We start from the raw sequence: 230,686 nt of genomic DNA, 5'->3' as shown, positions 1-230,686 counted from the left end.
CGCTGAAAGACCTGTTATGTACCGAGGGAGTGCGAACAACCTGCGGGTCTGATATTCTTGGCAACTTTATCCCCCCCTACGACGCCACCGTTGTTGAAAAGATTAAAAAAGAGGGCGGTGTTGTATTAGGTAAACTGACCATGGATGAATTTGCCATGGGCTCGACCTCTGAAACATGTAAGTTCGGAGTACCTGAAAACCCCTGGAGGGAGGGGTACGTAGCCGGTGGTTCCTCTGGTGGTTCGGCCGCCGCTGTCGCTGCTGGTGAGTGTCTGGTCACTCTCGGATCTGATACCGGTGGTTCGATTAGGCAGCCTGCCTCTTTGTGCGGTGTAGTGGGAATGAAGCCAACATACGGTAGGGTTTCCCGTTACGGGCTGGTAGCATTTGCCTCTTCGCTGGATCAGATCGGACCGCTGTCCCGTGATGTGTCTGACTGTGCCCTGATGATGAATGTTATCAGTGGCTACGACCAGCGAGATTCCACCTCTGTGAATATTGACACACCCGATTACACCTCATCTCTGGTAGAAGGGGTGAAAGGGCTTCGCGTTGGTGTGCCAAGGGAATATTTTGGTGAGGGCCTTGATCCGGAGGTGCGCAGTATAGTTGAAAACAGCATAAAGGTGTTAAAAGAGGGTGGGGCTGAAATTGTGGATGTGTCCCTGCCACACACTGACTACTGTGTCGCTGTTTACTATCTGATAGCACCGGCGGAAGCAAGCTCAAACCTCGCCCGCTTTGACGGTGTGGCTTACGGTTATCGTGCGCAGGATGCGGCCTCTCTGGTTGATATGTATAAGGAGACACGCTCGAAGGGTTTCGGAGCTGAGGTAAAAAGACGTATTCTCATTGGCACCTACGCGCTTTCTTCAGGATATTACGACGCCTATTACAAAAAGGCCTCCCAGGTACGAACCATCATTTTAAACGATTTCAAGGCGGCCTTTGAGAAATGTGACGTACTCGTTTCCCCGGTAACTCCGACACCTGCCTGGCCAAAAGGCGAGAATTCCGACGATCCGCTGGCCATGTACCTGACCGATATCCTCACCCTCTCTACCAACCTGGCTGGTATTCCCGGCATGTCGGTACCTGGAGGCTTCAATAAAGAAGGTCTGCCTGTTGGGATCCAGTTGCAGAGTGCACATTTCAGAGAGGATGTTCTCCTGAAAACAGCCTTTAATATCGAAAAAAGCCTTCAACTGGGTGTACGTGTAGCCCACCGTTAATCCGTCGATATCCAGGTTGCCGTGAGTGGTTGAACAGGTGCGGCAGCCCGGTTTCTGTTGTTCTTCTTATCTACAAACTGTTTCCGGCACTATGCCCCGGAAATGATGGGAGAGTATCATTGAAGCTGAACATTCCTGAAAATATACAAGCAATTGTCCCATATCCTCCAGGAAAGCCAATGGATGAACTGGAGCGTGAATATGGGGTGAAAAATCCGATCAAGCTCGCTTCCAATGAAAACCCGTGGGGGCCTTCACCAAAGGCAATCGAGGCATTACTGGCCGCCTGCTCCAATTTGAACAGATATCCGGATGGTTCGAGCTATTACCTGGTTGAGGCCATCGCGAAAAACCAGAAAGTAAGGCCTGCCGAGGTCGTTGTTGGTAACGGTTCCAACGAGTTGATTGAGTTTCTGGTAAAAGCTTTTGTTATGCCCGGGGATGAGGTGATCACTTCGCATCCCTCATTTTTAATGTATCAAAAATTCGTTCAGGTTCGTGGTGGTGAAAATATCGTCATTGACCTTAAGGGCTTGCATCACGACCTGGAAGGCATCCAGGCTGCAATTACCCCCAAAACCAGACTGGTATTTCTTGATAATCCGAATAACCCGACCGGTACCTACCTTGCCCCCGAAGTTCTGACCAGTTTTCTTGAAAGGGTGCCTGAGCAGGTAATTGTGGTGCTCGATGAGGCATACGTGGATTTTATGGATGATGAGCTTCGTCCCGATTTCCACGCACTTTTGGAACGAGACGAAGCAAAGTGCCCGGTGGTTTTTCTGCGAACCTTTTCAAAGGCGTATGGGTTGTCCGGGTTGAGGGTTGGTTTTGGCTTGATGAACCAGGAGATAGCTCAGTGCCTGCACAAGGTCCGCCAGCCATTCAACCTGAACAGCCTCGGCCAGGTGGCCGCCCAGGCGGCGATTGAGGATGATGATTTTTTTGCGGCGACCATCAGCCGGACCCGCCAAGGTCGTCAGTTTCTGGTTGATGAGGTTGAAAAACTTGGTTGCAGCTGTGTTCCTTCCCAGACCAATTTTATCTTTATCGATATAAAAGGTGAGGCTGATCCGCTTTACGAGGCGATGCTGCACAAAGGGGTTATAATTCGCTCGATGCGGGCCTATGGTTTTCCCACTTATATACGGATAACAGTGGGTACTGTAGAAGAGAATGACCGTTTTCTGAACACTTTTTCCGAGTGCCTCAAAGAGTTGAAATATGTCTAACACACAAGACATTGTAACTATAGATGGGCCGGCCGGGGTTGGCAAATCGACTATATCCAGAAGAGTATCGGCAGCGCTGCAATTCACCTACCTCGATACGGGTGCCATGTATCGGGCGGTTGCACTTTTTGTGCAAAGGCGGGGAATTGCGCTGGATGATAGTGATGCAATATCTGCGGCAATGGATGAGTTGGTTCTTGAGTTGCTGCCTGCCCAGGATGAAAACAGCGATGTGACAGTTTTGCTGATGGGGGAGGATGTGAGCGATGCGATCCGCACCCCGGAAATGTCCATGGCAGCTTCAGCTGTGTCAAAACTGGCAATTGTTCGCGAGAAATTAACCAGAATGCAGCAACAAATCGGCAGTGACGGTTCCATTGTTGCCGAGGGGCGTGATACCGGGACTGTGGTTTTTCCAGGAGCGGCCCATAAGTTTTTTCTGGTGGCAGATCCCAAAGAGCGAGCTCACAGGAGGGTGCTGCAACTTCGGGCAAAGGGCGAAGAGGCGGATGAAAAAGAGATCCTGGCCATGACCATCGAGCGTGATAAAAATGACAGGGAACGCGCCATTGCCCCACTGATACAGGCCGAAGATGCCATGGCTATTGATACCACCAGGCTAACCATTGATGAAGTATGTGAAGAAGTGCTGAAAGCTGTTCGCAACAGTAGATCAGGTCGTTAGCTTTTTGCTAACAAACAACTCACCGGAAAGTAGAGATCTATTCCGGTGAGTTGCTTGTGCAGTGATGGGGATTTATTCCAGAACGAAATCCGCACGCCTGTTTTTGGCGTAGGACTCCTCATCCTGGCCAAGAAATAATGGCTTCTCCTCGCCGTATGATACGGTTCTGACCCGGATTGGATCCACCCCGAGGTCAATCAGGTATTGCCTGGTATTTTGGGCCCGCCTTTCAGCAAGGGCAAGGTTGTATTCCTTGGTGCCCCTGTCGTCGGTATTACCTTCTACGATTACGTGAGCAGCAGGCACCTCTTTGAGGTAACTGGCATTATTTACCATGTTTTCAACCATGTCCGGCTTGATGGTGGCCTGGTCAAAGCTGAAGTAGACTGGGAGCATTCCCTCTGAGGTGCGGCCCTGGATAAATTTCTGGTCACCGGACCTTGAGTCAACCCCACCGTCGGTGGCACTTGGAATATTGTTCACATAGGTGTCATCAAGGGTTCCTTCGACGGGCAGGTTTTCTTCGGAATATCCCTCACGGTCAGCTGCCGGATAGTTGATGTTGGTGCCGGCCCCTAAGCTGGGCTGGCTGTTAGTGTCAGGTGGAATAACGCTCTTCTTGCTGCAACCGCCAGCAAATAGGATAAGCGATCCGGCAAGTGCTGTAACAAGAAGTGTCGAGCTGATCCTCGTTTTCATGATGTCTCCTGTTAAACTGTAATGTGTATATTTCGTACGATTCACACCTGGGGGCGATTACTGTTGTAACGTATGGTGAGTTATTCTAGCCGTAATGGAGGCGAGGTCAAGAAAATTTGATAGGATATCTATGGCTTTTACTGCAGGGAGCCCACCTCCGCAGGTAGGGCCGGGATAATCCGGCGTTTCACTGTTTCAGCGTGCAAAACAGCACCCTCTGCCTGTGATAATGTTGTGAAAACGAATTGAAGTCATGGAGAATGAAAATAATGGATATTACCCTAACCACACCCGCTCTGTTGTTTCCTGCCGTTGCCTTTCTGCTGGTTGCCTACACCAGCAGATTCCTCGCTACCGGAGCGCGAATACGCAGCCTGCATGAGCGGTATAGATCAACATCGGACGCAATTGTTTTAAAACAGATTGTCAGCCTCAAGCGCAGGGTTGTCCTTATTAGAAATATGCAGGCCTGTGCAGTGGGCGGGCTTTTTCTGTGCATCTTCTGTATGTTTGTTCTGTTTGCCGGGTGGACTCTTTTCGGTAAAATACTTTTCGTGTTGGCGCTTGCCATGTTTATGGTCTCTCTGTCTATTTCCCTGAAGGAGATACTTCTGTCTGTTGACGCCCTGAACCTGGAGTTACTGGATATAGAAAATCGGGTGACGGACCTGGCCAGGGATAAATGAAATTCAGGAAAATCCAGAATGTTAATTTTACTATCGTGTAGATAATTATGTTGATTTTTGCAGCAACCTGCGGAGCAGGAACTGAAGCCCTGGTGGCCGGAGAAATAGAAAACTTTGGTGCTTCCGAGATAGTAGAGGGGAGAGGTGTCGTTACCTGGAGGGGTGAGATCGAAAGCGGTTATCGAGCCTGTCTCTGGTCACGATATTCTTCCAGGGTTTACCTGAAGATCGCCGAATTTCATGTGAAAAATGAAGAATCGGTCTATGAGGGAGCGCTCTCCGTTGACTGGCAGGAGCACATGGAAAGCTCCACCACCTTCGCTGTTGATTGCACAGTTGCAGCAAAAGCCCTGCAGATCCACAGCAAGTATGCTTCGCTCAAGGTTAAGGATGCCATTGTGGACCAGTTCAGGGATCGGTGCGGGGAGCGTCCATCGGTCGATACCGGCAGACCTGGAATCCGGGTTCACTTACTCATACGGGAAGATGTTGCAGAGCTGTCCATTGACCTGTCCGGCGAGAGTCTCCATCGCCGGGGTTACCGTGTTGATACAGGCATTGCACCTCTTAAAGAAAACCTCGGCGCCGCTATTGTGAAACTCAGTGGCTGGCTTGATGGGGGGGGCGGTCCGCTGATTGACCCCATGTGTGGTTCTGCGACGCTGTTGATTGAGGCTGCCCTTATGTATGGTGATTCCGCCCCGGGCTTGTCGCGCAACTATTTTGGCTTTATGGGGTGGCGGCAGCACGATAGAAAGCTCTGGAACAGGCTCGTTGATGAAGCCATGGGCCGTGAAGATGATGGCTTGCAGAAGGAGTGGCCACAGATTATCGGCTACGATTCAGATATCCAGACTGTACGAACCGCTCGGAAAAACCTGGTTCAGGCCGGCCTTGAGGATAAAATTCATATCGAACAGCAGGAGTTGGCGCTGCTGCAGCCTCCGGTGGATTCGGAGAAAGGCATGTTGTTGTCAAATCTGCCCTTTGGTGAGCGTCTCTCAGATGCCGAAGAGGTTTCCTGGCTCTATCGGGCTATTGGCAATAAAGCGCAGGATTTGTTCCAGGGCTGGAGGCTTGGCGTCTTTATCGCCAACCCGGAGTTGACTGATAGTTTCGGACTGAAGTGGGATGACAAGCACCGCCTTTATAACGGCTCGCTTCAATGCCGATTGCTTACGACTGTTGTAGCTGGGAGGGAACCGGTCGATTTTCGGTGGCAGTTCAACCCTGAACCGGCTGAGGGTGAAGGTGCCGATTTTGCAAATCGCCTGAAGAAGAACCTGAAAAAGGTGCTGAAGTGGGCGGAAAAGGAAAACATCACCTGTTTCCGGGTGTATGACCGTGACCTGCCCGAGTTTAATATAAGCGTTGATCTTTACGAAAAATGGGTGCATGTGCAGGAATACGCACCTCCGTCGAGCGTCGACAAAAAGCTTTCATCCGCACGATTCCAGACCGCCTTGAGGGCTATCAGGGAAACCCTTGGGCTTCGTGCCGACAGGGTCTTTATCAAGACCCGTGAGCGACAGCGGGGCAAGCAGCAGTACCAGAAAAAATCGGCCAGAAAGAAAATGCACGTGGTGCGCGAGGGAGAGAGTCTTCTCCTGGCCAATTTTACCGATTATCTCGACACCGGTATTTTCCTGGATCATAGACCGGTTCGGGCAAAAATTCATTCCATAGCCAAATCAAAAAGGTTTCTGAACCTGTTTGGTTATACCGGCACAGCGACCGTTCAGGCGGCCTCGGGGGGTGCCGCGTCGACCGTTACCGTTGATCTGTCAAACAACTATCTGCACTGGGCGCGAATGAACCTGGCGTTAAACGGTTTCGATACCCGCAAAAACAAGATTGTTGCTGCAGACTGCATGCAGTGGTTGCGAGAGGATCAGGGAACCTACGACCTGATCTTCGTCGATCCGCCGACTTTTTCAAATACCAAAAAAGATAAACGTGTGTTTGACGTGCAGAGGGATCATGTGGAGTTACTGACCAACTGTATGGAGCGATTGTCGGAAGACGGACTGCTGATTTTTTCAACGAATTATCGAAGATTTACTCTCGACCAGGAAATGACAGAGCTGTATCAGGTTGATGATATAGGTGACAGCACCATTCCCTTTGACTTTTCACGAAACAGGAAAATTCATAAATGCTGGGAGTTTAGAAAACGAGGATAATTCGCCGAAAGGCCCGGCAACAACGGCTATCTAAATTTCCTGGTTGACCAGTATCGTGCTACAATTAAGCAGTTGCCGATCGCGGTTTTTATTTCCGCGATGGGCTGGTATCAAACTTACTATAACGTCTCGCACAGACCGTTTTGATACTGGAATATTATGAAAATCCTTATCGTCGAAGATGACTTCCTGACACGATCACTTCTCTCGGCCCTGCTCTCCGAGTACGGCGTCTGTCATGTTGCTGCGAACGGTGAAGAGGCGCTTGCTGCGGTTACCAGGGCTTATGCCGAAAATTCGCCATATGACCTCATCTGCCTGGACATTGTTATGCCGGTCATGGATGGTCAGAAAGCACTTCATGATATCCGTCAAATAGAAGAAAAACATGGTATCTCGGGGCTTGATGCCTGCAAGGTTATTATGATAACCGCCCAGGATGATTCCGAGAACATCATGCGTGCCTTTCACCAGGGAAAGTGTGAAGCGTATCTGACCAAGCCACTCGATCGTGATAAACTTTTGTATCACCTCAAGGAACTGGGACTGGTGGCCGGGTAAAAAATATGTTAGCCTGACACGATGGTGGTGCTCAGTTGGAGGGGGCCGCTGGTGGACAGGCAACTGCAGCATGATCTGAATTGACCTGATCACGAAAATAGAGGGGCCCTGTGGACATGGAACAGCAGCTACCCCGAAAATACCCTTTACCAATTAACACTCAAGCACTTAAGGCACATTTTGCCGATAAATATCAGTTTAATGAGGAGCAGGTCGAACTGATGTTGCAAAGCTCAAGGGAATCACTGCAGGCCATTCTGGTCAGGGCCCACCATGCTACCGATGGCGAACAGCTTGATTTTGAAGAAATAGCGCGAATAGGCCACAGTCTGAAGGGGCTGTTTCTCAATCTTGGCGAAGCAAAATGGGCGGGAGTTGCAAGAGAGATGGAAGAAGGTGCTAAGCAAAAAGATATTGATAACTATTTAGAGATGGTAGAGGGGATTCGCCAGGGAGTGTTGGAGATTCTCCACTATGGTGAGGAGTAAAGCCGTAACTCGAAAGGCGGACCAAGAGCGGAGTTGAACAGGTCGAGGGGACCCTTGATGGGGGCAAAAGAGAGAGCAAAAGGGCAAAAAATGCAAAGTAAAACAAGCGAACTCAGAGCATTACGAGAGCGGATTGCTACTCTGGAAGAGCGCGTGCACCGGGCTGAGCGGGCAAGTCTGATCAAGAGCGAGTACCTGGAGAACATGAGTCACACCATCCGTGACGCGGTAAATGGGGTAGTGGGCATGACGACGTTGCTCTATGACACGGTACTCAACCCGGAGCAGGAGCGATATCTCGAGATGATAAGCACTTCGGTGGACAGGTTGCTTGAAGGAGTTGGTGAAGTACTGGATTACGCCAAGATTGAAGCGGGCCAGCTTGAATTGGAGCCTGTGGATTTTAATCTGAAGGCCAGCCTTGATAACAGTCTGTATCTCTTACGCATTGCAGCTGAACAAAAGGGGCTGACGCTCGGTTGCGAAATCAATAAAGATGTGCCCGAAAACATCTGTGGAGATCCCAAGAGAGTCGTCCAGGTCCTCACCAACCTTATCAGTAATTCCATAAAATGTTCAGAGCGTGGCGACATCTCCATCCAGATCAGTAATGAGGGGTATGATGAAGAAGATAACCTGGTACTTCTCTTTACCGTAAGGGATCAGGGGGAAGGTATCGAGCTCTCAAAACAACAGGATATTGTTCAAGCGTTTGATGTTGAAGATTTTGGGCAAGTGCATCCTGGGGGGGGCGTGGGGCTTGGTCTTGCTATATGCTTAAGACTGGTCAGGCTTATGGGGGGCGAGATCGGCATGGCCTCCGGCGACCAGGGGTCAAGCTTCTGGTTTACCGTACCCTTTAAGGAGGTGGCAGGATTCCAGACAGAACAATCGCCGGATCGGCAGCAGGAAGCGGCACACTACGCCTTGCAGGGGGCAAAAATTCTGCTCGCTGAAGATGAGCCGATCAATCGACTTCTGACGGAAACCATACTTACCCAGGCGGGAGCAGAAGTTGTATCTGTTGAAAATGGCAGGGAGGCTGTGCAACGAACAGCAGAGGAGAGTTTTGAACTGGTCCTGATGGATGTACAGATGCCGGAACTGGACGGTCTGGAAGCAACGAAGCGCATAAGGAAACGCGAGAGGCAACATGGTTCGGGCCGGGTGAGGGTGATAGCACTCACTGCCCTGGCCATGCAGGGAGACAGGGAAAAGTGTCTGCAGGCCGGAATGGATGACTATCTGGCGAAGCCAATAGATAAGGGATCCTTGTTGGAAATGCTGACCCGCTATTTGACTAGAACAGCATTGGTTATGATCAGCGATGTGGTTGATCAGCAGACAACCGTTCGAGCTCTGGTCGAGGAGGGTTGGGAAGTCACTATTGCAGAATCTCCACGTTCAGCACTTTATGAGGCTTCCTTGAATCGGTTTGATCTGGTCATTCTCGAGACCGGAGATGCTGTCTCAGGTGGACTGGAGGCTGCCAAGGTCATCAGAAAGCTCGAGGAATACTCAGGGAGAAGGGCGTATATTTTTGGGGTAGTGGATAAACAGGAGAGTTCTCTGCCGGAAGGGTTGGATGGCAGTCTCAGGCAACCACTCACCAGGGATGATCTACATGAGGTGCTGAAACAGGTCTCGGCTTGAAAAGGTGCAAGAACGGCCCACTGGTGAAAAAGAGCGGAAGCTAAATCTCTTGTTTCATCGTCCAAGGCACCGTATAATGCACGGCTGGCGGAATGAACCCTCACCTTTAACCCCTAATCGCGCTTTTGGGAAACCAGACAGCATTTATATACGGCAGTTATGATCAGTTACTCCAAGGTTTGTCTCGATACGTTCGGCTATGAACTTCCTCCCCGCACTCTCACTTCAGAAGACATTGAAAACAGACTTGCTGAAGTTTATGAACGCTTAAAGCTTCCCCAGGGCAGGCTGGAGCTGATGAGCGGTATCCGCGAGCGCAGGCTCTGGCCCGATGGAACCCGCCCCAGTGAAGCGGCCACCATGGCAGGTGAGGCAGTTTTTGCCAATGGTGATATAGACCGGACTGCTGTTGAATGTTTGATTTTCACCTCTGTATCCAGAGATATGATGGAACCGGCCACTGCCTCTTTTGTTCATAACGCCCTTGGGCTTCCCTGTACCTGCCTTATATTTGATATATCGAATGCCTGTCTCGGGTTTCTGGATGGGATGGTGATGCTGGCTAACATGATCGAGCTGGGCCAGGTGCAAAACGGCCTGGTGGTCTCGGGGGAGACCGCGGAAGAGTTGCTTGAGTCTACTATTATGGCTTTGATCGACAACAGGAATCTGAGCAGGAAAACCATTAAGCCCGCCTTTGCCTCTCTTACCATCGGCTCCGGATCAGTTGGTCTGTTTATGAGAAAGTGCGGAGATGCTGAGACCAAACCGAAATTGGTTCACGGCGCCTGGCAGGCTAACACGGCCCACTCCGACCTCTGTCATGGCAATCAGGCGGGCGGAAAATCGACCCTGATGGAGACTGATTCAGAAGAGCTGTTGCACCGCGGGGTGGAGACCGCACACCAGACCTGGAAACTGTTTTCCAGTACACCGGGCTGGGGAGCAGAGGATATAGATGGTTTTTTCTGCCATCAGGTTGGAACAGCCCATGCGCGATTACTGTTCGATACCCTGGGGCTTGAGCTGGATAAAAACTTTGAGACCCTGGCGTCGTTTGGCAATGTCGGATCTGTATCCGCGCCCATCACCCTGGCCCGGGCGATAGAGGAAAATGTATACCGGCCTGGTCACAAGGGCGCACTGCTTGGAATCGGCAGTGGCATTAATTGTCTCATGCTTGGGATTGAGTGGGGGAAATAGTGACTGGAACAGTCGACAAGAAGCAGGCAGCAGTACTGTTGAACCTGGCCCGGGAAGCGATTGCAGCCCGTCTGCGTGGGGTGGCGTGCAGTGTCGACATTCCGGATGAAGCGGTTTTCAATGAAGAGGCGGCGACCTTTGTAACTCTGAAGATCAAAGGTGCCTTAAGAGGATGCATGGGCAACCTGGAGCCATCATTGTCACTTTGGACGAGTGTGAGCGAAAATGCGGTAAAAGCCGCGTTTGGTGATATGCGCTTTATGCCGCTCAGCCTTGAAGAACTGGATGAAATTGATATTCATATTTCCGTGCTGACCAAGCTGGAACCCCTGGCCTATGATGAAGGTGAAGAGTTGCTGCACCGCCTGCGACCGGGAGTGGACGGTGTTGTCTTGTGTCATGGTAAAGCAGGAGCGACGTTTTTACCTCAGGTCTGGGAGCAGTTGCCGGACCCGGAGCAGTTTTTAGGCCACCTCTGCAGAAAAGCAGGGCTTTATGAGAGATGTTGGGAGAAAGACCATCCCGATATCTTTGTTTATCAGGTACAGAGTTTTGGTGAGGAAGATTGATGAAGGAACTGGTATTACCCGCAGATCTCACACAGCGTCTCGAGAGTCTGTATGTAGAGATGGAAAAGCAGTACAACAACGTGGCGAGAGCGCTCGAGTTTGGTTGTGAGGGGTGTTCCGACAACTGCTGCGATTCGTATTTTCTTCACCACACCCATGCGGAGTGGGCATATCTCAGGCAGGGATTTCTGCTGCTCGACCAAGAGCAGCAAGAGACGGTTCTGGCACGCTCTAAAGAATATCTGGAGCAATCGCAAAAGATATTGGCCAAGGGTGAGCGGCCTCAGATAATGTGCCCCTTAAACGAAAATGGTCTCTGTATTCTCTACAAGCACAGGCTGTTGGTATGCAGAACTCATGGTGTACCTGCGAGAATGCGTCGCCCTGATGGGCAGACCCTGGAGTTTCCTGGTTGTTTTCGTTGCCAGGAGATTGTTGCCGAGCGTGAAAAGAGTGGATTGAAAACCCCAAGGGTTGACAGAACAAAGCATCTAACGGAGCTGGTCAATATTGAAAGCGAGCTTTTGGAGTTCAAACGCCACCTCTACCCCAGAGTCAAACTCTGTATTGCAGAGATGATAGTCAAAGAATTCCCGACCATTCCCACGCCCCATTGTGAGAGGTGAAGCGGTTTGGTTGATGAAGATTGGTTCATAGATAAACGAGAAGTGTTATGAGTGATAAAGAACCTGGAGATCTCTGGGAATCTCTTGGCAGCCTGGATGAGTTTGAGGCGATGCAGGTGCTGACGAGATTATTTTCTATTTATGAAGGGTTACTGGAGAACGATCCTGAAAACCCCGAGCAGCTGAAATTTTTTAAAAATCTTGAACAGGCTCTGGGAGTTGTTCAGGAGTGTAACCTGAACCGGCGCTGACTTTCGGCTCCGGTTTCGTGTCTGGAGGAGCTTGCGAAGGTTGATCCGGGCTTGTGGCGGCCGCGTCTCCGGAGGTCACTGCCGGCAATGAAATGGTAAACGCCGTGCCTTCAAACGGTTTGGAAACAAAGTTGAGGCTACCATTGTGGTGCTTGATGATTCCGTAGGAGATCGCCAGGCCAAGGCCTGTACCGTCTTCCTGCTTTTTGGTCGAGTAAAACGGCTCGAAAATACGGCCCTGATCTTCATAGGCGATACCTGCGCCGGTATCCGCTACTTCTATTTCAATGGTTTCATCTCCCTTTTTGGTGGATATTCTCAGCTCTCCACCATACTGTCGCATTGCATCTACCGCATTCATGGTCAGGTTGAACAATACCTGGGTGAGCTGGTCTTCGATAAGCAGGATATCCTCCATTGAGTTATCATAGGTCTTGGCCACCCTGATCCTGTTGGTAGCAAAATGTTTCCTTTGGAACAGGAGCACCTTGTCTATCAACTGGTGAATATCAACTGTGTCGAAACGACCGGTAGAGGGTTTGTTGAACCGCTGCAGATCCTGGATAAGCTTTTTCATACGACCACACTCTTCAAGACCAAGCTCAAGTAACTGTTTGTCTGCGTTGCTCAGATCGTGGCGTTTATAAAAATCCTCGATCAGGTAGCGGACTCCCATCAGCGGATTGCCGAATTCATGGGCAACGGAGGCGGAAAGTCGGCCCAGAGCGCTCAGTTTTTCGGCATGCAGCAGCTGCAGTTGGGTTTCACGTCGTTTTTCAACTTCCAGGTTCAGTCGATTTACAGTCGATTCAAGCTCTTCAAAGAGCGAAGAGTTTTTCAGCGATATTGCCGCCTGGGTTCCGAGGAGATGCAGGAGTTCCTGACGATCTGGCGGAAAAGCTCCGGTGACGATATTGTTTTCTAGGTAGAGTATACAGAAGATCTCGCCCTGGTGAATAATCGGCATACAGAGCAGGGAGCGGGGCATTTTCTTTAAAATATATGGATCGCTGGTGAACAGTCCCTCCTTGCAGGCGTCGTTAAGCACTATATCGGTGGCACTGTTTATCACATAATTTATAATCGCCGGAGAAGCTACATCCTGCTCGGTTATTGAGGTTCGTGTCAGTTTAACCCTCGAGTTGCGGTAGATCGATCCGTGGACCCTGATATACCATTCATCATCATCTTTTAAGATAAGAAAGCCACGTTGAGCACGGCTGCTTTCCAGTACTATCCACATCATCTTTTTCAACAATTCTCCAAACACCACTTCATCACTGAGAATTCGGGATGCCTTGATAACCGTCATCATATCCAGGCGGGAACCACCCTCCACCGGAATAAGCGAGGTGGCGTGGTCGTTGCTGTCGTAAACTGTCCCGCTATCGCTGCCCTCATAGGGTGAACCATTGACTATCTCCATGCTGTTGAGCTGGCTCACTTTGGCCTTGGCACCCCAGCGATGGTAGCAATAGCGAGCTTCTCGCATATACATCCTGGCTATATGCTCTTTTTTACGATTTTTATAAAAACGTGATGCAAGCTCATAGGCTAATGCTTCTTCGTGCAGGAATTCGTGTTCTTTGGCAAACTGTATAGCCTCATCATAAAGCTCCATTGCTCGCTCGGTTTTCCCTTTTATCCGTGCAAGTTCAGCTTCGATGAGCCGATATCTGTGGCCGTGATTCTGTGGGCTGAGGGTCGCCCAGCGCCGCAGTTTTCTCGTATTACTGCGTATTAACTGCAGGTTTATCAGACGTCGGGTAATGCTCTGGGTTTTGAGCCTGGTTATCCTGGCCAGGCAATCATAGAAGACGTAAACGGGATAGAGAAAGGTCGAGGTCAGTTTGTGAACATGGGGTCTGGCCAGTTCAGAATAATAAAGAGCATGTTTGTAGCGGCCAAAAAGCACAGCATGGATAAGTTTGACCACGTTGGCCATGCAGTATGAAATAGGGTCATGGGAATGGGGAAAACCCGCCAGGAGAGCACTCTCGTCGAAGAAGTTGCCTTTTAGGCGAATGTGGTTTTCGCTTTCCCCCATAAGATTGGCGGTAGCCTGGCGAAACATCTGAAGTCGCGTCAAAATAAGCTGCTGCCGGGTTTCTGTGGCACGAGAGATGAAGTGATCAAGCTCTGAGCGCAACAAGCTGAGACTGTGACCGAGCAAATAGCTGTGCATAATAATGGTAAAGGTCGCATTTCCAGCGGATGTTCCATCGTATTGGCGCTGGCAGTTGAGCAACATTTCCCTCAATTTGGGAAGGGTATTTTTGAGGTGGCTTTGCCAATGCGCCATATAAACGTTGTACATCAGCGTGGGCTGGCAGTTGCTGTTTGTTCCGGAAATCTTCTTTTGTAAATCGAGGGCCTGATTGCCCCGGGCACAACCGCGCCTGACCAGTTTGTCAGAGAAGAATGTGCAGAGCAGAAAGCCGTGGACCATATAACCGAGGATGGAAAACCTTCGGTCGTTGCCCCATTTCAGCGACAGACGGATGCTGTGGGCAGAGAGCAGGGGCAGAAGTTGTGAATTGGTCAGCAGGGCGGCTGTGGTTACATCATAGAGAAAGCTGATAATCGCTCTGGCAGTCCTGTCCTGCATTTCAGGGAGGCTGTCCAGTTGCCTGGGCGATCGGAACATGTAGCGAAACTCTGTTGATAAGAGCGATCTCCAGGCTTTGAGTCTGCCGGGATATCTGGGGATATGGATATCAAGCATGGCAAGTGCCTCAAGACTTGCCGAGAATGCCTTGTCATATTGATTCTGAGCCTTTAACGCCATGATGTAGGCTTTATAGACGTGGCATTTGTCGTAGATGTTTTTTGATTTGTCGCAGACCTCCCTAAAGAGCCGCTCCACTTCACTGTATTTTGCGCAGAGAAAGGCGCAATCACACGCCTCTATGTGCAACCCTATACAAAGGGAGTATTCACCTTGCCAGCTGTCGTGATCCAGACACTTCAGGCCTGTTTGCAGATAATGGTAAGCCGAGGAGTGGTCAGAGAGCAATTTAGCTTTTATTCCCGCCGACAGGTTCACATGGGCCAGTTGAACTCTCTCATCCCTTGAACCGATGAATTTCAGGCTGTGGTTGAGGTGGTTTGAGACTTCATAGAGGCGCCTCTCATACTCCCTGGTTGGCAAAAACTGGACCAGGTATTGTCCGACCCTGAAGCGAATTCTCGAGACTTCTTCGGCTGCCAGTTGAGAAAAAAGCGTATCCCGAATCATCTCATGACTGAAACAGTATGTACACTCTTCGGGTTGGTCTTCGCTGGCTGGTGAACAGGTCACCCCGCTATTGGCTGCTATCAGATTATCGGGAGAATCCTGCACCAAAAAGCCTAGCTGCACGGCATACTGGAGTTGTTCCCGCGTTGTGTCCAGGGAGACTCCGTTCAGTTCGCTGAGGAGTCTTATCGTGAAATATTTCCCGCTGCAACAGGCTGTAACGAGCAGCTTTTGACACTGCTCAGGTAAAGTGGCGAGTCGATTTTTTAAGAGCGTAATGGTGCTTTCAAGTGGAGAAATTACGGCTATATTCTCATCAATCCAAGCCCATGAGTTGCTTTCCTGATCACGATAAAGAATTGCGTCGTCATGGAGTTTATGGAGAAATTGTATCAGGCGCAGAGGGTTGCCTCCGGTTATCCGATTGCAATGGCTGACAAGCGAGGAAAGATTGCCGTTAAAGCGAATAAAGGCGTTGTGCAGGAGTTTTTCCACCTCGGCCGCACCCAGCGGGGCAACCTGGATCTGATCAACTTTCGGGTGAAGAGTTTTGAGCTGTTCAGTGAATTCACTGAAGTGACTTGGATAAATGTGTGCTGGGTCACGATGTGCCGCGATAAACATGACCCGTGAAAGATCTGTCGGGTCGAGGATATTTATGAGGAGCTCCAGGTTAGCCCTGTCAGCCAGGTGCAAATCGTCGATAAAAATTATCAGGGTTGAGTGTGCCTGGCTGGCGGCTCTGATAAATTTTTTTGCCGCTATGGGAAATGAGAGTTGTTCCTGGGGGGGAACCTCGTCGTGCTCGTCACTGGCGGGAAGAAGGTCTTCTATTTCGGGACAAATTTCTGCCAGCACCCGGGCATCACCCTTGATTGTGCGTTGCAGGGCCTTTTTCCAGGAGGCAATTACATCTGGATCACGGCTCAGAATCTGTCTGGCCAATTGTCGCAGGCAGTGGGAGGTTGCGGCATATGGGGTGGATTCGGATCTGCGCTGAATGCTACTGGAGAGAACGAAGGTGGTTTTACTTGCCGCGGTGGTTAAAAATACCCGTGCGAGAGCGCTCTTGCCAATACCGGCCTCGCCGGAGATCATGGTAAATACAGCGGAACCATGATGCGCATTCTGCAGGCCTTTGCGCAGTAGCTGTAATTCATGCCAACGGCCATAAAGTGCGGGGGAAAAAGTAAAGGCACTTTTAGCAGCCTGGGAGGCGGGGTAGCCGACTATGCTGGACAATGATCGATCTCCAACTGTTGCAAAAGCTCCATAGGGTGAGCTGACAGCACTGTGATAATGAGGGGATTATCACAAATGTCTGAACCGATAGAATACAGAATTCGATTGTTGATGATGTCTGATACGCACATCATGATTCTGTATTTCGACAAAATGTTCATGGGATATTGGTATTAGTGATGCAGCGTAAAAGACTCTTCGTAAAAGTCAAGTGTGTCGTCTCTCTTCGGCGATTTTTCGGTAACTATTTTGTTGATCTGTAAAATCACCTGCAATAGTTGAGCAGAATGTCGGCAACCTGGTCCGCACAGTTGTTCTCTGCAGGCCGAGGTCTTGGCTCCTTCACAGAGTTATCGATCAAGTTCAGCCACCTGCCCTCGATAAAGTCTGTATCGTTTATTACCTTGCCCTTGAGTGTTGTTGTAACGAAGTTGGCAAGTATTGCTGATTCGGCGAAAAAGGGCCGGTCTATGCCAATGACCCGGGTGCCTGCCTGGAAACATTCGGCAATGGTTGAGTATCCGCTTTTACAGATTACAAGGTCAGCGGCCGCAATCAGGTCCGGATGATAATAACCTGAGTCGTGGCACAGGCTCATGACGTTGCCGGCAATACGTTTTTGTTCGGGCTGACCTGCAAGAAGAAAGAAATAATCTTTGCGTTCAAAGATCTCGGTCCAGAGGGAGAGTGAAAAATTGAAGCCTCCCATGGAGACCAGGATCAAGTGACGGTCGCCCACACAAAATTCTTCTTTTATGTTTGCTTTGATTTGAGCGGGGCTGGCGCTGCTGAATCGAAAGATCGGGCCGCAACGTTGCGCGGTTGAAGTTGGGACACATATCGGTTCAGTCTGGATGTGGTGGGTGGCTTTAGTGTAGATTGATCTCAGCGTTTCGATATGCGGCACAATTTCAGGAAAGGAGGCGGCGAATGGCTCATATATCCAGTCCCAGGTGAAATTTTCAACAAGCACTGACGGGATATTGGCGGCTGAGGCTGAGACTATTCCGAGCGGGGAGATGTCCGAGAGAACAGCTGAACACCCGGCCAGCTTTTCTACCACAGAGTGAATATGTTGAGGAGAAAGTGGAAACAGTCTGTCCAGAGCCTTTATGGTGGCGGGAAGGTCTGCTGTCAGTGCGTCACGCTGGATGAGACCAACATCGTTTTCGATAGGGATAATGGTGAAATTTTTTAACGACTCCTCAAAGAGGTGGGAGGGGGCGGTGGTGAAGAGCAGTAATTCTAGATGCGGGTACTTTCTTTGTGCCGCCTGCAGAATTGCTATTGACCGGGTGGAGTGGCCAAACCCATGGGCGGTAATACATGCTGCAAGACGAACCGGCTTCTGACTTGAGGGTGCGAAACTGTCGTGGGGTGAGTTCACTTTTGCTCCTCAGGCTGCTGTGGTATTATCCGGCCGGTGTGGACGGAAGAGGATTTCCATATCCTGAATTACTTCCAGAAATGGTTGTAATAGTATGGAAATGTGATGAAAGATACCCTTTTGGGAATTACTGAGCAAGTATGGGGCACCATGGTATCTGGTGTTCTCTTTTATATTTTTGAATGTGGTCAGGGAGCACGACGTAGAAAATGTCTTCATACAGTGTAGAACCAATTGGTGTAATACACTCTTGCTACTCCGAAAAATTCGGGGTACCCAGGCAGCCCCGGCTGGTGACGGCCGCCAAAGGTATTTTGCATTTTTATCCTGATTTTGGGCGACCCGAGATGTTCAATCAGTTGGATAAGTTCACCCATATCTGGATCATTTTTCTCTTTCACGAAACGGTGGCAGAGGGTTGGAAGCCCACAGCAAGGCCTCCTCGCCTGGGGGGGCAGAAGCGGGTTGGCGTTTATGCAAGCCGAAGCCCCCACAGGCCCAATCACATCGGCATGTCTGCGGTTCGTCTTGAAAAGATAGTGAAGGATGACGGGCCGGTCAGGCTTGAGCTTTCCGGGGTTGATCTGCTCGATGGTACGCCGGTACTGGATATCAAGCCATACGTACCATACTCAGATGTGGTCGATGAGGCAGGTTGTGGTTACACATTTGATCCCATCCCGAAGGTTGAACTGCGAATAGCTCAGCAGGTGGAGGATTTTTGTCGACAATATCAGCATGAGACCGGCCGGGAATTGCGGGAACTTATTGTTCAGACTCTGCAATATGATCCGAGGCCCGCAAGCCAGCGTGCAGCGGTGCGGGAGTTTGGGGTGCTGCTCTGGGACGTGAATGTTCGCTGGCGCGCAACAGGGGGTGGTTTTGAAGTTTTCAGCTGTGAGCAGGCCGGGGCTTGTGGTTGATGCGGCCTTTTCCGTTCATCACGAAGAAATAGAGCCTTCAATCAGGCAGAGTACCCGACCTTCCATTTCGTAGTACCCTTCGGCCATATCATAATCGAAGGATGTACCATCTACCTGGATACCCTCACCCTCTATCCGGGTGGGGCCGGGGCAATGAACTGTCTGATCCTTGTCGTTGTAATAAAACAGGTCTGTGTAGAGGTTCTGGTCATCCTTCTGCTTGGTTATGACCACATCGTCCATCAGGGTGAGCACTTCACTCTGGCCGTCAAAGATACCTCTTTTGGCGACGACATTGGTAATATCTCCAGACTCATTGAAGATATCCGCATCGACCTTGTCCAGCATATATTCGCCGGTCTTTTCCGTTGTAAATGCAGATACTGCACGGATTTCAGCGGTAATCCTGCCGTTTTTGCTCTGGACGATTTTGACCTGCTCCATGTTGAAATTCTGGGACTGCTCTTTACCGGGTATCGACTCGGAGTCTGCACCGCCGCGAGGCGTGAGAAAGTTGCCCACCGGTATTTTCCAGGCCGGAAAAGAGAATATCAGTGCCAGGGGTACAAGCCAGATGAGGTTTCGTCGTTTGATCATCCCAAAGTGTATTGTCTGAGCAGTTTCTGGTGATCGCCGCGCGCTTTAAGGATGAGATCACAGCAGTCACGAACAGCACCGTGGCCGCCGGGGCGTGATGTGATGTAGTGTACCACACTCTTGAGTTCATCGGCACCATTGGCCGGGGTTACGGCCAGCCCCACCTGCTGCAGCAATATGAGATCGAGCCAGTCATCTCCCATGTAAGCGACTTCAAAGGGTTTGAAGCCTGTGCTTTTCAGAATCTCCTTGAACGCCTCGTTTTTCTTTCTGGCGCCCTGGTAGATATGGGTGATGTTAAGCTCATTTGCCCGACGTTCGACCATGGCTGATTTTCTCGCAGTGATAATACCTGTTTCGAGTCCCGCCTGGTGCAGCAGGGAAATTCCAAAGCCGTCCTGGGTATTGTATGCTTTACATTCTTCACCGTTGCTGGTGTAGAGTAGAGCGGCGTCGGTAAGAACACCATCGACATCAAGCAACAGCAATTTGATGTTTTTCGCTTTTTCAAGAACGAGGGGATCAATACCTGAGAGGGAGTTCAATTCTCGTTCGCGGGCCATCTTGCGGTACCCATCCATGACTTCACAGTCTGATGGATATGCTCCCGGCGGTTGTGGGGTACAGGACTCTGTCATGGGGAATGTAAATTTCTTCCTTGTATGCGAAAAAGGCTGAACCGCTTTCTTATAGTGCAGTTCAGCCATATGATTCGTGCTGTGATCCTGGGTGACCGGCTAACAGGTGGTCACCGCCTGGCGAATTTTTACCAGTTGGCGTAACAGGTCTTCCATCTCTGCCAGAGGGATTGAGTTCGGACCATCGCAGAGCGCCTTTTCCGGCTCTGGATGGATCTCCATAAAGAGCCCGTCAATACCGGCGGCAATTGCAGCCCTGGTCAGGGGGGCAATGAACTCACGTTGTCCGCCGGAAGAACCACCGGCACCACCTGGAAGTTGCACGGAGTGCGTCGCGTCAAAGACCACCGGGCAGCCAAGTGAGCGCATTACCGGCAGGGAGCGCATATCGACAACCAGGTTATTGTAACCAAAGCTTGCCCCGCGCTCGACCAGCATCACCTTCTCACTTCCAGATTCACGTAACTTATTGACTACGTTTTTCATATCCCAGGGTGAAACAAACTGACCCTTCTTGACGTTGACCGGCTTACCGCTTTTGGCGGCTGCAGCCAGGAGGTCTGTCTGGCGACAAAGGAAAGCCGGAATCTGGATGATATCGAGAACCTCTGCGGCGGGTTCAACCTGGTGCACCTCATGGATATCAGAGATTACGGGCACCTGCAGGTCTTCACGGATTCTGCCGAGAATCTCCAGACCGTTCTCCAGACCAGGCCCACGGTAGGAGGTGATGGAGGTTCGGTTCGCCTTATCGAATGAAGCCTTGAACACGAAGTTAAGACCGAGGCGTGAACACATCTCCTTCATGGTGGAGGCAACTTCCCTGGCGAGCTCTTCGGATTCCAGGGCACAGGGACCGCCGATCAGCATCAGGGGTTGGTCGTCACCGACGAGGAAATCTTCGCCGGTGGGACCGGAAACGGTCACAGAATTGACATTTATCATACTGTTAGCAACTCTTTTTCTTGGCCAGTGCTGCGCTGATGAAATCCTTGAACAGCGGGTGCGGCTTCATTGGTTTAGATTGGAACTCCGGATGGAATTGGCAACCAAGGAACCAGGGGTGATCGCTTATCTCAACGATCTCAACCAGGTTGTTGTCTGGCGACGCACCTGAAATGCTCAGGCCTTTTTCCTCGAGCACATCCCGATACTCGTTGTTAAACTCAAAGCGGTGTCTGTGGCGTTCGAAGATTTCCTTGGCCCCGTATGCGGCATGGGCAAAGCTCTCTTCCTTGAGCACACATGGATACGCTCCAAGGCGAAGGGTACCGCCCATGTCTGAAGTTTCGTCCCTCACCTGGGTTTTCTGGGTCCTGTAGTCGAACCACTCTTTAATCAGGTAAATGACGGGATCCGGAGTCTCCGGGGAGAGTTCGGTGGAGTTTGCAGCGGTAATACCAGCTACATTTCTGGCATACTCGATGGTGGCGAGCTGCATACCGAGGCAGATTCCAAAAAATGGGATCTTGTTCTCACGGGCATAGGTGATGGCGTTGATTTTTCCTTCTGCGCCACGTTTGCCGAAGCCACCCGGAACGAGAATACCATCGCATCCCTCAAACATTTCTGCCGGATCATTCACTTCGAGATCTTCAGCGCTGATGTAGCGCAGGTCAACCTTGATACCATTGGCAAGACCACCGTGAACAAGCGCCTCATGCAGACTCTTATACGACTCTGTCAGATCGACATACTTGCCGGTAATGGCTATGGTTACGCTGTCTTTCGGGTTTTTGATGGTGTGAACCAGGGCTTCCCAGGGCTTGATGTTAGGCTGGCCAGTCCAGACATTGAGGAGTTCAAGAATCTTGTTATCCAGCCCCTCGCGATGCAGGTTGATCGGCAACTCGTAGATGGTATCGCAGTCTATTGCCGTGATAACAGCATCTTTATCAATGTTGCAGAACAGTGCGATTTTTGCCTTTAAACTCTCATCAAGAGGAACTTCGGTGCGGCAGATGAGTACATCCGGCTGGATGCCGTCTGCCCGCAGCTCACGAACCGAGTGCTGGGTAGGTTTGGTTTTTACCTCACCGGCGGTTTTGATGTAGGGAACGAGGGTGAGGTGCACGTACAGAGAGTATTCTCTGCCGAGATCACCACGCAGCTGACGGATTGCCTCGATAAACGGCAATCCCTCGATATCGCCTACGGTGCCGCCGATTTCGATAATTGCAACGTCGACGCTGCCATCAAGCTGCAGTACCGCTGCCTTGATTTCGTCTGTGATGTGCGGAATAACCTGGACGGTGCCGCCAAGATATTCACCGCGACGCTCTTTAGAGATGACAGAGTGATAAATACGCCCGGAAGTGTAATTATTCATCTGCGCCATGACAGCATTGGTGTAGCGCTCGTAATGCCCCATGTCGAGGTCGGTCTCTGCACCATCGTTGGTTACATAAACCTCACCATGCTGGAACGGGTTCATGGTACCCGGATCGACATTTATGTAAGGGTCGAGTTTTTGAAAGGTTACTGTAAGGCCACGGCTTTCGAGTAATGCTCCGAGGGCAGCAGAGGCTAAGCCTTTGCCCAGGGAGGAGAGTACACCGCCGGTGACGAAAATGAACTTGGTCCGTTTAGTATTTTGTGTCGTTTTCATGTCCGGCACTATATCAATCGAGGCTTCATTTTTAAATAGAAAAATGGTGTGATCTTACGAAAGACGTAATCAAAAAAAACACCGAATATGTAACATATTAACAGAGTGGCATTTTGTGTTAAGAAACGATGGCTTGAAGAGATCCGATATAATGCATAATCTCTAACACCAGGGATGGAAAATATCGTCCATCGTAACCACGACATTATCAATGTGTGCATTCTTTAGCGATAATGCAAATCGGAGCAGATCTCATGTCACACGATAATCAAAGATTTCAGAAAGCACTTTTTGGTGGCGGCTGCTTCTGGTGCATGCAGCAACCCTTCGAGATTCTTGACGGGGTGGTCGAGGTAAAAGTCGGTTATGCCGGTGGTGATGAACCGGAACCGCATTATGAAATGGTGGCGTCAGGTTTGACTTCGCACCTGGAGGCGGTGCAGATTGTCTATGATCCGGAAAAGGTTTCCTACTGGCGACTGGTTGAGGTTTTCTGGCGTCAGATAGATCCGACAGATGGGGGTGGCCAATTTGCCGATCGCGGCAACCACTATAAAACGGTCATCTTTTACCTCAATGATGTGCAGAAGTGGATTGCTGAGCGATCACTGCTGAGGCTGGAGAATTCAGGCAGGTTTCAGCGACCGATAGTGACCGAAGTCCGTGCAGCGAAAACTTTTTATCCGGCGGAAGAATATCACCAGGGCTACTATCTGAAAAATGCCAATCACTATTCGTCATATAAGACAGGTTCCGGCAGAGCAGGTTTTTTAGAGCAGGTCTGGGGCGGTGAGCCGGATATTTATGTGATTCCGAAAGATAATGAGCTGCGGCAGCGACTTACCGCTCTTCAGTTCGAGGTGACAAGGCAGGGGGGGACCGAACCGTCATTTGCCAATGAATACTGGGACAACAAGGAACCGGGAATCTATGTCGATGTGGTCTCCGGGGACCCACTTTTCAGTTCAACCGACAAGTATGATTCGGGTACCGGCTGGCCGAGTTTTGTCAGACCGATCGTTCCTGAGTGCGTGACTTTCAGGGAGGACAGGTCGCTTTTCAGCGCGCGGGTGGAGGTACGAAGTGCCACAGCTGATTCACACCTGGGCCATCTCTTTGTCGATGGCCCGGAACCGACGGGCAACAGGTATTGCATCAACTCGGCCGCTCTCCGTTTTGTTTCAGCCGAAGAACTTGAATCGCAGGGGTATGGTGATTTCCTCTATCTCTTCAGGAACGCCTCAAGTTAATCTGGCCCACTGTCGCTTCATGAATGGAGTTCTCGTGAATTATCATGCTGCGCCATTGAGAATAGCTTCAACAGTTTTACCCTCGATTTTTGCGTTGAATACTTCTTCCAGCAGTGGAGCCACCTCCTGGTAATCATCAGGTCCAAGCAAAAAACCTGGAAGCGGTTTGGCTTTCAAGGTTTGCAGGCGGCAGTTGTCAGCAAGGGAAGGATCTTTGAGATGGCGCCGAATGTTCTGATATTTTGATATGTCCAGCATGGCTGGCAGAACATCAAGCATATTCCCCCAATATTCAAGCTGGCCAAGATGTTCGATAAGCTGGCTGACCGCTGTTGAGGCTGCGAGGTGTTTGTTTTCCACCAGAGCCGGCCGGCTGGGAGTGCACTGCTCTTTTGAGAGAAAACAGCGGCAACTGAATGGGCGAACTTCGTAGATGGTACAACTGCCACTTTCCAGGAAAGGGCAGGCCTGAACAGGTTCAGTGCAGCTTTCTTCAGGCGGTTCATCGCCGTTAAGGCAGATCTGTGCGTATTCGTTCATTGTCTGCGATGGATGGAAAGGCATCACCCGGGCGCTCAGTTTTTCGGCGAACCACTCCTCATTGCCGTGACTGATAACATGGTTGAGGATTTGTGCACCTTCGAGTGCGGTAATGGTCACATTTTGGGTGCAGCAGGTAGCGCATCCCTGGGTGCAGGCCCACCGCTCGACAGCCGTCCATTCGGCAAAAGCCGTATAAATAATTTCGAGTATCCGTTTTTTCATCTCTGTACAGCCTTTTTCGTTTTGTCGAGCGTAGAGTTATTTCTCATTTCCCAGGCTCACCCTTGTTGGTCTTGTCACCTTCTTTCTCTGTATCCACTTCAACATAACCGGTTCCCAGGCAGTCAGGACAGTCATCCCAGTCCATCACAAACCGGCTCACGCCACGAAAAAAAGAAATCTGGCCAGAACCGCCGCAACCATCACATGTTTTTTTCTTACGGTTGTTTTTATCCATAGCTTTTCCTTGGAGCAATCAGTTCGGGGGCAATGAGCTGCGATCAGGGTACCACCGTTTCGCCATTATAGGGAAGAGATGAAGATATTGCATGAAAATGCGTACCCCTCAAAAAAAATAAGAGGCAAGATCCGTTGGGTAAACCTCAGCTTTGCACAAAGGGCAATTGGCTGGTATCATGACGGATCTTTGGAGTCGTTGAATGTTCGGTGAAAATAAATATCAGGCTGATTGTGGCTCTCAGCCATGGGGGGATGAGTGAATTACTATGTACAAAAGAAATAATAACCAATTGTTATGGGTTTTGGCGGTCGGGCTGGTGTTGGCTCTCTCAGGCTGCTCCGGGACATATTACAGTGCCATGGAAAAGGTGGGGATTCATAAACGTGATATTATGGTGGACAGGGTTGAAGGTGCCCGGGACGCCCAGGAGGATGCCCAGGAGCAATTCAAGTCTGCGCTTGAGCAGTTTAACTCAGTGGTCCAGCTGGAAGAGACTGACATCAAGCGGGCATACGATAAGCTCAACAGCGAATTTGAGGCGAGCGTGGAGGTTGCTGACGAGGTTCGCAGTAGAATTGATAAGGTTGAGGACGTTGCTGAAGATCTCTTTGCGGAGTGGGAGGAAGAACTGGAGATGTACCAGAATCGTGAGCTTCGCAATTCGAGCAGGGAAAAGCTGCAGAAGACCAGGGCCCGCTATCGTGAGATGCTTTCCAGCATGAGGCAGGCTGAAAAGAGTATGGACCCGGTTCTGAGAATCTTTCAGGATAACGTATTGTACCTGAAACACAATCTGAATGCTCAGGCCATTGGTTCACTGCAGGGTGAGTTTGCTTCACTCAAAGGTGAGATCGACAGGCTGGTCAGTAAGATGAATCAGTCCATCGAGGAATCGAACAGGTTCATTGAGCATATCAAGTAACAGCTAGAGCGGTAGGCACTCAGTTTTAAAGGCCCGAACCGGGAGAGTTTGCCCGTGTTTCGGGCCTTTAAAATGTAATCGGCAATGTGTTTTTTTTATTCAGGCAAAATGTGCATGACAATTTCGGGCTAGCAGAGTGGTCGTAAATCAGGCTCGAGCAGGAACAAGGTCCGCAGGCTGTTGACCAGCATGTCGCGAACCAGGTTTGTGCAGAACTTTTCATAGACTTCATTTTCGATGATAAAAGTATCATCACCAGACTGTATTTCACCAACTGTGCCAAAGTGTTTACCCAAAGGGCCAAAACTGCCGAAGCCGCCGATTGTGCATTCAGTTGGGTAACCGTTTTTATGCTGTGTTGACTTGTCAGCCCAAAAGTAACTCCAGGGCAGGTTGCAACGCACGCCGTTTCTTTCTGTTTGAAAGCTGGAGTTTTCTGATTTGAGAAACTGCAGTGTTTTTTGCCCTGCCTCCATGTAAATGTCAACAACTGTGGTGTCGGCCGGTGGTGTCAAGTTGGCCGGGCTGATCTGCAGATTGGCCGAGATGGTGTTGATGTTCATGTCGTCAGCCAGATAAATTTTGTTCAGGTATGTCTCAAAGCTGTCAGCGATAAGAGGCCCATGATATACAGGCACAACATGTGATGGTGTGGACATATCCTGGATATGATGGAGGACTCTGCCCAAGAGTTTGAAGACATCCCTTTTTGATTGTTTGCATATCTCATGCAGCATCTCTTCGCTACGTTTTCTGAGTATGTAATCTGAAGAAATATGGAAGGTGAGCGGCTCCATAAAAGACCAGATCGGTTCCTGCAATGTCGAGCGTTCAAGGTTGTGCGGGGCAAAGTGCCAATTGGTGGCCCTGGTATAAATTGGGCTGATGTCTGCATCTTTGGAGCCGTCCTGAATCAGGCTGGTATGCTGAAGAAGCATTGGGGCTACAGGACTTTGAGACATCCTGACAAATTGCCGCACGGCTTCGGCTGTGACGCGTAAATGGTCGAAAGCCTTCATTTCTAGTGGTATCTCCTTTTCCCTCCGGTCGAGAAGGGCGTGATGGGGTAAAGAAACCGGATCAATATTCAACAAACTCTACTTTTACGTTCTTACTATTATCTGGCAAAGAGGGGACCTTTTTGCCGTAATTGGCGGGAGGTCTTGGAGTAAAGCGTGGTGAAAGGCAGACAGGCCTGGTTGTCAGAGAAGCTGAAAACAGAGCAGAAGTATGTAAGGAATTACAGAAATACGCGCGGGAGGTGGAATTGAGCTTGTCAGGCTATTTCGTTAAAACGACCACCGGACTCTGAAAGAGCCCGGTGAAAAATATTTGAAAAATTTTTTTCATTGGATGTGGAGCGATTCATTTTTTCACAGAGCTGCGCATACCAATGGTGGCGGCACCGATGGCGTTGCCTACTTCACAGTTGTCAGGAAAAGTCACTTCTGTTCCAAGTCTTTCAGCAACGGCGGGCAACAGATATCTTGCCGCTGCCCCAATACCTATCATGGGAATCTTGATTGAGAAATTGACGCCAACCACCGGGTGCTCATAGCGTTGAGAGAGAAAGCTGGTGAGCGATTTTCCCCAATAATGCTCAATAACATAGTCGAGTATCAGGGTTTCAATTGTATCCACAGCCCTGGCAATGATGAGCTCGCTGAACCCTTCTGCGTCCAGGGAGAGAGACTGTCCAAGTATCCGGGCCGCACGTTCCGCAGCGCTGCTGTCGCCGAGATGGATCTTCCCGAGCACATGCAGAGCATCTGTCGGAGTGAAGCCGCACTCATATATCTGTTGCAGGTTAGCCATGCGCTCCAGCTTCTTTTCCAGGGTAATGCCGGCGATCCCGGTATGTTCTCGGAGCTGCCAAGGCGTTGCCGGTCCGTTTTGGGTAAGGAAGGTGGTGATATTGTCTGCCTGTCGGAGATCGGCAGGTATTTTTTCAAGCCGGCTGATAATTAGCTTTGAGCGGTCTTCCTGGCCAAGCCAACGCTCTACTTCGGGAAGATCTCCGGCCATCGATATTGGCACAACCCGCTTGGGACCGAGCTGAACATTGCCCTTGGCATCAACGATGGCGTGGCTGTCACCACCGATGCCATGGGTCATCATATCCACCGCCTCGACATGGGTTTTCCAGCCACCGATCTGACACCCTTCACTGGAGAGGGTGGGCGCACCGTTTTTGATCATGGCGATATCGGTGGTGGTGCCACCTACATCAATTACCAGGGCGTCGCCTTCAGTGTGCATCGCACCGAAATGGGCGGTACAGGCGGGGCCGCTTGCCACTGTGCTACCGGCAAAATGTGTGGCTTTTGTCGAGTCGATCGTTGACCCGTTGCCGCTGACAACGAAAACGGGACAGGTGAGTTCAAGCTGTTCCATGGCCTCACTGACACCGTCCAGATAGTTCTGCATCACGGGCATCAGTTTAGCGTGGAGTCCGGCGGTTGCGGCGCGCTCGCGCATCCCGGCGATATCACTGGTTCGATGTGAACAGAAGACCGGTTTGGGGTCGATCATGCTGATAGCTTTTTCAGCAACCAGTTCATGGGTAGGGTTTTTTATCGACATCGCCGAGCAGACACCATAGGCGTCGACCTCGTTGCGAAGGCCCTGGACGATCTCGAGCAGGTATTCGAGATCAAGCGGCTCTTCTTCGGCGCCGGTGATGGTGTGGCCCCCTTTGATGTAGATGACCGCTTTTACCGGCAGTTTGAAATGCTTGACATAGCCAATCACCAATAAGGCAACCCGGGCCCCCTTGTTTTCAACGACTGAGTTTGTGGCGAGGGTGGAGGAGACGACGAGTGATTCTACCTGATCCGGTGAAATGTTACTCTGCCGAAGGAGGGCGGCCAATGTTTCACCTGTGCCAAGAGCTAGTTGCTGGTGGGTGGTTGGTTGTTTGGCCGAAGCAATAATTTTTCCTGTCTCTTTTTCAAGGAGGACACCATCGGTGAAGGTGCCGCCGGTATCGATACCGATTATGTATGTGCTCATGGAAACCGTACTCTTCTAGTTATATCGAAACCATGTCCAATGCTCTGACACGGAACAGTTGTTTCAGCGTTTTGATTTAATCATCAGGGTGTCATGCGGTTCATATAACGTAATCATACCGGAAAGAACAGGATAAAAAGGAGCTAAGAGTTTGCTGGGGTAGGCACATTGCCCCAGCAATTTGTTATTTGGGGGAAAGTAATGCTTTGATGCAGGCGAACGGAGTGAAGTGAGGTGTCTCATGAGATGATTGAGTGAAACCCAAATGCCTCCACCGCTCTCCCCGTCAGGTCTGTAGTTGGATATTGTTATCAGCATCTCCCTGGTGTATTGTAATTTGATACTGACCTGAACTTTAACCCTTAATTTATTGAACCTTATGAGTTTTCTGGATGTAGCCGGCAAGTCGTTTGTTGTTTTCGGCCTGGCTAATAAAAAATCTGTCGCCTGCGCCATCGCCCGAACCCTTGTTGCGGAAGGTGCAGAAGTTATACATATTGTCCGCTCCGAAGAGCGAAGAAAGACAGCGAATAAGCTTTTCCCCGACTCCCCCGTTTTTCTGTGCGATGTGGAGGATGAGGAAAATATTATCAGAGTGCGGGATGAAGTTGCCCGGGAGTTGGACCGCCGTGGTGGAATAAAGCTGAGCGGTTTGGTGCATTCAATCGCATTTGCCAATTATTCCGAAGGGCTTAAGCCTTTTCACGAGACCTTGAAGAAGGACTTTCTCCAGGCGGTAAATGTTTCCTGTTTTTCATTTATCAGCATTTCAAATCATTTCAAGGAGCTGCTTGCAGAAGATGGCTCAGTGGTGACCATTTCGATCTCCACCACCCGTATGGCGGCCGAGAATTATGGCTATATGGCGCCAATCAAGGCGGCACTGGACTCTTCACTCTGTTTCCTGGCCAAGAGTTTTTCGGCCTTTTCCAAGGTTCGCTTCAATGCGGTGGCACCCGGGTTACTGAAGACTTCAGCTTCAGCCGGTATCCCCGGCTATGTGGACAGTTACCTCTTTGCAGAAAAAGTCATCCCCCGAAAGCAGGCACTGACCACCCAGGAGTCGGCGAATACCGCAGCCTTTCTGCTCTCGCCGAGATCTTCGGGCATCAACGCCCAGACTATCGTGGTAGATGGCGGAATGGAAATTAACTATTTTGATAAAGAGATTATCAAAGGTGCTGTGGGCTGATACGTTTGGGTATATGAAAAGATCCCGGAGCCAGCATGACTCCGGGATCCTGCAATAACTTCCGCATTTGCAGAGCTGCTAACTCAGGTTGTGGTACCGCCTGTTCCTGTCACTTTTCACCAGATAGCCCATCATATTATAGACCAGTTGCGCGGCGGTAAATCCGTTGCCATGCAACTGCGGGATAGGTGCGAACTCGACCATGTCAAAGCCTATGCAGACACGGCTCTCCATGATCTGTTCAAGCAGCCACATGGCCTGATACCAGCTGAGGCCACCAGGCACCGGCGTGCCTGTAGCGGGCAGCAGGGCGCTATCCAATCCGTCGATATCAAAGGTGATAAAAACCTTTTCCGGGAAATTATCGGGAAGATTCAGGTCGTGACCATTTCTCCAGATATCTTCGGCGTCCCGATACGCTATATCATGTTCTTGTCGATAATCACGCTCTTCTACAGAGTAGCTGCGAGTGCCCAGCTGGTAGATGGGGATTCCCTGTTCGTGGATTCGCCGCATAACACAGGCATGGCTTAACTCTGAGCCTTGATAGCTGTTGCGAAGATCTGCGTGGGCGTCAAACTGGATGACCCCGAAATCTTCAAAATGTTTTTTGAGGGCTGGGATGACGCCGCAGGTCACGGTGTGCTCACCACCGATAATCACAGGGATTTTGTTCAGCCCGAGAGTCGCGTCAACACCCCTTTCAATGTTTGCCAGCACCTTTTCGCATCTGCCGGAACAGTCTACAGGAGGCGCTGTATAGAGGCCATATTCGGCCGGGATCACGTCGAGGGTAAGCAATTCAAGCTGGCAGGAGGCTTCAAGGGTTGCCGCCGGTCCTGCCGAAGTACCGGCTCCATAGGATACCGATTCTTCAAACGGAACGGGCAGTACATGGAAGAGAGCATCCTCAGGCTTTGAGGGTTCCACATCCTCACCATGAAAACTCGGCATTTCCTGGTTCATGCTATCCGGCTCCTGTAGTCAGAATAGTCAAAGCTGCGTATAAGTTTCGGGCTGCCGCTTGCGAGCGAGCAGGTGTAGAGCGAAGGCAACTCAACGCCATTGAAGGTGTTGTTTTTCACAAATGAGTAGAGTGCCATATCGGTCAGCACCAGACGCGTTCCGGCTTTGAGTGGTTCGTTGAAGGAGTAGTCACCGACAATATCCCCGGCCAGGCAGGAGATACCACCCAACCGGTAGGTGTGCGGGTGTTCATCGGGGGCGCCTCCGCCTATCACATGGGGACGATAGGGCATAGCCAATACGTCGGGCATGTGGGTTTCGGCAGAGGAATCGAGGATGGCGATATCAACACCGTTCCGCATGGTATCGACCACGCTGGTGACAAAGACACCGGCGTTGAGCACTACCGCCTCACCCGGTTCGAGGTAGACCGGAATATTGTTATGGCGGGCGCGAAACTCATTAATGGTTTTGCACAACAAATCGAGATCATAATCTTCCCTGGTGATGTGGTGGCCACCACCGAAATTTATCCACCGCATCTTGCTGATTGCTTCCGGGAACCGATTCTCAAAACTGTTCAGAACCCGAACCAGTACGTCGGCTCCTTGTTCACAGAGTGCGTGAAAATGCAGTCCGCTGATGCCGGAGAGATCCACGCCTGCAAGATCGTCAGGGCTTACCCCAAAACGGGAGCCCGGCAGACAGGGATTATACAGATCAATTTCAACCTCGGCATGGCCGGGGTTGACCCGCAGGCCGATTTCAATATTGCGCCCGGAAGCGGCAATACTGTCTCTGTGGGTGTGCCACTGATGGATGGAGTTGAACAGGATGTGGTCAGAAAAGCGGATGACCCGTTCCATCTGGGCAGTGGTATATGCCGGTGCATAGGTGTGTACTTCCCTGCCGAATTCTTCCCGGCCGAGCTGGGCCTCAATCGGGCCACTGGCACACACGCCGTGCAGATATTCCCTGATAAGGGGAAAGACAGCAGGCAGGGCAAATGCTTTCAAGGCAAGCAGGATCTTGGCTCCGGTGCGCTCCTGCACCGAGGCCAGGATCCGGCAATTGCGGCGAACCGCATCCTCACTGATGAGATAACAGGGAGTGGCGACCTGGTCTGTGATGCTTTCAGGAAAGTCGGCCAGAGTTTTTTTGTCGATGCGGTTCATAGGTGCTATTCGGGAAGTTCGCCTTCAAAATCAATCACCTGCCAGGGCAGCCCGTTTTTGTTGAGCTCGTCCATGAAGGTGTCGGGGTCAAGCTGCTCGACGTTGAAGACACCTTGACCTTTCCAGATGCCCTTCAGCATCATCATGGCACCAATCATCGCCGGCACTCCGGTGGTGTAGGACACGGCCTGGGACTGCACTTCCTGGTACGCTTCAGCGTGGTCGCAGATATTATAGATGTATTTCTGCTGCTGAACTCCATCCTTTTCACCCTTGAATACACAGCCGATAACGGTTTTGCCGCTGTAGTTGCTGCCCAGGGAACCCGGATCGGGCAGAAGCGCTTTTAAGAAGCGGATCGGCACGATCTTCTGGCCTTCATACTCCACCTCATCGATACGGGTAATACCGACATTTTCCAGCACCTTCAGATGAGTGAGATACGGCTGGCCAAAGGTCATCCAGAAGCGAATGCGTTTCAGCCCCTTAATGTGTTTGACCAGTGACTCCATCTCTTCATGGTAGAGCATATAGCTCTCGCGGGGACCGGCCACGGGGTAGTCGAAGGTAAAGTGCACGCAGTCGTCGTTTAAGATAGCAGGGGTTTCTATCCACTCACCATCATGCCAATGGCGCACAGTCTGGGTCACTTCGCGGATGTTGATCTCCGGGTTGAAGTTGGTTGCGAATGGGTGGCCGTGGTCGCCTGCGTTACAGTCCAGAATATCGATGGTTTCGATGGAGTCGTAGAGATGTTTCTGGGCCCAGGCACAGAAAATATTGGTAACACCCGGATCAAAGCCACAACCGAGAACGGCCATCAGCCCTTTTTCCCTGAACTTGTCCTGGTAAGCCCACTGCCAGCTATATTCAAAATGAGCGGTGTCTTCAGGCTCGTAGTTGGCGGTATCGAGATAGTGCACCCCACACTCCAGGCAGGCGTCCATGATGGTAAGATCCTGGTAGGGCAGCGCGACGTTGATAACCAGCTCCGGTTTGACCCTGTTCAGAAGTTCAACCAGTTTCGGAACCTGGTCAGCATCAACCGGGGCGGTGGATATCTTTACGCCGTACAGTTTGTCGACTTCCTGGGCGATGGCGTCGCACTTTGAAACCGTGCGGCTGGCCAGCCATATGTCGGTGAAAACTTCATTGTGCTGCGCACATTTCTTGGCCACCACATTGCCGACTCCGCCGGCTCCGATAATGAGTACCCGTGACATACTATTCTCCTTTATGAAGATACCGTAGTTTTCTGATGTACTGCGGCTTATTCTTTTTCAAAATAGGTATAACCTCTCAGGCCTTCGTCGAATTTTGAGAGGATGGATTTACGCTCCCGCGGGGTGATGAAACCCTTGTGGATAGCGTTTTCAGCGATAAGCTTGAGCCGGTTCTTTATGGCCCGCAAGTCATATTCAACATAGGAGAGCACATCGGCGACCGAGTCGCCTTCGAGCTCCCTGATAAACTTGTAGCTGCCGTCATCGTTGACATGGATTGAGACAACATTGGTGTCGCCAAAGAGGTTGTGCAGGTCGCCGAGGGTCTCCTGGTAGGCGCCGACCAGAAAAATACCAAGATAATACTCTTCACCATTTTTAAGCGGGTGGAGCATTATGGAACGTTTATCCTGTGAGACGTCTGGGAAATTCACTATTTTGCCATCAGAATCGCAGGTGATGTCGGAAATGATCGCAGGTCGTGTAGGCAACTCATTCAGTCGGTGAATCGGCATGGTGGGGAAAATCTGGTCGATGGCCCACACATCCGGTAACGATTGGAAGAGGCTGAAGTTACCGTAATAAATATCATAGATCAGCTTGTTTATTTTCTGTACATCTTTCGGTATGTGGCTCAGTCCTTTTGAAATCTCGGATATTTTCAAGAGGGTATGCTGAACGAGGTTTTCGGCCAGTGCCCGCTCCCGAATGGTGATGTGACCGTGTTTGAAGAGCTGACGTGCCTGGCTGCGATAAAACAGGGCATCATTGCAGCACTCCTGGATGTTTTTGACTTCGACCATATTATAGGTGGCCATCAGGTTTTCGAGCAGGTCGTTGTCAACCACCGGCAGCTTCTCCGGAATGGGCATTGGCTCGAATGAGCTGATATCCAGAATGTTGAATAAAAGCAGAGAGCAATAGGCAACAATGGCCCGGCCAGACTCGGTGATGATGGTGGGGTGGGGAATATCGTTTTTATCAAGTACCGTTATGATGGATTCGATGATGTCTGAGCAGTACTCTTCTATCGAGTAGTTTCGGCTGGAGTGGGTGTTGGTATTCGAGCCATCATAATCCACAGCGAGGCCACCCCCCAGGTCAAGATATCCCATGGGTGCTCCTTCCTTGACCAGCTCCTCGTAGAGGCGGCAGGCCTCCATGGCACCGGCGCGGATATCGGAGATGTTCGGAATCTGGGAGCCTATGTGGTAGTGGAGAAGCTGCAGGCAGTCGAGCATATCCTCATCTTTGAGACGATCGATGGCATTGATGATATGACTCATTGAAAGCCCGAAAACGGAGGCGTCACCACCAGACTCGGTCCACTGGCCCTCGGCCTGGGTGGAGAGCTTGATTCGAAAACCTATGGCCGGTTTAATATCGTGGAATTTCGCCCGCTCAATGATCAGTTCCAGCTCGCCGGGCACCTCGATCACGAAAAAAACCTGATACCCCATCTTGATTGCAAAAAGACCAAGGTCGATGAATTCCTCATCTTTATATCCATTACAGATCAGGCAGGCGTTGCGGTTCTGTAGCATGGCGATGGCTGCTATGAGTTCTGACTTGCTGCCCGCCTCCAGGCCGTGGTTGAACTCTTTGCCAAACTGACTGATAGCCTCTACCACCTGTTCCTGCTGGTTCACCTTTATGGGGAAGACGCCTTTGAATATGCCCCGGTAGTTGTTTTCCCTGATGACCTTACGAAAGGTTTCGTGCAGGAGCTTGATCTGGGAGCCCAGGATATTTTCGATGCGGAGCATCACCGGCATGGACAAACCACGGTCTTCAACTTCCCGGGCTATTTCATGAAGACTCAGTTTGGGGCCGTTATCGGCACCTGCGGGAGTGACGACAACGTGACCGTTCTCATTGATTGAGAAGTAGCCCGCTCCCCACTTGTCTATTCCATATTGTTCCGTGGCCTTGGCAATTGTCCAAGGTGACGTGGTGCTATCCTGACTCATTTCAAGACCTCAAGCCTGGCAAATTTGTCTTATTACGCGGTGGACAAGGCCACCAGCAGCCGTTAATAGAAAAACTGGCATTTATATGAAATGAAATAATAAGTCAATATAAAACGTATCCTGTCTTGTCGGTGAAAACACCACAAGAATGGTGGGTTAGTAGGCAACGAGCCAGGCAGGAAGTAAAAAAGCAGGTTGTCAGGCCTTATTCACCTTGCCACAACGGCACCCTGCTATACGTATTATAGGCAGACGGATTGAATCGTTTCCAACAATTATATGGGAATGAAAAGGCAGAATTTCAAGAAAAGATTTGCTTCCGGCAGGTTTTGTCGGGTTGCTGATTGGTTGACTTGCACTTTTGGGCAGAGTGTGTCAAAACTGGCCCAACCAATACCCGGAACAGTCATCTTTCAGGGGCTGGTGTGTTGTTGGACCGAGGCAATGGCATAATGCAATAAAGTATCTGGGGAGTTCCCCGATTGGAGGTTTGTGTAATGGCTGTATCCAGTGGTGTTCGCGTACAGGTTGGGAATCTTGAAGTTGATCGGCAACTCTACGATGTGGTTGGTGAGAGAATTGCGCCAGGAACTGGTGTAGAGCCGGAAAAGTTCTGGGCTGAGCTTGAAAAGCTGGTCGCAGAACTCATGCCGAAAAATCGAATGCTTCTTGGCAGGCGAGATGAGCTCCAGCTGATGATTGACAATTATCACCGGGATTCCAGGGGAGAGATATTCGACAGTGCGGCGTATGAGGGGTTTCTGCGGGAGATCGGTTACATCGTCGATACGGGAGATGATTTCACCATATCCACTGAAAATGTGGACCCGGAGATTGCCACCATCGCCGCACCGCAGCTGGTGGTACCGGTTACCAACGCCCGCTATGGTCTGAATGCAGTCAATGGTCGTTGGGGCAGCCTCTATGATGCACTGTATGGCACCGATGTATTGGCTGAGAGTGATGGTGCTGAAAAGGGTAAAGGCTACAACCCGGTTCGCGGTAAAAAGGTAATGGCATATGGTTCCGACTTTCTGGATAGGGCTGTGCCGTTGGCCGGAGCGAGTCACCGTGAAGTCGTTGAGTATACCGTTGATACTGAAGCTAAAGAGGATGTGGCGCAATTTGTCGCCAAAATGGCAGATGGCTCAATGAAGGGACTTGCAGATCCTGCGAAGTTTAAGGGTTACAGCAAAGATGGTGGGCTGTCCATGTTGCTGGTGAACAATGGTTTGCATCTCGAAATTCAGATTGACCGTCAGCATCTGGTCGGCAAAGATCATCCGGCCGGAGTGAAGGATATCGTTTTGGAGTCCGCACTCACCACGATTTGCGATTGCGAAGATTCGGTTGCTGCGGTTGACGGAGAAGACAAGGCCCTTACCTACAGCAACTGGCTCGGCCTGAACAGGGGAGACCTCACCACCTCCTTTAATAAGGGTGACAAGGTTGTTGAACGCACCCTGAATCCTGATAGATGGTATACCGCAATCGATGGCTCGTCATTTTCCATTTCCGGCAGAAGCGTGATGTTGGTGAGAAATGTTGGCCACCTGATGACTACGCCGGCGGTACTCTTGAAGGGTGAAGAGATTCCGGAAGGGATGCTTGACACCATGGTTACCGCCTATGTCGGTCTGCATCAGTTGCGCGGGAACGTGAAATACGCCAACAGTCCGGCTGGCAGTGTCTATATCGTGAAGCCGAAGATGCACGGGCCTGAGGAGGTTGCCTTTGCGGCTGAGATTTTCACCCGAACTGAGCAGGCACTTGGTCTGCCGGAAAACACTCTGAAGATCGGCATCATGGACGAGGAGCGCCGCACCACGGTCAATCTCAAGGAGTGCATCCGTCAGGTTCGTGAACGCATCATCTTCATCAATACCGGCTTTCTCGACCGGACCGGTGATGAGATCCACACCTCAATGCAGGCCGGCCCCATGGTGAAAAAAGAGGCCATGAAGAATGAGGCCTGGATTAAAGACTATGAGGACCAGAATGTTGATGTCGGTCTAGAGGTCGGGTTTTCCGGCAAGGCCCAGATCGGTAAGGGAATGTGGGCCAAGCCGGATATGATGGCGGAGATGGTGGAGACGAAAATCGGTCACCCGAACTCAGGCGCCAACTGTGCCTGGGTACCTTCTCCCACAGCAGCTACCCTGCACGCCATGCATTATCATTATGTGGATGTGTTTGCGGTGCAGCGTGAACTGGCACAAACTGGTCCACGTGCAAGTCTTGAAAATCTTTTGACCATCCCGCTCTTGAAAGATGAGTTGAGTGAAGAAGAAATACAAAACGAGCTGGATAATAATGCACAGTCTATCCTCGGCTATGTTGTCCGCTGGGTTGAGCAGGGCATTGGTTGTTCCAAGGTGCTGGACATCACGGATGTCGGCCTTATGGAAGATCGCGCAACCCTTCGTATTTCTAGCCAGTATCTCGCCAACTGGATTCTCCATGGTGTCTGCAGTGCAAAGCAGGTGATGGAGTCGCTCAAGAAAATGGCGGCTGTGGTGGATCGTCAGAATGAAGGAGACCCAGCCTATCGGCCCATGGCTGCAGATTTTGACAAAAGCGTCGCCTTTCAGGCGGCCTGCGATCTGGTTTTTGACGGTCAGAGGCAGCCGAATGGCTATACCGAACCGATTTTGCACAGACGCAGGCTTGAAGCCAAGAAAGTGTATGGCTGTTAACGGGCCACTGCTCACTCTGTAAGGAGTAGGGTGTATCGGTCGTTCAACTTTTATGGCGATTTATATTGAGGGGTATCACTTGATGATACCCCTCTTTTGATATAGTGGTATATCCATCGGAGGATAACCTTAAAAATAACCCCTCAACCACAAAATCGCCGATCTGCGAACGGATGGTAATTAGTGAAGCTATCTGAAAAACTGACAATTCTGGCTGATGCTGCAAAATACGATGCCTCCTGCGCTTCGAGTGGCAGCAGTCGCAGTAACACGCTGGATGGCATTGGCAATGCTGCGCAAAGCGGGATATGTCATAGCTGGTCGGCTGACGGACGGTGTATTTCTTTATTAAAAGTATTAATGAGCAATGATTGTCTGTTCGATTGCAGTTATTGTCTCAGCCGCAGATCGAATACTTTGCCCAGGGCAACGTTTACCCCGGAAGAACTCGCTGATCTCACCATTAACTTTTACCTGCGCAACTATATAGAGGGGCTTTTTTTGAGCTCCGCGGTGTACGGTTCGGTGAATAGGACCATGGCGGATCTGGTTGCTGTTTGTCGCTTGCTCAGAACCAGACACAAATTCAACGGCTATATTCATCTTAAGGTTATCCCGGGTGCAGACCAGGAGCTGGTGCGGCAGGCGGGATTTCTGGTGGACAGGCTTTCGGTCAATATCGAACTGCCCTCGGAAAGTTCACTCAAACTCCTTGCTCCCCAGAAAACGCGCAAAGCGATTCTTGCCCCCATGAGCCAGATCGGTGAGGAATATGCAGGCTATCGCCAGGAGAAAAAGAAGAGCGGTAAGGCTCCCACCTATTGCCCGGGCGGGCAGGCTACCCAGATGATTGTCGGTGCCTCGAAGGAGAGCGATTATCAGATCCTCAACTTGACCGAGCATCTCTATCGGCGGATGAGCTTAAAGAGAGTCTATTTTTCAGCATATATCGCGGTGAACGAAGCACCGATTCTGCCGGCGGTTGCCTCTTTGCCGCCACTGATACGCGAGCACCGGCTGTATCAGGCGGATTGGTTGCTCAGGTTCTATCGTTTTCACGCCAGTGAGATACTCTCGGAGACTTCACCCAATCTCGATATGCGCCTCGACCCAAAAGCTGGTTGGGCGCTACGAAATTATGACCTGTTCCCCCTCGATATAAACCGTGCAAGTTACGAGGAGTTGTTGCGGGTTCCGGGTCTTGGAATGATCTCGGCCCAAAGGATTGTCGCCACAAGAAGGGTTGCGCCCATCCGGGAGGAGGATTTAAAAAAGATTGGTCTGGTGATGAAACGTGCGAAACATTTTATCTCAATCAATGGCAGGTTCCTGGGAGACAGGACCATGTCACACGGCCAGTTGGCTGCGGCTATGTACAAAGCGGAAACCCCTGCCAGCAAGAAGGTGCTGCAGAACAGCAGGCAATTGAGACTCTTTAAAAATTGATGAATACTGCTCCCGACACGTTTCTCTATGATGGCTCGTTCGATGGCTTGCTTACAGCCGTTGCCTATGCCGTAAAGTCACAAGCACCTGTCGCCGGCGTTTACGCTGAGCATCACTATATGCCCACACTGGTTGCAGGAATCCGGCAAATCAAGACTGAAAGGGAACAGGCACAGCGCCTGTTCAGCTACCTGAACTCGTTGGGACGTATGCCGGCACGGCTGGCCTTCAACGGATACCTCAGTGAAGACAAGGAATCGGCCAATTATATCCACGGTCTGGTACGTGAGTGTTTGCGGCTGGGGAAAAGTGCTGCGGACTACTTTGCCTCAGAGCCGATACGTAATTTAAAAGGGCTGGACAAAAAGGTGAGTTTTGAGGCGCATCGCCTCAATGGTTTGATTCGCTTTCGCATACTCAAAGACGGGCTGCAATACGCACCGATAGAGCCGGATCACAATGTTATCAGTTACTGCGCGAATCATTTTATCAAACGCCTTGCGAACCGGCGCTGGATACTCCACGACATAGCACGGGATCTGGCACTGTTCTGGGACTGCAATACCCTGCAACCGGTCTCTGTCGCTGACGACTTCACCAGCTTTGTGGCGGAAAACGGGGAGGTGCCACCCGAAGAGATGGCTGAGCAGGAGCTTCACTATCAACAGCTGTGGAATTCTTTTCACGCGGCTATTAGCAACCCCGCCCGGGAGAATCATAAACTTCAACGACAGCTTATGCCGAAGAGATACTGGAAGTATCTGGTTGAAGTGGGCTGATTATCTTTTTGCTATTAGTGCCTCCAGATAGCGCGATTTGACCTGCTTGCTGGCAAGGAGTTGTTTGACGGGAGGCAGTTTAAAGATCGCTCCCAAAAGAATTGCCAGGGCGCGGTGACTGAACAGCAACCTGTTGTCGAAGATCAGTTCCTGCAACATGCCTCGCTCGATAGCCATCACCACCGTTCGGTGGGCAGAATTCAGAGGAGTGATAACCCGTTCGGGGCGTGACGTAAGCTCAATCACCTGTTCAGGGCAGCTGCGTACGCACACACCGCAACCCAGGCAGAGTTCCCTGTCCAGTTTGGCTTGTTTACGTTTCGGTTTATGGGGATCATTGGCGGAGACCAGTGAAATCGCTTCAACAGGACAGGCGTCTACACACTTGCCGCAACCGGTACAATTGTGATGGGCAACAACCGGTAGGAAGTTGGTGGTATGGACGGGATGAAGAGATGCAAACCGCTTGGCTGCCAGCATCGCCTCGCAGCAGCAACCGCAGCAATTACAGATAAAGTTGACTCTCTGGCGGACATTCTCGCCAAATTGGATCAGGTTGTGTTCCCAGGCTTTTGCCAGCAACTCACGTCCCTCAACCTTGTCCACTGGCCGGGCGTGGCCATGGCGGATAAGCGAGCCGGCTGAACTGTTAAAGGTCATGCAGATGTCCATGGGGGCATCACAATTTTTGCCGACGTGTTTCATCTTATGTCGGCAGTAACAGAGGCTGATGCCGATCTGCTCGCTGGTGTCGATGACTTCCGTGGCTCGCTCGTAGTCAAGTACATGCAGGGCAGCGCTGTTTTTCAGAGCGGCCTCCTGCACGAAAACCCTGCCGAGCTGAGTCTCTCCTTCAGTGAAGAGTGCTTTGATAAATTCTTCCTCAACATTGAGGTATTGGTAGAAAAGTTCAGCAAGCAGTTTCTGATCCAGGTCGTCGCGAATGCGCATCAGGGAAAACTCGAAAAAACCTGCCATGGGTGGCGGGAGCACATACCGGACTTCGTTGTCGCTGTGAATGTCAACCAGAATGGCTCTGGAGGCGAGTTCATTCAGGAGTTTGAACGCTTCGGTTTCGCTGAGTCCCCAAATAGTTGCAGCCTGGCGTGGTGTGAAGGGCTTGATTGGAAGCAGAGAAACTTTTCTCGCCTCCTCATCACTGAGCAGGATCTTCAGTATCCGCTCCAGATACTTCGACGGAGGGGCGCCTTGTGGAAAACGGTTTAACCGTTCGGTGAGCTTGTTGTACGCGGAAAGGTCGACATGATGTGCCATATGCAAATCTCCCCTGGTTACATGTATGGTGTTTATCCTCCTATAGTACCATGTTTATTGGGTAAATCAATGGGGTCACATAGACACTGGTTGAATGTGTTCCATAGAGCTGCAGAGTACTCGATTGACGCATCTTCCAGCGAAAATAGGAGAGCGCACACTTGGCTGCTCTGCTGCACAGGTCGTTATGAAGCTATCAGAGGTGAAAATTGCGGGCAAATCTTTGGAACCAAATCCTGGAACGTCGATCAGTAAAACAATTGGACCAGCAGTGCCTAAGTGTTGGATTGTTTTTTCTGCAACGACGTCCCGCAATTTTCACAGATGCGTCGGCCTAGAGGCCGAGCAGCCTCTTGGCATTGGAATACATAACCTTTTCCCGAACCTTTTCATCGAAAGGTAATGACTCATATATTTCCAGGGCATGCTTCTGCTCCACAAAAGGGTGGGCACTTGCAAAGATAAACTGGTCCTGAATGACAGTATTTGCTGCTTGAATATATGCGTCAGCCTGCGGGGAGAGCTCAAACTCCGATACTTCAAGAAAGACATTGGCATTTCTCTGGGTAACAAATATCGCTTCATTCACCCATGGGTAGCCACCGTGACTGATGACGATCTTCAACTCCGGGAAGTCGCGGGCTACAAAATCAATATAGCGCGGGGCTACGTGATCCATAACCGCGCCTTCTACCAGTGTGGCAGGGCCGGTGGTGAAGATGACAGGGATTTCCAGCTCACAGCACTTGGCGTAAATGGGGTAATACTTGGCATCGTTAGGGTAGAGTTTCGCGAGGTAGGGGTCTACAGCCGCACCTTTCATGCCAAGTTCCGTCACAGCCTTGGTCAATTCGCGCACTGCATCCATTCCCTTGTGGGGGTCAAGACCGTAAAAACCGATAAATTTTTCAGGATACGCTGCGCAAAACTCAAGAACGCTGCCGTTGTTAGCGGGGATGCCGTAGGTCTTCTCGCAGTCACGACCAGTTATTACAGCTACTTCTACATTTCTATCATCAAGCTCGGTAACAATCTCTTCAAGGCTCTGGATTGGACGATCATCAAAATTGATTGCCTTGCAGAGTCCTGCGAACATTGTGCTGTTCTTTATACCTTCAATAACCTCCGGGGTATTGGGCCGGAAGCGAAAATCTATAATCTTCATCGGTCTACTCCTTATTCGTTATGTCCCGTGGACGTTGTACTGTTTGTCACCGGTACTTGAGCAAGATGTGTGCCTTAATTTGTTGCTGTTCCACAGGTGTTGCTTTCGTGATGATACTAACAGCCTGTTAATGTGAGATTATCGAGTTTGATTTTTGCTGACGAGAGGAAAGGTTTTGCTGGCTGGAGTGAAAACTTCCGGCAACAAGAACAACAGGGAAAAACACTGCGGGTTGCATGGGTGAAACATGGTTGCGTATGTGCAGCGATGCTGCGGGTGTTGTTGTTCGGGTGATTCGCTTGAACGTACTGTGCTGCAGGGGATTTTGTGGCTTGTAGGCAACTGGTGTTGCGACAGTGCAACGACTGTCCTGAAAATGCAACATGTCTGGGTTTGTAACGCAGCGCCAAATAGTTATGGGGGTATTCCAGGTTGTTTTATTGTTTTGGGAGTTTTGTGGCAGATGTTATGGATCTTGTTGCTCTGCCCGAGGTGGTGTGAGAGAGGTTTGGCTTGGCAGGCGCGACTAGAGATGCTGAGCCAGGATCGCCTGAAAGTTGCAGGGCTGTAGTTTGTAGTGGTTACAGGTTTCGCAGCTGTGCAGGAAGGCAGGGGACTGTATTAGTATAAGAAATAGTGGCTGCTTGAAGATGTAGCAACAGGGTTTGGATGTTGCGGAAAAGCATCATGATGCCGAATTGCAACATGGTAGAAGGTGTCTATCTGGCTCAACTCATTGGGAATGATGCTGGATGTTGCGTGAATGCAACAGTGCTTGTGCAGATAGACAGCTAGAGCGTTGAGTAGTTGGGAGTAATTCCCATTACCTGGCATGGTTTGTGATAGTGATTCTCAATCAGTTTCTTTTCCATGCTTGAACGATTCAAGAACGGTCCTGGGGTGTCGACGGCCTAATCAAACGTAATGACGCGCATAATAGAGGTTTTCTTCACCATGTATATTCAATGCGATACGTTTTCAGCACATTCGCGCTGAGATAAGTTTTGTCAACTGGCATGGCTTTTGCGAAATGGCCTGTGAGGTTTGGAAGTATCAGTGTGATTTGGTGCGGTTTTAGTCCGTTTACAAAACAATTGATTTTATATGGAGAAATTATGAGCTTTTTCAGCAAAAAACAGGTTGTGGCAACCCTTTTGGCAGCAGGAATGGTATTTGGCATGAGTGCAAGCGCCTATGCCAAAAAAATCACCCTGCGACTTGGTCACCCAATGGCACCTGGCAACAACGTAACCATGGGATATGAGAAGTTTAAGGAACTCGTTGAGGAGCGTACTGAAGGGAAAGTTCGTGTGCAGCTTTTTGGCAACGCGATGCTTGGTAGCGACCGCGTAACCATGGAATCTGCTCAGCGGGGTACTCTCGACCTTGCATCCAGTTCCTCTCCCAATATGGCGAATTTTTCAAAGGCTTTCATGGTATTTGATTTGCCATATGTCACTAGCCCGAAATATCAACAAAACCTTTACGATGCGTTGGATAATGGTCCTCTCGGCGACTTCCTCGACAAGGAGCTTGAAGGCATCAATCTGAAGCCAATCATGTACAGCGAGTACGGTTACCGTAATTTTGTTTCAGCCAACAGAGAAATAAAAAGTCTTAGTGATTTCAGTAATATGAAGGTTCGTACCACAGCTTCCCCTGTTGAGGTGGCTGTTGCAGCAAAGCTCGGTATGAACCCAACCCCTATTGCCTGGGGTGAGGTGTACACTGCACTTCAGCAGGGCACTGTCGAGGGCGAGGGCAACACCTTCTCTCTTCTTAATGACGCGAAGCATACTGAAGTTCTGAAATATGCGATTAATTCTGAGCATAATTACTCTATGCATATCTTGCTGATGAATAAGAGGAAGTTTGATTCTCTGCCGGCAGATATTCAGGAAGTTCTGGTGCAGTCTGGTAAGGATGCACTCGATTATCAGCGTTCCATCACTGCCGACCTCGAAAAAAAGGCCACCCAGGCCTTTGCCGATCAGGGCATTTCCGTTCATAATCTGAGCGACGAAGAGCGTGCAGAGTTTGTAGAGGCAACCAGAGCAGTATGGGACGAGTTTACCCCACAGATTCCTGCTGAGCTGATGGAGCTTGTTCAGGCTACTCAGAAGTAAAGAAAAGAGTATTTCCCTAATCCCGGCAGGTGCATTGTTTTAGGCATCTGTCGGGATTTTGCGTCGAAAATGTAGAATTGAGGAGAAGCCATGAACGCTCATATAACTGCCGGAGAGGCTGTTAAAGAACATCCAAACAAGCTGACCGCCGCTCTGAACTGGCTTGATGAGAATTTCGAGAAACCGTTTCTGATTAGCGGTATGCTTGCAATCATTCTCATAATCACCTTTCAGACTTTTTATCGCTATATCGGTGCCCATTTTTCTACCAATGCGGCGGGCGCTATCTGGACCGAAGAACTGGCGCGATTTATTTTTATCTGGATTTCCTATCTGGCAATTCCGCTGGCCATTAAGACCCGACAGAATATCCGTGTTGATATAGTTTTTGATAGATTGCCTAAGCGATTCCAGGGTATTAGCTGGATCGTTGTTGATTTGTGCTTTTTCGCCCTGGTGGCTGTTGTTTTCTACATGGGGCTTCAGAATATATATATGTTGAGGGAATTCCCCCAGGTCGCGCCCGGCACAGGAATGTCGTATCTCATTCCGTATCTGATTCTGCCTTTTGGTTTCGGCCTGATGGGTCTTCGCTTGTTTCAGGACCTCTATAAGCAGGTACGTGAGTGCGGTATTGTTGATTCACTGATCGGTGTGGCCCTTGCTGTTGTTATTGCTCTTCCTGCCTATTTTAGTGAAAGTGCGTCTGTGCTGACTATCCTTTTTGGATATTTTTTGCTCTTTCTGGTAATCGGGGTTCCCATCGCAGTAAGCCTTGGTCTCGCTGCCACCGCGACAATCATCAATGCAGGCACCCTGCCTATTGAATATGTTGCCCAGATCGCTTTTACCTCCATTGATTCTTTCCCTATTATGGCGATCCCGTTCTTTATCGCAGCGGGTGTGTTCATGGGTGCCGGCGGTCTTTCTAAAAGGTTGCTCAATCTTGCTGACGAAGTACTCGGCTCTCTACCAGGCGGTATTGCGCTTGCCGCAATTGCCACCAGTATGTTTTTTGCGGCCATTTCAGGTTCCGGCCCCGCAACTGTTGCCGCGATTGGCTCTCTGACCATCCCTGCGATGGTGCAGCGAGGGTATGATAAATACTTCGCAGCATGTATCGTTGCCGCGGCCGGCGCCATCGGCGTTATGATTCCACCGAGTAACCCATTTGTTGTCTACGGTGTTTCAGCCCAGGTTTCCATCGGCAAGCTCTTTATGGGCGGTATTGTGCCAGGCGTGCTGACCGGTTTTGCCCTGATGTTTTATACCTACTGGTACTCCAAGAAGCGCGGTTGGAAAGGAGTTGAGAAGGAGCGCAGCATTGGCACCTTCGTCAAGGCCTTCTGGGATGCCAAGTGGGCCCTCATGGTACCGGTCATTATTCTGGGTGGTATCTATGGCGGCATTATGACCCCCACAGAAGCAGCCGCCCTGGCCGCTTTTTATGGTCTTGTCGTAGGAATCTTTGTTTATCGTGAGCTGAACCTGAAAAACCTGGCTCCGGCCTTCGTTGAGGCCTGCTCCACCTCAGCTCTCGTTATTATCCTCATGGCCATGGCAACCATTTTCGGCAACATCATGACCATCGAGCAGGTTCCTGCCACTATTGCCGCTGCCATGCTTTCGCTGACTGAGAACAAGATCATGATTCTACTCATGATTAACGTGTTGCTGCTTATTGTCGGTACCTTCATGGAGGCCCTGGCAGCGATTGTTATTCTCACTCCGATTCTGCTGCCGATTGTTATCAAAGTCGGAGTTGATCCAGTCCACTTCGGCATCATGATGGTGGTTAACCTCGCTGTAGGTTTCATTACTCCGCCTGTTGGTGTGAACCTTTTCGTGGCCTCCGGGGTTGCCCAGGCAAAAATTCAACATTTGGCCAAGGCCATTTTGCCGATGGTTGGCATAATGATTGCAGTACTGTTGTTAATCACATACTTCCCGTCTGTACCGTTACTGTTTGTCAAATAAGATGTGATACCAATCAGGTCATGGAAGGTTCGTTACCCCTTTTTCCGATCCCTTCCATGATCATGTAAAGATCTACCCAAAAAAAAATCGCAAGGAGATTGCTATGCAATGCTGTTCCCCTCATGAGCAGAGACTCTTGGATAAGATAGAAGGAAAAGAAGATATCTACCGCGCATCCCACGCCAGGGTTTTCAAAATTCTCGACACCTTCGACGGTGTGCGCCCGGTAATCGATATAGAACGTGCCCGCTACTTCACCCAGTCCATGCAGGAAACCGAAGGTCAGATGCTCTGCCTGCGCTGGGCCAAGGCGATGAAGCATGTTGCAGAAAACATCACCGTATATATTGATGAAGATAACCTGATCTGCGGGCGTGGTGGCGTAAAGGGTCGTTACGGCCTGCTCTACCCTGAGCTTGATGGCGACTTCCTCGATGTTGCTGTACAGGATCTGCCGAGCCGTACCGAGTCTCCGTTTTCAATCTCTGAAGAAGACGCAAAAATTGTTGTTGAGGAGATCGCACCATACTGGAAGGGTAAGACCTACCACGAGGCGCTGAATGCCGCACTTCCGCCGGAAGTCCACAAGCTGAGCTACGACGACCCTGAAGGGCTCGCTTCCCGCTTTATCGTCAACGAGACTTCTTCTTTCCGCTCATCCATCCAGTGGGTACATGACTACGAGAAGATACTCAAGAGAGGTTTTGGTGGTATCAAGCAGGAAGCACTGGACAAGATGGAGGCGCTTGATCCACTCTCACCGATTGATAATGTAGAGAAAAAGCCGTTCCTTGAGTCAATCGTTATTGTCTGTGATGCCATCATTACCTGGGCACGTCGCCACGCTGTTCTCGCCCGTGAGCTGGCAGAGAAAGAGACCGACATGACCCGTAAGATGGAGCTGTTCAAGATGGCCGACATCTGTGAGCGTGTGCCTGAGCATCCAGCACGCACCTTCCACGAGGCTGTGCAGTCCCAGTGGTTCACCCAGATGTTTTCCCGTATCGAGCAGAAGACCGGCACCATCGTTTCCAACGGTCGTATGGATCAGTACTTCTACCCATTCTACCAGGCAGATATTGAGGCTGGAATCCTCGATGACGATCAGGCTCTTGAACTCCTTGAGTGTCTCTGGGTTGGCATGGCGCAGTTCATCGACCTCTACGTATCGCCGACTGGTGGTGCGTTTAATGAAGGATATGCCCACTGGGAGGCGGTTACCATCGGTGGCCAGACCCCGGATGGCCGTGACGCAACCAACGAACTCACCTATCTGTTCCTGAAGTCCAAGCGTGAGTTCCCGCTGCACTACCCGGATCTCGCTGCACGTATCCACTCCCGCTCACCAGAGCGTTATCTGGCTGACGTTGCCGAGACCATCAAGGACGGTTCCGGCTTTCCGAAGCTGATCAACGACGAGGAAGTGGTACCACTCTACGTGTCCAAGGGAGCAACCTTCCAGGAAGCGTATGATTACGCGGTTTCCGGTTGTACCGAAGCGCGTATGCCGAATCGTGACACCTACACCTCCGGTGGTGCCTACATCAACTTTGTAGCAGCCCTTGAGATGACCCTGAAGAACGGCCGTATGCAGAAGCATGGCGAGGAAATGCTTGGTCTTGAGACCGGCGATCCTACCCAGTTTGAAACCTGGGAAGAGTTCTGGCAGGCATACGTCAAGCACCACGAGCTGTTCCTGAAAACCGCTTTTTATCAGCAGTATGTGATCAATAATCTGCGCGCCAAGCACTTTGCACATCCTCTTGGCAGCTCCATGCATGATCTCTGTATGAAGCATTGCCTCGACCTGCACACCCCGCAGATCCCTGAGGGCATTAACCTCGGTTACTTCGAGCATATGGGTCTCGGAACCCTGGTTGACTCCCTGGCTGCAATTAAAAAGCTGGTCTTCGAAGAGAAGAAAATCACCATGGCTGAGGTTATCGAGGCGTGTGAGTGCAACTTTGAGGGCAAGGAAGATGTCCGCCAGCTCCTGATGACCGCTCCATGCTACGGTAATGATGATCCGTATGCGGACGAAATCGGTTGCAAGATTGATGAGATGAACGTGCTCTACGGCCAGAAGTACTCCAAAGAGCTTGGCATGCATAACGATATCCGTTACGTACCGTTTACCTCCCATGTACCTTTCGGTAAGGTGGTTGGTGCGACTCCAAACGGTCGTTACGCCTGGACTCCGCTTTCTGACGGATCTTCCGCCTCCCATGGAGCAGATAAAACCGGTCCGACTTCCGTTCTTCTTTCGAACTACAATTCCAAGAACTATGGACACCGTGATCGTGCAGCACGCATGCTGAACATCAAGTTCACTCCGAAGTGTCTGGAGGGTGAGGAGGGAACCGACAAGATGATTTCCTTCATCAGAACCTTCTGCGATCTCAAGTTGTGGCACGTTCAGTTCAACGTTATCAACAAGTCTACTCTTATCGCAGCCCAGAAGGACCCTGAGAAATATAAGAGTCTGATCGTTCGTATCGCAGGCTACTCTGCCTACTTCGTAGATCTCTCCCCGGATCTGCAGAACGATCTCATTGCTCGTACCGAGCACGAGACTGTTTAACCGACCTCAGTTTGAACGGACTTTATTGCCGGCCCGTTTAACTCAATCCCTGTCCAGGATGTCAGGGCCGGCAGGAGAATGTTCAGCCTGAGTCGGAGAACCGGTAAGCAATCCCTCGTTATAAGGAGGATTGCTTACCGGTTGCAGGTATACGTTACAGAAATTTACTTATTTCTTTTCAAAGTAATAGCCGTGAATTTATGCGGTGACCACCTCTGCCTGGTGGGGAGAAGAGTCGAGAGCGATCATGAACTATAAAGAAATTCAGAATACAAGCGGCTGCATTTTTAATATTCAGAAGTACTCGGTACATGACGGGCCGGGTATCCGTACAGTCGTCTTTTTAAAAGGTTGTCCGCTCTCATGCCGCTGGTGCAGTAACCCCGAATCACAGGCACATAAGCCACAGCTTGCCTATAACCGGAATAAGTGTATCTCAATCAGTGAATGTGTTCGTTGTGCCGAGGTCTGTACAGTAGGTGCATTGAGTCGCGGAGATGATGATAAAGTCACCGTGGAGTGGGGTTCCTGTACGAACTGCCTGGCCTGTGCAGATGTATGCCCGGCTGGTGCGCTGATTGTTTATGGTGAGCAGATGACAGCCAAAAATGTCATTGATCAGGTTGAAAAAGACGCCTCTTTTTATGCACGTTCCGGCGGTGGTCTGACCCTGGGCGGCGGTGAACCACTGGCCCAGAAAGCTTTTGCTCTTGCCCTGCTGCAGGAGGCAAAACGCCGTTACATCAAAACTGCGGTGGAGACCTGTGGTTATGTTGGTGAAGAGGTTCTTCTTGAAGCATGCAAATTTATAAACTTTTTGATGTATGACATTAAATGTGTGGATAGTGAACTCCATAAAGAATTTACCGATGTCGATAATGCAATAATACTGAAAAATATCAAGGCAGTGCGAGAGATGTATCCTAAACTGCCAATACGTGTTCGTACTCCTGTAATTCCGGGTTTCAATGACACTACCCGGGAGATTGAGGCAATTGCGGCGTTTATCAAAGAGCTGAATGTGGAATTTGAGCTGCTCCCGTATCATCGCCTCGGTACCCAGAAATACACCAATATAGGGCTCGAGTATCCGATGGGCGAGGTCGCACTGGAAAACGAAAAATATCTGCGATTGAGACAAGCGGCAATTGATGCCGGTGCTGAGGTGAAGTAAGTGCATTCAGCAAGCTGATAGGCTTTGATTCAGAGCGTAGAACAGGAACTCTCCCGGTTTGGACCGATAACGAGAAAATATATGATTCAACCATGTGGCTGTGCTGATCTTTTGGCATTGCCACATTTTTTTTAGTTGCAAAATTGTCCCTTTCTCTCAGGGGATATGAAGTTATACGTCTGTTGTTACGTGCTTTGAAGGAATTGACTGTTTCTTGAACTGTAAAAAGATGCTAGGTTATACCGGTTGCTAACTGCTACATTGTGGTTGAACCGGTGAGGCTTCCCGGTCTTCAGTTTGTGGCTTAATAAACGAGATGTGCTTATAAGTAATTTGCCGGAATTATGTACGAATATCATCAGAAACTGTCTGACCATATGGAGGGTGTCCTGGGGACGCTCGATGATGGCCTCTATGTGACCGATAAAGAGGGCATGACCTTACATGTCAATTCAAGCTATGAACGGCTTACTGGCTTGAAAGCAGTGGAACTTGTGGGCAAAAACGTCCGCGATCTGCTTGATGAAGGTACCTTCAACGCCATTGTCAACCCACAGGTAATTGAGAAACGTGAACCGGTGACCGAGCTCCAGGTGCTTGGAAACGGCAAACGTGTGGTTCTGCGCGGCACACCAGTTTTCAACGAGTACAAAGAAATAGCTTTGGTTGTCACCACGGTTCGCGATGTCACGCTGATGGGGCAGATGCGTGAGCAGATCAAAGAGCAGAAGAAGTTGCTTTCGATCTACCATGAGCATATCGAGAGTATAACCACATCCAATAAGGACGGTGAGAGCCCGTACTCTTCAAATCAGCGGGATGAAATCGCTGATCTGGTTAAGCGCGTTGCAACTACTGATGCCATCATTTTGCTGCTGGGGGAGACCGGTGTAGGTAAAGACTGGTTTGCCCGTATGGCTCATGAGAGTAGCTTGCGAAAGGATCAGGTGTTTCTCAAGGTTGACTGTGGCTCCATTTCTGAGACCCTGATAGAATCTGAGCTGTTTGGTTACGCACCGGGCGCATTTACCGGTGCAAACCGCCAGGGCAAGATGGGTCATTTCGAGATGGCCCATAAGGGCACCATTTTTCTTGACGAGATCGGCGAGTTGCCCATGCCCATGCAGGCCAAGCTGCTGCGCGTCCTGCAGGACCAGGAGGTGGTGCGGGTCGGCTCCTCGACCCCGAAAAAAGTTGATGTACGTATCATCGCAGCTACCAACAGGAACCTTGAGGCAGAAGTGGAAAAAGGCAATTTCCGTATCGACCTCTACTATCGTCTTCGGGTAGCTGTGGTCGATATCCCCCCCTTGAGAGAAAATCCGGAGATGATCCCCGGCCTTATTTACCATTTTCTGGAACGGTTCAATAGAAAATATAAAAAGGAAGTAACCTGTCATCCGGAGTCAATGCGAATTTTTATGGCCTACCGCTGGCCTGGAAATATTCGTGAGTTGGAAAATGCTACTCAGAGTCTGGTGGTCACCTGCCAGGGTAACGAGATAGACCCGGATGATCTGGCGCCATGTATGCAAGCCGCATACTATCAGCAACGTATACAACCGGAGGAGGCATCTGGTACTGGTTCCGTCCCTTTTCCTGAAGCTGAAGCCATGCAGGCCGGGCTGTTCGATATGAGTGGGAAAACCCTGAAGCAGGCTGTTCTTGAATATGAACGTCAGGTAATTCAGAAGACCATCGACCAGCTGGGTTCTGTCACCAAGGCGTCAGCCGCGCTTGGGATTAACAGGACCACTCTTTTTAGAAAAATGCGCGAAGAGACCCTGAAAAACTGATGCCTGAAGTCCTGATATTTGCCCTTGCCTGGTTTGCCGCCGGGGTTGGTAATGGTCTTGCCGGGTTTGGAGCGGCGATGATTGCCATGCCGCTCGTTGCCGGCTCGGTCGACCTGGCCATAGCTGTTCCTGCCTGCACGTTGACAGTGCTGACCTTAAATGTCCAGGTCGCCTGGATTTTCCGGAGACACATCCGCTGGGACTATGTGAAAGAGATAGGTGTTGGCCTGATACCGGGAGCTTTGCTCAGTGTCGTGGTGCTGAAATACCTGCCGGAAACCTGGTTGAAAGTGGCCCTGGGGAGTTTTGTCGCAGGCTATGCCCTGTGGAATCTCTTTTTAGCAGGCGAAGCCGGGGAACGGGTTGTAAAAAATTCATGGGGATATCTGGCAGGGGTCTTGTCTGCAGCCATGGGGTTGGCCTTTGGAGTCAATGGTCCGCCAATGGTGGCGTATATCGCCTATAGCGGTTGTCCGGCCAAAGCTGTGAGAGGCACTATAGGTGCAGCATTTATCGTTTCTGGGGTGATTATAGTCGGGGCGCAATTCATGACCGGCTTGATCCATTCAACCGTTATCACCAACTTTTTTGTGGCGACTCCGGCGGTGCTTATTGGTTCTAAAATCGGCATATGGATTTCGGGGTTTCTCGCAGAAGCTCAGTACCGTAAAGTACTATTTCTGGCACTTTTCCTCATGGGTGGTAATATTGCCGCCACTGCCATTTTGCAGTGATCAAAATGTTGTGTTCAATCGCTGTATTCACCTATGTTCATTCTGAAGCAAACAAGGAATAAGAGATGGAAGAAAGAAAGACCTCAAGCATCATTGTGATGGTGCCTGCCGGCCGTCTGCCGCTTGCTGTTATGAAAGCTGCCAATGAACTTGCTGAGAAGCATTCATTAGAATTGTATCTCACCACTGCGCAAAATCTTCGTCTTAACAATGTGTCAATTGAGTTGGTCGATGAGATCAAGGCAGAGTTGGCTGCACTCGGTGCGGTTTTTAAGGAAAAAGGAAAATTCCCATTGCCAAGGGTCTGTGTGGGTAATGGACACTGTAACCTTGGGATAGGTGATACTTCGGAGATCAGTAAGCTGATTATGGATCGTTTTGGCGAAAGGGAAAACGTCAAGGCCAAGTTCAAGGTTGCTATATCTGGTTGCCCCACCTGCTGCTCTAATCCGAGAAACACTGATATCGGCATTATCACCACCCGTAATGGTTTTGATATCTATGCAGGTGGCAAGGGCGGCGTTGCACCGGAGGCCGGTAGGCGGATTGCCAGAAAAGTCGATGAGAACGAGATGCTTGATATTGTTGAGAAGCTTGTTGATTTTCACGATGCGAAAACCGGGAAGAAACAGCGGATTTTTAAACTGCTCAATGATCCGGAGTTCCCTTTTGCTGAAGTGTAATCACTCTGTAATTGAGTGAACCGTAGGGTTGTGGGTGTCTGACCGGTTTACACCACCGCAGTCAGCCACAACCCAATGCCCAGGAAGTGTTTAGCTGTTTGAGATCGGTAGATACTGTTTGCTCAGGTGGAAGTGAATATGCCTAACCTATTATAGCTGGCGAAAAGATTGTTTGGAAAACTGCATTGAATGATGCTGTAGAAATGAAGGCACGAATCATGGATCGAACCATTTGGGCCGAGAATGCCCTGACCATACAGAAAGAGTTGGCCGTTTGTGTTTGCGGTGGTGAGGATTGGCGGATTATCAACAGCAATGAGAGTTTTGCCAGCTATTTCATCGGCGAACACCATTCTGCTGTAAACACATCTCTTCTGCTGCAGCTACAGGAGATCAATGCCCAAAGTGTATCAAAGCCTCTGCAGGAGTCCACAGAGGGGCTTGCAGTAATGTACTCGCTGGACGGCAGGGATTTTATTCTTTCATGGCACTGGCTGGATAGGGAAAACAACATTCGTGCCATTTTTGGACATAAACTCACTGTTGCCTGCAGCTTTGAGGAGTCGGTCGCTGCCGGCAAGGAATTGGAGATAATCTTCGATAATATGCATGACGGTGTCTGGGTAATTGACGGCAACGGCGTGACTATCAAAGTGAATAAGGCGATGGAACGCATTGCCCAGGTAAAAGCGGAGGAGGTTGTTGGCAAGCATGTCACCGAAGCGGTGAGCCTTGGGCTGACTTCTACCTGTGTTACCCTGGAGGCATTGAAAAATCGCCAGCCTGTGACGATGTTCGACGATTATTCCGATGGGGTACGCTGCCTGAATACTTCGACGCCAGTTTTTGACGCTGAGGGGAAAGTGTGGCGGGTGATTGCCTGTATTCGCGATATCAGTGAGATGGAGTCTCTGAAGTCCCGCCTGGTTCGGGCAGAGCAGGAGGCGGTGCTGTACCGTGAAAAGCTGAAAAATATCGAAAGCAGGAATTATGATCATCGTGGCACGAGCTCTGCGGCTATTCATCTTGAGCGCACCATAGAACGGGCAGCCAAGGTGGATGCACCTGTGTTGCTGCTGGGCGAGACGGGCACAGGCAAAACCATGTCTGCCACGAATATTCACGATCTGAGCAATCGCAGGAATGACCCGTTCATCACCATTAACTGCGGTGCCATCCCAGCTGATCTCCTGGAGGCGGAACTGTTTGGCTATGAGCCTGGGGCTTTCTCCGGTGCCTCGGAGAAGGGTAAGCCTGGTATGTTTGAGTTGGCCGAAAATGGCACTCTTTTTCTCGATGAGATTGCGGAACTACCTCTGCAGATGCAGGTGAAGCTGCTCCACGTGCTTGATGGAGTCGGCTATCGACGTCTTGGCGGGGTCAAACAATTCATACCTGATGTACGGATAATTGCGGCTACCAACAAAGAGCTGACCTCGCTTGTCGAGGAGGGTACTTTTCGGGAAGATCTATTTTTCCGGCTGCGAGTGCTGGTGGTAAACATCCCTCCCCTGCGTGAGAGAAAAGAAGATATACCCAGCCTTATTAACCATTTTCTGGCACAGGCAAACGAAAAGTACGGTTTGTACAAGACTATGTCCATAGGCCTGATCAATTTGCTGATGAATAATCGTTGGCCTGGCAATGTGCGGGAGTTGCGGGCAAGTATAGAGTTGCTGGTGGCAATGAGCGAAAGTAACCTGATAGATGTTGATGAATTGCCCGAACACCACATGAGGTTGATGCCCGAAGAGGCAGCATCAGTGGTGAAAGCATTTAAACCGAAAAGCCTCAAAGTGGCTGTGGAAGAGCTGGAAGAGAGAATGATACGGGAGGCTCTGCTTGAAGGCAAAAGCACGTACAAGGCGGCGAAGCTTTTGCAAACAAGCCAGTCGACCATCGTCAGGAAAGCCCAGCGGTATAATATCAACAGTGAGGTGATCTCGCTGTAGCGTTGACCAGTGTTTTGCCTCCAGGTGTGACAAGCCAGATGTTTTCAAGTGTAAAACGAGCAAAAGGGCCGGAAGATTGTTTCTTCCGGCCCTTTTGCTCGTTTTGCTGACCGGCCCCTGTGAACAGCGGCAGGGACCGGTTGGGAGAACAGCAAATACTCGGGTTAAGCGAGCACTTCCTCCACCGGGGTGTAGGGCAGATCAAAGGCGTCGCATACAGCTTTATAGGTCAACTTGCCCTCATGGACGTTGAGGCCCAGCTTGATCTCTTCATTCTCCAGACAGGCCTTTTTCCAGCCCTTGTTGGCAATCTGCACAGCATACGGCAGGGTGGCGTTGGTCAGGGCCATGGTTGAGGTCATCGGTACCGCACCAGGAATATTGGCAACACAGTAATGGACAATACCGTCAACCACGTAGGTCGGTTCGGAGTGGGTAGTCGCTTTGGAGGTCTCAAAGCAGCCACCCTGATCGATTGCCACGTCCACCAGTGCAGTATTTGGGCGCATCAATTTGAGGTCTTCGCGGCTGATAACCGCAGGTGCCTTGGCACCCGGAATAAGCACCGCGCCGATTACCAGGTCCATCTCAGGCAGGAGTTCACGAATAGCTCCGGGAGAAGACATCATCATGGTGCAGTTTGCAGGCATAACGTCATCAAGATAGCGGAGACGGTCGAGGTTGATATCGAGCAGATACACCTGGGCGCCGAGGCCGCATGCCATCTTGGCTGCCTGCACGCCAACCACACCTCCGCCGATAACCATGACTTTGGCCGGGGCAACTCCTGGCACACCGCCGAGCAGTTTGCCGATACCGCCATTGGTCTTCTCGAGTGCCTTGGCGCCCTGCTGAATCGCCATACGGCCGGCAACCTCAGACATCGGGGTGAGCAGCGGCAGGGAACGATCTTTTTTCTGAATGGTCTCGTAGGCGATGCAGGTGGCACCACAGTCGATAAGACCTCTGGTTTGTGGCTCGTCTGCGGCAAGGTGGAGGTAGGTGAAGAGGACCTGCCCCTTTCTCAGCTTTGGAATCTCACCGGCCTGAGGCTCTTTGACATGCATGATCATCTCAGCTTTGACAAAGATCTCGTCGGCGCTGGCAATGGTTGCACCTGCTGCGACGTATGTTTCGTCAGCAAAGCCAGAGCCAACACCTGCATTCTCTTCTACCAGAACATCATGACCATTCGCCTTCATGGTTGCCACACCGGCAGGGGTCATGCAAACGCGATTTTCTTTATCCTTAATTTCTTTCAATACACCTACAATCATTGTACTTCTCCAAGTTAATTATATAATTGTGAACCTTGATGATCCTATTTGGCCTGGGCTGCAAAAGCTGCATCAAGCGCGTTGACGATCTCATCGATATCGTTTCTGGTGGAAATAAGCGCCGGGCTGAAGGCAAGGGTGTTATTGTATTCTTTAAAAGATCGGTTGGTGCGGCCGATGATCACCTTGCTCTGGCTCATGCAGTGGCCGGCAATACCTGCGGCCACGTTTTCGGCAACCGGTTTCCTGGTTTCGCGGTTTTCTACCAGTTCAAGCCCCTGGAAGAGACCGAGGCCACGCACGTCACCGATTATTTCATATTTGTCTTTGAGCTCGAAGAGACGATCCTGGAAGTAGTCACCCATCTCAATGACATTATCCAGCAGGTTCTCGCGCTCGATAATACTGACGTTCTCAAGTGCTGCAACCGGTCCGGCTGTGCAACCGCCGAAAGTGGAAATGTCGCGGAAGTAGTGCATGCGATCACTGGGGTCTGCCTTGAAGGCATCGAAAACTTCTTCGGTTGTTACGGTGCAGGAGATCGCAGCATAGCCACTGGCCACACCTTTGGCCATGGTCACCATGTCCGGTTTGAAGTCGAAGTTCTGGTAGCCGAACCACTTACCGGTACGACCAAGGCCGCAGACAACTTCATCTATATGTAAGAGCACTCCATAACGATCACAGATTTCTCTGATGATAGGGAAGTACTCGGGAACAGGAACTATTACTCCACCGCCTGCGGTTACCGGTTCGAGTACCAGGCCGCCGACAGTGTCCGGGCCTTCATTGATTATTACTGTCTCCAGTGCTCTCGCGCAGTCGATGTCGCAGCTTCCGTACTCTTTATCGAACGGGCAGCGGTAACAGCAGCAATGGGGCATTTCGACAAAGCCTGGAGCGAACGGGCCGAACTGATTTTTACGCTCGAATTGGCCGGTTGAAGAGAGAGCGCCGATTGTGGTGCCATGATAATCGCGATCACGGAAGATGATTTTATGCTTGGAGCCGTCGCCTTTCAGATGGGCGAGCTGGCGAATGATCTTGTACGCTTTCTCATTGGCCTCGGACCCGGAGTTGGAGTAGTAGACTCGGCCCATTCCGGGCATTTTCTCAAGCAGCTTTTCGGCGAAAGCGGCCCCCGGAACGCTACCGGCTGTGCCGGCAAAATAGTTTAACTCAATAAGCTGGTCACGCACTGCGTTGGCGATACTCTCGCGGCCATAACCAACATTGACTGTCCACACACCACCCGCTACAGCGTCGAGGTACTGGTTGCCTTTGGCATCCCAGACGCGCATTCCTTCACCTCTGACAATTACCAGAGGATCATTCTCTTCATAGGGTTTGTGCTGAGTAAGATGGAACCAGCAATTATCTTTAGCCTGTTGCAGGGTATTGGTCATATTTGGGGTCACACTTTTAGTCATAATACTTCTCCATGCTGAGTAGTGGTTGAGTGACCCGGCGGTTGAGGTTTGGGTCCGCCGGGTCACTCAGGGTTCTTCTTTGATTTTAATGGACAAGTTTGCCTGAGCTTTTCAGGCAGGTAATCCGTCGGAACGTTTGCTATTCCAAACTATTCCGACCTGCTAAAACTGCTTTTCCAGCATGGCAAGCAGCTGTTTCTCATTACCCTGGCGGGGATTGTTATCCATGAGCCGCTTTGCTGCGGCAGCTCTGGTTGCGATACCGGGGAGATCTTCCACGGTAACCCCGTAAGGTGAGAGACCTTCTTTGATGTCGAGATCTTCCAGCATTGCACTGAAGGCGTCGGCGCAGGAGGCGGCACGTTCTTCGGTGGTGAGGTGATCGTTGTTTGCTCCGGTGAGGATATCAAAAACAATGGCGTATTTTTCAGGATTGGCCATGAAGTTGTAATCAATCCCCATCGGTGCCACCGCAGCCATAAGTAATCCGTGTGGCAGCTTGTATCTGGCAGGGACTGAAGTACCAATGGCATGGATAATTCCATTCTGAGTGTTGCCAAAGCCCATGCCAGCCAGGGCAGAGCTGTACAGCATAGCCTCACGAGCCTGAAGGTTATTGCCATTGGTGTACGCCTTACGGATGTTCAAGGCGATCATCTTCATGGCCTGGAGGTTAAGGGCATCGGTGAACGGTGTTGCTCTCAGACCGACAAAAGACTCCATGGCGTGAACAAAGGCGTCGACTCCTGTCATGGCGGTGACATGGGGAGGGAGGCCAGTGGTAAGTGCAGGATCAAGGATTACTGAGGCTGCATAGATGTGGTCGCTGACGATTCCAAGTTTTGCGCCGGTTTCGTTGTTGGTCAGCACAGAGATGGATGTCATCTCACTGCCGGTACCAGCGGTGGTTGGTACGGCGATAATTGGCATACATGGGCCGGGCACCATATCAACCCCGAAGTAGTTATCAATTGGACCACCATGACTTACCAGCACCGAGGCAGCTTTGGCTGTATCAAGGGCGCTGCCGCCACCAAAACCGATGAGTACATCAGCTTTGAACTCGTTGATGACATTGACGCAGTTTTGAATTGAGGTGGCATTAGGCTCGAGCTCTGCCTGATCATAGAGCACAAATGGTACTCCTGCAACGAGAAGTGCTTTCTCCAGAGAAGCCTGTAGGCCGAGGGCCGAGAGGCCCGGGTCTGTGACAATGATTGCACGCTCACCACCGAGGCGTTGAACTTCTTTGCCAGCCCTGTCGATTGCGCCGGCTCCTTTGAGTATCTTGGGTACAGAATTAAATTCGTGGATCATGTTTGTCACCTCGTACTGCTATTAAGAATTCGACTACTGAGTATTTATTGAGCGGCGTGCTGTCCATAGGGAGCATCGCCGAGAATCTTTGTGCTCTATGATTGCAATGCTGATGCCACAATGAGAAAAAAACCTTAAGTGCTCGATATGGAATGTTAAAAGAGTTGGAATTGGTTTTGTTTTTACCGGCTTGATGCAAAAGTGAATTGTTTCAAGAGGGGGCAGCTGGAGAGTCGAGTCAAAAGTGCATTGGACCGTCGGTTGCTGGACATATCCGTCAAGCCTGTGGCTGGTATGGCTGGTGGATGTAATGCGATGGATGGTTTTAATTATTAGATATCGTGAAGTAAATTCTCTTCTTGGTCGCGGGTTGTGTTCTTCGACTGCGGTTTAAAGATAGCAGGAGGTGATGCAAAAATGAGTTGTTCATCGGGATATCTCATTCTCTGCATCGTGCCACGAACTTTTTTATGTGTAGCTGAAAAAAAGCATGCTTCCGCTCTATTGTAGCAATGCAGGCAGGATTGTCAGGAAGTGGATAGGGGGAAAGCACCTATTCAGAAGAGACATTGGCGAAGTTAAAAAATTGTTGGTTTTCAAATAAAAAAGGCAGCGATCAGAAATCTGATCACTGCCTTTTTTTGCTCCTGCCGGTACTGCTGGTGTTTCTGTCAAGAGTACACTTTGTTCAACCAGGCAGGTAATCTATCTTCTAATTTCTAAGATCTTTTTCGAAATAAACGTGGCGTTCGCTACCAAGAATCCGCACACTTTGTTCGCGCACACTGAGCATTTTGAATGCACCCATCTTGGTAAAGTAAAACCAGGCGCCAAGGGCTATCCATACAAGCAGGGCATACCAGGAAGGCATCCCAATGGCAGCAGGTGAGAATGGAACGGTGAGTAACAGAAGGCAAACCAGTGAACTGATACTGCCGAGAATGCCATGGATTGCCCCTTTGTTGTCTCCTGCGTGGCGCATGACCTTGTAAGCAGTCATTGAGGCAAGCATATACGCGATCACTGTACCGATAGCAGACATATCAACAACCCAGTTCAATACTTCACGGCCAAAGAATGGTGCAATCAGTGAAATGCTGAGAACGAAGGCGATTGCTTTATGTGGAGTCTGATATTGAGGGTGAATTTGTGCAAACCAGGCAGGCAGGATGCCGGCACGCCCCATGGAGAAGATCAGACGGGATGAAGCGATGAAGAAGCCGTTGATACCTGTGCAGATAGCGGCGAGGACCGCAACGGTAAGGATAACGCTGCCAGATGTGCCAAGAGCCATTTTGGCTACAGTTCCGGTCGCCCAGGGTACATCCATTGCCAACAGTTCAGGGTATGGCATAATGCAGGCAACGGCCAGGGTTACCATTGAGTAAAGAACAATACCGCAGCCAATGGCGCTGAGCATGAGTTTGATTGCACGCTCGTGGGGGAAGTCGAATTCTTCGGCCGCCTGGGGAATGGTATCGAAACCTATATAGAGCCAGGGGGCGATCGCCACAATACTTAACACACTGGCAAGGGCGCTCTTGTTTTCTGCAAAAAGCGGGTACAGGTTGGAGATGGATGCGGTCTCGGCAAGACTTGAACCTGTGAAAAGTACCAGTATGGAACCGCAGAGCGCAAAGGCAAGAAATACCTGGATCTGACCCACCAGGTCTGCACCGCGATAATTGAGCACACCTGCCAGCAGCAACACTCCTGAGAGCATTGCGATTTCGCCTGCATATACGCTATAGCCAGCAATACTGTATAGGTGGCCGATTTCAAAAACGCCTGGCAGAACAAAGCGGGTGAGAAGCGATATAGCCGTCGCATTCAGGGTAATGATACAGATATAGCCAAGCACCAGCGCCCAACCGCAAATAAAGGCAATTGTTGGGCCAAAGCCTACAAAAGAGAAGGCAAAAGCTCCGCCGGTTACCTTGTATTTGCTCACCATATTCCCCAGTGAAATGGCAACCGAAAACAGCATGATTCCACCCAGCGCAAAACCAATACAGGCTGCCAGTGGGCCAGCTTGTGGAAGAAACCTGAGCGCCGGAAGAACGAAAGCACCCCAGCCCAGTACTGATCCGAGCGCCAGGGCCCAGGCATGGATAGGCTTGATAGTTTTCTTCAGTCCCTGTTCCTGTTGTATTTCTTTTCTCAAAACATTCTCCTGCAAAAAATCTTTTATCTTAGGGCATACTATTCTGCCACCATTTTTCACTGTAAGGTGCTGCTTGTGATACTCAGATAATCAGACGTTGGACTGACAAATTGCCTGATGTCCAGTTATAGGCAAGAAGAATGCCACATGGTAGTGCTGTGTGTATGTGCTTGAATGCGTTGGTTAAATAATGCGAACAAACGAGGAAAGATTTGGATGTGAATCATATTTGACTTGCAACGATGGTCGCTGGAGTAGTTTGTGATTCAGTTTTGAGGAAGTAAGCACGGCGATGTTGTAAATTTGAAACATGTTGTTGCCACGGAAGAGAGAATCTTAACCAAAAATAAGAATAAAAGGTATTATATCTTTGTACTATTGATACTCTCCGTGTTGGTGAAGGCTCGTGCTGTAGGCGGCACCACACGAGTCAAATATGCATCACTGTGGCGCTACCGCTGTTTTTGTTACTGATAATTAGTTAAAAAGGTACATCTGCGAGGATGCGGGGGCAAGTGATATTGTGGTGTGGGTAGCTGGCAGTTCAATGTCTTGCCGGAAGAGTAGGGTGGCCACGAAAGAGCCTGCCTGGAACCTCCTTATTGAGGGTGCATGAGTATTAAGATCAATAAAGAGTCAATCCGGTATGCTCCCTGCTATTGTGAAGAGAACATCTGGCACCTGGCCCAGCGACAAGAGTTTGCCGGTTATGACCCGCATGCTGTTTTCATCTCAAATTTCCAGAGGATTGTGCATTTCGAGGCCCAGCAAATCTGTGACGGTACGCATTTTATATGTTGGGATTACCATGTAATCCTCATCGCGGAGGATAGTGGTGAATGGTTTGTATTCGATCCTGACTCAACGCTTGATTTTGGCTGTGGATTGCAGGAATATCTTACCGCCAGCTTCCCGTTTGGCGACAGAATAGCGCAAGCGCCCCTCTTCAGGGTCATCAAGGCTGCAGAATATACCCGCAGCTTTTCAAGTGACCGGCGTCATATGCGAAAAGCAGATGGATCGTTTCATGCCTCACCTCCTGTGTGGCCAGTAATCCAGGGTGCTGAGTGCAGCTCGTTCAATTTATGGGACTTTGTCGACATGGTAAATGTCGGCCAGGGGGAAGTGCTGGATCTCGTGGGGCTCAGGGAGCGGTTTACTGGCATGATGTCAAAACCATGAATCGCAGCAAGGGGTTAGGGGAATAGCTTAAAATTAAGAGGTCTTCCCAACTCTCAAGATAATGGCTTGATTCCAGGGGGGACCAATAACCTCCTTTTCGAACTGGTATTCCAGTCATGTCAACATTACGCAGAGGTCGACAGAAATTTTATAACGTTTTTTCGTATTGTTATGATTTTTTCATAACACTGCATTCTGGTCACTACAGAAACGAGACTCGTAATTTTCTTGTTGATGCAGCCCAGCCAGTGAGGACAAAACAGGTCCGAGTGCTTGATGTCTGTTGCGGCACTGGTTCAGTCGCTCTCGCTTTTGCTGATAAATATGTAGACGCCCTGACGGTTGGTTGTGATTTTTCTACCGGTATGTTGCATAAAGCCGCACTAAAGGATACTGCTCATAAAATACTTCTAGTTCACGGCGATGCTGCATGTCTGCCCTTTGGTGAAGACTGTTTTGATATTGTTTGTTGCTCCCATGCGCTATACGAATTGAAAGGTCAGGCGAGAACAGCTGCACTTCAAGAGATGAAGCGAGTAGTAACGCCCAGGGGGCAGGTACTGGTTATGGAACATGAGGTTCCACAAAATTATCTCGTAAAAATTATGTTTTATATACGTATGCTGATGATGGGTCCAACCGATGCACGGGAGTTTTTAGAACAAGGTTTAACCCCATTCCGAAACATCTTCAATGACGTCACCTTGTCTCACAGCCCGTCTGGCAAGAGCAAACTCGTCATTTGCCGTAAATCATAAAACCCCTGTCGGCCACGAACCGGGTCCCTGATATTTTCCTGAAAAATGAAGGGCGCTGTTGGCTGCACCTGATCCTTCAGCCGCTTCTCCACAAGTTCATGGCTATCAATCTTTCGTCTGATTATCAGATATCCAATACATAATGTTCCCCATCAACGGTTTCAAAATTGATATGTGAGGCTTGTGGAAGTCCGGCAATTTTCCAGGCTTTGATCGGGTTGACAAACGCTTCGCTGACGCAGTTTTTGGGCTGATGCACATTCTTGCAAACATAATTTAATATAGGAAATGCCTGAAACTTCTTGTAATACTCCCGCATAAATTTGATAATTTCTATCTGATGATCATCCAGTTCATCTACCCCCTCACGTTTGGCGAGTACTCTGGCCACGTCCTCATTCCAGTCATCAATGTTCGTTAGAAATCCATCGTTATCAATGGTGACGTTCTTTCCTGCACATTCCAGTTGAGCCATTGTACTTTCCTCCATTCAGTTGTCGTAGATGTGGGGGAGGATGGATCACGGGGTATGCACCTTGCCTTTACCACCTGGATATACATCCAATCTGCCCGTCATCTTGCTATGTTGAGGGGAGTAGGCAGTCATTGTGTCTGATCGGCTATTCTCTTTGCTATTTTCTGAAAAACATCAACAGATGCAGAGCCTTCGGATGATATCAGCAATGGAATGCCAGAGTCACCGCTCTGTTGAAGTTCAAGGTCAATGGGCAGGGTGCCCAGCAAGGGGAATCCTGTCTCTTTGCTGAGTTGTTCTCCGCCCCCATGGCCAAATATCTCAATCGGTTTTGCTGAGTGTTCACAAAGAAAATAGGACATATTTTCAACCAGCCCCACAAAAGGTTGCCCTGTTTTACGAAAGAGCTCAATAGCCCGCCGGACATCTGCTAAGGCCACTTCCTGGGGAGTCGTTACCATTAAGATTGAACAGTGGGGGAGAGCATTGGCAATGGCAATTGATGGGTCACCGGTTCCAGGTGGAAGGTCAATAACCAGGTAATCGAGTTCACCCCAGGCTACCTGGTCCAGCAACTGATGAATCATTTTGGAGACAAGTGGTCCCCGCCAGATAAACGCTTCGTTCCGGCCAGTGGTCATTCCCAGCGACATTACCCTCAAGCCATGCTTTTCTTTGGGGATGATCATGTTGTCTTTCATCTCTAATGCTTCAGAAATCCCCATCATCACAGGAATACTTGGTCCATACACATCAGCATCAAGAAGCCCTACAAGATATCCCTGCTGCGCAAGAGCCAAAGCCACATTAACAGCGATCGTAGTTTTGCCGACACCTTCCTTGCCGCTTGCTACAGCCAGAAATTGTTTTACTTTTTCAACACCCTTTAACGGAGCCCTGGGGAACAATTGATGAAACTCTTCATGACTTAAGGCTATGACGTCTACCTGCACAGCGGAAATTCCCGGTAAACCTACCAGCGCCTTTTCAATTTGGCGTATAATTACATTTTTTAAAGGGGATCGTTTGCTTTTGAGTGCCAGGTTGAGAGTGACAACATCATCATGTATTGAGATATTTCGAATCATGCCGATATCGATGAGACTCTTTTTTAACTTTGGATGTATAACTGCCTGTAAGGCTTGTCGGATTTGTTGTTCATCCATCAGGAGTTCCTTATTTTGTTAGGCTATGACACTCAGTTCCCACCCTTTTTCGCGCTTACCCTGGATTACTATCCGAGGATCGAGTTGCTATTGCTATTGCACGCATAATTGCAGGTAAACATTCGGATTTCACATATTGTACTGACGAGGTATCGCAGATTATTAGCGATTAAGCCTTTTAGTGCCCTGGTGCATGTCGGTTTGAAGTAATAGAAAAAAAACCGGATGACCTCTCTTCAGGCAGTCCGGTTATCTCAATTAAACTTCAGCTTCAGTCCGTGTCTGTCCTGGAACAGGTTGGGCTTTGTCCTGTGATGTTGAGAGCATCCTGCTTGAAATATTAAGGAGAGGCAGCAGCTATACAAGCGCTACAAGGTAACAATAGTTTGACTTGCCGGTGAAGCAAAGGCTTTGCATAGTGCTATGTTTTGAGCAATATTCAGCCTTTTTATTGAGGGGAATTTGATGAATTCTCTTGAATGCACCTAACGATTGGGCTGGTACTAAAATATCAAAAGGGGGCTGACCTTGATAAAAGGCAGCCCCCTTTGTTTGCTGGATGTTGTTGTTTAAACAGTTAGAGGAGAGCCAGCAAAACGCCTGCTGCCACTGCGGAGCCGATAACGCCGGAGACGTTGGCACCCATGGCATGCATGATCAGGTGATTCTGTGGATTTGCCTCCAGGCCGACCTTGTTGACAACACGGGCAGCCATTGGCACAGCGGAAACACCTGCGGCACCGATCAGCGGATTGATCGGGGTCTTGGACATCTTGTTCATCATCTTGGCGATAAGCACGCCAGTGGCGGTGCCGATCGCGAAAGCAATCATACCGAGAGCGAGAATACCGAGGGTCTCGATGTTGAGGAACTTGTCCGCAGAAAGTTTGGAACCCACACCGAGACCAAGAAAGATGGTGACGGTATACATCAGCGAGTTCTTGATGGTATCGGAGAGGCGGTCGATAACGCCACACTCCTTAGCCAGGTTGCCCAGCATGAACATACCGATCAGCGGTGCGGCTGATGGCAAGAGAACCGCACAGATACCAAGCACCAGCAACGGCAGAATGATCTTTTCGATCTTCGAGACGTGCCTGAGCTGAACCATCTTAATTTCGCGTTCTTCCTTGCTGGTCAGCAACTTCATGATCGGCGGCTGAATAATAGGTACCAGCGCCATATAGGAGTAGGCTGCGATTGCGATGGAACCAAGCAATCGTGGAGAGAGCTGACTGGAGAGGAAGATTGCCGTCGGGCCGTCTGCACCGCCGATAATACCGATAGCGGCAGCATCACGCAGTGAGAAATTGATTCCCGATACCATGTCAGTGAGCATCAATGCGCCAAGCAGAGTAGTGAAAATACCGAACTGGGCGGCACCACCGAGCAGAATTGTCTTGGGATTGGCGATCATTGGGCCGAAATCGGTAAGTGCGCCCACACCCATGAAGATGATCAGGGGGAAGATACCTGTCATGATACCGACTTCATAGATATAGAACAGGATTCCGCCAGGTTCGGCAATGCCGGCCATTGGAATGTTGGAAAGAATCGCACCAAATCCGATAGGTATCAACAGCAGCGGTTCAAACTGTCGGAAGATACCAAGGTAGAGCAGCAGCAGGCCGACACAAATCATCAATACCCGGCCGATGCCTACTGTCCAGTCTTTGTTCTGCTGGCCATCGATGATCCCATAGAGTCCAGTGGTTTTATAGAGATTTACGGCGAGCTCGGAGATTGATGGAAGCTCAGTGGTCAATGTACTGCCTGGCATGTCGGCAACAACTGCGGAAGGCTGAAAGGTGCCGATTACATCCCCTGTATGAATTTTATCGTATTCCTTGATGGTCAGTGTCTCAAGTTGCCCGGCAAGGCCGGCCCGCAACTTGATAACATTTCCATCTTCCCTTTTGAGGGTGGCTATCTTGTCACCGCTGTAGATATAGTCTCCGGGTTCAAAAAAAATCCGGACGACTTTGGCATCAGCTGGAGACACTATATCCACCGTCCTGTCTGTGGCTAAGGCACTGCCGGCAAATGCTAGGGCGGCCAATAGTACAGAGAGTATGAGCAATCGTATTTTCATATTGCTATCCAAATCATAGACGACAGAGTATCGAATCCCGACCAGAGCCGGGATTCTGTTATTACCGGAAGTGTCTCTTAAGCGATGGTCACCAGCGGCTCGCCGGTCTGAACGGTGTCGCCAACAGCTACGTGCAGGGCGGTAATTTTGCCATCCGCAGGAGCTTTAACGTCAGACTCCATCTTCATCGCTTCCATAACCACGATAGGCTGGTCTTTCTTGACGCTATCACCCACTGCTACCAGGACCTTCAGGACATTGCCCGGGGTCGGAGCATCGACATCCTCACCCTCTGCTGCAGGTGCCGGGGCAGCGGCTGCTGCGGCAGGAACGGCCTGAACGCCACCGGCCTCGCTGACGCTCACGTTGTATGGACGGTTGTTGACAGTAATGGTGTAGTTGCGCGGTCCCATCGGTGCAGCGGCAGGAGCTGCGGCTGCTTTGGCAGGTTTTTTCTCCTCAGGCTTCTCGTCGCTGATCTTACGCACATTGACCTTGGCATTGCCAAGCAGGAAGTCGAGACCCTTGGACTCACAGCTGGCGATGATGAAGATGTTTTCATCATTGACCGGCAGGTTGTTCTCTTCCAGGATCTTGGTTGCTTTGGGGATGCCATCTTCGAGGATATCGAGAGGATCTTCTGTGAAGACCGGCTTTCCAAGCTGCTCGGAGGCAAGCTTGACGATCTCCGGATCTGCAGGGACAGGGGTGCGGCCAAAGTAGCCGAGTACCATGTTACCGTAGCTTGGGTTGATCTTTTTCCACTTGCCCTGGGTAACGTTGAGATACGCCTGCTGGAAGTAGAACTGGGAAACAGGAGTAACGGAGGTACCGAAACCACCACGGGCCACAACTTCGCTCATCTCTTTAATAACATCGGCATAGAGATGCAGGGTGCCGGTGTCACGCATCATCATGGTGTTGGCGGTAAGTGCCCCACCAGGCATTGGTGACAGGGTAACGTTGGGGTGGATCATCTTTGCTTCCGGCGGGAAGAAGTAATCCTTCATTGCTTCCTCGAAGGCGTCCACAGCAACCAGTATCTTCTTGTAATCCATATCGAGGGTGTAGTCGGTGCCCTTCAGGATATGCATCATGGAGAGGATGTCGGGCTGACAGGTACCACCGGAAACCGGGGTCTTGGCAAGATCGATACCGTCGATACCACCTTGGATGGCCGCCATGTTCTGGCTCAGGCCAATACCTGCTGTATCATGGGTGTGGAACCAGAGGGTGGTGTCTTCGGAAACAATCTTACGGGCAGCTTTTACAGTTTCATAAACTTTATTCGGGTTGCAGGTTCCGGAGGCATCCTTGAAGCAGATGGAGTGGAATGGGATACCGGCAGCGAGAATCTGCTTGAGGCGATCGATGTAAAACTCGGGATCATGCGCACCGGAACAGCCTGGAGGCAGTTCCATCATGGAGATAACGATCTGGTGATTGAGCCCGTGGTGGTCAATACGCTCGCCGGAATACTCCAGGTTGCGCATATCATTCAAGGCGTCGAAGTTACGGATGGTGGTGATACCGTGCTTCTTGAACATCTTGGCATGCAGATCGATGATATCACGTGGACACTGGCTGAGCGCGACGACGTTGATGCCGCGGGCGAGAGTCTGGAGAGCTACGTCCGGGCCGACTTCCGCACGGAAACGGTCCATCATGTCGAATGCGGACTCACCACAGTAGAAGAACAGGCTTTGAAATCTGGCACCGCCGCCAGCTTCGATGTTGTCGATACCAGCTTCAACGGAAGCTTTTACTGCCGGAAGAAAATCGTCTGTGAGAACTCTTGCGCCGAAAACAGATTGGAATCCATCCCTGAAGGATGTATCCATGAATTTGATTACTTTCTTGCCCACGTTACTCTCCTCGCTTTAGGTTTTATCTCTTACAACATTTCCTGAAAATTTTGACCTTGCCGGTCAGTGAGTTTCAGGAGTCGAGCTCAACTGCATGCAAACTTCTCTGCCTCGAACGCCGCCACAGCGGCAGCGATTACGGCGATGTCTTCATCAGCATCACTTGAGGCCGCCTTTTCTTTTTTGCTTCGTGCCAGAAGCTCCCTCTCCAGTTTGATTGCTGCAAGCTCTCTGGCGGTGGCCTCACGGGTCAGACGGGACACCAGTTGGATCAGCAGGATCATGAAGAGCAGAAACAACACGACCGTAGTCATGCCCACAAACATCAGCTTGACACCTTCAATTATCATCAGCGTACACCTCCTCCTGTTGAAGGGTTGACTGGTATAAAAAATAAACCGCAGGAGGTCAATGTACACCATGCATAGGGGCCGGACAAATGCATTAGAATAATTGGATTAATCAGATTTACTGATGTAACACAGAGGTGGGAGCTGATTTCTGTCAGGAGCCTGACAGCTTACATGGGTTTGAAACATTTCTGCTTGAAAGAAATGAAATCAATAAAATAAAGGTGTTGGGGCAGGGTTTCGTGTGGGGTATATTCGCCCGCCCCTCTAACGGTAGCTCACACCTCATAGATGGCGTATTCGGTAGTTTCACCGAGGAGTTCGTCGATTTGCTGCTGAATAGCCACCCGCTCATCGTTCTGAAACCAGTTATCCCAGTCTTCCAGGGAGCGCCAGGTGCTGATGACCAGACACTCATTATCCTGATCTAGGCGTCGCAAGGTCTCGCCGTAAATATAACCGGGCTGGCTCAGCGTGAGAGCCCGTAATTTTTTTAGTAGTACAGTGAGTTCAAGAATGTTGTTGGCAGCCACTTTACGTCTTATGAAAATTTTTACTGTCATAAGCGCTCCTCCCGGCTTTGGCCGGTGTAATCTTAGCTGTGAATTACAGGGAAAAAAGCAGTAAAGAGATTGTTTCTCTGAATGAAAAATGTCGCTTTTCTAGAAGGATATAGGCGTAAAAGGAATTAGTAAAGGGCTTTTTGGGGCGTATAACGCTGTGACAATTTGCAGCTAAATAAAAGAGGCGAAAAGTCTTCCAGCCGCCGGTACATTGCGGCTGGAAGTTTTTTTACTTACTCAACCAGGATGTCAGGTGGCGGGTTTGATAAGGCTGGCCATTTCGAGCAGGCGGATAAATTCCGCCCGGTATCCTTCTTCATCTGGGCCACGGGAGCCTTTAGCGAGCAGCAGTAGTTGCTGATAGTTTGTGCTGCCGATATATTCGGAGTTTTTCAACAGCATGCCAAACCCGGCAACTGAGGCTGAGAAGCGAAAGTCATCCGAGGTTGCAGCAAGCTCTTTGGGATGATTTTTAACGACCAGTTCTTGTTTTACCGAACCTGGGCTGCCAGGCAGGATGTAGCGGAGTTTGATGGTAGCGGCTTCGCTATTGTAACCGCCACCTTTATCGGCCTGGCTGGGCGCGGTGCTGCTGGAGGTCAGGCTATATTTCAGTGGGTCGACATCTGGCAGATCCGCGTTCCCGGCCGGGATAAGCTCATACAGGGCGGTTACCGTATGCCCTAACCCGATCTCCCCGGCGTCCTTGCTGTCGTCATTGAAATCTTCATCGGCCAGCAACCTGTTTTCATAGCCGAGCAATCTGTAGGCCCCAACAATCTCAGGGTTAAATTCTATCTGCAGTTTTACGTCTCTGGCTAAGGTGAAAAGGGTGGAAGCACGTTCTTTGACCAGAACTTTTTTTGCCTCCAGAATAGAATCGATATATGCATAGTTGCCGTTGCCGCTGTCGGCCAGAAGTTCCATGGTGTCGTCAGCGTAATTTCCCATGCCGAAACCAAGCACGGTGAGATAGATGTTGCTCTCTTTTTTGTTTCGGATCAGCTCCTGAAGTTCATCCCTGCTGGTAACGCCGACGTTGAAATCACCATCCGAGGCGAGGATAACCCGGTTGTTGCCGCCGGGCATGTATGCCTGTTCGGCAAGTCGGTACGCTGTATGGATTCCTGAAGAGGCGTGGGTTGATCCGCCCGATGCCAGGCTGTTGATTGCCTCCCGGATGTGTTCTTTTTTATCACCGGCAGTCGGCTGCAGTACGATACTGTCAGATCCTGCATAGGTTACAATCGTTACCCGGTCCTTGGCGGAAAGTTGATCGACCAGCATATATAACGATTTCTGCAGCAGTGGCAGCTTGTTTGGCTGAGACATGGAACCGGAGACGTCTATCAGAAAAACAAGATTCGATGGGGCCAGCTCTTTGCCATCGAGCTCTTTGGCTTTTAAGGATATTTTCAGCAGATTATGGCTTTCGTTCCATGGAGCGTTGCCAAGCTCGGCATGGATCGCAAAGGGTTCTGCCTGGGGAGGGGAGAGTGAATAATCGAAATAGTTAATCATCTCCTCTATCCGTACGGCGCCAACGGGTGGAAGTTGACCACTATTTAGAAAACGACGGATATTGGCGTAGCTGGCTGTGTCGACATCAATTGCAAATGTCGAGAGTTGATCGTTCGAGGTGGCAATGAATCCATTCTCTTTTTGTGCGTTATACGATTCATTATTTATCACCGGAGCTGGAAGGTGATAACTGTCATGTCCGTACGGAGCGGCCCCGGCATTGACGAAAGCTCTCTGCCCAGACTCATGAAGCCTTTTGGCGGCAAATGTGCCTTTTGTCTCAATTACTACATCATTGAGTGTTTGAGGCGGTGAAATTGGTGGTGGCAGGGCCGGTTCAATTTGGCTGGTTTCATCTGTTTGGGTCAAGCTTTGTCTCTTCTCTTCGTCGTTTTCGATGGCTGAGCGGTGACAGCCGATTGTGATCGACAAAACAAGGCATGAAGCGATAACGGCCAACCTGTTTACTCTCTCTGGTTGATAGTTTTTGCCGGGTGCTGATTGTTCAACGTTTTGCATAACCTCCTCCCTTAATACGGTTGCTTTTGACGGTTGTATGGCCAATGGGATTTCTTTTAACAAAGGCATTTCCAGAGATGACGGAAAACGGGAACAGATGTGTCGGAAAAAACAGTCTGAATAGAAATATTTTGAGAAAATAAATGGATAGCTCTACAAATCTCTGTATTATCCGGTCATTCGGTGTAAAATTGCGGGCGTAAGGCCGGGACGGTGAGAATGTTTGAAGAAAACCTGCATGTGGATGGCTGAGCTTGGTGATTGACTGGAATAAACAGATTACGGCGCATTGGAAATTGATAGATGTATTGGCCGTGCGGCGTTTTGGTAAAGGGACCACCGCTGAGGAGGCGGCTCTCTTTGTAGTAGATAAGCTACTCGCCGACGATTGCAGCAGATTAAAGAAATATGCTGGGAAAGCTGATCTCTCAGCGTTTATAGCAACGGTGTGCTATCGACTACTCGAAGATTTTGCCCGGAGCCGCTTTGGCAGAAAACGAGCTCCGCTCTGGATACGAAACCTTGGTGGTTTCTGGTTGAAACTGTATCGACTGCTCTGTCTTGAGCGTCTTGATATAGCCGAATCGGTGGCCGCAATGGATCAGCAGAGCCGGTACCGCAGAGAAATAAACCCCGGAGTTGATATCGAAGAGGCTGCCTGGATAATCAGGCAACAGGTTGTTGATTGCGGTGCTCACCAGGGGCTCGAGGTTGAGCTTGAGCAGGCTGATGCTGATGGTGATAACAAGCAAAATGATAATGGCAGAATCCCGCCACCAAGAGAGACACTGGAGCGACAACAGCGTGAAGAGATGTTTCGGATGCTCTTCACCATCATGACCGATGTTGCCGAAGAGGTTGTTGAGGGGGATTTGAACCGGCTCTGTTCTCTGCAGATAGAGCTCAACCCTGAAGAAAAACTGCTGCTGAAACTTTGTTATCAGGATGGAATGAACGTTACTCAGGCAGGTCAATTACTCGGTCTTAATCGCCACCAGGCGCACGGTCGATTGCGGCGGCTGCTCAGCCGATTGCGGGATGATTTTGATCGGGCCGGCCTTGCCGAAGAGATCCTCGGCCAATTACGGTAACAGGAACCGGGGTTATTGGCAGGAGCCACGTAGGTGTTTTTTTATGCCTCAATGGTGGGACAAAAATAAAAAGGTCGAAGCGGGCAATTGTTCGACACAATAAGTGATTTCAGTCATGACAGCGAACGAGCAGAATAAGAAAAACGAGCGTATAGATACACATCAAAAAAAGGATGCGCTGACGGCACAACTGGCGCTCGCTGCTGAAGAAAAAGACCAGCAGGAAGCGCCTGACAGCGGAACATGCCTTACCAATGAGCAACTGGCTTCGATAGCCATGGGAACCAGCTCTCCCGAAGAAAAAAAGCAGGCGATGGCGCATTTTGCCGAGTGTAAAAAATGTTATAATGCCCTGGTGGCAATCAGTTTCAGTATTGCCTCTGTGGAACGAAGCGGCGGCACGTCACGCTCTGCCTCAACTGTTCGCAACCTGACCTGGCTTGGTTCGGCGTTTGCCATTGCGGCAAGTGTTGTCGTCTTCCTCAATATCCGCGAAGTGCCGAGGGAGATCAATCAGCAGGATTTTGCTCCTTCCGCCCCAGTTATGGAGCAGTCTGCGGTGGAGAGAGTGCCTGTTCCAAAGGTATCGTCAGACGCTGTCCAGCCCCAGACAAAATCATTGCAGAAGCGGGCAATGCCTGAAGCGATGTCCCTGGATGAGGAGCGGGAAAGAGCCTCAGCTGAGGAGGCGTTGGAAACCAGGGATCTGGAGCAGTGGATGTCTGATATTGCCTCTGCCTGCATAAGCAAAAGCACGGACAGGGGAAAATGGCTCAGGTTAAGAGCACAGGGAACGTCTGTTGTCGCTTCGGTCGCCGATGCTGAGCGGGGCGTCGAGCTTGAGAAAATTGTGAAACTGTTGCCTGAAAGTGGTGAGACCCCGAGTCCGCAGCAGTGTTCCCGGATTTTCTCACTACTTGCAGAACAGTCCCAATGGGAGTAAATACAGCGTGGATTTTCACCAACTGGTGGTGCATAATAAACCCTGCATGTTACTGCGGGTCTGCCACCTGTTAAAATATTACCCTTCGAGTACAAGATGAGTGAACAGCAAATCCCGTTAAAGGATCGGATAATTGTCGCTCTGGATGTTGATAATCCGGAGAAGGCCAAGGAAATGGTCAAACGGTGCGAGTCGCATGCAGGCTTTTTCAAAGTTGGGCTGCAGCTCTTTATGTCAGACTGGTTCAACACCGTGGACTGGATCGTGGACAGAGGTCATAAAGTCATGCTTGACCTGAAATTTTTTGATATTCCCGAAACTGTCAAGCTGGCAGTGGAGCAGGTGAACAGCAGGGGTGTAACCTTTGCAACCATCCATGGTAATGACCCCATCATCAGGGCTGCCATGGAAGCCAGAGGTGATATGCAGCTTTTGGCAGTTACTGTGCTGACCAGCTTTGGCGAAGAGGATATGCGTGCCATGGGCATGACCCAGTCTGTTGAGGATTTGGTCTATTACCGTGCCAAACGTGCCCTCGAACTGGGCTGTGACGGTGTGGTTTCATCTGGCATGGAAGCAGAGAGAATGCGTAAAGAGCTGGGTGAGAAACTTCTCATTGTCACCCCGGGCATTCGTCCCGGTGCCAATGTAACCGATTCCGGTGATGACCAGAAACGTGTGGTTACCGCTGGAATGGCAATCAAGAATGGCGCCAATTACGTCGTGGTCGGCCGCCCTATCACCAAAGCTGACGATCCTGTCCGCGTTATCGAAATGATGCAGCAGGATATAGTTGACTCTTCCTCCTAGCCTTCCTTGGAAAACTGATTCAATATGGATGAAATCCTATTGATCTTCAGAACGTTATGTTAAAAGATACGAGAGGACCGGCCGCCATTGAGGCCGGTTGCTCTCACTTTTTTAGTCGATTCGCCAGGGGCAGACTGGTAAGTTCCTATTTTCCGGTATGTTAGGTCCTGTCGGGTTTGGCAGAATTTCAGGGTTGCAGCTGCCCTATGATTCCGGCTTCGTTTTGGGGAAAAGCCCTGTGACGTAGTCTGGGGGAATGTATCAGCTATGAATTACAGATCAATTCTCAATGTTTTCGGAGTCCTACTGGTTGTCACCGGCTCTTCCATGATAATGCCGATACTCTGCTCTCTCTGGTTTGGGGGCGACGACCTGAATGCTCTGATTATTTCTGCTCTGATCACAATTAGTTTAGGCCTGGTGATCAAACACGTTTATCGCAAAAATTATGATTTCAGTATGAAGGATGGACTTTTCCTGGCCACTTTCGGCTGGGTCATGATTTCAGCCTTTTCTGCACTGCCTTTTATTTTGCATGGCACGATTCCATCGTTTACCGATGCATTTTTTGAAATGATGTCCGGGTATACCACGACCGGTGCGACGATTCTGACTGATATCGAATCTGTGCCGCACGGGCTACTGTTCTGGCGTAGCCAGACGCATCTGCTCGGGGGGATGGGCTTTTTGACCCTTACATTGCTTTTTTTGCCCCACGGCATGGGTGGGGTGCGTATCTTCAGGGCGGAGTCAAGTCCGGGGCAGGTGATAACCGGTGAGAAATTCAAAGCCAGAAATAAGGACACCATGCTCTGGCTCTGGTCTATTTATCTGGCCCTGAATCTTATTCAGACCGTCCTTTTGCAGTTTGGCGGCATGTCGCTCTTTGATGCCCTCTGCCACGCCTTCGGAACAGTCTCAACATCAGGCTACTCTACCCGCAATGCCAGCGTGCAGGCGTTTGACAGCGCCTATATCGACTGGGTCATCATAGTCTTTATGTTTCTCGGTGGTATCACTTTTGGTCTCTTCTACCAATTCATAAAAGGTGATTTTCGCGGGGTAGCTAAAAATACGGAATTTCGCTGGTACCTGGTGATTGTACTGTTCTTCGTTATGGCTACCAGTCTGGTGCTCTATGGCAGCGGTTCATACTCTACCTTTACAGATTGCTTAAGATTCGGGTCCTTCCAGGTAGTTTCACTGTTAACCACAACCGGCTTTACCACTGCCAACTATGAGTTGTGGCCCCAGGCGGCAATTATGCTGCTTTTTGTAGTTTGCTTCATTGGCGCCTGCGCCGGTTCCACCACCAGCGGTATCAAAATCGTTCATTATGCGCTCATCTTCAAATATATGTATGCGACCATGCGGCGTATCTATGTGCAGCCGATGACGGTCAACTCGGTGCGTTTGAATGGCAGGCCGGTTGAGGCCGGGGTAATCGACCTGGCGGTATGCTATTTTATTGTAAATATCCTGCTCGTCCTGGGTGGAGGTTGCCTGGTGGTTCTCTTTGACCCGGTGGATTACCTCAGCGCCATGAGTGCCGTAATTGCATCACTGATGAATATCGGCCCCGGTTTCGGTGCGGTGGGACCGACCGAGAATTATGCCTTTTTGTCAAACGCCAGCAAGTGGTTTCTCTCCTGGAATATGTTGGTCGGCCGTTTGGAGATGTTTTCAGCCCTGGTGATCTTTTTGCCTGACTTCTGGAAAAAATAGCTCATTTTCGAGAGCGGCAGACCGTGAAAGGTCCGGCATCAAGCGGGCCTTTTGGGCAAGGAATGAGTCGGAAGGCGTGCGGAATGGAGAATCACCTGAGGCGTCAAGGCGTATGTTGTTCTATGCGAAATTGCAGTACTATGTTGTAATACTACGATTATGTGAGGTATCAGGAACTAAATGCCACAGTTTTGGCCGGCCGTAATTTTCCGCCGGTCAAACCGGGAGATGTAGTGAGCCTGAATACTCTCCCGGATTTGCAATAGAATGTTATGGACATAACCACAGTAACGATTTTCGGAGAGTGAATAGAAATGAAGAAGGAAGCTGTACACAAGGCGGTGTTGCTGGGGTTGGTGGTACTCATCTCGGCCATATTCCTGAGTATGATTCAAGGCTTTTTGATGGCGATATTCATGGCGGCACTCTTTTCATCCATGGCCAGCCCGACCCACAGGTGGTTGAGCGGCAAGATCGGTGGCAGGCAGAATATCGCGTCTATCCTGGTTGTTATCGGCATCGTACTGGTGGTGCTTATACCTCTCACAATCCTTATCGGCGTTGTTGTCGGCCAGGCGATCAATGTGGGCCAGTCTGTCACGCCCTGGGTGCAGGAATTTATTAATGAACCGTCTGCAGTCGGTCGTTTCTTAGAGAAAATTCCATATTATGAGCTGCTACTGCCGTATCGGGATGTGCTTGTCCAGAAAGCCGGAGAGCTGGTCGGTACGGTGTCGAGCTTTCTGATTGAATCGTTGCAGTCAGTTGCCGGTATGACCGTGAATGCGCTATTCGGTGCGATCATAATGCTCTACGTGATGTTCTATTTTCTCACTATGGGTGATGTGTTGCTGGAGCGCATCCTCTACTTTCTGCCTTTAGAGGATGAAGACGAGCAGCTCCTGCTGCAGCGTTTCACCTCCGTAACCAGGGCGACCATCAAGGGCACGATCATTATCGGGATCATGCAGGGCACGATCTGCGGCCTGGCCTTTGCCATTGCCGGTATTGAGGGTGCGGTGTTCTGGGGAAGTGTAATGGCTGTTACTTCCATTATCCCTGCTTTCGGTACTGCTATTGTCTGGGGACCTGCGGTAATTATTCTGGCGCTGTTGGGGAATTTCACCGGTGTCATTATTCTGGTTATCCTGTGTGGAGCGGTCGCAGGTAACCTGGATAATTTGGTGCGACCACGCTTGGTGGGCAAAGATACGGAGATGCATGATCTGTTCGTACTCTTCGGAACCCTCGGCGGAATCACCATGTTTGGCTTGCTCGGAATTATAATCGGCCCCATAATAGCTGCGCTTTTCATCACTATCTGGGGTATTTACGGCAAGGTTTTTCACGAATACCTCCCCGACGTTGGCCCGATAATCCGCGCCGTCCGACAAGAATCGGCCGGGGTGGAAGAGATTGCCATATCGCCCCAAGAAAGTGAGAAGCAGGAAAAACAAGGGTAAGAGAGCTGCCTGGATTTGAACAATGTGCGCACAACAGATATCATTTGAACATGCGCAGAATTTTTTAGGTCCGTAAAAAGGAGATACAATTTCAGGCCACGAGGGGAGTTTAATGGGGACTCGAATTGCGTGCTGTCTGCTTTTAGCCCTGATCTGGGGTTTTCCTGCTGTTTCTGTTTTGGCGAAACCGGTGGATATTTATTTCGCCGATGTGGGAGATGGTAATGCCACCCTGCTGCATCAACCCGGCAAGTGCGCAATGCTGGTGGATGCCGGCCCCAGAAAATATGGTGATGAGATTGCCCACCTACTCAAGGAGAGAGGGATCGAGACGCTTGATTTTGTGGTAATCACCCATCCACATAAGCAGCTTTATGGTGGTCTGGAGGTTCTGTTTGATTCCATGAAAATTTTAGAGCTCTCGGATAATGGTGACATGAATGAATCCGAGGACGGCTACAGGAAGTATAGCGAACTGCAGTTTCATCTGCCGTACTCCGTACTGGCCAGGGGGGACTCCTGGAAGTGTGGTGATATGCGGATCAAGGTGGTTCATCCTTCGGTGGCCTTTGCGGGGGGGGGAGACTACACCAGCCGTGCGTTGGCGCTTCTGGTGGAGTTTAACGATTTCCGCTTTCTACTGTTGGGTGATGTTTCAGCAAATGGCGAGGAGAGAATGCTTCGCTCCAGGCAGGATCTGAATTCCATGGTTCTGCAGTTCGGAGCCGGTGAAGAGAATAGAATCTCACAAACCCTACTCGAGCGTGTTCAGCCGAAGGTTGTCATAATCAGTGGTGCCAGACCTGGGCGTGAGTTGGTTGATCAATTACTCAGTCATAAGATCCGGACTTTCGCCACAGCCGAAGAGGGAGTGATCAGAATGCGAGTTGCAGAAAACGGCAACATCCGGCTGCAACCTTAATTGCATATCGAAAGTCACGATATTTTCCATTCAAATATGCGCAATTTTTCACAGAAAAGGAGATGGCATGTACGAGAGCCATACGGAAGAGACGGAACCATTATGGAGGTTTCTGAAGTCTGCAGATGAGGAATGTTTTGGCTGTGGTCCGGGTAATAACCACGGCTTACAGATGCGTTTTGAGTCGAACGGGAGCATGTTGCGCTCACGGCTTACGATGGATAAACGCTTTCGCGGCTGGTCTAATCTCATTCATGGCGGGATACTCTCCACCATGCTCGATGAGACCATGGGGTGGACGGTAATTATCCTGACACGTCGGTTTATGCTCACCAAGACTATGACGGTATCTTTCCATCGCCCTGTGCGAATAGGTGCTAAATTGACAGTTACCGGCTATATCAGGGAGCAGCCAACCGAGAGGCGGGCCCTGGTACGAGCCGAAATTCATGACGAGCATGGCGAGCTTTGTGCCGCAGCGGATGGTGAGTTTGCGCTTTTTTCCAAAAAGCAGTTTTTGCGGATGAAGATAATGTCTGAAGAGGATATCGAGGCGATGGAGTCCGCAGCCATTTCCGGTAGTGACCGGATCGAGACCACAGAGTTGAACTGATACCGCAAACCGGCACGGGGGACTATAACCCTTGCCGGTTTTTTTGTGTGGGAAATAGGGATGAGACTTTAATCCCGGAGCTATCCTGGCTGTCTTTGAAGGATTGAAAAAGAGAGAAAGCGTGTTTTCAGTAAGTGACCCGATGCAATAGCTATGTCAAATCTGCCGGAAGCGGGAGATCTGCTTCCAGAATCATGGCTCGCGCAAGTTTTGCTGCAGCCATCTGGTAAAACTCGGTACTGAGAGTTTCGACACCGCGAACCATCTGGATGGTTTTTCGGGCAACGGTATAGAAGAATATTTCACCATACATGAGATCAAACCAGGCGGCCGCTTCCTCATAACTGGCTGTTGGCTTTACCTGCTGGTAAAAAAGTGCGGCGCTCTCCGCTTCCGGTCTGAAAATCAAATCGACCAGAGTGGTCATGGCGTTGGTGGGGGTGATCATTTCCCGCAGGAGAAGATTAACTTCCCATTCGGGGCGCTTGGAATAGAAGTGATCGTGAAAACAGCGAAAAACAGCGTTTCTGACTATTTCTGCCTGGCCTTCCGGTGTTGAAGCGAGAGCTGGGTTTTCTTCAAGAATATCGGCAAAAGTCGTGAGTTGACAACGGCGGTGGGCAGTAAGACAGGCCTCTATATAGAGCTTTTCCTTGCTGCCAAAATGATAATGAATTCCGCTGAGTTTGACTCCGGCCCTGTCAGCGATCATTCTGGTGCTTACGGCGCCAAACCCATTGTCTGCAAAGAGCTCGCCGGCACTGGTGATGAGTTGTTCTTTGGTACTCTCAGTTTTTTTCATAGTTCGACCGGAATAGGTGAAAAAATACTGGAATGTTTATTTGTTCTTTAGAAGAACAGTGTGTCTGTCGTTACCTGAAAAAAGTCGAGGGAGGAAGACCAGAAGCCTTCCCCCCTCGACTGCGAACCGCTTGAAGAGAGAGAGAGTAGGGAGATAAGCGATCCGGAAAATACAGTCTGTCAGTACCTAAGCGCTGCTACCACACCAGGAGACAGGGTGAACATTGACGAAAATGAATGTCGAAGGTCACTTGACTGAGATATTAGGTCAATTGACCGAATAAGTCAAGTGCAGAGAGTACCGATCGAATTTTTCTTTGCAGATTTTCTCATTGAGGCTGCCGAAAAAGTCCATACTAATTCAGATAAGCGAGAAAAAGAGCCAGAAAGACCAGAGTGGCTCCAGTTCAGGGGTATTCTCAAGGTGGGGTGAGTTAGCTGGTAAAGCAGATGTGAATAGTGGGAGAATGGCATCCATTGCCAGAAAATATTTCTTGATCAACCTGCCTCGATCAAAAACTCTATCAGGGTATTAAATAACCGTTGGATTTGATCTGTTCAAAAGTCAATCACCAGTAATGATGAGATTGAGTTCTTTATTGAGCGGCAGTCTTTCAACCGAATAGTCAGAACAGGGATCAGGAAAACAATCGATTTCAGCCAACCTCAAGCGTGAAACGGATCGGCCCGCAACTTGAATTATTGCGGACCGATGTCCTGGCGGTCAGTTATTCAACGATGCTGTTCAGAACGGTCTGAGCCCACTCTGTACCGACATCTTCCTGGATCTGCGGCCAGACAACAGTTCTGACTTTTTGTGCTATTGCGTCAATTTCCTCTTCACTAATAGGGAGAATTGTGGCGCCATAATCAGCAAGACGCTGCTCATTTGCCTCTTGATCTTTTGCCGCTACTTCCCAACGACGATCCTCAAACTGATTGGCGATATCCTGGATCTGCTCTTGTCCTTCCGGGGAGAGCTTGTCGTATTTCTTTTTGCTCATGATCAGGTACCACACCTCAAAATGGGTGTTTGACGGCAGATAATTTTTGGTCACATCCCTGAAGGAGGAATAATAGCCTTCTGCACCTGAGCCGATCACGCCGTCAACGACACCGGTCTGGACAGCAGTAAAAGCATCCGAAAATGGAATCGGGGTGCCGAGGTATCCTGTGGTATCGGCAAGAAGCTGGAATGTCTTCATCGGGGGAACGCGCAGTTTGATGCCCTTGGCTGCTTCGGGGTTCCCGTAGTCTTGTACGTCGGTATTAAATGCAATGCCACCAAAGTATACAGGCCATGCGGCGAGAAGCTTGATGTTTTGCTTATCATAGAGTTCAGCGACAACCTTTCTTAGAGGCGCATCGGTTGCGTAGTTCTTACGCGCCTGCTCCCAGTTCTTCATCATATATGGGAAATAGACCAGTTGGAATCTTTTGTCAGCAGCAGAGGAGGGGGGTTGGCAGGCCATATCTACAGCACCAAGACCTACACGCTCTTGAACGATGGTATAATCCCCAAGGGCGCTGGCTGGATACACCTTGGCTTTTATCTTCCCGTCAGATGCTTCTTCTATAGAATCGGCAAACCAACGTAAATCAGTATCTATTGCGGCCCCCTGGGGTCTGACGTGTGAAATCTTATAGGTTTTGGCCTGAAGGGTGCCGGTCACCAGTAACATACTCGCTGCAACAATTAACGAACCAACAATTGAACGCTTCTTCATTTCGAACTCCTGATTGGGGTTGATGATTAATAACCAAAAAGTCTCGGGAAAAAGAGAGACAGGTTTGGCCAAAGCGAGGTAAGAAAAACGACAGGAACATAGCCGCAGAGAATCAATAGCATCGCTGGCTTAATAACTTCTGAGAATTCTACTTTACCGATTCGGATACCCAGGTACAGGATGGAGGCATAAGGTGGAGTCACTCCCCCCATGGCGGTATTCACACCCATTATCGCCGCAAACTGGATCGGAGAGACCCCAATTGCCTCCATGAGAGGAAGGAGAAGTGGCGCAATCAGGATTATCGCGGTGATGTCGTTGACAATCATGCCAACAAAAAACAGTAGAAAATTTATCAGGATAAGCAGCAGCACTTTGTTCTCTGTGACCGTGAATATTCCTTCAACCAGAGCCTGGGGAACATCCTCCATGACAAATATCTGACTGAGCATCAGGCTGAAAATAATCATGACCATGATGGCGCCCACCGCAGTGGCGGAGCTTTTGGCGGCTTTGAGGAACGTTGGCCATGTCAAACCCTTATAGATCAGAAACCCAACCGGGATTGCATAGATTACCGCCACGGCGGCGGCCTCGGTGGGGGTCATGATGCCGCCATATATTCCACCCAGGATGATAAGCGGCATAACAAGGGCCGGAATTGCCCGTGAGGAGCAGCTGACAGCTTCCTTCACCATTTCTTTTTTAGATAAGGGGGGATCGAGTTTGAGAGGAAACTTGCGGGCCATGACAAGGTTGACCACAGAGAAGAGAAAAGTTATCAGCAAACCGGGGCCAAGTGTCGCAAGGAAGCAGGCGAGAATGGAAGTATCTGTCACCCAGCCGTAGATAATCATGGTGACGCTTGGAGGGATGAGGAGACCGAGTACTGAGGAGTTGGCCACCAGGGCGGTTGCGTACCCACGGGGATAGCCCTTTTCGGCCATTTCTGGAATCAGCAATGGGCCGGTGGCGGCAACACCGGTGAGACCGCTTCCTGAGATGGCGCCGATGATGGCACAGCTCACGGAGGCAACCACACCAAGCCCGCCCCGTATGCGGCCGACAAACACATTGACAAAATTAAGTAGGCTGGCGGCAATGCCGCTTTCACTCATGATCGTGCCGGCAAAGACAAAGAGCGGGATGCAAAGAAGAACCGGATTTGCAAGCTGAGAGTATCCCCAGACCATGGTCCCTTCCATGGTGGCATCTGCAAGGTAGTACATGGTCATCAGCGCACCACCGAAACAAAACGGCAGCGCTACGCCAAATGTCAGCATCAGGACCAGAACGCCCAAGGCGATGAGAGAAGCAGTTACAATTTCCATCTTAAGACTCCTTTACCGGTGCAGGAAAGGTTGCGAGCCTGCGCATGTTTATCAGCATGTACCAGCCGCTGTAGAGCGTCATCAGGACCAGCCCGATAAACAGGGAACATTCTGCCCAGAATGTGGGGATATAGAGGGTCGGACTCTCTTTCCACACTGTTTTGGCGTAGACGAAATAATCCCATGCCCAGTATGTGAGCCAGATGGAAACGACAACCGACATGATGTCGGCCACGACCCGGACCGCAAGTTTCGACTTATCGGTTTTCAGAAATACGTCGAGGACGTTGGCCTTAATCTGTGTGTCCTCCCGAGCGGCATTGACGCTACCAAGCAGATACAGCCACAGGGTCGGATAGATGAGTAGTTCATCAAGCCCCATGACCGGGAGCTCGAACACGTATCTCATCAGAACCTGGTAAAATTCCACTGCCGCGACGATACTGATAAGCAGTGGCAGAATGTACTTAAAAAACCTCTCCATACACTTCTCCTCCGACTTCGACGATTCCGCTTTAAAGGTTAATTGTCAGATATTACAATACTGCTGATCCCTTTGTTCTGATTTTTAGTTGGATGAAACGTATGCCTGTACCTGTATGAATGTGAATGATTACTCCTCAAGAGCGGCAATAACGGATATCTCAACCAACAGATCGGGTCGTGCCATTCTGGCCTCGACACAGGCCCTTGCCGGGGCATGGCCCTCGGGGGTCCAGCGGTCCCATACCTTGTTCATCTCGGCAAAATCCTTCATGTCGCGGAGGTAGATCGTCGCTGATAAAATAGAGTTCCTGCTGCTGCCGGCTTCCGCTAGCAGGGCGTCCACTCTGGCGAGCATGTTTTCGGTCTGGCAACCTATTGAAACAGGGTCGTCAGAACTGTGACCAACCTGGCCGCAAAGGTATACAGTTCCGTTATGAATAACAATTTTGCTCATTCGTTCGGAAGTCTCGATTCGCTTTATAGCGCTCATTCCATTCTCCTGACTTTGATAATTATTTGCTCTGGTTCTTAAACAGGTTTGCAGGGTCAACTCCATCGGCGACTATGTCCATTGCTGCCAGTTCCCCCAGGGGAATCGGCTTGAGCGGTGGCCGTATGGTAAGAAGCCCCGCTTCGGGAACCCGGGCGTCAAGTTCGGCGGCCACGATCTCACCGAGCACCGGCCCGCACATGCGTCCCTGGCAGGGCCCCATGCCGCATCTGGTGATCGCTTTCACTTCATTGAGCTCGGTCACCCCCTGGGATATGATGGTCCTGATATCTCCGACAGTTACGTTTTCGCATCGGCAGAGAACGGTATCATCATCGAACGTGAAGTTCGCCGGATTAAACGCGAAGAATGCGTCAATAAGCGGTCTGGGATAGCTGTCTTTTAACAGCGATTCCCGGTGTGATGCAGCCAGGCTGTCCCGCTCGTAAGTAGGGATTATTCCAAGGCAATGAGCTACTTCAAGGGCAGATAACTCGCCTTTGATTTCGGCCGCAAGGGCACCCCCGACGCCGGTACCATCGCCGGAGGCAAAGATTTTTTCGTAGTTGGTCCGTCCCCAGCTGTCGGTTACAGGCTGCCAATACCGGTATTTTTCATGCCATTGCATATGGCATTTGAGCATTCTGTAAATATGTGTCTCGGGAATTACACCAAAGTGAAGCAGGAGCATGTCAGCCTTGAACGATATTTTTTCAGAGCCGCATTCCGCCTCAACCGTTTCAAGAGTCCCGTTGCCGATGGCTCTCAGTTTTTTTATACCTTTATAATGAGGGACACCTGTTTTCTTGATATCCCTCAGCATTTTCAATCCCTTGAACAGAAAACCTGTTCCGAGCAGGGCCTTGGGGACATCGCTCAAAATTGCCGGTGTCGGAATTTGGGGCGTTGTTTCAAGGATTGCTTCGACCTCAATACCTTTTTCCAAGAGCAGAGACGCTTCCAGCAACAGCAATGGGCCGCTGCCTGCCAGAACCACCTTGCCTGCTGGGGATAGCTCAGCTTCCTTGGCAAGACCGTTGACGGCTCCAGCCCCCATTACACCGGGAAGTGTCCATCCCGGGATCGGCACCGGCCGTTCCATGGCGCCGGTTGCGATGATGATGTAATTAGCTGTGATTCGTTCAGATACACCATCCCTGGAATAGCAGACCCTACCCTGAGGTTCCACATTCCATACTGAACTGTTATTGAGGTAGATAGCACCGCTTTTTCGGAATCTCTCCGTGAGGGTGAGACCTTTTCGGTACTCTTCGCCCATTTTTTCCAGATTTGCGGGGGAGGCATTATCCACATTGCGGTAGATCTGCCCTCCTGGCCTGATCTGTTCATCGAGGGTTAGCACCTTCAGTCCCATTTCAGCCAAGCGGGAGCTTGCTGTGAGACCTGCAGGACCTGCCCCAATCACGATAGCATCATAATGATCACTCATCACTTCCCTCCCTCACCCTCTTTGATCCCACGATTAATGACCATACCTTCATGGACTTCAGTCGTGCACGCTTGTCGCTGAACCCCGTCTATTTCCATCAAGCACTCAAAGCAGATTCCCATCAGACAGTGCGGCGAACGGGGTTCTTTCGCAGTAGGTGAGGTTCTCGTGGTGATTTTCCCTATTGCCAGGAGAGCGGCTGCGACACTCATGTCACCCGGCACTGCGATGGTCTCACCGTCAAGAACTATTTCGAATTTGGCAGTTACTGTCGATTCTTGATTAAACATTGAACCTTCCGTTGCTAAATTGAGAAATTTGGGGCGCTATGTCCCTGTCGAGTATCCAGTCACTGATCTGCTTTTCCATAACCGGTGCCAGGGAAACCGCTGAATGTCCTGCCAGAACATAGATGTTCGGATGCTCCGATAGCTGCTCATAGATGGGGGAGCCGTCAGGGGTCATGACACGGATGGCACCCCAGCCCCGTACCCAGTTCAGGTCAGCGAGTTCCGGAAACAACCGAATTGCTCCTTTGGCCTGGCTGTTCATGGCTTCAACTGTTACCTGGACATCATGGGCGGTGTCTTCCGTGGAAAGCCCGATCATGAACGTTCCATCCATGGTCTGACGTACGGCAAGAATAGGGAAATTGAGTACCTTCTTTACTCGCTCGGTGACTATCAATTGGCCACGCTGGGGGTAGATATGTAGTTGTTCCCCGAGTTCGGCCAGCAGGCGGGTTGAACCATGGCCTGCCGCAACGACCAGTTTTTCAGCTACGAACTTTCCTTTGGAGGTCGTGAGCTCAATGGTACCGTTTCCTTTCGGGGTTATCGCTGAAACGGAGGTCCCCCCATGGTAGACGCCGCCCCTTTTCTGGAAGGCGTAACGCATCGCGCCAAGGAGGCATAGGGGATTTACATGCCCCTGCTCGGCTGAATACATTGCTCCCGAAACTTCGTCGCCGAGTCGCATGCTCGGAATCATGGCTGCGAACTCGTCTCTGTCGAGCATCCTGACGGGGTAGTCAAGTCCCACTTCCCTACAGACGTCTGTCATTTTCTTCACAGATTCCCCATAGGCATTAAACTGTTCCTCGCCTATGGCGTGCATGGCCCCGCCGTTCCACTCCAGCTCAACGTCATAGCCACTTTCTTCCTCAAGCTTGGCAGCAAACTCGGGCCAATGCATGGTTGCCATTCGGCTCCACAGGGCGTATGTCGGGTTGTTTGCTCCTTTGGGCATGAACCATGTCAGACCGAAGTTCCCTCTCGAAAGTCTCTGGCTTGGAAGTTGTTCATCAAACATGACCACTTTGCCACCACCCCGGCGAACCATGCCCAGGGCTGTTGCAGCGCCGGCGATTCCTCCACCGATAACGATAATATCAATTTTTTCCACTTGATTGTCCCCATCAGTCTCGAACAGGTCCCTGTATGAGAGATGTTCAGTCAATAAATTGTGATTTACGTTCTCACTAGCCATATTCATGCCACCCGGCACCTTGTATGGTTAAATGTGGTACTTACAGTGACGATTACAGAGGAGGAAAGATCCAATAGCCTGAAAACATTATATTAAATTGATCGTTTGATTACGGGTGTGCAACAGTGGAAACTCACGCGCATATACCTAGATACCCGTCATGAGGCATGTGTCAAAATGAGACACATTTTCTGCCGGACGATCTTTCATGCCAATTACTATTGGGATTGACGAGATATTCTCACTTTGAGACATGTCGCAAAGTGAGAATATCACGTGCGATGTAATGAATAAGTAAAACGGGAGGTCGGGCCGGCGTTGGGTGGGGCAGGCATTTTTACGTAACTGTAAGAGAATTCGCGGCGGATCTGATCTTGGTTTTCCCGGGCCTTTGATTCCGGCCCGTTACCATTTGTTGTTGGTGGTGAGTTGGAGTTTTGAAGGGCTTATGTAGCAGAATTATTGAGCTTAGTAAGGCGTTCAAGGCAATATGGTTGCAATCGTGATCGGATATCCATGATCAGCAGGAATCGGGAAATAGGGGCAATTTCGCCAGTTCGATGGAACCGGGTGGTATGAAGGGACGAGGAGTGGTGACGTGGCGGGTATCAACGACCAATTTTAGACTATTTCTATCTGATACAGTTTGACTTTTCTGTAGAGAGTTGCCCGGGAGATTCCGAGCCGCCGGGCCGATTCGGACATGTTCGCATCGGTACTCTTCAGTGAGGCGGAAATCATATTTCTCTCCATCTCAGCCAAGGTGCCGCCCGGTACGTTCCTGTTACTATGATTGATCCCCAGGGCAAGGTCCTCGGCTGTTATGCGCCTGGCGTCGCAGACATGGAGTGCTCTCTGGATTGTATTTTCCAACTCCCGGATATTGCCCGGCCAGTGATAAGCGGCAAGAGCTTTTAATGCATCTTCAGTAAGTTGTTGTTTATGTCCAGCTTTTTTCAGGAAATGGTTGGCAAGTGTGTGGATATCTCTTGCTCCCCTTTCCCTTAAGGGAGGGATTTTTATCTGGAGAATATTCAGCCGATAGTAGAGATCCTGCCTGAACCTGTTGGTCTGTACGGCCTCGGAAAGGTTTACGTGGGTGGAGGCGATAATCCTGGCGTCAACCTTAATGACATGATTGGCGCCAATAGGTTGAATCTCGCCGGTCTGCAGGACACGGAGCAACTTGACCTGCATATCGTGGGGCATGTCGCCGATCTCATCCAGGAGAATTGTCCCGCCTTTCGCGAGGGCGAACTTCCCCGGGCGGCCGCCCTTCATGGCACCGGTAAACGATCCTTCCATATAGCCAAACAGTTCGCTCTCCAGAAGCTCGCCTGGGATGGCTCCGCAATTTATGGGGACAAAGGGCCTGCCATTGGGCTCGGATCCGTTGTGAATTGCCTGGGCGAACAGCTCTTTTCCGGTCCCGGTTTCACCGAGGAGCAAGATGGTTGATCGGGAGTTTGAGGCTCGTCGGGCAAGTTCTATGGCCGCGAGGAATGGAGGTGAAGAACCTATGATGGAGTCGAAGGTAAAGAACGGTTTTGTTCCGGATATCTTATCTACCAGTTTCTGGATATTGCTGAACTCGGCAAAATCTATAACCGCGCCGAGAAGCTTTTTCTCAGCTGATACAACTGGTTGGGCTGAATAGATGATGTGGAGATCTTTTCTTCCTGACTTGATGATACACTCTTTGTGTTTCCAATGGGCGGGGTGCGTGTAAATTGATTGCAGGTCCAGGTCAAAATCGGCCAGAGCTGAGATGGGTTTCCCTTCAAGGTTGACCGACCGGAATATTTTTTTGCCCTGGCGGTTGATTTTTCTGATCCGTAAATTCTTGTCCAAGGTAATCATTCCGGTACCTGACGCCTCAATGACACTGTCCAGAAACCCGATGTACATCGACATGTCTTTATTGCGCCTCAGTAGCCTCATGTTGCGTTCAATTGAACGGGCGGCGGAAGTTATCATGATCAGGGTGTGTGGATGTACCAGGCTCGAATCACCGAACACGCAAAGCACACCCAGCAACGTTTTTTTATGGCCGAAGATGGGTGCAGCAGAGCTTATAAACCCATGGGCCCTGCGGCAATAATGGTCCGTGTCATTGAGCTGGATGGGGACTTGTAATTTCAGGCAAAGGCTCGTTGCAGATGTGCCGACATCACGTTCTGTCCATCTGTAACCCGGAGAAAATTTTCTATTTCTCGAATTTTGGCGTGCTGCTTCACCGCCATCATATAAGAGAATATATCCATCCTTATCCGCGAAGCCGACACTGAAATCCTCAGGCGACATGAGCTCGTAGAATTCCTTGATGGTTGCCTTCACCTGGCTGAGGATATCTGCGTTTGCCAATTTTTTGGCTTCCAGTTCATCTTCCGATAACCTGTGCTGATTGAGATCTCTTTCGTCTCTGTTTACACCGTAAGACTCTGAGCGTTTGTGGGACTCTTCAATGACTCCGCGTAACTGCTCCCTGGTCAGTATTGTACCGTTGACTATAGGTTGTTCCATGGCTCAATAAAGGTGAAGTTAAAGTAACATTGGGAGTTACAGTATCTTTTTAAGAAGAAAAATTCCATATCTATCGAAGCGAGGCCGAGTAGTTGACCGGCCGAAGCATGAATGTTGCTGGAGATGCGGCCAGCATGAGCCATGCTGAAAAGCATTGAGTCTGGAAATTGTTTCTCTGTATCCGAGGAGATGGGAACTTGTGGACAATTCGAGGTTCGGAACCTGGATTGAGCACCACGAAGTCAAGCAAATGGGAAAAACGATCGATACCTGAGTATTTGTCAATTGCTGTTGCAGAAGGCACAGTCGGTGATCGTTCGGGCGGGTGATTAATGACGTGGCAAACGCAGATTAAAACCTTTCAAGTTGGCAGCCAGGGCAAGGAATGAAATGGTAGAAGATCAGCACTGAAACAGATATGAAATCAGACCTGAGCAGACGTGATCAGGGACACTGCATGTATTGCAGTGTCCCTGAAGGAGCAACTACTTATAGTCTGGATGTTTGGTAGTTACAGTTACGACAGGATTTCCGGCTCACCCTGGCAACTGGGTTCGTCCGCAGGTTTTACGTAGATCATAAATATGGCGAAAACGACCATGGCGATGACTACGCTGGCAATGTTTGATGGTGTTGCCGGCAGGTTGAAGCCTATTTGCGCCTGCAGGATAAAAGCTGCGTCGACTGCGGTCATAAATGTCGCAGGGATTGTGCAGATCCAGTGGAATTTACCTTTCCTGGCAAGATAGATCGCCGCGCTCCAGAGAACCAGCATGGAAAGCATCTGGTTAGACCAGCCAAAGTAGCGCCAGATAATATTGAAATCAAGCTGGGTAATCAGAAAGGCTATCATGAAGAGCGGAATTGCAATCATCAGACGTTTTGCAGTCGCTGATTGGTTGACCTTGAAAGTCTCGGCAATGATCAGGCGGGTAGATCTGAAAGCGGTATCACCACTGGAGATCGGCAGAATGACAACACCAATGATTGCCAGAAAGCCACCAATTGGACCGAGCAGGGTGGTGCAGGCCTCGTTGACCACTGCGGCAGGTGAACCGGATGCGATTACGGCATTCATCGCTTCCGGGCCGCTGTAAAAAGACATACCGACGGTAGCCCAGATCAAAGCGATGATACCTTCGACGATCATCGAGCCATAGAAGACCTTGCGGCCGAGATTTTCATTTCTGATACAGCGGGCCATAAGTGGTGACTGGGTGGAATGGAAACCGCTGATAGCACCGCAGCTGAGGGTGATGAAGAGCAGTGGCCAGATCGCCTTTTCACCTGGGTGGGAATTGGTGCTGAAATCCAGGTTCGGCAGAATTTCATATCCATGATAGACCAAACCGAACATGATACCGATGGTCATGAAGAGCAGCAGCGCTCCAAAGAGCGGGTAGAGGCGACCGATGATTTTGTCGATCGGCAGTACGGTGGCAACGAAATAGTAGAGGAAGATGCAGCCGATAAGCAGCTGAACATTGAATCCGGTCAGGCTGCTGAGCAGTTTTGCAGGTCCGAGGATGAAGACAACGCCAACCAGTAGAAGCAGAACAACAGAGAAGACACGCAGAGTCTGGCGAGCCGGCATTCCCATGATATCTCCGACAACCTCAGGGATGGACTTGCCGCCGCTGCGAACAGAAAGCATGCCACTGAAGTAGTCGTGTACCGCTCCTGCAAAGATACAACCTACCACAATCCAGATCAGTGCTGAAGGTCCGTACAGTGCTCCAAGAATCGGACCGAAGATCGGGCCGAGGCCGGCGATGTCCAGAAGTTGAATAAAAAAGACCTTCCAGGTCGGCATAGACATGTAATCCACACCGTCTTCTTTGGTCATACAGGGGGTTAGACGCTTGGCGTCAATCCCAAACACTTTTTCAACAAAAACGCCGTAGGTGAAGTAGCCAAGAATGAGCAACCCCACACAGGTAAGAAAAAAAACCATTATAAAATTCCTCCAGAAGAAAATACTTCCCACGTGAACAACTGGGCCATTGCAGGTCACAATCGGTCACGCCCCTCAAAACAGATCAGTAAATCATGAGCGGAATAGTAAATGGGTATGAGGATTTTGCCGATAATTTGACGTTGAAACGTTGTTTAGAGGGGTTGGAGTGTCGGGAAGGCAGGCTGAAGTGCATAGAGGCGTGTTGAAATGGCAGGGATAAAGAAAAGCATAGAGTAGTCTAAAACAATGGAGAAATAGGTCGATATAGCCATTCTCTGCCAACGAGGTGTCATGATGAACGGGTGGCCGGCAGATCAGTTCAGTTCGGCGACAATATGATTTTCCCGGGTGAGGCGGTAGTTGGCAGCGTTGGGGATGTGAAAGGAGATGGACGTTCCCTCTCCGGTGGAGCTGCTGATTTCCATAGCGTATTCCGGACCATAGATTTGCATAAGTCGTTTGTTGCTGTTTCTGAGGCCTATACCTTCAGCGTGGGATTCGAGGTCTTTGTGATCGAGCAGGGTAGCCAGGATCTCGTCTGGAATGCCGGAACCATCGTCTTCCACTGTCACCTCGAGCATATCGAGATTTTGAAAGATAGTAAGCGAAACGGTGCCTCCGGTTTCCTGGGTGACAATACCGTGCTTGATAGCGTTTTCCACCAATGGTTGAATGATCAGGGGAGGAATTGGCCATTCCTCGCAGCCCGGCTCAACCTTGAGGTTGACCTTCACCTTCTCACCAAAGCGAGCTGTTTCAATTGCGACGTAAGAGTTGATTTGTTCAAGCTCATCTGCAAGCTTGATGAAGCCCCGGCTTGAGTCGAGATTCTTGCGCATATACAACGAGAGATCAAGAATCAGGTCGCGGGCTTTTGCAGGGGATGTTCTGCAGAAGGAGGCGATGGTGTTCAGCGAGTTGAAAAGAAAATGCGGGTTGATCTGGGCCTGGAGGTGCCTGATCTCGGCATGGGCCAGGAGCCTGTCCTTAACCTGGATATCCTCAAGCTCAAGCTGGATGGAGAGCAGGTCGGTCAGGCCGCGGGCGACCTCGAAATGGATACGATTCAACTCTGCTGTCCGCGAGCCGTAAAACTTGAGGGTGCCGACAATCCTGCCACCCTTCTTCAAGGGGACGATGATTGCGGAGTGAAAGGGGCAGCCCTGATGATCACAGCCGATGGCATCTTTCTTGCGTAAAAAGATCGGATTTCCAGTCATTATCACTTTTTTGGTGGAGCTGGTGAGAATGGGTTCTCCGGCGAGGTGGTGGTCGTTGCCGAGCCCGACATGCACCAGTACATGTGAATGATCAGTGATAGCCACTGCAGGAACGCGCAGCCTGCGATGGATAATTCTTGCCGTGGCCTCTGCGCTTGCGCTGTTTAACCCGTCACGCAGGTGGCGAACGGTGTTGTTGGCGATATCGAAGATTCTCTGGGCCTGGGTTGAGTCTTTCTTTTCCCTGTGCTCATAAAGAGTTTTAATCACATGGATAAAGAGCCCGGCACCGAGGGCGTTACCGATGATCATTGGCAGGGCTATCAGCTGTACAAGTTCAAGTGCCTGCTCATAGGGCTTGGACAGCAGCAGAACCATTAACATGTGTACCGATTCACCGACGAAGGCAATCAGCATGGCCAGGTTCCAATTCATATTCCTGTCGATATAGCGCAGGTGAATAAAGCCTGCGATCAAACCTTCAAGTACGGTGGCGGTGGCACAGGGAAAAGCACTGAATCCCCAGGGGTCGATAAGAAAACGGTGACCTCCGGCGATGAGACCGGCTCCGAGGCCAACCACTGGCCCACCGAACAGGCCGGCAGGGATCACCGCCATGGCCCTCAGGTTGGCATAGGAACTGAAAATGTTGTTACCGCTGTATGTGCCGAGAATACCGAACAACCCGAAAAAAAAGATCAGGAACAACTTGTGGTAGACAGAGTCACGCTTGTAGTTCAGTTCTTGCACCGGTGAGATATTCAGTAGTACAAAGGCTCCGGCAATGAGCAGCCCTACGTGCTTAAGCAGAAAAGTAATCAGTATTGATATCGACATGGAGTTAAATACCTAATCGCTGCCTGAAAGCTTTGGCCCGGGCCCGGCTGACGGTGACCTCGGATAGGTGCACGTTGTCCATGGTCAGGTTGTATTTGCCATTGAACCATGGGCTGAACTCTTTGATATGATCGAGGTTGATCAGGACAGAGCGGTGCGCGCGGAAAAATGAGGAGCAAGAGAGGTGTTCCTCTAGCTTGTCCATGGTAGTCACGCCGTAAATTGGTAAGGAGTCACTGCCGGTATGCACAATGATGGCATTCGATTCATATGAACAGTAGACAATTTCTTCTGGAGTGAGCAGTTTTATCCGGCCGTTTTTTTCTACGGAAACCTTAATTCGCTCCCTGGGGGGGGATTCGATCTGGTTGAGTAAGGCCTGCAGGGTATTCTCGATAGCCCCTTTGCCACCGGCAGAATCCGCCAGCATTTTTCGTATCCGCACCAGGGTGAGGGCGAGTCGTTTTTCAGAGAGTGGTTTCATGATATAATCCACCGCGCTCTCTTCAAATGCTTTTACAGCATAGCTGTCATAGGCTGTGGCAAAAACAAAAAGCGGCATATCGGTAAAGCCGGCAAGCTCACGTATCACTTCAAAACCATTACGCCCTGGCAATTGAATGTCCAGAAAAACCAGATCCGGCTTGTAATTGCAGACGGCCTCTACTGCCTTACCGGCCGAATCAGCTTCTGCAACTATTTCTATATCTTTATGCTGGGACAGAAGGTATCGGAGTTCATCGCGGGCTGGCTGCTCATCATCAACAATAAGGCAGCGAATAGGGTTGAGAGAACTCCCTTCAGGACGTGTGAAATGTGAGACCGACATTGTATGCACCGCTACTGCTATTAAAGAGTTATTAGCCTGGCCAGTATCTGGTTAACACTCCCACATGATAACTGTTACCAAGTGATAGAAATCGGGATTTTACTCTTAAATAGCCAATAGTGCAAGCGAGTCGAGTGGTGATGAACACGACTCGTGTTGAAAACCTGACGGAAAAAGTAGTGTTGGGAAAAGCTTATGGTTGAATAGGGACAGAGTGAAATTTGTCACATTGGAATAGAAATCCTTCACTCCCCGATAGCTGTTGTTGTGGCACAGCTATCGGGAAAGCTGTAGACCTACTGAATCTTGTCGGTCAGCTCATTGAGCATAATTGTCAGGAGTTTCGGGTTGATCGGTTTCGGGAGATATTCATCTATGCCCGCTGCAAGATACCGTTCCCTGTCATCCTTCATGCCATAGGCTGTCATGGCTATCACCGGTAGATGAGCGTGGTTCCGATACAACTGATCTGAACGGAGAATCTTGGTCAGTTCCACTCCGTCGAGTTCAGGCATCTGGATGTCCGTGAGAATAACGTCAAAGGACCGTTCTTCCTTAAGTATGTTCAATCCCTCTTTACCATCTTTTGCCAGGAAAACGATATGACCGGCTTTTTCGAGAACTCTGGAGATGAATAGTCTGCTGATGTTGTCATCTTCTGCAATCAGAATTTTCAACGATACTGGTCTGCTTTCATTGGGATCTGCAGATACGGATTTGGTAGAAGATTTTCCGTGAGAGTAACGGAAGGCGGGAATGGTTGAAGCGCTTAAGTGGTGGCAAACGTCGTCCATATAACCTCCAGGGAAATTTCATTACAACATAATTGGCTGGTTTCGTATACTCTGAGCACTATCTCTGACAGCGCTATTTAGGAGTTTACGGCGGCAAAATAATTAATTCCAATTGGAGCAAGTCAACTGGTAAGGGGTTGAGCTGCCATTAAAATACTAAAAACTGCTAGTCGTTGAGTAATGCTGTATTTGTAGTCGATTGTGAATTGACACTGTTTGTGTTTTTTGTTGTACGTATCAAACATCCTACAATTCATTTTTGTAAAAACATGTTAGGCAATGATGTCAACCTACCATATAGATGATGTGTTGTGCAACTATTATTGGTGCTGTGACTATCTGATATGTTTAACTATTGCAAATGGTCTTTGGGTTTGTTAGGTGTGTTGGCGTGACTGAGTGTGCGCAAGGGGAGGGCCTGGTTTGTACTTGGCACGAAAATTGTTAAAAGCCCTTAATGTCATGCAGTATTGATCTGCCGGAAATCAGGTCAGGGGCAACAGCAGGCCGAAGAAGAGCAACATGATTCCGGAAACTTTTTCCAGGTAGAATATTCCCCGGCCAAGTCGTTCTTTGATCGAGTTTTTGCCAAGAACTGAAACCAGGGCACAATCCCACGCTGTAACGACCGTGGTCATCCACAGCCCGTAGAGCAACCTGGTAGAAAAGCCAGTTGTTTCAGAGACCATAACCGTAAAAAGAGAGAGATAGAAGATGCAGTTCTTAGGGTTGAGGATACCGGACATAAAGCCAACCAGAAACTGGCGACCGAGATGTTGCTCGAGAAGAAAACTATTGTTTTTTTCAGACGTATCAAGATCGGTTCCTGGGGATTTAAGCAGCATAATACCAATGAAAATGAGATAGGCAGCACCCAGGCAATGGAGCGCTGTCATCAGCCAGCTGAAATCCCGAATAATTTGAAGACCAAGGATGGCGACAATGAGGTAGACCCCGTTTGCTGCTCCAATGCCGAATGAGAGGGCGAAGCCGTAGCGAATAGGCATACGAATTGAAGCCTGCATGACCAGAAAGAAGTCCGGACCAGGGCTTAACAGGGCGAGAAAGTGCGCAGTTGCGATAATGAGAAATTCCATTTGTTACTCCATTATTAAGATATCGGATATTTCCGTCTTGGGTATGGAGTAAGGATAGAAAGTTCTTACAAAACCTTATTGTACGAAATTGACTTTGTACTCCTGGGGAGTGACGGTGGTCATGGCTTTGAACTGCCGGTGAAGATGGCTTTGATCAAAAAAACCACACTCAATAGCGGTATCCACGATATTCCAACCTTGCTGGAGAAGGTGTTTTGCGTGTTCTATCCGGCAATTCATGCGATAAGCGTGTGGAGTAAGACCTGTTTCGTTTTTAAATTTTCTGAGCAGGGTGTAAGGGTTGGTTGCAAGCTGATCGGCGAGTGAGTCGAGGGTGTAGTCCTTGCCAAGATCCGATTTGAGCAGAGTTTTCAATAGTTCAATATTTTCTGTCGACATGGGGCGGTCAGCCTGCGGGTGGCAGGCGCTGATGAATATCTCCGAGGCAAGATCGACAAGCACCTGCTCCTTTTGCTCCCGGTGAATGGAGGTGGACAAAAGCTGCTGCATACTGCGGCAGTATCTGACATAAAGGTCCTGATCCCTAATCAATATCAGGCTGACTGTGCAGAATTCTGCGGTCTGCCATAACGACTGCTGCAGTCGTAAACACCAGTCCACATCAAGGTAGAGCATGTAATAACTTCTTCCCTCCTTGGTGAGCGGATTACATGAATGAAGTATTTCGGGGTTGATGAGCGCCAGTGAACCGGGCTCCAGAGTCGCTGTCTCTGTTCCAACGGTGTAGTGTACTTTGCCTGTATCAACCGCACCAACACTGAAGCTGGTATGCATATGCGGCTTAAAAACTGAATTGCTGCCCCTGGTATAGCGTACCCTGGCAAAGGGTACGCCCGGCTCCTGATAAAATCGTTCAACGGTGTCTTTCATTTTGTGGCCTCATTACTATGTTATTCCAGAACATCATGACAGAATATTTTCAGGATACAAGCCAAAAATACGGCAATCACTGTCGTGGGTGCAGTCCTGGTGTTGAGCCCCAGGGTACATTGGCGGAAAAAGATCCGCTTACCTTGAAGAATAGTTGGAAACATGGGCCCTCTATAACCTACAATCGAATTTGAGAGGGGTTTGAAAGGGACTGATTGGTGGTTTGATGGCAACATTTGGGAACCTGCAATTCACCTCTTTTACTGACTGGGTGCCGGCAGGTAATGCAGGCGCTACTGGGAGAATATCCATGAAAGTTTTTAAGCTGGACGAGACAAATGAGTTTACACAGGGAGCAATGAAGCGGTTCTTTCTGGTAGAAACTTCAGAGTATTTCAAGATTATTAACTTCAATCTGGATGCCGGTGTTACATTTCCGGTTCATAGCCACGATCTTGATGGAGAACTGTCAATACAGGTTGTCGAAGGTAATGGCTTTTTCCTGGGCGAAGGCGACACCGAGATCCCGGCGGCACCAGGGGACATCCTGGTGTCCGAGATACGTGAACCGCACGGCGTGCGTGCTGAAACCAGAATGCGCATTGTAGTAACCATTGCACCACCAATTTAGACAGAACATGGACGCTGCCGGTATGAAAAGTGTTAAAAGGCCGGGGATCCGGTTGTTATAAAAAGATGGAGGTTACGCCATGGCATCAGTTGTGAAAATTGACGAAGATGAATGTATCGGATGTGAAGCGTGTGTGGAAGAATGCCCCGAGGTATTTGAGTTCAATGATGATGAGGCAAAGGCATATGTGATTGACGGTTCGGACCCGAACGCACAATGCGTGGATGCGGCTATTGCTGCCTGTCCCGCTGCATGTATCGAAAAAGAGTAGTTCGGATGGGATAACTTCCGGTTAATGTGAAGTTGTTTCGATTCGATTGTGTAGCTTGTACTGTGAAATTGCCTGTTTCAGGCTCAAAAAAATGAAAAAAAACGCTCAAAGAGGTCAACTAAGTCTTGCCGTATGTGCTAAACTGCAGTATATGAATCCCTCGCAATGCACCAGTAGCTCAGCTGGATAGAGCAACGGACTACGAATCCGTAGGTCGGGCGTTCGAATCGCTCCTGGTGTACCAGTTATTAAAGGCGGTTAAGTCATTTCGACTTAACCGCCTTTTTTATTGGTGCCCTTCCTGCCCGGATAGTTTTCGTCTGATCTCATTGGTGAGGTGTGCGGAGCAGCCTGTTCTGTCAGTCCATAAACAGCTTACGCACGTCTTTCAGGTACATCGAAGGGCAAATGACAATAACCCGTTCATTTTCCTGGATGTGGGTCTGGCCAACCGCGACTCTCCAGCCCTCTTCGCCCAACACAGCACCAATAATGAGTTTATCCATATAGTATGGGTCCAGCTTTGAGAGGGGTTTCTTGGTAATAGGTGACTTGGGAGATGCTATCAATTCGACCACCTCGGCGTCGAAACCGTGCAGATGGGCCACGGAGAGCAGTTCGCTACGGCGGATGAATTTCAGGATTTCGTTACCCGCCATCACCTTTTTGTTCAGGGCGATATTAGAGCCTGTGGTCTGGGCGAGAACCAGATAGTCTTCTTTCGTTACCAGCGAGATTGTCCTGGCCTCGAACAGGTCAGGATTCTCTTCCTTTTTCTGTCGGAGCAGGTTTTTGGCCAGCAGACAGCTCATGATGTTGGTTTCATTCTCACCGGTTGTGGCGATGAAGGTGTCGACATTGAGCAGGCCGGCGGCCACCAGTACATTGCTGTTAGAGCCGTCACCATGGAGAACTTCGGTATGGGCCAGACTGTATGAGAGTTGGTCCGCACGATCCTCATCGGCCTCAATCAAGGTGACTTTTACATTTTTTTCCAATAGTTCTGCAACTCGCTCACCAACCAGGCCGCCGCCGAGAATCATCACTTTCTGCTGACGATGCAGATGGACATCTGTCAGTTTCATCAGTTTTGGCAGATCGCGTTTTACAGCCATGATAAAAACTTGATCATTCGGTAAAAGCTCCTGGTCGCCACTGGGGATTATGGTGCGGATATCCCTGGCTATGGCAACGACACGGAACGGGAATTCATTGAATTCTCTGGCGATATCTTTGAGTTTTTTATGCGCAAAAGGTGACTTCGCGCTGATTTCGGCCGCCAGCAGCTGAATTTCTCCGGCAGCGATATCGATGATCTCGTTGCCGGAATTCAACTTGATAAGTCGAACGATTTCCTGGGCAGCGAGTTCTTCTGGGTTGATCAGGAGATCTATTTTCAAATCCTCAGAGGTAATTATCGAGTCTTCTTTGCCGAAATCTCTTCTGCGGACCCTGGCAATTTTACGATCGATACCGAATTTGTCGGCAATAACGGATGAGAGCATATTGACCGCATCGTTATTAGTCGCTGCGATCAGGCATTGCATTTTGCCGGCATCGGCTTCCTGCCAGCAGCTCATATCGAGTGCGCTGCCTTTGATAAGCCTTGCATCTATCTGGCCATTGGCCTGGGAAAGAATTTTTGAATCGGGCTCGATGACGGTGATGGCACATTCTTCGTGCGCGAGTCTCTGGGCGAGATAATAACCAACACCACCAAGACCGAGAATAAGGATATTCAACGGAGGGGTTTTTTTCTTACCAAACATATGTGCTTTTTAGTCCCTGGCACCTGGAGCATGTCGGGGGAGGTTGTGCCACTTCAAGCGTCCTTGAAGGAGGGCGGGATAACTGAAGCAAATTGCAAAATATTCTATGTTGAATTTTTGCTCTGTTTACCTGATTCGACCATCCTTGTCAACGTACTGCAAGTTTGTGTGGTAACTGCTGACCTTCGTTGTTGTTTCGAATTGCTTGGAAGCTCGTTGGGAATGAGTGTTTGTTCTGGAGGTGATCAGCTGTTCAACCAGAGAGATTCCAGATGACGAATTCCCTCGTGGTGGGTTAAGTCAAGGTGGATGGGCGTAATGGATACATAGCCGTCATGAATGGCCTTTACATCAGTGTCCTCACCGGATTCCTTTACCGGAGTCCCGCCACCGATCCAGTACCGGGTTCGCCCCCAGGGGTCCTTGGTTTTCTGGATGGCATTTTCCCAAAGCCGCTTCCCTTGCCGGGTGATGCGAATACCATTATGGCTGTCACCACCGGGGACGTTAATGTTTACCAGTGTTCCGGCGGGTAGTGGGTTTTGTAGGATTTTGATCGCAATGTCATGGGCCATCCTGCCTGCTAAGGTATAGTCTCTCGGTTCCTCTGCTGCCAATGATAGAGCCATGGAGGCTACACCGTAAATAGTTCCCTCCATGGCGGCTGACACGGTGCCAGAGTAGGAAATATCATCGCCAAGATTTGCCCCCCGGTTGATGCCTGATACGAGTAAGTCCGGTTTTTCATTCAGTATCCTGCCAAGTGCAAGAATTACACAGTCTGTAGGTGTCCCATCGACGGTATAGGTGTCGGGTGCAATTTCACGGAGGTTGAGCGGCCTGCTCATGGTCAGGGAATGTGATACTGCGGAATTGTCCCGATCCGGTGCGACCACTATGGTCCTCCCAAGCGGATTGAGGGATTCGCGCAGGGCGTAGAGCCCATTGCTGTGAATGCCATCGTCATTGGTGATGAGTATAGTCGTCATAATATTGTCTGTAATTATCTAAATTATTTACTTTTTTATCTATGCTCAACAGGCGTGCGCCAGGAATATTCTGATTTGGCTGTTTCGAGAAATGCTGAAACAACAGGGTTACGTCTGTTCCTGGCGGTGGTACAGAAGCCGACAGTAAATGGCTTGAGGTGCGGTGTTACTTCCAGAGTCTGCACCTGGTCTTTTAAAACACTTTGTTCAAGTACCAGTTCAGGAATAACGCCGACTCCGCAACCCATACCAACCATTGCAATTATAGCCTCATTACCTGCAACCTGAGAATAAATATTTGGTACTACGCCTATATTTGCAAACCAGCGAAAGATCCGGTCACGGCTCAGGCCACGCTCTGCGACTATAACAGGCGTTCGTCGCCAGTCTATTTCAGTACCGTGGTAGGCCACAGTGGCGGTGTGATCGGCTGGTGCGATGAAAATCAGGGGTGTCTCAACAATTTTCATAAAGTCTATGGCCTCAGGTGGGTTATCCGGCAGGGCAGCCACACTGATATCCGCCTCTCTGTTCTGCAGTTTGAAAAGAGCCTTGGCGGCATCACCGGTCTGCAGATGGAGCGATACCTCGGGGAAAGCTCTGCGGAATCGGCTGAAAATATCCGGCAGAATGGAAAGGATAGCGGTTACGGAACAGTAGAGTGAAAGTTCGCCCCGCAGAGCCTGGTCGCCAGAGAGGGCACTTTGCAGTTCGTTCCAGCGCTGGATGGCTTCTTCAGCATATTCTTTGAAGATGAGGCCGGCGGGTGTCAGGGTGACCGAGCGCTTATCCCGGTAAAAGAGTTGATGGCCAAGTTCGCCCTCCAGACGCTGCATTGCCCGGGTGAGGCCGGAGGGGGTGATATTGCATGCCTGACTGGTTCTTGCAAAATGCAGGCTGCCGACAAGGTGGCGGAAAAGTTTCAGTTCACGGATATTCATTATGGACAATCATCTTTTTGCGTGTAGAACTTTGCTATGGCTTTATATTGTGTTCTGCGTGACCAGGCAGAACCGTTTGTTGCAAAATATGCAATACTGTATCACGAACAAATCACTTGACGCAACAGGCGATTATCAATATATCACAATGACAAATTTGATTATTTTAATCGAAGCAAAAAAAATACAACTCTAGGGAGATAGATATGGCTGACAATTATTTTAATACCTTGCCGCTTCGCAGGCAACTCGAGGAGCTTTCCCAGTGCCGTTTTATGGATTCAACAGAATTTGACGGAGTTGATGCCCTGAAAGGCAAGAAGATCGTTATTGTCGGCTGTGGTGCCCAGGGCTTGAACCAGGGTCTGAACCTGCGCGACAGCGGTCTTGATATTGCCTATGCTCTGCGTGAGTCTGCAATCAGTGAGAAGCGCCAGTCCTGGAAGAATGCTGCTGAGAACGATTTTGAAGTTGGCACCTACGAAGAGAAAATCCCAACTGCAGATCTGGTTATCAACCTGACCCCTGACAAGCAGCACACCAGCGTTGTTTCAGCTGTAATGCCGCTGATGAAAGAAGGTGCCTGCCTCTCCTATTCCCATGGTTTCAATATCGTTGAAGAAGGCATGACGGTACGGGATGACCTTACCGTAGTTATGGTTGCTCCTAAATCACCTGGAACCGAGGTTCGTGAAGAGTACAAGCGTGGCTTTGGTGTTCCTACCCTGATCGCTGTTCATGGCGAAAATGACCCGAAAGGTGAGGGCTGGGAGATTGCCAAAGCATACTGTTGCGGAACCGGCGGCGATCGCGCAGGTGTTCTGCAGTCTTCTTTTATTGCTGAGGTAAAGTCTGACCTGATGGGTGAGCAGACCATTCTCTGCGGTATGCTCCAGGTTGGTTCTCTGGTGCTGTTCGACAAGATGGTTGAAAAGGGCATGGAGCCGGGTTATGCGTCTAAATTGGTGCAGTATGGCTGGGAGGTGACCACCGAGGCACTCAAGCATGGCGGTATTACCAACATGATGGATCGCCTTTCCAATCCGGCCAAAATACGTGCCAATGAGCTGGCCGAGGAATTGAAGGAAATCCTCACCCCGCTGTTTGAAAAGCACATGGATGACATCATGTCCGGCCACTTCTCAAAGACCATGATGGAAGACTGGGCTAATGACGATACCGATCTGCTGCGCTGGCGTCAGGAGTCCCGCGAATCTGCCTTCGAAAAGGCCGAGAATACTGATGTGGAAATCACCGAGCAGGAGTATTTTGATAAGGGCATCCTGATGATCGCCATGGTTAAGGCTGGTGTTGAACTCGCTTTTGACACCATGGTATCCGCGGGTATCAAGGAAGAGTCCGCCTACTACGAGTCACTGCATGAGACCCCGCTGATTGCCAACACCGTGGCCCGTAAGAAGCTTTACGAGATGAACGTGGTAATCTCCGATACTGCAGAGTACGGAAACTACCTGTTCGCCAACGCAGCCAAGCCGCTTCTTGACGAGTTCATGAAGAAAATCGATCTTGATGTTGTCGGCAAGGGACTCGAGTTGAAAGACTGTGGTGTTGATAATATCGAGCTGATTCGAGTCAACGAGGCGATCCGCTATACCGGTGTCGAGGTTATTGGTGAGGAACTGAGATCCTATATGGGCGCAATGAAGTCAATTTATTAATTTTTATAAATAAATTCAGAGCTGCATTGTCTGAAATTTAGTGTGTCTTTTTAAGGCCCCGGCGGGAACTCCCTGCCGGGGCCTTCTTATTTTGCCCGTTTTTTCAAATAAATAAAAAAGAGTTTGTCATAAAAAGGTAAGCCTTGTCTGTTAGGGTGATCAGCAATAAGCAAGGGAGAACAGCCAGTTATCTCTCAGGTTGCTTCTGGCGACATTGCAACTTCGACCTTCCCCGGGGGGAATGAAAGGTCGTAACTGCAGATTGGGGGAAATTGCTTGGGTTGTGCAATGTTCTTCAGATTCGATCAGGGTTGGGCTCCCTTGTTTATTCCCTCTGGCCAGAGGAAAGTTTCAAACAGTTGTAAACGTAAGTAGCTGAAAAGAAGCCTGTTTGTTTACTATCAGAAATAATCAAGACAATCTAAGGAGAGAGTAATGAAAAATATTTTTCTACTGTTCGTTCTGATTTTCGCCCTGGCCACTGGAAACGTTTTCGCGACTACAACTACTGATGATACCTCAGGTCAGCCGGAGACTGTTGCCAAACTGTCTGAGAAGGTCAATATTAACACCGCTAATGAGGCAATACTTATCTCTCTGCCAGGCATCGGCACGAAGACAGCAGCGGCCATAGTGAGCTTCAGAAGCGAGCATGGCAAGTTCAAATCCATCCAGGATCTTACCTTGGTGAAAGGTATTGGTGACAAGAAGCTTCAAAAAATAGAGCCTTTTCTGGAAGAAATTTAATTCCATCAATTTCTTCTTCTTCAGAAGGCCGGTCCCTCGCATGAGGTGACCGGCCTTTTTTTTTAATATTATGCTTGAGCTCAAAGGCAACTGGCGGGTGGTGTTATTGTGGCGCAGCCTGCATCTCTCGTCAGGTGGTACTCGCTTCTTATTGGTGAAATAGCGTAGAAATGCGTTTGAGTTTTCAGGGTAATTCACCTACCCTTGAAGAGTGGATTTTATCAGGAAAATGCATTTTTTCGATAGAATGAAAGATGCTGAGATGTACTTCCGGAGGTGAAAAAATGTATGTACGAAAACTGGTCGAGCCTATCAAGGATAATTGGCTGGAACCGGAGATGACCCTTCAGGAAGCGGTGGTTCGCCTTTCCAGGGCAAGCCACAAAGGGAGAACCGTGCAGGGAATGGTCGTACTTGAGAATGGCACAAAGCTTGTTGGTGTGCTGTCAATAAAGGATATTATACGAGCAATAATTCCTTCATATATGGAGGACATCCTTCGGGGATTCACCTGGGAAGGGATGTTCGAGGCCCATGTCAAGCGCGTTAAAAATGTGAAGGTGAAGGATATCATGTCGCGGAATGTGATAACCGTCAAAGTGGATGATTCACTTATCCGCTGTGCGGATCTCATGATCGACAATTCTCTGCAGCGTATCCCGGTGGTAGATGATTTAGGGAGAGTTATCGGCATACTCTATATTCATGATCTGTATGAGAAAATTTCAGATTTAATGTCCTCGGCCAAGGAGTAGCCATGGAGAGTGGAGCGGTACAGGAAGCCTTTGCGATGGACGCGTCGTTTTGGGTTGCCATAATTGTCTTCACGGTTGCTCTGGTGGTCATAATTTCTGAAAAAATCCATAAAACTGTCGTAGCCATATTTGGCGCTGCGCTGATTCTTGTTCTAAAAATCCTCGATCAACATGAGGCATTTCATCTGGAGGAGTTTGGTGTTGACTGGAATGTGATTTTCCTGCTGGTGGGGATGATGATTATCATCAGTCTGATGCGTCCCACAGGAATGTTTGAGTACATTGCCATCCGAAGTGCAAAACTGGGCAGGGGAGATCCGCTCAGGATCATGATTATTTTTGCAGTTATTACTGCGGCTTTTTCCGCCCTGCTCGACAATGTCACTACAGTCCTGTTGCTGGCCCCGGTTACCTTGTTGATTGCAGATGCCCTGGAGGTGGATGCGATCCCTTTCCTGATTGTGGAAGCCCTTTCCTCAAACATTGGTGGCACTGCCACTCTTATCGGCGACCCGCCTAACATAATGATTGCCTCGAGGGCTAAGTTGAACTTTATGGATTTTATCATTCACCTTGCCCCGATTATCATCGTGATCATGGTCTGTTTCCTGTTCATCATCAGGCTTGTTTTTGCCAACAGTCTGAAAACCAGGGAGGAATTGAAGCAACGCATAATGAATCTGAATGAGGCAGATGCCATCAAGGACCCGCTGATGCTGAAGAAGTCACTCTGTGTGTTGGGGTTTGTGCTGTTGGGATTTATGCTGCATGGCGTATTTCATTACGAACCTGCCACTGTGGCCCTGTTTGGTGCGGGAGTTCTCCTCTTGCTTTCTGGTACTTCAGAACCACAAAGGGTGCTTGCAGAAGTTGAGTGGCAAGTGATATTCTTTTTTATCGGCCTGTTTATTATGGTGGGTGGGCTGGTGAAAGTCGGCGCGATCAAGATGATGTCTACGGAGATGCTTGACCTGACCAGGGGAGATCTGCTCTCGACCTCCATGCTGATCATGTGGTTTTCGGCGATAGCGTCGGCAGTGATAGATAATATTCCCTATGTGGCGACCATGAATCCTTTGGTGATTGATATGGCAGGAGAACTCTGGCCTGAGGAAAACGGAATAGCGCTGCTGCAGCACCCGGAACTTATGCCGATCTGGTGGTCTCTTGCACTTGGTTCCTGTCTGGGCGGTAACGGCTCACCGATAGGTGCATCCGCTAATGTGATAATTGTGGAGATGGCGGGAAGAGCTGGTCAGAAGATCAGCTTTCTACGTTTTATGGCCTATGGTGTTCCTGTAACCATTGTGACCGTCTTTATCGCGATGATATATGTTTATCTGCGCTATTATGCTTTTGCCTGACGAGCAGCAGGCTCTCATCGGTTCAGGCAGCCGATACTCACTTGAAGTTTTCATCAGTTCGGGCATCGGTTGCCTGGGGTGCTGGGATTCAAGTTATCTCGGTTCAACAGGGTATTGGCTGCGGTACCAGCTTTTCCATCCGCCTTTTAAGGCATAGACTTCTGTATAACCGTTATCTATCAGTTTTTGTGCCAAACTGGCACTTGTGGCTTCATTGGGTCAAGCACAGTAGAGAACAAGCTTTTTCTCTTTAGGGTAGGTGTTGGCCCAGCTGTCAAAATCGGCACCGTCGGCTCGCATGGCGCCCTGAATCTTAAATTCACTGGTGCTCCAGTCCCTGCCGGCCCGAACATCGAGAACGACTACGTCATCGGAGCCGATCATTTGCTTGAGTTCGTCAATTTCCATAAACTTGACCTCTCCACCTACAGCCGGTGTGAGGGCCAGCAGTATGGCCGCCAGTGCGGCAAAGAGAAGTGTTGTCAGACGTTTCATTGAGAACCTCCTGTTGTGTTAGATTTGTCTTTTTGTGGGGGGGTGACCTCAGCCACAGGTTTTATAATGTTCCAGAGAGCGGAAGCACCTGCAGTGACAATAAAGGCCACGAGGGTTACCCGAATGGAAGTGAAAGCGTATTGGTAGGAAAACATAAGGTACATTGCGGCCAGGATTAAAATCGCACCAAGAATATACCCTTGCCGGTATCTGTAGTTGTTGAGTCTTTTCAGCATTATTCCTGCCGCTATGCACTCTGCTCCAACCATGGCCAGCCAAAGCAGCAGAGCTGTCTGAATATATGCTTCAAGGATCTGGTATCCGGCAAGGCCACCCAGCATCATCGCACCGATGATGAGTGCAAAGAGGAATACGAAACGTTTTCTCTTCAGCCTGCCGGGTGGGTGGCCGGGAAGCAGGTGGCGCCTGGCAAGACCTGAAAAGCTTTTCAATGCCATGCTGAAAAGTGCATTTACTGCAGCGCATACACCGCTGATGATAGCGATACCCATTAGATAGCGCCCGGTATCTCCCCATATTGCCCGGGCGGTAATCAGGTGGGGAATTGTCGTGCTTGCAAGATGGTCTGAGGCTACATATTGAAACATCAACATGGACCAGAAGAGAAAGAGCAGTAGAGCGCCGAACAGGGCTCCTGTAGCCGGAATCATGGCCGGGAGCAGTTCTTTGTTTTGGTCAGCCATCGTATTGCGGGGGAGCACAAAGTCATAACCGAGGAACAGCAGCAGGCTCCCTACCATTGTCGGCAGGGAAAGTGAGAAACCAATATCGGCGGAAACAGGGTTGGTGCTGACAGGTCCGCTGATTCCTGCCAGGCAGAGCAGAATCATTGAACCCAACATGACGATAGCAAAAAACACCTGAGCATAGCCGGCGAATCTTTCGCCGCTCACCTGCAGGGCGACGATCAGGGCCAGCAGCAGGAAGGCAAAACCAAAATTCGGGAACCAGTAGACAAAGATTTCATTGAAGGCAAAACCGGCGGCAACGAGCAGCCCGGTGGGGAGAACAAGAACACAACTTATTCTTGCGCAGAGAATGAGTGAGGCGGCAGGTACTTTGCCGAGCCCCTGGACGAGCAGGCCTGTCTGGGTATGCCTTCCTTCGACAGCGAGCTTAGGGTGTCTGATAATCGAAACCACAAGCGCGGAAAGAAGTGTCGAAGCGGCGAGTGCGGCAAGAAAAAGTGTACGATTGAGGCCCATGCCGTTGCCGAGTCGTACCTGGACATCCGGTGAAAGCATCCAGCCCATGCTTAAACTCACTGCAAGTAGAAATGACCGGAACATACATTCTCCTTGATCAGGTTCTGATGTTGTACCCGGTTCTGACAACATTGCGGGCCATCATGGTTATCAATTGTGAGAGTATCAAATAATAAAGTATTCCAAAAATTAACAACGGCCGGGGTGGCAAACAAGCAGGATCTGGTTTGTGAGTGCAATTAATTGTAAGGGATTGCTGAAATCACAGGAAGGATAAACGATTAAAAGCGGAATAAAGGCGGGGGGAAATGATGAATAGAGCAAGGTGTGCGATCCTGTGTGCGCTGGTGTTCTTTATATCATTACAGAATGTTGAGGCAAAGTCGTATGGGGCAGAAAAGCCGGATTTCAGTTTTAGGGCGGCCGATTATGGGGCGAGGATAGCGGGCTCATTTCGAGAGGGAAAAAGTGGTTTGACGCTCTATGAGGTTTTCGCGGCGCTCCCTCTGCCCTGGGTGGCTGATTTCGCTGACGACTGGCAGTTGAGCTCCGCCCTGGATCTGAGTCTTGGTCTTCTTGACGGCAAAGGTGAAAGAGGCGGGCGGATCGCAGCGGGAGTAGACGCGTTTCTCTGGTCACCTGGGCGAAAATTCTCACTGACCGGGGGGCTGGGTGTCGGGGTGATGGGGCAGGAAGTTTACGGAGATATAGATTTCGCGGGGCCGATATTTTTTCGGGGTCAGGTCGGCTTGAGTTATTGGTTCAGCAGTTCGATAAGTATTGGTTATCGATACTATCATGAGTCAAATGGCTCTATCTACGATAAAAACCCCAGCCTGAATGCCCACCTGGGTGAAGTGCGGTTGAATTTTTAGTCTGGATCTCCCATGAACGGCTAAATAAAAATAATCGTTTTATAGTTTGCCACCATGGTGCATCTCCACATGGGGAATACCATCTTCGTCGTATGGATCTGAAGCAAGAGTAAAACCAAGGCTGGTGTAGAATTTCTCAAGATATAATTGAGCAGAGATGCGAATCACGCGTCCCGGGAATGTGTCCTGGGCCTGATCGATAGCTTTACGCATCATCTGCCTGGCAATGCCTGTACCCCGTATTTTCTCGGCAGTTACAAGCCGGCCGATGGCAGGTTCGGCATATTTTATTTCAGGCTCGATCAGCCTGAGGTAACCGATCAACTCTTTTTGGTTCTCATCGTAGACAAGCAAATGCATGGAATGCTGATCCAGCCCGTCTGCGTCAAGATAGGCGCAATCCTGTTCTACTACAAAAACTTCCTGCCGTAGCTTGAGCAGGCTGTAGAGTTGGGTGGTTGTCAGTTCGTCAAAAGAACGCCAGATGTAGCCTGGCTCACTGTGATGATCGTTCATTGGCTGAAAAATATAGAGCAATTACAAATGGTTTTGGGATATGGAATGAACCGGAATCAGGCATGAAACGGAGAGGATGGTACTACGGTTTGCCTGAGAAGAACAGCAAAAAAACAGTTGCCATCGGCTACGGAGAACCGCAGCCGACGGCAGAGCTTTTTATTTGTAGGGATTCATGGTGAGTGTCGGGCAGTGCACCCGCTTGAGTACGCGTTCTGCAACACTGCCTAAAAGGATTTTCTCAAGCCCTTTGGCTCCATGAGTCCCGATGATCAGCAAGCCGGCGTTTTTGTCATCGGCATATTTGACGATGGTATCGACAATATCGCCTTTGAAGACCACCCCGTCAATCTTGCTGTATTTTTGCTTATTGTCATTTACCAGATTCTCCAGTGCTTCTTTGGAGCGATCAATCCGTTCCTCGTTCAGCAGTTCGAGCGAAGGACTGCCGAGCATCATGTCGCCGGAGGTGTAAAACTCAACAACATGTATCAGGCTGAGATGGGCATCCATTTTTTGCGCAATATACATCGCAAAATCAATGAGCTTCTGAGAGTGCCTTTCGAGGTCAACCGGCACCACGACTTGAGTGATTTCCTGCATGGTTCTCCTCCTTGCTGAGGTTCGGGTGCACCATCAGAGAACACCCTTAATCTTGAGGGCTTTCAAAGTACTTAACCAACCAATGTTATAGTTTAAGTATAACCCTGCTTTTGCAGCATTGAAAGGGGCGACAGTATTATTGCGTAAAGCGGAAAGGTATAAAGATTTTGTTCCCTTCGTTGAAAATTGATGATCGGGTTTGCCGACAATTGATCACCGCTGGTTTTATTTTATATTTCTGATATTTTACGACGGATGATTGCCGAGACTGTTGTTTGGTGCAGGAGGATATATTCTTTTGGGTCGAAGCCCCCTAAAGCAAGAGGAAGAGATATGCAGCGTAAAAGAAGAGATTGGCAGAGGGGGGTTGTAAACGTCTCCCGGTGTTTTTTTGTATGCGTTACAGTACTGATGATATCTAGTTGTAATGTCAAGGAGGTTGGGCGGACTGTCGGTTACTCGATCAAGGGTGATTACTATCTGGATGTTGATGATCCCGGGAAAGGTGAAGATAAATTCCGCCAAGAGGTAGAATTGAACCCGGAGAGCCCGCTGACAAATTATTATTATGGCCGGCTGCTGCTCAGATCGGAAAAGATTGATCAGGCTATCCCGTATCTTGAAAAGTCGATACGACTCGACCCGTATAAAGCTGATTATCATTTTTGGCTGGGAGTTGCCTATGGTGCCAAGAACAGGCTTAAGGCCGAGCGCGACCAGTATGAAAAAGCACTTGTACTAAATTCCAAGCACTTAAATTCACTTACGTATCTAGGGCATCATCATCTAAAGGCCAAGCGGTATAATGAGGCACTCGACCTCTATGTACAGGCACTGCAGATTTGGCCTGAGAGCCCCTCTGTACTCTATAACAGGGCACTGGTTCTTTCCCGGCTGGGCCGGACGCCTGAAGAGCGGCTGGCCTGGAAGGAATATCTTGCCGTGGTTCCTTCCGGAGCGCTTGCGATTAAAGCGGTGGATCATCTTAACAGGCTCAATGATTTCTCCTATCGAAATTATTATTTTGGCCCTCGCACAGTGATGGTCCCTGAAGTCACCTTCGAGCCATTCAGCGCGCAGTTGACCAAATCAGGTAAAGAGTCTTTGGGGGAGATTGGAAAAACTGCTGTTTTGATGAAAAAAGGCTCCCTGCAAGTCGTCGTCTATCAGAAAAATAATAAAAAGCTGGCTGAACAGAGAGCCAAAAGCATCAGGGCGTTTCTCTATCAGGAGTATCCTGGCTTAAAGAGCAGCAAGCTGGGAATCAGTTGGTTCAATAAGCCGCAGAAAGTGGCTCAAAAGCGTTGGAATATTGAAGAATCTGTTGATTTTTTCATTTTATGAAATTACGATGAGTTTCGTATGCTCCGTCAATGGTTGTTGATTTACGAGCGACTCACAGGCGACTGTTGACATGCTGGGGGGCGAGAGAGCAAACACGATCCGTATATTACGGAGGGAGGACCAATGATTTCAAGAAAATTTGTCTATGCCGCTGTTTTAACCCTGATGCTCATGATGGCGAACGGGGTACTTGCTGAAGAAGCTACCAACGGGGATCCCGGCCAGGCTGTTGATCAGACCGATCCAACTGCCCCGGCAGGTGGTGATGATGGTGCCACTGACGGAACTGATCCTGCGGGAGACGACACCGGCGAAGAGGGTAGTGTGGAGGAAGCTCCCGCTTTCAGCAACCCGGCCCAGGCTGCCCATGCCGCCAATCTGGCAAGTGCAGCAAATGCCAACATTGATACCAGCGGAGTAGATGCAGCAAATGCTGAAGCTGATGACGCGCAGCAGGCTGTGGATGCTGCCCAAAATGATCTTGACGCTGCCATAGAAGCTCAAGATCCGGTGGCGCAAGAGGCGGCCCAGGCTGCTTTGGATGCTGCCAATGCAGGCCTTGAAGCTGCCGAAAAAAATCTGCAGGAGGCCATGAGCGGTGTTACTGGTGTAACTGAAGGCGATATCGCAGGGATGCGTGCGGATGGTATGGGCTGGGGCGAAATCGCCCATGAGCTCGGCGTTCATCCTGGCACCCTCGGGCTTGGTCACACCAAGGGCAAGGCCAAAAACAAGGGAATGGCTCCGGATGATGAGATCGCAGCTGCTACGAGCATGGATATGAACTCCGGTAAAGCCAAGGGCCACAGTGGTTCCAAGGGCGGATCTTCCAAGTCCGGCTCCGATAATGGCGGCGGTGCTAAGAGTGATAAAGGCAGCAATGGCAACAAAGGCGGAAACGGCGGTGGCAATGGTAACGGGAATGGTAACGGCAACGGCAAAAACAAGTAATTGCCTCACCGTATATTCCGGGATTTTTCCCCGGCATAGAATTTTCGTGCCAATCGAGCTGTAGTACGATGAGTTACGGGTTGATCGAATCAAGTTGTATGATTTGATCAACCCGTTTTCCGTTGGGCCATAAGTGTTCCACAATCAGAACCTGCCTTTCGGTGCGGCGTATTGGCGTTGTATCCATGCCTGCAGGGGGGCGGCATTATGGATTTGGACAACACGTATGCATTTATCACCGTATAGGCTTGTGGTTTGTGTTCAGGAAGGATTACTATTGGTAATTATGCGCACAATAAGAATGTGTGAACCTCAACAAGATTTCAAATGAGCGTATGTTGCGTCAGCCAAACAAATATTCGGAGAAAGTGCCTAAACTGATCAATCTGCAGCTGCTTCTTGCCTTAGGTGGTGCCATTCTTGCGGCTATTCAGACCTTGCTGGTTCTTCTTCAGGGAGACCTTCTGTGTTTGAGCGAAGGCTGCGAAGTAGTTGAACAGCTTACCACAGTGTCCCCGGTGGTCTTTAACTCCGTAGGCACTTTATACTTTCTTGTACTTTTCCTTACCCTGCGCCTTGGCGCCAGGGGAGCGAGGGGCTGGCTCGGTTTTTCCCGGCTCCTGTTGCTTGCCGGAATTGCGGCAGAGGGAGTACTAATAAGTTTTCAGCACTACATAGCAGAAATATTCTGCTCATATTGCCTTATCATTTTCAGCATTATCGCTCTGCTCAATATCTTTATGGGGTGGCGGCAGTTAATGTCAGCTCTGGCTGCTTTTATTGCTGTTTTGCTGGCATTTTCCAGTCTGCAATTTACCTCAAGGTCGCAACTTGAGATAAATGGTCTCGAAAATGGTGTTTATGGCCGCCTTGAACGGCAGAGTGACAGTAAGTCGCTCTATTTTTTCTTTTCTTCAAGTTGTCCTCACTGTGAAGAGGTAATTGAGACCATAGACGAGAATTTTAGCTGCTCACTCAATTTCAACCCGATAGATGAGTTGAAGTCGGCACCTTATGAAGAAATTGTGCAAGCAGAGAATTATACGCCAAGAATAAACAGGAACTACCTGCAGGTGAATGGTATTAATGAGATTCCGGTACTGATGATCCAGGACAAATCAGAAGTGCGGTTGCTGCGTGGTAAATATACCATCCTGAATTACCTTGAAGAGAATTGCCGTCGGGTTGAAGCGGTTGAGGGGCCAGGCATGAGTATGTCTGCACCTCTGACAGGAGGCAGTGATGACAGTCCTCAGTTGCCTTCTGTTACACTTCCGGGCCAGTTGCTACCCGAAATGCGGATTCCCGGGGCAGGTGAAGGTGATGAGAGTTGCTCGGTTGATGAGTTGTGTGAGCCTGAGCCAGCTGAAGGAGTGCAGGGGCAAAACAACTAGGAACCATTTAAGCGACAGTAAAAAAGGCGCCTCGCTATTAGCGGGGCGCCTTTTTAAATTAAAATTATCACTAAAGCTCAGCTTCAAGGAGTGAGGCGCGGGGAGAAAGGTGGTAGAAGTAACAACTTAAAGCTGAGAAGTTCTTCTCTACAAACCGACTGCATAATCATTCCAGCGACTGGTCACTTGTCAATCGCTCCCTCCTCTCACGTTTATCTCAATCCTTCAGGTGCATTCGATTAATTCAGAAGTGGTTCCAGCTCTTCCTTACGAGCAGGGGGCGGGCGTCAGTTGAATGTCTGCGATCAGCATTAATGCACCGGTCGGTTCCACTTCTTCTTTCAACACCATTCCACCTTTCAGGATCAATTCGTGCCTTCATGACAGGTAGTGTTTGGCTAGTCATGTTTCCAGCTGGATCAGCTGTCTGGAATCACCGGACAACAGAACATGATTCTTCTTGAATAGACACATTGTTAGACATTGGCGGGGAGGGGGGGATGTGCAGTTATCCGAAAGCGGAAAAAGTACGTTTATTCGGGGGGAAGGTGTTGTGGCTGCGCCGGATGGCTGTGAATCAATCCTGCTGAATTTGATAAATCCAGCCTGCTGGGGCAATGATGCTGTTGGAGTCTTTATAGCTGCACAACTGGAAACTTGAGTTTGAAAGAGATTCGTCAGGGGGCATTCCAGTAATATAATTCTTGTAGCAGGTGGTATATTTCTTCAAATATCTGTTGGTAACTTGAAATCATAAACTAAATATCATGGTAACCTGTGTAGATAAAATTCAGAGAAAAATGAACACACATTCATTGATAAGGAGCTAAGTGTTTGATAACGCGTAATATAAACGTTGTTGAATTGTCAATAAAGATTTGTTATTACTAGGTGGGTTGAAATGCCGATGTACAGGCATTTGTGTTTTCTGGGTTTTTTGCCGTCAACCCTTCAAGGGTTGTCCGCATGTTGCGGGGTTCTAGAAGGTGTTAAAACTCAACCCGCCACATGTCTTTCCCTTGAGCTGACGGCTTGCAACCACGGTGCGCTCACCTTGCCGGTTGGTGTAATTTCTATGGCTGCCGGGTGCAGGCGCTGTCTGCTAACGCAATCGGAGGCTGTTTCACTGTTTCCAGAAAGAAAAGGAAAATAACATTGAAGATGAATGCAGGGACTCTGTCACTGGAGTCGATCAAAAAACTGAATGAGCTGAGCGGAGAGAATGTCAAGCTCTGTATGCAGTGCGCCACATGCAGCGGTATGTGTCCCATGACTGCAGAGATGGACTATGGCCCCCGTAAAGTGATGCACATGGCACAGTTCGGCCTGCATAACAAGCTGGCTGAAATAAATACTTACTGGAAGTGTGCTTCATGTCATGCCTGTACGGTCAAATGCCCCAGGGGAATAGATATTGCCAAGGTCATGGAGGCGCTGCGCCAGCAGACACTGCGAAAGGGCACCAACAAAATTGAACCTTCACAAATGTCGGCTGAGACGATTGCGGAGATGCCGCAGATCGCTCTGGTCGCCGGTTTCAGAAAATTGACCAGCTAAGGAGAGCAATGAAGATAAGTTACTATCCAGGTTGTACCCTGAAAACCAAAGCCAAGAATCTGGATTCGGCTGCGGTTGCTTCTCTGGAAGCGCTCGGTATCGAGGTGGAGGAGATCGATCGCTGGAACTGTTGCGGTGCGGTATATTCCCTCACCGCCGATGACCTGATCCATATGGTCGGGCCGGTGCGTAACCTTATCCGGGCCAAAGAGCAGGGTGCAGAGAAACTCGTTACCTTGTGTTCCATGTGTTACAACACCCTGGCGCGTGCCAATCAGCTGATGAAGACCGATGAGGTCAAGCGTGATACCATCAACCGCTTTATGGATGATGAGATAGATTACGCGGGTGAAGTTGAGGTCGTGCATTACCTGACTTTCCTCGAAGAGCAGATCGGCTGGGAGAAGTTGAAAGAGGCTGTCAAGCAGCCGCTTGGTGAGCTGAAGGTTGGTGCGTATTACGGTTGTACATTACAGCGCCCTGCTGATGTGGGTATTGAACCGTTCGGCAGCTATGAGCTGATGACCAATATGCTCGAATCTCTTGGTGCCACAGTGGTGCCTTTTGCGTCCGCAGATAAGTGTTGTGGCTCCTACCAGGTACTGACCGTCGAACCGGGCGAAAACAGTGCCGCGGCCACAATTCTCAATTCCGCTGCCGGTGCAGGTGTTGAGACGATTGCCTCCAGCTGTCCGCTATGTGAATACAACCTTGGCAAGCAGCAGGCACAATTGCAGGCCAAAGGTCATATAGAAAGCGGTGTTCCCACCGTCTATTTCACTCAGCTGCTGGCTGTGGCGCTCGGGCTTGAAACCGAGGTGTGCCATTTCGAGCTTAATGACGCCAAGAGTCTGGAGCTGTTACAGAGTAAAAAATGCCTGGCCGCTGCTTGATCAGGCCGTGGATTGTATATCTTTCGCGAGAATATGGAGATAAACCATGTGTGAAACAACAACGATACCTAAAGTAGCGACCGGAGATCGCGCCATCCTGCCCGAGGGAGCAAGGACGATTCCGATCTTCGTAATGGGCAAGCAATATGAAGTACCTGAGACCCTTACCATCATGAAGGCGATGGAATTTGCCGGCTTCCGCTTCCTGCGTGGTGCGGGCTGCCGTGGTGGTATCTGCGGTGCCTGCCCAACCGTATACCGTATGGCCGGTGATTATAAACTGCATTTCGGCCTTGCCTGCCAGACAGTGGTTGAGCCAAATATGTACCTGGCGCAGATCCCATTCTTTCCAGCCAACCGTGCAGATTTCAAACTGGAAGAGATGAGCGGACTGGCTGATGCCATTCACGCGCTCTATCCGGAGCTTTTTCGCTGTGTGGCCTGTAATCTCTGTACCAAGGCCTGCCCGATGGATGTTGATGTTCTCGGTTACGTTTCTGCACTCAAGCAGGGCAATATTGAGAAGGCGGCCAGAATTTCTTTTGATTGTATTCAGTGTGGCCTGTGTGCCAGCCGTTGTATGGGTGAGATTCCGCAGTATCATGTGGCCCAGCTTGCCCGCCGCGTCTTTGCCCGCTTTATTCAGCCCCAGGCTGAGCATCTGAAGAACAGAGTTGCGGATATCGAGAGCGGTAAGTATGACCCGATGCTTGATGAATTAAGCGCAATGTCCAAAGAGGATCTTGAGAAACGGTATGTCGATCGCGAGCGTGAGCCGGATATGGCCGAGCCAGGAAGCTGGCAGCCGCAGGATACCAGTCATCTTTAACAGAATTCGCATCGACCATCCGGGACGAAGGAGAATATCATGGGATACACACCCGAATTACAAGAACTGATTAAACGAGTTGAAGCCACTCGCCCTGAGCGTGTGGCAATGGCAAGGCGTAACGAGCATTATCCGGCTCTTACCATGGCAGAGCGTGACACTGTACTTTCCAAGCACCATCCGGATTACCAGGCAGACGCAAAGCTGAAGGTAGAGGTCGGTCCCAATAAAGGCGATGTGTTTCAGGAAGGAGTTACCCGCCTGCTGCAGTCTAAGTCAATCGTACGCCCTGGCCTTGTGGACCTGACCAAGGTTGACCTTGAGACAGATGTACTGGTCATCGGTGGTGGTGGCGCCGGTACTTCGGCTGCGATTATGGCGGCTGACGGTGGCTGCAAGGTAATCGTCGCCAACAAGCTGCGTCATGGCGATTCCAATACCATCATGGCTGAGGGTGGAATTCAGGCGGCGAGCCAGGAGTGCGACTCACCATATTACCACTATCTCGACACAATTGGTGGCGGCCACTTCACCAACCAGCGTGACCTGGTGGCAGCACTGGCCAAGGATGCACCGCTTTCCATCGCCTGGCTCGAAAGTCTGGGTATGATGTTCAACAAGTATGACGATGGCCGTACTGTTGTTCGTCACTGTGGCGGTTCTTCGAGAAAGCGTCTGCAGTCTTCCGGCGATATGACCGGTGCCGAGATCATGCGTGTTGTTCGTGATGAGGCGAGAAACCGCGCCGATATGATCACTGTGCTGGAATTTGCCCCTGCAATCGAGTTGCTGCTTGATAGCGATGGCAAATGTGCGGGGGCTATCCTTTTCAACATGGAGACCAAGGAATTCTCTGTGGTTAAGGCCAAGGCGGTTGTCATGGCTACCGGTGGTTTCGGACGTCTGCATGTGAAAGGATTCGCCACCACCAACCACTACGGCGCAACCATGGACGGTGTGGTTATGGCGTATCGGGCAGGAATCGGCAACAAATCTCTGCATTCCACCCAGTATCATCCGACCGGTGTTGCCTATCCGGAGCAGAACGTCGGGTTGCTGATCACTGAGAAAGTCCGTGGTCTTGGTGCGCATGTATTGAATGTCGATGGTGAGCAGTTCTGCTTCCCGCTTGAGCCTCGTGACGTGGAATCTGCGGAACTTATCCAGGAAGCGATGGAGAAGGGCAAGGGAATTATGACCCCGACCGGTCGTGTTGGTCTCTGGCTTGATTCACCTATGATTGAAGAGCTGCATGGACCAGGTTCTGTTCGCAAGGAGTTGCCTGCCAAGTTTATCCAGTTTGAGCGTCATGGCATTGACATCTCCAAAGAGCCCATGCTGGTTTACCCGACCCTGCATTATCAGAACGGTGGCATCAACGTGAACGGTGACTCCGAGACTCAGCTGCCAGGTTTGTACGGAGCAGGTGAGGTTATCGGTGGTGTTCATGGCGAGAACCGCCTGATGGGTAACAGTCTTCAGGATATCATCACCTTCGGACGTCGTGCCGGTATCAACGCCGCAAAGTATATCCAGGGTGGCGTGGAGGTGAAAGATCTGTCCCTCGACCACGTGGTGAAATTCGAAAAAGAGCTGGAAGAGGCTGGTGTGGAAAATCCAGCAGTGGCACCTATTATCCTGCCGGATTACTCCACCGACGAGGTTGCCGAGAATCGTTGGAGCAAGGCTCTGACAGAAGGAACCCCAGGTGTTTAGTAGGTAAAAAAGGGTCATTGCAGCTCATGACCCAGGTATCTTGAGGCCACTGCATAGCATATGCAGTGGCCTTTTTTATTGGGTGGTGCAGCGTGCCGGCTGTACCGGTGCAACCCTCAAGGTTGAGGATGACTTATATGCCCTCGTAAAGTACCGAACCGGGACCGGCGAGGGGCCGGAAACTTTTCTTGGAAGCCTGACAGAATGGACAGGTCCAGTCTTCAGGCAGGTCGGCGAATGGAGTGCCAGGTGGAGTATCAGTTTTCGGCTCACCTTTGTCCGGGTCGTAGATATATCCGCAGTTGGGAATCTGACATTGATACATATCTTTAGGCAAGGCCATACGGTCACCTCCGAAATTGATAGTGGTTCGATGGATCTGTAGTGATTCACAATTTTCGAATAGATTACGATATATGCTAACGTATCATGTTCTCAAGCTTTACATCAAACTCTTTTAGGAAATTGCAGGTGTTATTTCATGGAAAGGAGTGCGTCACCCAATTTGCTGCCATTTTGTTGTCTGAAAATTCAGAATACGGCTCGAGTAATGCTAGGTTGTCGAAACAAAAGCGTTCATCATGGCAGAGTATTAAGAGAGGGTATTTGCAGTGAGTTGTGGATCAAATTAGATGAATACTATTATCAGTCGATACGCATGGTACGCGATGGTACAGGACAGACCAGAGCGACCGGTGCTCTGTTAACTGCACAATAAAACAATGATATTTGGCTTGAATGGTGTGGTGAAATTTTTATATCTCGACAGATTGGCGAAAAGTCCGTTATTCCGGACAGGCCTGTGTGGACTAAAATAACGGCAGGCCGATGACAAAAGTAAATGAAATCTGCATAAAATAACGGAGTATCAGGCATATGTTTTCCGCCGCCGACGGTTGGTCGGGGCGGGGCCTTACGAATACAACCATGCGCCTATCTGTTTTTGCAGAATAGGATAGCTCTATTCATAGTGACAGAGATACGGATTATTCCATATGAGAAGACCCAAAAGACAGCAAAATACTGGCAAGAAAACCGGCTGCCGATTCTTAAGTATAAGAAATTACAAATTAATTATGTGTGTCGTGAAGTGGGGCAGGTTATATCTGCAAGCATCTGTATGGTTGTTTTTTGTTTTGGCACGTCATTTGCTATTAACGAGGCACAGTGGTTGAAGTATTCACTGTTAGCAAAACATAAAAGCCAGGTTTGCCGAGCTGAAACCAGAATTGCATTGGTGGGGTGCGAGAACAGGTAGAAGGCTTGGCTGACCAGGTTTTTAGATTTCATCTGCACCTGTGTCTGGTTCATGGGTGAGCTTTTGACCGCTGGCTGGTAAAAAGCGAAATGATGATTGCCATTGGCGAAAGCAAAGAACTTAGTGGAATTGGATAGGTATCTGGCAATCCGATTCCATCAAGTTCTTTGCTTTCGCTGTTTTTGCTCTTCTTCCTGTCAGGGCTGGTAGTTTTTAACCCTCTCTCCCCTCCGTTCAAAAAAAAGCATGGATTTACAGCTCCTGTAATATTTTTTTGACGATGTTTCCATCTGCGCTGCTGCCAAAATGAGCCATAATCGGTTTCATGGCCTGCATCTTATTGCCAAATTGTGAAAAATCTATATTGTCGGAGATCCAGGTTTTTATATCCTCTTCACTTGCCTGCTGTGGCAGGTAGCTTTCAAGATTTGCAATGTAATCAAGATCGCCGGTTCCTCCTGCATCAATCAACTCTCTTTCAGACTTGATCAGTTTCTTTATGATCGCGACAACCTTTTCATCACTGAGCTCTTTTTCCGGCTGACGCTGAAATTCTCCAATGAGGATGCGGATAACACCGAGCCGGGCGCTGTCCTTTGCTTTCATGGCATCTTTAAGCTGACTCTTGATGGTTTCCTGTAAGTTCATGTGTGATATCTCCAGATATTTTTATAAATTGAAATGAGAAACAATTTCAGGCGGTCAGCAAATAGTAACCCTTCACCTGAGCCTGGTCAAATTGAAAGCTCCCCCATCAGGAGTCCTTTTCTCTTGTCTTTCAGGGTACGATTGTGGGTAATGGGGTTGATACTCTGTGTTTCTTTATGACAAATAACTATTCATATTATGGTGAAATTGTCTAGTATGGACTGTTCAAATGCGGTATCTTTATTTCGGTGCCTCAAAAGTTGCAGAAATCGTAATGTAGAGAATTTCCTATTGCGATCATAGTCAGGTGGAAGTGGGGGAGTTGAAAAAAACCTGGCGTTGCCATGTTGTTGCAAGTTACTTAAATAAATAGGCATTTATGCCTGACAGGTTGTTGCGGTCGTGATTCCTGCTTGCCAGAGTGGGAAAATCCTTTTATGAACAGCGACAATAGGCATTTCAGCAGATGAGGTGTCTATGGCAGAGTTCTTATCGCTGAGTTTGAATAGTGGTTTCAAAATTAACTTTGGAGGACCTTTATGAAAGGGAAACAGTGGATAAAGCTGTCAGGTGTACGAAACGCCTTTTACGCTACCTGTATGTTTGCACTTATCACGGCAGGCAGCGCATTCGCAGGCGGTACGCTCAGAGTCGCAACTATGGGTGAACCCGCTTCACTCGATCCACACAAGGTGAGTGGTACCTGGGAAAATTATGTCGTGGGCGACATGTTCCTCGGGCTGACTACAGAAAACCCGAAAGCAGAAGCTGTTCCCGGTGTCGCTGAGTCCTGGACCATCTCTGATGATCTGAAAACGTATACATTCAAGCTGCGTAAGACAAATTGGTCTGACGGCACCCCATTTACTGCCAATGACTTCGTTTACTCAATGCAGCGGATCCTTCTTCCGGAAACTGCTGCTGAATATGCATCCCTGCTGTATGTCATCGAGGGTGCTGAAGAGATTAACAGTGGTAAGGCTGCTCCAGAGACTCTTGGGGTAACTGCACTTGATGACTACACTCTTCAGGTTCAGCTGGTTGGTCCTGCACCATACTTCCTCGACCTTCTGACTCACTACACAGCCTATCCTGTACCAAGGCATGTTATAGAAAAAGTGGGTAACGACTGGACTAAGCCTGAGAATATGGTTGTTAATGGACCTTATAAGCTGGTTGAGTGGTTGCCGAATACCCATGTAAAGCTCACCAAAAATGAGCAGTATTACGATGCCGGTAACGTATCGCTCGACAATCTTACCTTTTATACCCAGGAAGATCGTGCTGCGGTACAAAAGCGTTTTCGCGCAGGCGAAATTGATGTTGCCATGGATTTCGCCTCTGACCAGATTGACTGGCTGCGGGAAAATCTGCCGAATGAGACACGCATTGCTCCGTATCTCGGCGTGTACTACTACCCTATGAACACCAGTGTACCTCCTTTTGATGATATCCGTGTTCGCCAGGCTCTCTCATTGTCGGTAAACCGTGAGGCGATTGTTGACCGTGTATTGAAGACCGGTGAAATTGCTGCCTACTCCTTTGTTCCTCCCGGAGTTTCTTATTACGAGAAACCAGCCGAGGTTGAGTGGAAGGATATGCCGTATCCAGAGCGTGTGAAAAAAGCAAAAGCGCTTTTGGGCGAGGCTGGTTTTAACAAGGATAACCCTCTCAAGCTCACTCTCCGCTACAACACTTCTGAGAACCACAAGCGGGTAGCTGTGGCGGTTCAGTCAATGTGGAAGCAGATCGGTGTTGAGGCCCAGCTCCACAATTCCGAGGTAAAAGTTCATTATGCAGACTTGAAGCAGGGTGATTTCCAGGTAGCTCGTGCAGCCTGGATTGCCGACTACAACGACGCCCAGAACTTCCTCTATCTGCTTGAGACCCGCACCGGTGCCAATAATTACGGACGCTACTCAAACGAGAAGTTTGATTCTCTCATGGAGCAGGCTGAAGTAACCGCGGATCTCAAAAAACGTGCGGAAATGCTTTACCAGGCCGAGGCTCAGGCCATGGCTGATCAGCCGGTTATTCCAATCTATCACTATGTCTCCAAAAACCTTGTTTCCCAGAAAGTGGACGGGTTTGTTGATAACGCGAAAGACATCCATCGCTGGAGATACATTACCATCAAAGAATAGTGTGTAGTCCTCCTTTTGCCGGAACCTCAAGCGTTCCGGCAAAAGGTGGTACTGATTTCCGCTATCACAGATACAAAACATACTCGGGGAGTAACGTATGTTTGCCTATGCCGTGCGTCGTTTGGGTAGTGCCATACCGACGCTGTTAATTATCATCACCATCGCCTTTTTCATGATGCGGCTTGCCCCTGGTGGTCCCTTCGACCGTGAGCGGCAATTACCGCCGGAGATTGAGGCAAACATTCTGAAAGCCTACAATCTGGACAAGCCGGTTCATGAGCAGTACCTGATTTATCTTGGCAACATACTCAAGGGTGATTTCGGTCCGTCCTACAAGTATCTCGATTTCACCGTTACCGATCTGATTGTCGCCGGTTTTCCAGTGAGTCTTCGCCTCGGTCTTATGGCGATCACCCTGGCGATGCTGATCGGCATAACGGCCGGGACCATTGCGGCCCTGAAGCAGAATTCAGCTTTTGACTATATGGTGATGGGTGTGGCAATGACGGGTATAGCTATTCCCAACTTTGTCATGGCGCCAATTCTGGCACTGGTATTCGGGGTCTATCTTTCCTGGCTACCTGTTGCCGGGTGGGGTGGTGGAGCCTTGCAGTATCAGATATTGCCGGTCATCACTCTCGCTTTGCCGCAGATTGCCTACATTGCCCGCCTGACCCGGGGTAGCATGGTTGAGACCATGAATTCCAATTTTATAAGGACCGCACGGGCGAAGGGACTGGCAGAGAAGATTGTTGTGGTGAGACATGCTTTGAAAGGCGGCCTGCTGCCTGTGATCTCATATCTGGGACCAGCGACGGCAGCGGTTATCACAGGCTCTGTTGTTATTGAGTCGATCTTCGATGTGCCGGGCATTGGCAGGTATTTCGTCAACGGGGCGCTCAACCGCGATTACCCTGTGGTCATGGGCGTGGTGATTTTCTATGCGGTCTTGATTATGGCGTTGAACTTGATTGTGGATCTCATTTACGGATTCCTGGATCCGAGAGTAAAGGTTGAATAAGTGGCTAATACAACACCATCCAAACCATACATGAGGGACCAGCTTAACGGGCTGGATATACCGGAAGCGGTCAAAGGGCGCAGCCTGTGGCAGGACGCCTTACGTCGTCTGCTCCACAACAAGGCTGCCGTCGCCTCGATGATTCTTTTGGGCATTATCGTGCTATTGGCCATTTTTGCACCGTTTCTTTCGTCCTGGGCCTTTGACGAACCTGACTGGGGTTATGATTTTCCTGGCGCACCGAACGCAGAGCTTCAGCACTGGTTCGGTACGGATGGCAACGGTCGTGATCTTTTTGTGCGAACTCTGTACGGTGCCAGAATCTCCCTGATGGTCGGCATTATTGCCACCACGGTCAGTCTGCTCATTGGTGTTACCTATGGAGCTACGGCAGGTTTCCTGGGAGGCAGGGTCGATAACGTCATGATGCGTATTGTAGACATCCTGTATTCCCTGCCGTTTATGTTTTTCGTTATCCTGCTCATGGTCTTTTTCGGCAGAAACATTTTCATGATCTTCATCGCTCTGGGTGCGGTGGAGTGGCTTACCATGGCCAGGATTGTCAGGGGGCAGACCCTGTCGGTGAAGAAAAAGGAATTTATTGAGGCAGCCCACGCAGTGGGTGTCTCGAACTGGAAGATTATAACGCGGCATATCATCCCGAATGTTCTGGGGCCTGTCATTGTCTATATGACCCTTACCATCCCCCAGGTCATTCTCACCGAGTCTTTTCTCTCCTTTCTCGGCCTTGGTGTCCAGGAGCCGCTGACCAGTTGGGGTGTGTTGATCTCTGAAGGTGCCAAACAGATCGAGTCTGCGCCGTGGATGCTGTTCTTCCCGGCACTGTTTCTCGCGATAACCCTGTTCTGCTTCAACTTCATCGGGGATGGTCTGCGTGATGCGCTTGACCCCAAGGATAGGTAATTATGCTTCTTGATGTACAAAACCTGACGACACGTTTTTATACCCACGACGGTGAGGTCTGTGCTGTCAATGATGTGAGCTTTTCTGTTGAGGCTGGAGAATGTCTCGGGATTGTCGGGGAGTCCGGCTCGGGCAAGACCCAGGTTTTCATGTCGATCATGGGGTTGCTGGCCAAAAACGGCAAGGCCGAGGGAAAGGTGTATTTTGACGGCACGCAGATCCTCGACCTGAAAGCGGCAGATCTGAATACTCTTCGTGGAGTGGAATTTTCCATGATCTTCCAGGACCCGATGACCTCACTCAATCCGTATCTCAAGGTCTCAAGACAGATGACCGAGGTGCTGATGGAGCACAGGGGGATGAGTGAGGAGGATGCCACCGCCGCTTCGGTCCGCATGCTTGATCTTGTTGGTATCCCGGAGTCGAGAAAGCGGATTACCATGTATCCCCATGAGTTTTCTGGCGGTATGCGACAGAGGGTGATGATTGCCATGGCTCTATTATGCGAGCCGAAACTATTGATCGCAGACGAGCCGACAACAGCGCTCGATGTAACGGTTCAGGCCCAGATTCTCGAACTCCTGGCTAAGCTTGGTAAAGAGCTGAATATGGCTACGGTTATGATTACCCATGACCTTGGCGTGATAGCGGGACTCAGTGACCGGGTTCTGGTTATGTATGGCGGCAGAATTGTTGAGCAGGCCAGTGTCCATGAGATCTTCAACGATCCACAGCACCCGTACACCAGGGGATTGCTCGATTCCATGCCTCGGCTTGATGATGAGGGGGCAGAAGCCCTGCATACCATTGCCGGCCAGCCGCCAAACCTGCAGGATCTTCCTGGTGGCTGCAGCTTTGCACCACGCTGCGAGCATGTGATGGCTATCTGTCAGGCTGAACGGCCGGAGTTAAAGGAATCCGCTGGCGGACGTAAGAAGGCATGTCATCTGGAGAAGTTGTAATGACGGAAAAAAAAGAAAATATATTTGAAGAGCAGGCGCCTATCCTCACCGTCCGGGGGCTGAAGGTCTATTTTCCTATCAGTAGTGGCAGACTGTTTTCAAAACCAGTTCCCCTGAAAGCAGTCGATGATGTCAGCTTTGATGTCTATGCTGGAGAGACCCTGGGTATCGTCGGTGAGTCCGGGTGTGGCAAATCGACCCTTGGCCGGGGCGTGCTGCAACTGTTGAAACCGACCGCCGGTGAAGTGGTCTGGCACGGGAAGAAGATTTCCGGGCTTCGATCGCGGCAGATGATTCTGTATAGAAAGGATTTGCAGATCATATTTCAGGACCCACTGGCCAGCCTGAATCCGAGAATGACCATCGGTGATATTATCGCTGAACCGTTGACTGTGCACTATCCGGAACTTACGGCAGAAGAGCGGAAACAGAGGGTCGAAGAGATAATGGATCAGGTCGGTTTGCTGCCTCTGATGATCAATCGCTACCCCCATGAGTTCTCTGGTGGCCAATGCCAGCGTATCGGCGTGGCGAGGGCGATGATTCTGCGTCCGAAACTGATAGTCTGTGATGAGCCTGTCTCTGCCCTGGACGTTTCAATCCAGGCCCAGATCGTAAATCTCATTCAGGAGCTTCAGAAATCTTTCGGGCTCTCGTTGATATTTATCAGTCATGACTTGTCGGTTGTTCGTCATATCAGCCACAGGATCATGGTGCTGTATCTTGGTAACGTGATGGAGATCGCAGATAAGAAGGGTCTCTATGATGATCCCCTGCATCCATATACCAAGGCGCTCATTTCAGCAGTGCCTCTGCCTGATCCGGAAAAAGAGAAGAAGAAGCAGCGTGTTGTGCTTGAAGGTGACCTCCCTTCTCCGGTTTCACCACCTTCAGGTTGTGTTTTCAGAACACGTTGCCCGATTGCCCAGCCAGTCTGCGCCAGTAAAAAGCCGACCTTGCAGAATGTTCGTGATGGTCGAATGGTTGCCTGCCATTTCTGGGATAAGCAATAAATTACAAAATACAATTAGATCACCTCAGTAGTTGAAATCTGTGAGCCCTGATGAGAAGTCTCATCAGGGCTCAGTGTTTTATTGGGAATCACTATCTTCTTAAAAATATCGTAAATACAGCAGCCTGGAAGTTGGTTTCTGGAAACCACACCATGGTTTCCAATTTGATAAAGGATTTATTGGCAATATGCCTGTTTTGGTCTATTGGGTGGACCTGCTGGTGCGAAGGCTAAGAATATCAGGTCTATTTCTGCTAATGTGCTGAATTATCATTTTTAAAAATATCGATAATTCAGGTCGGCTGGTCGGGAAATAGTCTGGAGGGGTACTTCAAAAATATGTGAAGCCCTAAAAGCAGATCAGGAAAGGCCCAGAAAGGCTTGGCAGGAAAGCAGGTTTCGATGAGGGAACGGGATGATAGTCCCCGCCTGGAATCCTCGAATTCATCAGAGTTATTTTTAAGGGTGCGTAGAATTTTGTATTGAGCTGCAACTGCCCATATGTATGAAGGGCTATATCTCTTTTTTAGGTATATGAGACAAATGGCTTTTAGGCTCAACCGGTTGCGGCGAATAGTTCACTGGAGTTGTTTGGTCAGACTGGTTTTTCTCGCATATACTGCCTGACCTGGTTTTGGTTCCGAAAAGAGGTGTCGGCCCGTGAAAATATAGTTCACCGAGAAGGACTCCTGCCGCTCATCGGGCTTGAAAGCCCTTGCAAATGGCTTCACTCCGTTGATAGACTCAAGTAGCATCATGTTAAATTTTTCTACACGGGTGGGCTATCTGGTGGACCAGGGCAGGGCCCTGTGTTTTCGTGATTTTCTTGCCTTTTCGAGAGTGCTCTTGTATCTTTGCCTCTCGTTGATGTGCAACCAGTGAGGGAAGCAATTCACTGTATTGGTACCGTTTTTAATAACCAACCTCTTGTCCTCTGCTGTAGTCCCCTGCCACTTATGTCCGTGTAGAAGGGTTTGCGAATTCAGAAAAGCCTTACGATCTCAAATTCATGTGAAGCGTATGGGTATGGTTGCCTAATTCCAGGCAAGATGTAGTCGTAAGCAGGAAATCAAGAGTTAATTTTATAGTTTATGCTGATGGAGGAACTATGCAATTTGCTGTTCTGCAGCTAACAGGCTGCGCCGGGTGTGAAGTCTCTCTTTTGAACGCAGGAGACGAACTCGATCTCGCTAAACTCGCTTATATGCCGCTGGTGGTTTCCACCCATGATGTTCCGGAAGTTGATATATTGCTCGTAACCGGTGGTATCAGAACGGATGAAGATCTTTTTAAGCTCAGAGAAGCGGCGAGCAAGGTGAAAAAAATTGTTGCCGTAGGTACCTGTGCTATCTCAGGCGGTGTTGCTGGCCTTGGAGACCGCCATGATATCAGGAAACACTTTTTGGCGACAACCCATCAGGGCCGGGTCCCCAGAATGTTGCCCAAGTGCAAACCGATTGATACTGAAGCTGAGGTGGATATCTACCTTCCGGGTTGCCCGCCGGTACCGGATCTCTACGTGAAGCTTCTTAATGACCCAGGATCCCTGAAGACAACCTCGATTGTATGCAAGGAATGCGGCAGAAGAAAACCGAAAGACCTGAGACCTACCAAACTCACTGAATCTATCCACAAGGATGAGGATCCGAACGTCTGTCTGGTAAAGCAGGGGCAACTCTGTGTGGGCACCTCGACCAGAAACGGTTGCGGTGCGCCATGTCCTAAAGCTGGTTTCCCTTGTGTTGGTTGCCGGGGACCTTCCAATAATCTCATTGAGAAAGATGCAAACGCCTGGTTTGAGAGTCTTGCAAATGTATTCCGGCGGATGACTGATATTGATCCAGAAGAGATTAACGAGGCACTGAGGTCCCCGCACCTCGCGCTGTTCCTGTTCCAGTTTTCCGACTATACCGAAACAGAACTTGAAAGTCGTCCAAAGGAGAAGGTGCTGTAAAAAATGTCTACTACAATTCAATTTCCGATTTCCCGAATAGAGGGCCACGCTAAAGTTGTGGTGAACCTCGATCATGGCAAAGTCCTGAACGCTCGCTTTCTTGCGCAGGAATACAGAGGTTTTGAACAATTTCTAAAAGGGATGCCAGCCGAGCAGATGCCGGTGATTGTCCCACGGGTATGTGGCGTCTGTTCCACTTCTCATCATCTTGCGGCGGTGGAAGCGCTGGAAGATGCCTATGACGTCAAACCTCCCCCTGTTGCTGAGAAAATTCGTCATTTGATGATGGTTGGCCAGCTGGTACAAAACCAGGCAACTTCACTGTTCTTTTTTACCCTGCCGGATAAACTACAGGCCACCTCAATTTTCGGAGCCGATGAAAGTGCAAGTAAGGATGCCCTCGGCAGTATCAGCAAAAAAGCCATGGCTGTCCGCAAAATTGGTACCGAGTTGATTGCCATAGCAGGTGGCCAGTTCATTCATCCTGTAAAAGCTGTTGTCGGCGGAGTTGTCTCTGGTATCGACAAAGCTGCGGCCAAAGAAATGCGCAAGAAGATCAAGGCCGCAATTCCCATCGCCTGCAGTCTTTTTGACGAATACTGGCAATTGAGTCAGAAAATGACCAAAGCAGTTGGCGACTGGGAAGGAGACGACCCTTTTTACTATATGATTGCTGTGGATAAGAATGATCCGACCCGCCCGGTTGATCATGTGACCATGCAGAAATCGGATGGCTCAGAGACCGTTACTTTCAGGCCGGAAGATTTTCGTGAGAATCTGCAATTTCATCAGGTGCAGGACAGCTTTTCCGCCAAGACTTCATTCAATGATTTGCCCATTCGCGCTAACAGTCTGGCACGTATGAACCTGATCGAGTCAACGGGCACGCCCATTGCCAACGGTTATCTTGAGCGTTTCCGTGTACAGTTCGGCTCACCTGCCCACCAGATTCTGCTTTTTGACCTCTGTCGTGGAATTGAACTGATTAATGGTCTTGAGCGTGCGGACAGGCTGCTGGCAGAGAACCTGATGGATGGTGAGATGAGTGTACCTGTAGAGCCGCGCGATGGTTTTGGTTATGGCTTGGTTGAGGCACCTCGGGGACCGCTTATTCATCATTATCAGATCGAGAATGGTCTGATCGTTAACGTGGAGTTTGTGATTCCAACAGTGCATAACAACTTCTCTATCGAGCGGGCCTTGACCACCATGGCCAAACGTTTTGTCCATGAAGATAGAATAGATATGGGCCTCGACAGTGCAATGGGGTGGGTCGTGCGGGCTTTCGATCCATGTATTGCTTGCGCGACCCATTAAGTATTCGAAAAGCGTTCTGTGGTTGCTGCAAGCTATAGGTTTTGAAGCAGCATGGAAATCGCATCAACATTTGAAAGCGGCACAACCGGATAATCGGTTGTGCCGCTTTTTTTTTTTCAATCCAGTCGATAAACTGATCAGCAGGAAAGGATATGTTATAATGGCTGGTTCTGGCTGAATCAGCTGAAAAGCATTGAATACGAATATAGAGAATTTTGGAGTGATAATGACAAAGCAACGGTGCTCATGGTGTGATATGAACTCCCCTGAATATATCGACTACCACGACAATCACTGGGGCGTGCCGGTCTATGATGATCGGTTACTGTTTGAAATGCTTGTTTTGGAAGGAATGCAGGCAGGATTGTCCTGGCTTTCGATTCTTAAAAAGCGAGAAAATTTTATCCAGGCTTTTGACAATTTTGAGATTGCGGTGGTTGCACTATATGGTGAGAAGAAAGTCGCAGAGTTGCTTGTGGATGCGGGAATTATCCGCAACAAACTGAAGATCAATTCGGTAATTACAAACGCAAAGGTATTCCTGGAAATTGCAGAAGAATTCGAAAGTTTTTCAAAGTATCTCTGGGCTTGGGTAGGCAATAATCCGCTACAGCACGAATATAGTGATAGACAGGAAATACCTGCCAAAACAGAGCTTTCTGAAAAGATTTCAAAAGATCTCAAAAAGCGGGGGATGTCATTTGTTGGGCCGACAATCATCTATGCATATATGCAGGCGATCGGGATGGTCAACGACCACGACCCAGGCTGTTATCGCAGGGAACAGGTTGCTGCCCTGGCAGGCCCAGCGCAATAAACGGGTCGCGGGTTTCCTGCCAGGCTAAAATACTGAATCAGTAATTTGCAACCCCTTCCGTGGGACTACACAGGATATCGGTGATGGTTTTGTATACATCACGCAGGTAGACGACTCCCAGCACCTTGCCTTCTGTACCAATCACCGGCATTCTGCGCATTTGTTCCACCAGCATAATGTCGGCACAGCGCATGATGGAATCGTTGAGGTTGATCACCTGAACATTCTCGGTCATGATATCCCGAACATGCAATGACCTGGCGCGTTCAGTTCTGTCAGCGCGCATTGTCTCCCAACTTGAATTATCGTCCATCAGTCCATCAAGATACATATACGAAGGGATAAGCAGTCTCAGGATGTCTGTGGTGGAGACGATACCGACCAGTTTCTGTTCACTGTCCAGCACTATGATGGCGTTGAGTGATAAGCCGTGGGAGCGTCTTGAGTGTTTCATGGTCTCGATTGCGTCGAGAACGGTCATCTCAGGAGTCAGCCAGTTATCTAACGGCTCCATTATATCTCGTACTTTCATGCAACCTCCAGATGATTTTAAAAGGTCTATCCTGTGAAGGGTGAGAGGGCAAGAATCGATAACTGCAGCAATTAATTGTTATGACAGCATGATAGCATAGGAATGGCAAGTTGATCAAATTTAATACTCAAAAATATCAGTAAAATAGAAATTATGCTACCCCCCGTCTTCTCCCTGGGTAAAACTACTGCGATGTAGTACAATGTGCTGAAAATACATTCAAACCCGATACAGCAAGCGGTTGCCCGGTTTTGTTCAGGAAAGATGGAATGGCCAGATTACAGGGATCAGCAGCGTGCCGGCCAGCACCACAAATATGTTCAGCGGGATGCCCAGCTTGAGGTAGTCCTTGAACCTGTACCCGCCGGGACCGTAGACCATCAGGTTGGTCTGGTAGCCGACAGGGGTTGCGAAACAGGCGCTGGCACCTATGCAGATTCCGATGATAAAGGGCTTTGGGTCAACCCCGATTCCAAGTGCGGTAGAGATTGCAATGGGCAGCAGTAATACGGCGGTGGCGTTGTTGCTGAGTATCTGGGTTGAGATAGAGGTGAGCAGGATCATGCCCCCCAGGACGAGGGTGGGGGACATATCCGAAAAAAGGCTGAGAAAGGCTTCGGCATAAAGCTGGCTGGTGCCGGTTTTGGCCATGGCTGCACCAAGGGCGATGGTGCCGGCAATAAGCATCAGCACATCCGCCTGCAGTGCGCGGTACGCGTCACGCATCTGCAGGCAGCCGGTGATGATCATCAGGAAGGCAGCGGTCAGGGCACAGGTCATTATGTCGGCAAAACCAAGTGTCGCGGTCACCACCATGCCTATGAAGTTCACTATCGACCAGATGGCTTTTCTCTTGTGAACAATCTCTTCGTAGACGTCTTCAATAACGATACATTCCTGATCGGAGCGAATAGTGTCGAGCTTACTTTCAGAACACCAGATTAAAATGATATCGCCGGTCTGCAGGCGAATATCATGGATTTGCCTCTCGGTAAGATGAAGGTTGCTCCGCTTAACGGCGATGATATGCACATCAGGGTCTTTGGCCAGGTCAGTGTTTGCCAGTCGCCTACCGCGCAGGGGAGAATGCGCGGAAATTATCAGCTCCACCACTATAGGCGCATCCTTTTGTGCTCCCAGCAGCAGCCCGGTTTCAGAAGAGGGCAGTTCGACCTCCTCATTATGCAGGATAGCAACCAGGTCATTGAGTGAGCTCTTCACCAGCAGGATATCATCGCCTGTAATGGTTATGGTATCTCGTCCCGGATAATAAATGTGACTTTTATTAATAACCTCGAGTACCTCAAGGTTGGGGTGCTTGTCGCGAAACAGTGTGTTGGCGGGCTTGCCCACCAGCTTACTGTCCGGGCGGATCTTGAGTTCAGCAAGGTACTGGCGATGGGAGCCGTCTTCGATATTGCAGATCGGGTTTGCCAGTTCAGGCAATACGCGTGGCGCTGCTATAAGCAAAAAGAGAATACCCATAACGGCTATGGGCGCGCCGATAATAGAGAGTTCAAACATGGTGAGCGCACCGTAGCCATATTCATTGCTGAGATCACTGATGATGATATTGGTGGAGGTACCGATAAGGGTACAGGTGCCGGCAAGAATAGAGGCGTAGGAAACCGGGATCAGGAACTTTGAAGGGCTCAGGCCAAATTCACAACACATTGCCATCACCACCGGGATGAAGAGGATAACCACCGGAGTATTATTGATAAAAGCAGAGGCGATGGCAACGGTTATCAGGATCAGGGTGAGGGCCAGCAGAGAACTCCCATTTGCGAAATGAATTACCTGTCTGCCAAGGAACTCAACGCCCCCCGTACGCATCATTCCCTTACTCACCACAAACATGGCACCAACGGTGATAACGGCGGGATTGGCGAAGCCGGCGACTGCCTCTCGAGGAGTGAGGATACCGCTGACCACCAGGGTCACCATGATACCGATAGCGGTCAGGTCCACCGAGATTTTCTCAGAGATAAGCAGGTAGAGCGTTACAATGAGTAGCGCGGTGATAATCCAGGTTTCCATACCAGGTCCTCTGAGGATGCAGGTGTACCTTTTAGCCGGCGATGTTGTCCGGTGATTTTTTATGACAGGCTATGATGTTGATGAATGAAATAATTATCATTATTTAAGTGATGTGAAGTACTCCTTTATGCGGCGCATCATTGGTGCGTGATCTTCCCTACTGAGAATTGCTTCTATGAGATAAGGACCATCTATCGTGCAGGCGTGGTGAATGGCCCGATTGAGTTGAGCCGCAGTCTGAACACGGACACCGGGACAACCCAGAGCTTCCGCATACGCGACATAATCCCAATGGGCCAGGTTGTAGTAGTCTCTGTGTTGATCGAGGGCGGCGAGCATCTTGTAATATCCATTGTTTAAAACAAGCACTATCGGTTTGTGGCCCTGGGCCACCAGGGTAGAGAGTTCACTGCCGGTCATCTGAAACGCTCCGTCGCCAACCAGCACCAGTGGCCGAAGATCAGGAGCTGCCATTGCTGCCCCCAGGGCGCCGGGAACAGCGAAACCCATTGAGGCGTAGTAGCCGGGTGCCATAAAAATATCCGCGTTGAGCTCAAGCCCTGCAAACCAGGCATCGCCGACATCAGCAAGATAGCTGAATTTCGATTGATCAATGGTTTTCAGACATTGAATCAGGGCCACGGTATTGAGCGGTGCAGATTCATCTATATCTACTGTTGCCAAAGTTTTATCTTTCACCAGATGGACTCCCGGTTTTCTGGCACTATCCGGTCTGGTGCTCGCCAGGAGTTGCATAAGCGGGGCTATGGGGAGCTGGGGATAGATGTGGTGTGATATCCGAACCTCTGAGTCGCGAATTTCGAGTATGTTCGAGGATTCGAGGTGAGCGGTCCAGAAGCCGGTATTAACGTCTGAGTAGATTACCCCTACAGAGAGAATAAGATCAGCACCTTCGAGAGTCTCACGGGCGAGTTTGCTCCCCATTTCTCCCATATAGATGCCGGCAAAATGGGGGTGGGATTCTGGGAATGCCCCTTTGCCCATTACAGAGGAGACCACAGGAAGCAGCCACGATTCGGAAATGGTGCGAACTGCATCCATCAAGGCGTGCCTGCGAATACCAACCCCGGCGTAGAGCACAGGACGCCGGGCCTTTTCAAGGGCGGCAGAAATTTCACCGGCTGCCTCAATGATCGCGGCGGTATTGACAGGTCTATCTTGATCCGGCGCGGATGGTTTAGGAGGAGTCGGTATTTCGACTGAAGTCATGTCGATGGGGATTTCAAGGTAACCGGGTCTCTTCTCAGCCAGGCAGGCGGTGAGTACGCGATCAATTTCGTCTGCTGCGGTTGCTGCTTCGTTAAGTGCTGCTGTGGCGCAGGTAACCTCTTTGAATATTCTATGCTGACTGCCATAATCTTTTACAAGGTGATGAAAAGAAGGCTCAGTTTTTCTCCCGCAGACATTAGGTGCGCCACTGATGACCACGACCGGTGAATTTTCGGCATAGGCCATGGCCATCGGGTTGATCATATTGAGGCCGCCGACGCTGTAGGTGGTGAGCACGGCACCAAAACCTTTGAGTCGGGAGTACGCATCTGCAGCAAAAACACAGCTGGGTTCATGAGTGCAGACAACTGTTTGCATGCCATAAGCAGCCTGTTCCGCGTAGAGAGGAAGGGCAAAATCACCAGGAATGCCAAAAGTACAACGAACGCCGTACTGTTCAAGGCGACTGAAAAGATAATGAGAAAGTTTCATTATTTCTCCCTGTAAGATGGAAAGGTAAAAGAGCACGTACCTTAACTATACTTCATTTTTGGCAGGCTCAAGAAATGACTTGGGGACGGTAGGAGGAGGGCAGAATAAAAAAAACGGGACATCAGGTAAAATCATGATGCCCCGTGGCGGGTGTTCAGGGTTGTCTGAGCTAGATATCCGGGTTCTTATCGTATCTCTATTCCTGCCTCGTTGGCGGCATCGGCGATATGGGAGACAAATATTTTAGCGAAGTCATCATTTGACCCGAGCCCCTGCAGTATCGGAGTTACTTCATAACCTGCCTGGACCAGGATAGATTTCCAGGAATCCTCCTCATCACCTGCCATATCGTTGACAGCATGGTCTCCGGCAACGATCATAAAGGGAACCAGGGTTACCTGTTTTTTATCTGATTCTTTCATCTGGGCGAGCACGTCTTCAACGGACGGAGATCCTTCAACAACCCCAATATACGTTTCGATGTCAGGATAGAGTTCGCGCATTTTCTTCTGGGTTTCGGTATAGATGCCAGTCGACCAGTATTTATTGCCATGGCCCATATATACCAGCATGGAGTTATTTTTCCGGGCCTGTTCAACGTTGCCGGCCAGGGTCTGAATAACCTTGTCCACATCCTCATGGTATGGGTAGATGTCGCCGGGCTTACCGAGTGCCGGACGGCCCATAACAATAGAATTAATAGGCTTCCAGCGTTCTTTCATGGTGTTGATGGAGCCCAGCGCATTGACGTATTGCTGCAGGTCGTATGACTGCTCCATATAGAAAATGTGGGTGGGTTGGACGATGATGTTGGTGTAGCCATCTTCTAACAGATCTCCAACGGTGGCGATAAAGTTCTTTACATACAGCACTTCTTCGGGGATCCCTTTGTCGAGCCACTGCTGAGGCTCTGCCTGTCGTTGTTTCCAGACCCGGCGAATAATGTTTGAGGTGAAGGTGATGCGGACCTCGGTTTCCGGATAGGCACCCCGCACTGCATCGGTGATATTGGTGATCGATTGTAAAGCGGCGGGTACGGTGCTACCGAAATGGGCAACGACTATGGCCGTCTTGGGGTTGGCATGGTTGCCGGTTTTGCCTGAAGAAAAAGCACTGGTGGAGCTGAAGAGAAGCAGCATGAGGGTAACTGCAAGATACAATGAGCGGCTGAATTTCATAAAATTCTCCTGGATTGTGGCCGGGTGTTCCGAACCTTTACGTTGATCAGAATGATCAAATGATTCGGGGATGCCCTGTATCACCACGTATCTAGGTCAATTCTCCTTGTCCACGGAAGAATCGTCTCTGTATTCCAGGCAGGTCTTCTGACTTCCGGATCAATCGTTTACTGCGTCTTCCCAACCAGGAGTGATGAAATATTGCAAACTCCATAAACGGCCAGTGACATAATTGCAGTAATTGTCCCCGGTTACAGCGGCGGGCCCGTCCCTGATTTACACAGGGTTCCCTCTTCGGCACAAAGGCACCTGAAAACAGCAACATTTTGAATGGAGAAGGCTCAAAAGTCAATATTTATTTGACAATGATTAGGAGCATTTGTGGTATGCAGACGCGGAGATGGGTGGCAGGAATTGGGCTGCCGGATGGGAAGTAAACTCCGGCAGCCTGTAATGTGTGAGGCGGGAGTACGGGAAGATACCTGTACCTTTACTCCTCAGTCAAGGCTTTGGCTGTCTGCAGGTAGTTGTACTCTGAAATGTTGATCCAGGCTCTTGCCTTGGCCATATATGCACGCTGGGACTCAAGTACTTCTTTAAAATCCGGATTTTCAGCTGCATATGAATCATACAACTCATCTGCAGCCTGTTTCATGGCCTTGAGAACAGGTGTCGGAAAGGTCTTCACCTCGATATTCGGGTATTCCGTTTTCATCTGGGCCCAGGCGTCTACGCTGCCTGCAAAATTATCGGTATACATATCGGCGGTGACCGCTTTCATGGCGGCTATCAACATGGTCTGATATGATTTGGGCAGTTTTTCAAAGGCGTCCTTGTTGATCAGAAATTGCAGCTCTGTGGCAGGTTCATGCCAGCCGGTATAGTAATATGGGGCGATCTTGTGAAAGCCCATTTTGATATCCATGGCGGGGCCAACCCACTCAAGGGCATCGATTGTGCCGCGATCAAGAGAAGTATACAGTTCACCCGGGGGGATATTGGTTACATTGACACCAAGTTTGGCAAAGACTTCACCGGCCAGCCCTGGAATACGCATTTTGAGGCCATTCAGGTCTTCAAGGGAGTTAATTTCTTTCTGGAACCAGCCACCCATCTGGACACCGGTATTGCCACCGGGAAAGCTCAGAACACCAAACTTGTCATAAGTCTTTTTCATTAATTCCATGCCACCGCCGTGGTAAAACCAGGCATTCTGCTCATTGACGTTCATGCCAAAAGGTACGGTGCAGAAGAAGACCGTGGTGATATCCTTACCTTTCCAATAATAGGAGGCGGTGTGTCCCATTTCATACTGGCCGCCTTTGGTCATATCGAGGATACCCAGAGCCGCTTTATGCTTTTCGGCCCCTTCAACACGAATGACAAAATTGCCGTCACTCATTTCTTCCACCATCTTGGCGAGATTTAATGGCGCTGTGGCAAATGGGGTGAGGGTTGAGGACCAGGTCATTGCAAGTTTCCAGCGGATTTTCTTTTCTGCCAGTGCAGATGTGGCAGGGAGGGTGCAGATGGTCAGGGCAAGACAGAAACTAAACAGACGCAGAAACACTTTCATGAGTTCTCCTCCTTTGGATGAAAGGCTTAACTTCAGTTGAAGAAGTAGCTGCTAACATACCTGAAATGAAAATGACAACGATGCTGCTGTAGTTACCTGGCAGAACCCCCAAGCCGATTGGTTCCGGCAATCGGTCGATAACTGAATATAGGTATATACCCTTTATTGGTCAGGTAAAAAAGAAAAAAAGAGGTCGTTGTATGTCAGGGAAGAGGCTTGAAGCGAGGTGGAACGGTTGAATCGGAAATGCAGAACAAAAAAGGTCAGACCATTGCGAAAATAAAGGTCGTACCAATGCGTGCAATGTGATCGGAACTCAATATCAAGGGGTTGGCCGTGGACTGTGATCTGCTGATCTTCAAATGTTTAGAGGCGAAATGGTAAAACAGTAGAATATCTAGACGAAAGGCAATGCACTGGGCGAGATGTGGTAACTTGGTATTATGGAAAACCTGGTTTCTATCTGAAATGGCGTGAAAAGTGTTGTTTCTCCCATGCTTCTCGGATAATATGTCAGCCGATTTCAGATGATATATTGTGAGTCTGTTTGCGTTGTCATATGCTCTTCTTCCTGTTCTGGTGGTGCAGCAGGTTTTGGTGATTATACTTCCAGTAATTCAACGTCGTTTTGCATGCTGCCGCCATCCATATCATCTGTTGTCAACATACGACGGTAAACGAGATCATGCTTTCAGGTTGTTTTTGCTTAGAATAAAACGGAGAGACTATGTCGACCAATTTGTATATCACGGCCACAGAAGAGCGGAGTGGGAAGTCGGCTGTTCTGCTTGGAGTGATGCAGATGTTGCTGAAATCAATTGATCGGGTTGCCTTCTTCCGTCCGGTGATTCAGGAACCAGAGCCGGGTTGGGAAGATCCGGTAATCAATCTGGTCATTGAGCACTTTGATCTGGATATTAACTACGAAGATGCCTACGGCCTCACTCTTCAGGAAGCGCAGGAGTTGAGCAACTCCGGCCAGGAGGCATTGCTTCACGACATCATCTTAAACAAATACAACGCACTCAAGGCAGAGTTTGATTTTGTTCTCTGTGACGGCACCGATTTCCGTGGCAAGGATATCGCCTTTGAATCAGCACTGAACACAAGTATTGCGGCTAACCTCGGTGCTCCGGTTTTACTCATCTGTTCAGGCAGGAAGAAAGAGACTGAAGAACTGGTACGCCTCACGCAATTGAGCCTGGATACTCTGGCCGATGAGGGTGTCGATGTGATGGCCTGCATCGTCAACAGGGCGGCGGAAGATGTGCGGGCTGAAAATTTCAGCAGAGTGAAGGCAAGAAAAGGACAAGCGAGTCTGCCGCTCTATGTCATTCCAGAGCATCATGAGCTGAGCAATCCAACTGTCGGAGACGTTAAGCGTTGGCTCGGTGCCCGTACCATGTACGGTGAAGAGGGGATGACCACCCTGGTGGAAAACTATGTGGTAGCTGCCATGCAGATCGGCAATTATCTCCAGTATATCAAGCCGGGTTCAATGATCATCACCCCGGGCGATCGAAGTGACATCATTCTCTCCACCATCGCATCCCGGCTTTCAACCACGTATCCGGACATTTCGGGAATCATACTGACAGGTGACCTGTTGCCGTCGGAGAATGTCTTGCGACTCCTGCAGGGGCTAAGCTCAACGGTACCGGTGCCGATTCTTTCCGTTGCCGGGCATACCTACCAGACCATAGAGCGTGTGGGGGAACTGTATGGTTATATCGAGCCCCACGACACCCGCAGGATAGCCACTGCCATGGGTGAGTTTACCAAACATGTCGACACCAAAGAGCTTGGCAGGAGCATCGTCACCACCAGACCGAGCAGGGTAACACCAAAAATGTTTGAGTTTGCGCTGCTCGAGAAGGCGAGCCGGAATCTGCAGCGTATAGTTTTACCGGAAGGCACCTGTGACCGAATCCTGCAGGCGGCGGATATCCTCCAGCGTCGCGGAGTCGCCAACCTGGTGCTTTTGGGTAGCGAGGAAGAGGTTCGTATGCGGGCCACGGGCTGTGGGCTGGATCTCAAATGGGTTGAAATTATAGATCCGGCGCGCTCAAGCCTGCTTGACTCATTTGTCACGGAGTACGTTGAACTTCGTAAGCATAAAGGTGTGATAGAAGAAGTGGCCCGTGACAGAATGTCTGACCCTACCTACTTTGGTACCATGATGGTGCATAAGGGGCTGGCTGATGGCATGGTATCCGGTGCCGAAAACACCACGGCACACACCATTCGGCCTGCTTTTGAATTTATCAGGACCAAGCCGGGATTTACAGTTGTTTCATCGGTCTTCATCATGTGCTTGCGAGATCGTGTTCTGGTCTATGGCGATTGTGCCGTAAATCCGAACCCGACTTCGAGGCAGCTCGCCGAAATAGCTATCAGCTCAGCGGAGACCGCCCGAATTTTCGGGGTTGAGCCACGGGTTGCCATGCTCAGTTATTCCACCGGCAGTTCAGGCAAGGGTGAAGATGTTGAGCGCATCATTGAAGCTACGGCCATTGCACGCGAGCTGATCGCTGAGCGGGGGCTGGATCTGCCTCTTGAAGGGCCGATTCAATATGACGCGGCAATAGACCCGGATGTGGCAGCCACCAAACTCCCCGGCTCTCTGGTTGCAGGCCGGGCGACAGTTTTTACCTTTCCGGATCTCAACACCGGCAACAATACATACAAAGCGGTTCAGCGCTCGGCAAACGCCGTGGCCATCGGGCCGATACTGCAGGGATTGAATAAGCCTGTTAACGATCTGTCCAGAGGATGCACCGTGGAGGATATTGTTAACACAGTAGCTATAACCGCCATTCAGGCACAAGCAGAAAAAGAGGGTTTAAAGTGAAAGTATTAGTTATCAACTCAGGGAGCTCAACTATTAAATTTCAGCTGCTGGATATGCAGGATGAGTCTGTACTGGCTGCAGGAATAGTCGAGCGAATCGGTCAGCCGATGGGACTCGTTAAGTGTGAACTCAGGCCTGACACAGATGCTGAGGAAGTCATCAAAATAGAAGCAGAAGTCGTGAACCATGAGCAGGGCATGCGTAAAGCTGTTGAACTGCTCGCCGATGCGGATAAAGGTGTTATTGCTGATTCAAGCGACATTGATGCTGTTGGGCACAGGGTTGTTCACGGTGGTGAGGAGTTCCATCAGCCGACCCTGGTAACCGATGAAGTTCTTGCTGCTATTGAAAAGTGTGTGCCCCTGGCTCCCCTGCATAACCCCGCAAACCTCGATGGTATCATGGTTGCTCGCGAACTGTTCCCCGATGCTGCCCAGGTCGCAGTTTTTGATACCGCTTTTCATCAGACCATTCCGGCGCATGCTTTCCATTATGCCCTGCCGTACGAAATGTACGAGAAGCATCGCGTACGTCGTTACGGTTTTCACGGTACCTCCCATGCCTTCGTGGCAGGAGAATGCGCCAGGTTGATGGGTAAGAAGCCGGAAGAGTTGAACATCATCACTATCCACCTCGGTAATGGCAGTTCCATGACCGCAGTTGAGAAGGGCAAGTCCATCGACACCACCCTTGGTCTGACTCCGCTTGAAGGTTTGGTAATGGGTACCCGCAGTGGTGATATCGATCCTGCGATCTTCCCTTTTCTTGCCAGGAATTGTGGTATGAATATCGATCAGATCGATGACATGCTGAACAAGGAGTCTGGCCTGATGGGGCTTTGCGGAATGAGCGATATGCGTGATATCCACGATGCCATCGATAAAGGTGACGAAAAAGCGAAGCTGGCTTTTGAAGTACAGACCTACAGAAACCGTAAATATATCGGAGCCTACATGGCAGCGCTCGGCAAGGTTGACGCCATTGTCTTTACTGCCGGTATCGGCGAGAACGATGATTTAGTTCGGGCCAAGTCCGTGGAAGGACTTGAGCCGTTCGGTATCATTCTTGATCAGAAGCAAAACGCCCAGCGCGTGAAGAAGCCGACCCTGCTCAGCACCCCCGAGAGCAAGGTGCAGATCTGGGGTATCCCTACCAATGAAGAGCTGGCAATCGCACGCCAGGCAGTCGGCATTGTCGGTAAGTAATCCTGTCGCTTGCAAAGTGATTACTAGCCCGTACCTCCTTCCGGGGTGCGGGCTTTTTTGTTAGAGGGACAGGCATGGGTTGTTCGTTAATGTTTGTGCTTCCAGCCGCCCTCTTGCTTGCTTTGACATGGCAATAATGATAATAGTGTTTCTGTTTCCAGGCGGCTATCAACCTGGGCAAAAAGAATGATCGGTTTTACAGCCTCAAGTTTTCAGGCTGCCCTGATGTACTCTTTGCACATTCCCGAGGTATCATCTTTCCAGCTATTCGATATCCGGCGAAAGCTCATAGCTTGCACTTCAGACTTCAAATAACGGAAACAATCGACAAACACGTCTAGACATCATAACGAACTCATTGCATAGTCAAGGATCGACCCATGGATAATTCTCCGATGAACCCGACTTTACAGACAATTTACTCCCGCCATTCGGTGCGCCAGTTTGAGGACACGCCGGTTGATGAGGAGACGATCAAAACCATACTCGATGCAGCCAACCAGGCTCCGTCAGCACATAATCAACAGTCCTGGCAATTTATTGTGCTACAGGGGGAAAAGAAGCAGGAACTTTCCCAGTTGGTAAGTAGAAGTGGTGCGAATTTCCCCAAACCTTCGGCTGCGATACTCCGCATGGCCGCGCGCAGTCTTGCCAATGCTCCGGTGGTAATCGCCGTAAAAAATACCGGCAGTCTCATCAGCCACGGTAGTGAGCTGTTCCAGATTGAAAAAGAACGTTCCTGGGACTTCTTTCGTACCATGGAAATCCAGAGCTCTGCCGCTGCGGTGGAAAACCTGATGCTGGCGGCCACTTCTCTGGGCCTTGGCAGTGTCTGGTTGGGAATACTGTATCTGATCAAAGCCGAAGTCCTGGACTTCCTCGGTGAAGAGCAAGGTGAATTCATGGCGGTGATACCGGTTGGTTACCCAAAGAAGGAAGTTGGGGGGCCGAAGAAGAAATCGCTGGAGTATGTTCTCAAAGAGTTGAAGTAGCCTGTATTCCACGCCTTGGCCGGCTCACCAGGTGATCAACTCTAGGGGGGTAAACCCCGGTGTCAGAGATACGGAGTTGCCGGGTGAAGCCGGGATTATTTATAATTGCCGGTGACAACTACAGGGTAGTCTCGCTTGAAAAAGAGCGTTTACCTTCGATAATACGATATCATTTTTTTAAACAATCTGATATTGTGTGATAATCTAATGCGGCTATGTAGCTGTATTCCTCGCCAGTTTTCCTGAATTCCCTGTTCCGGGGCACATGAATTTCCAATGCGTATATTGCACCAATCATGTCGATGTGTTCGGTAAAGGGCGGGGAACAGACTCTTTTATATAACAGAACATTTTTATCAGATGCGGAGGCACAAATGTGGAAGAATATTGAGGCCGCACCGGCGGACTCCATTCTTGGCCTGACAGAGGCGTTCAAGAACGACTCCAATCCGGCTAAGGTAAATCTTGGGGTTGGTGTGTATAAGGATGACGCAGGAAACACCCCGATATTGGGCAGTGTTAAGGCTGCTGAGAGAATTCTGGTGGAGAAAGAGACCACCAAGAGTTATCTGCCGATCTCCGGCGATCCGGGGTATGGTGCCGCTGTGCAGAAATTGCTTTTCGGCGAAAACAGCGAAGTTATAACCTCCGGCCGGGCAGCGACGGTCCATGCACCTGGTGGTACCGGTGCACTTCGGGTCGGAGCTGAGTTGCTGAAGAAGTTCAAGAAACAGGCCAAAGTCTGGATCAGCAAACCGACCTGGGCAAATCACAAGGGTATCTTCAGTGCGGCAGGTTTTGAGCTCGCTGAATACGCCTATTATGATGCGGGCACTATGAGCCTCGATTTTGATGGCATGCTGGCAAGTCTTGAAACCGTTCCAGCGGGAGATGTGGTGTTGCTGCATGCCTGCTGCCATAACCCGAGCGGTGTGGATCTGAATGAGGAGCAGTGGAGCAAGGTTGTCGCTCTGGGCAAGGAGAAGGGCTGGGTTCCTTTTCTGGACTTCGCATACCAGGGTTTCGGCGCGGGCGTTGAGGCTGACCGCTATGCAGTGGAGCAGTTTGCAGCGGCTGGCGTAGACTTTTTCGTGGCAAGTTCCTTTTCCAAGAATTTTGGCTTGTACAACGAGCGTACCGGTGCCTTGACCCTGATCAGCCCGACCAAGGAAGAGTCTCAGGTTGCCATGAGCCATCTGAAGAGCACTGTTCGGGTCATCTACTCCAACCCGCCTGCCCACGGTGGTCTGGTTGCGGCAACTATCCTTGCTGATTCAGCTCTTTATGACCAGTGGATTGGTGAACTCGATGAGATGCGTGACCGCATCGTTGCCATGCGCAGCGCACTGGTGGAAGGTCTTGCCGCCCGTGGAGTTGAGCGTGATTTTTCCTTTATCAAGGAGCAACGCGGTATGTTCTCCTTCAGTGGCCTGAGTGACGATATCGTCAGCTGGCTTCGCGATAATAAAGCGATTTACGTAGTGGGCGGCGGCAGAATCAACCTTGCCGGTCTCACCACTGGCAACATCGATTACGTCTGTGATTCCATTGCAGAAGCATTGAAGAAGTAATATTTCTCCAGTCCTTCGTAGAGCCATTTTACAAAGGGCTGTGCTTGGAAATGCAAAAGGCCGGTTGGAGTTGACTCCAACCGGCCTTTTGGTGTTTTAAGACATCACAAGCCGTTTGAGTGATATTGGCCAGAAGCCTGTCGGACTCAGCCCGGCAGATTCCTAGGCGAGTTCCTGCTCGGTCCGGGAAATAATCTCTGCCTGGTGCTCGCTATCGAGGTCGGTAAAGTAATCGCTGTAACCGGCGACGCGCACCAGCAGGTTGCGGTACTCGTCAGGATGCTGCTGGGCTTTTTTCAGGGTAGCGGTGTCGACCACGTTGAACTGGATGTGATGACCACCCAGGGCAAAGTAGGTACGCACCAGCCCACAGAGCTGTTTGAGATCCTGTTCGGTCTTCAGCACCGAGGGCAGGAAGCGCTGGTTCAGCAGGGTTCCACCTGATTTCACCTGGTCCATCTTGCTGAGCGATTTGATAACTGCCGTAGGGCCGTTTCTGTCGGCTCCCTGGGAAGGGGATGTTCCATCAGAGAGCGGTAGCTGGGCGAGGCGACCATTGGCGCTGGCGCCGAGCATCTTGCCGAAATAGACATGGCAGGTGGTGGACAGCATGTTCAGGTGGTAGACGGTTCCCTTGGTGTTGGGTTTGCCATCAATTGCCTCAAAGAGGCTGTCATAAACGCGCTGCATGATGCTGTCAGCCCGTTCATCATCATTGCCGAAGAATGGCGTCTTATTCCAGAGTTTAAGGCGCAGTGGCTCACTGCCTGCAAAATTGTTTTCCAGTGCGGTCTGTAATTCAGCCATTCCGATCACCTTGGACTCAAAGACGTGGGTCTTGATGGCTGACAAGCTGTCGGTGACGGTGCCTATTCCGCAGCACTGGATGTAGTTGGTGTTATAGCGGGGCCCACCGTTGTAGTAATCCCTGCCCTTTTCAATGCAGTCCCGGATAACCACAGATAGAAACGGCGCCGGAGAGTAGCGGGCATACATGCGTTCGATGTAATTGTTGACCTTGATTTTCAGGTTGACCACATGCTCGAGCTGTTTGTTGAACGCCTCGTACAATTCGTCAAATGAGGTAAAGCCGGTGGCTTCGCCGGTTTCCAGGCCGACTTTCTTGCCGGTCAGCGGGTCGACACCGTTGTTCAGGGTGATTTCAAGAATCTTGGGCACGTTGAGGTAGCCGGTGAGAATATAGGCTTCTTTACCGAAGGCGCCGGTTTCAACGCAGCCGCTGGTCCCGCCTTCCCGGGCATCTTCAAAAGTTTTTCCCACCCGCACCTGCTCCATGACCACCATGTCAGTGTTAAATACCGAAGGGTAGCCGTAACCTTTTCTGATGACCCCGGCTGCCGCCTGCAGAAACCGCTCGGGGGTTTTGACGCTCACATGCACGCTTGGCTGAGGCTGGAGCAGATGCAGTTCGTCTGCGACCTCAAGAGCAATGAAAGACACCTCCGAGCTGCCGTCGGTACCGTCTTTTTTCAGACCGCCAAGATTAACCTGGGTAAAGTCGTTGTACGTTCCACTCTCTTTAGCGGTTACACCTACTTTAGGTGGCGCGGTGTGGTTGTTGACTTTGATCCAGAGACAACTGATGAGCTCTTTGGCCCTCTCGCGGTCGATGGTGCCCGCCTGAATTTCACGCTGGTAATAGGGCTGAAGATGCTGGTCGATGTGGCCGGGGCTCATGGCATCCCAGCCATTGAGTTCGGTGATTGTGCCTAAATGGACGAACCAGTACATCTGCAGGGCTTCGTGAAAGGTATCCGGTTTGTTGGCAGGAACTTTGCGGCAGATTCTGGCAATTTCCAGGAGTTCTTCCTGGCGGGCGGTAACTGTTGTCTCCGCTGCGAGTTGCTCGGCATAGGCAGCGTGGCGTTCGGCAAAGATGATTGCGGCATCACAACTGATGGCCATGGCCTGGAGTTGTTCCCGTTTATCTGCGGCTTCCGGGTCGTTTTCGAAATCAAGTCTGTCGATCCGATCCTGAATGCGTGTCTTGAAATCGTTCAGGCCGTTTTCATAGATTATTCCGTCGAGAACGGTGTGGCCCGGTGCCCGTTGCTCCATGAATTCTGTAAAGAGACCGGCCTCATAGGCATTTCGCCATTCTTCGGGGATTTCACTGAAAATCCGGTCACGCATGGATCTGCCCTGCCAGTAGGGGATGACTTTTTCCTCGTAAAGCGCAATATCAGCAGCATCAACCCGGTAGTTGGTCATGGTGCGGTCGTTCAGGGTGCGCAGGTCTTCCGCCGTGTGGCAGGTCAGTTCGGGGAAGGTGGGAACAGCCTTGGGTTCGGGGCCGCGCTCGCCGACCAGTAATTCATCGTCTCCGATGAAAATAGTTTTGTTCTCACAGAGATATTTGAAGTTGAGGGCGCGAAGTACAGGTAACGAATATTTACCACTGTTTTCCTGGTAGAATTCTGTTTCGAGCAGGGCGCGCTCAATGGAAATTGACGGTTTGGTTTCAAAGCTTAACTTGCGCAGGCGGGTAATTCTTTCATTCATCTTTCTATCCTCCTAAATGGACATCAAGTCCATAATTCTGCAGGGTGTTTTTTACTCGGGCGAGGGTGAGCGTGTCGGGGACGTTACTTTCTGCGGCGTGATAGCTGTTGCCGAGTTTTAGATATTTGCTGCTGGCGAAATGGTGATAGGCAAGCAGGTCAACCCGACGAATGCGACCAAGGCTTGCAATAAATTCTGCGGTGGCTCGTATGTTTTCGTCACTGTCGTTAATTCCCTTCAGCAAAGGGATCCTGATACGGATATCCACCGGCAGCCTGGAAATCCGCTCAAGATTAGAGAGAATCAGTTCATTGGGCACACCGGTGAATTCCCGGTGCAGGTAGGGGTCCATATGCTTGAGGTCAAAAAGGAACATCTCGGTGTGTTCGGCAACATCGAGCAGATGTGGGGTAGGGGCAAAGCCGGTGGTATCAATTGCCCTGTGAATCCCTTTTTCACCGCACCGCTCCAGGAGTGTCATCAGAGCGTCTTTTTGCATCAGCGGTTCGCCACCGGAAAAGGTGACACCGCCACCAGACTGGTCGAAGAAAGGCAGATCTTTTTCGATTTCGGCCATTATCTGCTGAACCGAACTGGTGTAGCCAACGGCTTCCTGGGCGAGGGAGGGACAGATTTCCACACATTCAAAACAGTTACTGCACAGTTTCTGATCCCGCACGAGTCCGGATTGGGTAACAGAGAGTGCGTTTTGCGGGCAAGCTGCAATACACTCCCGGCAACCGATACACTTGTCTGGGATAAAGACAACTTCGCTCCGGGCAGAGATTCCTTCAGGATTATGGCACCAGAAACAGCTGAGTGGACAACCCTTGAAAAAGACTGTGGTCCTGATATTCGGTCCGTCGTGGAGCGCGTAACGTTTTATAGAAAATATAAGTGGTTTAAGCGAGTTCATACCGCTACATAACAGCAAATGGTCAAAGTGGGCAAATGTTTTGTATGCATCCGCTATTCGTTGGTAATAAATATTATTGGCAACTTGACATTATCACACAGATACATAGCTTTGGACTAGTAAAAGTCCTTTTATCACAGGACGTTTCAGGGAAGTACACTGCAGTACTCATACGCTCAAATATAATACATTTGTAGAGGTGGATTATTATGGCAAGAATTTCATCCATTGAGGGTATTGGCGAAAAATATAGTGATAAACTGGAGAAAGCCGGTGTGAAAACAGTTGAGGCTCTCCTTGAAGTAGGCGCGACCAGGAAGGGAAGAAAGGAAATTGCGGCAAAAGCTAAAGTCAGCGAAAAGATGATTCTCGACTGGGTCAATCGTGCTGATCTGTTTCGTGTAAAAGGTGTAGGTTCCCAATATGCTGATCTTCTGGAGAATGCCGGGATAGACAGCGTACCGGAACTCGCCCAGCGTAACCCTGAGCATCTGTTTTTAAAACTGCAGGAAATTAACGATGCCAAGCATCTGGTTCGTTCGATGCCATACTTGAAGCAGGTGCGCAAGTGGGTTGGCAGGGCTCAGGATCTGCCCAAAGTGGTGTCACATTGACTTTATCCGTTATAAAGGGGGCCAATTCTGTCCCCTTTCTCTTTAGGTCGTTAGCGGAAGAAGAAGCCAGGCAACGTCACAGAAATAAAATCCGGAGGGTTGTGATGCGTCTCATTCAGGCCAAGGCTCGGTGTGTTGAAGGAGTGCATGACAGTGGCTGGTTTGTACCGGGAGGAGAGACCACCGTCATTTATGATCCTGAAGGAAAGAGTATCTCCCCGCTTTTTTCAGCGCTTCAGGCCCTGAACCCACCTTACGATATAAGAGAGAAAAAACCGTTTCTCTCCCATCCGAAAGTCTGGCAGCAGGGCTCATATGGAAGAAAAGTGATCCCTGAGAAGAAAACAGCTGTAATGATGGTTTATTCAGCTGTTCCCGATTTGGTGCGTGAACTCGCGGAGCTTGATGAATCGCTTTTCGAGACAGACAGGATCGAGGTGGGTCGAAGACTTGATTATAGTCGGTGGATTACATTTGTAGAGATTTCGGCTTCCGGTCGCTGGAGTGATGTCAAGGAAGGCTTTCAACAATTGAGAACGCTGGTGAAATCCCGTGAGGACCAGGAGAGATGTTCGTTCATGGACGACCTGCAGGGCACTGACAGGTTGAAGGGAGACTTGGCCGATAATTGCCGCAACTGGCTCAACTGGCTTAATAATACGATCTCTGATTTGAGTGATGAAGAAAGCAGTGTCTATGAGAACTGTCTTCAAAGGGTCAATCTTGCCGGACGGTTTGATAGGGCGCGGCAGCATGTTGAAAAATGGCTTCCTCCAACCCTGGCCATCGGCTGCAACCATTTTGAGGGTAAATCATGGTCGTTGCAATCAGAAGAGCAGATTGGGGCGGCAGCGTGTTTACTGAAAAGGGCTAATATTGATCTCCTGCAGGGAGGAGCAGGGCTGCTTTTTGAGGCGAGAGAATCGCTGGCGGGAACTACAGCGCTGCTGGAATCTGAGGAACAGTTTCGCGAGCTAACAGAGAAACCGCAACTCGTCCTGGGGCGGGATCGGTTTGAGGTGTACTGGGGTGAGAGTGATTCTACGCTACGTTCTTTACAGAAGTATCTCTATATTTCCTGTCTGCTATCATTGGTTACGCACGGGCGAAAACCACTGCTGCTGCTCGATTTGACTAAATGGCGGGGGGAGCGCAATGAAACCGGCAATCTGACCAAATGGATACAGGCGCTTGGTAAAAGCTGCCAGGTGATTGTTGGTACTGACAGTGAAGCAATCGCCAAGGAGAATGGGTGGCAGGCGGTTTTACGGGTGGGTGCAGGTGGCCTGGGAAAAGGCATGCTGCTCAAGGATTAAGGTTCCTCATAATGTGCTTCACTTAGCCTTTCTGTCATTTCCGATATTCACCATAAATCTTGTATTGGCCTGGTGCCTCATGTACAGTTTTCGGGAAAAACATCCTGAAAAATAACTTCTATTGTGGGACTATGGAAAAATATACGAGATTACTGACGATTGCCGGTTCAGACAGTGGTGGTGGCGCTGGAATTCAGGCGGACCTGAAAACTTTCTCAGCCTGTGGTTGCTATGGTATGAGCGCAATCACTGCCCTGACCGCACAAAATACACTGGGCGTGACCGATATATATCCGGTCGCCACACCGTTTCTGGAGGCGCAATTACGGGCGGTGCTGGATGATATAGGCGTTGACGCCATAAAAATAGGCATGCTCCATTCTACGGAAGTTATCGAGTGCGTGGCAGCAATTCTCAAAGAATATAAGTGTATGAAAGTGGTGCTGGACCCGGTCATGGTGGCCACCAGTGGCCATAAACTCATAGAAGATGATGCAATTGCCGCTCTCAAGGAAGTACTCTTTCCTGCAGTACAGTTGATTACCCCGAACATACCTGAAGCCCAGCTTATCTCCGGCAAGAGTATCAAAGGCTCTGAATCCCTGGAATGTGTAGCCCGTGAACTCGCTGAAAGGCACGACCTTGCTGTCCTGCTTAAAGCCGGTCATCTGACTGACGAGTATCTGGAAGATGTGCTGGTGGACGGTGGCGTGGAAAGCAGGTATCGGCAGAAGAGGCTTGAAACCAAAAACACCCATGGCACCGGTTGTACTCTCTCATCTGCCATTGCCTCTTTCTGGGGCAGGGGCTTTGAGCTTGCCGAAGCGGTCAGCAGGGCGGAGGGTTATTTGCACGGTGCAATAACCAAAGGCGCAGAGTACTCTCTGGGGCAAGGTCATGGCCCTGTCCACCATTTCCATCAGGTTTGGAAGTAACCGGAAGAGCAGTTTGAGAGTAATGTCGAGTGGAACCCATCCCAAGAAGTTTCTTGAAGATAACGTGAGGTGTCTATGCATATGGTCATAGTATTAGGGAGCCCCCGAAGAAATGGAAACAGTGAGATTCTGGCCAAGGCTGTGGCAGAAGGGTTTGAGAGTACTGGAGGCTCGGTGGAGTATATTCGCTTGAATGATCTGGCCATTCGTCCCTGCCAGGGATGCGGGGGGTGCGACAAGACCGGTGTCTGTGTGATCAAGGATGAAATGGTGGATGTCTATGAACAGGTGGATCGGGCTGACAGGCTGTTGATCGTAAGTCCGATTTATTTCTATTCGCTCTCTGCCCAGACCAAAATATTTATCGATCGTATGCAGGCGCGATGGTCACGCCGCTACAACCTCAAGCAGCGGTTCAGGGAGAATGAAGGGCGACGCGGATATTTGCTGGCTACGGCTGCGACCAGGGGCCAGAAGCTTTTTGAAAGCAGCGAACTGATGGTACGGTATTCGCTCGACGCCATGGACATGGAGTGCGGTGAATCCCTGCTGGTTCGCGGTGTAGACGACCGCGGCGCGGTCAAAGGTGAGGAGGACGAACTTACCCGTGCCAGAAATTTTGGTGAAAATATCTGCTCCGGCACTATCTGATAGTTGTCCGATTTCGAAGAGGCTTATCAGCGGATCCTTCTCAGGAAGGCTACTGACTGCTGTGAGCCTCGCACAGCACCTTTTGCAGGGTTTGGCTCAAGGCTTTAGTATCAACCGGCTTGGTGAGATATTCGTCCATCCCGGCCTCTAAAAATTTTTCTCGATCCCCCTTCATTGCATGGGCAGTTACCGCAATGATTGGTATGACTTCAGCGTTTTCAGTTTTCAGGCCCCGAATCTTGGCGGCGGTTTCCACACCATCCATCTCCGGCATTTGAATATCCATCAGGATACAGTCGAAAGACTCGTGTTCAAGCAGTCGTATCGCTTCACAACCATTTTGGGCCAGGCTGACTGAGCAACCGAGGTTACGTAACATGCCGGTTATGACCATGGCGTTTATCCGCTCGTCTTCCACCACCATTATACTGGTGTTGCTAAAGCACTCTTCAAGGGATTGATGTTGGGGGGGAGAGGGGCTTCGATCAGTAATTGACCGTTGAGCAATAATTGAAAAAACTATTGTTGTACCGGATTTTTCTTTTGATCTGAGTTCAACTGTACCACCCATCAATTCTACCAGTCTCTTGACGATACTCAAGCCCAACCCGGTACCGCTGTATTTGCGGCGAAACGAACCATCGGCTTGAACAAAAGGTTCAAAAAGCTGGTCTTGCAGATGGAACGGAATGCCAATACCGCTATCTTCGATGACAAAGGTAACTTCAGTGAGATTCTCATCATCTTTTTGAGGAGCCGGACTTGCGCTTACGTGCAGGTGGATTTTTCCATTATGGGTAAACTTGACCGAGTTGCCAATCAGGTTGAAGAGAATCTGCTGCAGCCTTGATTGGTCGGCAATTATGAAATCGGGTACATCCGGTGAGAGGAGAAGGCGAAGATCGACGTTTGTGTGGTCAATCTGGTTTTCAAATGAGTAGGTGATAGATTGCAACAGGTCCTTGATGTTGAAACAGCCCGGCGCCAGTTCAACTTTCCCAGCTTCGATTTTCGAAAAATCCAATATGTCAGTGATCAGCTGCAAAAGGTTGGACCCGGAATGGCTGGCGGTGGTGACGTAGTCTACCTGGGCCTGATCGAGATTAGTATTGCTCAGTAGCTGCAACATGCCGAGAATACCATTCATCGGTGTGCGAATTTCGTGGCTCATGTTAGCAAGAAATTCAGATTTTGCCGTGCTTGCTGCAAGTGCCTGCTCCTTGGCTCGTTCAAGCTCTTTTTGAGTTTCAACCCTGGAGGTGACATCGCGGCTTACACCAATAACACCACGAAAACGGTTTTTTTCATCGAAAATGGCCGAAGTTACTGTTTCGATCCAAAACGAGGAACCGTCTTTATGGTTCATTTCAAATTCCCAGTATTGCTGCTTGTTTCGAGCTAAATGCTGACGGATTATGCTTTTGTAGTGGCGGGTGAAGGCGGGGAAAAAGTAATGAGATTTTCGGGGAAACAGGGAGCCAATGGGGGCGTTAACAAACTCTTCCGGGGTGAAGCCGGTCGCCTCCTTGATCGAAGGGGTTACGTAATCAAATTCAAGACTCTCATTCATCGTCCAGATAACGTCACGAACGTTTTCAGCAAGCAGACGATAGCGTTTTTCCGCCAGTTGTCTCTTTTCCTGCTCCTTTTTTTCCTGGGTGACATTTCTCCCTGTTCCAACAGTGCCGATGACGTTACCTTCCAGGTCGAACATGGGGGCTTTATTGACATCCAGCATGATATATTTTCCACGTATATAGCCATCTTCGAGGAAACGGGCTGATTCCCTGGTGGATTTGACGACGTCATCGGAATTAATACATTTTTCACCGAAGGTGTGGATGTGGCCACGTTCTCTTTCTCTTTTGGCGAAATAAATGTCTGTCTTTCCATGAGGCGCGTGGGTGTGTGTGCATTTCAGCAGGTCGTCGCAGATAGCTTTGTTGGCGAACAGATATTTATTGTCCGTATCTTTAGCCCAGATCATGTCTGGGGCGGTATCCGCCATTAACCGCATCAGGTTGTAAAGTTCGAAATATTTCTCTTCACTCTTTTTCAGGGCGTCGTCAGCCATCTTCTGAGCAGTAATATCCCGAAGAGTTGAAGCAATGGCAACTGATTCGCCTAGCTCAACAAGTGTTGCGGAAATGCTAACATTTTTATTGATCGCATTGGTGGATTTGAGTTCAGTTTCAAAATCATGAACCTTGTTTGAATGTTGAAGTTCTGCAACAAAATGTTTTCGTTTCTCGGGCGCGGCCCAGAACCTGGTGACAGGCAGTCCCACTGCATCTTTCGGGCAAATTTGCAACATCTTTGCCGCGGCGTTGTTTATGTAAAGAATAACTCCCTGGGCAAGGTCACTGACCATCATGGGGAGGATGGTCATGTCCAATAGTTTTTTGTAGTGGCCGTTGATGTGCTCCACAGCTTGTGTGGGCTGAGGCGTCTGTTGGGATGTGTCAAGCATGTTTTCTCCTTATCATCTCAAACAATGAACAAAGCTAACAGGCTGTATTTCTATATGGTCTGACAAATGCTCTAACATACTTATGAACGACTGAAATTGCTACCCTTAGTAGTAATAGCAACCTGAAATACCATATATCGAGCGAAGATTATAGCCGGGCCCTGAGTATCTGAAGCAGTTGTTCATCGGTGAATTGCACCGGGTTATATTTATTTGAGGATGTGGCGACAACCTTTTCCAGATCTTCATATGATATGGAAAACGAAGACAGCTTTGGCAGATGTAACGATTCCGTGAGATTTACCAGATAGCTGATGAACGCCATGGCGTCCTCTACCTGCGAAGTTGTCTCCTCTTTGATCATTCTGCCTAAAGCTGCGTATTTGGAGAGCGCGATGGCTGAGGGTTGCGACTCAGGCTCTGTAAGCAATTGCTCAAGGGCAAACATGTTGGCAGCTGCCATTAACGTGCCGCAGACAATTCCATGGGGAATCGGAAAATATCCGCCAAGCGCTGAAGCAAACCCATGTACGGTACCAAGCCCGGCATTGGCAAGCACAATTCCTGAAAGATAGGAGCCATAGCAGAGGTCACTGCGTGCCTCCAGGTTATTGCCGTCTGCTATTGCCTGGGGAAGTGATTGTATAACGGTGCGAATTCCGGTAAGTGCCAGGGCATCGGTAATGGGAGACGCATTGGTGGAAAGATACGCTTCGACAAGCTGGGAAAAGGTGTCCATGCCACAGGAGATGGTGAGTTCTCTTGGGCATGAAATCGTAAGCTGCGGGTCAAGCAGCGCAAGGTCAGGGATGAATTTATCGTGCCGCAAAGATTTCTTGAACCCCTCAGGGCCGACACTGCAGATAACAGCATTGCTGGTTGCCTCACTGCCGGTGCCGGAGGTGGTCGGTACCGCGATAAACGGCACTTTTAGGCCGCTTGGTTTTCTGGTACCGACTCCCTCAAGGAAATCTGCGACTGATCCGTTTTCGGCAAGCATGGCAGAGACCGCCTTGCCTGTGTCCAGAACGCTGCCGCCACCAATGGCGATAACGGCATCGATGTTTTCCTCTCTGTATTGGTCGGATATCTGGTCGATATCTGCCGGGCTTGGTTCATTGTCTATCCTGCAGAGGGCAAGGGAGAATCCGTTTTGTATAAGTGCCATCTCCAGTGTCGGCCAGACGGGTCCTGAGGTGAAAGAAGAGCCGCCTGCCACGACCAGTAATTTTTTGCCGAATTGTCCCAAGAGGTTGGGGAGTTCCATGATCTTGCCGGCCCCGAATATCAGGGATGGAGTTGATTTGAAATTGAATGATTGAATCATGGGTGACTCCTTTGAGGGGTGGTTGAAGATAAAAAACAACAGTGTGCAAAACACCAAACAAAGTAATGAAAAGGTGGAGTACAGGCAAAGAAAAATTATTTAAATTCAAGGTGCAGGGTAATTTTTATTTCTTGACGGCTTTATTGAATTTTGATAAACGGGAATACTATCAATAGCATTTGAGTTTAAATCTTGTTACGGACTTTTTACGGATGAACCACTTCACCAACAGCGTAAACGCAGTTTCTGTTCTCGCTCTAGCACTTATTCTTGTGAGTGTGGTGGTCGTGGTGCGTAAAGTGGAGGGCGCAGCGCCGTAACGGGAATAAATAAGTAGAAATAGTAACTTAAACCCCTGTCGGCGCAAGCCGGCGGGGGTTTTTTTTGGCCTCGCCGCAAGCGCCGACACAAAACAAGGAGAACCCACCAATGCAAACCATGAATGGAGCGGAGTTAATCATTCGTCTGTTGGAGAGACAGGGGATAACAACAATTTCAGGTATTCCGGGGGGCGCCAATCTGCCGTTATACGATGCCCTCTATTCCAGAAGAAAAATTCGCCATGTCCTGGCACGCCATGAACAGGGGGCGGGATTTATGGCCCAGGGCATGGCCCGGTCCACTGGAGAGGCCGCTGTCTGTTTTGCCACCTCCGGCCCTGGAGCGACCAATATTATGACCGCAATCGCAGATGCTTACCTGGATTCAATCCCTGTGGTCTGTATCACTGGTCAGGTTCCGACATCCCTGATCGGAACAGACGCATTCCAGGAGGTCGATACCTACGGCATGTCGATCCCCATAACCAAACATAATTTCATGGTCCGTTCGGCCCAGGAGTTACTGCATGTGATTCCGGAGGCTTTCAGGCTGGCAACTTCGGGACGACCGGGACCGGTGTTGATCGATGTCCCCAAAGATGTACAGCAGGAGCAGGTTTCCTTTGCCAGGTGGGTCAAGCCGGGACAGTCCGAAGATGCCACCACTGCTTCTGAAGGTGCTCTCAGGCTGGCTGCTAAACTTATCAATGCAGCGAAAAGGCCGGTTCTCTGTCTGGGCGGCGGTGTCATTCACGCGGACGCTGCCGAAGCGGCGATGCAACTGGCAGAACATGCGAAAATTCCCACAGCTATGACCCTGATGGGGCTTGGGGCAATGCCGGCTGATGCCCAGCTTTCCCTGGGGATGCTTGGCATGCATGCGGCTCGATCAACCAACATGATTCTGCAGGAATGTGATCTGTTCATTGCCGCCGGTGCCCGCTTCGACGACCGTGCAACCGGAAAGCTTGTTGAGTTCTGTCCGAATGCCCGCATCATTCACATGGATATCGATCCCAGCGAGGTGAATAAGCTGAAAACAGCCAATATCGGCTTGGTTGGAGATGTGAAGGCTACCCTTGAGGCCCTCCTCCCCCTTATCGGGCCAAACAGGCGCTCCCGCTGGTTGAACAGGGTACGGGTTCTGCAAAACGCCTACCCCATGACCAATGCTGAAAAGATTATTCCTGAAAAACCGTACGGGATTATACTGGAGGTTGCCAGGAGGTTGGGAGATGACGCAATTATCGCCACCGATGTAGGCAAACACCAGATGTGGACTGCACAGGTCTATCCGTTTGCGCGACCGCGGCAATTGCTCACTTCCGGAGGCTTGGGCACCATGGGCTTTGGTTTGCCGACGGCGATCGGAGCGGCCCTGGCCAATCCGGAAAAGCGAGTGGTCTGTTTTTCTGGTGACGGCAGCTTGCAGATGAACATTCAGGAACTGGCCACGGCGGTTGAACAGCAGCTGAATGTTACGGTTATTGTAATGAACAACAACTCCCTGGGGCTGGTGCGTCAGCAGCAGGGATTGTTTTATTCACAACATCATTTCGCCTCAGACTTCCAGATAGATATTAATTTTGCCACCATTGCCAGGGGATTTGGTATGCGGGCCTATGATGTGGGCATTGACGGCAAATTGGAGGATGTTCTCGAGGCAGCCCTCAATGAGCCGGGCCCGTGTCTGGTCAATGCACCGATAGGCAAAGAGGAAGAGGTGTACCCAATTGTTCCTCCGGGAGCTGCAAATATTTCCATGATTGGAGGATCCTATGCCAAGCAGATCGCTTAAAGAAAATACCAATACAGTAATTTTGCAGCTGGAAGTCAACAACCATCCCGGAGTGATGTCCCATATCTGCAGCCTCTTTGCCAGGCGGGCGTATAATCTCGAGGCAATCGCGTGCGTGCCCATTGGCCTGGGGGACCATAGCAGGATCTGGCTGAAGGTGGATGAGATGGATAGACTGGAGCAGGTGGTAAAGCAGATCCAGAAATTGCCGGATGTCCAGGAGGTGAGCACTGCGGACGGTGATCATCCTGTCTTCGAAGGGCTGTATGGTTTCGTTTGAAAAGTATCTCCTTGGAGCGATGGCTGGTGCCTGAATATCAGGCGCCTGGCCTGAGCAGGTTCTGGTCCAGGGGGTTGCTTTATGTTCAGGCAAATCAGAGCGGGATTGTTTTGATATGCTTCCTCGCATATTTATTGAGTTTATACTCTTTAAAACCGACTCTTCCGTTAAAGAGGTCACAGGCCTGGTAATTCGTAGGTCTGTTAGCCAGAGTTTATAGAGTCCTCTCTCTACGATAGCGTGTTGCCAGGGGAGTGGATTGGTCATTGCGTGCAAAAATTTTGCAGGATCTCGTAAGCACTCCCAGTCACAAAGATCACACCCTCTTTTATCGTTGAGTTGAGGCTCGGCCTCGCGATGATCGCCTAAGTCATTATCCCCTCTGTAACCGTATGGGTAGGTATGACCGTCACCGGCGTTGATAAAAACATAATCCAGGCCGCCGCCGCAGGGAAACGGTTGCAGCTTCCGTTCGGTAGCAGAAATTGACCAGGGTAAAGCCGAGTTGCCGAACAAGGGAGAGGAACGTTCTTACACCATGTCGAATATCTTTCTGGTATTCATCAGCCATTCCCCTGTCGCCACTGGCGATACCGTGGTGACACAGGTTGTTTCCCGTTCCTGCCCAGTTGCGGTTGATGCCCAGGTTTGCTGTGGGATAGAGGTTAAACTGGTGAAAGACGGTGAGTGCTTTTTCAATTCCTTTGATTACACCCTTGAAGCCTCTCATTTCTTCATGGGTGGCCGGATTTGCAGAATCGATACCGATCCAGATGTTTCTTAAGGGAGTTGACGTGAGCAGCTGAGCAGTTCGTTTAACCTTATCAAAAAAGTCCGGGCTTTCTGGGTTCCTGAAGATAAAGCCGTTCAAGGGTGGAGCGCTTGAAAGTATTGGTTACCCTCATTAGACATGGCGGCAAGGGAAATGATGAAGCGAAATAATTGATCGGGTAGCCTGAGCTGTTTCAAGAGCTGGTATATTTACCTGCAATGATTGGCCGCTAAATATTCATGAAAAAACAGTGAAAAGGAAAATGACCTGAAGCGTTAGGAAACACTTGCTCAAAAACTATGATAGAAAAAAAATAATATGTCGTATGTATAAATAGTTAAGATAGTCATTGTCTTTTGATAACCATACGTGTATAACACAAAAATGGAGCTATGCGATATGAATTTGATCTATTTAAAGAGGAGTTAAGGTTATGGCTGAAGGAAAAGTTAAATGGTTTAATGATGCGAAGGGGTATGGGTTTATCGAGCAGGAAGGCCAAAAAGACATATTTGTTCACTATTCGGCAATTCAGGAAGAAGGCTTCAAGTCCCTGAAAGAAGGTGAGCCTGTATCATTTGAGATCGTTGAAGGCCCGAAAGGGTTAACTGCTGAGAATGTGTTGAAAGTTTAGAATAGTCTTTCAGTTTGTTATTCGAATTTTCGAGTAATTATTGCTCATAATGTTACAGGTGGTACTGAAGGCGCCTTGGGATGTTTTTATCATCTCAAGGCGCTTTTTTGTTTTTTCTCCATAAAGAGGACTGGAAACAACCGACTGATATGGAAACAGGATATACAAGTATATATGGTTTACCGGGTTGCTGATTTATGCACTGTCCCGGCAGAATATCTGGTGTGCACTTGCTGGCAGAAAGGAATTTGCTCACCACCATCCCCAGCTTGAAACAGGTGAGGGCTCAAGTGGAAGGAGTCGGGAGTGACACGACATCATAGCCGGGTTAAGTTATGCTGTATTGCAATTTTATATCAGTAGCATAAGCTGTTGCCTGATTCCTCCGGGTTTCCGAAAAGTGCTCCCCTCAGGGTTACTTGCAATAAATACTTTGGGATAATGTCCGGGGAGAAATAGCCTTGGAGCACAGTCCATCCAGCGTTATCTTCTTCAATATTTCGTTCGTTAATACAGGCAACTATGATTTATTATAAAGCTTTGCACCTAATGCTTGCTGAACTGGTAAGAAATTCGAGTTGAAAGATGGAGAACCATGGCTGTTAACCTGAAGACTTTACTTCAAGATTCCTTATCACCTGACGAGTTGGATTGTTTGGTTCGCTCGTATGATGTTATTGGTGATATTGCCATGATCATCATACCGGATCGGTTGATTGGTAAAGAGCATCTTATTGGTGAGACAATACTACGAAATAATAAACGTATTAAAGTTGTGGCCAAGCGAGTTGGTATATATGGCGGTGAATATCGCACGATAGGATTGGAGATACTCGCAGGTGAGAATCGTAAGGAGACTGAGCATAAAGAGTTCGGAATACGCCTTCAGGTAAACCCTGAGCGCGTGTATTTTTCTGTGCGCAGCGGGACAGAACGCAAACGTATTGCAAATCTTGTCCGTGAGGGTGAAAACGTGCTGGTGCTGTTTTCTGGAATAGCACCTTACCCGCTGGTAATAGGGGGCAATAGCTGTGCTCAAGAGATTGTGGGGATTGAAAAAAATCCTGAAGCACATAATTACGCGGTAAAAAATTTAAAATTAAACCGGAAAATAAAAAATGTAAAACTCTACTGCGGTGATGTGGCTGAGATAGTGCCCTCGCTTGATAAACGTTTTGATCGTATCGTCATGCCGTTACCGACAAGAGGCCACGACTTTCTGGATATGGCGGTCAGTGTTTTAAAAGAAAATGGTACTCTGCATTACTATGACATGCAGAAGTCAGATAATTTTAAGGAATCTCAATATAAAGTAAATGATTGCTGTATCCGTGCAGGCAGGCAGGTGCTTGAGGGAGGAGTGACCAGGTGCGGGCATTGCGCTCCCCGGACCTTTCGTATCTGTGTCGATGCAGTTATCCGGTAATTAAATGTAATTATAGTTTTCCTGAGAATAAGGCCATAATCCAGATGAGGAGAAGTGTTTTATGTACGTTACATTCCATGGTGCAACTCGAGAAGTAACCGGCTCATTTCATACTGTCGATACCGGCAATGACAGAATTGTTCTGGATTGCGGGCTCTTCCAGGGTAAACGTAAAGAGGCGGAAGCTAAAAACCGGGTTCTTGCGGTAGACCCGAAGGGTATCACAAATTTAGTGCTCTCCCATGCTCATCTTGATCATTCCGGAAGAATTCCGATGGTGGTGAAAGAAGGTTTTGCCGGTGGGGTTTTCTGTACCAGGGCAACTGCCAGTGCCTGTGAATATTTGCTGCGCGATTCGGCCAAAATTCAGGAAGGTGATGCTTCCTACCTGAATTACAAGACTGCAAGAAACTTCATGGCCAAACTCAAGACTGGTGGCAAAACGAAAGTCTCCAGGGAAGAGATGGCTGAGATCAAGGCTATGCTGAAGAAAGGGGAGCACAGGCTGAATAGTGAGGCAATTGTAGATCTTCTCCATGAACATCAGTTGGAGGTAGTGACACCGCTTTATTCTATGGAAGATGCTGAGGATTCGCTCAGCCATTTTCATGGCGTTCCCTATGAAAGTAGCACCGTGATTGGTGACAACCTGAGTTGTACCTTTTACGACGCAGGCCATATATTGGGCTCTGCCATGGTTGTATTGAGTAAGAGCAACGGCAGCACCACAAAAAATATCATGTTCTCTGGCGATATCGGCAGGTTTAATAAACCAATTATCAACGATCCTGAGTTGAATTTTGCCGGGGAACATCAGGATATCGATTTGTTGATTATGGAGTCCACCTATGGGAATCGGCAGCATGAGCCTGTTCAGGATATGAAACCGATGCTCAAGAAGGTGCTGCAGGAGACTTTTGCCAGGGGCGGGTCAGTATTGATCCCGGCCTTTGCCTTCGGTAGAACCCAGGAGATTATCTATTACCTCCATGAGCTGTATATGGCTGGAGAGGTGCAGCGGGTTCCGGTTTATGTCGACAGCCCCTTGGCAACCAATATCACACATGTTTTCGGTGAACATCCTGAAACTTATGATGACGATACCCATGAAACCTTTTTGGAAAACGGTTTGAACCCATTCAACTTCCAGCACCTGAAGTTTGTGCAGACAGTGGAGGAGTCGATGGCCTTGAACAGAGACACCCGCTCACATATTGTCATAGCCGGTTCCGGTATGTGTGAAGGGGGCCGAATTCTGCACCACTTGCGGCATAAGATCCATAACGACCGCAACACAGTCCTGATTGTTGGGTATATGGGTACCAATACATTTGGTCGGCAGATTCAGGAAAAGGCAGAGGAATTTGAGTCAGGAGGGCGAAAAGGATTGCCACCGATGGTGCGTTTCTATAACAAGGAATACCCGTTGAAGGCAAAGGTGGTTACTCTCGGCGGGTTCAGTGCCCATGGGGATCGGGAGGAACTTTACCGTGTGTTGACTGAATCCAATTTGAAAATTAAAAAAATCGCCCTGGTGCATGGTGAGGAGGATCAGGCCTTCAGCTTCAGAGATTTTCTCAGCGATAAAGGTTTTGATGTTCTGGTACCGTACCAGGGTCAGACAATTCATATCTCCTGATTATATAGAGTAAACCGGCGCCAGGCCGGCTTGCTCTGCCTTGGCCAGAATGCTTCTCCTGTTACGGGTAATAGTCTGTAACAGGAGCTCTCACAGGGGGTACCGACCCTGTCCCGAATATCTCAAAAAAAATAAAGCTATTACATCGTAAAAAGCGAATTGGACCTAGGAGGGTGTCGGATTAAGCCCTTTTTGACCAAATCCTCGTTATTTTTAAAAAAAATGCAATATTCCGATACGCTCCTAGTGGATATAAAGATGTTGAGGTGCGCATGCCTGAAGGTTTCTGATAACTTTCTGCGGTGGGAGTAACTCATACATTGTGGTGGCGCTTTGATAGACCAATCGGCATGGGTGGTCTTTTGGGTGAATGGTGCCATGATCCATGGCGACATGAAGGGGGCGTGGTTTGTGCAAAACGCTCCAGGAAAGTCTCAGGCGGCCTGGCGTCCGGAAAAAGAGACATGAAAATGGGGATGTAGTTCGTTGTTGGCGGATTGCTGGCCAGGAAGGTTGGTCTGGGGATTGGGTGGACTGTCTTGGGAATGCAGGAAACGTGATCGGGGGGAAGTGTCAGTGTGGGGCTGCTGTGTGTCAAGCGGAGAGCATGGAAGTGAAACTGAAAGTGGCGACTATTCCAATATAATTACCTGAAAAGCTATAGCAAACTTGATACATGCGGATTGGTCTAAAGTCTGACATTTCGGACAGTCTTGGTTTATTGCCGGAGTGGCCTGCGGGCGACACCGGGTAGTTGAAATATATTATGCAAAAACAACAGCATGGGTAAGTCTTGTCGCTTGATTGGCCGATTGCGTGAGTTGATAAACTCGCATAATATCTGCGCTCTCGATGAGTTATTTCGACTAGAGCATTCTTGAATTTAAGACAGACGGGTATTTGTTGAAACCTGGTTTCCGCCCAGAATGCCTTGGACGACTGAGAAACCCTGGGTAAGTTGTAACGGTTGAATTTCTGGCACAATTCCTGCGTGTAATGACAAGTTGATGAGGGAGGGGTAGCGGTCATCTACTTCTTGCTTCAGATAATCATGATGGGCGTGTTGGCTGCGGCTGTCTGGAGAGGCTGCGTTCTGGTGCAAGGCCGGAGGGTGGCAACACAGCAAACAGTAAGGAGGAGTTGTTTCATGAAAAAGTTATTTGCAGGTGCATTGACAGCATGTTTGGCGGTTGGCCTGACTATGGGTTCAGCAGATGCCGCAAAGCGTGAAAAGTTTGGGGTTGATGAGCGCCATAAGGTGGCAAAGCGGGTGAATTTTAAGCCGTCTGACGAGAAGATTCGCTGGAAGATGGTAATGCCTTGGTCCAAAGGACTTCTTTTTTATGATGTCGCTGTTCACTTTGCCGACAGTGTTCGCCTGGCATCTGCCGGTCGCCTGGATATCAAACCTTTTTCCGCTGGAGAGCTTGTTCCTGCAATGCAGTCTTTTGACGCCGTTTCAAAAGGTTCTGCCCAGGTTGGTCATGATTGGCCTGGATACTGGAAAGGCAAGAACGAGGCTTTCGTTGCTTTTGCTTCCGTACCTTTCGGTCTTGATGCAGAGGGTTACAACATCTGGCTGCAGGAGAAAGGCGGCACCGAGATGATGCAGGAAATCTACGGTCAGTTCGGGCTCTTCGCACTTCCAGGCGGTCAGCTCGGCCAGGAGATGGGGCTGTTCTCCAACAAGCGCGCGACCAAGATGGAAGATTTTAAAGGAATGCGTCTTCGTACTCCTGGTTGGTACATGGATATCATGAACAACCTGGGCGCTTCCGTTACCCCGCTGCCGGGTGGAGAAGTTTACCTTGCGCTTGAGCGTGGTGTTATTGATGCAGCAGAGTTCTCTTCGCCGGCAATCAACTACCCAATGGGTTTTGATGAGATCACCAAATACGCAATTCAGCCGGGTGTCCATCAGCCGGCAATCCAGTGCGCCCTGTTCTTTAACCAGGAAGCCTGGGAAAGCCTGCCGGACGATCTGAAGTGGATTGTGAAGATCGCAGCCGCGGAGACCCAGGCGTGGTCATACAACTGGGTAAACTCCCTGAACGCAGAAGCTATCAAGCGGTTCTCTGAGAAAGTTGAGATTGTGAAGATGGACAAAGAGACCCTCATTGAATTCCGTAAGGTTGCAAAAACCTACATCGACTCTGTTAAAGAGAAGCATCCTGACGTGAAGAAGGTCATGGATAGCCAGGAAGCATTCATTGAGGAATTCTCCATATGGCGTGAGGCCCGCGGTGGTGCAACCCCTTGGCCGTATGAGACCTACATCAGTGGTCAGATCAACGAGTAAGATTGTATCGCAGACGATCCTGGCGCAATCAAATCGTACCCTGTAGCTCTCAGAAGTTGTCATGAGAACTACAGGGTGGAAACTGCGAGCAGTCAGGGGAATGGCCCCTCTTCTATCCTCTGGATAAGGGGAGGGGCATCTGGTTGAAGCGGAAGAATCTGTTGATCTACTTCAAGAAAGGATAGTGTGATGTTTTCAAAAATCTCCAGGGGCATCGACACCTTCAGCACCAAACAGGGTGAACTGACATCGATGCTGATTATACCCCTGCTGGTCGTTGTTCTCTATGAAGTGCTGATGCGTTATGGCTTCAATACACCGACCTCTTGGGGCTTTGAAGTGACAGCGTTTTTGTATGGTATGCACTATATGTTCGGTATTTCCTATACCGATGTGAAAAACGGGCATGTTCGTGTTGATATTTTCACCTCACTGGCTCCGAAGAAGGTGCAGGCTGCGATCAGCGCCCTGACAACCTTAGTGCTTTTCCTGCCGGTGATGACGTGTATGACCATCTGGTCTGGCAAGTTCGCCTGGTACTCTATCGAGGGACTTGAGAGAAATTCCACCAGCTGGGCTCCGGTGATCTACCCTTACAAAATTGTTATGGCGCTCTGCTTTCTGTTTTTACTGTTGCAGGGTATCTCTAACCTCATAAAAGACTTGCAGGTTTTCTTTGATAAAAGTGAGGAGCGGTAATCATGAGCCCGGAAATTCTTACAGTGGCCATGTTTGCCACACTTATACTTGCGATTACTTTAGGGCATCCGCTTGCCTATACCCTGGCGGCGGTGGCCACTTTATTTGGTTTGATCGATAATGGGTTTGATGTTGCAGGTTTGTTTGACATGTTTGCCAACAACTGCTGGGGGTTGATGAACAATTATGTTCTGGTGGCCATCCCTCTGTTCATACTCATGGCTCAGTTACTCGATCGCTCCAAGGTTGCCGATGAACTGTTTGAGACGTTGTACGTCGTACTCGGCGGCTTAAAAGGCGGTCTGGGGCTTGCGGTGGTCGTAGTGTGTACTGTTTTTGCTGCAACTACCGGTATTATCGGCGCTTCAGTTGTCGCCATGGGCCTGCTTGCCACACCGGCCCTTATGAAAAAGGGGTATCAGAAGGAGATGTCGGCTGGTATCATCTGCGCCGCTGGAACCTTGGGTATTTTGATCCCGCCCTCGATCATGATGGTTGTCTACGGTGGCCTGACCGGACTGAAAGAGACATCGGTCGGTAACTTGTTTGCCGGAGCAATTTTCCCCGGCCTGCTGTTGGCTGGGCTCTATTTCACCTACATTCTGGTGCGTTGTACCATTAATCCTCAGCTTGGTCCGCCTATTGCCAAAGAAGAGGCTTCTAAATGGACGGCTGGTCAGAAGATGTTGCTGACCCTGAAGTCCCTCATTCCGCCGATGGCCCTGATTCTTGCTGTTATGGGTACTATCCTGGCTGGTGTGGCGACTCCTACAGAGGCAGCTGCACTTGGTGCCTTTGGTGCGTTGATACTGGCGATCGCCAATAAAAAGTTCAGCTGGCAGGTGATGAAGGACTCTGCCCATGCCACCATGTCGACCACGGCAATGGTTATGATGCTGTTTATCGGTGGTAAATTTTTCAGCACCGTTTTCCTTTCCGTGGGTGGCGGTGATGTGGTTGCAGATGTTCTGGTCGGTTCGGGTATGAACCGGTACGCAGTGTTGCTGATTATGATGGGCATAGTCTTTTTGATGGGCATGTTTATCGACTGGGCGGCGATTCTGCTAGTTACCGTGCCGATCTTTATGCCGATCGCCATGGAGCTGGAGTTTGATCCCCTTTGGTTCTCGCTATTGCTCTGTGTAAATCTGCAGACCTCATTTCTTACCCCGCCGTTTGGTTATGCCCTCTTCTACTTTAAAGGTGTAGCACCAGAGGGGTATACCATGGGCCACATCTACAGAGGCATTATGCCGTTTGTTTTCCTGCAGATAATCGGTTTGCTTATTCTGGCGGTGTTCCCGGGTATTATTACCTGGCTGCCATCGGTATTTTTCGGGGGTTGATGAAATATTGATAACCTGCTCTGCGTAATTCTATTACGCGAGAATGTGAGAAGGGCCGCATCCTGTGCAGGGATGCGGCCTTTTTTTGTGTTTGGTATGACGAGTTCAACCGCCGTGAAGGCAGGAATTTTCATTATCGCCTGGTGGGCAGCGCAACAACGGCAAAAATCGCTATCAGGTCTTTGGTAAAATTGCCGAATTCATGGTGAAAAAAAGCTAACTTCGGAGTAGCATATTGGCTACATGTAGCAATACGGATACGTATTGAGCAGGCAGGTGATGTTGAATTTTGCAATTGGGGCGAGTCTATGAACTGTACGAAGAAATTAAAGGCTCTCGAGAGAATTTTCGAACATATCCACGGTGGTGCGGCAGTTATTGATCCAGACGGCCTCATAACCCATTTCAACGAGCCATATGGCCGTTTTCTCGGGGTAGACCCTGAAGGACAGATTGGTAGACATATTACCGATGTCGTAGAAAACACGCGGATGCATATTGTGGCGCGAACCGGTAAGGCTGAAATGAACGAGAGCCAGTCTATCAAGGGGCAGAATATGCTGGTCCAGCGTATTCCAATCAAGGAGAACGGCAAGGTAATTGCGGTTTTCGGGCAGGTTGTCTTTAAGGATATCCGAGATGTCGGCAAGTTGGCGCAAAAACTCTCGGAGCTGGAGTCAAAGGTTCGTATTTACCAGAAGGAGCTGAACTCTCTACGTTCCACAAAGTATACGTTTGATTCTATAATTGGTGAAAGTGATGGTATCATCCAATTGAAGAAAGAGGCCTTAAAGGCAGCGGCTACAAATCTTTCTGTTATGATTTCGGGTGAATCAGGAACCGGTAAGGAGCTTTTCGCCCAGGCAGTTCACAGTGAAAGCTTCAGGAAATGCAGACCCTTTATCAGGCTGAATTGTGCGGCAATCCCCAAAGATTTAATGGAATCTGAGCTATTTGGTTATGGCAAGGGTGCTTTTACCGGTGCCAGGCCGACCGGCAAGGCCGGTAAATTTGAGTTGGCTGATACCGGGACTCTGTTTCTGGATGAAATTGGCGATTTGCCGCTTGAAATGCAGCCCAAGCTGTTGAGGGTACTGGAGGAGAAGGAGTTTGAGCGGGTCGGCAGTAACCGCATGATACACTCGGATTTCAGGCTGATCGCGGCGAGCAATCAAAACCTTGAGGAGATGGTGGACCGAGGCGAATTCAGGGCTGATCTCTATTATCGCCTGAGTGTTGTGCCGCTGCATATCCCACCCCTGCGTGAGCGCGGCAGGGATGTCCTGTTGCTTGCGCATCACATGCTGGAGCAGAACCTTGATGAAGTGACTGGTGCTGGGCTCAGGTTCAGCAAAGAGGCAGAGGAACTGCTCCTCAAGCATAATTGGCCGGGTAATGCGAGGGAATTGCATAATGTGGTTGAACGGACGATGGCCACCTGTGAGGAGTCGTTGATTACTCCGGCAGATCTTCCACTTTATCTGCATAAAAATACCATTGGGTTTGCGACAATTCAGCATTCACTGTTGAAAGAGGTGGTGGCCCGGGCTGAGAAGAGTGCAATTGTAGACGCCTTGAAGATGACTGCGTATAATAAAGCGAAAGCTGCAGATATGTTGGGAATTCACCGGACGTTACTCTACAAGAAGGCGCGCAAATATAGTATCCCCCTCACGCCTGGTTAGCTATTGCGCAAGGGGGCTCAGTGGCGAATTGGATGGGAGGTCAGCAGATTAAACTCTCATTGGCTGGGACCCCATTGGCGCATCGTTGAAGATTCTGTTGTCCATCAGCCGTGGAGTCTTGCGCATGGCAGGCTCAAAATCCATCTGATCAAGAATATCTCTTTGCAGATCGATTCCAGGTGCTATTTCGGTGAGTTCAAAACCGGCATCGGTAAGTTCGAAAACGCAACGCTCTGTGATGTAGAGGACTTTCTGGCTGCGCTTCCTGGCATATTCACCGCTGAAGGTGACATGCTCAACCTGTCCCCGAACGAACTTTCTGGCTTTTCCTTCGTTGGTGATTCGCATTTCGCCATTTTCGATTGCGACCTTTAAACCGCCGGCGGTGAAGGTGCCAAGAAATACCACCGTGCTGGCATTTTGGCTGATGTTGATAAAGCCGCCAGCACCAGCCAGTTTTGTTCCAAATTTCGAGACATTGACATTCCCCAGCCCGTCAGCCTGGGCCATGCCGAGAAAGGTGATGTCGAGTCCACCGCCGTCGTAGAAATCGAACTGATAGGGTTGGTCTATCAATGCTTCGGTGTTGACCGCCGCCCCGAAGCTGAGGCCCCCTGCAGGGATTCCGCCGATTACGCCGGGTTCTGCGGTGAGGACTATCTGGTCGAGTAATCCCTCTTCGTTGACCACGTCGGAGACACCTTCTGGCATGCCGATGCCGAGATTGACAATGTCGCCGGCCTGAAGCTCAAACGCTGCTCTTCTGGCAATGACTTTCCTTGGTCCCATCTCCATTGGCGGCAATGACTCCACAGGAACCTTTACTTTGCTGGCATAGGCGGGATTGTATTGCTCACCAAATGTTTGCCAGTGATTTTCCGGCTCTGAAACCACTACGTAATCTACAAGAATGCCAGGAATCTTGACATCTCGTGGGTTGAGCGAGCCGTTTTCGGCAACCCTCTCCACCTGTACGATAACCTTGCCGCCTGAATTACGGGCCGCCATGGCGATGGCAAGAACCTCTAAGGTGAGTGCCTCCTTTTCCATGGTGACGTTGCCGGATTGGTCGGCGGTGGTTCCACGAATGAGGGCGATATTGACCGGCTGGGTTTTGTATGCCAGAAACTCTTCGCCATCGAACTCCATGAGTTCCACGATATCCTCAGTGGTGGTAGTGTTGATTTTGCCGCCGCCATTTCGTGGGTCAACGAAAGTACCGAGACCGACGTGGCTGATAGTGCGGGGTTTTCCTCCGGCAATATCACGAAACATCGTGGAAATGACGCCCTGGGGCAGATTGTAGGCCACGATCTTGTTTTCGACCGCGAGCTTTTGCAGGGTTGGAACCAGGCCCCAGTGGCCGCCAACGACTTTGCCGACCATCCCTTCGTGTCCAAGATGGTTGAGGCCACGGGATTTGCCGTCCCCCTGGCCTGCGGCATAGATGATACCGAGATTACGGGGAGCGCCTGTGGCAATAAACCGTTCTTCGAGAGCGATACAGAGATGTTCGGCAAAACCGATACCAACAAAACCGCCTGTAGCTATCATATCACCATCTTGAATTGCCGTTACGGCTTCAGCGGCGGAAACAACTTTGTTTTTGTTGAGTACTGGAGGATCATAATCCGGGGACATCTTCATAATCTCACCTGAATGTTATCGGTAATAAATTCATTTTATCTACATTTCATTGCGTTGGAGGCCATTGGGCGCCAAGGTTGTTCAAAATAAATCTGAGCAATAACTATGCCCATAAAGTGTAGAGGTGATAGACGGAGTGGGTGGCGTGGACTTTGCAGGTTGCATAACAAAGAAAAAGCAGACCACAAACAAACATGTAAGCAGGTTCAACAGCTATCGAACAGGAGGGAAGTATGCTTCAGGTAAAAGACTCCGTTGCAGTCATAACCGGCGGGAGTGGCGGGATTGGCAGGGCATTGGCTGAAGGTTGGCTGAAAGAAGGCGGCAAGGTTGTTATAGCCGATGTGCAGGAGGAGGCGCTTCAGGCGGCAGAACGCGAGTTGAAAGAGATCGGCGACGGCGTTGCCTCGATTATCTGCAATGTCACTAAGGAAGAAGATAACACCAGGCTTGCCGAGTTTGCCATTGAGCGCTTTGGGGCGATTAATCTGGTGGCGCCTTTTGCCGGAATCACCGGAGACGGCCTGATGATAAAAACTGATCGGGAAACGGGTAAGGTGGTGGGCAAAATGTCTCTCGAGAAGTTTCAGAGGGTCATAGATATAAACCTTACAGGGGTGTTTCTGACGGTCCGTGAATGTGTTGAGCAGATGGTGAACCATAACTCGAATGGTCTGGTATGTCTGGTATCTTCCACCGGTTCTCTGGGCACGGCAGGCCAGATCAACTATTCATCGTCCAAAGCGGCGATGGCGGTGATGCCAAAAGTGCTTACTGCTGAATTTTTCAGGAGAAATCTGGCCGATAAAATTCGTTGCATGGCAGTAGCGCCTGGTTATGTGGGCACAGCCATGGTAAAAAGCATAGACGAGCGAATTATCGGTAAAATCATCGAGCAGGTGCCGATTGGCAGGTTGATAGAGCCGGAGGAGGTCGTGTCATTGATAAGAGAGTTGTATGTCAATGAGGCGATGGCTGGGGAAACGGTATTTATTCACGGTGGTTTGCGGCTCGGATCGAAGGGGTAGGCGACGTATAAACAGATCTTTAATTGAAAGGAGCTGGAAATGAAAGACGTTGTAATTGTGAGTGGTAAACGAACTGCAATTGGTGCCTATGGCGGCACCCTTAAAGACACACCTGTAGTCGATCTTGGCGCGGCAGTACTGAAAGAAACCCTGAAATCCGCTGGGCTTCGACCAGTCACGAGTGAAGAGTGTAGCAGATTTGCTCCAGAGCCTCTGGCTGGTGCAGGGAAGATTGAACTTGAGCAGCAGTATGACGATTATGATGCCGGGCTGCAGTCCATTGAGATCGATCAGGTCATCATGGGCAATGTGCTTGGTGCAGGTCAGGGACAGAATGTCGGCCGGCAGGCCATGATCCGGGCCGGTATCCCCAAAGAGACCAGCGCAACTACCGTGAACAAGCTGTGTGCTTCCGGCATAGAGTCGGTGGCGCTGGCAACCAACGCCATTCGTTGTGGTGACGCTGATGTTATTCTGGCAGGCGGCATGGAATCCATGAGCAGGGTGCCGTATGGTCTTGGCACCGCTCGCTGGGGACAGCGGATGGGTGACGGCAAGATGATTGACCTGATGGTTTTCGATGGCCTTTACGAAACGTTTTACGGTTACCACATGGGGATGACGGCAGAAAATATCGCTGCCAAGTACGGCATCAGCCGCCAGGAACAGGATGAGATCGGTGCCCTGAGTCATCAGCGGGCCATGGCCGCAATCAAGGCCGGCATCTTTGAAGATGAAATTGTGCCGATTGTCATTCCCCAGCGAAAAGGCGACCCGGTTATTTACAAAGTCGATGAGCGGCCCATGGAGACCAGCGCAGAAAAAATGGGCAGGATTCGTCCCGCTTTTATAAAGGATGGCACAGTAACCGCTGGTAATGCGTCCGGCATCAATGATGCGGCGGCAGCGCTGCTGCTGATGTCTGCCGATAAGGCCAAAGAGCTTGGGTTGACTCCACTGGTGAAGATCAAAGCACATTCAACAGCGGGTCTTGATCCGGCCTATATGGGGCTCGGCCCTATTCCGGCCGTTCGTAAGCTGATGGCAAAGGAGGGTCTGACGATTTCAGATTTCGATTCCCTGGAGCTGAACGAGGCCTTTGCCGTGCAGGCCATGGCCTGTATGCGTGAGCTGGGCTGTGATATTGAAAAGACCAATGTCTATGGCAGCGGGATTTCTCTTGGTCATCCCATTGGTTGTACCGGTAGCCGCATATTGGTGACTCTGATGGGCCAGATGAAGAGAAAAAATCAGTCTCTCGGGCTTGCTTCGCTCTGTATCGGTGGTGGTATGGGCATGGCCATGGTGCTGGAGAACTGTTGATAGAGCATAGCTTGGCGTTTTGGTGTACTGTCAGGACTACTGATTCTGATCGAAAATGAGGGGGAGGCTGTGAGCTTCTCCCTCATTTTTCTTTGTATGGAAGATCTATTTAAGAGTGCCAAGTGAACCGACAGACGTATTCCCTATACCCTTTCCAGCCATTGGAACGGGGGCGAATTGCAGTTGAATGTGAAGTCGTACGGGAAAATGAGACAATAAAACTCACCTACCTTCTGCGTGGTGACCTTGAAGAGGTTGATCTGCCGGAAGCCAGCGCAAATACAATTGCCCGCCGAAGGGATAATCTCTGGGAAAAGACCTGTTTTGAGTGCTTTCTTCAGGTTGAAAAGTGCCAGCGTTACCATGAGGTGAATGTTTCCCCCGAGGGCGGTTGGAATGTTTACACTTTCGATCAATATCGTTCAGGGATGAGAGCAGAGCAGAGGGTAATGTCCCTGGCGATTATCTCAAATCACCTGGCTGATAACTTTGTCGTCGAATTTTCCCTGCCTCTTGATGAGCTGGACGTGTCGAACAGTTCACTTAAGCTTGGCTTGAGCACCGTTCTTGCGCATACTGATGGGAGCAGGAGTTATTGGTCTCTATGTCATAGGGGAGATCGGCCGGATTTTCATAATGATTCCTGTTTTTTGATCGCGATATAACTATCAATTTCCAATCGATCGAGGAGATGAATCATGAAAAAGATTGCCCTTGTTGCCTATACCGGAGAGTTAGTCTGCTTTTCCCATGTGATGTTGTATGCTCTGGATTACCAGGAGAAAGGATATCATGTTGAGGTTATCATCGAAGGCGCTGCCACCAGGTTGATAAAAGATTTGGCTCAACCAGATGCGCCATTCGCCGGACTCTACTCACAGCTCCGTCAGCAATCACTTATCGACTGTATCTGTAAAGCCTGCTCTGTAAAGATGGGGACTTACGACGAAGCTTGCGAGCAGGGCCTCAAATTCGGCAGCGATATGCAGGGGCATCCATCCCTTGAACGGTTTACCAAAGAAGGGTATGAAGTGATGACATTTTGAGCGCTTCCAGTTTGACTTGCAGGTGTAATGCGCTGAGTATTGATGTTGTTGTGGTGGTAGCAGAATGAAGAATATATATGTCTTAATCAGAATACCCAAGTGTGGAAGTACCTCTTTAGAGAACATGGTGAAGCATGCTTTACCAGATAACAAGCTGTATCCTTTGTCGGCTTTGGGTGAAGCTGCTGGTCTTAATATCATAGAGAGAATCAGGTTGAAGCGCAATATGCTCTCGGTGAAAAGGAGGTATGGCGCTTTCAGTGAAAAATCAATGTGGCGCAACATCTCTAAAGAATGTCATGATGGTGACATCGTTTCGGCGCATATGCCTTATGGGGCGATTACATTGGACGGTTGCAACTATAGGTATATAACCTTGTTGCGAGACCCGGTTGAGCGAGTAGTGTCAGCATACTATTACAGTCGCCATTCATACCGGAATTTGCCATTTCATAGAAGAGTATACAGAACGGGTTCCGACAAGGCCGCTGGAAACAAATCCTTTCGTGGGTTCCTCGAGTATCTATCTGCTAATAAGAATTTGTATTCAAATCCGATGGTACGCTATATAACAGGTGATGGATTCCATGAAGATCCATTTGGCTTTCTGCAGGATAACTATTTCCATTTTGGGGTGCTTGAAGAAATTAACCTGTTTGCCAAGCAATTAGGTGATAAATTAGGGTGCGAGATACCTGCTGACCGGAGCAATGTAACAAAAGAAAAATCAACCCCTGAGTTCTCAGCCAAAGAGATGGAACTAATAAACGATCTATATGAAGGCGATATCCAGTTGTATCGAAATGTTAAAGAGCTTGTGCTGTCGGTATAGCCGATAGCTAAACATAGGAGGGGTTGTGGAAAATCCGATTGAACAGTATTGGGAGATTCGTCTTGAAGAACTGCGTATTCAGCTTGAGAAAAACAATTTCGAGGTGTTTGTAACCCAGAATGCATCTGAGGCAGGCAAGTTGGTAATTGATAAGATCTTGCCTGAGAGTGGAGCAAAATCTGTTTCTTATGGCGGTTCAATGACAATGAAGACCGCAGGGCTGCACGATGCATTGCTGGCCTCAAACGACATTGAACTGCTTCGTCCCGATGAACCAAATATCTCACCTGAAGAAAAGCTGGAACGTAGAAGGCAGGGGTTGCTGGTTGATTTTTATATTACTGGGACCAATGCTGTAACAGAGGCGGGTCATTTAGTGAATCTCGATATGATTGGTAATCGAGTAAGCGCAATCACCTTCGGTCCGAAGCAGGTGGTGATCCTTATTGGTCGCAACAAGATCGTACCTGATCTCGATAGCGCGATGTACAGGATTAAAGAGTACGCATCGCCGGTGAATGCCATGCGCCTCGATTGCAAGACCCCATGTGTGAAGACGAGCCACTGTGAAGATTGCAAAAGCCCGGGTCGAATTTGCAATAGCTGGACGATTACGGAAAAATCCTTCCCTAAAGGACGGATAAAAGTTGTGTTGATAAATGAAGAGCTTGGTTTTTAAAGAAGCTTCTTCCTGGTTGTATTTAAAGTGTGTGTGAAGTTATGCAGCAACATCCAATAGAATTACTCTCCCCGGCAAGGGATCTGGCCTGCGGTATTGCTGCAGTCAATCATGGTGCCGATGCGGTCTATATCGGAGCCCCGAAGTTCAGTGCCCGTTCTGCCGCAGGTAACTCCCTAAGCGATATAGAGAAGCTGGTACGTCATGCCCACATTTTTAATGCCCGGGTATATATCGCTCTCAATACCATTTTCAATGATGGTGAGATTGAAGAGGCGGCCAGATTGGCGCATAAACTGTATGATGCCGGTGCAGATGCTCTGATTATACAGGATATGGGATTGCTTGAATGTGACCTGCCGCCGATTCCGCTGCATGCCTCGACCCAGTGTAACAATCGAACTCCGGAGAAAGTCGAGTTCCTGGAGAAATGTGGTTTTCAACAGATCGTTCTGGCTCGTGAGCTGAGTCTGGCTCAGATTCAGGAGATACGGGCGAAGTCCACGGTTCCATTAGAGTGTTTTGTCCATGGTGCACTGTGTGTGTCGTATAGTGGGCAATGTTATATCTCTGAAGTGATGACCGGCAGGAGTGCCAATCGTGGTGAGTGTGCTCAATTCTGCCGACATAAATTCACACTTAGGGATGGCTCAGGGAAGATCCTGGCAAAAGATAAATACTTTCTTTCCCTGAAAGACCTTGATCTGTCCGCGCATCTTCAATCGCTTATCGACGCTGGTGTCAGTTCATTGAAAATTGAGGGGCGGTTAAAAGGTGTCGATTATGTAAAAAACGTCACGGCCTATTACCGTAAAGCCCTTGATAAGATTATCGACGCGGATGACAGCTTGCAGCGACTTTCTTCAGGGCGGTGCCAATTCTCATTTACTCCTGATACCAGCAAATCGTTTAACCGTGGTAAAACCGACTACTTCCTGACGAAGAAGAGAAATACTCCAGGTTCTATCGATACACCAAAATCTCTGGGTGAAAAGCTGGGTAACGTTATTGGAGTCGAAAGGGATAGGTTTACAGTTGCTACAGATAAGCAGATAAATAATGGCGATGGGCTTTGCTATTTTGATGAACGTGGACAACTCCTCGGACTAAAAGCCAACAGAGTTGAAAGCCGTGGTGGTGAGCAGTTTGTCTTCCATCGTGAAAAGACTTCTCCTCATATGGGAGCATTGCTCTATCGTAATTCCGATGTCGCCTTCTTGAGGGAATTGCAACAAAGCAAGCAATGTCGGTCATTGCAGATTCGCATACGAGTGTATGATAATGAAAATGGGCTTGTTTGTGATATAGAAGACGAGGATATGCTGAGTTCTCAAACGAAGTTGACCATAGGCCGAGAGGTTGCAAAAAAACGAGGTATGATGGCTGGTGTTATCGAACGGCAGCTACGAAAAGTCGGCGGAACAGTATATGAAGTTGAATCTGTGTCTGTGGAAGTTGACCCTGAATCATACTATCCTGTTTCTGCAATTAATGAGTTGCGACGCCTAGCCTGTGACAATCATTTACAGCAACGTTTGTCGAGCTACCAACGCCTTAGTATAAAGTTGGATCAAACTGAGCATCTGTGGCTGTCCGATACAGTGACATATCAGGAAAATATAAATAATGAGAGGGCGAGGGCTTTTTATAACCGACATAGTGTAAAAAACTTCAAGATTGCTGGTAAAGGACTGCTTAGAGAGGAAAGAGTAGAACTTATGCGCACCCGCTACTGCCTGAAAGCACAGTTGGGGCTTTGTCCGAGGGGTGGAACAGTGATTATTGGTGCCGAGGGGCTGAAGAGCAACGGCAAGAATGCTGGAGTCTTTACTCTCACCGACAATACCGGAGTGTATAAGCTTGAATTTGACTGTGCCAAATGTGAAGTGGTTATTCGAAAAGGATAATGTTCTTAAGCGATCATGGAAGGAGACTACTAAGGACTTCACTGGTTAGCAGTTGTTGTGCCGCATTATTCTATTTCCGATACTGCTAATTGCCATGTATTTTCGAGTATTCTTGACCCATTATTCCAAGAAATCCTGTGGTATGGCCAATCGCTGAGCCGATCCATTGAATAGCAAGAAGTCGCATATTGCTTGAGAATATTCCGAGTAATAATAGAATAATTGGGCCTAAGAGTATGCGGGCAGCAATTTTAGGCACATATCGCAATAGCGTTGGGAGAAACCCTTTTTGTTGAAGAGACATGTACGTGTTGGTAGCTCCGACACGAAAGAGACGTTGGAACTGCCAACTCAGGTTCAGTCTGCTTTGTGGTATTTTTTCATAAACGATAGCCTTATTCGTCCAAATGTGCGTGCTGCCTAGCTTGGCAGCTCTTTCAAAGAAATCCATGTCACTCCCCCCTGTTAAAGCAAAGCTCTCATCAAAGCGTAGGCCGAGATCGCGAATGAGGCGTGAGGAGAAGATCACGTTGTTGGTTGATAGACCAATTCTAGAACATCCTTCCTTCTTATTGCCCTCTTTACGTTTCGCTTTGTTGGCCCAACCTGGGAGATTGCCATCTGGAAGAATACTGACAACCAGCCCTTGAATCGCGTCAACATCATTCTCTTTGATTAGAGTGTGGAGTGTTTCGAGCCAAGTGACAGATGCTGTCTCGTCATCATCGATAAAAACAATATAATCGGATTCTTGCTGAGCTGCATGGGAGAGAACTCGATTCCTGGCATATGGGATGCCTTGTTTGGTTTCATGATAGTACTCCAATTTTCCAGGGAAGGTGTTGGAGTAACTCTGGTAGATATGTCGGGCACTTTGTTGCTGATCGTTATCAACGATTAATGTACTGACATTGACTTCGGTATTAAAAATTGATTGTCGGGCGAGGCTGTCGAGTAGCTCAATGAGGTAGTTGGGCCTTTTGCAGGTGATCAATCCAAGAAGTATGTCAATTTTGTCAGCCATTATTAGTAACCATAAAAAAACGGATAGTTAGTATCGCATCATATAACCTGATTTATATAACTGAATTTTTCGATTCTCACAATCGTTATGGCTAAATTTGGAAATGTGTATCAAAATGTTGGGCTGTTATCCTTAATTAATTCCAAGAAATGAAAGTCTATGTGGAAAGGTTTTCGCAATATGGTAGTTTATTCTGATTTATTTTGCGCACAGATAGCTGTGAGGTGGTTGTTTGATAGGCAATGTTGAAGGATGGGGAATCTAATGATAAACGATACTTCGGGCTAGGTGCTTTATCTGTTAGGTCTGGAATTGTAAAGTGGGCTAAAAAAGGTTTAACAAGGGATAAGTTGTGAGGACTAAGTGAGCGGAGAAATACCTTTCAATAGATTTGCAATGATTATTGGAGCAATGAAGTGTGGAACGACTTCATTATTTAGCTATTTGGAAGATCACCCAGAAATATGTCCATGTAAAACTAAAGAGCCAGAATATTTTTCAGAAAATCAAAAGCATGGCGTGCGTGTCGATAATTATTCCGAGTTGTTTGACTTTGACCCTTCAAAACATAAATATGTGTTGGAGGCTTCAACAGGGTATACAAAATATCCATCTGAAAAAAATGTTGCAAAAAATATATTTAACTATGGAATAGCGCCAAAATTTATTTATGTTGTACGTAACCCGTTTCACAGGATCGAATCACACTACAATTATATGCAGAGGAAATCCGGCTGGAATTTAGAAATTAATGATAGACATTTGTTGAAAACTAGTAATTATTACATACAACTCAAGCAATATTTAGAATATTTTCCTTTAAGCCAATTTCTTGTTGTAGATTTCGATGACTTGTGTTGTTCACCAGATACTGTGATGACTCAAGTGTATGATTTTTTGAATATATCAGATGGTTTTAGGCCTAAAAACTATGTGGCACACAATGCTACCAGTGTGGAACCAAAATTAATCAAGTGTGCAAAGTTTATTCAGTACCTATTGCCCAAAAAAGAAAAGCGTAAACTTTCAAGTGCTGAAAGAAATATTATTTTTTCGTCCCTTCAGCTGGATATGAAAAGATTATATATTGAATTTGGTTTCGATGTGAAGAAATGGGGTTTTGATATTGACTAGTGGCTTATAATATGTCTAACTATTGATAAATTTATAATATGTAAGAAGTATAGGTGTGTATCTGTATGTACTTGTTAGGCCAATAAGGGCAAGATGCTAGACTTAACACAGTAAAAAGTACTAAATAGGTTTGCTCCTTTGGATATCTTTTTCAGGAATAATTATGCACTTATTACTTGAATTCGGGGGGAGTTTTAGTGGAAGGGGTGGAGAAATAAATTGGTTAAGAATGTCTGTAAGTTATTTTTTTCTGTTTAATAATGAGGGGAATTTTTGAGGGAATTGCTGTTTTATGGATTTAAATAAGTGGAGATTTAATAGTGGTGGGCAACTTGAAGAAAAACTGATCGTATCTATGACAAGTTATGAACCGCGGTTGCCTAAGCTTCATAAAGTTATAAACTCAATTTTAAAACAATCGGTTAAACCGGAAAAGGTTTGTTTGTGGATTTGCACCTCTGATATTAAAAAGATTCCCCAAAAGGTATTTAAGCTTGAAAAATATGGGCTTGAGATACATGAATGTGATGACCTGAAATCATATAAAAAAATCATCCCCTGCCAGCAGCAATTCCCGGACTATACAATTGTAACCTGTGACGACGATGTCGTCTATCCGATCAATTGGCTGAAATCTCTCGTGGACTCTCATGCGATGTACCCGGAGAGTATTTTATGTCATCGGGCACGATTGATAACATTCCGGCCAGACGGAAAGACAAACCCCTATCGATTTTGGCCATATATAGATTTTGATTTGGAATCTGCACTGGTATTCCCTGTAGGTGCCGGTGGGGTATTGTATCCAGCAGGTTGTTTTCATGGTGATTTGACAAGAGACGACATATTTATGGACATATGTCAATATGGGGATGATATCTGGTTAAAAGCAATGACGTCGTTGGTGTCTAGACGATGCAGACGTATAAATCACTTTGATAGATTTTTCAGGCATGTCAGAGGGTCACAAAAGGTAGCTCTGAAAAAGGATAATATGTGCAAGAGAAATGATAGACAGATCGAGAAGGTGTTTGGCAAGTACAGTATAACAGACTGCCTGAGTAAGATGATTCAGGCTGAAAGAACAGATATATAAAAGAAAAGACTGTCATGCAGAGAGTATCTATTATCGTACCAGCGTTTAATGCGGCTAAATATCTTGGAGACTGTTTGGATTCTTTGGTAAGGCAAACATTCCAGGCTATAGAAATTATCGTAATTGATGACGGTTCAACAGATAATACAGCCAGTATTGTCAAAGGTTATGCTGACACTGATGACAGAGTAAGGTTGATCGATCTTGCGAGGAACTATGGGATATGGGAGGCAAGGAGGCGAGGTGTTGAGTTAAGCTCTTGTGAATATGTCTGTTTTGTTGATAGTGATGATTGTGTAAGCGTGGGTATGATTGATGCAATGTTGAAGAGAATTATTGCGAATGAAAGTGATATTGCAGTATGTGGTCATCGAGTAATTGATGGGAATAATACGCTTCAAAAAGGGATAAAAAAATTCGGTGACCAAGTAGACAGTTCAGGCACCTTGAAAAAATTCGCTGAGAGAGGATACGGAAGCGGAGTGCTATGGGGGAAGATATATAGGAAAGGCACTTTAGCTAAATATAAAAAGATGAAATTTGAGGAAAGGCTTGATTTTGGAGAGGACTATCTTGTTAACTTTGGAGCATTTCTCGAAGCCAAGAGCGTGTCTCTGATGTCGGATGTGTTGTATTATCACAGAAAACACCCTGATAGTATTACCGCCAAAAAAGATCCTCATATTTCTTTCTGTCGGCAGTTGAATGCCTTTGCTCGGGGGTTGCAGTTGTACTCGCCGTATGGTGAAGATGTGCTTTGTTGTATTGAGGAGTCTTTTGTAAGACAATTTAGATTTAAAGCCTACAATGTAAAAGATAGGTCGAAACTGGCTAATAATAGAGAAGAGATTTCAAGAAGTCTTACCATAATAGCAAGGTATAGGCCTGAGTCGATTTATGGGTTGATTCACTGTTTCGACGATCCTTCATCTGCCCGGAGGTTTAGCCTCAGTCGATATATAAAGAATATTTTTGTTTAAGAAATAGGTATGTAGAAATTTTATCTGATATGGTCTTGTTGTATGAAGAAGAGTAGGGCGTTAATTTCCGTTATTATACCTGTTTATAACGTCGAAAGATATATTGGTGATTGTATGGAGTCAGTTTTACAGCAATCATATTCCCATATAGAGATTATCTGTGTGAATGATGGGTCTACCGATAGTTCTGGAGAAATTCTTGAAAGATATGCACAGAGAGATTCCAGAATCACTGTTGTGTACCAGAGAAACAAAGGGCTTTCTCAAGCACGAAATGCAGGTATCGGTAAGGCAAAAGGCGAATATTTTTTCTTTCTTGATTCGGATGATTGGATTCATGCCAAGGCCTTGGAAGTATTGATTCTTGCTGCGCTTAAAAAGGATGTGAAGGTCGCGAGTTGTGGTGTTTTAAAAGTTGAACAAAAATCCGGTGAAAGCAAAAAATATAGGCCTAACAGAAAAGTTGGTATGCTTTCAACTTGTGGACATAATGTCTACTCGCTGGAACCAATGGTTTGGAATAAAATATACCACAGTAGTGTTTTTGATAAAATACGATTTATGCCAGGTATTGTACATGAAGATGAGGAGATTTATTGGAAAATATTTTCAGATGTTGAGAGTGTGTATGCAGTAGATGATTACTTGGTAAATTACAGGATCCACGATCACTCTATCACTCAAAGAAAAAAATATAGTGAAGCGTATCAGCTGAATTATATGGCAATAATTGATACTGCGTTCAGATGTTGCAGTGATTCCAAGAGAAAATCTATGGAGGTCAGTCTTTGTGCTGTGGGTTTTTATAAGGTGATGCAGAGGAAAAAAATTCCATCTAATCTTTATTTGAAACATATCTCATCGACTTACGGTGTGAGAATGTGTTATTTGGGTATAAAAATGCTGAAGCTAAAAGTGAAAACAGGAAGGTTTCTGCAGTTTTTAGAAGATAAATTTAAGGTGATGTTAAGCTATAGCAAGATAACTGCTTAATCGGTGATGATAATCGCAGATCAATAAAATTGAATAGGTTTCAGTACTCTATGCATTTATATATACTTGTTCGTATACCAAAATCGGGGAGCAAAACTCTGTCCGAGATGATCAGTGGGGGGATGCCTAATAATAAAGTATTCAGGCTTTCATCCTTAACTCGGAGTACCGGGCAGGGTGGGTTACATGATTTCAGAGTGGTTAGGAATAGACTGCAAGGGTATTTACGTTTCAATGCGTTAAGTTTTAAAGGGATGTGGGCAAACATATCCTCTAAGGCACGATCTGGCGATATTATTTCTGGTCACATGAAATACGGAACACCGCTGTTACCGGAATGGGATTTAAGATATGTAACTCTGTTAAGGGATCCTATCGACAGAGTAGTGTCTGAGTATCATTATAATAGAACTAACTTCAAGGAAATACCTGGAATTCGCAAAGTCTACAGAGTGGGGGTTGATCAGATTGCAGGGACTCGAAGTTTGTCCGATTATCTTAAATGCTTGAGTGAAAACAAGTCTGCTTACAACCCATTAACCTGGTTTGTTACTGGTCGGAATGACCATGACGACGCTTTTACATTTCTTAAATCCAGGTATTTCCACTTTGGAATTATAGAACGACTGGATTTGTTTTCCAAACAGTTTGAAGAGAAGACAGGTTTTCCAATTAAGGAAAAATGGGAAAATAGAACAGATAGCAAAAAAAGGTATAATTTAAACGAAAAAGACTTGGAGATGATTCAAATGATGTATGAAAGAGATATTAACCTCTTTGAAAAGGCAAGAGAATATGTCCAAATTGTCAGATGATAGTTCGAATATTTTCATATATTCTGATGAATAATTTCTTTACTTAGTCGGGTAATTAATAAAATTATAATTTTTTCACTCCCAAAGCTTAGCACGAAAACTATTTCTTTGGGTGGTCACTGTTTGACGCTAGACAAGACATAATCTCCTTGATAATCCCCACAGGTAGAAACGACATGCCCAGGTCCAACGCTCAATTTAGGAAAGGCAGTAGTTTGAAGAGGTTTCTCGATAGATATGGCAAACAATGTATAGATAAGTTGATCAGATATCGCTTGCTTGAGGGCTATATGGGACCTCGATGCAATTATCCAAAAAAAATTACCTTGTATTATAAGAAATCTTCATCAAATTCCTGAATGCTGATACGAACGTGCACTTACAAGCGATACAATGGTTGGTTCTTTCTTTCCAAAAAAAAATAAATTATCCATCTAGTTTTTTGCGACTTTATTTGTCACCCAATCCAAAGAGGGAATTTCAAGATCAAATATTAGACGGTTGGCGGGTAGCTCAGTCATTGTAACAACGAAATTCAAGCATAAAGTGAAAAGCGACGATGATATACTCACCCTACTTAGGTCTGTTTGAACTTGAGAGTGGTAAATAATTCGTTAGCAAACAGGCGGGCGGACCACTAGGCAAACCCTCATTTTTCTCAGCCATAGCACTGAATGCAATCGGTAATCTTAATATATGATATCTGGCAAAGTAAAATTCTTACCGTCTTTGTAAATCGGTAAGTTGGCAATTCATCATACTATCTGGAATGCTGCATTATCATGGTATTTCTATCGCTGATGAGTATTACTAGCAGTATTTCTTTTCATGGGGATATCAATACATGTGAGATTAATGATAACTTTGGCAACACGAGTTTTCCTTGGTTAACACTACGAGCGGCAATGTCAAAACAATGATACTCTACTGGTATTAAATTGTTAGTCCAATGTCTTTGCCACCCTACTTGTATGAATAATACTACTGTATTAAAAGCCACCTTTCTAGAGAATCCATGGTAAGCGCATTTTTTGGTTGTTCTTAAGTGATTATCCTTTGTATTACCTTATTTTAACCTTTGTTGAAGATGGTGTAGAATTAGATCACCTGTTCACTGCCTTCCTAGGCTAAACATGTATGGAATATTTGATAGTAATGGTCAAAACCTCTGAAGATAAAGTCAAGGGAAGTATTTTCATTGTTGATATGTTTGTACCAACTTTGCTCCTTGGGTAATGTAAGGGGTAGTGTTTGAATTAGTATATTTTGCATTTTATGGATGGTTAGCAGTATGTTTAATTGTCATGACATTAGGAGACTATATTTATTCTTACTTAACAGGGATAAGTATAAGAAAATGATTAAGTTGAAAAAAGGTATATATAAAGGATACACATATACTTGCTTTGATAATACCAAAAGTATCTTTGTACATATACCTAAAGCTGCTGGAATTTCTGTGTGTGATAGCCTTTATAACTCTTTTGCTGGTGGGCACACAACGTTAGCGGAATATGAAGTCATTTTTTCAAGAAAAGACTTCCAAAACTATTTCAAATTTGCTTTCGTCCGAAATCCTTGGGATCGACTTTTTTCAGCCTATACTTTCTTGAGAAAGGGGGGATTTAATGAGGTGGATCAAAAATGGATGCAAGACAATATTGCTGATTATAAATGCTTTAAGTCGTTTGTTATGGACTGGTTGTCCCAAGATAACGTTTCCAAAAAAGTTCACTTTTTACCGCAGTCTACTATGCTGAAGAGTCTTGATGGCAACGGTATCGGTGTTGATTTTGTTGGGAGGTATGAAAATTTGGAAGAAGATTTTAATTATGTGCGTGAGAGGATTCGATCAGGAAGGAAATTGGTGAAGTTGAATCAAACGAATAGATTTCCAGGATACTATAAAGAGTATTATGATTCAGAAATGATAAAGAAAGTTGAGTTGATTTATAAAGAGGATCTTGACCTGTTGGGCTATAAATATCATTAAATTACTATGCTTTGTTTGAGTAGTGGTTAAATTAAATAGCTTTGAATCGAAGGAAAAACATATCTGATTACCGCTAAAGCTCAGCCGGACACATTTTTTTCATGGGTTGTCACTATATGATACCCTAACCAGGGCATACTCTACGAAACTCAACAGGCCTCTGATATGGCTAAACGAAGCGACATTCACTTTCAATCAGGGGTCAGTTCGTTTGATTTTCAACCGCAATACGGTACAGAGGAGCAATGCCTTGCTCGATTATTCCGCCATAAGTGGCCTAAAGGATATCGCTGTCCGAAATGTAGTCATGATAAGAACTACTTCATTCGATCGCGATCCTTGTAGCAATGTCGTAAATGTAGGCACCAGGCCTCGTTGCTAGCCGGCACCATATTTGCGTCGACCAAGGTACCCTAACAATCTGGTTTCTCGCTATTTACTTAATAAGTCAGTCAAAGGAAGGTGTATCCTCTCTGAAATTACAACGTTTTCTTGGTATTTCGCAAACAGCTGCCATGCGTATTAAGCATAAGATCCAGATGGTTATGAAGTTTTCTGACGATTCAAAACGCCTCGGAGTTTTTGTACAAGTCGATGATGTCTATTGGGGTGGAAAGCACTCTGGTGGAAAGCGTGGTCGAGTTGCTGAAGGAAAAACACCATTTATCGCTGCAATCCAACGTAATAAGAAAGGCCACCCGATGTATATTCGTTTCAGCCGAATCGCTGGTTTTGATTCCAACAATACGAAGAACTGGGGCGGCAAACATCTTGAAGCTGCAACAGTGATTGTTTCTGATGGCCTACCTTGCTTCCAGAACTTCAACAATCAGGGGCATGACCAGTTTTCAATCAAAACAACTGGAAGATATGGAGACCCTGACTTTCATGTTTTCGATTGGCTGAAGGTGATAGGTAATGTTAAGAACTCGATTGTCGGAACGTATCACGTTTTAAATCATAGGCATTTACCTCGATACTTGGCTGAATTCTGTTATCGCTTTAATCGTCGATTTGATCTTCAACGTTTATTGCAAACGCTTATTTGTCATGCGTCACAAACTGCCCCGATTCCAGAGCGCCAACTTAGGCTTGCTGAGGCTTGGTGGTAATCAGATTGTCATTAAATGATATAACGATCAAGCTCACCGGAGGCAATGGAGCGCAGCGGAATTGCCATCCGAGTGTAGCGCCTTGTTAGCTGATTTAATCAATGCCATGCTTTTTCATAAATTTCAAAATCGTTACAATAAATTTCTTCAATTTTCTTCTTTTGGCTTTGATTGGGATTGTATGTTTTTCTGCGTTTGGTTTTATTTAATACCTCGCCACCACTATTAAGCCTCTTTGCAATTCCGCATTCCTCGAATGCTCGGTTAATGCCTTCAGTTAGATTCTCTAAACGGTAAACCTCTTTAAGAAGCACATTTCCACTGAAATCTGTGATGTCATCCCACATTGGTGCAGTGTGTGTCGTGAAATGGTTTCCTAGCGGGCGATATATAGAATCGCTCATGCGTGCTTCATGTACGCAGTCCAAAAACACATCGAAAGCGTAAGAAGTATTACTCATCAGCTTTTTACTTGCTATAAAATATTTTAAAAAGCGAGCTATATTCTTGATGTGCCCAGAATCCCTCCAATAAAGGTAATAAAACATACTTACACATCTATCAGTTGGTTCGCGAGAAAATGCAAAAGAAAAGATATCATCCCAGTTTTCAGGATAAAGATATTTTTTGGCAAAGAGACAGCGCTTAAATTGGTATTCTCCTAAAACAACTCTATAGTTGTTCAGAATATCATTGTATTCCTCAGGTGAAGCTTGAATAAATGTTTTCGGTTTTTTTACCCGATCAACCTCTACATAATGTGGTTGAAGTAGGGAGCGGGTGGTTATGCCTGCCGACTTCTTGATGTGAAGCCAAAATAGTTGTCTTTGAGTCATATGGTCTCCTGCGTTGTGCTTCGTTCAGCTAACAAGTCGGTAATGTTCAAAAATCTGTGTCATCTTCCAATATGGTATGTTTCTACCTCAACAGTGAGTGGAGGTGAAAGCCAGCGTCGAGACTGGGTCTCTCACGAACGCTCGTCGGAGATGCTGGCTTTCGGTGGAGCGGGTCAATGCCCCCATATTCATACCTAAATTCTTCATATTCTCAAAGTCCTAATTCCTCATCCTGTCTGCCCTCGAAGAAGATGGCCAGTTACGAATGGGCATAGTCCTTTTTTTTTGGGCATACTGGATTCCCAGATACAGGAGCTCAAGTAAGCTGTCCTGGTTCGGAAACGCGTCCTTGGTTTTGGTCAGCTTGCGAAACTGGCGATGGACCGCCTCAATGGTATTCGCAGTATAGATGATGCGTCGTATATCTTCAGGGTATTTGAAGGATTGGATCAGCTTGTCCCAGTTATTGCGCCATGACTTGATGACAATGGGGTATTTGCTGTCCCACTTCGCTTCCAGGTTATCGAGTTCTACGTAAGCGCCTAATTAACACAGATCTTTTCAAGCCAATAAATTCATGCTCCTGTATGCCTAATTATAACCAAGGGGGTATACACCATGAAACATCTACAGAAGCAGGACTACTGGCAAAAACATATCAGTGCCTGGCAATCCAGTAGCCAAAGCCAGAAAGCTTATTGTCAGACAAACCGCATTGCTTTGGCAACATTTTGCTACTGGAAACGCAAACTGAGTGGCAGGGACCTAAAAGAGACTACGTTTTATCCACTTACTGTGGCATCTCCAAATCCTGCCAAAAATGTTATGGCATCGCCTGCGAACCTTGCTGTACATATTGATCGCTTCAAGCTTGAAATTCACGGTGACGTTTGTCCTGAGCAATTGAAAAAAGTTGTGACAGCCCTTGAGCAGCTTAGATGACTCCCACTCCGGAAAATGTTCGAGTCTACTTCGCTCTTGGAGCCACAGATATGCGCAAGTCGATAAACGGCCTGTCTCTTCTGGTGGGAGATCAGTTTGATCTCGATCTTTTCTCAGGGAACCTCTTCACTTTCTGCAACCGGAGAAGGGATATTGTCAAGATTCTTTACTGGTATCAAAACGGTTTCTGCATCTGGCAGAAGCGGTTGGAGGCAGATATTTTTTGCTGGCCTGAATCCGAAGATGAGGTGATCGAAATTCATGAGACGGCCTTACGGTGGCTTTTACATGGCCTTGATCTGCAACAGGCACACACGCAGCCCAGTTACAATTCAGTAGCGTAATATCTACTGAGATACTCCTTGAAATAGCTGTTATCACACCCCTTGTGTGGTATGTTGCGGGCATGATTTTAGAAACAGCAACCCTTCCTGATGATCCAGCAGAGCTCAAACGTCTTCTCATTGAAACCCAACGTCGTTACGAGAGGGAAGCCGAGTTATTGCGAGAGCAGATCCACCTGCTCTATACCAGACTGTTTGGCAAGAAAAGTGAAAAAGGTGTAGCAGAAGCAGGCGTGATGCAGTTGTCACTATTTGACATGCCTGAACCTGAGGTAGAATCGGTTGAAGAGGTTGTAGAAGTTCCAGAACATACTCGAGCCAAACGAGGACGCAAGCCATTGCCGGCCAACCTGCCTCGGGTCGAAATCGTACACGATATTCCTGAAAGTGATATAGTCTGTAGTTGTGGAGCTGAACTGAATCGCATTGGTGAGGATATTTCAGAAAAGCTGGATATTATTCCAGCTATTATTCGGGTTATACGTCACATCCGCCCCAAATATGCCTGCAAATCCTGTGAAGGGTTGGAGGCTGAAGGAACGGTTGTGAAAATCGCCCCACCACCAAGGCAGATTATCAGCAAAGGTATCGCCACTGCAGGCTTACTCGCCCATATACTTACTGCAAAATTCTGCGATGCACTGCCTTTCTATCGGCAGGAACGGCAATTTGCCCGATTGGGAGCTGAAATACCCAGGGCAACCATGGCCAACTGGGCTATGAAAGCCGCAAATGCCTGCACGCCGCTTCTCGAACTACTTTGGCGGGAGGTTCATTCCGGTCCGTTAATCAATATCGATGAAACTTCGCTCCAGATCCTGGCTGAACCGGGACGGGCGCCAACAAGTAAATCGTATATGTGGATATGTCGCGGTGGTGATCCACACCACCCAGGAATCCTCTATCACTACGCTCCAAGCCGTTCAGCAAGGATTGCTAAAAAAAAACTGCTCGAAAGGGTACCCGGGAGCTGTGCAATCAGATGGTTACGCAGCATATAATTTTCTTGATGCACAACCGGATATTGCCCATGCGGGTTGTTGGGCACATGTTCGCCGTAAATTTATCGATGCACAAAAAAGTCGTGGCAAAACCAAAAAGGCGGGCAGTACAGACGTGGCGTTGAACTATATTCGACGGCTTTATGCTGTGGAGAAAGAGTGGGCAAAATATAAGCTTTCTAGTGAGGAATTGCTGTCCTTGCGTCGAAAAAAGACCACGCCTGTCCTAGACGAGTTCTTCCTTTGGCTTAACAAAAAGGCTGACCAAGTGGCATCGAAGAGTTTACTTGGAATTGCTGTGAATTACACACTTAACCAATGGAAACGCTTACTGGTCTATCTTGATTTTCCGGAAATGACGCCGGACAATAACACGGCTGAAAATGCAATACGCCCATTTGTGGTTGGTAGAAAAAACTGGCTGTTTGCTGGCACACAGGAAGGTGCAAGAGCGAGCGATACACTCTATAGCCTTGTTGAAACTGCCAAAGCCAACAATCTGGAACCGTATAATTATCTGAAATACCTTTCTGAAAAATTGCCGTTTGCAGAATCTCGTTCAGATCTATTGAAGCTGTTGCCGATGAACTTGAAAGCTGATGATTTACGAATGGCTGGTACTGTGAGTGGGGTTTAATAACCGCTTAAGAATTTAAAGCGGTGCTGTGGAGCGTTAGTTTCACAACGCTTGAGCAGTTTGAAAAAGATTTCTCGGTATAAATCGTTAGGCTGTTGCTCGTTGACTCGTGCAAGTGTCGCCCTGCCGTTAGGCTTCATACCAAGGTGATAGATGATTTTATCCTCAACAGCAAGATTGCTAATCAAATCACGAAGGCTTTTCCTTCTGGTAATCTGGGCGATTGTCATCGCCATAAATTGGGTCCAGCGGTTGAAGGGGCGAAACTTTTGGCCACCATGATAGATTTTGGCCAACTTTTCAAAATCATGTCTCGGAAGAAATGAAGCAATCTAATTGAGAATTGTGTTACAATACGTCATGGTTCGGATCTCTTTGTATTTAATTGTCTTTTGGCGATTGCTGGATTGGTACAATAAGTGCAGCAGACTGAAGATGGAAAAGTGAGTGAGTAGACGGTATGGTGTCAGCTCCTACACTTAACCAAGGTCTGCACTGTATGAAACAACACAAACACTACCGACAACTCACCCAGGAACAAAGATACCAGATTTCAGGGCTACGTAAAGCCAGGGTGAGCATTAGAACCATTGCTGAAGAAGTTGGAGTCAGCTTAAGCACGATAAGCAGGGAGCTTAAGCGAAATTCCGGCCCTGCTGGTTATGATCTTGGCATTGCACAAAATCTGAGTGATAGCAGGAGAGCTGAAGCACAGAAAAATCACAAAAGATCTGCTGAGACAAACCGCATCATCAGTGAATCCCTGTCGCTGGGATGGTCACCGGAAGCGATTAGCCACAGAATGCGAATAGAACTGCCTCCTGAGCTGGGCTTATGTCACAGCACAGTATATATGCGAGGATCAAAGAGGATAAGGCTCGTGGCGGTACTTTGTTCAGGCAGCTGCATAGGTTCGGCAAGAGACGTTGGAAAGGAGGAAAGAGAAGAAGCCTGGCAGGAGCCTCGTTGATACCGAATCGTAGGGATATATCTGAAAGGCCGGCAATAGTGGATGAGCGCACCCGTGTCGGCGATTGGGAAGGTGACACGGTACATGGTCGCAATGGGTATTTGGCAACGCTTGTTGACAGGATGAGTAGGTTTACCCTCGTTAAACGTATTGCCAGAAAGACCAAGGAGCAAATCGCTTCTGCGATGACTGGGTTGCTGAGTAAAGTCCCCTTTGTTAGGACAGTTACTCTAGACAACGGCTCGGAATTCGCTACTCATACCGAGGTTGCAGCGGCAACAAATGCTGATATCTATTTTGCGAAACCGCATGCCAGTTGGCAGCGAGGCACCAACGAAAATACAAATGGCAGGATTCGACGTTTCTGGCCTAAAGGGTTTGATATTTCGGTTCTGTCTGAGCAGGAAATAGAGGATAGGATTTTATTATTAAAACTAACACCGAGAAAGATACTTGCAGGGCTAATTCCCTTGGAAGCCTTTATAGGTAAGAGTGTTGCACTTATTACTTGAATCTAGCTTTCATTTTAACACAAGCAGCTCTCCGAGCCTTTCTTTATATGAGATTACGTCATTATTTATGAGACAGCAGTGAGAAACAATGTGTAAAAGATGAACTGAAGCAACTGTAAACTATGATTTGAATTGGACAAGCGAGAAGATTTTAATGATAAGTAGCGCTAAGAAAAAATACCGAAAATTACACCGAGAACTCAAAGCACTTTTACCCTTCAAAAGAATCGTTGATTTCGTTATATGCGGTGCTCAAAAAGGTGGGACGACAGCTTTAGATGAATATCTCCGGGAGCACCCGGAGATATGTATGGCGAATAAAAAGGAAGTCCATTATTTCGATAATGAAAAATATTTCGTTAATGGAAATCCAAATTATTCAAAATATCATGCTTTTTTTAGTCCTAATAAAATGCATAAGGTTTTAGGGGAAGCTACACCGGTATACATGTATTGGGGTAATTCGTCGAAACGAATATTTGAGTATAACCCCAAAATGAAGCTTATTGTAATTTTACGAAACCCTATTGAAAGAGCATATTCACACTGGAATATGCAGCGATCAAAAAAGGTTGATAACTTGCCTTTTATAGATGCTATCAATACCGAGAGTGAAAGATGCCGTGAGGCACTCCCATATCAACACAAAAAGTTTTCCTATATTGATAGAGGACACTATTTAGATCAGTTACGAAAGATTTGGATACACTTTTCTAGAGAACAGGTCTTGGTTTTGAAAAATGAAGACCTGAAACAAAACCCCAATGGCACTCTCAACCAAGTAGCTGAGTTTCTGGGAATATCTCAATTCCATAGTATAGAAGGCAAAAATGTGCATTCTCGGCCCTATGTGTCTCATATGACTAAAGAGGAAAGAGAGTTCCTTAAGTCTATTTTTCATCCTGAAATAAAACAATTAGAAAAAGAATTGAATTGGGATTGCGGCGACTGGCTAAGTTTCTGAAAATATTTGAAATGCTTCAAAATTGCGATTACTGCAGTTATAATAATGGTAGAATCTAATATTATACATCTCCTTTGCTCATTAATATTGATATCAGCCATCGTGGCTCCGACTATTACTATAAACAATCCGAATAATATCAATAATTCAAGGAGTATCCCTATAATTGTTTTTGCTGGCTTAGCCACAGGGAAATATATATTCTTTTTGGTTTTGTCACATACCATGCATTTATCTTCACACGTATTTATGAAGACAAAGCTCATAGAGGGGCGGCTGGGCAGTCGCTTGACAAGGCATGGTAAAAACACTGGAAAGACCGCAAGTGTGCTGCACTAATTACTGGAAGCCAGATTGAAGTATGTAGTTTCTTCCCAATAATCACCTGATTTCCAACCCTACCTCTATTTTCCCGTCTTTCTTGAGCTCAACCGAAGTAGTGTCAGATAGTAGCCTGTCAGTAGAGACGGCATGAGTTTTCACCAGATAGTCTTTGATGGCATTCACCCTCGCGGCAGCCAAAGCATCAAGGCGTTGTTGGATTTCATCGTCGATAATTGCCTGACCTCCTTCATACTTCTTCATTTCCCTTTTTGTATATACCTCCCAAGGACTCACATGCGGCTTGATATATAAATCCATATTTGGTTTTTCTTTGAGTATCGTAGCTATACGATCGAGGTAGTCAATCTGCTCAGGAATAATCTCAGCGCTGCCAACGGTGAAGGGAACTGTCGGCAGTTGTATATCCAGCAATCCCTCTCCAACCTTCATGCCCACATAAGCAAGTGCCCCGTATGGACCCAGCGCATAGAGAAAATAGCTGGAAGCTGCAGAGACAATCGATTTACTCAAGGCGGTGACAACAACGTCGCCTATACCAATATCGAGGTCGTCGAGCTTGCCTTCAACAGGTATTTGCAGGTCAATGTTGCCTTTACTGTCACTCAACATGCCAAGGGCTGCGTCGAGCGGTACCGGCAGTTTTTTGTCGAGCTGGGCGGCTAATGCCGGGTCGACTGTTGATGTTTTGACCTGCTCTAAGTGGAGGTCGTTTTGTAAATCAAGGGTATTCCCTTTCAGTTTTAAATCGCTCTTTACTTTCAAACTGCCGCTGGCCAAAGCAGTTCCCACGGATTCGATGGTGTATGGAGATAAGCTCTTCAGAGGGTAATTCTTTAATGATATTTCGAGATCGGAGTTTTTCTCACGGGTGAAAGGTGTTGCAGTGCCTGATATGCTAAAGGGCGCAACTTTTTCAAAAGTGCCTTTTAGATTGAGATCGAGTTGTTTGTCTTTTCGGGAAGAATCGACATCTGAAATCTTGAGTTCGCTGAGCTTGAGCTCTGTACTGTATGGTTTGGTAAGGGATTGATCCTTAAAAGCCAATGATGAGTTGCCGCCCACCTCTATACTATCAAATTTTATATGAATGGCAGGTGATTCAGGAGTGGGTTGTTGTGGTTTATCTTCCGATTTTGTCTCTTCTGTGCTGGGAGGGGGACCTGACTGCATATCTGCCATGCGTTTACTGAAGTCCATCGCACCATCCTTCTCCCGTCTCATATCTACCAGAAGGTCGGATAGCTTTATAGTGGTTCCGTTGAGGTTTTCGGCATCGTAGTGGATACTATTGGCAATCAGGGACGCCAGTTTTAAGAAGTCGTGTTCGCTTTTACCTGTCGCCGGCAGGTATGAAATGTTTTGCAGAGTAATTGTTTCTGCATCAAAAGAAGGTGCAATGGATGCTGAAACAGTATCAAATTTAAGGGATTCAAAAGTCGCAAGGTTATTGCCGGCTTTTTCTGAAGCCGCACTGAACTGTGTTAAAGAAATGGTTTTAGCTGTGAAATCTTTTAGATCACTCAACTGCAGGCCGTCAATTTTAGTATTTTCCACCACAAGGTTGAGTGGCATTTTGCCGGAAATTGATGCGTTCAGGCTGTTGGCGACAGCCTGGTTTGCATTGAAATTGGATATTCCTTCACCTTGCAATCCAACGAAATTAATATTTTCAAATCCAATAGAAATTGGAGTGCTGCCACCGGTATTAAGGGAGGCGAGATTGCTGTCCGCGTCTCCAGCGATTGCGAGATTTCCAATGCTTTCTGAATCCCAATGGAGTTTTCCAGTCCAATTCAGTTGATGTTCCTTGGCTGCAAGTTGAGCAAACTCCATTGAGGCGATATTGGTTTCGAGCGTACCTTCGTGGTCTACAGCTACAAGATCGTCTATCGTTACTTCTGCCTTACCGGTGAGTTTGAGGTCTACTGCTGGAATAGCAAGCTGTGCAGCCGGTATTTGAATACCTATTTGCGAACCTTCAAGAACACCATCCGTTTGAACAGTCATTGGTATTTCAGAACCGGAAGAATAGTGTACAACACCCTGCCAGTCGATACTCTCCTCATTCAAAGACATGTCGCCAATGGCCATTTGAATAGTGGAGACGTTGAGCTCGCCATCAGTATCAACCGCAACCCCATCGCTTATGGAAACGGTTGCTGTCCCGGTTTTCTCCAGGCTTCCATCGCTGAGTGTCAGGTTTGCAGCGGGAACTTCCAGGCTGATGTCATTGGCTGTAAGCGTTCCATCGGTTTTTATGAGAATGGGGTTGGCTGCTCCTTGAGTATATTTGACCTTACCTTGCCAGTTAACCTCTGGGACAGCATTTGAATACGGTTCAGAGCGCATCTCGATACCCGTACCTGCGATAATTCCGTCGTAATCAACAACCATTTCGCCTTCGCGATTGAGGCTAAATGTCGCTTGCCCGTTGATACTCGCTTTGCCTGCAAACGTGGGGAATACGTCCTGAAGTAACGTTTGCAGGTTATCAAGACCAAATTCATCTATTTGTATCTTCCCCTCAAAAAACAACTCCGGGGAAATTCGCAGGCTGCTGAGATCAAGAGTTACAGGGCTGCCATTCACCGAGCCGGTGAGAGATAGCGTACCGTCCGGCTGACCGCCACGGGTGGAAAAATTATCAAGCAGGGCCTGGTCGACGTTGATTGTGAAATCCAGTGCAGGGGTTTTGAAATGGACTGTACAATTTTCCAATACAGCCATATCGGCAGCAAGAGCCCAGGGCGTAGCATTGGCTGAGGCTTGTTCGATAGTTTCCTGGGCACTCTGGTTACTGGTTGCAGGGTCGATTTTGAGTGTGTATGAGCCGTAACGCCATGAACCATCATCATATTGTTCCATTTCAAAATAGAGATCACGGTAGGTTATGCGCTCAATGAGTACATTTTTCTTAAACAGTGAACCAAGGCCAAGATCCACAATGAGGGTGTCGTGGCGAATTGGTTCCGTATCTCCGGTCTGGACGAGGACTCCATTGAGGGTCAGTGTTCCGTTGAAAGGATTGAAATTCAGTTTCTCAATGGTGGCCTTGTCTGCGCCATTTTTTGTCAGCCAATGCGTGAGGTAGATTTTGCTGCCGAGTGGGAGAAACAACAAAAAGAGAACGATGAGGCCGAAAAAGACCAAGGCTGTAATTGTTGCCGGATGGCGGAGATAAGTTTTCATGCTCGTGGTCCCTCTGGAATGAATTAAGATGCAAAGTAGAGCATATTTGCTATAAGCTAATCAGCCCGAATACAACTAAGCGGCATGGTAGCTGGTTAAATGATCGTGTACCTCTGTTTGGATAATACGGAAATAGCTTTTATTTTCAAGGGCTTTTTGTTGTTAGGTGGCGTTGGTAATTGGCGGTGCAGGTTGCTGGATTGTTGGGATATGAACATGATAGATAAATAAGGTGTGTTGTATGATTGGAAAAAGACTCAAACGATTATCACCGGCAATTGGCCGTGCCTATATCCAACTGATAATGGAATTGGATGAGAGAATATCAGAAATTTCAGCCACACAATTGCAGAAGCAGCTTAAGTGTGGGCCGGGATGTGATGGCTGTTGTATCCAGTTTAGTGTACTGCCGCTTGAAGCTGCCATTGTTGCAGAGGCAGCAGTAGCGAAGAACGTCAATGCTGAAAATAATGGAGAAAGTTGCAGTCTGCTGAAGGATGGGCTTTGCAGTGTATACGAAGTGCGCCCTGTTATTTGTAGAACGCAAGGGCTGCCCCTGGCCTATATTGATGAAGAGGCTGGCGCAATTGAAGTATCGGCATGCCCGGTGAATTTCCCCGACGATTATCCGTTATCCCATGACGAGTTGATGTTTATGGATTCTTATAACGGTCGCCTGGCCCAGTTGAATGTGCAATACTGCACTGAAAACGATATCGATTGCAGTGTGCGAATTCCCCTGGCAGATTGTGTCTGTTGATAATATCCGGAGTGATCGAATGGAAAGAATTGTAGTTAAGTTCGGTGGGTCTAGCGTTGCCGATGCAGAGCAGATCAGAAAGGTAAAGGCAATTGTTGAAGCTGATCACAGGCGTAAGATTGTCGTTGTCTCCGCCCCCGGCAAGCGCCATGCTGGTGAGAGTAAACTTACAGACTTGCTCTACCTTTGTCATGAGATGGTAGCAATGGACACAGACCCCACGGAGCCATTTCAGCTCATTCGCAATCGTTTTACAGAAATCAGCAGAGAACTTGGTATTGAAAATGGTGTCCTGACTGAGTTGGATGAGTTCCAGGAAGATCTGCTTCGAGGTTGTAGTCGCGACTACACTGTTTCCCGGGGCGAATATTTTTCCGCCCGTCTCATCGCTGATTACCTCGGGGCGGAATTTGTTGATCCCGCCAATGCAATCATTGTTCGGGCCAATACCACTATTGCCAGGGAGAGTTACAGGTTATTGGGCGAGCGGCTGAATGACCAGGAGCAGATTTATGTTATTCCAGGTTTCTATGGCCGTGACCGTGATGGTGAGGTGAAAACCTTTTCCCGTGGCGGGTCTGATATTACTGGGGCAATAGCAGCCAGAGCCGCCGGTGCCGTGCTCTACGAAAACTGGACGGATACCTCGGGAATCCTGATGGCTGATCCTCGCATAATTGACAATCCGCAGCCAATTACCGAGATTACCTTTCGCGAGATCAGGGAAATGGCCTATATGGGGGCCTCGGTTTTTCATGATGAGGCTATTCTGCCGGTACGCGAAGCGGGGATTCCTATCCGTATCAGAAACACCAACAGGCCGGAAGATCCAGGAACAATGATAGTACCCAAACTCAGTGAGTTGGAGTTGAAGTCCACTGAAGTTGCCGGTATAGCGGGAAAAAAAGGATTTTCGATGATATGCCTGGAGAAGTCGTTGATGAATCGGGAGACAGGTTTTGTCTACCGCCTGCTTGGTATTCTCAATGAGCATGGGGTAAGCTTCGAGCAATTCCCGGCATCGATTGACTCGGTCAGTGTCATTGTTGAGGAACAACAGCTTCGTGGCCTTGATGATGTGCTGCTGGAGCAGATTCACAGACAACTTGAGCCTGATTCACTCTACATCGAAAAGAACCTGGCGCTGGTGGCAGTCGTTGGTGAGGGCATGGTGCGCACTGTCGGAATTGCCGGCAAGGTCTTTTCGGCACTGGGCAGTGCCGGCATCAACATCAGGGTTATTAACCAGGGTGCGTCAGAGATGAATATCATCATCGGAGTTGCGGAGTCGGAGTATGAGGCAACCGTGACCACTCTCTATGATGCTTTTGTTGGCAACCGCGCACGGTAGCCTGAACCGTTCGCCACCTTGTCATTCATCTGCTTTGCTTGCGTGATCTCTTTTTGTTCTCTATAGTTACCTCCGCATGTGTTGTGAGCGTTGTATTCGTCTTGTAACGATATCGTTTAATCAATCTGACTCTGCCTGAACTGATGAGAAATTCCGGTTAGAGTCACTATCATTTGTTGTGCTTTCATCTGGGAGGATATGTGAAGATTCTTATATACGGGGCCGGTGCCTTAGGCCAGGCGCTGGGTTGTATGCTGGCTGCAGAAGGCCACGAGGTGGACCTGATTTTACGAGAGCGTTTTATTCCGATCCTTAAGGAGAACGGTCTTAAAGTTACCGGCATTTTTGGCGATTACGGGCCGGTTACGAGCCTCGGCCTGTTGCCCGATGTCAGCCAGGCCCGGAAAAGATATGATTATGCGCTCATCACCACCAAGACCTACGATACCCGGCAGGCGGTGCATGATCTCGGCTTAATCGACGGCCAGATCAAAACTCTCGTCTCCATGCAGAACGGCTGTGGCAATATCGAACAGCTGGTTGAGCGTTTTGGCTCAGAGCGGGTCCTGGGCAGCAGGGTGATCACCGGTTTTGAGATCGTTGAGCCTGGTTTGGTGAAAATCACCGTCTCGGCGGATGCTATTCATGTGGGCAGCAGCAGTGGAGGAGAAATTCCGGCCAGTGCCAGGTTACTTGCCGAGGCGATTAGTTCTGCAGGCCATGAATGTCTGGCTGTGCCGGATATCCACCAGTCGCTTTATGCCAAATTGTTATACAACTGCAGCCTCAATCCATTGGGAGCGATTCTCGGCGTGCACTATGGTGCCCTGGTTGAACGGGAGGAAACCAGGGCAATAATTGATGAGGTAATTACAGAAACCTTTGCCATAATCACCGCCACAGGTGGAACGACTCCGTGGCAAAGCGCAGATGAATATCGCGAGATCTTTTACGCCAAACTTATCCCTGCAACATATCACCATCGCCCATCAATGCTCCAGGATCTGGAGAATGGTAAACCTACTGAGGTTGATGGGTTGGCAGGCTATGTAAGTGCCATGGGTGCAAAACATAATGTACCGACCCCGACCTGCGACCTGCTCGCCTCACTTGTGCGATTCAAGCAAGCGCAAGCTGTCTAAACGAGTCCCCTTCCCTTCTGAATATAAAGGATATCAGCCCGAACTCATCAGCCAACGGTGATTCGGGTTGAAACTGTTTATGCTCCAATCCTTTGGATATTCGGCCCTATTCAACACTTCACAAATTTGTAAAAAGTACCGACGCTATTGTTGAATAGCAACAATAGCGAAATGATTGGTCATTCTCCTTTTACACTATTGTTCAGCTATGTTTGAGGGTATGTCGCCGATATACAGTGAAAATCCGACATAGTGTTCTTTGTGGCACAGTGCTTGCCTTATGTATCTCAGAAGATGCTGACAACGTATTGGGATTATATAATGAATCCTAACAATAGTTACGAATGGGAACAGTAGAACAGTGGCCATGGGTGATTCGTGTCATCTGCTTGAGCCACAATATCAAGCACAAGCAGTACAAGGAGAGGAGAAAATGGAACGTCGAGAATTTCTGAAAAAGGCAGGACTAGGAGCCGCAGCGGCTGTTGCAGCAACAACCATCAGCAAGGCACCTTTTGTTCATGCAGCAAAGAAAACCCCTATAAAATGGCGACTGCAGACCTATGCCGGACCAGCTTTGGCCGAGTATGTGATCAAGCCTCAGATTGATGCCTTCAACAAGATCGCCAAGAACGAGATGCATATCGAGCTCTATTATGCTGATCAGCTGGTTCCCACAGGCGAACTGTTTCGGGCCATGCAGCGCGGTACCATTGATGCGGTGCAGAGTGACGATGACTCCATTGCGGCACCTGTAGATGTTTCAGTTTTTGGCGCCTATTTTCCTTTTGCCTCCCGCTACTCCCTCGATGTACCGGTACTGTTCAACCACTATGGTTTGAATGAGATCTGGGAGGAGGCATATAAGGAGGTAAAGGGTGTGCAGTGGCTGAGTGCCGGCGCCTGGGATCCATGTAACTTTGCCACAGTGGATCCTATCCGTAAGCTGGCCGACCTGAAAGGTAAGCGTATCTTCACCTTCCCTACCGGTGGTAAATTCCTCAAGCGTTTCGGTGTAGTGCCTGTAACTCTGCCATGGGAGGATATCGAGGTGGCGATTCAGACCGGCGAGCTTGATGGTATTGCCTGGTCCGGTATTACCGAGGATTACACCGTAGGCTGGGCCGATGTTACGAATTATTACCTCACCAACAATATCTCCGGAGCCTGGGCTGGATCATACTTCGCCAACTCCGAGAAGTGGGATGCCCTGCCTGAACACCTGAAGGCTCTATTCAAGATGTCAATCGACAGTTCGCACTACTATCGCCAGCACTGGTACTGGTGGGGCGAGGCACATTACCGTACCACAGGCGGCAAGCTGGAGCTGACATCCATACCTGATGCCGAATGGGCCGCTGTTGAGCAGGAGGCCCTGAAATACTGGGACGAGATTGCTGCCAAATCTCCACGTAGTGCCAAGGTCGTCGAGATTCTCAAGAAGTATTCGGCAACCATGGAGAAGGCTGGTCGCCCGTACCGTTACACCTAATCTGTAAAATTCCCCGCCAGTAACACTGCCGCTCATTTTCGCTCGAGTTGATATGGGCGGCGGTGTTGCTGCACTCGGTTGTTGTTTTCTGCCAATTTCTTGAATTTGCGAAATAAGGATCTGTTGTGCCAAAGATTATCCATAGTTATGTGCGCTATGTGGACGCACTGAATAAACGAGTTGGTACATTCGCCATGTACCTGGTGTTCATGATGATGGGCATTCTTCTCTTTGCCTCAATCTCACGGACGGTCTTCAATGTTCCCTATACCTGGGCGGTTGAGATGACCCAATTCACAATGGCCGCATACTATATGCTGGGCGGCGGGTTTTCGCTCTACATGGGCGCCCATGTGAGAATGGATGTCCTTTATGGCTGCTGGTCCCCGAAAAAACGGGCAACGATGGATCTTGTGACAGTGTTCTGCCTGATTTTCTATCTCGTTGTTTTGCTGGCCGGAGGCATCTCCAGTACCGCCTATTCACTTGAGTATGGGCAGCGCAATTATTCTGCCTGGGCTCCGCCTGTGGCACCTATCAAAATCATTATGGTTATCGGTATTTTTCTGATGCTGTTGCAGTCAATCGCCACCTTTTTCAAGGATTTGGCTAAAGTACGAGGGGTGGAATTGTCATGAGCTATGAAATGATCGCACTCCTTATGTTTTCGACCCTGATGCTTATGCTGCTCACGGGTCAGCGGGTTTTTGGCGCTGTTGGTTTTGTCGCAGCTGCTGCGTCCATGGTTCTGTGGGGCCAGGGCGGTTACGAGATGCCCTTTAACGCCAGCATTGTGTTATTGAACTGGTATCCGTTAATCACTTTGCCGCTCTTTATCTTCATGGGCTATATGCTCTCGGAGTCGGGAATTGCAGGTGATCTCTATAAAATGTTCCATGTCTGGATGGGCTCACTCAACGGTGGTCTGGCTATTGGCACTATATTCCTGATGGTGGCTATCTCAGCTATGAACGGTCTGTCAGTGGCAGGTATGGCTATCGGCACCAGTATCGCCCTGCCGGAGATGTTGAAGCGCGGTTACGACAAGCGCATGGTCACCGGTGTTATCCAGGCGGGAAGCTCTCTGGGCATAATGGTACCACCAAGCATTGTTCTGGTCCTTTACGGGATGATTGCCAGACAACCGGTGAGTCAGCTCTGGATGGCTGGAGTCTTTCCTGGCCTGCTTCTGGCGTCCATGTTTATCATCTATATTGTGGTTCGCTGTAAGATGCAGCCGGAGTTGGGACCGAGCCTGCCAGCGAAAGAGCGTGAGATGCCCCGAGGAGAAAAGATCAGGTTGCTGGGCGCAGGAATCCTGCCACTGGCCATCATCTTTTCGGTCACCGGCCTCTTCATCATGGGTGTCACCAGCCTGGTCGAGAGCTCGGCAGTGGGCGCGGCAGCCGCTACTGTAGCTGCCATCCTCAAGAAACGTCTCACCCGGAAAGTGATGGATGATACTCTCCACAAGACCCTTGCCGTGAGCTGCATGTTCATGTGGATCATTCTGGCAGCACTCTGCTTTGGTGCCGTTTTCGACGGGCTTGGGGCGGTGCACGCTATCGAGAGCCTTTTCCTCGATACCTGGGGGCTCAGTCCTTGGCAGATTTTGATCATGATGCAGGTCTCGTATATCATCATGGGCATGTTCTTAGATGATACGGCGATGCTGGTGATCGTGGCACCGCTCTATATTCCACTGATAAAGGCGCTCGGCTTCAACCCGATCTGGTACGGTGTGCTCTACACCATCACCTGTCAGATCGCATATATGACGCCGCCTTTCGGTTACAACCTCTTTTTGATGAAAGCGATGGCACCGAAAGAGGTAACGCTGGTGGACATCTACTCCTCAATCGTGCCTTTTGTTATACTGATGTGTATCGGTCTCGGTATTATCATGATATTTCCGGATATTGCACTTTGGCTCCCGCAAACGTATTATGCACGCTAAAGAATCAGCAGGCGGGCTCCACCGCAGTCGGAGCCCGCTATCTTGTACTAGTTCCCGGTAGAAACGAGAGAACACGATATGTCAACAGGTAGAAATTTCAGGGAAATGAGCCTGAAGGAATTGCTTGCCAAAGCGACACCCCGGAGATCGGGTGATGAGTTGGCCGGTGTTGCCGCCCAAAGTGAGGAGCAGCGGGTCAGGGCGCAGATGGCTCTGGCTGAGGTTCCTCTTGCACGTTTTTTGTCTGAAGCTGTTATTCCCTATGAGAAGGATGAGGTAACAAGGCTGATTATTGACAGCCATGACCGCGAGGCATTTGCGCCAATCAGTGGTTTCACGGTCGGGGAACTCAGGGATTGGCTGCTTGGTGATGAAGCCACTCCGGAGTCCCTGGCTGAACTGGCACCGGGTATCACACCCGAGATGGCTGCGGCAGTCTCTAAACTGATGCGTATGCAGGATCTGGTTTTGGTGGCAGCAAGATGCAGGGTGGTTACCAGGTTCAGAAATACCATCGGTGGGGCCGGCACGTTTTCTGTTCGTCTCCAGCCAAATCATCCCACAGACGATCTGCAGGGCATTGCCGCTTCCACCCTTGATGGCCTCTGTTATGGTTGCGGCGATGCCGTGATCGGCATCAACCCGGCCACAGATAATGTGGAGAACATCGTTCGGCTGATGCAGATGCTCGATTCGCTGATCGACACATACGCCATTCCCACCCAGAGCTGTGTGCTGACCCATGTCACCACGACCATGGAGGCAATAGAGGCGGGTGCACCGGTTGATTTATGTTTTCAGTCAATTGCCGGTACCGAGCAGGCGAACAGGAGCTTCGGGGTGAATCTGGCGTTGCTGCAGGAGGCCAATGAAGCAACCCTCGCCCTCGGAAGGGGGACTGTCGGCAATAACGTAATGTACTTTGAAACGGGTCAGGGCAGCGCGCTGTCGGCAAACGCCCACCATGGGGTGGACCAGCAGACCCTTGAGGCGCGTGCCTATGCGGTGGCAAGAGTCTACAATCCACTGTTGGTGAATTCGGTGGTTGGCTTTATCGGGCCGGAATATCTCTATAACGGCAAGCAGATTCAACGAGCTGGTTTAGAAGACCATTTCTGCGGCAAACTGCTGGGCGTGCCGATGGGAGTTGATATCTGCTACACCAACCATGCCGAAGCAGATCAGGATGATATGGATGTGCTGTTGACCTTGCTTGGCAATGCCGGTTGCAACTTCATTATGGGAGTCCCGGGGGCTGACGACATTATGCTCAATTACCAGTCCACCTCTTTCCATGATGCGGCATATATACGTAAGCTTCTTGGCTTGAAACCTGCCCCGGAGTTTCAGGCATGGCTGGAGAGCATGGAGATACATAACAGCGCAGGAGTGCTGCAGCCCGTTGACGTAAGCAACAGGCTGCTGGCCATGTCACGGGGGGAGGGCAAATGAGCAATAACAGCACGGGAAAGCCGATCATAACCTCCGATCCATGGTCGAAGCTGCGCACTTTTACCGACGCCCGTATTGCTCTTGGGCGCTGCGGTACCAGTCTGCCGGTAACGGAGAGCCTTGAGTTCAAGCTGGCCCATGCCAGAGCCAGGGATGCCGTTTTGGTCCCGGCCGACATGGTTTCACTTGCTAACCAACTCGAGCTGCAGGGATACTCTACAATTCAGCTGGAAAGTTCTGTTGTCGACAGAATGGAATATCTGGTTCGTCCGGATAAAGGCAGACTGCTGAGCGAGACATCGTCAATAGCGCTGCAGCATCATGGCCAGAGAAATTTTGATATAGGCATCACGGTTTGCGACGGCTTATCGGGTCCGGCAATACATGAAAATGCGTATGAGATCGTGAGTGGTTTTTTAGAGTGTGTTGCCAAAACAGAGCTGAGAGTTGCACCCGTCTGTCTGGTGACCAATGGCAGGGTGGCAATTGGTGATGAGATCGGCCACCTGCTTGGCTGTAAAATGATGATTCTCTTGGTGGGTGAGCGGCCCGGGCTGAGTTCATCGAACTCCCTGGGGGCCTATATAACCTATGAACCAAAGCCTGGAATAACCGATGAAGCCCGGAATTGCATCTCCAATATTCGTACAGGGGGGATGAGTATAGCAGAGGGAGTGCGAAAAATAACCTATCTGGTTGAATCGGGTTTGGCTCTGGGTAAGACCGGTGTGGAGTTGAAAGATAAGATGAGCAGCAGTTATCTGCCATTGCAAGGACTGATCCCCAGCCTTTAGCAAGAAAGGCAAGGGATCAGAAGGTATTCAAGTTAACCCCGGGGATCACATCTAGGGCTTTACCACCATGACCGGGCAGTGGGCTTTTTTCAGTACACGTTCAGCTACGCTGCCAAGCAGGACCTTTTTAATACCGCGTTTACTGCGGGTTCCCATGATGATAATATCGGCCTGCTCTTTTTGGGCATAATCGAGGATTTCATCGACAACATCCCCTATGAGGGCATGATACGAGCATTTTTTGCATTTATCATGAGCATTTCTGGTTATTTTAGCGAGCTGCTCTCTAACGGCTTCAAGCCGTGTGGTGTTGATGTCATCATAGGCCAGGTTGCCGAGAGCCATTTCTCCGCTGGTGGTAAATTCAATAGCATGGAAAAAAACTACCTCAGCATCGAAGGTTCGGGCAACAAACAGCGAATAGTCTACTATGTTTTGAGAATTTTGATCAAGGTCGAGCGGAACGAATATTTTGGTGATACGCATAAGCCCCTCCGGCATGTGTGGAAGAGTTTTCAGGAATATCGGGCACGAGAGAACAACGGTTTATGTTAAAATCGTATCAGAATAGCGGGGTGTTTCCAAGGGGATTGATGATGAACAGCATTTTCGAAAGATTAGGGTGATGACAGCCCACAATTCCTGAAAACCCGCGGCCTCAAACAATGGAATTTGCCTCGACCACCGGGGTGTTGTTGGCTAAGGCTTTAAAGCTATTGTCGGCTATTCATTTTTTGGTGTCCAGTCCAGCCATTCAGGATCCGCTTCATCATGGAGCAAAAATTTGTGTCCTTTCTCCACGGCTTTTTGCGCGGGTTCATTTACCGGTGTCGCGATATTAATGCCACCGCGGACGATAGCTTCAACTGAGCCGGTTGAGACGGTAATGCCGGAGAAAATACCGCCTGTCACCCTGGCGCCACTCACATTCCAGAACTTGCTGTTTTCCCGGACGATGGCAGCGTATCTTGGCTCGATGCGAATGAAAACATAGACAATACGAAAAGAGGGTGAGAGCTCAAAGCCGGTTACTTCGCCAACCTTCAGATCGCGATAGTAGAGCGGAGACCCCATGGAGAGTGAACCGAGATGTGATGCCTCGAGGATGAGTTGCAGGCTATCGTCTTCCAGATAACCGGGCTGCGGTGGCTGGGAGAGCCCGGTGAACCTCCGCGTAGGCTTACCGGCACCGGGAAGAAATGTCAGGTACGCGCCAGTGATGGCTGTCTCGATGTTCTTGATACCGGCCAGTGAAATCTCCGGGGTAACCTGCCAGATCCGGGTGGTAGTCTTGAAAAGTGGGGCGACTCCGGGCTCAATCCTGAACTCGACATCCACCGATTGCAGATCTTCACCAAAACGTATCCTGGTGACCTTGCCGACAGGAACACCCTTATAGCGTACCTGGGACCCTTCTCCTATGCTGATACCTTCTTCAAATCTGACGGTTATGGTCCTGTCTCCGGCGTGCAGGGCGGAATCGAAATCAGCATGAAGAGGCAGGGGCTGTTGCAATTTGCCGGCGGTACTGTCAGCAACATTGCCAGGGGTGGTGATGGTGTTGATACCACCCTTGAATATTGACTCAAGTGAGCCGAATTTCAGATCAAGCCCGCCGAGGCCACCACTCATCTCAACAGAGCCTGTCTTATAAAATCTGGTACTGTCGTGAATGAGATGGCGGTATTGATCCTGCACGAAGCAGTCGATGAGTACGGATTTTTGATCCCGGGAAAAGCTGAAGCCGGTGATATGACCTATTTTCAGACTCTTGTTCATTACCGGGGTGCCGGGACTGAGGCTGGCCGCGTCGTCGGTAATAAGCTGGAACTGCACGCCCGCCGGCTGTAAGGCTGGAGTGGCTGCGACGGCACTATCGTAATTCCCATAAAGCCTGAAAACTTTATCCTGCAATTCGGTTTCGTTTAATTCTGTTCCATCTCTGTCGGGCGTGGTGAAGACAACCCCGCCGCTCAATATCCGGGTCAGCGGGCCTGTATCAACCTTGAGACCATTGATTCCGGCCTCTATGTCGACACCACTTTGCAACCAGAAGATACTGGAGTCGAAGACGAGTTTTCCGTAAGGTTCATAGAGGAAAAGGGTGATCAGAACTTCATCGGAGTCGGGTTCGAGAGACACGGAAACAACCTCGCCAACCTTGATTTCCTTGTAGTAGACTGCGGTACCATTACTGAGATTTACACCGTTGGATGATTTGAGCTGTACATGGCTGCCGGGTCTGAGTGGTGTCTGGGGCGGTGGTTCGGGGAGAATGGTGAAGTGATTCTTGAAATCACCATCACCGGGTTTAAAGGTGATGTGTGACCCTGTAAGAAAGTTTCTGAAATTTTTGACGCCGCTGGCACTGATGGATGGGTTAACGATCCAGAAGGTTGTGTTCTCGCGGAGAATAAATTCCGCCCTGGGGTCCAGTAGAATATTTGCGGTCACGGATTTGTTTTCATCGTTATTGATAAGAATATCTTTAACAAACCCCGCATCAATGCCACGGTAGACAATTTTGGTGGAGCCTTCGACAATACCGCTGCCGGAAGCAAGCTGCATCGTCATTGGTATACCATAGTCCGCATCCTCAAAGTTTTTGTATAACTTGAACTCGGAGCCATTTGTTGCGGGGGGGCTTGTGCTCAGCTCCTTGGGGGTGTGCACCAGAATGCCGCCGCGCAGCAGAGCGGAAAGGGATTCCATCTGAACTTTTATATTTGGCAGTTCGCCGGAAACAGAGAATCCGCTGGCATTGCAGAAGCGGCTCTCGGTATGTATCAGATCACTGTATTCGGGAGTGATGTAAACATGAATCAGGATGGTCTTATCGTAGGCGAGCTTATAGCCCTGAACCTTGCCTATTTCAATGTTCTTATAATAAATTCCAGTGGATTTCTGGATAGAACCGAGTTCGTCGGCTTTCAGTGTGAGATGGAGCCCCGGGGCTTCCGGGCCTACCGGCGGAGCTGAATCCAGGCCGTTATATACACGTTGCTCCCGGTCCGAGACGCCTTGCCTTATGGCTATATAAGCCCCCGATACGATAGTATCCAGCCCCCTGATGCTTGCTGCCGAAAGTTCTGGGCTGACTATCCAGAACAGGGTGTCCTCCACTAAACTTTCGGCCATGGACTTGTCCATGACAATGGTGGCCTTCACCTTGTTCTTCCTGATGTCGGGTTGCAGGTTTTTAACCAGGCCGACAGGGATGCCTTTGTTCATGACCTGGGTTTTTCCTGAAGTGATTCCCGTCGCGTCGTCAAAATAGACAGTAACCTCAATCCCTGCGTTGGTAATAGCCTGATAGAGTAGCCAGCCGCAGATTACGAGCGCCAGCAACGGCAAGGTCCAGAGAACGGAAATGCCCTTGTTGACCTTGATTTCTGGCTGGGCAATCTGGGGATGCGGGGATAGTTCATTATCCGGATTTTGACTGGTATCGGTCATTGGTTCAGTGTATTGGAGTTGTTCGTCGCGGAGCCCGGGCTGCATTTGTCCCAGAGAATCCGTGGGTCGAAAGTGATGGCGGCGAGCATGGTTGTGGCTACAGCCATACAGAAGAATGTTGAGGCCGGGGCAACGTGAATAGAGGTGAAAAAACCAAAGTCCACCAAGGAAATCAACAGCGCTATCACGAAAATATCAAGCATGGACCACCTACCTATAAAGGAGATTATGCGAAACATTTTCGATTTCTGTCGAAGAAAATAGGGCATGCCGAAATGAGCGGAACAGAGCAGTATGGAGAGGCCAACCACCTTGAAAAGCGGCACGAATATGGAGGCAACCATGATAATGATACCGATCAGGTAGGAGCCGGTCTTAAGAAAATAGAGGATGCCATCCAGAATGGTGGATCGATCGGGTACGCCGAGAAAATCAACCTGCATAATCGGCAACAGATTGGCCGGGAGCAAGAGCAGAGTCGAGGTAATCACCAGGGCAAGGGTACGTGACATGGCGCCGGGTTTGCGAAGATGAACTTTCTCGCCGCAACGACTGCACTGGCCGGAGAATTCTGTAGACCTATTCGTTGTTGGCAGGAGCTTATGGCAGGTAAGGCAGAGGGCGAAACCGGCCTGAGCTGCTGTAAGTTCCGGCTGCTTATCAAGCCGCTGATTTTCTTTAACGAGTAAAGTGGCTGGGGCTGTTTCTGTCGGGTCCAGCAATTCCCAGTAGCGAACCTTATCCAGTACGACGCAAATTCCAAAGGTGACGAATACCAGGGCAATGAAGCAGAACAGTCCGGCATTAAACACAATATTTGCCGTGTGAATCATTTTAAAGATCGAAATAAGGATGGCCAGCAGGAAAACCTCAACCATGGCCCATTCCTCGAGATGACAATACGCACGAAACAGCCTGGCCAGCATCTTCGAGGGATGATTGCGTTTTAACTGCAGGCTGATGATAAAGGTGAGCAGCAGTAGCATCAGTGGGAAAACTATTGTGGAGACGAGCGTCATGAAGGAGACGAAATAATATTCGTTGGCAAAGAACTGGAGTACAGTGTCAACCACATTGGCCTTGTCACTCATACCAAGCTTTTCAAGGGTGATCAGCGGCAGCAGAATAGCGGGCAGGTAGACCAGCAGGCCGGTAATGCTGAGCGCCAGAACCTTATCCACCGTTCCCGGCCGGTTATTTCTCATCACAAACCCACAGCGTGGGCAGACTGAGGCGTGGTGGTCCGGCGTTTCATGGTGCTGGAGCAGGATATCGCATTGCGGGCAGGCTGAAACATTAGGTGTCGGACTTGAAATCATAACAAAAACAACCTCATGGATGGTCGGCTCCGGATATGGCCAGGATCGAGTCGGCCATAATGGAGAAAACTGCGGGCGGGATGCCATGAGCGCTTAGTATTTCAGGCATTCCGGCTTGGAGTATGGACTGTTATTTTAAGAGGGTTGTAGTAATTTGCCATAGAAAAGGGGCAATGGCCCAGAAATAGATACGGAACCTGAAGAATATAACCCTATAATGTTATGCGACTGCAGGTCTGCAGGCAATTCCCGGGAGCTGAGTGCCGGGGATGAGTTGTGAGTAAGGAGATCTCCGGGGAGCCAGGGTTTTAGTGCACGCTGGTTATTCGATACAGCTGTATTAATGTCCCCGTGCTTCCAGTTTAGCGAGTTGTTTACTCAACTCATGATAGACAGTGTTATCGAAACAGGCAAAAATTACCCTGCGGATGGAACCGTGGGAGTCGAGCATTGTGCTGACTTCCCTGAAGGCGATCTCACAGGCACGCCGGATGGGAAAACCATAGACTCCGCAACTTATAGCTGGAAAGGCGATGGAGTGAATGGAGTTGGCGATTGCCAGTTCCATACAGGAGCGATAACAGGAGGCGAGTAGTTTCTCTTCTTTTTGATGACCACCCCGCCAGATCGGGCCGACTGTATGAATAATGAATTTTGCCGGCAGATTATAACCGCCGGTGATGACCGCCGAACCTGTTTCGCAGCCTCCGATTTCAATGCATTCAGCAAGCAAATCGGGACCTGCTGCCTTATGGATGGCTCCGTCAACTCCGCCACCGCCCATCAGGCTGTTATTGGCAGCATTGACAATCGCGTCCACACCAAGCTGGGTTATATCGATTAGTTCTACGGCAATTCTCAGCATAAAAACTCCTGGATGAATTACCTGAGTTCAGGAATATCCCTGAATGCTTCCAGGGCTTCAGGGTTGGCCAGTGAGCCGATGTTCTTCACATCCCGGTTATGAATAATCTCCCGAACAGCGAGTTCAACTATTTTACCAGATTTTGTTCTTGGGATCTCATCAATTTGCACCACTTTGGCAGGCACGTGACGGGGGCTGCATTTTTCCCGCAGGGTTGTTTTTATTTTTTCGGTCAATTTGTCAGTGAGTTCAGTACCGTTCCGCAGTACCACGAAGAGGATTATGCGCTGGTCGTTCTGCCAGTCCTGGGCCACAACTATTGACTCGGCAACTTCATCCAAGTCTTCTACATATCTGTAAATTTCTGCGGTGCCGATACGCACGCCGCCAGGGTTCAGTGTGGCATCGGAGCGGCCGTATATGATCACACCGCCGTTGGGAGTCAGTTTGACATAGTCTCCGTGATACCATACATTTTGAAACCTGGCGAAATATGCATTGTGATATTTGTTGCCGTTACGGTCATTCCAGAAGTATACGGGCTGAGAGGGAAATGTTCGGGTACAAACCAGCTCGCCCTTTTCGTTCACCACAGCTTCTCCTTCTGCATTGTATACCTGAACGGCCATACCAAGGCCGCGGCATTGACATTCTCCACGATATACAGGCAAGATCGGATTGCCGAGCACAAAGCAGGAAATGATGTCGGTGCCCCCTGATATTGAAGAAAGGCAAATATCTCTTTTTATTGACTCATATACATAGTCAAAACTTTCCGGAGTGAGGACGGAGCCGGTGGAGCAAAGCGTTCGCAGGGAGGGGAGGTGAACGCGCTCCACCGGCACCATCTCCAACTTTTTCATGGTATCTATATACTTGGCAGACGTTCCAAAAAGAGTAATGCTCTCTTTTTCGGCCAATCGCCAAAGTATCTCGTTATCCGGTGAGAATGGAGAACCATCATAGAGAACGAGCGAAGCCTCGGAACCAAGTGCGCTTACCAGCCAGTTCCACATCATCCAGCCACAGGTCGTAAAGTAAAAAACACGGTCACCTGGCTGTATATCGCAATGAAGCTGATGCTCCTTCAAATGCTGCAGCAATACACCGCCGGCCTTATGGGTTATGCATTTCGGTTTTCCGGTGGTTCCGGAAGAGTAGAGAATGCACAACGGGATGTTGAAGGGCCGACGTTCGAACTGCAACTCACTGCCCGCAAATCGTTCAAGGAGCTCTCCCCACTTCTCGGTGGATGCAGGACATGGGCGCGATGATTCAGAAGACCTCTTCAGCAGCGGCACCAGCACATCATGCGCTATCGAAGGTAAGGCCTTGATGATACGTTCCCCGCGCTCACCCAGATCAATGGTTTTGCCGTTGTAAAAATATCCATCAACCCGAAAAAGCACCTTGGGTTCTATCTGGCCAAAGCGGTCCACTACGCTCTCGAAGCCGAAATCGGGCGAAGTTGAGCTCCAGATTGCTCCGATACTGGTTGCCGCCAGCATGGCGACCACCGTCTCCGGCATGTTCGGCAGATATGCGGCGACCCTGTCGCCAGGTTCAATACCGATTGATTTCAGCCAGGCGGCCATAGCGGCAGTCTGGTTATACAGCTCATTGAAACTGAGGTTGTAGTGCACCTTGTCTTCTGCGTAAAAGATAAGGGCAGGCTCATCGTCTCGTCTTTTCAACAGGTTTTCAGCAAAGTTAAGTTTTGCATCACTGAACCAGCATGCCCGCTCAATCTCGTTACCACGGTCGAGAATTTTTACACCCTTGTCACCAATCACACCGCAAAAGTCCCACAAGGCCGACCAGAATGCCGGCGAGTCGGAAATTGACCAGTCATAGAGCCTTGAGTAGTCTTCAATTGGTGCACCGAGCTGTTGGCCGACAAATCGCATGAAGGCTTTGAGCAGACTGTTTTCAGTTCTTTCGCGATCCGGAACCCAGAGAGGTTTGGATTGTGTCATGTACTATCCCAGGTAAAAAAGAGCGGGTTATCATTGCGCAAACAACTGCAGATAATGTCAATACAATAACATAAAAAAGGTGTTGTTGAACAGTGTGGAAATATCGGTAATGATGGAAAATGAATGTTGCAGTGTCTGAACTGCATTGTTCTCTCATTTCTATAGATATATGATATATATCAGGTTGGTAGGTCGTTTCGTTGGCTAGAGGGTCTGTTCCGGAAATAGGCAGAGGGGTCCGGCATTGGCCTGAAACGCAGATTGTTGTACGGAAATTATTGGCGCGTTCAGAATTAAAGCGTACTATGGACTGATCGAAACGAAGTATTCTGGCGGCAATAATTCGTATGCTGCTGATAACCTATATATTTCTGGATATATTATGAAAACCAAAACGGCGATTTTACCGCGTTACAGTATGCCGGAAGAGATCGCTAACTCTGTCATCCATGGTATTGGTGCCCTTCTGGCCATTGCCGGTCTCGCGGTAATGACAGCTTTTGCCAGCCTCCATGGCACCGTATGGCATATTGTTGCCTGCAGCGTATTCGGTGGGACCATGATCCTGCTCTATACTGCCTCAACGCTTTATCACTCGGTTCAATCGAGGAGCGCCAAGGAAATTTTCAGAATTCTTGATCATTCTGCAATCTTCCTCCTGATTGCGGGAACATATACCCCTTTTACCCTGGTCAGTTTACGTGGGCCCTGGGGATGGTCGCTCTTCGGCACAATCTGGGGGCTTGCGGTTTGTGGCATCATTCTGGAGATTTTTTTAACCAAAAGACTGCGCTGGATCACCATAGCTCTCTATATAGCCATGGGCTGGGCAGTGGTTATTGCCGTTAAACCGATGCTTTCTGCGGTAGATGCCGGGGGCTTGTGGCTGTTGTTGATCGGAGGGCTCTGCTATACCCTTGGCGTACCGTTCTATATCAAGCAGTCAATCCCATTCAATCATGCTATCTGGCATCTTTTTGTGCTGGCAGGTACCATCTTTCACTATTTTGCAATATTGCTCTATGTGATACCAATTCGCGGCTGATGCGGGTGGTTGTCTCCCCTGAATAGTAGCGGAACGGCGAATCTGCCCGGAGTCAGATGGTATCGTGATTTCACGGACAATTGCGGCCAGTTGTAGAAAGAATTATCATCTAGTGAAAGACCGGTTCTTTTAAGCAAAATGTTGATACGTGGCAGGCGGAAATGTGCAGAAGTTCGGTGTCGGTGTTGAAAGTGCTAAAAGGCTTTGCCCAAAAGATTTTCCAGATAGTGTGGAGGGGAATATGAAGAACATGCTTGTCTGCTGCTTAGCGGCCTTTGCTCTGCTCTTGGGAGGTTGCTCCACTGTGCGGGTCAATCAGGATTACAAACCTGGTACAAATTTTTCTCAATATCGCAGCTATCATTGGCAGCAGCCTGCAGCTTCTACCAGTGAAGACATGCGGGTTCAGAACCCCTTGCTGCATGAGCGCTTTCAGCAGGCAATAAATGCCGGGCTTGCTGGTCGTGGGCTTTTCCCTGGTGCTCCTGATTTTCTTGTCACCTATAATTACCGGATTGAAACACGCATTCAGTCCGAGCCGTATTCTACCAGTGTCGGTTATGGTTATGGCAGGAGTTACCGCTACAGCGGTGTTGCTTTTGGTACGGGTGGAATGATACGCCAGTACGATGTTGGTATCCTGGTAATCGACTTTTATGACGCCCGGACCGGAGCCCTGATCTGGCGTGGTACCGGCTCGGAGATCGTCAGCAGCAACCCCACTCCCGAAAAGACGACAGAATTCGTCAACAAAATGGTTAGCTCTATTTTGTCCCAGTACCCGCCTATCTGATTATGCCTGGAAGTCGGCACGACAGCTATTGCCGGGTACCGCAATGTTTGTTATTTTTTGAATTCGCTGGTATTACCAGGTCCTTGGAGACGAAATTCCGCCCGAAAGGAAGTGGCACGACTCAAGGAGCAGTCAGCAGAAATATCGGCGTCACAGCGTTATGAAACAGGTTGAATAGCTCAATCGACAGGAACCATCAGGAGACATCATGGTATTGGAACCACAGCAGACAACCGTAGGTTTTATCGGCATCGGAGTGATGGGCAAAAGCATGGCTCGTCATTTAATGAACGGTGGTTGTACCACCCATATATATACCCGCACCAAGGCGAAAGCTGAAGACTTGGTGGCTGAAGGTGCAGTCTGGGAAGATTCAGTGGCATCACTTGCGGCAAAATGCCAGGTGATTTTTACCATTGTCGGTTTTCCGCCCGATGTAGAAGAGGTGTATCTGGGTGAGAGCGGAATTCTTGCCAACATGAAAGAAGGCGGCTATGTGGTCGATATGACCACTTCCAGACCAGATCTGGCGGCACGCATTTTTGCTGAGGCTGAGAAAAAGAATCTTCACTCCCTGGATGCTCCTGTTTCCGGCGGAGATATCGGTGCCCGCGAAGCACGGCTCTCCATTATGGTGGGAGGTGAAGAGGCAGCTTTTGCAGCGGTCCTGCCATTGTTTGAGCTGATGGGCAAAAATATCGTTTATCAAGGCAAAGCGGGCAGCGGTCAGCACACTAAAATGTGCAACCAGATCGCCATCGCTGCCGGAATGATGGGTATCTGCGAGTCCCTTGCCTATGCGGAAAAATCAGGACTTGATCCGAAAAATGTGCTCAAGAGTATCGAGACGGGTGCTGCCGGCAGCTGGTCTCTTTCCAACCTTGCCCCGCGAATTATCGATGGCGACTATGCCCCAGGCTTTTTTGTCAAGCACTTCATCAAGGACATGACCATTGCCATTGAATCTGCAGATGCCATGGGTCTCGACCTGCCTGGCTTGAAACTGGCCCGCCAGCTGTACCAGAAGTTGGCTGAAGAGGGTGGCGCGGATAACGGAACCCAGGCCCTGTTTAAACTCTATCGCTGATCGTTCACTACAGGTAACAATTGCAACCTCTTCAGGCACTGTCGGCAGCTTTTTTTGCCGACAGTGTCTGTTGTCTTCTATGCTTTAGCGACAATTCCATCTGATTCAAAGTATTTACTGCCTTTCAAAGCCTATCTTCTATCTGCTCCGCCCCGACCCTAACTCATTTCTGGATTAAAGAAAACGCCGCGCATATAATGAATCATGTGCCGTAACGGATGCCAGTTGTCGTGCAAACATGATGGTGTCAATTTGCTGAATTTAATGAGGAGGTCATGGTGAAAAAAGACATGGTGAGAATCGCTATCTTTTCGGCGGCCTTGTTGTTTTTGAGCCTGTTTCTTTTGGCGCAGCCATTCGCTGTTTTCGGTGCTGGCCACGAGCAGGAACAACATCCGGAATTGAGCGAGCAGGAACAGTATGTCGACTGTGCTGACTGCCATAGTGAGGCAACGCCCAGTGTGTATACAGAGTGGTATGAATCGGTCCATGGTGTGGCGATGATCAAGTGTTATCTCTGCCACGGCACTTTCGAGAGTTTTGTGGTGAGCCCGCAACGAGACAACTGTGCGACCTGCCATGCGGATATGCTGGAAAAGGAGCCGGACACACCATGCTATGAGTGTCATATTCCCCATACCTTCAAGGTTCAGGAGTAGCTGATAACTGTTGAAAACGGTCCGGCTGGCAACACCTGCCTTTGCTGGAGGCCGATAGCCTGGAGATCGAACAGATGGCACAGACAAGACGAGATTTCATCAAGAAGGCTGCAGCGTTATCGGCTGCATCCTATGTGGGAATGAGTTTGCCAATCGACAGCATGAATAGCGTGAGGGCGGACGAGGGTGTTACCTGGCACCCGGGCAGTTGCAGGCTCTGCGGAGTCGGCTGCCGGGTTGATCTGGGAGTCAGAGATGGTAACCCGATTGGCGTTCGGGGGATCACGGACTCACGTACCAACTTCGGCTATGTCTGCATGAAGGGCATGTACTTCTGGCGCTGCATGCGTCATCCTGATCGGTTGACAAAGCCAATGTATCGAAAAAAGAAGACCGACAAATTCAAAGAGATCAGCTGGGACGAAGCCCTCGATATCGCGGCGGGGAAATTTGCCGAAGCCCACAAGGCCGGAGGCGGTGAGGCTGTCGCCTACTATGGCTCCGGCCAGGCCCTGACCGAGGAGACCTATTTCTTCCAGAAAGTGATGCGTGCCGGGCTGCAATCAAACAATGTGGAAGGGAATCCACGGCTCTGCATGGCCAGTGCAGTGGGCGGCTATATGACCTCATTCGGGGCGGATGAGCCGATTGGTGGCTATTCCGACATAGAAAAGGCGCACTGTTTTTTTATTATCGGTTCCAACACGGCGGAGGCGCACCCGGTGCTGTTCAGGCGCATCATGCGGCGCAAGATGGATAATCCTGATCTGGTTAAGATCATCAACGTCGATCCGAGGCTGTCCCAGACCTCACGAATCGCAGATATGCATCTGCAGTTTGATCCGGGCACGGATCTGGCGCTGTTAAACGGCATGGCCAATGTAATCATTGAAGAGAAGCTGTATGACCAGGAGTTTCTCGACAATTATACCAGCTTCAAGAAAGGTAAGGGTGAGGACGCCTCTTTTGAGGATTATGCCAGCCAGGTAGCCCAATATACCCCGGACAAGGTGGTAGAGATGTGTGGCAACGCCTTTACCCAGGATGAACTCCGTCAGGCTGCACGCTGGTTTGCCACTTCCAAAGGCACCCTCAGCCTCTGGACCATGGGGCTCAACCAGCGTAAGCGTGGAGTGTGGGCGAATAATCTGGTTCATAACCTGCACATTCTGACCGGACAACTCTGCACGGACGGGGCGGACAGTCTCTCCCTGACCGGCCAACCGAACGCCTGTGGCGGTGTGCGCGAGGGTGGGGGATTGTGTCATATCCTGCCGGGGCACCGCGGTGTCGGCAATGACAAGCTCCGTAACGAGGTGGAAAAACTCTGGGGCGTACCGGAAGGGCGCATACCGCCCAAACCTGGTCTGCACACCATGGCGATGTTTTCGGCAGTAAACGAAGGAAAAATCAAAGCCCTCTGGATTAACTGCACCAGCCCGGTACAGAGCCTGCCGAACTGCAATCTCTATAACAAGGGAATGGACAGGGAGGATGTTTTTATCGTCTGTACCGATATCTTCCCAACCCTGACAACCCAGAAGGCTAACCTGTTGCTGCCGACTTCGTTTCATTTCGAAAAAACAGGTGTCTACGGGTGCACCGAACGGCGTTCGCAGTTGACCAGAAAAGCCATAGACTCACCAGCCGGGGCGAAGCCGGAAGTGTGGATTGTCCTGGAATGGGCCAAGAGGCTGGCCAAGCTGCTCGACGATCCTGTTATTGCGAAATGCTATGAAGGCTTTGACGGCCTTGAAGAAGGTTACGAACTGCCCAAGGCAATCTGGGATGAATACAGCCAGAAGCTCACGGCGCACAGGGATAATGATCTGCGGGGAGCAACGTATGATGTACTTGCGAAAATGGCAGATGGTGTGCAGTGGCCTGCCCCCGATGAAGCGTGGGCCAGTACCGGCGGCACGGTGAAAAAATTCGTGCGCGGGCGTGACCCGATGGCGGATACGGAAGCAAAGGATGACAAGCCGTATCAGTTCTACGGGGAAGCGCACAAAGATAGAAAGCTCTGGATCTGGCTGCGGGAGCAGGAAGACCCGGCCGAAACACCGGATGCTGACTATCCCTTCTATCTTTCCACAGGGCGTATCGTTGACCATTGGCACACCATGTCAATGACAGGCCGGGTACCTGAGCTGCTGAGGGCCAACCCGTATGCCTTCGTCGAGGTGAATCCGAAAGACGCCGCCCGCCTTGGTATCAAGCCCGGTGATATGGTGGAAGTGAAATCACGCCGTGGGGTAAATGTGTTGCCCGCCAAGGTGTATGAAGGCCCCCTTGAAGGTATGGTCTTCGTCTATTGGCATGATCAGCACCAGGATCGAATGATCAACAAAGTCACTAAAGATGCCTATGACCCAGGTTCATTTGAACCCGAGTTCAAGATCTGTGCAGTACAGGTAAAACGGGTCTCGGGACCGAAACCGCTCAAGCCGTATATCGCGTGAGTTACCTGGCCGAGACTGTGGCAGCTATAGAGAAGCAAAAGGCATTGACCACCGGGAGTTCAGGCGGCAAGGCCATGGTGAATACATAAAATTTTTGCCGGAGGTAAGCTATGCCGATCAGCGGAGTTGTTATTTCCAGTATTCCTGAGAGAACCTGGAGAGTAATGAAGAGACTGCAGCAGCTTGAAAGTGTAGATATTTTCGGCCACGACAGGGCAGGCAATGTAGTGGCGGTTCTCGACACCACAACTTCTGAAGAGATGGAAAAGGTGATTGCGCTGATAACCGGGAATGAGGATGTTCTTAACGTGGGTATGACCTATTTAAACGCCGAAGACGAGGCGGCGCAGTTGGCACGGGGTGAGAGTCTGGCCAGGCCCTTCGGTTTTAAACTGGCTTCTGATGAAGGCTCGTGACCCGGCGTGATTTTTTTCGTCTGATAGTTTCGGGGCTTATCGCTGCCGCAACAGAGGCTGTCGCAACATCGCCAGCCACTGCCGGGCTGGTTGCAAGCCCGGTACAGACAAATCGGTTGCGGCCGCCGGGTGCTGTCTCGGAGAAACAATTTCCTGCCAGGTGCATTCGCTGTGGCCGGTGCGTTGAGGTGTGTCCATATCGATCAATCATCATGCTTGATATCCGGCATGGGATCCATGCGGGCACACCACTTGTCGAGGCGGAAAAAATTCCCTGTTATCTCTGTATGAAATGCGTTGTGGTCTGCCCCACCGGTAGCCTGCTGCCGATACGCCAGCAGGAGACCCGGATGGGGCTTGCGGTGATTAACACCTTCACCTGCTATACCTATGCGGGGGTGAGTCTCTGCAGAACCTGTTACGACAAGTGCCCTTATGTGGAAAAAGCGATCCGGCTGGATCAACTGCGCCCGGTGGTCGACGAAAACCATTGTACGGGATGTGGCCTCTGCACCCATGCCTGCCCGGTGACGGATGGCAACGGGTTCAAGGCGATCAATGTCGAACCCATCTATGCCGGGGCCGAGGGGGAGTAGATGATGCAGCCGGTGAGCGATGTTGAGTCTTCTACTGAAATCAAGCAACACCACCATGGGGAAAGACGGGCAGGTTTCAGGTGGGGAAGGCTCAGGCTGCTGGTTCTGACGCTGGCCTTTTTACTGATAGCAATGAACCCGCTGCTGAATTTTCATTTCCATATCAATTTCATTCAGGGTTGGTACCAGTCCCTGGGAGTCGGTGATCTCTGGTTTGTATCACCGCTGGAGGGGCTTGAATCGCTGTTTATTACCAGGGGCATCTATCTGCCATCACTGATAGGTATGCTGATCCCGGTATTGATCGCTCTCTGCCTTGGCCGGGTCTTCTGTTCATGGCTTTGCCCGGTGAGCTTCTTTCTGGAGCTGATTGAGCTGGGTCGCAGAAAAATCATTAAACAACGCTTTTTGTACAATCGACTGGTTGTTGCCAAAAAAGTGCTCTGGTTCACCCTGATTGTGGAGATTCTGGTCAGCCTCATTCTTGGGGCACCGCTCTTTGTATTTCTCTCTCCGCCCGGCCTTATCGGCCGCGAACTGATGATGCTGGTCTTTTTTCATAAGCTGGCGCTGGAAGGGGGGATCCTGTTGATTGTTCTGGCATTGGAGCTTTTTACCCGTCGCTGTTATTGCCGCAGCTTTTGCCCGCTCGGAGCTCTACTGGCGCTGATAGGTACTCGTCGCCGCCTGAGGGTTGTTCGGGAGCAAGAGAGCTGCACCGCCTGTAAAATCTGTGATTATAGTTGCCCCATGGGCATTCGGCCCAGTCTCGGTGAAGCATCGGGAGCGTATTGCTGGAACTGTGGAGAGTGTGTCCAGAGCTGCAACCATGGTTCTCTGCACTTTCGATGGCTGGGTAGGGAAAATGTGTAATTGTCACTGTTACAGCTTTTCACTTCTTCTGATAAAGAGAGCGTAAATTGTTTTAAGTATAGATCTTGATTGAATAAATTATGTGTGTCAACGGTGGCATCTACGGTAACAGGTCAAGAATCCACAACTTTGAGCAACTGTTATGACAGAAAACGGAGCAGCCCTTCCAGTCAAGGATTCAAAATATTTCATCAGCAGGGAGCTGAGCTGGCTCAACTTCGCCCTGCGAGTGCTGGAGCTGACGGCCAGCCCGGACCTACCCTTGCTTGAAAAAGTGAAGTTTGCAGGAATCATGGGGATGCTGCATGATGAATTTGCCATGAAACGACTGGGTGGCCTGAGAAACATAAAAAGACGAAAACCAAACAAAGTGCTCGATGGCGGGCGTACTCCCGGCGAAGAGATCATTGCCTGCCGGGAGGAGTTGCGCCAGCAGAGCGATAAGGTCGGCAGGCTGGTGGAGTCGCATCTGCGACCAGCCATGAACCAGGCGGGAATTGCGCTACTCGACTATGAGAATCTGGATGTCGACCAGAGGAGATATGCGGACAGGTTTTATCGTGATGCGGTCGAACCCATCCTGACCCCGCTGGCGGTTGATGCCAGTCACCCATTCCCATTCATCAGCAACCTGGGCTTGAATGTAGCCGTCACCGGTGAGGGCAAAAAAAGCGGACGGGGCAAATTCGTCCGCCTGAAGATACCTGCCAACCGGCCGCGCTGGGTGAAACTGCCGGCAGCTGGAGGCAGCAGCCAGGTGGCTGTACCGCTTGAGCAGGTTGTCGCTGCCAACGTCTGCCGTTTTTTCCCGGACTGGAAAAAGCTGAAGACCTATTTTTTCAGGGTGATACGGGCGGCAAAGGATAATCCCTGGGAGCGGCTTGATGTGGATGAGCATGAGCAGGAATTGCAGCCAGGCTGTATCATCGGTATGGTCACCGCCGAACTGACCTACAGAAAGTTCGCCGGTGTTACTCTTCTGCAGGTAAGCGAAGATATGCCTGAAAATTTACAATTATGGCTGGCGAGTCAGTTGCAGATGGACCCTGACGATATTATAGCAATCAAGGGACTGCTGGCGACAGCAGACCTGATGAAGTTCAATGTGGAGGGGCGGTCTGACCTGCGTGACCCGCCTTTTACCCCGACTCCCCACCCCCGCCTGGCTGATCCCGCCATGGATGATCCGGAGACCTTTTTTCAGGAGATCCGGGCTGGCGATATCCTTGTCCACCTTCCATACCAATGTTTTGACACCTCAGTCCTCCGCTTTATCCGTTACGCCGCCTCAGACCCGAAGGTTCTGGCCATTAAACTGACAATTTATCGGACCAGCAAGGATTCGCCGATCATGCAGGCGCTGATGGAGGCCGCCGGCAGGGGGAAACAGGTTGTAGTGTTGGTGGAAATCACCGCGCGTTTTGACGAAGCGCCGAATATCGCCTGGGGCAAGAAGCTGGAGAGGGCTGGAGTTCACGTTGTGTATGGAATGGAACGTTTGAAGACCCATGTGAAGCTGGCCATGGTAATTCGTGAGGAGCAGAGCGGTATTCGTCGTTATGTCCATGTCTCCACTGGCAATTACAATGTGCAAACCGCAAAAGTTTACGAAGACCTTGGTATTCTCAGCTGTAATCGGTTGCTCGGGGAAAACGTGGCCGCTCTATTCAATGAACTTACCGGTGGGGTATCATCTCATGGTTATGATATGTTGATGGTGGCTCCACACAATCTGAGAGAGCGCTTCGTGGAACTGATCCACAGGGAGGTCGCCCATGCCAGGGGTGGGCGCTCTTGCGGTATTTTCGCGAAAATGAATCAATTGCAGGATTGCGATATGATTCGCGAGTTGTATATGGCGAGTTCGGCCGGCGTGCCGATTGAATTGAATATTCGGGGACTTTGCTGTTTGCGTGCGGGAGTTCCCGGGTTATCGGATAATATCAGGGTCTATTCAACAATTGGCAGGTTTCTGGAGCACTCCCGCATTTATCGTTTTGAAAATGGAGGAGACCCTGAGTTTTTCATCGGCTCAGCCGATTGGATGCGTCGCAACCTCAATAGACGGATGGAAACCATAGTGCCCGTTGTAGATAGTATCCTCAAGGTACAACTCGATGAGATCCTGAACATACTCAAGAAAGATAACTGCAGCGCCTGGGATATGCATCCTGATGGCAGTTATCGCAGGAGGGTCCCGGCAAAAGGGGAGGAGAAACGCTCTGCCCATGAGATGTTTATGAGACGGGCAACTGGCGCATAAACAATTGCTACCGGCCTATTTGCTGGCAAAAGCCGACGCTTTCATGTATCTGTATTCTGTTTCAGGCAATATCCGCCTTGAATAAACCTGTTCCTGGCAGCCTGCTGTTGAAACTTCACCCGGCCGGTTGCAATTGCCCCGGCGTTGGCATGTGTCCCTGTCTTCAGTTATGACAAAGATCTCCCGACCCATTATCAGATACCTCACCGCTGCTGCAGCGTATACCTGTATCGGGCTCGGTGTACTTGGCGTGTTTCTGCCTGTCCTGCCAACTGTCCCTTTTTTTATTCTGGCCACAATCCTCAGTTTTCGCTCCTCCCCGAAATTGCGGCGCTGGCTGTTGAGGCATCCGCAATTTGGTGAGGCCATCAGAAATTTCCTGCGTGATAAGAGTATCTCAGGCAGGATTTTGCGACGGGCGCTGATTACTTTATGGGCGGGACTCACCATCAGTTGCCTGCTGGTTCCGCACTGGTGGCTGAGAGCAATGCTGGTGAGTCTGGGAGGGGCGGTGACATTGTACCTGCTCAGTTTGAGTCGAATCGGGGAGTGAATTATAGCTATCGGCGAAAAAATACAATAGGATGCTCGGGGCGAAGGTTGAAAATTCGGTGCGATGTACACGTATCATCGTGCTATATATTGATAATAAAAAATTAGAGGAAAGACATGCATCTATATGAAACAGAAAAAGGCGACCGCTGGATTTGCATCCATTGTGACGAAGAAGAGCGTGAGATGATTGAAGAGAAGAAGTGGGAGCATATCTTCGAAAAGCATGACCAGGTGCTGCGTTGTTCAATTTGCGGCAAAGGCGATTACGACATTGAGGATTGATCGCTACAGAGGGAAGGAAGAAATATGGACGAGAAGATGTATCCGGTAGCTGATATCAGGCAGCTTGTAATTCAGGCACTGGTTCACCATAACAGTAGCAGGCGAAATGCAGAAGCAGTAGCTGATGCACTTATCGCAGCAGAGATGGATGGCCTGCGCGGCCACGGCTTGTCGCGCCTTGTATCCTATTGCGGCCAGGCTGCCAGCGGCAAAGTAGATGGAAATGCGGAGCCGGTGGCAACCAGGGTCCGCGGCGCAGCGGTTCGGGTGGATGCTGGTAATGGTTTTGCTTACCCGGCCATGGAATTGGCTGTTTCGGAACTGACAGCGCTTGCACCTGAAATGGGTGTTGCCGTAGCCGCAATAACCAACTCCCATCACTGCGGTGCTGCGGGATACCATGTTGAGAAGTTGGCCCGGGAAGGGCTCGTGGGTCTGCTCTTTGCGAACACGCCTAAGGCGATAGCCCCCTGGGGCGGGAGTCAGGCCCTGTTCGGAACCAACCCGATTGCTTTTGGTGTGCCGGGAAAAGATCGTGAGCCGATGGTGATTGATCTGGCGTTAAGCAAGGTGGCGCGTGGCAAGATCATGGTAGCGAGCAAAGAGAACAGGGATATCCCGGAGGGCTGGGCGCTGGATTCGGAGGGCAACCCGACCACCGATTCGGCCAGGGCACTGGGCGGCACCATGTTGCCGATGGGAGATGCCAAGGGCGCAGCCCTGGTTTTGATGGTTGAGATTCTGGCGGCAGCGGTGACTGGATCCAATTTTGGCTACGAGGCCAGTTCATTCTTTGAGGCGGATGGCAAACCGCCCAACGTGGGGCAATTGCTGATGGCAATTTCTCCCGGCCCACTATCCGGCGAGGCGTTCTATTCACGTATCGAAGCACTGTTTGCAGAGATCCTGGGCCAGGACAATACCAGGCTTCCCGGTGAGAGAAGGCTTGGATTACGTGATGAGGCGCGGCAGCAAGGGCTTAAGCTCAACCCGGCGGAGTATAAACAGCTCAGACAACTGGCGGCAGCATAACTTTGACTGCGGTGTCATATTTGCGCTGAAATCGTCTTAGCAAAAACGGGGTTGCCGGAACTGCCGGTAACCCCGTTTTTGTCTGCTTTTTTACTTCTGGTTTCGATTTCCCATTAGCCCGGGCAGGACTGGGACGAAATTCTCCGCAGTAAATTCTCGTGGCCTGTTCTAACAGAGTACATGTTGAAATAATGGGGGCTAAAACCACCAGATCATTCTCTTTGGTGGATTTCCAAAGGATTCGAATGAGTCACCCGACTCCCTCAGCACTTCTTCCAGCTCATCGGCGCTGAACTCGTAACCATCGCTCTCGGCGGCGGCCAGGAAATCATCCATCGTTTTCAGTGCATCATACTTCATGCGCAAATTCGAATCCGTTCCTCCTGCGATTAACAACTCTTCTACTTGTGCTTTTGCCATATCGTCCTCACTGGTTCTGACTGGAATAATTGTTTACCTGATTATGATTCACATTAAGCAACAGCCGTGCCAGGTAGAGAACCAGGGCAATTTTGTCAGCAATTCCTTGGTAATTCTGCAAGTAGGGCCGGTGGTTGAAAAGCAGGGAGCGGATGCTACGGAAGACGTTCACGGGGGGAAGATCTCAAAAATGTTATAATATGACACTATTGCAGTAGAGTATACAGTTGGCGTCAAGCATTCGGGTTGCAGCAGAACATGCACTTTCTCCTGAAAATTATATGATTATTATATACGTGGTATGATCTGATAATGACTTGCGCCATTACGGTCTGAAATCTCCAACAATACTTTCCCCGGAGGCGAAATCATGAATGTCCAGAACCTCTCCACTGAAAAGACAGATTCAATTCGGCTGTATACCGGGCAGGGGGAGCCAATAAAGCTGAACAGCCTCTGGGAAGAGAGGACGGCGGTTTTGGTTTTCGTGCGCCATTTTGGCTGAGTCTTTTGTCGTCAGCAGGTCGCTGAACTTGAAAAAAGAAAAGCTGAATTTGATACACTTAAGGTGCGGTTGGCAGTAATCGGTTCAGGTGATAGCGCACATTTCCCGGCGTTACGCAGAGCCACAGGATACACAGGAGAACTCTACACAGATCCGGACAGGGAATCGTTTCGGCTCTTCCAGTTTCAGAGTGGCGTGAGCAAGGTATTTGGGTTGAAGCCTCTTTCCCGTGCGTTTTCTGCTCTTAAAGCCGGTTTTTCTCCAGGTTCACTGCAGGGGAGTGCCTTGCAGCTGGGTGGTGCCGCTATTGTTAACACTGGTGGCGAGGTTATCTATCACTATATAAGTAAGGAGGCGGGTGATCATCCTGATCCTGAGCTGATGTTGAAAACTCTTGGTCAAACGGCCTGAAGAAAATCACTCGGAGAGGCTGACGATTCTGTCCAGGGCGACAAGACAGACTGGGATATAGGCAGCGGCCCACCAGGGCATATCAAACTCCAGCCTGCAGGTGTAATCAGTCAGGGGAATAACCCTGTGGCCGGTTGCTTTGAATTTGCCGATCCGCCAGCTCCAGAACTTTCCCTTATCGTAACGAGTGATTGCAAAAGGCAGGCGAAGTCCCAGAGCTGTAACGACCTGGCCATGGCTGTCAGCTGTGATGAATGTATCCCGACAGGCAACAGAGGTTACCGAAGGCCCCCACGTCGACCAGAGAGTGGTATCTGTAATCAGGAGCCAGGCCTTGTCAGCGGAACAGTCAAGTTTACGGGAGGCTATCCATCTTCCATGGGAAAGTGCAATTTGTCCTTTCACTGTCTGTTGGCATAATTGAAAAAAGTTAAGGGGCGGCTACAATGAATGAACGAAAAAACAAACAAACATTCTCTGGCATTAAATTATAATTAACTCCTTGTACCGTATAACAGGATGGTTATTATTCTGTGCAAATTCCGAATATAATTATGACAGGTAATGTTCTGAAATTGAATATTAAAATGAAATGGTTCAGAACGTCCAAATTTTCCAAAGGAGGCGAAGCGTGCTACGAATAGGTCTGTTTCTCGCAACCAACCTGGCAATACTGGTATTGCTGGGGGTAGTAATGAGTGTTCTGGGGATTGACTCCAGATCTACATCCGGTCTGCTGGTTATGGCGGCGTTGTTTGGTATGGGTGGGTCATTTATCTCCCTTGCCATGTCGAAATGGATCGCCAAGAAATCAACCGGAGCCCATGTCATCGAACAACCGTCTAATCCGACTGAGAAATGGTTGTACGATACCGTAGCCCGCATGGCAAAGGAAGCAGAGATCGGTATGCCGGAGGTGGCGATTTACAATTCGCCAGCCATGAACGCCTTTGCCACAGGCATGAAGAAAAACGATGCACTGGTTGCCGTATCCACTGGTCTGCTGGCGAATATGTCACGCGATGAGGTCGAGGCGGTACTGGCCCATGAGATGACCCACGTCGCGTGCGGTGATATGGTAACTCTCACCCTAATTCAGGGGGTATTGAATACATTTGTTATCTTCCTGTCCCGCATCGCAGCGAATGTTATCAGTAATTTCCTGGGTGACGAGGAAGGGGGCGGCCTCGGCTTTTTCGGTTATATAGCAGTCGTCATCGTGTTGGAGATCGTGTTTGGACTTTTTGCCTCGATGATCGTCATGTGGTTTTCACGAAAACGGGAATTTACCGCCGACCGCGGTGCAGCATATCTGACCAGCAAGGACAAGATGATCGGCGCGCTGCAGCGGTTGCAGGCGCATCATGAACCATCACAGTTGCCAGAGCAGGTTGCTGCGTTCGGTATTCGGCCGAGAAAAGGTGGTATGGCTGAATTCTTCCGAAGCCACCCGCCAATCGATAAACGAATCGAGGCACTGCGTAATCTGTAATTGGCAGTGATCGGGACGTGTGGGAAGTGAAAGGGGGTATCGGCTTACCGATACCCCCTTTTTATCTTTTATGATCCTACCCTTCGGGGTAGCCGGGGAGTATTTTGCAGTACTTCAGGGTCGTTGATCCAATTGTAAAACCGAGATAATTTCCGAGAGAAATTCGTACTAGACCTTGAAACGAATATTGAGGATGTCACCGTCGACCACAATATAATCCTTGCCCTGCAGGTAAAACTTTCCGACCTTCTTCAGCTCGGCTTCGCTGCCGTGCTCGATCAGCTCGTCATATTTTATGACCTCCGCCCGTATAAAGCCACGTTGCAGATCGGAATGGATAGCCCCCGCAGCAACCGGGGCGGGTGAGTTGACCCGCACCAGCCACTGGTGAACTTCATCAGGGCCCACGGTAAAAAAGGAAATCCTGCCCAAAGCTTTGAGGCAGAGGGAGGTCAGGATCTCCAACGCCGGACGTTCGATACCGAGATCCTGCCTGAATTCCTGCTTCTCCTCTTCACTGTCGAGTTGGCTGATCTCAGCCTCAACCTGGGCCGAGACCAGCATCGCCTCAATTTTCTGTGTTTCACAGATTGATTGAACCTGCTCGAGCAGGGTCGTATCGTCGAGCTGGTCTTCAGCGACATTAAAGGCGAGGATCAATTCTTTTCTGGTGATAAGCGGGTAGCTGCGAATCATCAGGTCTTCGTCTTCGGTAAATTCCATCAGGCGTAACGGTTGTTCTCCCTCCAGGTGGGCCTGCATCCGCTGCAGCAGTTCCAGCTCTTTAACGCTTTTATCGTCTTTTATCTTTTTGATAGTCGTCTCAAGGCGCTCGATGCGCTTTTCGATAAAAATCTGATCGTGCATCAGCAGCTCCGAGTTGACCATTTCCACATCCCGGATGGGATCAACCGAGCCGGCCTCATGGTAAATTGACTCATCTTCAAAGGCGCGCACGATATGGCAGATCGCATCCACATCATTTATCTCTCGAAAGATATCGCCTCTGGCTATGGTCTCCTGCTCGATTTTGGGCAGCAGCACCAGATCCAGCCGGGCTTTTGTTTCTTTTTTGGGGTTATACATGGAGACAAGGGTGTCAAAACGGCTGTCTGTGATGTCTGCTGTGCCGGGGATGGGTTTGGCGGCACCGGTCTGGTCCCGGATTTCGCTGCCGGTGAGAACCTGGAAGAGTGTTTTCTTGCCGGTTTGGGGGAGGCCAACTATTCCTGCTTTCATATGTTCCTCGATAGTTAGATTTTTCGAAGACTTCAGTGAATGAGACGGCGTAATGATGAGTGGTTGAATGTTCTATTAAAACCGCAATAATGTCAGCGCTCAAGGGCTATTGCTGTTCTCTTGTGAATAATCGACAATAAGGACGTGGCGGGAAGAACACAGAGGCGTAAAGCAGCCTGTTTTTTATGGATAAGAAGGAGTGTGTTTGGCTTAATATATTGTTTTCGTAACATTTTAAATATAAAGCACTTCGTTTGATGTCGGGTGGAGATGTGCCCGGAAAAAAGCGGCGATAAGTAGACAGTATGAGCCCACGGTGATGTGGATATTGTCTCCCTGTTCAGTGCAGAGGAGTATTGAGACGAAAAAACAATCGATATTAGGATCATAGGTGTCGAGGTCTACGGCTCCATTCAGGCCACCACCGGGATGTTTACCGATAACAGATGGCTTGTCCTCGATGGAACCATCAACAATAGGTATTTCCGACTCAACAAAGATTTACGGCGTATTCACGCCATCCCTCTAAGTCGTCTTCGGAATTAACCGCTCCCTTCCTTTGCTTATATTGCAATTTTTCGTGAAATTCCGGCTGGCTGCCCGGGATATGGACGTCTGCATCGGGCAGCCCTCCCTATCTCGTCAATTTGCGGGCTTTTATTTAGCTCTGCAAAATCGAAAACTTATACAAAAATGTAAAGAGGGGTTGACAGCAGGTTCCCGAATCTGTTAAAAATGCGGGTTTTTTGGGCCAATTCTCACTTTGTAGTAACTCGGCCAATTTTCAGACCATATCCAGCAATCAACACGAAGAGGATTCCTGATGGGAAGCGAGCGTTCGAAACAGTTACGAGATCCTAATTATCTGCCACCGTTACACCAGTCTATTCCTTTGGGTATTCAACACGTGCTGGCCATGTTTGCCAGCAATGTTACCCCTGCGATTATCATTGCTCTTGCTGCCGGGTTCGCTTTTGGCTCAAGCGAGATGGTCTATATGATTCAGATTGTCATGGTCTTTGCCGGTATTGCCACCCTGTTGCAGACCATAGGTATTGGTCCCATTGGTGCAAGACTGCCGATTGTTCAGGGAACCAGTTTTGCCTTTATTCCGATCATGATTCCTCTGGTTCAGTCTGCAGGTATGCCGGCACTTTTCGGCGGCGTTATTGTTGGTGGTCTTTTTCACTTTCTATTGGGTACCGTGATTGGCAAAATCCGTAACTTCCTGCCACCTCTTGTTACCGGAGTGGTGGTACTTACCATTGGCCTTACCCTGCTCCCTGTCGGTATTAAATATGCCGCTGGCGGTGTACCATTGATGGGCACGCCTGAGTTCGGCAGCCTGGCCCACTGGTCTCTCGCCCTGATCGTTATCGTGGTCACCATGGGTTTGAAGTTTTTTACCCGGGGCGTTGTTTCAAGTGCCGCCGTTCTCATTGCCCTGGTAATTGGTTACCTGGTTGCCATCCCGATGGGTATGGTCGATTTTGGCAAAGTTGGGCATGCACCCTGGTTCGAGATGCCTTCTCCGTTTAAGTTCGGGGTAGAGTTTCATGCCGCAGCGATTATCGGTATGTGTCTGATGTCTTTTGTTTCGGCCATTGAAACTGTTGGTGATATCTCAGGAATTACCAAGGGTGGTGCCGGGCGTGAGGCAACCGATAAAGAGATCTCAGGCGGAACAATGGCAGATGGTATCGGAACAGTGCTTGGCGGAATTTTTGGCGGTTTGCCCAATACTTCTTTTAGCCAGAAT

Annotated in this window: 192 protein-coding genes, 1 tRNA gene, 4 pseudogenes and 1 riboswitch (2 of these 198 running past the window's edge); of the genes and pseudogenes, 121 read left to right on the top strand and 76 right to left on the bottom strand. The window is 49.2% G+C overall.

The window, feature by feature from the left end:
- The 3 genes from gatA to cmk form a co-directional block, all read left to right on the top strand.
- A protein-coding gene (gene gatA / locus ACN5NT_RS01235; RefSeq protein WP_419174191.1) for an Asp-tRNA(Asn)/Glu-tRNA(Gln) amidotransferase subunit GatA crosses the window boundary here: on the top strand, nucleotides 1–1,232 show its 3' portion. Its footprint begins 226 nt before the window's first position; the window shows 1,232 of its 1,458 coding nt (coding positions 227–1,458); its start codon lies off the left edge, out of view; its stop codon occupies nucleotides 1,230–1,232.
- 119 nt (nucleotides 1,233–1,351) lie between these two features.
- Complete coding sequence (gene hisC / locus ACN5NT_RS01230) at nucleotides 1,352–2,464, top strand: histidinol-phosphate transaminase (RefSeq protein WP_419174190.1); 1,113 nt, start codon at nucleotides 1,352–1,354, stop codon at nucleotides 2,462–2,464.
- The gene (gene cmk / locus ACN5NT_RS01225) at nucleotides 2,457–3,149 is read left to right on the top strand and encodes a (d)CMP kinase (protein ID WP_136796116.1); all 693 of its coding nucleotides are present in this window, start codon (nucleotides 2,457–2,459) and stop codon (nucleotides 3,147–3,149) included. The genes hisC and cmk overlap by 8 nt, the downstream gene beginning before the upstream one ends.
- Nucleotides 3,150–3,221: 72 nt before the next feature.
- On the opposite strand, the gene pal is transcribed toward cmk, so the two are convergent.
- Nucleotides 3,222–3,848, bottom strand: coding sequence for a peptidoglycan-associated lipoprotein Pal (gene pal, locus ACN5NT_RS01220; RefSeq protein WP_136796117.1), 627 nt, complete (start codon nucleotides 3,846–3,848; stop codon nucleotides 3,222–3,224).
- 269 nt (nucleotides 3,849–4,117) lie between these two features.
- Between pal and ACN5NT_RS01215 the strand changes: the two genes are divergently transcribed.
- The 9 genes from ACN5NT_RS01215 to ACN5NT_RS01175 all read left to right on the top strand — a co-directional run bounded on the left by ACN5NT_RS01215 (nucleotide 4,118) and on the right by ACN5NT_RS01175 (nucleotide 12,068).
- Nucleotides 4,118–4,534: a DUF2721 domain-containing protein gene (locus ACN5NT_RS01215; RefSeq protein WP_136796118.1), complete on the top strand. Its 417-nt coding sequence runs from the start codon at nucleotides 4,118–4,120 to the stop codon at nucleotides 4,532–4,534.
- Between the two features lie 47 nt (nucleotides 4,535–4,581).
- Nucleotides 4,582–6,717 carry a bifunctional 23S rRNA (guanine(2069)-N(7))-methyltransferase RlmK/23S rRNA (guanine(2445)-N(2))-methyltransferase RlmL gene (rlmKL, locus tag ACN5NT_RS01210; RefSeq protein WP_419174189.1) on the top strand — a complete coding sequence of 712 codons (2,136 nt, stop codon included), beginning with the start codon at nucleotides 4,582–4,584 and terminating at the stop codon, nucleotides 6,715–6,717.
- 159 nt (nucleotides 6,718–6,876) lie between these two features.
- On the top strand, nucleotides 6,877–7,278 hold the full coding sequence (locus tag ACN5NT_RS01205) for a response regulator (protein ID WP_136796120.1): 402 nt from the start codon (nucleotides 6,877–6,879) through the stop codon (nucleotides 7,276–7,278).
- 116 nt (nucleotides 7,279–7,394) lie between these two features.
- On the top strand, nucleotides 7,395–7,766 hold the full coding sequence (locus ACN5NT_RS01200) for an Hpt domain-containing protein (RefSeq protein WP_419174188.1): 372 nt from the start codon (nucleotides 7,395–7,397) through the stop codon (nucleotides 7,764–7,766).
- 90 nt (nucleotides 7,767–7,856) lie between these two features.
- On the top strand, nucleotides 7,857–9,419 hold the full coding sequence (locus ACN5NT_RS01195; protein ID WP_419174187.1) for a response regulator: 1,563 nt from the start codon (nucleotides 7,857–7,859) through the stop codon (nucleotides 9,417–9,419).
- Nucleotides 9,420–9,578: 159 nt separating this feature from the next.
- Complete coding sequence (locus ACN5NT_RS01190) at nucleotides 9,579–10,622, top strand: 3-oxoacyl-ACP synthase III (RefSeq protein ID WP_419174186.1); 1,044 nt, start codon at nucleotides 9,579–9,581, stop codon at nucleotides 10,620–10,622.
- The gene (gene amrA / locus ACN5NT_RS01185) at nucleotides 10,622–11,191 is read left to right on the top strand and encodes an AmmeMemoRadiSam system protein A (RefSeq protein WP_167495680.1); all 570 of its coding nucleotides are present in this window, start codon (nucleotides 10,622–10,624) and stop codon (nucleotides 11,189–11,191) included. Before ACN5NT_RS01190 ends, amrA begins: the two co-directional genes overlap by 1 nt.
- Nucleotides 11,191–11,817, top strand: a complete 627-nt coding sequence (locus ACN5NT_RS01180) for a hypothetical protein (protein WP_419174185.1) — start codon at nucleotides 11,191–11,193, stop codon at nucleotides 11,815–11,817. The genes amrA and ACN5NT_RS01180 overlap by 1 nt, the downstream gene beginning before the upstream one ends.
- Before the next feature lie 47 nt (nucleotides 11,818–11,864).
- Entirely contained in the window at nucleotides 11,865–12,068 is a 204-nt protein-coding gene (locus tag ACN5NT_RS01175; protein WP_136796126.1) for a hypothetical protein, read from the top strand.
- Here ACN5NT_RS01175 and ACN5NT_RS01170 read toward each other — a convergent pair.
- Both ACN5NT_RS01170 and ACN5NT_RS01165 read right to left on the bottom strand, forming a co-directional pair.
- Complete coding sequence (locus tag ACN5NT_RS01170) at nucleotides 12,010–16,548, bottom strand: trifunctional serine/threonine-protein kinase/ATP-binding protein/sensor histidine kinase (protein WP_419174184.1); 4,539 nt, start codon at nucleotides 16,546–16,548, stop codon at nucleotides 12,010–12,012. The two genes, ACN5NT_RS01175 and ACN5NT_RS01170, sit on opposite strands and share 59 nt — an antisense overlap.
- A gap of 265 nt (nucleotides 16,549–16,813) precedes the next feature.
- A complete protein-coding gene (locus ACN5NT_RS01165; RefSeq protein WP_419174183.1) occupies nucleotides 16,814–17,935 on the bottom strand; it encodes a glycosyltransferase in 1,122 nt (373 codons plus the stop codon).
- Between the two features lie 209 nt (nucleotides 17,936–18,144).
- On the opposite strand from ACN5NT_RS01165, the gene tsaA reads away from it, so the two are divergent.
- The gene (gene tsaA / locus ACN5NT_RS01160; RefSeq protein WP_419174182.1) at nucleotides 18,145–18,858 is read left to right on the top strand and encodes a tRNA (N6-threonylcarbamoyladenosine(37)-N6)-methyltransferase TrmO; all 714 of its coding nucleotides are present in this window, start codon (nucleotides 18,145–18,147) and stop codon (nucleotides 18,856–18,858) included.
- Between the two features lie 18 nt (nucleotides 18,859–18,876).
- Here tsaA and lptC read toward each other — a convergent pair whose 3' ends face one another.
- From lptC to ACN5NT_RS01140, 4 genes are all read right to left on the bottom strand, one after another.
- Complete coding sequence (gene lptC / locus ACN5NT_RS01155) at nucleotides 18,877–19,455, bottom strand: LPS export ABC transporter periplasmic protein LptC (protein WP_136796130.1); 579 nt, start codon at nucleotides 19,453–19,455, stop codon at nucleotides 18,877–18,879.
- Nucleotides 19,452–20,093, bottom strand: coding sequence for a KdsC family phosphatase (locus ACN5NT_RS01150; protein ID WP_419174181.1), 642 nt, complete (start codon nucleotides 20,091–20,093; stop codon nucleotides 19,452–19,454). The genes lptC and ACN5NT_RS01150 overlap by 4 nt, the downstream gene beginning before the upstream one ends.
- A 99-nt stretch (nucleotides 20,094–20,192) precedes the next feature.
- Nucleotides 20,193–21,038, bottom strand: coding sequence for a 3-deoxy-8-phosphooctulonate synthase (kdsA, locus tag ACN5NT_RS01145; protein ID WP_419174180.1), 846 nt, complete (start codon nucleotides 21,036–21,038; stop codon nucleotides 20,193–20,195).
- A 4-nt stretch (nucleotides 21,039–21,042) separates the two neighbouring features.
- Entirely contained in the window at nucleotides 21,043–22,701 is a 1,659-nt protein-coding gene (locus ACN5NT_RS01140) for a CTP synthase (RefSeq protein ID WP_136796132.1), read from the bottom strand.
- Between the two features lie 254 nt (nucleotides 22,702–22,955).
- Between ACN5NT_RS01140 and msrB the strand changes: the two genes are divergently transcribed.
- Nucleotides 22,956–23,951 carry a peptide-methionine (R)-S-oxide reductase MsrB gene (gene msrB, locus ACN5NT_RS01135; protein ID WP_419174179.1) on the top strand — a complete coding sequence of 332 codons (996 nt, stop codon included), beginning with the start codon at nucleotides 22,956–22,958 and terminating at the stop codon, nucleotides 23,949–23,951.
- 42 nt (nucleotides 23,952–23,993) lie between these two features.
- On the opposite strand, the gene ACN5NT_RS01130 is transcribed toward msrB, so the two are convergent.
- Nucleotides 23,994–24,716, bottom strand: a complete 723-nt coding sequence (locus ACN5NT_RS01130) for a YkgJ family cysteine cluster protein (RefSeq protein ID WP_419174178.1) — start codon at nucleotides 24,714–24,716, stop codon at nucleotides 23,994–23,996.
- Between the two features lie 43 nt (nucleotides 24,717–24,759).
- Nucleotides 24,760–24,951 (bottom strand): hypothetical protein, encoded by a 192-nt coding sequence (locus tag ACN5NT_RS01125; protein ID WP_419174177.1) that lies wholly within the window; start codon nucleotides 24,949–24,951, stop codon nucleotides 24,760–24,762.
- Nucleotides 24,952–25,219: 268 nt separating this feature from the next.
- Here ACN5NT_RS01125 and ACN5NT_RS01120 point away from each other — a divergent pair, with 268 nt between their 5' ends.
- Complete coding sequence (locus ACN5NT_RS01120; RefSeq protein WP_419174176.1) at nucleotides 25,220–25,876, top strand: DUF2959 domain-containing protein; 657 nt, start codon at nucleotides 25,220–25,222, stop codon at nucleotides 25,874–25,876.
- A 128-nt stretch (nucleotides 25,877–26,004) separates the two neighbouring features.
- Here ACN5NT_RS01120 and ACN5NT_RS01115 read toward each other — a convergent pair whose 3' ends face one another.
- Nucleotides 26,005–26,895, bottom strand: a complete 891-nt coding sequence (locus ACN5NT_RS01115) for a hypothetical protein (protein WP_419174175.1) — start codon at nucleotides 26,893–26,895, stop codon at nucleotides 26,005–26,007.
- A 346-nt stretch (nucleotides 26,896–27,241) separates the two neighbouring features.
- Nucleotides 27,242–28,888 (bottom strand): hydantoinase/oxoprolinase N-terminal domain-containing protein, encoded by a 1,647-nt coding sequence (locus ACN5NT_RS01110; protein WP_419174174.1) that lies wholly within the window; start codon nucleotides 28,886–28,888, stop codon nucleotides 27,242–27,244.
- Nucleotides 28,889–29,267: 379 nt separating this feature from the next.
- Between ACN5NT_RS01110 and ACN5NT_RS01105 the strand changes: the two genes are divergently transcribed.
- On the top strand, nucleotides 29,268–30,080 hold the full coding sequence (locus ACN5NT_RS01105) for an enoyl-ACP reductase FabI (protein ID WP_419174173.1): 813 nt from the start codon (nucleotides 29,268–29,270) through the stop codon (nucleotides 30,078–30,080).
- 78 nt (nucleotides 30,081–30,158) lie between these two features.
- Here the strand turns inward: ACN5NT_RS01105 and speB are convergent, their stop codons facing one another.
- From speB to speA, 4 genes are read right to left on the bottom strand one after another with little or no spacing between them, the layout of a single operon-like run.
- A complete protein-coding gene (gene speB / locus ACN5NT_RS01100; RefSeq protein WP_419174172.1) occupies nucleotides 30,159–31,046 on the bottom strand; it encodes an agmatinase in 888 nt (295 codons plus the stop codon).
- A complete protein-coding gene (gene nspC / locus ACN5NT_RS01095; protein ID WP_419174171.1) occupies nucleotides 31,043–32,221 on the bottom strand; it encodes a carboxynorspermidine decarboxylase in 1,179 nt (392 codons plus the stop codon). Before nspC ends, speB begins: the two co-directional genes overlap by 4 nt.
- Before the next feature lie 5 nt (nucleotides 32,222–32,226).
- Nucleotides 32,227–33,444: a saccharopine dehydrogenase C-terminal domain-containing protein gene (locus ACN5NT_RS01090; protein ID WP_419174170.1), complete on the bottom strand. Its 1,218-nt coding sequence runs from the start codon at nucleotides 33,442–33,444 to the stop codon at nucleotides 32,227–32,229.
- Nucleotides 33,445–33,491: 47 nt separating this feature from the next.
- On the bottom strand, nucleotides 33,492–35,414 hold the full coding sequence (speA, locus tag ACN5NT_RS01085; protein WP_136796143.1) for a biosynthetic arginine decarboxylase: 1,923 nt from the start codon (nucleotides 35,412–35,414) through the stop codon (nucleotides 33,492–33,494).
- A gap of 497 nt (nucleotides 35,415–35,911) precedes the next feature.
- On the opposite strand from speA, the gene ACN5NT_RS01080 reads away from it, so the two are divergent.
- From ACN5NT_RS01080 to ACN5NT_RS01070, 3 genes are all read left to right on the top strand, one after another.
- Nucleotides 35,912–38,110, top strand: a complete 2,199-nt coding sequence (locus tag ACN5NT_RS01080) for a malate synthase G (protein WP_136796144.1) — start codon at nucleotides 35,912–35,914, stop codon at nucleotides 38,108–38,110.
- Between the two features lie 183 nt (nucleotides 38,111–38,293).
- Nucleotides 38,294–39,556 (top strand): putative DNA modification/repair radical SAM protein, encoded by a 1,263-nt coding sequence (locus ACN5NT_RS01075; RefSeq protein ID WP_136796145.1) that lies wholly within the window; start codon nucleotides 38,294–38,296, stop codon nucleotides 39,554–39,556.
- Entirely contained in the window at nucleotides 39,556–40,335 is a 780-nt protein-coding gene (locus ACN5NT_RS01070; protein WP_136796146.1) for a TIGR03915 family putative DNA repair protein, read from the top strand. Before ACN5NT_RS01075 ends, ACN5NT_RS01070 begins: the two co-directional genes overlap by 1 nt.
- Here the strand turns inward: ACN5NT_RS01070 and ACN5NT_RS01065 are convergent, their stop codons facing one another.
- Together ACN5NT_RS01065 and ACN5NT_RS01060 are read right to left on the bottom strand one after the other, a co-directional pair.
- Nucleotides 40,336–41,610, bottom strand: coding sequence for a 4Fe-4S dicluster domain-containing protein (locus ACN5NT_RS01065; RefSeq protein WP_419174169.1), 1,275 nt, complete (start codon nucleotides 41,608–41,610; stop codon nucleotides 40,336–40,338). It lies immediately after the preceding gene.
- Between the two features lie 334 nt (nucleotides 41,611–41,944).
- The gene (locus ACN5NT_RS01060; protein ID WP_136796148.1) at nucleotides 41,945–42,775 is read right to left on the bottom strand and encodes an amidohydrolase family protein; all 831 of its coding nucleotides are present in this window, start codon (nucleotides 42,773–42,775) and stop codon (nucleotides 41,945–41,947) included.
- Between the two features lie 1,115 nt (nucleotides 42,776–43,890).
- Here ACN5NT_RS01060 and ACN5NT_RS01055 point away from each other — a divergent pair.
- The 8 genes from ACN5NT_RS01055 (at nucleotide 43,891) to ACN5NT_RS01020 (ending at nucleotide 55,798) form a co-directional block, all read left to right on the top strand.
- Nucleotides 43,891–44,901 (top strand): TRAP transporter substrate-binding protein, encoded by a 1,011-nt coding sequence (locus ACN5NT_RS01055; protein WP_136796149.1) that lies wholly within the window; start codon nucleotides 43,891–43,893, stop codon nucleotides 44,899–44,901.
- A 90-nt stretch (nucleotides 44,902–44,991) separates the two neighbouring features.
- On the top strand, nucleotides 44,992–46,878 hold the full coding sequence (locus tag ACN5NT_RS01050) for a TRAP transporter large permease subunit (protein ID WP_167495681.1): 1,887 nt from the start codon (nucleotides 44,992–44,994) through the stop codon (nucleotides 46,876–46,878).
- Nucleotides 46,879–46,981: 103 nt separating this feature from the next.
- A complete protein-coding gene (gene hpsG / locus ACN5NT_RS01045) occupies nucleotides 46,982–49,459 on the top strand; it encodes a (2S)-3-sulfopropanediol dehydratase (RefSeq protein ID WP_136796150.1) in 2,478 nt (825 codons plus the stop codon).
- A gap of 247 nt (nucleotides 49,460–49,706) precedes the next feature.
- Complete coding sequence (gene hpsH / locus ACN5NT_RS01040) at nucleotides 49,707–50,633, top strand: (2S)-3-sulfopropanediol dehydratase activating enzyme (protein WP_136796151.1); 927 nt, start codon at nucleotides 49,707–49,709, stop codon at nucleotides 50,631–50,633.
- Between the two features lie 344 nt (nucleotides 50,634–50,977).
- Complete coding sequence (locus ACN5NT_RS01035; protein ID WP_136796152.1) at nucleotides 50,978–52,429, top strand: sigma-54 interaction domain-containing protein; 1,452 nt, start codon at nucleotides 50,978–50,980, stop codon at nucleotides 52,427–52,429.
- Complete coding sequence (locus ACN5NT_RS01030) at nucleotides 52,429–53,163, top strand: sulfite exporter TauE/SafE family protein (protein ID WP_419174168.1); 735 nt, start codon at nucleotides 52,429–52,431, stop codon at nucleotides 53,161–53,163. Before ACN5NT_RS01035 ends, ACN5NT_RS01030 begins: the two co-directional genes overlap by 1 nt.
- A 65-nt stretch (nucleotides 53,164–53,228) precedes the next feature.
- Nucleotides 53,229–53,846: a nitrite reductase gene (locus ACN5NT_RS01025; RefSeq protein WP_419174167.1), complete on the top strand. Its 618-nt coding sequence runs from the start codon at nucleotides 53,229–53,231 to the stop codon at nucleotides 53,844–53,846.
- A 218-nt stretch (nucleotides 53,847–54,064) separates the two neighbouring features.
- Complete coding sequence (locus ACN5NT_RS01020; protein WP_419174166.1) at nucleotides 54,065–55,798, top strand: sigma-54 interaction domain-containing protein; 1,734 nt, start codon at nucleotides 54,065–54,067, stop codon at nucleotides 55,796–55,798.
- A 164-nt stretch (nucleotides 55,799–55,962) separates the two neighbouring features.
- On the opposite strand, the gene ald is transcribed toward ACN5NT_RS01020, so the two are convergent.
- The 4 genes from ald to ACN5NT_RS01000 all read right to left on the bottom strand — a co-directional run bounded on the left by ald (nucleotide 55,963) and on the right by ACN5NT_RS01000 (nucleotide 61,986).
- Nucleotides 55,963–57,075 (bottom strand): alanine dehydrogenase, encoded by a 1,113-nt coding sequence (gene ald / locus ACN5NT_RS01015; protein ID WP_136796156.1) that lies wholly within the window; start codon nucleotides 57,073–57,075, stop codon nucleotides 55,963–55,965.
- Between the two features lie 44 nt (nucleotides 57,076–57,119).
- Complete coding sequence (locus ACN5NT_RS01010; protein WP_136796157.1) at nucleotides 57,120–58,505, bottom strand: aspartate aminotransferase family protein; 1,386 nt, start codon at nucleotides 58,503–58,505, stop codon at nucleotides 57,120–57,122.
- Between the two features lie 162 nt (nucleotides 58,506–58,667).
- Nucleotides 58,668–59,822 carry an iron-containing alcohol dehydrogenase gene (locus ACN5NT_RS01005; protein WP_419174165.1) on the bottom strand — a complete coding sequence of 385 codons (1,155 nt, stop codon included), beginning with the start codon at nucleotides 59,820–59,822 and terminating at the stop codon, nucleotides 58,668–58,670.
- Nucleotides 59,823–60,534: 712 nt separating this feature from the next.
- A complete protein-coding gene (locus ACN5NT_RS01000) occupies nucleotides 60,535–61,986 on the bottom strand; it encodes an APC family permease (RefSeq protein ID WP_419174164.1) in 1,452 nt (483 codons plus the stop codon).
- Between the two features lie 612 nt (nucleotides 61,987–62,598).
- Here ACN5NT_RS01000 and ACN5NT_RS00995 point away from each other — a divergent pair.
- Both ACN5NT_RS00995 and ACN5NT_RS00990 read left to right on the top strand, forming a co-directional pair.
- Nucleotides 62,599–63,168: a hypothetical protein gene (locus ACN5NT_RS00995; protein WP_419174163.1), complete on the top strand. Its 570-nt coding sequence runs from the start codon at nucleotides 62,599–62,601 to the stop codon at nucleotides 63,166–63,168.
- 116 nt (nucleotides 63,169–63,284) lie between these two features.
- The gene (locus tag ACN5NT_RS00990; protein ID WP_419174162.1) at nucleotides 63,285–63,926 is read left to right on the top strand and encodes a class I SAM-dependent methyltransferase; all 642 of its coding nucleotides are present in this window, start codon (nucleotides 63,285–63,287) and stop codon (nucleotides 63,924–63,926) included.
- Nucleotides 63,927–64,050: 124 nt separating this feature from the next.
- On the opposite strand, the gene ACN5NT_RS00985 is transcribed toward ACN5NT_RS00990, so the two are convergent.
- The 7 genes from ACN5NT_RS00985 to ACN5NT_RS00955 form a co-directional block, all read right to left on the bottom strand.
- Complete coding sequence (locus ACN5NT_RS00985) at nucleotides 64,051–64,401, bottom strand: TusE/DsrC/DsvC family sulfur relay protein (protein WP_419174161.1); 351 nt, start codon at nucleotides 64,399–64,401, stop codon at nucleotides 64,051–64,053.
- Nucleotides 64,402–64,529: 128 nt separating this feature from the next.
- A complete protein-coding gene (locus ACN5NT_RS00980) occupies nucleotides 64,530–65,567 on the bottom strand; it encodes an Mrp/NBP35 family ATP-binding protein (protein WP_419174160.1) in 1,038 nt (345 codons plus the stop codon).
- Nucleotides 65,568–66,144: 577 nt separating this feature from the next.
- Nucleotides 66,145–67,347 carry a sodium ion-translocating decarboxylase subunit beta gene (locus ACN5NT_RS00975; protein WP_419174451.1) on the bottom strand — a complete coding sequence of 401 codons (1,203 nt, stop codon included), beginning with the start codon at nucleotides 67,345–67,347 and terminating at the stop codon, nucleotides 66,145–66,147.
- Nucleotides 67,348–67,736: 389 nt separating this feature from the next.
- Nucleotides 67,737–69,524: a biotin/lipoyl-containing protein gene (locus ACN5NT_RS00970; RefSeq protein ID WP_419174159.1), complete on the bottom strand. Its 1,788-nt coding sequence runs from the start codon at nucleotides 69,522–69,524 to the stop codon at nucleotides 67,737–67,739.
- Nucleotides 69,525–69,610: 86 nt separating this feature from the next.
- Nucleotides 69,611–69,874: an OadG family transporter subunit gene (locus ACN5NT_RS00965; protein WP_167495682.1), complete on the bottom strand. Its 264-nt coding sequence runs from the start codon at nucleotides 69,872–69,874 to the stop codon at nucleotides 69,611–69,613.
- 278 nt (nucleotides 69,875–70,152) lie between these two features.
- Nucleotides 70,153–70,437 (bottom strand): antibiotic biosynthesis monooxygenase family protein, encoded by a 285-nt coding sequence (locus ACN5NT_RS00960; protein WP_136796167.1) that lies wholly within the window; start codon nucleotides 70,435–70,437, stop codon nucleotides 70,153–70,155.
- Nucleotides 70,438–70,686: 249 nt separating this feature from the next.
- Nucleotides 70,687–72,477: a vWA domain-containing protein gene (locus ACN5NT_RS00955; protein ID WP_419174158.1), complete on the bottom strand. Its 1,791-nt coding sequence runs from the start codon at nucleotides 72,475–72,477 to the stop codon at nucleotides 70,687–70,689.
- A 257-nt stretch (nucleotides 72,478–72,734) separates the two neighbouring features.
- On the opposite strand from ACN5NT_RS00955, the gene ACN5NT_RS00950 reads away from it, so the two are divergent.
- From ACN5NT_RS00950 to ACN5NT_RS00920, 7 genes are all read left to right on the top strand, one after another.
- Nucleotides 72,735–73,568, top strand: a complete 834-nt coding sequence (locus ACN5NT_RS00950; protein ID WP_419174157.1) for a hypothetical protein — start codon at nucleotides 72,735–72,737, stop codon at nucleotides 73,566–73,568.
- 115 nt (nucleotides 73,569–73,683) lie between these two features.
- Nucleotides 73,684–74,511 (top strand): hypothetical protein, encoded by an 828-nt coding sequence (locus tag ACN5NT_RS00945; RefSeq protein ID WP_419174156.1) that lies wholly within the window; start codon nucleotides 73,684–73,686, stop codon nucleotides 74,509–74,511.
- A gap of 96 nt (nucleotides 74,512–74,607) precedes the next feature.
- Nucleotides 74,608–75,321, top strand: a complete 714-nt coding sequence (gene pyrF / locus ACN5NT_RS00940) for an orotidine-5'-phosphate decarboxylase (protein ID WP_136796171.1) — start codon at nucleotides 74,608–74,610, stop codon at nucleotides 75,319–75,321.
- 267 nt (nucleotides 75,322–75,588) lie between these two features.
- A complete protein-coding gene (locus ACN5NT_RS00935; RefSeq protein ID WP_419174155.1) occupies nucleotides 75,589–77,046 on the top strand; it encodes a TrkH family potassium uptake protein in 1,458 nt (485 codons plus the stop codon).
- A 314-nt stretch (nucleotides 77,047–77,360) separates the two neighbouring features.
- Nucleotides 77,361–78,509 carry an AI-2E family transporter gene (locus ACN5NT_RS00930; protein WP_419174154.1) on the top strand — a complete coding sequence of 383 codons (1,149 nt, stop codon included), beginning with the start codon at nucleotides 77,361–77,363 and terminating at the stop codon, nucleotides 78,507–78,509.
- 112 nt (nucleotides 78,510–78,621) lie between these two features.
- Nucleotides 78,622–79,431 carry a ComEC/Rec2 family competence protein gene (locus ACN5NT_RS00925; protein ID WP_419174153.1) on the top strand — a complete coding sequence of 270 codons (810 nt, stop codon included), beginning with the start codon at nucleotides 78,622–78,624 and terminating at the stop codon, nucleotides 79,429–79,431.
- Nucleotides 79,432–79,498: 67 nt separating this feature from the next.
- Nucleotides 79,499–80,044 (top strand): PaaI family thioesterase, encoded by a 546-nt coding sequence (locus tag ACN5NT_RS00920; protein WP_136796175.1) that lies wholly within the window; start codon nucleotides 79,499–79,501, stop codon nucleotides 80,042–80,044.
- A 151-nt stretch (nucleotides 80,045–80,195) separates the two neighbouring features.
- Here the strand turns inward: ACN5NT_RS00920 and ACN5NT_RS00915 are convergent, their stop codons facing one another.
- From ACN5NT_RS00915 to ACN5NT_RS00845, 15 genes are all read right to left on the bottom strand, one after another.
- Nucleotides 80,196–80,846, bottom strand: a complete 651-nt coding sequence (locus ACN5NT_RS00915) for a TetR/AcrR family transcriptional regulator (RefSeq protein WP_136796176.1) — start codon at nucleotides 80,844–80,846, stop codon at nucleotides 80,196–80,198.
- A 727-nt stretch (nucleotides 80,847–81,573) separates the two neighbouring features.
- The gene (gene dctP, locus ACN5NT_RS00910; protein ID WP_419174152.1) at nucleotides 81,574–82,572 is read right to left on the bottom strand and encodes a TRAP transporter substrate-binding protein DctP; all 999 of its coding nucleotides are present in this window, start codon (nucleotides 82,570–82,572) and stop codon (nucleotides 81,574–81,576) included.
- A gap of 26 nt (nucleotides 82,573–82,598) precedes the next feature.
- Nucleotides 82,599–83,903, bottom strand: a complete 1,305-nt coding sequence (locus tag ACN5NT_RS00905; protein WP_419174151.1) for a TRAP transporter large permease — start codon at nucleotides 83,901–83,903, stop codon at nucleotides 82,599–82,601.
- Between the two features lies 1 nt (nucleotide 83,904).
- Nucleotides 83,905–84,387 carry a TRAP transporter small permease gene (locus tag ACN5NT_RS00900; protein WP_419174150.1) on the bottom strand — a complete coding sequence of 161 codons (483 nt, stop codon included), beginning with the start codon at nucleotides 84,385–84,387 and terminating at the stop codon, nucleotides 83,905–83,907.
- Nucleotides 84,388–84,516: 129 nt separating this feature from the next.
- Complete coding sequence (locus ACN5NT_RS00895) at nucleotides 84,517–84,879, bottom strand: RidA family protein (RefSeq protein ID WP_419174149.1); 363 nt, start codon at nucleotides 84,877–84,879, stop codon at nucleotides 84,517–84,519.
- 22 nt (nucleotides 84,880–84,901) lie between these two features.
- On the bottom strand, nucleotides 84,902–86,329 hold the full coding sequence (locus ACN5NT_RS00890) for an FAD-dependent oxidoreductase (RefSeq protein ID WP_419174148.1): 1,428 nt from the start codon (nucleotides 86,327–86,329) through the stop codon (nucleotides 84,902–84,904).
- Nucleotides 86,329–86,619, bottom strand: coding sequence for a (2Fe-2S)-binding protein (locus tag ACN5NT_RS00885; protein ID WP_419174147.1), 291 nt, complete (start codon nucleotides 86,617–86,619; stop codon nucleotides 86,329–86,331). The genes ACN5NT_RS00890 and ACN5NT_RS00885 overlap by 1 nt, the downstream gene beginning before the upstream one ends.
- Nucleotides 86,612–87,733, bottom strand: coding sequence for an NAD(P)/FAD-dependent oxidoreductase (locus tag ACN5NT_RS00880; RefSeq protein WP_419174146.1), 1,122 nt, complete (start codon nucleotides 87,731–87,733; stop codon nucleotides 86,612–86,614). The genes ACN5NT_RS00885 and ACN5NT_RS00880 overlap by 8 nt, the downstream gene beginning before the upstream one ends.
- Nucleotides 87,734–88,438: 705 nt before the next feature.
- A complete protein-coding gene (locus tag ACN5NT_RS00875; RefSeq protein ID WP_419174145.1) occupies nucleotides 88,439–90,340 on the bottom strand; it encodes a sigma-54-dependent Fis family transcriptional regulator in 1,902 nt (633 codons plus the stop codon).
- Between the two features lie 517 nt (nucleotides 90,341–90,857).
- Entirely contained in the window at nucleotides 90,858–92,294 is a 1,437-nt protein-coding gene (locus ACN5NT_RS00870; protein WP_419174144.1) for a carbon starvation protein A, read from the bottom strand.
- A 317-nt stretch (nucleotides 92,295–92,611) separates the two neighbouring features.
- The gene (locus ACN5NT_RS00865; RefSeq protein WP_136796185.1) at nucleotides 92,612–94,354 is read right to left on the bottom strand and encodes a LytS/YhcK type 5TM receptor domain-containing protein; all 1,743 of its coding nucleotides are present in this window, start codon (nucleotides 94,352–94,354) and stop codon (nucleotides 92,612–92,614) included.
- 4 nt (nucleotides 94,355–94,358) lie between these two features.
- The gene (locus ACN5NT_RS00860; RefSeq protein ID WP_419174143.1) at nucleotides 94,359–95,183 is read right to left on the bottom strand and encodes a LytR/AlgR family response regulator transcription factor; all 825 of its coding nucleotides are present in this window, start codon (nucleotides 95,181–95,183) and stop codon (nucleotides 94,359–94,361) included.
- 296 nt (nucleotides 95,184–95,479) lie between these two features.
- Nucleotides 95,480–95,977, bottom strand: coding sequence for a response regulator (locus tag ACN5NT_RS00855; protein ID WP_419174142.1), 498 nt, complete (start codon nucleotides 95,975–95,977; stop codon nucleotides 95,480–95,482).
- 485 nt (nucleotides 95,978–96,462) lie between these two features.
- Nucleotides 96,463–97,074: a LysE family translocator gene (locus tag ACN5NT_RS00850; protein WP_419174141.1), complete on the bottom strand. Its 612-nt coding sequence runs from the start codon at nucleotides 97,072–97,074 to the stop codon at nucleotides 96,463–96,465.
- Nucleotides 97,075–97,149: 75 nt separating this feature from the next.
- Entirely contained in the window at nucleotides 97,150–97,965 is an 816-nt protein-coding gene (locus ACN5NT_RS00845; RefSeq protein WP_419174140.1) for an AraC family transcriptional regulator, read from the bottom strand.
- 310 nt (nucleotides 97,966–98,275) lie between these two features.
- Between ACN5NT_RS00845 and ACN5NT_RS00840 the strand changes: the two genes are divergently transcribed.
- The 3 genes from ACN5NT_RS00840 (at nucleotide 98,276) to ACN5NT_RS00830 (ending at nucleotide 99,111) form a co-directional block, all read left to right on the top strand.
- Entirely contained in the window at nucleotides 98,276–98,596 is a 321-nt protein-coding gene (locus ACN5NT_RS00840) for a cupin (protein ID WP_136796190.1), read from the top strand.
- Between the two features lie 79 nt (nucleotides 98,597–98,675).
- Complete coding sequence (locus ACN5NT_RS00835; protein WP_136796191.1) at nucleotides 98,676–98,867, top strand: ferredoxin; 192 nt, start codon at nucleotides 98,676–98,678, stop codon at nucleotides 98,865–98,867.
- A 167-nt stretch (nucleotides 98,868–99,034) separates the two neighbouring features.
- Nucleotides 99,035–99,111, top strand: a tRNA-Arg gene (locus ACN5NT_RS00830).
- A gap of 115 nt (nucleotides 99,112–99,226) precedes the next feature.
- On the opposite strand, the gene trkA is transcribed toward ACN5NT_RS00830, so the two are convergent.
- The 3 genes from trkA to ilvY form a co-directional block, all read right to left on the bottom strand.
- Nucleotides 99,227–100,636: a Trk system potassium transporter TrkA gene (gene trkA / locus ACN5NT_RS00825; RefSeq protein WP_419174139.1), complete on the bottom strand. Its 1,410-nt coding sequence runs from the start codon at nucleotides 100,634–100,636 to the stop codon at nucleotides 99,227–99,229.
- 245 nt (nucleotides 100,637–100,881) lie between these two features.
- The gene (surE, locus tag ACN5NT_RS00820) at nucleotides 100,882–101,625 is read right to left on the bottom strand and encodes a 5'/3'-nucleotidase SurE (RefSeq protein WP_136796219.1); all 744 of its coding nucleotides are present in this window, start codon (nucleotides 101,623–101,625) and stop codon (nucleotides 100,882–100,884) included.
- A 35-nt stretch (nucleotides 101,626–101,660) separates the two neighbouring features.
- Complete coding sequence (gene ilvY / locus ACN5NT_RS00815; RefSeq protein WP_419174138.1) at nucleotides 101,661–102,566, bottom strand: HTH-type transcriptional activator IlvY; 906 nt, start codon at nucleotides 102,564–102,566, stop codon at nucleotides 101,661–101,663.
- A gap of 206 nt (nucleotides 102,567–102,772) precedes the next feature.
- On the opposite strand from ilvY, the gene ilvC reads away from it, so the two are divergent.
- The 4 genes from ilvC (at nucleotide 102,773) to ACN5NT_RS00795 (ending at nucleotide 107,111) form a co-directional block, all read left to right on the top strand.
- A complete protein-coding gene (gene ilvC / locus ACN5NT_RS00810; protein ID WP_136796221.1) occupies nucleotides 102,773–104,245 on the top strand; it encodes a ketol-acid reductoisomerase in 1,473 nt (490 codons plus the stop codon).
- Nucleotides 104,246–104,680: 435 nt separating this feature from the next.
- Entirely contained in the window at nucleotides 104,681–104,992 is a 312-nt protein-coding gene (locus ACN5NT_RS00805; protein WP_419174137.1) for a ComEA family DNA-binding protein, read from the top strand.
- A gap of 284 nt (nucleotides 104,993–105,276) precedes the next feature.
- Nucleotides 105,277–105,747: an HPP family protein gene (locus ACN5NT_RS00800; protein WP_419174136.1), complete on the top strand. Its 471-nt coding sequence runs from the start codon at nucleotides 105,277–105,279 to the stop codon at nucleotides 105,745–105,747.
- Nucleotides 105,748–105,749: 2 nt separating this feature from the next.
- Nucleotides 105,750–107,111 carry an SLC13 family permease gene (locus ACN5NT_RS00795; RefSeq protein WP_419174135.1) on the top strand — a complete coding sequence of 454 codons (1,362 nt, stop codon included), beginning with the start codon at nucleotides 105,750–105,752 and terminating at the stop codon, nucleotides 107,109–107,111.
- A gap of 93 nt (nucleotides 107,112–107,204) precedes the next feature.
- On the opposite strand, the gene ACN5NT_RS00790 is transcribed toward ACN5NT_RS00795, so the two are convergent.
- Nucleotides 107,205–107,606 carry a rhodanese-related (seleno)protein gene (locus ACN5NT_RS00790; protein WP_263577274.1) on the bottom strand — a complete coding sequence of 134 codons (402 nt, stop codon included), beginning with the start codon at nucleotides 107,604–107,606 and terminating at the stop codon, nucleotides 107,205–107,207.
- A complete protein-coding gene (locus ACN5NT_RS00785) occupies nucleotides 107,603–108,916 on the bottom strand; it encodes a hypothetical protein (protein ID WP_419174134.1) in 1,314 nt (437 codons plus the stop codon). The genes ACN5NT_RS00790 and ACN5NT_RS00785 overlap by 4 nt, the downstream gene beginning before the upstream one ends.
- A gap of 224 nt (nucleotides 108,917–109,140) precedes the next feature.
- On the opposite strand from ACN5NT_RS00785, the gene ACN5NT_RS00780 reads away from it, so the two are divergent.
- Nucleotides 109,141–109,707 carry an acyloxyacyl hydrolase gene (locus ACN5NT_RS00780; RefSeq protein ID WP_419174133.1) on the top strand — a complete coding sequence of 189 codons (567 nt, stop codon included), beginning with the start codon at nucleotides 109,141–109,143 and terminating at the stop codon, nucleotides 109,705–109,707.
- 39 nt (nucleotides 109,708–109,746) lie between these two features.
- Here ACN5NT_RS00780 and ACN5NT_RS00775 read toward each other — a convergent pair whose 3' ends face one another.
- Both ACN5NT_RS00775 and ACN5NT_RS00770 read right to left on the bottom strand, forming a co-directional pair.
- On the bottom strand, nucleotides 109,747–110,223 hold the full coding sequence (locus ACN5NT_RS00775) for a GNAT family N-acetyltransferase (RefSeq protein WP_419174132.1): 477 nt from the start codon (nucleotides 110,221–110,223) through the stop codon (nucleotides 109,747–109,749).
- Nucleotides 110,224–110,382: 159 nt separating this feature from the next.
- Nucleotides 110,383–110,826 carry a universal stress protein gene (locus tag ACN5NT_RS00770; protein WP_136796228.1) on the bottom strand — a complete coding sequence of 148 codons (444 nt, stop codon included), beginning with the start codon at nucleotides 110,824–110,826 and terminating at the stop codon, nucleotides 110,383–110,385.
- Nucleotides 110,827–111,237: 411 nt separating this feature from the next.
- On the opposite strand from ACN5NT_RS00770, the gene ACN5NT_RS00765 reads away from it, so the two are divergent.
- The 7 genes from ACN5NT_RS00765 to ACN5NT_RS00735 all read left to right on the top strand — a co-directional run bounded on the left by ACN5NT_RS00765 (nucleotide 111,238) and on the right by ACN5NT_RS00735 (nucleotide 119,510).
- The gene (locus ACN5NT_RS00765) at nucleotides 111,238–112,170 is read left to right on the top strand and encodes a tetratricopeptide repeat protein (RefSeq protein ID WP_419174131.1); all 933 of its coding nucleotides are present in this window, start codon (nucleotides 111,238–111,240) and stop codon (nucleotides 112,168–112,170) included.
- Nucleotides 112,171–112,293: 123 nt separating this feature from the next.
- A complete protein-coding gene (locus tag ACN5NT_RS00760) occupies nucleotides 112,294–113,121 on the top strand; it encodes a hypothetical protein (RefSeq protein ID WP_419174130.1) in 828 nt (275 codons plus the stop codon).
- Nucleotides 113,122–113,489: 368 nt separating this feature from the next.
- Nucleotides 113,490–114,515: a vitamin K epoxide reductase family protein gene (locus ACN5NT_RS00755; RefSeq protein ID WP_136796232.1), complete on the top strand. Its 1,026-nt coding sequence runs from the start codon at nucleotides 113,490–113,492 to the stop codon at nucleotides 114,513–114,515.
- Between the two features lie 1,161 nt (nucleotides 114,516–115,676).
- Nucleotides 115,677–116,072 (top strand): 4Fe-4S dicluster domain-containing protein, encoded by a 396-nt coding sequence (locus tag ACN5NT_RS00750; protein WP_136799350.1) that lies wholly within the window; start codon nucleotides 115,677–115,679, stop codon nucleotides 116,070–116,072.
- A gap of 8 nt (nucleotides 116,073–116,080) precedes the next feature.
- Nucleotides 116,081–116,965 (top strand): CoB--CoM heterodisulfide reductase iron-sulfur subunit B family protein, encoded by an 885-nt coding sequence (locus ACN5NT_RS00745; protein WP_136799347.1) that lies wholly within the window; start codon nucleotides 116,081–116,083, stop codon nucleotides 116,963–116,965.
- A gap of 46 nt (nucleotides 116,966–117,011) precedes the next feature.
- Nucleotides 117,012–117,794 (top strand): 2Fe-2S iron-sulfur cluster binding domain-containing protein, encoded by a 783-nt coding sequence (locus tag ACN5NT_RS00740; RefSeq protein ID WP_136799346.1) that lies wholly within the window; start codon nucleotides 117,012–117,014, stop codon nucleotides 117,792–117,794.
- Nucleotides 117,795–117,833: 39 nt separating this feature from the next.
- Nucleotides 117,834–119,510 carry an FAD-binding protein gene (locus tag ACN5NT_RS00735; protein ID WP_419174129.1) on the top strand — a complete coding sequence of 559 codons (1,677 nt, stop codon included), beginning with the start codon at nucleotides 117,834–117,836 and terminating at the stop codon, nucleotides 119,508–119,510.
- 133 nt (nucleotides 119,511–119,643) lie between these two features.
- Here the strand turns inward: ACN5NT_RS00735 and ACN5NT_RS00730 are convergent, their stop codons facing one another.
- Both ACN5NT_RS00730 and ACN5NT_RS00725 read right to left on the bottom strand, forming a co-directional pair.
- Complete coding sequence (locus ACN5NT_RS00730) at nucleotides 119,644–119,853, bottom strand: rubredoxin (RefSeq protein WP_136799344.1); 210 nt, start codon at nucleotides 119,851–119,853, stop codon at nucleotides 119,644–119,646.
- Between the two features lie 1,167 nt (nucleotides 119,854–121,020).
- Nucleotides 121,021–121,416 carry a GatB/YqeY domain-containing protein gene (locus tag ACN5NT_RS00725; protein ID WP_419174128.1) on the bottom strand — a complete coding sequence of 132 codons (396 nt, stop codon included), beginning with the start codon at nucleotides 121,414–121,416 and terminating at the stop codon, nucleotides 121,021–121,023.
- 539 nt (nucleotides 121,417–121,955) lie between these two features.
- On the opposite strand from ACN5NT_RS00725, the gene ACN5NT_RS00720 reads away from it, so the two are divergent.
- The 8 genes from ACN5NT_RS00720 (at nucleotide 121,956) to ACN5NT_RS00685 (ending at nucleotide 131,567) form a co-directional block, all read left to right on the top strand.
- Nucleotides 121,956–123,560 (top strand): peptide ABC transporter substrate-binding protein, encoded by a 1,605-nt coding sequence (locus ACN5NT_RS00720; protein WP_419174127.1) that lies wholly within the window; start codon nucleotides 121,956–121,958, stop codon nucleotides 123,558–123,560.
- 97 nt (nucleotides 123,561–123,657) lie between these two features.
- On the top strand, nucleotides 123,658–124,581 hold the full coding sequence (oppB, locus tag ACN5NT_RS00715) for an oligopeptide ABC transporter permease OppB (protein ID WP_136799342.1): 924 nt from the start codon (nucleotides 123,658–123,660) through the stop codon (nucleotides 124,579–124,581).
- A 30-nt stretch (nucleotides 124,582–124,611) separates the two neighbouring features.
- Nucleotides 124,612–125,505, top strand: coding sequence for an ABC transporter permease subunit (locus ACN5NT_RS00710; RefSeq protein WP_419174450.1), 894 nt, complete (start codon nucleotides 124,612–124,614; stop codon nucleotides 125,503–125,505).
- Nucleotides 125,505–126,467, top strand: coding sequence for an ABC transporter ATP-binding protein (locus ACN5NT_RS00705; RefSeq protein WP_419174449.1), 963 nt, complete (start codon nucleotides 125,505–125,507; stop codon nucleotides 126,465–126,467). The genes ACN5NT_RS00710 and ACN5NT_RS00705 overlap by 1 nt, the downstream gene beginning before the upstream one ends.
- Complete coding sequence (locus ACN5NT_RS00700; RefSeq protein WP_136799340.1) at nucleotides 126,467–127,480, top strand: ABC transporter ATP-binding protein; 1,014 nt, start codon at nucleotides 126,467–126,469, stop codon at nucleotides 127,478–127,480. The genes ACN5NT_RS00705 and ACN5NT_RS00700 overlap by 1 nt, the downstream gene beginning before the upstream one ends.
- Nucleotides 127,481–128,587: 1,107 nt before the next feature.
- Complete coding sequence (locus tag ACN5NT_RS00695) at nucleotides 128,588–129,433, top strand: hypothetical protein (RefSeq protein ID WP_136799339.1); 846 nt, start codon at nucleotides 128,588–128,590, stop codon at nucleotides 129,431–129,433.
- A 3-nt stretch (nucleotides 129,434–129,436) separates the two neighbouring features.
- Nucleotides 129,437–130,750, top strand: a complete 1,314-nt coding sequence (locus ACN5NT_RS00690; protein WP_419174126.1) for a Ni/Fe hydrogenase subunit alpha — start codon at nucleotides 129,437–129,439, stop codon at nucleotides 130,748–130,750.
- A gap of 226 nt (nucleotides 130,751–130,976) precedes the next feature.
- Nucleotides 130,977–131,567: a DNA-3-methyladenine glycosylase I gene (locus ACN5NT_RS00685; protein ID WP_419174125.1), complete on the top strand. Its 591-nt coding sequence runs from the start codon at nucleotides 130,977–130,979 to the stop codon at nucleotides 131,565–131,567.
- A 37-nt stretch (nucleotides 131,568–131,604) separates the two neighbouring features.
- Here ACN5NT_RS00685 and ACN5NT_RS00680 read toward each other — a convergent pair whose 3' ends face one another.
- The 5 genes from ACN5NT_RS00680 to ACN5NT_RS00660 all read right to left on the bottom strand — a co-directional run bounded on the left by ACN5NT_RS00680 (nucleotide 131,605) and on the right by ACN5NT_RS00660 (nucleotide 138,615).
- The gene (locus tag ACN5NT_RS00680) at nucleotides 131,605–132,099 is read right to left on the bottom strand and encodes an HPP family protein (RefSeq protein WP_136799336.1); all 495 of its coding nucleotides are present in this window, start codon (nucleotides 132,097–132,099) and stop codon (nucleotides 131,605–131,607) included.
- A gap of 255 nt (nucleotides 132,100–132,354) precedes the next feature.
- Nucleotides 132,355–134,139, bottom strand: coding sequence for an SLC13 family permease (locus ACN5NT_RS00675; protein WP_419174124.1), 1,785 nt, complete (start codon nucleotides 134,137–134,139; stop codon nucleotides 132,355–132,357).
- A gap of 99 nt (nucleotides 134,140–134,238) precedes the next feature.
- Nucleotides 134,239–135,861: an alpha-keto acid decarboxylase family protein gene (locus ACN5NT_RS00670; RefSeq protein ID WP_419174123.1), complete on the bottom strand. Its 1,623-nt coding sequence runs from the start codon at nucleotides 135,859–135,861 to the stop codon at nucleotides 134,239–134,241.
- 185 nt (nucleotides 135,862–136,046) lie between these two features.
- Complete coding sequence (locus ACN5NT_RS00665) at nucleotides 136,047–137,039, bottom strand: sirohydrochlorin cobaltochelatase (protein ID WP_419174122.1); 993 nt, start codon at nucleotides 137,037–137,039, stop codon at nucleotides 136,047–136,049.
- 119 nt (nucleotides 137,040–137,158) lie between these two features.
- Nucleotides 137,159–137,367, bottom strand: a riboswitch (cobalamin riboswitch).
- Nucleotides 137,368–137,529: 162 nt separating this feature from the next.
- The gene (locus ACN5NT_RS00660) at nucleotides 137,530–138,615 is read right to left on the bottom strand and encodes a TRAP transporter substrate-binding protein (RefSeq protein ID WP_136799332.1); all 1,086 of its coding nucleotides are present in this window, start codon (nucleotides 138,613–138,615) and stop codon (nucleotides 137,530–137,532) included.
- 727 nt (nucleotides 138,616–139,342) lie between these two features.
- On the opposite strand from ACN5NT_RS00660, the gene pta reads away from it, so the two are divergent.
- From pta to ACN5NT_RS00640, 4 genes are all read left to right on the top strand, one after another.
- The gene (gene pta, locus ACN5NT_RS00655) at nucleotides 139,343–141,466 is read left to right on the top strand and encodes a phosphate acetyltransferase (RefSeq protein WP_419174121.1); all 2,124 of its coding nucleotides are present in this window, start codon (nucleotides 139,343–139,345) and stop codon (nucleotides 141,464–141,466) included.
- Complete coding sequence (locus ACN5NT_RS00650; protein ID WP_136799330.1) at nucleotides 141,463–142,671, top strand: acetate kinase; 1,209 nt, start codon at nucleotides 141,463–141,465, stop codon at nucleotides 142,669–142,671. The genes pta and ACN5NT_RS00650 overlap by 4 nt, the downstream gene beginning before the upstream one ends.
- Before the next feature lie 380 nt (nucleotides 142,672–143,051).
- Nucleotides 143,052–143,663 carry a nitroreductase family protein gene (locus tag ACN5NT_RS00645; RefSeq protein WP_419174120.1) on the top strand — a complete coding sequence of 204 codons (612 nt, stop codon included), beginning with the start codon at nucleotides 143,052–143,054 and terminating at the stop codon, nucleotides 143,661–143,663.
- 374 nt (nucleotides 143,664–144,037) lie between these two features.
- The gene (locus ACN5NT_RS00640; protein WP_419174119.1) at nucleotides 144,038–145,234 is read left to right on the top strand and encodes an aromatic amino acid transaminase; all 1,197 of its coding nucleotides are present in this window, start codon (nucleotides 144,038–144,040) and stop codon (nucleotides 145,232–145,234) included.
- 162 nt (nucleotides 145,235–145,396) lie between these two features.
- On the opposite strand, the gene hypD is transcribed toward ACN5NT_RS00640, so the two are convergent.
- Together hypD and ACN5NT_RS00630 are read right to left on the bottom strand one after the other, a co-directional pair.
- Nucleotides 145,397–147,757: a trans-4-hydroxy-L-proline dehydratase gene (hypD, locus tag ACN5NT_RS00635; RefSeq protein WP_419174118.1), complete on the bottom strand. Its 2,361-nt coding sequence runs from the start codon at nucleotides 147,755–147,757 to the stop codon at nucleotides 145,397–145,399.
- Between the two features lie 4 nt (nucleotides 147,758–147,761).
- Nucleotides 147,762–148,673, bottom strand: coding sequence for a glycyl-radical enzyme activating protein (locus tag ACN5NT_RS00630; protein WP_136799326.1), 912 nt, complete (start codon nucleotides 148,671–148,673; stop codon nucleotides 147,762–147,764).
- Between the two features lie 209 nt (nucleotides 148,674–148,882).
- On the opposite strand from ACN5NT_RS00630, the gene ACN5NT_RS00625 reads away from it, so the two are divergent.
- The 4 genes from ACN5NT_RS00625 to ACN5NT_RS00610 all read left to right on the top strand — a co-directional run bounded on the left by ACN5NT_RS00625 (nucleotide 148,883) and on the right by ACN5NT_RS00610 (nucleotide 152,189).
- On the top strand, nucleotides 148,883–149,287 hold the full coding sequence (locus ACN5NT_RS00625) for a DUF4332 domain-containing protein (protein ID WP_419174117.1): 405 nt from the start codon (nucleotides 148,883–148,885) through the stop codon (nucleotides 149,285–149,287).
- A 104-nt stretch (nucleotides 149,288–149,391) separates the two neighbouring features.
- Nucleotides 149,392–150,603 carry a hypothetical protein gene (locus tag ACN5NT_RS00620; RefSeq protein ID WP_419174116.1) on the top strand — a complete coding sequence of 404 codons (1,212 nt, stop codon included), beginning with the start codon at nucleotides 149,392–149,394 and terminating at the stop codon, nucleotides 150,601–150,603.
- Between the two features lie 131 nt (nucleotides 150,604–150,734).
- A complete protein-coding gene (gene thiD / locus ACN5NT_RS00615; protein ID WP_419174115.1) occupies nucleotides 150,735–151,538 on the top strand; it encodes a bifunctional hydroxymethylpyrimidine kinase/phosphomethylpyrimidine kinase in 804 nt (267 codons plus the stop codon).
- 81 nt (nucleotides 151,539–151,619) lie between these two features.
- Nucleotides 151,620–152,189, top strand: coding sequence for a flavodoxin family protein (locus ACN5NT_RS00610; RefSeq protein ID WP_167495880.1), 570 nt, complete (start codon nucleotides 151,620–151,622; stop codon nucleotides 152,187–152,189).
- Between the two features lie 49 nt (nucleotides 152,190–152,238).
- Here ACN5NT_RS00610 and ACN5NT_RS00605 read toward each other — a convergent pair whose 3' ends face one another.
- Together ACN5NT_RS00605 and ACN5NT_RS00600 are read right to left on the bottom strand one after the other, a co-directional pair.
- Entirely contained in the window at nucleotides 152,239–154,659 is a 2,421-nt protein-coding gene (locus tag ACN5NT_RS00605; protein ID WP_419174114.1) for a PAS domain S-box protein, read from the bottom strand.
- Nucleotides 154,660–154,807: 148 nt separating this feature from the next.
- Nucleotides 154,808–155,986: an iron-containing alcohol dehydrogenase gene (locus tag ACN5NT_RS00600; RefSeq protein WP_419174113.1), complete on the bottom strand. Its 1,179-nt coding sequence runs from the start codon at nucleotides 155,984–155,986 to the stop codon at nucleotides 154,808–154,810.
- Nucleotides 155,987–156,415: 429 nt separating this feature from the next.
- Here ACN5NT_RS00600 and ilvB point away from each other — a divergent pair, with 429 nt between their 5' ends.
- Nucleotides 156,416–158,104, top strand: a complete 1,689-nt coding sequence (ilvB, locus tag ACN5NT_RS00595) for an acetolactate synthase large subunit (RefSeq protein ID WP_419174112.1) — start codon at nucleotides 156,416–156,418, stop codon at nucleotides 158,102–158,104.
- On the top strand, nucleotides 158,085–158,384 hold the full coding sequence (locus ACN5NT_RS00590; protein ID WP_136799318.1) for an ACT domain-containing protein: 300 nt from the start codon (nucleotides 158,085–158,087) through the stop codon (nucleotides 158,382–158,384). Before ilvB ends, ACN5NT_RS00590 begins: the two co-directional genes overlap by 20 nt.
- A gap of 409 nt (nucleotides 158,385–158,793) precedes the next feature.
- On the opposite strand, the gene ACN5NT_RS00585 is transcribed toward ACN5NT_RS00590, so the two are convergent.
- On the bottom strand, nucleotides 158,794–159,255 hold the full coding sequence (locus tag ACN5NT_RS00585) for a hypothetical protein (protein ID WP_419174111.1): 462 nt from the start codon (nucleotides 159,253–159,255) through the stop codon (nucleotides 158,794–158,796).
- Nucleotides 159,256–159,589: 334 nt separating this feature from the next.
- On the opposite strand from ACN5NT_RS00585, the gene ACN5NT_RS00580 reads away from it, so the two are divergent.
- The 8 genes from ACN5NT_RS00580 to ACN5NT_RS00545 all read left to right on the top strand — a co-directional run bounded on the left by ACN5NT_RS00580 (nucleotide 159,590) and on the right by ACN5NT_RS00545 (nucleotide 168,884).
- Nucleotides 159,590–159,790: a cold-shock protein gene (locus ACN5NT_RS00580; RefSeq protein WP_136799316.1), complete on the top strand. Its 201-nt coding sequence runs from the start codon at nucleotides 159,590–159,592 to the stop codon at nucleotides 159,788–159,790.
- Between the two features lie 595 nt (nucleotides 159,791–160,385).
- Complete coding sequence (locus ACN5NT_RS00575) at nucleotides 160,386–161,216, top strand: class I SAM-dependent methyltransferase (protein WP_419174110.1); 831 nt, start codon at nucleotides 160,386–160,388, stop codon at nucleotides 161,214–161,216.
- Between the two features lie 61 nt (nucleotides 161,217–161,277).
- The gene (locus ACN5NT_RS00570) at nucleotides 161,278–162,855 is read left to right on the top strand and encodes an MBL fold metallo-hydrolase RNA specificity domain-containing protein (RefSeq protein ID WP_419174109.1); all 1,578 of its coding nucleotides are present in this window, start codon (nucleotides 161,278–161,280) and stop codon (nucleotides 162,853–162,855) included.
- Nucleotides 162,856–163,188: 333 nt separating this feature from the next.
- Nucleotides 163,189–163,323, top strand: coding sequence for a hypothetical protein (locus ACN5NT_RS00565; RefSeq protein WP_419174108.1), 135 nt, complete (start codon nucleotides 163,189–163,191; stop codon nucleotides 163,321–163,323).
- Between the two features lie 679 nt (nucleotides 163,324–164,002).
- On the top strand, nucleotides 164,003–165,154 hold the full coding sequence (locus ACN5NT_RS00560) for a TRAP transporter substrate-binding protein (protein WP_419174107.1): 1,152 nt from the start codon (nucleotides 164,003–164,005) through the stop codon (nucleotides 165,152–165,154).
- Nucleotides 165,155–165,343: 189 nt separating this feature from the next.
- Nucleotides 165,344–165,853 (top strand): TRAP transporter small permease subunit, encoded by a 510-nt coding sequence (locus ACN5NT_RS00555; protein ID WP_419174106.1) that lies wholly within the window; start codon nucleotides 165,344–165,346, stop codon nucleotides 165,851–165,853.
- A gap of 2 nt (nucleotides 165,854–165,855) precedes the next feature.
- A complete protein-coding gene (locus tag ACN5NT_RS00550; RefSeq protein WP_419174105.1) occupies nucleotides 165,856–167,199 on the top strand; it encodes a TRAP transporter large permease in 1,344 nt (447 codons plus the stop codon).
- Nucleotides 167,200–167,507: 308 nt separating this feature from the next.
- A complete protein-coding gene (locus ACN5NT_RS00545; RefSeq protein WP_419174104.1) occupies nucleotides 167,508–168,884 on the top strand; it encodes a sigma-54 interaction domain-containing protein in 1,377 nt (458 codons plus the stop codon).
- A gap of 69 nt (nucleotides 168,885–168,953) precedes the next feature.
- On the opposite strand, the pseudogene ACN5NT_RS00540 reads toward ACN5NT_RS00545, so the two are convergent.
- Nucleotides 168,954–170,531 (bottom strand): annotated as a pseudogene (locus ACN5NT_RS00540) (acyl CoA:acetate/3-ketoacid CoA transferase); the annotation flags it as partial.
- A 233-nt stretch (nucleotides 170,532–170,764) separates the two neighbouring features.
- On the opposite strand from ACN5NT_RS00540, the gene ACN5NT_RS00535 reads away from it, so the two are divergent.
- From ACN5NT_RS00535 to ACN5NT_RS00505, 7 genes are all read left to right on the top strand, one after another.
- Nucleotides 170,765–171,559: an SDR family NAD(P)-dependent oxidoreductase gene (locus ACN5NT_RS00535; RefSeq protein WP_419174103.1), complete on the top strand. Its 795-nt coding sequence runs from the start codon at nucleotides 170,765–170,767 to the stop codon at nucleotides 171,557–171,559.
- Between the two features lie 39 nt (nucleotides 171,560–171,598).
- Nucleotides 171,599–172,882, top strand: coding sequence for an acetyl-CoA C-acetyltransferase (locus ACN5NT_RS00530; protein ID WP_419174102.1), 1,284 nt, complete (start codon nucleotides 171,599–171,601; stop codon nucleotides 172,880–172,882).
- Between the two features lie 122 nt (nucleotides 172,883–173,004).
- Entirely contained in the window at nucleotides 173,005–173,547 is a 543-nt protein-coding gene (locus ACN5NT_RS00525; protein ID WP_419174101.1) for a DOMON-like domain-containing protein, read from the top strand.
- Nucleotides 173,548–173,580: 33 nt separating this feature from the next.
- The gene (locus ACN5NT_RS00520) at nucleotides 173,581–173,928 is read left to right on the top strand and encodes a cytoplasmic protein (RefSeq protein WP_419174100.1); all 348 of its coding nucleotides are present in this window, start codon (nucleotides 173,581–173,583) and stop codon (nucleotides 173,926–173,928) included.
- A gap of 64 nt (nucleotides 173,929–173,992) precedes the next feature.
- Nucleotides 173,993–174,760, top strand: a complete 768-nt coding sequence (locus ACN5NT_RS00515) for a sulfotransferase family 2 domain-containing protein (RefSeq protein ID WP_419174099.1) — start codon at nucleotides 173,993–173,995, stop codon at nucleotides 174,758–174,760.
- 25 nt (nucleotides 174,761–174,785) lie between these two features.
- Nucleotides 174,786–175,439 (top strand): lactate utilization protein, encoded by a 654-nt coding sequence (locus ACN5NT_RS00510; RefSeq protein ID WP_419174098.1) that lies wholly within the window; start codon nucleotides 174,786–174,788, stop codon nucleotides 175,437–175,439.
- A gap of 41 nt (nucleotides 175,440–175,480) precedes the next feature.
- A complete protein-coding gene (locus tag ACN5NT_RS00505; protein ID WP_419174097.1) occupies nucleotides 175,481–177,346 on the top strand; it encodes a peptidase U32 family protein in 1,866 nt (621 codons plus the stop codon).
- Nucleotides 177,347–177,431: 85 nt separating this feature from the next.
- On the opposite strand, the gene ACN5NT_RS00500 is transcribed toward ACN5NT_RS00505, so the two are convergent.
- Nucleotides 177,432–178,370 carry a glycosyltransferase family 2 protein gene (locus ACN5NT_RS00500; protein WP_419174096.1) on the bottom strand — a complete coding sequence of 313 codons (939 nt, stop codon included), beginning with the start codon at nucleotides 178,368–178,370 and terminating at the stop codon, nucleotides 177,432–177,434.
- 363 nt (nucleotides 178,371–178,733) lie between these two features.
- Here ACN5NT_RS00500 and ACN5NT_RS00495 point away from each other — a divergent pair, with 363 nt between their 5' ends.
- The 8 genes from ACN5NT_RS00495 (at nucleotide 178,734) to ACN5NT_RS00460 (ending at nucleotide 186,493) form a co-directional block, all read left to right on the top strand.
- Nucleotides 178,734–179,504, top strand: a complete 771-nt coding sequence (locus ACN5NT_RS00495; RefSeq protein ID WP_419174095.1) for a sulfotransferase — start codon at nucleotides 178,734–178,736, stop codon at nucleotides 179,502–179,504.
- A gap of 292 nt (nucleotides 179,505–179,796) precedes the next feature.
- On the top strand, nucleotides 179,797–180,600 hold the full coding sequence (locus ACN5NT_RS00490; protein ID WP_419174094.1) for a hypothetical protein: 804 nt from the start codon (nucleotides 179,797–179,799) through the stop codon (nucleotides 180,598–180,600).
- 14 nt (nucleotides 180,601–180,614) lie between these two features.
- Nucleotides 180,615–181,580 (top strand): glycosyltransferase family 2 protein, encoded by a 966-nt coding sequence (locus ACN5NT_RS00485; RefSeq protein WP_419174093.1) that lies wholly within the window; start codon nucleotides 180,615–180,617, stop codon nucleotides 181,578–181,580.
- A 42-nt stretch (nucleotides 181,581–181,622) separates the two neighbouring features.
- Nucleotides 181,623–182,573, top strand: a complete 951-nt coding sequence (locus ACN5NT_RS00480) for a glycosyltransferase family 2 protein (protein ID WP_419174092.1) — start codon at nucleotides 181,623–181,625, stop codon at nucleotides 182,571–182,573.
- A gap of 122 nt (nucleotides 182,574–182,695) precedes the next feature.
- On the top strand, nucleotides 182,696–183,388 hold the full coding sequence (locus tag ACN5NT_RS00475; RefSeq protein WP_419174091.1) for a hypothetical protein: 693 nt from the start codon (nucleotides 182,696–182,698) through the stop codon (nucleotides 183,386–183,388).
- 1,357 nt (nucleotides 183,389–184,745) lie between these two features.
- On the top strand, nucleotides 184,746–185,381 hold the full coding sequence (locus ACN5NT_RS00470) for a sulfotransferase family 2 domain-containing protein (RefSeq protein ID WP_419174090.1): 636 nt from the start codon (nucleotides 184,746–184,748) through the stop codon (nucleotides 185,379–185,381).
- A 165-nt stretch (nucleotides 185,382–185,546) separates the two neighbouring features.
- Nucleotides 185,547–185,726 carry a transposase gene (locus ACN5NT_RS00465; RefSeq protein WP_419174089.1) on the top strand — a complete coding sequence of 60 codons (180 nt, stop codon included), beginning with the start codon at nucleotides 185,547–185,549 and terminating at the stop codon, nucleotides 185,724–185,726.
- A gap of 47 nt (nucleotides 185,727–185,773) precedes the next feature.
- A complete protein-coding gene (locus tag ACN5NT_RS00460) occupies nucleotides 185,774–186,493 on the top strand; it encodes an IS1595 family transposase (RefSeq protein ID WP_419174448.1) in 720 nt (239 codons plus the stop codon).
- 98 nt (nucleotides 186,494–186,591) lie between these two features.
- Here the strand turns inward: ACN5NT_RS00460 and ACN5NT_RS00455 are convergent, their stop codons facing one another.
- A complete protein-coding gene (locus tag ACN5NT_RS00455; protein WP_419174088.1) occupies nucleotides 186,592–187,329 on the bottom strand; it encodes a sulfotransferase family 2 domain-containing protein in 738 nt (245 codons plus the stop codon).
- Nucleotides 187,330–187,540: 211 nt separating this feature from the next.
- Nucleotides 187,541–187,869 (bottom strand): annotated as a pseudogene (locus ACN5NT_RS00450) (transposase); the annotation flags it as partial.
- Nucleotides 187,870–187,947: 78 nt separating this feature from the next.
- Here ACN5NT_RS00450 and tnpA point away from each other — a divergent pair.
- The 3 genes and pseudogenes from tnpA to tnpC all read left to right on the top strand — a co-directional run bounded on the left by tnpA (nucleotide 187,948) and on the right by tnpC (nucleotide 190,253).
- Entirely contained in the window at nucleotides 187,948–188,271 is a 324-nt protein-coding gene (gene tnpA / locus ACN5NT_RS00445) for an IS66 family insertion sequence element accessory protein TnpA (protein WP_419174087.1), read from the top strand.
- The gene (tnpB, locus tag ACN5NT_RS00440) at nucleotides 188,268–188,615 is read left to right on the top strand and encodes an IS66 family insertion sequence element accessory protein TnpB (protein ID WP_419174086.1); all 348 of its coding nucleotides are present in this window, start codon (nucleotides 188,268–188,270) and stop codon (nucleotides 188,613–188,615) included. The genes tnpA and tnpB overlap by 4 nt, the downstream gene beginning before the upstream one ends.
- Before the next feature lie 62 nt (nucleotides 188,616–188,677).
- A pseudogene (tnpC, locus tag ACN5NT_RS00435) lies at nucleotides 188,678–190,253 on the top strand (IS66 family transposase).
- On the opposite strand, the gene ACN5NT_RS00430 reads toward tnpC, so the two are convergent.
- Nucleotides 190,250–190,585, bottom strand: coding sequence for a DUF4372 domain-containing protein (locus ACN5NT_RS00430; protein WP_419174447.1), 336 nt, complete (start codon nucleotides 190,583–190,585; stop codon nucleotides 190,250–190,252). The pseudogene tnpC and the gene ACN5NT_RS00430 overlap by 4 nt on opposite strands.
- Before the next feature lie 167 nt (nucleotides 190,586–190,752).
- Between ACN5NT_RS00430 and ACN5NT_RS00425 the strand changes: the two genes are divergently transcribed.
- The 3 genes from ACN5NT_RS00425 (at nucleotide 190,753) to ACN5NT_RS00415 (ending at nucleotide 192,699) form a co-directional block, all read left to right on the top strand.
- Nucleotides 190,753–191,223: a transposase gene (locus ACN5NT_RS00425; protein ID WP_419174085.1), complete on the top strand. Its 471-nt coding sequence runs from the start codon at nucleotides 190,753–190,755 to the stop codon at nucleotides 191,221–191,223.
- The gene (locus tag ACN5NT_RS00420; protein WP_419174084.1) at nucleotides 191,145–191,735 is read left to right on the top strand and encodes an IS30 family transposase; all 591 of its coding nucleotides are present in this window, start codon (nucleotides 191,145–191,147) and stop codon (nucleotides 191,733–191,735) included. Before ACN5NT_RS00425 ends, ACN5NT_RS00420 begins: the two co-directional genes overlap by 79 nt.
- A 154-nt stretch (nucleotides 191,736–191,889) precedes the next feature.
- A complete protein-coding gene (locus tag ACN5NT_RS00415) occupies nucleotides 191,890–192,699 on the top strand; it encodes a sulfotransferase domain-containing protein (RefSeq protein WP_419174083.1) in 810 nt (269 codons plus the stop codon).
- Between the two features lie 381 nt (nucleotides 192,700–193,080).
- On the opposite strand, the gene ACN5NT_RS00410 is transcribed toward ACN5NT_RS00415, so the two are convergent.
- Nucleotides 193,081–196,233 carry a DUF748 domain-containing protein gene (locus tag ACN5NT_RS00410; protein WP_419174082.1) on the bottom strand — a complete coding sequence of 1,051 codons (3,153 nt, stop codon included), beginning with the start codon at nucleotides 196,231–196,233 and terminating at the stop codon, nucleotides 193,081–193,083.
- A 241-nt stretch (nucleotides 196,234–196,474) separates the two neighbouring features.
- Here ACN5NT_RS00410 and ACN5NT_RS00405 point away from each other — a divergent pair, with 241 nt between their 5' ends.
- The 8 genes from ACN5NT_RS00405 to eutC all read left to right on the top strand — a co-directional run bounded on the left by ACN5NT_RS00405 (nucleotide 196,475) and on the right by eutC (nucleotide 205,181).
- On the top strand, nucleotides 196,475–196,993 hold the full coding sequence (locus ACN5NT_RS00405; RefSeq protein WP_419174081.1) for a YkgJ family cysteine cluster protein: 519 nt from the start codon (nucleotides 196,475–196,477) through the stop codon (nucleotides 196,991–196,993).
- A gap of 19 nt (nucleotides 196,994–197,012) precedes the next feature.
- Nucleotides 197,013–198,344, top strand: coding sequence for an aspartate kinase (locus tag ACN5NT_RS00400; RefSeq protein WP_419174080.1), 1,332 nt, complete (start codon nucleotides 197,013–197,015; stop codon nucleotides 198,342–198,344).
- Nucleotides 198,345–198,544: 200 nt separating this feature from the next.
- On the top strand, nucleotides 198,545–199,486 hold the full coding sequence (locus ACN5NT_RS00395; RefSeq protein ID WP_419174079.1) for a ketopantoate reductase family protein: 942 nt from the start codon (nucleotides 198,545–198,547) through the stop codon (nucleotides 199,484–199,486).
- Nucleotides 199,487–199,919: 433 nt separating this feature from the next.
- Nucleotides 199,920–200,978, top strand: coding sequence for a TRAP transporter substrate-binding protein (locus ACN5NT_RS00390; protein WP_419174078.1), 1,059 nt, complete (start codon nucleotides 199,920–199,922; stop codon nucleotides 200,976–200,978).
- 125 nt (nucleotides 200,979–201,103) lie between these two features.
- Nucleotides 201,104–201,616: a TRAP transporter small permease subunit gene (locus tag ACN5NT_RS00385; protein WP_419174077.1), complete on the top strand. Its 513-nt coding sequence runs from the start codon at nucleotides 201,104–201,106 to the stop codon at nucleotides 201,614–201,616.
- On the top strand, nucleotides 201,613–202,935 hold the full coding sequence (locus tag ACN5NT_RS00380; protein ID WP_419174076.1) for a TRAP transporter large permease: 1,323 nt from the start codon (nucleotides 201,613–201,615) through the stop codon (nucleotides 202,933–202,935). The genes ACN5NT_RS00385 and ACN5NT_RS00380 overlap by 4 nt, the downstream gene beginning before the upstream one ends.
- A gap of 78 nt (nucleotides 202,936–203,013) precedes the next feature.
- Nucleotides 203,014–204,387, top strand: a complete 1,374-nt coding sequence (locus ACN5NT_RS00375) for an ethanolamine ammonia-lyase subunit EutB (RefSeq protein WP_419174075.1) — start codon at nucleotides 203,014–203,016, stop codon at nucleotides 204,385–204,387.
- Nucleotides 204,384–205,181, top strand: coding sequence for an ethanolamine ammonia-lyase subunit EutC (gene eutC / locus ACN5NT_RS00370; RefSeq protein ID WP_419174074.1), 798 nt, complete (start codon nucleotides 204,384–204,386; stop codon nucleotides 205,179–205,181). Before ACN5NT_RS00375 ends, eutC begins: the two co-directional genes overlap by 4 nt.
- A gap of 51 nt (nucleotides 205,182–205,232) precedes the next feature.
- Here the strand turns inward: eutC and ACN5NT_RS00365 are convergent, their stop codons facing one another.
- The 5 genes from ACN5NT_RS00365 to ACN5NT_RS00345 form a co-directional block, all read right to left on the bottom strand.
- Nucleotides 205,233–205,667 (bottom strand): universal stress protein, encoded by a 435-nt coding sequence (locus tag ACN5NT_RS00365; protein ID WP_419174073.1) that lies wholly within the window; start codon nucleotides 205,665–205,667, stop codon nucleotides 205,233–205,235.
- A gap of 237 nt (nucleotides 205,668–205,904) precedes the next feature.
- The gene (locus tag ACN5NT_RS00360) at nucleotides 205,905–208,682 is read right to left on the bottom strand and encodes an MlaD family protein (RefSeq protein ID WP_419174072.1); all 2,778 of its coding nucleotides are present in this window, start codon (nucleotides 208,680–208,682) and stop codon (nucleotides 205,905–205,907) included.
- Nucleotides 208,634–209,956 carry a PqiA/YebS family transporter subunit gene (locus ACN5NT_RS00355; protein ID WP_419174071.1) on the bottom strand — a complete coding sequence of 441 codons (1,323 nt, stop codon included), beginning with the start codon at nucleotides 209,954–209,956 and terminating at the stop codon, nucleotides 208,634–208,636. Before ACN5NT_RS00355 ends, ACN5NT_RS00360 begins: the two co-directional genes overlap by 49 nt.
- A gap of 340 nt (nucleotides 209,957–210,296) precedes the next feature.
- Nucleotides 210,297–210,821, bottom strand: coding sequence for an O-acetyl-ADP-ribose deacetylase (locus ACN5NT_RS00350; protein WP_136798679.1), 525 nt, complete (start codon nucleotides 210,819–210,821; stop codon nucleotides 210,297–210,299).
- A gap of 17 nt (nucleotides 210,822–210,838) precedes the next feature.
- Nucleotides 210,839–212,797 (bottom strand): acetoacetate--CoA ligase, encoded by a 1,959-nt coding sequence (locus ACN5NT_RS00345; protein ID WP_419174070.1) that lies wholly within the window; start codon nucleotides 212,795–212,797, stop codon nucleotides 210,839–210,841.
- A gap of 382 nt (nucleotides 212,798–213,179) precedes the next feature.
- Here ACN5NT_RS00345 and trhA point away from each other — a divergent pair, with 382 nt between their 5' ends.
- From trhA to ACN5NT_RS00285, 12 genes are all read left to right on the top strand, one after another.
- A complete protein-coding gene (gene trhA, locus ACN5NT_RS00340) occupies nucleotides 213,180–213,842 on the top strand; it encodes a PAQR family membrane homeostasis protein TrhA (protein ID WP_136798677.1) in 663 nt (220 codons plus the stop codon).
- Between the two features lie 241 nt (nucleotides 213,843–214,083).
- The gene (locus tag ACN5NT_RS00335) at nucleotides 214,084–214,635 is read left to right on the top strand and encodes a DUF4136 domain-containing protein (RefSeq protein WP_136798676.1); all 552 of its coding nucleotides are present in this window, start codon (nucleotides 214,084–214,086) and stop codon (nucleotides 214,633–214,635) included.
- A gap of 208 nt (nucleotides 214,636–214,843) precedes the next feature.
- Nucleotides 214,844–215,722 carry an NAD(P)-dependent oxidoreductase gene (locus tag ACN5NT_RS00330; RefSeq protein WP_419174069.1) on the top strand — a complete coding sequence of 293 codons (879 nt, stop codon included), beginning with the start codon at nucleotides 214,844–214,846 and terminating at the stop codon, nucleotides 215,720–215,722.
- A 275-nt stretch (nucleotides 215,723–215,997) separates the two neighbouring features.
- On the top strand, nucleotides 215,998–216,381 hold the full coding sequence (locus tag ACN5NT_RS00325; RefSeq protein WP_419174068.1) for a cytochrome c3 family protein: 384 nt from the start codon (nucleotides 215,998–216,000) through the stop codon (nucleotides 216,379–216,381).
- Between the two features lie 74 nt (nucleotides 216,382–216,455).
- Nucleotides 216,456–218,843: a molybdopterin oxidoreductase family protein gene (locus ACN5NT_RS00320; protein ID WP_419174067.1), complete on the top strand. Its 2,388-nt coding sequence runs from the start codon at nucleotides 216,456–216,458 to the stop codon at nucleotides 218,841–218,843.
- Nucleotides 218,844–218,953: 110 nt separating this feature from the next.
- Nucleotides 218,954–219,259: a chaperone NapD gene (locus ACN5NT_RS00315; RefSeq protein ID WP_419174066.1), complete on the top strand. Its 306-nt coding sequence runs from the start codon at nucleotides 218,954–218,956 to the stop codon at nucleotides 219,257–219,259.
- The gene (locus tag ACN5NT_RS00310) at nucleotides 219,256–219,855 is read left to right on the top strand and encodes a 4Fe-4S dicluster domain-containing protein (RefSeq protein ID WP_136798672.1); all 600 of its coding nucleotides are present in this window, start codon (nucleotides 219,256–219,258) and stop codon (nucleotides 219,853–219,855) included. The genes ACN5NT_RS00315 and ACN5NT_RS00310 overlap by 4 nt, the downstream gene beginning before the upstream one ends.
- Nucleotides 219,856–220,728, top strand: a complete 873-nt coding sequence (locus tag ACN5NT_RS00305) for a 4Fe-4S binding protein (RefSeq protein ID WP_419174065.1) — start codon at nucleotides 219,856–219,858, stop codon at nucleotides 220,726–220,728.
- 142 nt (nucleotides 220,729–220,870) lie between these two features.
- Entirely contained in the window at nucleotides 220,871–222,991 is a 2,121-nt protein-coding gene (gene ppk1 / locus ACN5NT_RS00300; RefSeq protein ID WP_419174064.1) for a polyphosphate kinase 1, read from the top strand.
- Nucleotides 222,992–223,160: 169 nt separating this feature from the next.
- Entirely contained in the window at nucleotides 223,161–223,544 is a 384-nt protein-coding gene (locus tag ACN5NT_RS00295) for a YbaN family protein (RefSeq protein WP_419174063.1), read from the top strand.
- A gap of 116 nt (nucleotides 223,545–223,660) precedes the next feature.
- A complete protein-coding gene (locus ACN5NT_RS00290) occupies nucleotides 223,661–223,828 on the top strand; it encodes a hypothetical protein (RefSeq protein ID WP_153305561.1) in 168 nt (55 codons plus the stop codon).
- 24 nt (nucleotides 223,829–223,852) lie between these two features.
- Nucleotides 223,853–224,860 carry an Ldh family oxidoreductase gene (locus tag ACN5NT_RS00285; protein ID WP_419174062.1) on the top strand — a complete coding sequence of 336 codons (1,008 nt, stop codon included), beginning with the start codon at nucleotides 223,853–223,855 and terminating at the stop codon, nucleotides 224,858–224,860.
- A 198-nt stretch (nucleotides 224,861–225,058) separates the two neighbouring features.
- On the opposite strand, the gene ACN5NT_RS00280 is transcribed toward ACN5NT_RS00285, so the two are convergent.
- Entirely contained in the window at nucleotides 225,059–225,280 is a 222-nt protein-coding gene (locus tag ACN5NT_RS00280; protein ID WP_136798668.1) for a Nif11-like leader peptide family natural product precursor, read from the bottom strand.
- A 544-nt stretch (nucleotides 225,281–225,824) separates the two neighbouring features.
- Between ACN5NT_RS00280 and ACN5NT_RS00275 the strand changes: the two are divergent.
- Nucleotides 225,825–226,196, top strand: a pseudogene (locus ACN5NT_RS00275) (peroxiredoxin-like family protein); the annotation flags it as partial.
- A 6-nt stretch (nucleotides 226,197–226,202) separates the two neighbouring features.
- Here ACN5NT_RS00275 and ACN5NT_RS00270 read toward each other — a convergent pair.
- Complete coding sequence (locus ACN5NT_RS00270; protein WP_419174061.1) at nucleotides 226,203–226,601, bottom strand: SRPBCC family protein; 399 nt, start codon at nucleotides 226,599–226,601, stop codon at nucleotides 226,203–226,205.
- A 226-nt stretch (nucleotides 226,602–226,827) separates the two neighbouring features.
- Here ACN5NT_RS00270 and htpX point away from each other — a divergent pair, with 226 nt between their 5' ends.
- Nucleotides 226,828–227,688, top strand: coding sequence for a protease HtpX (htpX, locus tag ACN5NT_RS00265; RefSeq protein WP_419174060.1), 861 nt, complete (start codon nucleotides 226,828–226,830; stop codon nucleotides 227,686–227,688).
- A gap of 168 nt (nucleotides 227,689–227,856) precedes the next feature.
- Here htpX and ACN5NT_RS00260 read toward each other — a convergent pair whose 3' ends face one another.
- Nucleotides 227,857–228,927: a DUF933 domain-containing protein gene (locus ACN5NT_RS00260; RefSeq protein WP_136798665.1), complete on the bottom strand. Its 1,071-nt coding sequence runs from the start codon at nucleotides 228,925–228,927 to the stop codon at nucleotides 227,857–227,859.
- 823 nt (nucleotides 228,928–229,750) lie between these two features.
- Here ACN5NT_RS00260 and ACN5NT_RS00255 point away from each other — a divergent pair.
- On the top strand, nucleotides 229,751–230,686 hold the 5' portion of the coding sequence (locus ACN5NT_RS00255) for a uracil-xanthine permease family protein (RefSeq protein WP_136798664.1). Its footprint extends 384 nt past the window's final position; only the first 936 of its 1,320 coding nucleotides appear in the window; it begins with the start codon at nucleotides 229,751–229,753; its stop codon lies beyond the right edge, outside the window.

The organism is Desulfosediminicola sp. (genome assembly GCF_048381775.1).
Lineage (GTDB): Bacteria > Desulfobacterota > Desulfobulbia > Desulfobulbales > Desulfocapsaceae > Desulfopila > Desulfopila ganghwensis.
This window is presented reverse-complemented; position numbering and strand designations above follow the sequence as displayed.

Bases quoted from the DNA above. Each gene is read 5' to 3' on its own strand.
- ACN5NT_RS00870 (WP_419174144.1), bottom strand. From the start codon at position 92,294: ATGGTTTTTTTTCTTACCTGTGTGGGGTTGCTCATTCTTGGCTACTTC.
- ACN5NT_RS00775 (WP_419174132.1), bottom strand. From the start codon at position 110,223: ATGAACGATCATCACAGTGAGCCAGGCTACATCTGGCGTTCTTTTGAC.
- tnpB (WP_419174086.1), top strand. From the start codon at position 188,268: ATGACTCCCACTCCGGAAAATGTTCGAGTCTACTTCGCTCTTGGAGCC.
- ACN5NT_RS01065 (WP_419174169.1), bottom strand. From the start codon at position 41,610: ATGGCACATCATGTCGACCTTTCCGCGTACAACAAGCTCACCGAACGG.
- ACN5NT_RS00850 (WP_419174141.1), bottom strand. From the start codon at position 97,074: ATGGAATTTCTCATTATCGCAACTGCGCACTTTCTCGCCCTGTTAAGC.
- ACN5NT_RS00345 (WP_419174070.1), bottom strand. From the start codon at position 212,797: ATGACACAATCCAAACCTCTCTGGGTTCCGGATCGCGAAAGAACTGAA.
- ACN5NT_RS00795 (WP_419174135.1), top strand. From the start codon at position 105,750: ATGGAGAGTGGAGCGGTACAGGAAGCCTTTGCGATGGACGCGTCGTTT.
- ACN5NT_RS00905 (WP_419174151.1), bottom strand. From the start codon at position 83,903: ATGGAAATTGTAACTGCTTCTCTCATCGCCTTGGGCGTTCTGGTCCTG.
- kdsA (WP_419174180.1), bottom strand. From the start codon at position 21,038: ATGATAAATGTCAATTCTGTGACCGTTTCCGGTCCCACCGGCGAAGAT.
- ACN5NT_RS00770 (WP_136796228.1), bottom strand. From the start codon at position 110,826: ATGCAGGAAATCACTCAAGTCGTGGTGCCGGTTGACCTCGAAAGGCAC.
- pal (WP_136796117.1), bottom strand. From the start codon at position 3,848: ATGAAAACGAGGATCAGCTCGACACTTCTTGTTACAGCACTTGCCGGA.
- ACN5NT_RS01115 (WP_419174175.1), bottom strand. From the start codon at position 26,895: ATGAAGGCTTTCGACCATTTACGCGTCACAGCCGAAGCCGTGCGGCAA.
- ACN5NT_RS00320 (WP_419174067.1), top strand. From the start codon at position 216,456: ATGGCACAGACAAGACGAGATTTCATCAAGAAGGCTGCAGCGTTATCG.
- ald (WP_136796156.1), bottom strand. From the start codon at position 57,075: ATGATTGTAGGTGTATTGAAAGAAATTAAGGATAAAGAAAATCGCGTT.
- ACN5NT_RS00945 (WP_419174156.1), top strand. From the start codon at position 73,684: ATGACAGCGAACGAGCAGAATAAGAAAAACGAGCGTATAGATACACAT.
- trhA (WP_136798677.1), top strand. From the start codon at position 213,180: ATGAAAACCAAAACGGCGATTTTACCGCGTTACAGTATGCCGGAAGAG.
- ACN5NT_RS00735 (WP_419174129.1), top strand. From the start codon at position 117,834: ATGGGATACACACCCGAATTACAAGAACTGATTAAACGAGTTGAAGCC.
- ACN5NT_RS00580 (WP_136799316.1), top strand. From the start codon at position 159,590: ATGGCTGAAGGAAAAGTTAAATGGTTTAATGATGCGAAGGGGTATGGG.
- ACN5NT_RS00390 (WP_419174078.1), top strand. From the start codon at position 199,920: ATGGAACGTCGAGAATTTCTGAAAAAGGCAGGACTAGGAGCCGCAGCG.
- ACN5NT_RS01030 (WP_419174168.1), top strand. From the start codon at position 52,429: ATGCCTGAAGTCCTGATATTTGCCCTTGCCTGGTTTGCCGCCGGGGTT.
- ilvB (WP_419174112.1), top strand. From the start codon at position 156,416: ATGCAAACCATGAATGGAGCGGAGTTAATCATTCGTCTGTTGGAGAGA.
- ACN5NT_RS00720 (WP_419174127.1), top strand. From the start codon at position 121,956: ATGAAAGGGAAACAGTGGATAAAGCTGTCAGGTGTACGAAACGCCTTT.
- ACN5NT_RS01010 (WP_136796157.1), bottom strand. From the start codon at position 58,505: ATGACTAAAAGTGTGACCCCAAATATGACCAATACCCTGCAACAGGCT.
- ACN5NT_RS00875 (WP_419174145.1), bottom strand. From the start codon at position 90,340: ATGGAACAACCTATAGTCAACGGTACAATACTGACCAGGGAGCAGTTA.
- ACN5NT_RS00645 (WP_419174120.1), top strand. From the start codon at position 143,052: ATGGATAATTCTCCGATGAACCCGACTTTACAGACAATTTACTCCCGC.
- ACN5NT_RS00365 (WP_419174073.1), bottom strand. From the start codon at position 205,667: ATGCGTATCACCAAAATATTCGTTCCGCTCGACCTTGATCAAAATTCT.
- ACN5NT_RS00555 (WP_419174106.1), top strand. From the start codon at position 165,344: ATGTTTTCAAAAATCTCCAGGGGCATCGACACCTTCAGCACCAAACAG.
- ACN5NT_RS00800 (WP_419174136.1), top strand. From the start codon at position 105,277: ATGTATGTACGAAAACTGGTCGAGCCTATCAAGGATAATTGGCTGGAA.
- ACN5NT_RS00530 (WP_419174102.1), top strand. From the start codon at position 171,599: ATGAAAGACGTTGTAATTGTGAGTGGTAAACGAACTGCAATTGGTGCC.
- ACN5NT_RS00410 (WP_419174082.1), bottom strand. From the start codon at position 196,233: ATGAAAACTTATCTCCGCCATCCGGCAACAATTACAGCCTTGGTCTTT.
- ACN5NT_RS01150 (WP_419174181.1), bottom strand. From the start codon at position 20,093: ATGACAGAGTCCTGTACCCCACAACCGCCGGGAGCATATCCATCAGAC.
- ACN5NT_RS00740 (WP_136799346.1), top strand. From the start codon at position 117,012: ATGTGTGAAACAACAACGATACCTAAAGTAGCGACCGGAGATCGCGCC.
- ACN5NT_RS00375 (WP_419174075.1), top strand. From the start codon at position 203,014: ATGTCAACAGGTAGAAATTTCAGGGAAATGAGCCTGAAGGAATTGCTT.
- ACN5NT_RS00990 (WP_419174162.1), top strand. From the start codon at position 63,285: ATGTCAACATTACGCAGAGGTCGACAGAAATTTTATAACGTTTTTTCG.
- ACN5NT_RS00995 (WP_419174163.1), top strand. From the start codon at position 62,599: ATGAGTATTAAGATCAATAAAGAGTCAATCCGGTATGCTCCCTGCTAT.
- ACN5NT_RS00360 (WP_419174072.1), bottom strand. From the start codon at position 208,682: ATGCAGCCCGGGCTCCGCGACGAACAACTCCAATACACTGAACCAATG.
- ACN5NT_RS00625 (WP_419174117.1), top strand. From the start codon at position 148,883: ATGGCAAGAATTTCATCCATTGAGGGTATTGGCGAAAAATATAGTGAT.
- ACN5NT_RS00750 (WP_136799350.1), top strand. From the start codon at position 115,677: ATGAATGCAGGGACTCTGTCACTGGAGTCGATCAAAAAACTGAATGAG.
- ACN5NT_RS01140 (WP_136796132.1), bottom strand. From the start codon at position 22,701: ATGAAAACGACACAAAATACTAAACGGACCAAGTTCATTTTCGTCACC.
- ACN5NT_RS00935 (WP_419174155.1), top strand. From the start codon at position 75,589: ATGAATTACAGATCAATTCTCAATGTTTTCGGAGTCCTACTGGTTGTC.
- ACN5NT_RS00685 (WP_419174125.1), top strand. From the start codon at position 130,977: ATGACAAAGCAACGGTGCTCATGGTGTGATATGAACTCCCCTGAATAT.
- ACN5NT_RS00260 (WP_136798665.1), bottom strand. From the start codon at position 228,927: ATGAAAGCAGGAATAGTTGGCCTCCCCCAAACCGGCAAGAAAACACTC.
- ACN5NT_RS00490 (WP_419174094.1), top strand. From the start codon at position 179,797: ATGGATTTAAATAAGTGGAGATTTAATAGTGGTGGGCAACTTGAAGAA.
- ACN5NT_RS00305 (WP_419174065.1), top strand. From the start codon at position 219,856: ATGATGCAGCCGGTGAGCGATGTTGAGTCTTCTACTGAAATCAAGCAA.
- ACN5NT_RS00560 (WP_419174107.1), top strand. From the start codon at position 164,003: ATGAAAAAGTTATTTGCAGGTGCATTGACAGCATGTTTGGCGGTTGGC.
- ACN5NT_RS01020 (WP_419174166.1), top strand. From the start codon at position 54,065: ATGGATCGAACCATTTGGGCCGAGAATGCCCTGACCATACAGAAAGAG.
- cmk (WP_136796116.1), top strand. From the start codon at position 2,457: ATGTCTAACACACAAGACATTGTAACTATAGATGGGCCGGCCGGGGTT.
- ACN5NT_RS01070 (WP_136796146.1), top strand. From the start codon at position 39,556: ATGAATACTGCTCCCGACACGTTTCTCTATGATGGCTCGTTCGATGGC.
- hypD (WP_419174118.1), bottom strand. From the start codon at position 147,757: ATGAATGAAAGAATTACCCGCCTGCGCAAGTTAAGCTTTGAAACCAAA.
- ACN5NT_RS00575 (WP_419174110.1), top strand. From the start codon at position 160,386: ATGGCTGTTAACCTGAAGACTTTACTTCAAGATTCCTTATCACCTGAC.
- ACN5NT_RS00405 (WP_419174081.1), top strand. From the start codon at position 196,475: ATGATTGGAAAAAGACTCAAACGATTATCACCGGCAATTGGCCGTGCC.
- ACN5NT_RS00930 (WP_419174154.1), top strand. From the start codon at position 77,361: ATGAAGAAGGAAGCTGTACACAAGGCGGTGTTGCTGGGGTTGGTGGTA.
- ACN5NT_RS01215 (WP_136796118.1), top strand. From the start codon at position 4,118: ATGGATATTACCCTAACCACACCCGCTCTGTTGTTTCCTGCCGTTGCC.
- lptC (WP_136796130.1), bottom strand. From the start codon at position 19,455: ATGATCAAACGACGAAACCTCATCTGGCTTGTACCCCTGGCACTGATA.
- ACN5NT_RS00975 (WP_419174451.1), bottom strand. From the start codon at position 67,347: ATGCCAGGCAGTACATTGACCACTGAGCTTCCATCAATCTCCGAGCTC.
- ACN5NT_RS00710 (WP_419174450.1), top strand. From the start codon at position 124,612: ATGAGGGACCAGCTTAACGGGCTGGATATACCGGAAGCGGTCAAAGGG.
- ACN5NT_RS00295 (WP_419174063.1), top strand. From the start codon at position 223,161: ATGACAAAGATCTCCCGACCCATTATCAGATACCTCACCGCTGCTGCA.
- ACN5NT_RS00805 (WP_419174137.1), top strand. From the start codon at position 104,681: ATGAAAAATATTTTTCTACTGTTCGTTCTGATTTTCGCCCTGGCCACT.
- msrB (WP_419174179.1), top strand. From the start codon at position 22,956: ATGTCACACGATAATCAAAGATTTCAGAAAGCACTTTTTGGTGGCGGC.
- ACN5NT_RS00455 (WP_419174088.1), bottom strand. From the start codon at position 187,329: ATGACTCAAAGACAACTATTTTGGCTTCACATCAAGAAGTCGGCAGGC.
- ACN5NT_RS00725 (WP_419174128.1), bottom strand. From the start codon at position 121,416: ATGAACTTACAGGAAACCATCAAGAGTCAGCTTAAAGATGCCATGAAA.
- ACN5NT_RS00500 (WP_419174096.1), bottom strand. From the start codon at position 178,370: ATGGCTGACAAAATTGACATACTTCTTGGATTGATCACCTGCAAAAGG.
- ACN5NT_RS01105 (WP_419174173.1), top strand. From the start codon at position 29,268: ATGAGTTTTCTGGATGTAGCCGGCAAGTCGTTTGTTGTTTTCGGCCTG.
- ACN5NT_RS00545 (WP_419174104.1), top strand. From the start codon at position 167,508: ATGAACTGTACGAAGAAATTAAAGGCTCTCGAGAGAATTTTCGAACAT.
- ACN5NT_RS00660 (WP_136799332.1), bottom strand. From the start codon at position 138,615: ATGAAAGTGTTTCTGCGTCTGTTTAGTTTCTGTCTTGCCCTGACCATC.
- ACN5NT_RS00610 (WP_167495880.1), top strand. From the start codon at position 151,620: ATGGTCATAGTATTAGGGAGCCCCCGAAGAAATGGAAACAGTGAGATT.
- ACN5NT_RS00785 (WP_419174134.1), bottom strand. From the start codon at position 108,916: ATGTTCCGGTCATTTCTACTTGCAGTGAGTTTAAGCATGGGCTGGATG.
- ACN5NT_RS00330 (WP_419174069.1), top strand. From the start codon at position 214,844: ATGGTATTGGAACCACAGCAGACAACCGTAGGTTTTATCGGCATCGGA.
- dctP (WP_419174152.1), bottom strand. From the start codon at position 82,572: ATGAAGAAGCGTTCAATTGTTGGTTCGTTAATTGTTGCAGCGAGTATG.
- ACN5NT_RS00960 (WP_136796167.1), bottom strand. From the start codon at position 70,437: ATGACAGTAAAAATTTTCATAAGACGTAAAGTGGCTGCCAACAACATT.
- ACN5NT_RS01090 (WP_419174170.1), bottom strand. From the start codon at position 33,444: ATGTCACGGGTACTCATTATCGGAGCCGGCGGAGTCGGCAATGTGGTG.
- ACN5NT_RS00670 (WP_419174123.1), bottom strand. From the start codon at position 135,861: ATGAAACTTTCTCATTATCTTTTCAGTCGCCTTGAACAGTACGGCGTT.
- ACN5NT_RS00475 (WP_419174091.1), top strand. From the start codon at position 182,696: ATGCCTAATAATAAAGTATTCAGGCTTTCATCCTTAACTCGGAGTACC.
- ACN5NT_RS00480 (WP_419174092.1), top strand. From the start codon at position 181,623: ATGAAGAAGAGTAGGGCGTTAATTTCCGTTATTATACCTGTTTATAAC.
- rlmKL (WP_419174189.1), top strand. From the start codon at position 4,582: ATGTTGATTTTTGCAGCAACCTGCGGAGCAGGAACTGAAGCCCTGGTG.
- surE (WP_136796219.1), bottom strand. From the start codon at position 101,625: ATGACGACTATACTCATCACCAATGACGATGGCATTCACAGCAATGGG.
- ACN5NT_RS00550 (WP_419174105.1), top strand. From the start codon at position 165,856: ATGAGCCCGGAAATTCTTACAGTGGCCATGTTTGCCACACTTATACTT.
- ACN5NT_RS01120 (WP_419174176.1), top strand. From the start codon at position 25,220: ATGTACAAAAGAAATAATAACCAATTGTTATGGGTTTTGGCGGTCGGG.
- pta (WP_419174121.1), top strand. From the start codon at position 139,343: ATGTCGACCAATTTGTATATCACGGCCACAGAAGAGCGGAGTGGGAAG.
- ACN5NT_RS00325 (WP_419174068.1), top strand. From the start codon at position 215,998: ATGGTGAAAAAAGACATGGTGAGAATCGCTATCTTTTCGGCGGCCTTG.
- ACN5NT_RS00700 (WP_136799340.1), top strand. From the start codon at position 126,467: ATGACGGAAAAAAAAGAAAATATATTTGAAGAGCAGGCGCCTATCCTC.
- ACN5NT_RS00590 (WP_136799318.1), top strand. From the start codon at position 158,085: ATGCCAAGCAGATCGCTTAAAGAAAATACCAATACAGTAATTTTGCAG.
- ACN5NT_RS00780 (WP_419174133.1), top strand. From the start codon at position 109,141: ATGATGAATAGAGCAAGGTGTGCGATCCTGTGTGCGCTGGTGTTCTTT.
- ACN5NT_RS00965 (WP_167495682.1), bottom strand. From the start codon at position 69,874: ATGATAATTGAAGGTGTCAAGCTGATGTTTGTGGGCATGACTACGGTC.
- ACN5NT_RS01080 (WP_136796144.1), top strand. From the start codon at position 35,912: ATGGCTGTATCCAGTGGTGTTCGCGTACAGGTTGGGAATCTTGAAGTT.
- ACN5NT_RS00675 (WP_419174124.1), bottom strand. From the start codon at position 134,139: ATGGAAACCTGGATTATCACCGCGCTACTCATTGTAACGCTCTACCTG.
- ACN5NT_RS00570 (WP_419174109.1), top strand. From the start codon at position 161,278: ATGTACGTTACATTCCATGGTGCAACTCGAGAAGTAACCGGCTCATTT.
- ACN5NT_RS00285 (WP_419174062.1), top strand. From the start codon at position 223,853: ATGGACGAGAAGATGTATCCGGTAGCTGATATCAGGCAGCTTGTAATT.
- thiD (WP_419174115.1), top strand. From the start codon at position 150,735: ATGGAAAAATATACGAGATTACTGACGATTGCCGGTTCAGACAGTGGT.
- ACN5NT_RS00665 (WP_419174122.1), bottom strand. From the start codon at position 137,039: ATGAAATTCAGCCGCTCATTGTATCTTGCAGTTACCCTCATGCTGCTT.
- ACN5NT_RS00605 (WP_419174114.1), bottom strand. From the start codon at position 154,659: ATGCTTGACACATCCCAACAGACGCCTCAGCCCACACAAGCTGTGGAG.
- speB (WP_419174172.1), bottom strand. From the start codon at position 31,046: ATGAACCAGGAAATGCCGAGTTTTCATGGTGAGGATGTGGAACCCTCA.
- ACN5NT_RS00640 (WP_419174119.1), top strand. From the start codon at position 144,038: ATGTGGAAGAATATTGAGGCCGCACCGGCGGACTCCATTCTTGGCCTG.
- ACN5NT_RS01005 (WP_419174165.1), bottom strand. From the start codon at position 59,822: ATGATCCACGAATTTAATTCTGTACCCAAGATACTCAAAGGAGCCGGC.
- ACN5NT_RS00860 (WP_419174143.1), bottom strand. From the start codon at position 95,183: ATGTCGGTCTCACATTTCACACGTCCTGAAGGGAGTTCTCTCAACCCT.
- ACN5NT_RS00855 (WP_419174142.1), bottom strand. From the start codon at position 95,977: ATGGACGACGTTTGCCACCACTTAAGCGCTTCAACCATTCCCGCCTTC.
- ACN5NT_RS00470 (WP_419174090.1), top strand. From the start codon at position 184,746: ATGATTAAGTTGAAAAAAGGTATATATAAAGGATACACATATACTTGC.
- ACN5NT_RS00280 (WP_136798668.1), bottom strand. From the start codon at position 225,280: ATGGCAAAAGCACAAGTAGAAGAGTTGTTAATCGCAGGAGGAACGGAT.
- ACN5NT_RS00980 (WP_419174160.1), bottom strand. From the start codon at position 65,567: ATGGATGAACAACAAATCCGACAAGCCTTACAGGCAGTTATACATCCA.
- ACN5NT_RS00760 (WP_419174130.1), top strand. From the start codon at position 112,294: ATGATTTCAAGAAAATTTGTCTATGCCGCTGTTTTAACCCTGATGCTC.
- ACN5NT_RS00505 (WP_419174097.1), top strand. From the start codon at position 175,481: ATGCAGCAACATCCAATAGAATTACTCTCCCCGGCAAGGGATCTGGCC.
- ACN5NT_RS00695 (WP_136799339.1), top strand. From the start codon at position 128,588: ATGCAATTTGCTGTTCTGCAGCTAACAGGCTGCGCCGGGTGTGAAGTC.
- ACN5NT_RS01025 (WP_419174167.1), top strand. From the start codon at position 53,229: ATGGAAGAAAGAAAGACCTCAAGCATCATTGTGATGGTGCCTGCCGGC.
- ACN5NT_RS01175 (WP_136796126.1), top strand. From the start codon at position 11,865: ATGAGTGATAAAGAACCTGGAGATCTCTGGGAATCTCTTGGCAGCCTG.
- ACN5NT_RS01055 (WP_136796149.1), top strand. From the start codon at position 43,891: ATGAGCTTTTTCAGCAAAAAACAGGTTGTGGCAACCCTTTTGGCAGCA.
- ACN5NT_RS00835 (WP_136796191.1), top strand. From the start codon at position 98,676: ATGGCATCAGTTGTGAAAATTGACGAAGATGAATGTATCGGATGTGAA.
- ACN5NT_RS00355 (WP_419174071.1), bottom strand. From the start codon at position 209,956: ATGATTTCAAGTCCGACACCTAATGTTTCAGCCTGCCCGCAATGCGAT.
- ACN5NT_RS00985 (WP_419174161.1), bottom strand. From the start codon at position 64,401: ATGGCTCAACTGGAATGTGCAGGAAAGAACGTCACCATTGATAACGAT.
- ACN5NT_RS00335 (WP_136798676.1), top strand. From the start codon at position 214,084: ATGAAGAACATGCTTGTCTGCTGCTTAGCGGCCTTTGCTCTGCTCTTG.
- ACN5NT_RS00730 (WP_136799344.1), bottom strand. From the start codon at position 119,853: ATGGCCTTGCCTAAAGATATGTATCAATGTCAGATTCCCAACTGCGGA.
- ACN5NT_RS00900 (WP_419174150.1), bottom strand. From the start codon at position 84,387: ATGGAGAGGTTTTTTAAGTACATTCTGCCACTGCTTATCAGTATCGTC.
- ACN5NT_RS01035 (WP_136796152.1), top strand. From the start codon at position 50,978: ATGTACGAATATCATCAGAAACTGTCTGACCATATGGAGGGTGTCCTG.
- ACN5NT_RS01050 (WP_167495681.1), top strand. From the start codon at position 44,992: ATGAACGCTCATATAACTGCCGGAGAGGCTGTTAAAGAACATCCAAAC.
- ACN5NT_RS01110 (WP_419174174.1), bottom strand. From the start codon at position 28,888: ATGAGCACATACATAATCGGTATCGATACCGGCGGCACCTTCACCGAT.
- hpsG (WP_136796150.1), top strand. From the start codon at position 46,982: ATGCAATGCTGTTCCCCTCATGAGCAGAGACTCTTGGATAAGATAGAA.
- tsaA (WP_419174182.1), top strand. From the start codon at position 18,145: ATGTCTTCATACAGTGTAGAACCAATTGGTGTAATACACTCTTGCTAC.
- ACN5NT_RS00415 (WP_419174083.1), top strand. From the start codon at position 191,890: ATGATAAGTAGCGCTAAGAAAAAATACCGAAAATTACACCGAGAACTC.
- ACN5NT_RS00895 (WP_419174149.1), bottom strand. From the start codon at position 84,879: ATGAGCGCTATAAAGCGAATCGAGACTTCCGAACGAATGAGCAAAATT.
- ACN5NT_RS00840 (WP_136796190.1), top strand. From the start codon at position 98,276: ATGAAAGTTTTTAAGCTGGACGAGACAAATGAGTTTACACAGGGAGCA.
- ACN5NT_RS00690 (WP_419174126.1), top strand. From the start codon at position 129,437: ATGTCTACTACAATTCAATTTCCGATTTCCCGAATAGAGGGCCACGCT.
- ACN5NT_RS01205 (WP_136796120.1), top strand. From the start codon at position 6,877: ATGAAAATCCTTATCGTCGAAGATGACTTCCTGACACGATCACTTCTC.
- trkA (WP_419174139.1), bottom strand. From the start codon at position 100,636: ATGTTTGGTAAGAAAAAAACCCCTCCGTTGAATATCCTTATTCTCGGT.
- ACN5NT_RS00620 (WP_419174116.1), top strand. From the start codon at position 149,392: ATGCGTCTCATTCAGGCCAAGGCTCGGTGTGTTGAAGGAGTGCATGAC.
- ACN5NT_RS00745 (WP_136799347.1), top strand. From the start codon at position 116,081: ATGAAGATAAGTTACTATCCAGGTTGTACCCTGAAAACCAAAGCCAAG.
- ACN5NT_RS00465 (WP_419174089.1), top strand. From the start codon at position 185,547: ATGGCTAAACGAAGCGACATTCACTTTCAATCAGGGGTCAGTTCGTTT.
- ACN5NT_RS00425 (WP_419174085.1), top strand. From the start codon at position 190,753: ATGAAACAACACAAACACTACCGACAACTCACCCAGGAACAAAGATAC.
- ACN5NT_RS00315 (WP_419174066.1), top strand. From the start codon at position 218,954: ATGCCGATCAGCGGAGTTGTTATTTCCAGTATTCCTGAGAGAACCTGG.
- ACN5NT_RS01195 (WP_419174187.1), top strand. From the start codon at position 7,857: ATGCAAAGTAAAACAAGCGAACTCAGAGCATTACGAGAGCGGATTGCT.
- ACN5NT_RS00765 (WP_419174131.1), top strand. From the start codon at position 111,238: ATGATATCTAGTTGTAATGTCAAGGAGGTTGGGCGGACTGTCGGTTAC.
- ACN5NT_RS00485 (WP_419174093.1), top strand. From the start codon at position 180,615: ATGCAGAGAGTATCTATTATCGTACCAGCGTTTAATGCGGCTAAATAT.
- ppk1 (WP_419174064.1), top strand. From the start codon at position 220,871: ATGACAGAAAACGGAGCAGCCCTTCCAGTCAAGGATTCAAAATATTTC.
- ACN5NT_RS00680 (WP_136799336.1), bottom strand. From the start codon at position 132,099: ATGAAAGTACGAGATATAATGGAGCCGTTAGATAACTGGCTGACTCCT.
- ACN5NT_RS01060 (WP_136796148.1), bottom strand. From the start codon at position 42,775: ATGAAGATTATAGATTTTCGCTTCCGGCCCAATACCCCGGAGGTTATT.
- ACN5NT_RS00290 (WP_153305561.1), top strand. From the start codon at position 223,661: ATGCATCTATATGAAACAGAAAAAGGCGACCGCTGGATTTGCATCCAT.
- nspC (WP_419174171.1), bottom strand. From the start codon at position 32,221: ATGAACCGCATCGACAAAAAAACTCTGGCCGACTTTCCTGAAAGCATC.
- ACN5NT_RS00885 (WP_419174147.1), bottom strand. From the start codon at position 86,619: ATGTTTAATCAAGAATCGACAGTAACTGCCAAATTCGAAATAGTTCTT.
- ACN5NT_RS01130 (WP_419174178.1), bottom strand. From the start codon at position 24,716: ATGAAAAAACGGATACTCGAAATTATTTATACGGCTTTTGCCGAATGG.
- ACN5NT_RS01190 (WP_419174186.1), top strand. From the start codon at position 9,579: ATGATCAGTTACTCCAAGGTTTGTCTCGATACGTTCGGCTATGAACTT.
- ACN5NT_RS01180 (WP_419174185.1), top strand. From the start codon at position 11,191: ATGAAGGAACTGGTATTACCCGCAGATCTCACACAGCGTCTCGAGAGT.
- hpsH (WP_136796151.1), top strand. From the start codon at position 49,707: ATGAACTATAAAGAAATTCAGAATACAAGCGGCTGCATTTTTAATATT.
- ACN5NT_RS00600 (WP_419174113.1), bottom strand. From the start codon at position 155,986: ATGATTCAATCATTCAATTTCAAATCAACTCCATCCCTGATATTCGGG.
- ACN5NT_RS00955 (WP_419174158.1), bottom strand. From the start codon at position 72,477: ATGCAAAACGTTGAACAATCAGCACCCGGCAAAAACTATCAACCAGAG.
- ACN5NT_RS00380 (WP_419174076.1), top strand. From the start codon at position 201,613: ATGAGCTATGAAATGATCGCACTCCTTATGTTTTCGACCCTGATGCTT.
- ACN5NT_RS00845 (WP_419174140.1), bottom strand. From the start codon at position 97,965: ATGAAAGACACCGTTGAACGATTTTATCAGGAGCCGGGCGTACCCTTT.
- ACN5NT_RS00890 (WP_419174148.1), bottom strand. From the start codon at position 86,329: ATGAGTGATCATTATGATGCTATCGTGATTGGGGCAGGTCCTGCAGGT.
- ACN5NT_RS00925 (WP_419174153.1), top strand. From the start codon at position 78,622: ATGGGGACTCGAATTGCGTGCTGTCTGCTTTTAGCCCTGATCTGGGGT.
- eutC (WP_419174074.1), top strand. From the start codon at position 204,384: ATGAGCAATAACAGCACGGGAAAGCCGATCATAACCTCCGATCCATGG.
- ACN5NT_RS01200 (WP_419174188.1), top strand. From the start codon at position 7,395: ATGGAACAGCAGCTACCCCGAAAATACCCTTTACCAATTAACACTCAA.
- ilvY (WP_419174138.1), bottom strand. From the start codon at position 102,566: ATGAATATCCGTGAACTGAAACTTTTCCGCCACCTTGTCGGCAGCCTG.
- speA (WP_136796143.1), bottom strand. From the start codon at position 35,414: ATGAGTCAGGATAGCACCACGTCACCTTGGACAATTGCCAAGGCCACG.
- ACN5NT_RS00915 (WP_136796176.1), bottom strand. From the start codon at position 80,846: ATGAAAAAAACTGAGAGTACCAAAGAACAACTCATCACCAGTGCCGGC.
- ACN5NT_RS00515 (WP_419174099.1), top strand. From the start codon at position 173,993: ATGAAGAATATATATGTCTTAATCAGAATACCCAAGTGTGGAAGTACC.
- oppB (WP_136799342.1), top strand. From the start codon at position 123,658: ATGTTTGCCTATGCCGTGCGTCGTTTGGGTAGTGCCATACCGACGCTG.
- ACN5NT_RS01125 (WP_419174177.1), bottom strand. From the start codon at position 24,951: ATGGATAAAAACAACCGTAAGAAAAAAACATGTGATGGTTGCGGCGGT.
- ACN5NT_RS00350 (WP_136798679.1), bottom strand. From the start codon at position 210,821: ATGCTGAGAATTGCCGTAGAACTAATCGATATAACCCAGCTTGGTGTG.
- ACN5NT_RS00400 (WP_419174080.1), top strand. From the start codon at position 197,013: ATGGAAAGAATTGTAGTTAAGTTCGGTGGGTCTAGCGTTGCCGATGCA.
- ACN5NT_RS00920 (WP_136796175.1), top strand. From the start codon at position 79,499: ATGTACGAGAGCCATACGGAAGAGACGGAACCATTATGGAGGTTTCTG.
- tnpA (WP_419174087.1), top strand. From the start codon at position 187,948: ATGAAACATCTACAGAAGCAGGACTACTGGCAAAAACATATCAGTGCC.
- ACN5NT_RS00630 (WP_136799326.1), bottom strand. From the start codon at position 148,673: ATGAACTCGCTTAAACCACTTATATTTTCTATAAAACGTTACGCGCTC.
- ACN5NT_RS00865 (WP_136796185.1), bottom strand. From the start codon at position 94,354: ATGTCGATATCAATACTGATTACTTTTCTGCTTAAGCACGTAGGGCTG.
- pyrF (WP_136796171.1), top strand. From the start codon at position 74,608: ATGAGTGAACAGCAAATCCCGTTAAAGGATCGGATAATTGTCGCTCTG.
- ACN5NT_RS00520 (WP_419174100.1), top strand. From the start codon at position 173,581: ATGAAAAAGATTGCCCTTGTTGCCTATACCGGAGAGTTAGTCTGCTTT.
- ACN5NT_RS00535 (WP_419174103.1), top strand. From the start codon at position 170,765: ATGCTTCAGGTAAAAGACTCCGTTGCAGTCATAACCGGCGGGAGTGGC.
- ilvC (WP_136796221.1), top strand. From the start codon at position 102,773: ATGGCTGACAATTATTTTAATACCTTGCCGCTTCGCAGGCAACTCGAG.